The sequence below is a fragment of the Nonomuraea sp. AD125B genome, assembly GCF_041402765.1.
GTDB classification, from domain to species: Bacteria; Actinomycetota; Actinomycetes; order Streptosporangiales; family Streptosporangiaceae; genus Nonomuraea; species Nonomuraea bangladeshensis.
Genome location: NZ_JBGLOU010000012.1, coordinates 1 through 226607 on the forward strand (window position 1 = coordinate 1; position 226607 = coordinate 226607).

Here is a 226607-nt window from a genome sequence, read left to right on the forward strand (position 1 = left end):
CCGCCTGCACTCAGCCATCGGACACCTCCCGCCCGACGAGTTCGAGGCCATCTACTACGCCCAGCACCACCCCAACGAAGCCCTAGCAATCAACCGCTGAGGTCTCCATCGAACCCGGGGCGATTCACCGGACACAGCGATGCAAACCATGATCCCCCTAGATCAGAGTGGCGTGAAGGGTCATACCTTGATCATCACCTAATGAGGCTTGGACCGGTACTCAGCCCACAGGTCGACCGCCTCTTGAAGATCAAGAGCAGCAACGTCCTCGCGAGTCATCCCGACCGTGTAGATCAACCGGTCCGCGAGCCAATCTGGAACTGGTTCTCTTGGGGGTGTTTTCTCCACCCGAATGTGATCGGCCAGCGCGCCAAGGCGCTCGATCACCTGGCGGAGCTGGACGATCTCGGGGCGATCAGCACCCGCCTCGCGAACCCTCGCCGTCGCCTCGGCGTACACTTCCGCGTCAGCCCGCTCACCGACAGCCCACACTTCGCAGATCTCCACTCGCTTGTCCTCGGTGATGCGGTAGACGACACGCCAGGTGTTGCGACCGACCACCAGCTTCCGGAAACCGGACAGTTCCCCGCCGAGCGGGTAATCAGACTCAGGGTTGTCCAGCAGGAAAAGAATCTTCTTGAGCACCTTGGGCACCGCGTCCGGGCCAATGCGTCGGAGGTCATCGACCGCCGACGCCGTGAAGACGACGCTGGACACGTTTACTCGTCCGGGATGTCGGCCAGCGACTCGCGAGTATGCCCGAAGGCGGCCAGCACCTCATCGAGCGAGACTCGCTCACCCGTGTCCGTGACCGAACGGGCGAGCACAAGCGCCAGATCACGCAGATCCGCCGCCGCTTCCTCCAACTCCTTGAGCCGGCGGATGCTTACCAAGGCCGCCACTGGCTGATGCCGACGGGTAATGACCAGATCGGCCCCCTGCTCCGCATCAGCCACCAGACGGGCAACCCCTCGCCGAGCAGCCTCTGTGACACTCAGCTCAGTGACATCGTGCAGAACAGTCATGCATCACCTGTATATCTTTCTGCACAGAACTGCGATGGCCCCTCAAGCGGTGCCTTTCAGATCTCCGTTCCGGACCACAGCACAGACCGGCTCAGACGCGCTCGAATGGTTTCTCCTTCGGAGGATGGTGTGTCAGGGTGGGCAGCATGCTGGCGATCACTGTGGTGACCGAGGACGGTCGCCGGTTCGTGCGGGCAAGCGAGGAGGACATCGCCGGACTGGTCGATGGGCTGGGACGGCGGAATCACAGGTTCCTGATCCTTCAGCGGGTCCCCGACCTACCAGACGTCTTCATGCAGGTATGGCATGACGGAGGCGACTATACGCTCGAGCATCGTGAAGGCGGGGCCGACAGGCACTTCCAGGTCATCCTCGACACGCCCGAGCCGGTGATCGCAGCCATGACCGCGTGGGCACGTCAGGAGGAAAGCTGGCGATCCGTGCTCGCCTGGACCCCGTTGGACCTGGGCACGCCCGAGCTGACTCCGCCGCTCGACCTGGAAGAGGACGATCGCGAGAGCCTCGAAGCGCGCATCCGCGAGGTGATCAGGGGCGGGTATGCGACCAGGGCGGAGCTGGCCGAGATCGCGGAGGAGCACCTGGTGTCAGGCGATCGCCGGCCTGTATCTCCTGAACAGGCCCGCGAACTGGCCGACCGGCTGTGGCTGGAGCGCGTCGAGGAGCAGGCCGCCTGGGAGGACGAGACCGACCCCGAACGACTCACTCAAGCTTTCACGGCCTTGGCGGCCGCTGGCATCACGGCAAAGGAGAACTTTGCCTGCTGCAGTTCGTGCGGCCGGGCGGAGATCGGCGACGCGGGCTCACCGGATGCCCGGGGCTACGTCTTCTTCCACAGCCAGTGCACGGACGCCGCCGCGGCCGGACACGGCCTGACGCTCCTGTACGGCGGCTTCGACGGCTCGCAAGCCACCACGGCGGCCATCGGCCGTGAGGTCGTGGCCGCGCTCGAACAGGCCGGCCTCCCCACCGAATGGAACGGCGATCCGGAGCAGGCCATCACCGTCACGCAGATCGACTGGCGCAGAAGGCTCATCGGCTGACGTCAGCCCGGCCGCGGAGCCGACGACCATGAAGAACTCCAGGTAAGCGACCGGCTGATCGTAGATGTCCACGCCCCGGCAGGTCATCGGGAAAGCGGGCTCCGGTGTTCCATAGCACGGAGCCCGTCGAAGTCCGCTTTGCTCACTCGCCGGCGGGTGCGATGCCCACCGGGCAGGTGAGACCGGTGCCGCCGATTCCGCAGTACCCGTTCGGCACTTTAAAAAGATACTGCTGGTGATAATCCTCCGCGTAGTAGAACGGCCCGGCCTCGGCCAGTTCGGTGGTGATGTCGCCGTAGCCGGCCTCCCTCAGCACCCCCTGGTACGCCTCCCGCGAAGCCTCCGCCGCCTTGCGCTGCTCCGGCGAGTGGTAGTAGATGGCGGAGCGGTACTGGGTGCCGACGTCGTTGCCCTGGCGCATGCCCTGCGTGGGGTCGTGGGCCTCCCAGAAGACCTTGAGGAGCTCCTCGTACGAGATCCGGGCGGGGTCGAAGACCACGCGGACGGCCTCCGTGTGGCCGGTGAGGCCGGAGCAGACCTCCTCGTACGTCGGGTTGGGGGTGTAGCCGCCCTGGTAGCCGACGGCCGTGGTGACGACGCCCGGGGTCTGCCAGAACTTGCGCTCGGCGCCCCAGAAGCAGCCCAGGCCGAAGTCGGCCACCTCCAGCTCCTCGGGGTACGGCGGGGCCAGCGGAGCGTCCAGGACCGCGTGGCGCGGCGCCACGGGCATCCGCTCCGGGCGGCCCGGCAGGGCGTCCTCCGGCCGGACCATCGATGTCTTGTTGCCGCCGAACAGCCAGCCCATCGCACTACCTCCAGCTCGCCTTCTCGGGTCAGCCTACCTGGGCCGCCGCGGCGGGCCCGGTGGGCTTCACCTCTCGCAACGCTTTAGGAGATCTACACATTTCCGCTTAGAGGGTGAAATTTGTGGTTAAGGGTGGTAAGCGGCGAAGATGGGATTCATGCCTGACTCTCGGCGCGGTGTGCTGTTCGGGATCGCCGCCTACACCATGTGGGGCCTCTTCCCCCTCTACTGGCCTCTCCTCAAGCCCTCCGGCGCCGTGGAGATCCTCGCCCACCGGATGGTGTGGTCACTGGTGTCCGTGCTCGCGGTGCTCGCCGTCCGCCGCCACTGGTCCTGGTTCAAGGAGCTGGCCAGGCAGCCGCGCAAGCTCGCCCTGCTCACGCTGGCCGCCATCACGGTCACGATCAACTGGGGCACCTACATCTACGCCGTCAACAGCGGCCACGTCGTGGAGACCGCGCTCGGCTACTTCATCAACCCCCTGGTCAGCGTGCTGTTCGGGGTGGTGCTGCTGCGCGAGCGGCTGCGTCCGCTGCAGTGGACGGCGGTCGGGTTCGGGGCGCTGGCGGTGGTGGTGCTGACCTTCGACTACGGCCGGCTGCCGTGGGTGGCGCTGGTGCTGGCCGTCAGCTTCGGCATCTACGGGCTGGTGAAGAAGAAGGCGAACGTCGAGGCGACCGAGAGCCTGGCGATCGAGACGCTGGTGCTGCTGCTGCCCGCGCTCGGCTACCTGGTCTTCCTCCAGGCGAGCGGGGAGTCGACGTTCCCCGGTCAGGGGTGGGGGCACGCGGCGCTGCTGGTCGGCGCCGGGCTCATCACGGCGGTGCCGCTGCTCTGCTTCGGCGTGGCGGCGATCAGGGTGCCGCTCAGCACGATCGGGCTGCTGCAGTACATCGCGCCGATCCTGCAGTTCGCGTGCGGGGTGCTGATCGCCAAGGAGGTCATGCCGTCCAGCCGGTGGATCGGGTTCTCGATCGTGTGGCTGGCCCTGGCGATCTTCACGTACGACAGCCTCAGGACGGCCCGCCAGACCGCCCGGGTACGCAGGAACGCGGCCTCAGCCGGAACGCCGGACCACGTAGTCGCACAGAGCTAGGAACGCCTCGCGGGCCGGGATGTCCGGCAGGCCGGAGATGTCGTCCCGTGCCCGGTCCACCCACGCCTCCAGCTCGGCCCGCGACCGCGCCATGGCGGGGTCGGCGCGCAGCAGCTCCAGAGCCTCCTCGACGTCCTCCTCGGCCACGGGGCCCGACAGCAGCGCGGTCAGGCGCGGGGAGTCGCCGGCGGCCAGCGCGTAGAGGACGGGCAGGGTCCTGATGCCCTCGCGCAGGTCGGTGCCCGGCGTCTTGCCCGACTGCGCGCCGGAGGAGGCCACGTCGAGCAGGTCGTCGCCGAGCTGCCAGGCCACCCCGATCGCCTCGCAGGCGCGGCTCAGGCGCTCCTCCACGTCCGCGGGGGCGCCGGACAGCAGCGCGCCGAACCGGCCGGAGGCGGCGATGAGGGAGCCGGTCTTGTCGGCCAGCACGTTGAGGTAGTGCGCGATCGGGTCCTCGCCGTCGCGCGGGCCCACGGTCTCGCGGATCTGGCCGCGTACGAGGCGGGAGAACGTCTGGGCCTGGATGCGGATCAGCTCGGGGCCGAGGTCCGCGAGCAGGTCGCTGGCCTGGGCGAAAAGGTAGTCGCCGGTCAGGATGGCCACGGTGTTGTCCCACCGGGCGTTCGCGGACGGCGAGCCCCGGCGCACCGGGGCCTCGTCCATGACGTCGTCGTGGTAGAGCGAGCCGAGGTGGGTCAGCTCGATGACCACCGCGCCGGGCACGACACCCGGCGCGGACGGATCTCCGAACTGGGCGGCCAGCAACACCATCAGCGTGCGGAACCGCTTGCCGCCCGCCTCGATGAGGTGCTTGGACGCCTCCGTGACGAAGGCGTCCTCGCTCTCCACCGACGAGCGCAGGAGCTTCTCGACCGCGGCCAGTCCGTTGGCCACGTCCTGCGCCAACCGCTCGTCCTCAATGGGAAGGTCAACCACGGGTGGCGCAGACATAGAGATTCCCCTTATCTAATGAACAGGCTGCTAGCAGCGTCGTTGGCGATACCGAGCACGGACTCCGGGTAGAGCCCCACTCCTACGGTAACCAGCAGCGAAACCGCGATGACCGCCACGGTCCCCGTACTGGGCACGGCGATCGCCGGGCCGTCGGCGGCGGGCTCGCTGAAGAACATCAGCACGATCACGCGGACGTAGAAGAACGCGGCCACCGCGGAGGCGATCACGCCCACCACGACCAGGCCGGCCATCCAGCCGCCGATCGGGTCGCCGGGCTGCGTGCCGCTGTCGAGGGCGGCCGCGAACACGGCGTACTTGCCGAAGAATCCGCTGGTCAGCGGGATGCCCGCGAAGGCCAGCAGGAAGAAGGCGAACGTGCCGGCGAGCACCGGGGCGCGCTTGCCGAGACCGGCCCAGCGCGACAGGTGACCGGCCTCGCCGCCCGGGTCGCGGATCAGCGTGACGACCGCGAACGCGCCGACCGTGGTGACGCCGTAGACCGCGAGGTAGAACAGGATCGCCTTGAGGGAGACCGCGTTCTGCTCGGCGGTGCCGAAGGTCGCCATCACGCCGACGAGCAGGAAGCCCGCGTGCGCGACCGACGAGTACGCCAGCATCCGCTTGATCTCGGTCTGCGTGATCGCCAGCACCGAGCCGACGATCATGGTCAGCGCCGCGATGACCCAGATGACCGGACGCCAGTCCCAGTCGAGGTTGCCGAGGCCGACCCAGAACACCCGCAGCACCGCGCCCACGGCCGCGATCAGCGTGCCGGAGGCCATGAGGGCGGTGATCGGGGTCGGTGCGCCCTGGTAGACGTCCGGCTTCCAGGCCTGGAACGGCGCCGCGCCGATCTTGAAGAGCAGGCCCACGCCGAGCATGGAGAGCCCGATCAGCAGCAGCGGGTCCAGCCCGGTCCCGGCCGACAGCGCCTGGTTGATGCCGGGCAGCGAGACGGTGCCCGCGAACCCGTAGATCATGGCGGTGCCGTACAGGAAGAACGCCGAGGAGAACGCGCCGAGCAGGAAGTACTTCATCGACGCCTCCTGCGACAGCAGGCGGCGCCGGCGGGCCAGGCCGCACAGCAGGTAGAGCGGCAGCGACATGACCTCAAGGGCCACGAACATCATCAGCAGGTCGTGCGCGGCCGGGAACAGCAGCATGCCGCCGACCGCGAACAGCACCAGCGGGTAGACCTCGGTGTGGCCGGAGCCGTTGTCGACGGACTCGGCCGCCTCCTCGTCGGAGCTGCCCGGCACGCTCGCCGCCGAGGCGACGAAGTGTCCCTCGTCGTTGATGAGCAGCACGCACACGAACGACAGGACGAGGATGACGCCCCAGAGGAACAGCGACGGGCCGTCCACGGCCAGCGCCCCCATGGCGGAGGGGGCGGTGGACACCTGGCCGCGCAGCACCTGCACCAGCACCAGCGCGAACGCGCCGGCCAGGCTCAGCAGGGTGAGCGGCACGTGGATGGACTTGCGCAGGTAGCGCGGCGCGAACGCCTCGACGAGCACGCCGATGATGGCCGCGCCGAACACGATCAGCAGCGGCGCCAGGGTGCCGTACTCGATCGTGGGTGCGTCAATGGCGGGGTTCACTGACCTGTCCCCTTCTCAGCGATGGTGGAGACCGGCACCTGCACGTTGGTCAGCGTCTGGTGCACGGACGGGTTGATCACGTCGAGCAGCGGCTTCGGGAAGAAGCCGAACCCGATGATCAGCGCGACGAGCGGGGCCAGGACCCAGATCTCGCGGGCGTTGAGGTCCTTGAACGCCTTGACCGGCTCGGCCGTCGGACCGTTGATGGTCCGCTGCACCATCCACAGGATGTAGACGGCGGCGAGGATGACGGCGACCGCCGAGATCACCGCGGCGGCGGTCAGGGCGCCGGAGCCGTGGGCCTGGCTCTCGTACGTCCCGATCATGACCATGAACTCGCTGACGAAGGACGACAGGCCCGGCAGCGAGAGCCCGGCCAGACCGGCGACCAGGAAGAAGCCGGCCAGCACCGGGGCCACCCGCTGCACGCCGCCGTAGTCGCTGATGAACGGCGAGCCGCGGCGCGCGATGAGGAAGCCCGCCGCCAGGAACAGCGCGCCGGTGGCGAAGCCGTGGTTGACCATGTAGAGGGCGGCGCCGGACGACGCCGTCAGCGACATGGCGAACACGCCCAGCACGATGAAGCCGAAGTGCGAGATCGACGTGTACGCGATGAGGCGCTTCATGTCGGTCTGCCCGATGGCGACGATCGCGCCGTAGATGATGCTGATGACCGCCAGCACCACGATCGGCATCGTGAACGCCTTGGCGGCGTCGGGGAACAGCTCCAGGCAGAAGCGCAGCATGCCGAACGTGCCGACCTTGTCCAGCACGCCGACCAGCAGCACCGCGGCGCCGGCCGGGGCCTGGGCCGCCGCGTCGGGCAGCCAGGTGTGCACCGGCCACAGCGGCGCCTTGATCGCGAAGGCGATGAAGAAGCCGCCGAACAGCCACTTCTGCATCGTCGGGTCCTGGATGGCCCCGACGAGCTCCGGGAACATGAACGTGGACTTGCCGGCCACGACGTAGAGCCCGATCACCGCGACCAGCATGAGCAGGCCGCCGAAGAGCGAGTACAGCAGGAACTTCACGGCCGCGTAGGACCGCTGGGCGCCGCCGTACGACCCGATCATGAAGTACATCGGGATGAGCATGGCCTCGAAGAACACGTAGAAGAGGAAGATGTCGGTCGCCGCGAAGACGCCGATCATCATCGTCTCCAGCACCAGCAGCAGCGAGAAGTACGTCTTCACCGACCGCTTGGGCGTGACGAGCGTGCCGTCGGCGGTCTTCACGCCGTCGGCGTCGTGCCAGGAGGCCAGCACCACGATCGGCACCAGCACCGCCGACAGCGCGATGAGCACGAGTGCCACGCCGTCGACGCCGACCCCGAACTTCACGCCGAAGCTCGGGATCCAGTTGTAGGCGGCGGTGAACTGGAAGCGGTCGCCGTCGGGGTCGAACCCGGCCGCCATGACGCCCGTGAGCACCAGCACCGCAAGCGAGACCAGCAGCGTGACCTGCTTGGCCAGCTTGTCGCTGCCCTTGGGGAGCAGGGCCACCACGATGGCGCCCACCACGGGCACCGCCATGAGTATCGGAAGCCAGGGTGACATCAGATGGTCCCAACGAGGAGCAGGGCGCCGGTCAGCAGGGCGGCACCGATGAAGATGGACAACGCGTACGTCCTGGCGAAGCCCGTCTGGATCCGCCGGAGGCGGCCCGAACTGCCGCCGATGCCGGCGGCCAGGCCGTTGACCAGGCCGTCGATGCCGCGGTTGTCGAAGAACACCGCGAGGCGGGTCAGCCACTGGCCGGGACGCATGAACAGCGACTCGTTGAGCGCGTCGCCGTAGAGGTCACGGCGGGCGAACGTGGTGAGGAACGAGCCGCGCGGCTGCACGGCGGGCACCTCGGCCCGGCCGTAGCGCATCCAGGCGAAGACCGCGCCGACCGCGACGAGCGCGAGCGTGACCAGACCCGGCGTGGAGAACGGCGCGAAGTGCGGCGTCTCGGCGACCGAGCCGCCGACCGCCGGGATCAGGAACTGGTAGAGCGTCCCGCCCAGCACCAGCCACGCGCCGAGGCCCAGCGCGCCCAGCGACAGCACCATGAGCGGCACCGTCATGACGAGCGGCGACTCGTGCGGGTGGGCGTCGTCCGCCCACCGCTTCTGCCCGAAGAAGGTCATGAAGACCATCCGGGACATGTAGAAGCCGGTGATGCCCGCGCCGAGCACGGCCAGCCAGCCGAGGACCGGCGAATGGTGCACCGCGGTCTCGATGATGCCGTCCTTGGTGAAGTAGCCGGACAGCAGCGGGAAGCCGATGATCGCGAGGTAGCCGATGAAGAACGTGATGAACGTGATCGGCATGAACTTCCGCAGCCCGCCGTACTTCCGCATGTTCACCTCGTCGTTCATGCCGTGCATGACCGAGCCGGCGCCGAGGAAGAGGTCGGCCTTGAAGAAGCCGTGCGTGATGAGGTGGCCGATGGCGAAGGCGTAGCCCGCCGGGCCGAGGCCCGCGCCGAGCATCATGTAGCCGATCTGCGACATGGTCGAGCCGGCCAGGCCCTTCTTGATGTCGTCCTTCGCGCAACCGATGATGGCGCCGGCGAGCAGCGTGGCCGCGCCGACGATGGTGACGGCCAGCGCCGCCCCCGAGCCCTCGGGGAAGAAGAACGCGCCGGAGCGGACCACCAGGTAGACGCCCGCGGTGACCATGGTCGCGGCGTGGATGAGGGCCGAGACCGGGGTCGGGCCCTCCATCGCGTCGAGGAGCCAGGACTGCAGCGGGAGCTGGGCGGACTTGCCGCACGCGCCGAGCAGCAGCAGCAGGCCGATGGCGAGCATGACGCCGTCGGAGGCGCCGGTCTCGCCGATCTTGGCGCCGAGGTCCTTGAAGGCGAGCGTGCCGAACGTCGTCCAGATGACGAACATGCCGACCAGCAGGCCGAAGTCACCGACGCGGTTGACGACGAACGCCTTCTTCGCCGCGACCGCCGCCGACGGCTTGAACTGCCAGAAGCCGATGAGCAGGTAGGACGCCAGGCCGACGCCCTCCCAGCCGATGAACAGCCCGACGTAGTTGTCGGCCAGCACCAGCAGGAGCATCGCCGAGACGAACAGGTTGAGGTAGGCGAAGAACCTGCGCCGGTGCTCGTCGTGCGCCATGTAGCCGATCGAGTAGATGTGGATCAGCGAGCCCACACCGGTGATCAGCAGCGCGAAGCTGATCGACAGCGGGTCGATCAGCAGCCCCATCTTCAGGTCGAGGTTGGGGATGAACTCGTACAGCTCGACCGCCCGGCGCCGCTCGCTCGCACCGAACCCGATCAGCTCGAAGAACGCCAGCACCGCCACGACGAACGAGGCGAGGGACATGGCCACGCCCAGCAGATGGCCCCAGCGGTTGGTGAGCTTGTTGAACGCCAGCAGGATGAACGCCCCGACCAGCGGGAAGGCGATCATCAGCCAGGCGTTGCCGATCACGCCGCCGGTGTGCTGGGTGATCTGAGCGATTTCAGACTCCACCAGTCACCTCTTAGTACTTCAGCAGGTTGGCGTCGTCGACGGACGCGGACCTGCGGGTTCGGAAGATCGTCACGATGATGGCCAGGCCGACGACGACCTCGGCCGCGGCCACCACCATCACGAAGAACGCGATGATCTGGCCTTCCAGGTTGCCGACCTGCCTGGAGAAGGTGACGAAGGCGAGGTTGCAGGCGTTGAGCATCAGCTCGACGCACATGAACACCACGATCGCGTTGCGCCTGATCAGCACGCCCATGGCGCCGATGGCGAACAGCAGGCCGGACAGGACGAGGTAGTGCGTGGTCACTTGGTCACCTCACTGCCGTGCTCGGTCGCGTCCTGCTCGGCCTCCGTGGGCGCTTCGTCCTGCTCGGCCGTGTGCTTGATGGCCTCGGCGAGCCGGGGATCGGCGGGAAGGCGGTCGTGCTCGACGTCGTAGCGGGCGATGTAGCGGTTGACGGAGGCCTCGGCCACCGACCCGTCGGGCAGCAGCGCCGGCATGTCGATGGCGTTGTTCCTGGCGTAGGTGCCCGGCCCCGGCAGCGGGGACGGACGGTCGCCCTGGAAGCGGGCCCTGGACAGGTCCTTCTGCGTCGGCTTCTCGAACAGCCGCTCGCGGTGCGTGAGCACCATCGCGGCCAGCGCCGCGGTGATGAGCAGCGCGGAGGTGATCTCGAAGGCGAAGACGTACTTCGTGAACAGCGCGAGCGCGATCGAGCGGATGTAGCCGCTCCCGCCGGCGGTGGCCTGCTGGAGGCCGGCCGCCGGGGCGAAGACCGCGTTGCCGACGGCCACGACGATCAGCGTGCCGAAGCCGAGCGCCGCGATGACCGCCCAGAAGCGCTGCCCCTTGAGCGTCTCGACGAAGGAGTCGGAGGAGTCGACGCCGACGAGCATGAGCACGAACAGGAACAGCATCATGATCGCGCCGGTGTAGACGATGATCTGCACCGCGGCCAGGAACGGCGCGTCCTGCACCGCGTACAGGACCGCGAGGCTGAGCATCACCGTGCCGAGCATCAGCGCGGAGTAGACGGCCTTCCGGTTGAAGACCATGCCGAGTGCCGCACCGACCGAGACGACGGCGAGCACCCAGAACGTGATGGTCTCACCCATTGGTCCGCCCCAGCCGGTAGTAGTCCTCTTCGGTCTCACCGAGCCGCATGGGGTGCGGCGGCTGCTCCATGCCCTGGGTCAGCGGCGCGAGCAACATCTCCTTGGTGTAGATGAGGCTCTCGCGGCTGCTGTCGGCGAGCTCGTACTCGTTGGTCATGGTGAGCGCGCGGGTCGGGCATGCCTCGATGCAGAGACCGCACAGGATGCACCGCAGATAGTTGATCTGGTAGGTGCGCCCGTAGCGCTCGCCGGGCGAGAAGCGCTCCTCGTCGGTGTTGTCCGCGCCCTCGACGTAGATCGCGTCGGCGGGACACGCCCAGGCGCACAGCTCGCACCCGACGCACTTCTCCAGCCCGTCCGGCCAGCGGTTGAGCTGGTGACGCCCGTGGAAGCGCGGAGCCGTCGGCTTCTTGACCTCCGGGTAGTTGGTCGTGACGGGCTTCTTGAACATCGTGTGGAAGGTGACCCCGAAGCCCTTGACGGGGTTCAGCCAATCAGTTAGTCCCACTGGGAATCTCCTTGTGCTGCACCCCGTGGTAGTGCGGCAGATCGAGCGGCGGCACCGGGAAGCCACCTGCCGCGGGCTCGTTGGACAGTTGCTCGAACTCGGCGTCGACCTCGGCCTTCCTGGCCTCCTTGCGCCGCTGGTTGACGGTGTCGAACCGCATCCAGATGGCCAGCGCGCCGACCACGATGACCGCGCCCAGCGCGACCCCGATCATCCTGTTGTCCTCGTTGACCACGATGTTGCGGACCGCGGCCACCAGGAGGATCCAGGCCAGGTTGACCGGGATGAGCACCTTCCAGCCCAGCGACATGAGCTGGTCGTAGCGCACGCGGGGCAGCGAGGCGCGCACCCACACGATGAAGCAGAAGGTCAGCACGAACTTGATGAAGAACCACAGCGCCGGCATCCAGCCCGTGTGCGCCCACTCCCACTCCATCGGCAGCGGGGCCCGCCAGCCGCCGAGGAACAGCGTCACGGCGATGGCGGACGCGGTGAAGGTGTGGAGGTACTCGCCCATCATGATGAGCGCGAACTTCAGCGACGAGGAGTATTCGGTCTGGAAGCCGCCGACCAGCTCGCCCTCGCCCTCGGGCAGGTCGAACGGGATGCGGGCGGCCTCACCGAACATGCAGACCACGTAGATGAGGAACGACGGGATCAGCAGCACCGCGTACCAGGTCTCGGCCTGCGCCTTGACGATCTCCGAGGTGGACAGCGTGCCCGCGAAGATGAACACCGCCACGAACGACAGGCCCATCGCGATCTCGTACGAGACCACCTGGGCCGCCGAGCGCAGACCGCCGAGCAGCGCGTACGGCGAGCGCGACGACCAGCCGGCCAGCACCACGCCGTAGACCGACACCGCGCCCATGGCCAGCATGAACAGCACCGCCACCGGCAGGTCGACGAGCTGCAGCGGCGTCTGGACGCCGAACAGGTTGACCATCGGCGCGAACGGCACGATCGAGAAGGCCAGGAACGCCGGGATCACCATGATGACCGGGGCCAGCAGGTAGAGCACCTTGTCCACGGTCCGCGGGAACAGGTCCTCCTTCAGGCCCATCTTCAGTCCGTCGGCGACGGACTGCAGGAGGCCGAACTTCCCGGCCCGGTTGGGGCCGTAGCGGTGCTGCATCCTGGCGATCAGCTTGCGCTCGAACCAGACGCCGAACAGGATGCCCAGCATCAGGAAGACGAACAGCATCACGGCCTTGATGATGGTGATCCACAGCGGGTCCTTGCCGAAGTCGGCGAGGGTGGGATCGGCCGCGAGAACGTGGGTCATGAGGCGCTCCCGATGGTGACGATGTCGCCGGCCACCGCGCGCAGGTCACGGGTGACCGAGCAGCCGCCGGAGTTCGCCGGCACCCAGACCACGCGGTCCGGCAGGTCGGCGACGCGCACGGGGAGGGTGACGTCGCCGCCCACCACCAGCTTGTCGCCGTCCGCGACGCCCAGCTCGGCGGCCGTGCTCGCGGAGACCAGTGCTTCGGCGGGGCGGGCGGTGCCCGCCAGGTAAGGCTCGCCGTCCTGCAGCCTGCCCTCGTCGAGCAGCAGGTGCCAGGTCGCCAGCAGCGCCTGGCCGGCCGCGGGGGCCGCCTGGGCGCGGGTGGCGAGCTGCGGCGCGGGCACCCGGCTGCCACGCCAGGAGCCGAGGGTGGCCAGCTCGCGCCGGACCGCCTTGGCGTCCGGCAGGCCGAGGTGCACGTCCATGCGGTCGGCCAGGTTGGCGATCACGGCGAGGTCGCTCTGCAGGCCGGGGACCTTGAGGGGCGCGTCGAAGCTGCGGCCGCGGCCCTCCCAGTTGACGAACGTGCCGCTCTTCTCCTGGACGGCGGCGACCGGCAGGACCACGTCGGCGCGGTCGGTGACGGCGCTGGCGCGGATCTCCAGGCTGACGATGAACGGGGTGTTCTCCAGCGCGTCGAGCGCCGCCGCCGGGTCGGCCAGGTCGTACGGGTCCACACCCGCCACGACCAGCGCGTCCAGCTCGCCGTCGCGGGCGGCGGCGAGGATGCCGGCCGTGTCGCGGCCCGGCGTGGCGGGCAGCGAGGCGACGTTCCACACCCGGGCCACCTCGGCCCTGGCGCTCTCGTCCTCGACCGGGCGGCCGATCGGCAGCAGGTTGGGCAGCGCGCCGGCCTCGAGCGCGCCGCGCTCACCGGCCCGCCGCGGCACCCAGGCGAGCCGGGCGCCGCTGGCGCCCGCCAGCCGGACCAGCGCCGACAGCGCGCCCGGCGTGGTGGCCAGGCGCTCGCCGGCCAGCACGATCGTGCCCTCGGGCAGCCGCCCGACCAGCTCGCCGATGGCGTCGGCCTCGGCGCCCGGCGCGGTCTGGACGAGCACGCCGCCCATCTTGACCAGGCCAGGAGTGGCGAACGGGGCGATCGAGGAGACCTTGAGCCCCTTCTTCAGCGCCGCCTTGCGCAGGCGCAGGAAGACGATCGGCGACTCCTCCTCGGGCTCGAACCCGACGAGCAGCACGTGCGGGGCGTTCTCGAGGTCGGCGTAGCTGATCTCGATGCCCTTGCCGGCGACCGCGTGGGCCAGGAACTGCGCCTCCTCGGCGGAGTGCGGCCTGGCGCGGAAGTCGACGTCGTTGCTCGCGAGGGCGAGCCGGGCGAACTTGGCGTAGGCGTAGGAGTCCTCGACCGTGACCCGGCCGCCGACCAGCACGCCGGCCTTGCCGCGGGCCTTGGCGAGGCCCTGCGCGGCGACCGTCAGCGCCTCCGGCCACGAGGCGGGCACGAGCACGCCCTCCTCGTTGCGGACCAGCGGCGTCTTGAGCCGGTCGGGCTGCGTGGCGTAGCTGAACGCCCAGCGGCCCTTGTCGCAGTTCCACTCCTCGTTGACCTGCGGGTCGTTGCCCGCCAGGCGGCGGGTGACGCGGCCGCGCCGGTGGTCGGTGCGCAGGCTGCACCCGGAGGCGCAGTGCTCGCACGCGCTCGGCGTGGACACCAGGTCGAACGGGCGGGCCCGGAACCGGTAGGCGGCGCCGGTGAGCGCGCCCACCGGGCAGATCTGCACGGTGTTGCCCGAGAAGTAGGAGTTGAACGGCTTGCCGTCGGCCGTGCGCACCTGCTCCTTGGCCCCGCGCTCGAAGAACTCGATGAGCGGGTCGCCGGCGATCTGGTCGGAGAAGCGGATGCAGCGCGCGCACTGGACGCAGCGCTCGCGGTCCAGCAGCACCTGCGTGGACAGCGGCAGCGGCTTGGGGAAGGTCCGCTTCTGCTCCTGGAAGCGGGACTCGCCGCGGCCGTTGGACATGGCCTGGTTCTGCAGGGGGCACTCGCCGCCCTTGTCGCAGACCGGGCAGTCCAGCGGGTGGTTGAGCAGCAGGAACTCCATCGCCGCGCGCTGCGCCTTCTCGGCGACCGGCGAGGTGAGCTGGGTCTGCACGACCATGCCCTCGGCGACCTCGATCGCGCACGACGGCTGCGGCTTGGGGAAGCCGCGGCCGTTGCCCGCGTCGGGGATGTCGACCAGGCACTGGCGGCAGTTGGCCGCCGGGTCGAGGAGCGGGTGGTCACAGAACCTCGGGATCTGGATGCCCAGCAGCTCGGCGGCCCTGATGATCAGAGTGCCCTTGGGGACACTGACCTGGAACCCGTCGATGGTCAGGGTCACCAGGTTCGTTTCGGTCTCTACGACGGTCACTGCTCACCCCAGAGAGTGGACTTCTTCGGGTCGAACGGGCAACCGCCGATCTCGAAGTGCTTGAGGTACTCCTCGCGGAAGTACTTCACCGAGGAGTGGATCGGGCTGGTCGCGCCGTCGCCGAGGGCGCAGAACGAACGGCCCAGGATGTTGTCCGCGATGTCGGTGATCGTGGTCAGGTCCTCCTCGGTGCCCTGGCCCTTCTCCAGGCGCTTCAGCACCTGCTTGAGCCAGTAGGTGCCCTCGCGGCACGGCGTGCACTTGCCGCACGACTCGTGCGCGTAGAACTCCGTCCACCGCAGCACGGTGCGGACCACGCAGGTCGTCTCGTCGAAGATCTGCAGGGCCCGGGTGCCGAGCATCGAGCCCTTCGCGCCGACCCCTTCGAAGTCGAGCGGGACGTCGAGGTGCTCGTCGGTGAAGATCGGCGTGGAGGAGCCGCCGGGCGTCCAGAACTTGATCTGGTGCCCGGCCCTGATGCCGCCCGCCATGTCGAGCAGCTCGCGCAGCGTGATGCCGAGCGGGGCCTCGTACTGACCGGGCCTGGTCACGTGGCCGCTGAGCGAGAAGATGCCGAAGCCCTTGGACTTCTCGGTGCCCATGCCGGCGAACCACTCGGCGCCGTTGGCGATGATCGAGGGAACAGACGCGATCGACTCGACGTTGTTGACCACGGTAGGCGAGGCGTAGAGGCCCGCCACGGCGGGGAACGGGGGCTTGAGCCGAGGTTGACCTCTGAAGCCCTCCAGCGAGTCCAGCAGCGCCGTCTCCTCGCCGCAGATGTACGCGCCGGCGCCGCTGTGCACGACCAGCTCCAGGTCGAAGCCGGAGCCGAAGATGTCGGTGCCGAGATAGCCCTTCTCGTACGCCTCCCGCACGGCCGCGTGCAGCCGCCGGATGACGTGCAGCACCTCGCCCCGCACGTAGATGAAGGCGTGGCTGGCCCGGATCGCGTACGAGGTGATGATGATCCCCTCGACCAGCGCGTGCGGGTTGGCCATCATGAGCGGGATGTCCTTGCAGGTGCCCGGCTCCGACTCGTCGGCGTTGACGACGAGGTAGTGCGGCTTGCCGTCGCCCTGCGGGATGAAGCCCCACTTCATGCCGGTGGGGAAGCCCGCGCCGCCGCGGCCGCGCAGGCCGGAGTCCTTGACGGCCTGGATGACGGCGTCGGGGTCCATGCCGAGCGCCTTCTTGGCCGCCGCGTACTCGCCGTAGGCGTCGAGGGTGTAGGAGTCGGGACGGTCCCAGTTAGCAGTCAGGACCGGGGTCAGCGTGGTCGTCATGCCTCCGGGGCCTTCCATCCTTTGGCCTTGGCCACCTTCAGGCCCTCAAGGGAGGGGCCGGCGGCCGACGGGCCCTCGCCCGCCAGGTCGTCGGGCAGGCCCGCGAGCACCCGCGAGGCCTCCTTGAAGGTGCACAGCTTCTTCGGGCCGCGCGTGGGCGCCACGTCCTTGCCGGCGCGCAGGTCGTCCACGAGCTGCTTGGCCGACTCGGGCGTCTGGTTGTCGAAGAACTCCCAGTTGACCATCATCACGGGCGCGAAGTCGCAGGCGGCGTTGCACTCCAGCCGCTCCAGGGAGACCTTGCCGTCGCCGGTGGTCTCCTCGTGACCCACACCGACGTGCTCGGAGAGCTGCTCCCAGATCTCGTCGCCGCCCATGACCGCGCACAGCGCGTTGATGCACACGCCGACGTGGTAGTCGCCCGCGGGCTTGCGCTTGTACATGGTGTAGAAGGTCGCGACGCCCGTGACCTCGGCCTTGCTGATGCCGAGCATCTCGGCGCAGAACTCCTGGCCGTCGTCGGAGACGTAGCCGTCCTCCGACTGCACGAGGTGGAGCAGCGGCAGCAGGGCCGACCGCGTCTTCGGGTAGCGGCCGATGATCTCCTTGGCGTCTCGTTCGAGACGCTCGCGGATTTCCGGCGAGTACGTCACCGGTCCACACCTCCCATGACGGGGTCGATAGAAGCCACCGCGGCGATCACGTCGGCGACCTGGCCGCCCTCCGCCATCGCGGGGAAGCTCTGCAGGTTGCAGAAGGACGGCTCGCGGAAGTGCACGCGGTAGGGGCGGGTGCCGCCGTCGCTCACCACGTGGGCGCCGAGCTCGCCCTTGGGCGACTCGATGCTGGCGTACGCCTGCCCGGCCGGCACCCGGAAGCCCTCGGTGACCAGCTTGAAGTGGTGGATGAGCGCCTCCATCGAGGTGCCCATGATGTGGGCGATGTGGTCGGGCGAGTTGCCGAACCCGTCGGGGCCGAGCGCGAGCTGCGCCGGCCAGCCGATCTTCTTGTCCTCGATCATCACGGGCTGGCCCTTGAGCTCGGGACCGGCGATCCGGTCGAGCGCCTGCTCGATGATCTTGAGGGACTCCTCCATCTCCTTCATGCGGACGAGGTAGCGCGAGTAGACGTCGCAGCCGCGCTCGGTGGCGACCTCGAACTCGTACGTCTCGTAACCGCAGTAGGGCTGCGACTTGCGCAGGTCCCACGGGAGGCCGGCGGCCCGCAGGATGGGCCCGGTGACGCCGAGCGCCATGCAGCCGGTCAGGTCGAGGTAGGCCACGTCCTTGGTGCGGCGCACGTAGACGGGGTTCTCGTCGAGGAGCTTGCGGATGTCCTTGATCCGCTTGGGCATCTCCTTCAGGAACTCGCCGACCTTGTCCACCGCGCCGGCCGGCAGGTCCACGCTGACGCCGCCGGGGCGGACGTAGGCGTGGTTCATGCGCAGACCGGTGATGTACTCGAACAGGTCCATGACCATCTCGCGGTCACGGTAGCCGAACAGGAACGGCGTGGTCGCGCCGAGCTCCATGCCGAACGTGCCCATCGCCACCAGGTGCGAGGCGATGCGGTTGAGCTCCATCATCATCACGCGGATGGCCTGCGCCCGCGGCGGGATGCGGTCGGTGATGCCGAGCAGCTTCTCGACGCCCAGGCAGTAGGCGGTCTCGTTGAAGATCGGCGAGAGGTAGTCCATGCGGGTGACGAACGTGGTGCCCTGCGTCCACGTCCGGTATTCCATGTTCTTCTCGATGCCGGTGTGCAGGTAGCCGATGACGCCGCGCGCCTCGGTCACCGTCTCGCCGTCGAGCGTGAGGACCAGGCGGAGCACCCCGTGCGTGGACGGGTGCTGCGGGCCCATGTTGACGACCAGCCGCTCTTCCTCGGAGTCGCGGACGCCGGTGACCACCTGGTCCCAGTCGGCTCCGTTGACCGAGTAGACCTTGCCCTCTGTCGCCTCGTCGTAGGACGTGCTCACGAGTAGTACCTCCTCCGGTCCGGCGCGGGGATGGTGGCGCCGCGGTATTCCACCGGGATGCCGCCCAGCGGATAGTCCTTGCGCTGCGGGTGGCCGTCCCAGTCGTCCGGCATCATGATCCGGGTGAGCCCGGGGTGGCCGTCGAAGACGATGCCGAAGAAGTCGTACGTCTCCCGCTCGTGCCAGTCGTGACCAGGGTAAACGCTGACCGTGGATGGAATGTGCGGGTCGGCGTCCGGGCAGGCGACCTCAAGCCGCACCCGCCTGTTGTGGGTGATCGAGCACAGGTGGTAGACGGCGTGCAGCTCCTCGCCCGCGAGGTGCGGGTAGTGGACGCCGGAGACGCCGAGCGACAGCTCGAAGCGGAGCGTCGGCTCGTCGCGCATCTTCCTGCACACCTCGACGAGGCGCTCGCGCTTGACGTGCAGGGTCAGCTCGCCGCGGTCGACGACCACGCGCTCGATCGCGTCGTCGAGCGCCAGGGCGTCGACGACCTCGTCGAAGTAGCCGCCGTACGGGCGGGGCGTGGACAGCTGCGGCGCCCGGCGCACGACGAGGCCGCCGTAGCCGGAGGTGTCACCGGAGTCCTGGGCGCCGAACATGCCGCGCCGGGCGACCGGCGGCTCCTGGGCCGCCGGCACCTCGGGCACCTGCGCGTCGGGGACCTCGGGGAGGTTGTCGGGCGAGGTCACTTCGCTGCCCCCTGGTCGATCACCGGCAGCGTACGCAGCGCCCGCAGTTCGAGCTCGTCGATCTGCTTGGCGCGGTGCGCGCCGAACTTCATGTTCTGGATCTTGTCGTGCAGCTTGACGATGGCGTCGATGAGCATCTCGGGCCGCGGCGGGCAGCCGGGCAGGTAGATGTCGACCGGCACGACGTGGTCGACGCCCTGGACGATCGCGTAGTTGTTGAACATGCCGCCGCTGGAGGCGCACACGCCCATCGCGATGACCCACTTGGGCTCGGCCATCTGGTCGTAGATCTGCCGCAGCACCGGCGCCATCTTCTGCGAGACGCGGCCGGCGACGATCATGAGGTCGGCCTGCCGGGGAGACGCCGAAGCGCGCTCCATGCCGAAGCGCGCCAGGTCGTAGTGGGGGCCACCGGTGGCCATCAGCTCGATGGCGCAACAGGCGAGGCCGAAGGTGGCCGGCCACACGGAGTTCTTGCGCGCCCATCCGGCGGCCGCCTCGACGGTGCTGAGGATGAAGCCGCTGGGGAGTTTCTCTTCAAGTCCCATTTTCAGTCCCAGTCCAGACCCTTGCGGCGCCACACGTACGCGTAGGCGACGAGCACGGTGACGATGAACAGGAGCATCTCCACCAGGGCGAACAGCCCGAGCCCTGGCATGATCACTCCGCCCGCGTCGTTCCGCAGCGGCGCGAAGGAGACCGCCCACGGGTAGAGGAAGATGATCTCGATGTCGAACACGATGAAGAGCATCGCGGTGACCATGTACTTGAGCGGGAACCGTCCGCCACCGACGGGCTGGGGCGTCGGCTCGATGCCGCATTCATAGGCGTCAAGCTTGGCGCGGTTCCAGCGCTTGGGGCCGGTGAAGGGAGCGATGGCGACCGAGAAGATCGCGAAGCCCCCCGCGAGAACGGCGAGCACCAGGATGGGCACGTAAAGGTCCATCGCTACGCCTCCTCTGGAGTCGCCGCGCGCGCGGGCGCGCAGCAGGATCTGTTGATTGCGGGATTCATGCTGGTGGGGCGACCTTCGAGAGAGCGTTGATGATCTGGTCTGACGCATCGCCTCGCCGGTCGGTGAGATTACCAAGGAGTTTGATGGCGAAGCGCATCAGCCTCGGGTGAGGCAGTCCGTGCCTGGTCCCGAAGCTCATAACTCCCGGCTTCCCGGTCGCCTCGACGAACCATCGGCCGAGCGTGAAGTATCCGCCGTAGGCGTCCTTCAGCGTCTGAGGATAGGTGCGCAGCGTGCGCTCCTGCTGCGCGGGGGTGGTGCCCTTGAGCGACTTGGCGATGACCTCGGCGGCGATCTCGCCGGTCTCCATCGCGTAGGCGATGCCCTCGCCGTTGAACGGGTTGATCGACCCGCCCGAGTCGCCCACGAGCAGCAGGCCGCGCGTGTAGTGGGGCTGCCGGTTGAAGGCCATCGGGAGCGCGGCGCCGCGGATCGGGGCCGTCATGTTCTCCTCGGTGAACTCCCAGTCCGCCGGCATGGCCTTGCACCAGCGGCGCAGCAGGTCGCGGTAGTCGATGTTCTTGAACTGGGCGCTGGTGTTGAGCAGCCCGAGCCCGACGTTCGCGGTGCCGTCGCCGACGCCGAAGATCCAGCCGTAGCCGGGCAGCAGCGTGTCCTCGTCCCAGAGCTCCAGCCAGATCTCCAGGTAGTCGTCGTCGTGACGGGGGCTCTGGAAGTAGGTGCGCACGGCCACGCCCATCGGGCGGTCGTCGCGCTTGTGCAGGCCCATCCCGAGCGCGAGCCGGGTGCTGTTGCCGTCGGCGGCGACGACCACGCGGCTACGGAAGACGCGCCCGTCCTTGGTGCGCACGCCGACGATGTGGCCGCTGCGGTCGTCGAGCACGGGCTCGGTGACGGTGACGCCCTCCATCAGGCGTACGCCGTTCTTGACCGCGTTGGCGGCGACGATCTCGTCGAAGTCCTGCCGGGTGCGGACGAGGCCGAAGTCGGGGAAGCGTTCGAGCTGCGGCCAGTCGAGCTCGAAGCGGTGGCCGCCGCCGACGACGCGCAGGCCCTTGTTCCTGATCCAGCCGGGGGCGTCGATGTCGACGCCCATGTTCAGCAACTGCTTGACCGCCCTGGGGGTCAGGCCGTCGCCGCAGACCTTCTCGCGCGGGAACCTGGTCTTCTCCAGGAGCAGCACGTCGAGACCGGCCTGAGCGAGGTAAAAGGCGGTTGCGGAACCGGCGGGACCGGCGCCGACGACGATGACGTCGGCGTCAGCCTGTGTGGCTGGTGGCACGGTCACTGGACTGTCCTGTCCTACACACGCGAAGGCTCGGGGTATGGCGCCTTCGTTCCTTTGTGAACCCCTTCACAAACTTGTCGGCCCGCAGTCTACTGCTTTTCGGGTACATAGTGGCAGTCGGGGACCCGTTCTGTGATCCTCGGGGTTGGCGTGTCACGCGTGACCGGCGAGGCATGGACGGGGACGAAATCCATCGACCGCACTATTCCTGAAAATTTCGTGTCAGCCGGCCCGTCAGACCGCCTTGAAAGCCCGGTGCATCGCCACGATCCCCATCGTCAGATTGCGCCAGGCCACCCGCTCCCAGCCGGCCCTGCCGATGACGCCCGCGAGGGTGGGCTGGTCGGGCCAGGCGCGGATCGACTCGGCGAGATATTCGTAGGAGTCGTCGTTGGAGCCGACGACCTTGGCCACCCTGGGCAGCAGCCGCATGAGATATTCGCGGTAGACCAGGTCGAACGCCGGCACGGTGACGTGCGAGAACTCCAGGATCACCAGCCGGCCGCCCGGCCTCGTCACCCGGAGCATCTCGCGCAGCGCCTGCTCGGTGTCGTGGACGTTGCGCAGAGCCACCGAGATCGTCACCGCGTCGAAGGCGTCGTCGGCGAACGGCAGCCGCATCGCGTCGCCCGCGATGAACGGCACCCCCTTGCCGCTCAGCGCGTTGCCGCCGTGCCGGCGCACGCCGGTGCTCAGCATGCCGAACGAGAAGTCGCAGGCGATGGCGCGGGCGCCGAGCCCGGTGAAGGTGTCGGTGGAGGTGCCGGTGCCCGCGCCCAGGTCGAGCACGACCTCGCCGGGACCGGCGTCCACGGCGGCGGCCACCGCCTTGCGCCAGAGCCTCACCTGCCCGAGGGAGATCACGTCGTTGACGAGGTCGTAGCGCCGGGCGGTGCGATCGAACATCGCGGCGACCTCGTCCGGCTGCTTGTCCAACTGAGCGCGCGTCATGCGGGAAAGCTTATGGCTTTCGGGACAATCAACGGATAGTGACGCTCTCATTACTCTGGGTCTGCTAGTTGTTGAGGAATGTTTGCCCGCGTCGCCCTTGCGGCGATCATCGCTTCGGCCACGGCCGCCCACGGTCCTGTCGCACAGGACCGCGTGGTGTCGGCCGACCCGGTCGATCACACCCCTCATGTCCTGGACGGCATCGTCAACGCCATCGCCGTCGTCGGCCGCACCGTCGTCGTCGGCGGCTCCTTCAGCGAGGTGAGCGACGCCGCGCGCAAAGTGGTCGTGGCGCGCGACAACCTGTTCGCCTTCGACCTGCCGACCGGCCGCATCCTGGCGGCCTTCGCCCCGATGGTCCCCGGCCCCGTGTACGCCCTCGCGGCCGGCGACGACGGCACCGTCTACGTCGGCGGCGAGTTCTGGAGCGTCAACAACGCCCGCGCCCGCGGCCTCGCCCAGGTCAGGCTCTCCGACGGCGCCGTGGTGCCCGGCTTCGCGCCCGCTCTCGTCGGCGGCTCGGTGAGCACCCTCGCCCGGCAGGGCGGCAGCCTCTACGTCGGCGGCGACTTCACCGGCCCGCGCCAGGCGCTGGCCCGGCTCGACGCCGCCACGGGCGCCGCCGACCCCGGCTTCGCCATCAGGCCGGGCGGGCCGCTGACGCCGAAGGTGAAGGTGCACGCACTCGCGCTCGCCCGCGGCCGGCTGCTGGTGGACGGCTCGTTCACCACGCTCGACGGGCAGTCACGGCCGCAGCTCGGGCTGATCGACGTGACCGGCCCGGTGGCCAGGGTCGCGCCGTGGCGGACCGCCGCCTACGCGCAGAAGTGCGCGGAGACGTTCCCGTCGTACGTGCGCGGCCTCGACTTCTCCCCCGACGGCAGCTATTTCGTGGTGGTCACCACGGGCGGCCCGAGGGGCGGGATCTGCGACACGGCGGCCCGTTTCGAGACCTTCGCCAAGGGCTCGGCCATCCGTCCCACCTGGGTCAACGCGACCGGCGGCGACTCGCTCTACGCGGTCGCGGTGACGGGGGCCGCGGTGTACGTGGGCGGGCACCAGCGCTGGCTGAACAATCCGCAGGGACGCGACTCGGCCGGCCCCGGCGCGGTCGCGCGGCCGGGCATCGGCGCCATTCATCCGAGCACTGGAATGGCGCTCGGCTGGAATCCCACCCGGGAGCGCGGCATCGGCGTGAAGGCGTTTTCCGCGCAACCCACCGGACTACTTGTCGGTAGCGACACAACGAGACTCGGACGGGAGTACCATGCCCGGATTGGCATGTTCCCCCTGCCCTAGTCGTCCTGCGGCTTCGGCTGGTCGAGCCTGTCGCTGATTCGTGCGCTCATGGCGTCACGCTGCTTGGACAGCAGGACATAGCTGGCCACTCCGCTGATCAAGAACGACGCCACGAGGAGTGCCAGCGGGTTTCTCAGACCGACCAGCGCCAAGAGGCCGAGCGTGACGAGGAACAGCAGGATGCGGGAGGCGGTGTAAACGACAACGGGATGCACGCCTTCGAGGTTACTCGGGCTTGTCCCCCGGTCGCTCTTCGCATCGGGCGCGAGCGCTGCTACTGTTCCCAGTTAGGGAGTTTCGTAAAGAAACACCCACGAGAGCCCCAAAGAGGCTCTATCATATAACAATCGGGCAGTCAGCTGATAACAACCCGTGATCTTCTCCGAAAACCACGGATAAATCAGGCTTCGCTCGACACACTGGTTACCTGTCCGCCCGCTGGCAGGAAGCGGGATGCGAGGGGGAGAGATTGGTGGAGAGTAGCAGCGAGCGTCTGCTGACCCCAGGAGAGGTTGCCGCCCTCTTCCGGGTAGACCCAAAGACGGTTACGCGCTGGGCTGCGGCAGGCCGCATCAGCAGTATCCGCACCCCCGGAGGGCACCGGCGCTTCCGCGAGTCGGAAGTGCACGCCCTTCTCCGAGGCGAGGACGTTCTCACGGCCGACAGGCCGGCGGGGGAGTCCCCGCGCGTCTGACGTTCCGTCACGACGGTGATCCTGTGATCCTGCAGGGTCACCGCCCGCGGGACCTCTCGAGGTTCGCGTGCTTCCCGGCCCACTTCCGTACGGCAAGCACGGGGCGGCGCCAACCGCCGACCGTGGCTGGCGCCTGTCCGGCGGCCCCGCACACGCGGCCTCGGCTCAGCCGTCGTCCTGCTGCGCCTTGAACGCGAGGAACTCGCGCTCCAGGTCGTCGTTCTCCTCCCGCCAGCGCTCCCGGCGCGTCTCCAACTCCTCCTCCGTCAGCGACTCGGCCAGCCACCGCTCGTAGTCCGGATCGCCGGGCCGCAGCTCCGCGTAGGCGTTGCCGATCAGCCGCCCGTCCTCGCTGGCCAGGCTCTGCGGCACGCGCACGGTGCCGTCCGCGAGCCGGATGACGTACATGAGCGAGTCTCCTAGATTCCGTAGCGCCGGTTGAAGAACAGCATGACGTCGAGCGCCATCCGCGTGTCACCCCCGAGCATGTCGACCAGCGCCGGACGCTGCCGGGAGGCGATGGCGGCGAAGGCGTCGGCGAAGAACTCCTTGCGGCCGAGCCCGCCGCCCTGCCGGTGGAAGGCGGAGGCCAGGATCGGACGGGCCTTCTCGTAGAGGCCGACGAACTCCGGCGAGTCCGACACCCAGGCGCCGTAGGCGGAGTCGACGTCGTCGATGGCGTGGCCGACCTCGTGCATCATCACGTCGGGGGTCGGCGAGGGGCGGTCACCGACGACGATCTTGCGGTCGCCGTACGCGCCGGCGCAGATGTCCCAGGTGGCCCGGCCCGAGGGCAGCGGGGCGCCGCGTAAATAGCCCATGTCGTCGAGGTCGGGGACGCCGCCGGGGCCGACGTAGATGCCCTCCAGGCCGGCCGCCAGCTTCTCCTTGAGCCGGTCGGGCAGCCGGGCCAGGCTCTCGACGGCCCGGACGACGTCGGGCGGCGGCGGGCCGAGCCTGGCGTCCCACTGGCGGTGCAGGATCGACTCCAGCTTCCCGCAGTGGCGCAGGCCGTCGCCCAGCGACGGGGCGTCGGGGCGGTGCGGCCGGGCGCGCGGCGGGCGGTCGTCGAGCTCGAAGTCGTCCCAGGTGTAGCGGGGGCGTTCGACGACGGCGGCGGACAGCCGCTCGTGGCGCTCATGGTGCTCATGGAGGGCGAAGCCGTCCGGGCTCCGCTGGTCGGCGCCTGGCCAGGAGCGGCGTTCCGGCCGCTCAGCGCCCGGCCTGCGGCTTCGCGCGGCGTCCTCGGGCTTCCTGGCCTCGGCGCGGGCCTCCGGGGCCTCTCCGGGCCTCTCACGCGCGCCGGACCAGAAGGAACGGTCCGCGCCGCTCGGCGCCTCGGCCTTACGGGAGAAGAGGTACGACCCCCGCCGCCACCAGCGGCCGCGGCGATGCCGGCCCTTGTCCTGAGAAAAGGCCATCGCACCCCTCAACGAGTGAGGAACCCCATGGGTTCCACGGTTTTCTGCTCCCACCGTACGACGGGGATCTTCTGCTAGTCACCCGAAATGGGACATCGGGAAGCACGAGCACGTCGCAGATGGCTTACAGTTCGGGCATGGCAGGTGTTCTCATCGGACTGGCGCTGCTGGCCTTCTGGCTCTTCTCGCTCTTCGACGTCGTCACTACCCCGGAAGACGAGGTCAGGAACGTACCAAAAACCATGTGGATCATGGTGGTCGTGCTGATCCCGCTGGTCGGCGGGCTCATCTGGATGGCGCGCGGCCGCCCACGGGTCGAGCGGCAGGTCTGGTCGGTCTCCCCCGGTCCCGGCATGCCGAAGGGTCCCGACGACGACCCCGACTTCCTGCGCGACCTCGACCGGCGCATGCGCGGCGGCGACGAGCAGCACTGAGCGACCCCGGCTCGACGAGCCGGGGCCGGCCCCGGCTCAGACGTCGGCGTAGCTGTGCATCCCGCCGACGAAGATGTTGACGCCGATCAGGTTGAACAGCAGGCAGCCGAACGCCACGAGCTGCACGATCGTGGCGGCCTTCCCCCTCCAGCCGGCCGTCACGCGGGCGTGCAGGTAGGCCGCGTAGGCCACCCACGTGATGAACGACCAGACCTCCTTGGGGTCCCAGCCCCAGTAGCGGCCCCACGCGCGGTCGGCCCACAGCGCGCCCGCGATCACCGCGAACGTCCACAGCGGGAAGGCGAACACGATCGCCCGGTGCGCCACCCGCTCCAGGTCCTCGCGGGAGGGCAGGCGCGACATCCCGTCGCCGCGCACCAGGTAGAGCACGCCCGCGACGCCCGCCAGCGCGAACAGCCCGCTCGCGATGATCGCCGCCGTGACGTGGATGGCGATCCAGTACGAGTTCAGCGCCGGCACCACGGGCCCCGCGGCGGTGTAGAAGATCTTGACCGCCGCGCCCAGCCCGAGCGTGGCCGTGACCATGACGAACGCGCCGAGGAAGCGCACGTTGTGGCGGAGCTGGGTGAGCAGGAACGCCGTGACGGCGGCGAAGCAGAGCGCCACGACGAACTCGTACATGTTGCCCCAGGGCCAGCGGCCGACGGCGAGGCCGCGGGTCGCGATGGCGACCAGGTTGGCGGCCCAGCCGAGCCAGGCCAGCGCCAGCCCGGCCGTCCCGGCCCGGGCCGCCAGCCGCGACGGCGGGGCGCCCTCGGGCGCCACGGGCTCTGGAGCCGCGCCCTCGACCTGGTCGGCGCCGGCGCCGACCGTGACCGTCTGCCTGACGGGCCGGGCGGCCCTCGCCGCGGTCTTCTTGCCCGCGACGTAGCGGCCGAAGGCCAGCTCCGTCGCGAAGGCGATCATCGCGAGGACGTAGAGCAGGACCGCGGCGACGACGGTCAGGTCGCTCAGCTCGGCGAGTTGCTCAGCGGACATCTTTCTCTCCTGCTGATAGAACCTTGACGATGTCGGCGAACTCCTCGGCGAAGCCCGCCGCGGAGCCCTCGGTGCGGGTGAGGCCCCCGACCTCGACCGTTTCGCCCTTGACCCGGACGAACACCCGCCGCCGCCTGATCAGCAGCGACGCGGCGATGGACACGACCGCGAGACCGGAGAACAGCAGCGCGGGCAGCCGTCCCGGGTCGTAGGCGACCTGCAGCGTCATCCACTGCTTGACGCCGGTGAACTCCAGCTTGCCCGCGCCTTCGGGCAGCTCGACCGACTGCCCGACCGCGAGCGGCTTGGGCACCGCGGTGCCCATCAGCAGCGGCTTGAGCTTCTTCAACGTCTCCGGCGGGGCCAGCTCGTAGACCGACTGCGGCTGCCCGTTGCGCAGCCCGAGGTCGCCGGAGAACGCCCCGAGCAGCTGCACCTCGGGGTTGAGCTCGCCGGGGAAGGCGGAGGCGTGGGTGCCGTCGGTGAGCGGCACGCTGGTCGGCAGGAACCGCAGCAGGAAGCCGAGCTGCGACGGCTGCGCGTCGGGGGCCTTGACCACGCAGCCCGAGGTCATCGTGGCCTTGTCCTCGATCAGGCAGGGCACAGGACCCTCGAAGGCGACCTGCCCCTTGCCGTCGGTCACCCGGAAGACCGGCGCGTAGCCGTTGCCGATGAGGTAGGTCTGCGTGCCGTCGACCTCCAGCGGCGTGTTGACCTTGAGTTCGACGTCGCGGGCGGGCGCGTCCGGCGTGTCGTTGACCGTGAGGTGGGCGGTGTAGTCGAGCGCCTGCCCCCGCTTCTCGCCGGCCACCTGGTAGGAGACGTTGAAGTCGTCGAGCCGCAGCGTGAACGGCGCCAGCGACTCGGCCGACACCTGGTTGCCCGGCATGAACCGGTCGTAGGCGGCCACGGTGTTGGCGAAGCCGTCGCCCTCGACGACGAGCACGTTGCCGCGGTAGCCGAAGAGCGAGCCGACCCCGATCGCGAACAGGATGCCGAGCAGCGCGACGTGGAAGAACAGGTTGCCGGTCTCGCGCAGGTAGCCCTTCTCCGCCGAGATCCAGCCGTCGCCGGTGACGACGCGGAAGCGCAGCCCGCGCAGCCGCTTGGCGGCCTCGTCGAGGCTCGGCCCGCCCTCGATGACGGCCGCGTGCGGCAGCTTGGTGACGTTCTTCGGCGCGGCGGGCGGCTTGCGGCGCAGCTCGCGCACGTAGGTCAGGGTGCGCGGGATGATGCAGCCGATGAGCGAGGTGAACAGCAGCAGGTAGACCGCGGCGAACCAGGTGGAGGAGAAGACCTCGAAGAGCTGGAGGCGGTCGTACCACTCGGCCAGGGCGGGGCTCTCGTCGTAGAGCCTGGCGACCTTGTCGGGGTCGACGCCGCGCTGCGGGATCAGCGAGCCGGGCACCGAGCCGAGCGCCAGCAGGAACAGCAGGATGAGCGCGGTCTTCATCGAGGTGAGCGTGCGCCACGCCCACCGCAGCCAGCCCACCGGGCCGAGCCCGGCCTGCTTGGGCGACCGCTCGCGCTCCAGCTCCCGCACGCTCATCAGATCACCGGCTCGAACGCGCCGATCACACCCTGCATGGCCGCGATCATCTCCCCCCACAGCCCGGTCACCAGCAGCACGCCGACGGCCACCATCATCCCGCCGCCGATCCTGGTGATCAGGCGCGAGTGCTTGCGGATGGCACGGAACGTGCGCAGAGCCCTGCTGTAGGCCAGCGCCGCCGCCACGAACGGCAGCCCGAGGCCGAGCGCGTACGCGACGGCCAGCAGCGCTCCGCGCCCGGCGCTGCCCTCGTTGAGCCCGAGCGTCAGCACCACGGCCAGCGTCGGCCCGATGCACGGCGTCCAGCCGAGCCCGAACACCACACCGAGCAGCGGCGCCCCGGCCAGCCCCGCCGCGGGGAGCCGGTGGATCCGTACGTCGCGCATGAGCCCCGGGATGACCCCCAGGAAGGCCAGCCCGAGCACGATGGTCAGCACCCCGAGCACCCGCGTGATGATCGCGGCGTTGCCCAGCATGACCGAGCCGAGCCCGCCGAACAGCGCGCCGCTGAGCACGAACACGAGCGCGAACCCGGCCACGAACAGCGCCGCCCCGAGCACCAGCCGCCCCCGCTTGGGGTCGGCGCTCATGCCGGTGACGTACGACAGGTAGCCGGGCACCAGCGGCAGCACGCACGGCGACAGGAACGACACCACGCCCGCGAGCACCGCGATCGGCACGGCGAGCAGCAGCGAGCCCGAGGCGACGACGTCATTCATCGCGGACCTTGGTGACGGTGTCCATGAGGTCGGTGTACTTGACGGCGCCGAGCGCGCGGGCGGCGATCCGGCCCTGCTTGTCGATGATCAGCGTGGACGGGATGGCGGCGGGCGGCACCGTGCCCTGGAAGGCCAGCGCGACCTTGCCCGGCTGGTCGAAGATCGACGGGTAGCCGGTCTGCTCGGTGCGCTCGAAGGCGAGCGCGTCGGCCTGCCGGTCCTTGAAGTCGACGCCGACGAACTCGACGCCGGTGCCCTTGGTCTTGGCCGCGACCTCCTTGAGCACCGGCGCCTCGGCCCGGCAGGGCCCGCACCAGGACGCCCAGAAGTTGAGCACCACGACCTTGCCCTTGTGCGCCGCCAGCGAGGCGGTGCCGCCGTCGAGGGTCGGGCCCTCGACCGCGGGGGCGGGCTTGCGTTCGGCGGCGGCGAACACCTGCATCTTCCCGTCGCCGGCGACGAACCGGGTGTCGCCCGCCTCCGGCTGGCCGCTCTGATTGCCGGCGCACCCCGCGGCCAGCACGGCCAGCAGGGCGAGGGAGAGGGACATGGCGCGCACGGAGGAAGATCTCCTTGTACTACAACCGGTAGAGCTTGCAACTCTACCGGTGGGTCCGGGCGATCCGGACATCGGGCTCAGGCGCCCGGGACGGACGGCCCGGTGTCCAGCGACCCGGCCGGCTCGCTGTAGCCGATGCTGATGAGCCGGTCACCGTCGAAGGTGAACGTCGTGAGGCTGGCCAGCGCGCACTGCCTGCGGCGCGGGTCGTGCCAGAGCCGGCGGCCCTCGGCCGCCATCCTGATCGACCAGATCGGCAACTGGTGGCTGACGAGCACGGTCTCGTGCCCGCGCGCCGCCGCCCGCGCGTCGTCGATCATCGACTTCATCCGGCGCACGATCACCGGGTAGGGCTCGCCCCAGGACGGGCGCATAGGGTTCCAGAAGTAGCGGTAGTTGCGCCAGTCGCGGAACAGCCCGACCCCTTGCGCGACGGGCCGGCCCTCCAGCAGGTTGACCGCTTCGAGCAGCCGCTCGTCCTGCCTGACCTCCAGCCCGAGCTTGGCGGCGAGGGGGGCCGCGGTCTCCAGCGCGCGCTCCAGGGGCGAGCTGTAGAGGGCGACGATGTCACGGCCGCCGACCGCCTTGGCGACCGTCTCGGCCATGAGGTGACCCGTCTCGGACAGGTGGTAGCCGGGCAGCCTGCCGTACAGGATGCCCTTCGGGTTGTGCACCTCACCGTGGCGCAGAAGGTGGACGACGGTCGTTTCAGCCATGGTGGGCACAGCCTATCCGCTCGCCTCGGGATAGGGTCCCCGGGTGAGTCCCTGGGCGCTCCTCCTCGTGCTCGTCGCCGCCTTCGCCCATGCCACCTGGAACCTGCTGAGCAAGCGCTCCTCGCAGGCGGACGGGGTGGTCTTCGTCTGGCTGGTGGCGGTGGCCGGCGCGGCGCTGTGGGCGCCGCTGTTCGCGGGATACCTGGTGGTGGCGGGCGTGCCGTCCTGGACGGACCTCGCGGTGATCTGCGGCAGCATGACCCTGCACCTGGGCTACTTCCTGCTGCTCCAGCGCGGGTACGGCACCGGCGACCTGTCCATGGTCTACCCGGTGGCGCGCGGCACGGGGCCGATGCTGGCGAGCCTGGTGGCGGTGCTGTTCCTGGGCGAGCGGCCGTCGGTCGCCAACGTGGCGGGGATCGTGCTGGTCGGCGTGGGGGTGTTCCTGCTGGGCCGGGGCGCGGGCCGCGCCGATCTGCGCTCGGTGGCTCCCGGGCTGGTCGTCGGGCTGTTCATCGCCGGGTACACGGTGTGGGACTCGCAGGTGGTGGGGCCGTTCGGGGTGGCGCCGCTGGCGCTCCTCTACCTGGGCGAGGTCGGGCGGGCGCTGGTGCTCGCGCCGGTCGTGCTGGCCACGCGGCGGGAGCTGGTCGCGCCGGTGTGGCGGGAGCACCGGTGGCGGATCGCCGGGGCGGCGGTGCTGATCTTCGTGTCGTACCTGCTGGTGCTGATCGCGTTCACGATGGCGCCGGTCACCGTGGTCGCGCCGGCGCGGGAGATCAGCGTGCTGATCGCCGTGGTGCTGGGCGGGCGGCTGCTGGCCGAGGGCGATCTCGCGCGCCGGCTGCTGGCGTCGGGGGTGATCCTGGGCGGCGTCGTGGCGATCGCCCTGAGCTAGTCGCTCACTTCACGGCCCAGGCGTTCTCCTGCTCCCTGCTGACCTCCATCAGGGTGTCGACCAGGGCCCTGATGGCCGGGCGGCGGGCCGCGTCGGCGCGCCAGACGGCGTAGATGCGGCGGGCCTGCCGCGGCCTGATCGGCACCATGGCGACGCCCTCGGGCACGTAGCGGCCGAGCCGCGGCACGATCGCGCAGCCGAGCCCGGCGGCTACCAGCGCGAGCTGGGTCGGGTACTCGTCGGCCAGGCAGGCGATCTCCGGCTCCAGCGAGGCGTTGCGCAGCGTGTACACGAGCCAGTCGTGGCACACGGTGCCGGGCGTGGAGCTGACCCAGCGCTCGCCGTGGAGGGCGGCCAGCTCGATCTCGCGCGAGCCGGCCAGCGGGTGCCCGGCGGGTATCGCCACGTCCGCGACGTCGTCCAGCAGCGTGGCCCTGGACAGGCCGTCGGGCAGCGCCATGGGCCGGTTGAGCCAGTCCTGGACGATGCCGAGGTCGAGCTCTCCCCTGGCGACGTCGCGTACGACCCGCTCGGGCTCGCGCTCGCTGAGCTGGATCCACAGGTCGGGATGGCGGCCGCGGAGCGCGACCAGGGCCTGCGGCATGAGGCCGCGGGCAGCGGTGGGGAAGGCCGCCACGTTGAGCCGGCCGACGACCTCGCCGCGCAGCGCCTCGAAGTCGGCCTCGGCGGTCTCGACCAGGGCGAGGATGCGTTCGGCGTGCTCGGCGAGCAGCCCGGCCGCGTCGGTCAGCCGCACGCCGCGGCCGTTGCGCTCCATGAGCCGGGCGCCGGTCTCGCGCTCCAGCTTGGCGATCTGCTGCGACACGGCCGAGGGGGTGACCATGAGCGCGTCCGCCGCCGCGCCGACCGAGCCGTAGACGTGCACAGCGTGCAGAGCCTTGAGGCGGTTCAGGTCCAACATGTAAGCCAGACTAAAGGGTTTAGCGTAGAAAGTCTCGCTTGTGGTTGATTGTGTAGCAGATGAAAATAGATGCATGAGAATCATCAAGTCGAAGAAGCAGCAGCCCGCCGGTCCCTCGTACCTCAAGGAGCTCGCCGAGCAGGCTCGCGAGCAGCGCATCCGCTACCAGAAGCCCGCCCGCTGAGCGCCGCCCCGCGCTACCGCGCCGTCGCGGCCGCCTCGGCGGCGGCGGGCAGCGCCGCGACGATCCGCTCGATGGCCTCGTCGTCGTGCGCGGCCGACAGGAACCACGCCTCGTACGCCGACGGCGGCAGGTAGACCCCCTGGTCCAGCATCGCGTGGAAGAACGCGGTGAACGCACTGGTGTCCTGGGTCTTCGCCTCGGCGAAGTTCGTCACCTCGGCATCGGTGAAGAAGATCGAGAACAGGCTGCCGGCCCGCTGGAGCCGGTGCGGCACCCCGGCCTTGCCCAGCGCCTGCGCGGCGGCGTCGCCCACCGCGAGCGCCGCGGCGTCCACCCGCGCGTACGCCGCCTCGTCCAGCGCCCGCAGCGTCGCCAGGCCGGCGGCGCAGGCCAGCGGGTTGCCCGACAGCGTGCCCGCCTGGTAGACCGGCCCCTCCGGCGCGAGGTAGGCCATCACCTCGGCCCGGCCGCCGAACGCCGCCGCCGGCAGCCCGCCCCCCATCACCTTGCCGAACGTCATCAGGTCGGCCTCGACCGGGTCGAGGCCGTACCAGCCGGCCGCCGAGACGCGGAAGCCGGTCAGCACCTCGTCCACGATGAGCAGCGCCCCGTGGGCCGTGCACAGCTCGCGCAGCCGCTGGTTGAAGCCGTCGCGCGGCGGCACCACGCCCATGTTGGCCGGGCACGCCTCGGTGATCACGCACGCGATGTCGGCCTGGGCGAACGCCTCCTCGACGGCCGCCACGTCGTTGTACGGGAGCACGATCGTGTCCGCCGCCGACGCCCCGGTGACGCCCGGCGTGTCCGGCAGCCCGAAGGTCACCACGCCCGACCCGGCCGAGGCCAGCAGCGCGTCCACGTGCCCGTGGTAGCACCCGGCGAACTTGATCACCTTGGACCGCCCGGTGAAGCCGCGCGCCAGCCGTACCGCGCTCATCGTGGCCTCGGTGCCCGAGCTGACCAGCCGCACCTTCTCCACCGGCGCCACCCGGGAGACGATCTCCTCGGCCAGCTCGACCTCGCCTGGCGTGGCGGTGCCGTACGAGAAGCCGTGCGCGACCGCCTCGGAGACCGCCTCGACGACCGCCGGGTGGCGGTGGCCGAGGATCATCGGCCCCCAGGAGCACACCAGATCGACGTAGCGGTTGCCGTCGACGTCGGTGATGTAGGGGCCCTGGCCGGCGGCCATGAAGCGCGGGGTGCCGCCGACCGCGCCGAACGCGCGCACCGGCGAGTTGACGCCCCCCGGCACGACCTGGCGGGCGCGGGCGAACAGGTCCTCGGATGTCTCTATGCGGCTCACCCGACCAGGTTAGTCGGGCCAGGGGCCGCCCCAGGGCGAGGGGCCGCTCAGTCGGCGAGCCACTCCAGGATGCGCAGCGGGTCGGGCAGCGGCCGCCCGTCCGGGGGCCGCAGCCAGGAGACCTGCCGGCCGAACGGCAGATGCGAGGGCGGCGCGAGCACGTAGCTGTCGCGGCAGTGCCAGCGCAGGCCCGGCGTGTCGTCGATGGCGGCCGGGTCGCAGTCGAGGTGGCAGGACCACCACTCGTCCTCGTCCTCGGGGTTGCCGCGGGTGGCCACGTAGAACAAGACCCGGTCGCCTTGGGCGGCGACCGGGCCGGAGTGGGCACTTGCCTCGTCGATCCTGGTGAGCGCCGTGAGACCGACGGCGAGCGGTACGTCGAAGACGTCGAAGACGCGGCCGGTGGGCAGGATCACACCCGCCTCGGGCTCGGCCTGCCACCAGCGGGACAGCTGCGCGGGGTCGGTGGTGGCGAGCAGCGGCCAGGCCGGGGAGAGCGGATGGGCGCCCGGGTCGGGACAGCCGAGCCGGTCGCACGAGCACGCCCGCGGCCCCGCGGGCAGCGGATAGGCGCCCGGCACCACGGGCCAGCCCATCGCGGCGTAGTCGAGCACGGTCGCGATGCGCGACGGCCGCGCCCGCTTTTTGGTACGCCGAGCCAGAGGTACCCCCACCATTGGTGTCTCCCGTCGAATCCCGCGCCTGAAGAGGTCCCGGCTCCGGGCGGGCGTTCGCTCACGCGGGACACACCAGCACTTGTCATCGCACTCTAACGCACAGGCCTCACGAGTTGACGGGAAACCCCTTGGTTAGAGCGTCCGTGCCACCTCGGTGGCCCAGTAGGTCAGGATCAGGTCGGCGCCGGCCCGCTTGATGGCGACCAGCGACTCCATGATCGTCCGCTCGCGGTCCACCCAGCCGTTGGCCGCGGCCGCCTCGACCATCGCGTACTCGCCGCTCACCTGGTAGGCGGCGACCGGCACGTCCACCTCGCGGCGGACGGCGGCGATGATGTCGAGGTAGGCCAGGGCGGGCTTGACCATGACGGCGTCCGCGCCCTCGGCCAGGTCGAGCCGGACCTCGCGCAGCGCCTCCTCCAGCGGCCCCGCGGGGTCCTGCTGGTGGGTGGCGCGGTCGCCGAACTGCGGCGCGCACTCGGCGGCGTCGCGGAACGGGCCGTAGAAGGCGGAGGCGTACTTCGCCGAGTAGGCGAGGATCGGCACGCCCGCGTGGCCGGCGCCGTCGAGCGCGGCGCGGATGGCGGCCACCTGGCCGTCCATCATGCCGCTCGGCGCGATCATCTGCGCGCCCGCGTCGGCCTGGGCCACCGCGACGGAGGCGTAGCGCTCCAGCGTGGCGTCGTTGTCGACGTCGCCCGACGGGGTCAGGATGCCGCAGTGCCCGTGGTCGGTGAACTCGTCGAGGCAGGTGTCGGCCATGACCACGAGCGCGTCGCCGACCTCGGCGCTCACCTCGCGCAGCGCCTTCTGGAGCACGCCGTCGGGGTCGTCGGCGGCCGAGCCGCGCGCGTCCTTGACCGCCGGGATGCCGAACAGGATCAGCCCGCCCAGGCCCGCCTCGGCCGCCTCGTGGGCCGCCTTGCGCAGCGAGTCGGAGGTGTGCTGGAACACGCCCGGCATCGACACCACCGGCTGCGGCTCGGCGATGCCCTCCTTGACGAACACCGGCAGGATCAGGTCGGCGGGGTCGATCCTGGTGCCCGCCACCATCCGCCGCAGCGCCGGAGTGCCGCGCAGCCTGCGGGGACGCGCCACGGGGAAGCGTGCGCTCATCTGGCTCTCCTTCTCGCGCCACGGCGGTTCTGCGAGGGCCTGCGCGGCGTGTCGCCCGCGGCCAGCGCAGCCTGGCGCTGCTTGGCTCCGTACTCGGCCACGGCGGCGGCCAGCGCGGAGGCGGATGGCTTGTCGGCCATGACGTCCACCCGGAGCCCGAACTCCTCGGCGGTCTTGGCCGTCTGCGGCCCGATGACCGCGATCACGGTGACGTTGTGCGGCTTGCCGGCGATGCCCACGAGGTTGCGCACCGTGGAGGAGGAGGTGAAGAGCACGGCGTCGAAGCCGCCGCCCTTGATCGCCTCGCGGATCGGCGCGGGCGGCGGCGCGGCCCGCACGGTGCGGTAGGCCGTGACGTCGTCGCACTCCCAGCCCAGCTCGGTCAGCCCGGCCACCAGCGTGTCGGTCGAGATGTCGGCGCGCGGCAGCAGCACCCGGTTGATCGGGTCGAGCATCGAGTCGTACGGCGGCCACTCGGCCACCAGCCCCTCGGACGACTGCTCGCCCGAGGGCAGCAGGTCGGGCTTGACGCCGAACTCGACCAGGGCGCGCGAGGTCGCCTCGCCGACCGCGGCCACCTTGAGCCCGGCGAAGGCGCGGGCGTCGAGGCCGTATTCCTCGAACTTCTCGCGCACGGCCTTGACGGCGTTGGCGCTGGTGAAGGCCACCCACTCGTAGCGGCCGGTGACCAGGCCCTTGATGGCGCGGTCCATCTGCTGCGGGGTGCGCGGCGGCTCGACCGAGATGGTCGGCACCTCCTCGGGCACCGCGCCGTAGGAGACGAGCTGCTCCGACAGGCTCCGCGACTGCTCCTTGGTGCGGGGCACCAGCACCCGCCAGCCGAACAGCGGCTTGGTCTCGAACCACGACAGCTTCTCGCGCAGCCCCACGGCCTCGCCGACGACGATCAGCGCGGGCTCGGTGAACCCGGCGTGCTTGAGGTCGGCCTGCAGCCGCCCGAGCGAGGACACGACGGTGTACTGCTCGGTGGTGGTGCCGCCGCTGCTGACCGCGACGGGCGTCGTGTCGGGCTTGCCGCCCGCGATGAGCGCCTTGCCGATGGACACGGCCTCGCCGATGCCGTTGTAGATGACCAGCGTGCCGGGGCAGGCGGCGTGGGAGGACCAGTCCTGCTCCTGCGCGGCGTCCACGACGCGGAACTCGGGCACGGCCGTCGCCGGCGGGATGCCCGCGTAGGTGAGCACGGCGGTCGCGGGCGGGACGCCGGGCACGACCTCGAAGTCCACCTCCGCCGCGGCGCAGGCCGCGGCCTCCTCGGTGATCGAGGAGAACAGCATGGGGTCGCCGGGGCACAGGCGCACCACGAGCCCGCCGTCCTTGGCGCGCTTGACGAGACCCGTCAGCGCGTCGTCGGCCTCGACGACCTGCACGCCCTCGCGGGCATGACGCAGCAGCGCGCGGTGCGCCTCCTCGCCGAGCACCACGACGTCGGCCTTGCCGAGCAGCTCGGCGCCGCGGAGCGTGAGCAGGTTGGGGTCGCCGGGGCCCGCGCCCACGAAGGCGACGAGACCGGAGGTTGGACTATCGGAGCTCAATGGGAATGCTCCCCCATCAATCTGTCGGCCCCTTCGGCGATCATCTCGGCCGCGAGGCGGCGGCCCAGGCTGACAGCCTCCGAAGGAGAGCCGGCGGCGGACTTGCGGACCGCCTCGCGGCCGTCGAGCGCGACGACCGTGGCGGTCAGGTTCAGAGTGTGCCCGTCATCGACGGCGTACGCACCCACGGGCGCGGCGCAGCCCGCCTCCAGGGCGGACAGGACGGCGCGCTCGGCGGCCACCGCGGAGCGGGTGCGCGGGTCGTCGAGCACGCCGAGGAAGGCGACGAGCTCGGTCAGGTCGGCGCGGCACTCGACCGCGAGCGCGCCCTGGCCGGGGGCCGGCAGCAGCTCCTCGATCTCGAAGATCTGGGCGATCTCGGCGGCCCGGCCGAGCCGGTCGAGCCCGGCCGTGGCCAGCACGACTGCGTCGAGCTCGCCGGAGGTGACCTTGGCGATGCGCGTGTCGGCGTTGCCGCGGATCGGGACGTATTCGAGGTCGGGGCGGAGCGCGCTCAGCATGGCGACGCGGCGCGGCGAGCCGGTGCCGACGCGCGCCCCGGCCGGCAGGTCGGCGAACTTGGCGTGCGCGATCAGCGCGTCGCGGTGGTCGTGGCGCGCCGGGAGCGCGGCCAGGACGAAGCGCGGGTCCTGCTTGGTGGGCAGGTCCTTCAGCGAGTGCACGGCGAAGTCGATCTCGCCGTCGAGCAGCTTGTCGCGCAGCGCGCTGACGAACACGCCGGTGCCGCCGAGCTGCGCGAGATGCGCCTTGGTGACGTCGCCGAACGTGGTCACCCCGACGAGCTCGATCGCGCGGCCGGTGCGCTCGGTGTAGGCGTCGGCCACCATCTGGGACTGGGCGGTCGCCAGCTGACTGCGGCGCGTGCCCAGCCGGAGGGGTTCGGGCGTCACAGCTCCACCTCTCTCACGGCCTCGGGCATCTTCGGGTCCAGGTTGAACAGCTCACGCAGCGCCTCCGCATAATGATCGCCTCCCGGGCAGGTCGCCAGCTGCTTGACACGCACAGTCGGCTCGTGGAGCAGCTTGTCCACGACGCGCTGCACGGTCATCGCGACCTCGTCGCGCGCCCGGGCGTCGAGGTCGGGCACGCGCATCAGGAGCCGGCCGAGCTCGGACTCGACCACCCCCGCCGCCTTGCTGCGGAGCGCGACCACGGTCGGGGTGACCTTGGCGGCGCGCTCGGCGTCGAGGTAGGCGCGAAGCTCCTCGACGACCAGGGCGCGCACGGACGCGACCGCGTCGACCTCCCGCGAGCCGATGCCGGACTCCTGGATCGTCTCCAGGTCGACCAGCCGGACCCCCGGCACCCGGCGCACGGCCGGGTCGACGTCGTGCGGCAACGCGAGGTCCAGCAGGAACGTGGGTCCGCCCAGCATATCCGGCGTGATGATGTGCCTGCCCGCTCCGGTGCAGGTGATCACGATGTCGGCGGCGGCCAGCTCGGCCGGCATGGCGGCGAACTCGACGGCCCGGCCGCCGACGTTGGCGGCCAGCCGGGCGCCCCGCTCGTACGTGCGGTTGGCCACGACGATGTCGGTGACCCCGGCGCGCTGGAGCGTGACGGCGGCCAGCGAGCTCATGGAGCCCGCGCCGACGACCAGCGCCCGCCGGCCCGCGATCTCGCCCGCCAGCGCCAGCCCGGCCGTGACGAGGGAGGCCCCGGCCTGGTCGATGCCGGTGTCGGTGTGGGCCCGCTTGCCGACCCGCAGCGCCTGCTGCACCAGCTCGTTGAGCGTGGCGCCGACGGTGCCCTGGCGCTGGCCGAGCTTGAGCGCCTGGCGTACCTGGCCGAGGATCTGGCCCTCGCCGACCACCATCGAGTCGAGGCCGCACACCACGGAGAACAGGTGCTCGACCGCGCGCTCCTCGTAGTGCACGTAGAGGTGCGGGGTGAGCTCCTCGACCGGGACGCCCGTGTGCACGCCGAGCAGCCCGGTCACGGCCGTGAGGGCGGCGTGGAACCGGTCGACGGTGACGTAGATCTCCACCCGGTTGCAGGTCGACACCACCATGGCCTCGGCCACGGACGCGTCCCGCTGGACGTCGTGGAGGAGCTTGACCAGCCGGTCGCCGGTGAGTGAGACCCGTTCAAGCAGCGCCACCGGCGAGGTGCGGTGGCTGAGTCCGACGGCCAGGATGCTCATTGACTGTCCACCGCCATGAGTGGCCCTCCAGCTTTGCGTTGCTCGTGGAACGCGAGAATCTGCAGTTCGATGGATAGATCGACCTTACGGACGTCGACGGTGTCCGGCACGGAGAGCACGACGGGGGCGAAGTTGAGGATGCTGGTCACGCCCACGGCGATCACGCGATCGCAGACCGCCTGCGCCGCTTCCGCCGGTGTCGCCAGAACCACGATCGAGACTCCACGCCGTTTGACGACGGCTTCCAGTTCGTCGATGTGCTCAACATTCAACCCCGCTATGGTGTCGCCCACGACTTCGGGGTCGGCGTCGATCAGTGCCGCCACCCGGAAGCCGCGTGAGACGAACCCGCCGTAGTTCGCCAGCGCGCGGCCGAGGTTGCCGACGCCGACGATGGCGACCGCCCAGTCCTGCGTCAGGCCCAGCTCGCGGGAGATCTGGTAGACGAGGTACTCGACGTCATAGCCTACGCCCCTGGTGCCGTAGGAGCCGAGGTGTGACAGATCTTTGCGCAGCTTCGCGGAGTTGACCCCGGCGGCCACGGCGAGGTCCTCGGAGCTGACCGTCGCCACGCCCCGCTCCGCCATGCCGTGCAGCGCCCGCAGGTACAGCGGCAGCCGCGCGACCGTCGCCTCGGGGATGCCTCGGTCACGGGGCTGGGACGTGCTCTTCACGCGCCGGAGCTCCAGGGGACGGGCGGCGGGGAGCCGCGGGGACGGATTAGAACCGTCTTTCAGGTTAATCCCTTTGTGAACCGATGCACAAAGTAGCGGCGGTACGGTTGCCGTATGCACCGCATCACCTTGCTCGGCAAGCCCGGCTGTCACTTGTGTGAGGACGCGCGGGAGGTCATCGCCCGGGTGGCCGGCGAGCTGGGCGTCCCCTGGGAGGAGATCAGCATCGACTCCTCCGAGGAGCTGAGGGAGAAATACTGGGAGATGATCCCGGTCACGCTCATCGACGGCGTGCAGCACGACTTCTGGCGGGTCGACGAGACCCGCCTGCGCGCGGCGCTCAGTACGTAGGTTCAGTACGTAGGTTCAGTACGGGACCGTGGGGAGCGGCACCACCTTCGCGGCGTTGACGTCGAGCTCGATCACGTTGGTGGCCAGCACCATCGACTGCCGCTCGGTGACGAACCGCTCGACGTGCGGCTGCCGCTGGTGGTCGCGGTAGGCGACCTCGTCGCGGTAGAGCTCGTAGACGATGCGCTGCAGCGGGGCCGACTTGACGGAGTGGCAGGCGTAGACGAGCGTGTCGGGCTCGCCGCGGCGCACGCCCTCGACCGTGGCCTCGGCCAGCCGGTCGAACGCCTCGCCCGCGCCGTCCATGATCGTGAACACGGTGAGCAGGCCGTAGATGTTCGGCGACAGGCGGCCCCCGGCGGGCTGCAGGCCGGGTTGCGGGCCCGGTTGCCGGCCCGGCTGCTGGGGACCGGACGGGGAGAACAGGTCGGCGCCGGAGAAGAGCATGCCGGTGGCCGGACCGGCCGGGGGCGGGGTGGGCGGCATCGCGTACTCGGGGCGCTGCGGCGGCATGGCCTGCGGGCCCGAGGGGCCGCCGGGCATCGGGCCGCCGTTCATGATGTAGCCGGTCGCGGGGCCGTCCTCGGGCGGGGGCGGCGTCATGCGGGCGGCGTAGTCGACGTCGCGCTCGCCGGCGCGGTATTCGGCCACCAGGTCGCCGAGGCCGGTGGGCCGGCGGGGCGCGGCGGGCGGCAGGTCGGCGGCCGGCACGGGCTCGGGCATGGCCCGGCGCCCGCGCGGGACCGTGCGGTCGTGGTCCTCGGGCGGCATCCCGCGCCGGTCGCCGCCGTGCCTCCCGGGGGCGTCGTGGCCGTGCCGCGCGGCGGGATCGTGGCCGTGCCGTGCGGCAGGATCCTGGCCGTGCCGTGCGGCGGCGTCGTGGCCGTGGCGGGCCCTGGCGTCCTGGCGGGCGTCCTGGCCGCGCCTGGCGGGCTCGTCGCGGTCGTCGAAGTCGTCTTCCTCGTCGTCGTACGGCGCCAGCGGCCGCAGCACGGTGTACCAGACCGCCGCGGCGGCCACCGCGAGCAGCGCCGTGGTGAACAGCGGGGGCACCGTGAAGCGCATCGCGCCCACCAGGGCGATCCCGGACGGCGCGATCACCAGGGAGGCGTGCAGGTTGTCCGTGTCGTACTCGTCGCCGCCCCGCCATTTGAGCGCCGCGACCACCAGCATGGCCAGCATGATCACCACGGCGACGACGTGCACGCCGATCAGCAGGTAGCCGGGGAAGATGCCCCAGAGCGTCGGCCCCGCGGGCAGTTTCTTGCCCGTCACCTCGGACTTCAGCGGGTCGAAGATCATGATGGCGCCGGTGACGATCGTCAGCGCGATGCCCATCAGCCACGCGAGGAAGCGCGGCGGCACCCGCTCGGCGAGGAGCTGGATCATGCCGACGGCCAGCCACAGGGGCGCGAGCAGCGACCCCGTCACCTGGTAGATCCGGAACGTCACCGCCCCGAACCCGATCAGGCCGCCGATGCCGACCGCCGCCAGCGACAGGCACAGCGCCCCGGCCGCGACGGCCCAGCCGATCAGCCAGCCTTCGGGCTCGTCGCGCAGCCGTTTGATCAGGGCGCCTGTCGCGAAGGCGGCGAGGAGCGCACCGGCGAACCCGAGGACAGCAACGAGGATCTCCATGGTGACTCCAATGCTGCCGGACGATGCCTCCCAGCCGGTAGCCGAAGAGGGAACAGGTCGATCCTCACGGTATCCGGCGGTTACACCAAGTCATGCAAGTAGCTTGTGGATTGTGGAATTTCCGGTTGATTTCTAGAGTGTTCGAGCACGCCGCACCCCTTACCCCTAGGGATACCGGATGCCTGACTCGTCACCGTTCGCCGGGCTGCTGGTGCCAGCGCTCGCTGCGCCTGCCCGGACGGGCGAGTTCGCCGTGCGCGAAGAAGCGCCGGAACCCGAGGTGGACGCAGCCGCCGACGTGGACGTACGGGACCTCGTCCTGGACGCCAAGAACGGCTGCACGGAGTCGTTTGGCACGCTCTACGACCGCTATGTGGACCTCGTCTACCGCTACATCTACTTCCGGGTCGGCTCTCACCAACTCGCCGAGGACCTGACCAGCGAGACCTTCCTGCGGGCGCTGCGCAGGATCGCCGACTTCACCTGGCAGGGCCGCGATTTCGGCGCCTGGCTCGTGACCATCGCCCGAAACCTGGTGACGGATCACTTCAAATCGGGGCGATATCGGCTGGAAATCCCTACCGGGGAGATCATCGACGTTCCGCTCGACGGCTCGCACATCCCGGAGAACGCCGTGGTCACGGCCATCATCAACGACCGGGTGCTGCGGGCCGTACGAGAGCTCAATCCCGAACAGCAGGAAGTGGTCGTCCTGCGTTTCCTGCACGGACTCTCGCTCGCGGAAACCGCGTTGATCATGGGGAAGAAGAGTGGAGCGATCAAAGCGCTGCAGTTCCGGGCCATCCGCGCGCTGGCCCGAGCGCTCAAGCACGACCTGGCGTAACCTCCACCATCCACCCGTCGTTAGGCAGGTGTCACGGCCAGACGGGAGCGACTGTCATGCGTAGGGCGCGCAGGCGGCGGGAGCGCGTGCTCGAACACCTCACGGAGCTGCGGAGCCTGCCCATCGGCGGGGCCCCGGAGCCGGCCTTCCGCGCGCGGCTGCGCGCCGAGCTGCTCTCCCGGCACCTGGCCGAGCAGTCGCCCCACCCGTTCCCGCCCGTCGCCGCCACTGACCTGTCCCCGCTCCCCTCCTCCCCGGGCCGGCACGCGCGGCCCCGCGCCTCCCGGCGGCGGGCGCGCAGGCGGCCGATGCTGTCCCACCTGGCCTCGTTCGGGCTGGCGGCGGGGATGATGGTCTCGGCTTTCGCGACGTACCAGTCGGTGCCCGGCGACTCGCTCTACCCGCTCAAGCGGGCCGCGGAGAGCACCCTCGTCCGGCTCAGCGCCGACGACGCCGAACGCGGCGAGCGCGAGCTGGACTCCGCCAAGACCCGCGCCAAGGAGGTCGCCAGCCTGCTCGGCTCCGCCGACGACGGCCCGCTGGTCAGCGAGACGCTGAAGGACATGGAGGACTCCACCCGCTCGGGCATCAGCCGCCTCGAACGGGCCGAGCCGCGCTCGCCGAAGATCAAGAAATTCGCACGGGACCAGAAAGAGATGGTCAGCCCCATGCTTCCGCAGCTCAACGGCGACCAGCAGGCCCAGGCGGAGGGCTATCTGCACTACATCGAAGGTCTGGTCGCGCCACAGTAGGTAGCTAAGCTGAGGCCCATGCGGCTTTTTGGACGACGACACCAGATCGAGCCCGAAGCTGCCGGCGAGGCGGCGGCCCGGGCGGCGGTCACCGTCGCGCCGGCCCAGCCGGTCGAGCCCGACCTGGAGGCGGCGGCCTTCTTCGACGTGGACAACACGATGATGCGCGGCGCCTCCATCTACCACTTCGCGAGGGGCCTCGCCACGCGCGGCATGTTCACCACCTCCGACCTGTTCAAGTTCGCGGTGGGTCAGGCGGTCTTCCGGCTGCGCGGCAGCGAGAACCCCGAGCACATCGCGGTGGCGAGGGAGACGGCGCTGGCGTTCGTGGCCGGCACCAAGGTCGACGACGTGGTCCGCCTCGGCGAGGAGATCTACGACGAGGTCATGGCCGACCGCATCTGGAGCGGCACCCGCGCGCTCGCCCAGTCCCACCTCGACGCCGGCCAGCGGGTCTGGCTGGTCACCGCCACGCCCGTCGAGCTGGCCAGGGTCATCGCGCAGCGGCTCGGGCTGACCGGCGCGCTCGGCACCGTCGCCGAGACCGGCAACGGCATCTACACCGGCCGGCTGGTCGGCGACCTGCTGCACGGCCCCGCCAAGGCCGAGGCCGTGCGGGCGCTGGCCCGGCGCGAGGGCCTCGACCTCACCCGCTGCACCGCCTACAGCGACTCCGCCAACGACCTGCCGATGTTGTCGCTGGTCGGCCACGCCGTGGCCATCAACCCCGACAGCGAGCTGCGCGAGCACGCGAGGAAGCACGACTGGCCCATCAAGGACTTCCGCACCGGCCGCAAGGCCACGCTGAAGGCCCTGCCGATCGCGGCGGGCGTCGGGGCGATCGCGGGCGGCGTCGCGGCCGGCATGGCGCTGCGCCGCCTCTACCGCCGCGTCTGACCCGCCGCCCGCTCCCCCCGTCACTTCAGCGACTCGAACAGCTCGCGGGCCTGGCGCTGCCGCCACTCGACCCGGTTCCGGTCGATCTTGGCGGGCTGCCACGGCACGACGGTCATGTTGATCTTCGCCTTCGTCAGCTGCCCCGCCAGCTCGGCCATCTCCTCCACGCCGAGGTCGGTACGTACGGACTTGCGCACCTCGGTCAGCACGGCCTTGAGCCGGTCGTTGTCCAGGGCCGCGCTCTGGGCCTTCTTCGCCATCACGCGCAGGAGCTGCGCCTGCCGCTTGATGCGGCCGAGGTCCGAACCGTCTTCCTGGGCCCGCGAGCGCATCCACCCCAGCGCGGCCTCGCCGTCCAGCGTGACCTTGCCGGCCGGCAGCTTGAGCTTCGCCCGCGGGTCGACCACCGGGCGGCTCAGGGTGAGCTGCACGCCCCCGAGCGCGTCCACCACGCCCTTGAACCCGGTGAAGTCCACCTCGATCGTGTGCTTGAAGGTGAGCCCCGTCAGCTTCTGCAGGGTCTGGCGCAGGCAGGTCAGGCCGCCCGGCCGGTCGTACGTGGAATTGATCATCCCGACGTGGGCCGGCTCGCCCGCGCAGCCCTGGATCCGTACCAGCGAGTCGCGGGGGACGCTGACCGCCGTCACCGCTCCCCTGTCCTCGGGCACGTGCAGGATGATGATGCTGTCCGCGCGCCGCCCGCCGCCGTCCGGCTGACGGGCGCGCCAGGGCCCGTACGCCGCGTTCTCGCCCTCGACGCTGTCGGAGCCGACCAGCAGGATGTTCATGGCGCCGCTGACGTCCACGTCCCGCGCTCCGGCGGGGGGCACCGCGACCGGCCGTTCGTGGGCCAGCAGCAGCGTGGGCACCACGACCGCGGCGGCCGTGGCGACGGCCACGAGACCGGCGGTCCACCAGGTGGCCCACCACCGCCGGACGGGCCGGGCCCGCAGCAGGCGCTCGCGCTGGCGGACGAGCGTCGCGGGCGGCTCGTGCTCCAGCTGCGCGCCGAAGTCGCGGAGCAGCTTCAGGTCGTCCATCGTCACTCCTCCTCCGCCATCGGGTTGGTGTCGCCGAGCGCGGCCCGTACCTTCCGCCTGCCCCTGTTGAGGCGGGAGCGCACGGTGCCGACGGGGATGCCGAGCGCCTGCGCGACCTCCTCGTACGTCAGATCACCCCAGGCGATGAGCAGCAGCACGTCGCGGTCCTTGGCGGACAGGGACGCGAGGGCGCCGGCCAGCTCGCCGCGCACCGCCTGGGCGCTGACCCCGGCGGCCACCCGGTCGGCGGGCGACTCGATCGTGTGCTCGACCGGCGCGCGCAGCAGCGCGCGGTAGCGGGCGGCCTCGCTGCGGTGGTGCCGGGAGATGAGCTTGGTGAGGATGCCGAACAGCCAGGGACGGGCGTCCGGGTAGGCCAGGTCGTAGCTCCTCCTGCGGGAGAAGGCGACCAGGAAGGTCTCGCCGACGAGATCCTCCGCGGGCTCGGGACCGAGCCGTTTGGAGACGTAGCGGTAGAGCATGCCGGCGTAGCGGTCGAACAGCTCGGCGAACGCCTCGGGTTCGGTCCATGAGGCGTTCACGAGCTCCGCGTCCGCGCCTCGGGTGGCGGGTTGCAGGATCATCTCCGCCCTTCTCTGGGGGAACGGTCGGAGATGTATCGCCACAACGGGCCGCCGGGGTTCACGGCGGGCGCGCGGTCAGAGGAACGGCGGGAAGGCGTGCCCGCGGCGCAGCCGCAGCTCGTTGAGCATCTGCTGGATGACCTCGCGCACGTGGTCGGTGACGTTGAAGACGAGCATGGGGTCGTCTGCGGCCTCGGGCTCGTAGTGGTCGGTGCGGATCGGCTCGCCGAACTCGATCATCCACTTCGACGGCAGCGGCACCAGCCCGAGCGGCCCGAGCAGCGGGAAGAACGGCGTGATCGGCACGTAGGGCAGCCCGAGCAGCCGGGCCAGCGACTTCACGTCGCCGATCTTGGGGTAGATCTCCTCGGCGCCGACGATGGCCGTGGGCAGGATGGGCACCCCGGCGCGGATCGCCGAGGCCACGAAGCCGCCGCGGCCGAAGCGCTGCAGCTTGTAGCGCTCGGAGAACGGCTTGCCCACGCCCTTGAAGCCCTCGGGGAACACCCCGACCAGCTCGCCCTTGCGCAGCAGCCGGTCGGCGTCCTCCCGGCAGGCCAGGGTGTGGCCGGTCTTGCGTGCCAGGTGGCTGAGCAGCGGGAGCTGGTAGACGAGGTCGGCGCCGAGCAGCCGCAGCGGCCGGTGCACGTCGTCGTGCATGGCGACCTGGAGCATGAGCGCGTCGATCGGCAGCGTGCCCGAGTGGTTGGCGACGACCAGCGCGCCGCCCTCCTCGGGCACGTTGTGCAGCTCGACCGTCTCGACCCTGAACCAGTGGTTGTAGAGGGGCCGGACGAGCTCCAGGAAGACCTTGTCGGTCAGCTCGGCGTCGTAGCCGAACTCGTCGACCTCGTAGTCGCCGTCGATCCGCCGCCGGAGGAAGGCCAGCAGCTCGGCGAGCGGGTCGGGGTCGTCGGCCTGCTCGTAGGAGGGCGCGGCGGTGATGGGAATCACACGGCCGTCGTCGTCCTCGTGGGAGACGCTCAACTGGGCACACCTCCGAGCGGGTGCAGGCCCCGCGAGCGCAGGAAGTCGTCGAAGGCCGCCCCGGTGCTGAACTTCGGCTTCCAGCCGAGCTCGGCCTCCAGGCGGGAGGTCTCGACCGCGCGGCCGTAACACATGAGCTTGAGCTGCTCGGGTGAGTACTCGACCAGCCCGAGACGGCGCGCGGCGTTGCCGAGCGCCTCGAAGGCGGGCGTGAACAGCGGCATCGACAGCCGGCCCGCCCTGCGCACGCACTGCGACAGCAGCAGCACGCCCGCCCCGGCCACGTTGAACGTGCCGGGGTGGTCCTCCGTCGCCATCCGGCGCAGCACCTCGACCGCGTCGTCCTCGTGGACGAACTGCAGCCGCGGGTCGAAGCCGAACACGGTCGGCAGCACCGGCTGGGTGAAGTAACGCGTCAGGGGCGAGTCGACACCCGGCCCCATGAAGTTGGCGAAGCGCAGCAGTGACACGGTCACGTCGGGACGGCGGCGCGCGAAGCCCCGCACGTAGCCCTCGACCTCGCACGCGTCCTTCGCGTAACCGTGGCTGGGGCCGTCGTGCGGCTCCAGGTCCTCGGTGAAGACCGCCGGGTCCCGCGGTGACGAGCCGTAGACGGCGGTGGTGGAGCGGACCACCACCCGCCGCACGGTCGCCGACCGCTGGCAGGCGCCGAGCAGCTGCATGGTGCCGATGATGTTGTGCTCTTTCATGGCGGCCCTGCCACCGCCCCGCGAGGGAGCGCTGACCAGGCTCATGTGCACAACGGTGTCGATGTCCGCGGCCGCGATCACCTGCGCGATGTCGGGGCTGCGCAGGTCGACCCGGACGAACTCGGTCCGGCCCAGGGAGACACCGCCGTCCCGCGTCAGCGAGGGGGGCGGCACGGTGTCCACTCCGATGACCCGGTCGATGTCCGGGTCGGCGGCCAGCATGTTCGACACACGGGCGCCGATGTGGCGCGAGACCCCGGTGACGAGCACGGTGTGGGTCATCAGCGCCTCGCAGCTGCGTTGGTTACTTCTTGTTACGCCGCTGGATGCGCGTCTTCTTGAGCAGCTTGCGGTGCTTCTTCTTGGCCATCCGCTTGCGGCGCTTCTTGATCACAGAGCCCACGGGACCCCCAGGTACTGATAGCAAGTCTGAATCGGAGTGCGAGCGCACACCGGGTCACAGACTACCGGCGATCCACGGTAGATCGCCCCTCGGGGGGCGAGAGCCCCGGCCGCGCGTGGCGAGCGGCCGGGCTTCTCCCGCGACAGCACTCACGGCGTGACCATCACGTCGCTACGTCAACCCGCCTCGATGTAGGCCTCCCGCAGATAGTCGTGCACCGCCTGCTCGGGCACTCTGAACGACCGGCCTACCCTGATGGCCGGGAGCTCGCCGGAGTGTACGAGCCGGTACACCGTCATCTTGGACACCCTCATGACCGTCGCGACTTCTGCCACGGTCAGGAACTTCACCTCGCTGAGAGGTCTTTCGCCTGCACCCATCGGACGCCTCTTCCGCACGTGTTTCCGGGTTATCCCCACTGGTGCCATTGCTCACGCACGTGTACTGCCGTCAGCGTAAGGCGGGACTCCGAGTGCGCAAACCCCCTATTTTCTCTCTTGACGGAGCCGTCTGTCAGCCGAACCAGAGAAATCGCTGGTGAGCAGCGGACCGAGCACCTCGCCTGGACCTTGGAACTGTCCAAGATGCCACACATAAGAGTCGCCGGAGCCCTGTCAAAAGTTGGCAAAGGGACGGCGAGCCGCTTGGAATGCGGGCGCGAAAAGACGGTATCGAGCTGACCGAATTGAACTCACAGGGCAGATGAGACCAGAGTGACCAATCGCTCGGTGAGCGGAGCGTAAAAGCGCGGTAGCACGTTGTCGTCCAACGGCACAACCACGTCGATCTTTCCTTCGGCCTCGCCGACGAACAGGCCGGGGTCGTTGCTGTCGGCGAAGGCGACCGTCGGCACTCCCGCCTCGCCGGCCGCGCCCGCCCAGCCGTGGTCGGCGATCACCAGGTCGGGCAGGTCGCCGTCCAGCTCGTGGAGCATGTGACGCATCGGCGCGGCGTCGTGGGTGTGGACGAAGTTGCCCCGGTCGTCGAGCATCGCGACGTCCTGGAGGTAGCGGATGCGGCGCGGGCGGCCGAATCCCGAGCCCGCGTACGTCCAGCCCTCGCCGGGCGTCAGCAGCCGCGCGCCGCGCCGCTCGCAGAGCGCCGCGAGCGGCAGGTGGACCGCCAGCAGCCCGGTGGGGTGACCGGTCGCGAACAGGATGCGCGGCTCGGGCCGGGCCAGCACCGCCGCGATGCGCTCGGCCATGGCGTCGAGGGCGTCGATCGTCAGCTCGGGGTCGATGGTGTCCTGGCCCCAGCGGTGGCCGGGGTCGCCGACGACGCCCGCGGACTTGGCCATGAGCGCGAGCACGTCCCGGTAGGACCACGGGTGGTCGAAGCTCAGGCCGAGGGCGTAGTAGGGGTCGCCGTTGGCCAGGGAGCTGTAGTGGTCGAGGTTGTTCTCACGGGGGGTCGCGACGTCGCCGGCGATGCGGGTCCGTACGAGGTGATCGCGGAGTTGGTCGCGGCTCAGCACAGCTTTCCTTCGCAGAACATCGGCGCCAGGGCCTGGGGTCTAGGGCATCGGGTCGAGGCCGTGCAGGGGGAACACCGCTTTGCGGGTCGCCATGACCGCACGGTCGATGGGGTCCGCTGGGTCATAACCTGCCGAGATATCACGAAATTCCGGGTTTCGGCCGTCGGTCATGGTCAGCGGGGGCGTCTCGCCGGTGCGCTCCCTGACGTACCGGCGCCATTCCTCGCTGGTCGGCGTGGCCGGGTCGATCGGATGGCCCGACGCCTCGGCGAGCAGGTGCGTCCATGCCCTCGGGACGACCTGGACCAGCTCGTAACCGCCGCCGCCGACCGCGATCCACCGCCCGCCCGCCGTCTCGTGGGCCAGGCGGTGCAGGGCGGCGTAGGCGGCGCGCTGGCCGTCGACGCTCAGCATGAGGTTGGCGAGCGGGTCGAGCGCGTGGCTGTCGCAGCCGTGCTGGGTCACCAGCACCTCGGGACGGAACTCGTGCAGCAGCGGCGGCACGACCGCGTGGAAGGCCCGCAGCCAGCCCGCGTCGCCACAGCCGGCCGGCAGCGCCACGTTGACGGCCGTGCCCTCGGCGCCGGTCTCCTCGGGGAAGCCGGTGCCGGGGAACAGCGTGCGCGGGCTCTCGTGCAGGCTGATCGTCAGCACCCGGGGGTCGTCGTAGAAGACCGTCTGGACGCCGTCGCCGTGGTGGACGTCGACGTCGACGTAACCGATGCGGCTCACCCCGCGCTCCAGCAGCCAGGCGATGGCGAGCGCGGGGTCGTTGTAGACGCAGAAGCCGCTCGCCATGGCCGGCATGGCGTGGTGGAGCCCGCCCGCGATGTTGACGGCGTGCTCGGCCGCGCCCTCCCAGATCGTACGGGCGGCGGCCAGCGACGCGCCCGCGATCAGCGCCGACGCCTCGTGCACCCCTTTGAACGCCGGGTTGTCCGTGGTGCCGAGCCCGCAGCCGAGGTCGGGCGCGCCGGAGACGGACACCCGCTTGACCGCCTCGACGTAGTCGCGCTTGTGGACCAAGGCCAGCTCGTCGTCGCTCGCCGGGTCGCAGCCGGCCAGCTCGACCCGGTCGAGCACGCCCAGGTGGCGGGCCAGCGCCATCGTCAGCTCCACCCTGACGGGCGCCAGTGGATGGGTGGGGCCGAAGTCGTAGGAGGTGAGAGCGTCGTCCCAGATCACCCGTACCGACCGGCTCATGCCAACCCCTCCACGTGCCGCCTCGCCTTGGGGCGACGTTACCGCAGCGCGGACTTCGCGTAGTAGCCCGGGTTCGGAGCGAAATGTCCGTCTGTGCCGGACATCTCATGACTTAGGGTTTTGGGCGTGCGGATGGGGCGAACGGTCAGGAGAGCCGTGCGGTTCCTGCGGCGTCCCAAGGTCTTCGACGCCGCCCTGGTGATCGTCATCTCGATTCCCGGCGTACTCGGGCTGGTCTTCATGACCGAGCGGGGGGAGACCGGGGAAGCGCTGCGCATGGCGCACTACCTCGCGTGCGCCGCGCTGCTGTGGTGGCGCCGGCGCCGGCCGGTGCTCACCGTGGCCCTGATCACGGCGCTGGACGCCGCCGGCCTGGCCCTGCGCCTCGTCACGATCGCCGATCTGCCCGCGGCCGTGGCGCTCTACAGCGTGGGCCGGCACACCTCCGGCCGCGTCACCGCGCTGACCGCGCTCGCCGCCTACGCCGCCTACGCCCTGACCGGGGAGATCTTCCAGCCCGGCAAGGGCAACTGGGTGGGCTACCTGTTCGCCGTGGCGACGGCCGTGGGCGTCGGCCAGCTCGTCCGGCTGCGTGCGGAACTCAACGAGCGCGGCCGGCGCGAGGCCGCCGACGCCGCCGTACGCGAGGAGCGGCGGCGCATCGCGAGGGAGCTCCACGACATCGTGGCGCACCACATCACCGTCATCACCGCCCTCGTCGGCGGCGCGCGGGCGACGCTCCCCGCCGAGCAGGAGGTCACCAGGGACGCGCTGAAGAGCGCCGAGCAGACCGCCCGCGAGGCGATGACGGAGATGCGCCGCCTGCTCGACGTGCTCAGGGCCGACGACGTGCTCCGCGACGGGGAGCTGCTCGGGGCGGCCGGCACGGGACCGGACGCCGCGACCGGCGTCGGCGCCGAACGGCTGCCCGCCCTCGTCGATGAGGCGCGCTCGGCCGGGCTGTCCACCAGCCTCACCGTGACCGGCACGCCCGTCGCGCTGCCCGCCCCCGTCGACCTCGCGGTCTACCGGATCGTCCAGGAGGCGCTGACCAACACCCGCAAGCACGCGGCCGGGGCACGGGCGGGGGTGCGGCTGGCGTACGAGCCGGAGGCGGTCGAGGTCGAGGTCGTGGACGACGGGCGCGCCACGGGCTCGGGCACGCCCGGCTTCGGGCTCGGCGGCATGGCCGAGCGGGTGGCGCTCTGCGGCGGCCGGCTCACGACCGGCCCGCACCCCGGCGGAGGTTTCCGCGTACACGCCCGCATCCCTCTGGAGACACTGTGATCCGTGTGCTGCTCGCCGACGACCACGGGCTGGTCCGTACGGGCTTCAGGCTCATGCTCGACGCCCAGCCCGACCTGTCCGTGGTGGGCGAGGCCGGCGACGGCGCGGAGGCGGTGGACCTGGCCCGGCGGCTGCGGCCGGACGTCGTGCTCATGGACCTGCACATGCCGAACCTGGACGGGGTCCGCGCCACCGAGCTGATCACGGCCGCGCTGCCGGAGGTGCGGGTGCTCGCGCTGAGCACGTTCGACCTGGACGAGAACGTGCTCGCGGCGCTGCGCGCGGGCGCGGACGGCTTCCTGCCGAAGGACGTCTCCCCCGAGGAGCTGATCGAGGGCGTGCGCGTGGTGCACCGGGGCGAGTCGGCGGTCGCGCCGCGGCTGCTGACCCGGCTGATCGGCACGTTCGTCCGCGCCTCGCGGACCCCGCCCGCACCCGCGCGTACGGCCCGGCTCGCCGGGCTGACCGAGCGGGAGCGGGAGATCCTCGTCCTCATCGCCCGCGGCCGCTCGAACGCGGAGATCGCCGCCGGCCTCGCCGTCTCCCCCTCGACCGTCAAGAACCACGTGACGAGCCTGTTCGCCAAGCTCGGCGTACGGGACCGCGCCCAGGCCGTCATCGTCGCCTACGAGGCGGGGCTCGTCCGCCCCGGAGAGTAGGACCCTGGTCCCAGAGCCTGCCCGGCGAGACGGTCCCCGGGCAGGAAGAAACCGGCGGCCCGCGCCGCCACGCTGGGATCATGACAGCCATTAGGGCAACGAACCTGAGCAAACGCTACGGCGCCACCGCCGCGGTGGCGGAATTGTCGTTCGACGTCGAGCCCGGCCGGGTGACGGGTTTCCTGGGGCCCAACGGGGCCGGCAAGTCCACCACGATGCGGATGATCCTCGGGCTCGACCGGCCGTCCGGCGGCTCCGTGCTCGTGGACGGGCGGCCGTACGCCGAGCTGCGGCACCCGCTGCGCAAGGTGGGCGCGCTGCTCGACGCGAAGGCCGTGCACGGCGGGCGCAGCGCCCGCGACCACTTGCTGGCCATCGCCCAGAGCAACGGGCTGCCCGCGAGCCGGGTCGAGCAGGTGCTGGAGACCGTGGGGCTGCGCGAGGTCGCGAGACGCCGCGTCGGCGGCTTCTCGCTGGGCATGTCGCAGCGGCTCGGCATCGCCGCGGCGCTGCTCGGCGATCCGGAGATCCTGCTGTTCGACGAGCCCGTCAACGGGCTCGACCCGGACGGCATCCTGTGGATCCGCACGTTCATGCGCGAGCTCGCCGCCGAGGGCCGCGCGGTGTTCGTCTCCAGCCATCTCATGAGCGAGATGGCCCAGACCGCCGACCACCTCATCGTGATCGGCAAGGGGCGGCTCATCGCCGACACGAGCGTGGACGAGTTCATCGCGCGCAGCTCGCAGGGCTACGTACGGGTGCGCTCCCCCCGCCTGGCCGAGGTCGCCGACCTGCTCGGCACGGGCGAGCGGCACCCCGACCACCTGCGCGTGACCACGATGAGCACGCTGGAGATCGGCACCCTCACGGCGCGGGCCGGGATCCCGCTGGAGGAGCTGACGCACGTGCGGCCCTCGCTCGAAGCCGCGTACATGGAGCTGACCAAGGACAGTCTGGAGTACACGTCATGATCGACATCATCAGGTCGGAGTGGACCAAGCTCCGCTCGGTCCGCTCGACGCTCTGGACGCTGGCCGCCACCGCCGCCATGATGATCGGCTTCGGCGCGTTGCTCTCGTTCGCGGTCAAGGAGAACGCCGAAGGGCCCGTCGACGTGCAGAACGCGCTGATGACGAGCCTGACCGGCGCAATGTTCGCCTCGCTGTCGATCGCCGCGCTGGGCGTACTGGTGATCTCCGGCGAGTACCGCACCGGCGGCATCCGCACCTCGCTGCTGGCCGTGCCCCGGCGGCTCCACCTGCTCGCCGGCAAGGCCGTGGTCTTCACCGTCACCTCGCTGGTCGTCTGCACGCTCGCCGCCGCCGGGGCGCTCGCCGCCGGCCTGGCGATCACGCAGCCCGCCGGGGTCACGACGGGCGACCTCGTGCGGTCCGCCGTCGGCGCGGGGCTCTACCTGACCGCGTGCGGGCTGTTCGGGCTGGCGCTCGGCACGCTCGTCCGGCATACGGCGGGCGCGCTCGTGACGGCCATCGCGCTGATCCTGGTGCTCCCCACGGTCGTCACCCAGTTGCCCGGCAAGTGGGGCAGGACCGTCGCGGAGTATTTCACCACCAACGCGGGCCAGCTCATCATGACCGACGGCGGAGGGCCCTCCTCGCTGAGCCCGTGGGGCGGGTTCGCCGTCTACCTGGCGTGGATCGCCGTGGCCGCGGTCGCGGCGGGCGTCCTGCTGCACCGCCGCGACGCCTGACCGCGCGGTTCCCCCGGACGCGGGCCGGACCGCTCAGCCGCCCGCGAGCTCCCGCCCGCGGTCCCTGGCCGCCTCGATGGCGGCCAGGAACGCCGCCCGCACGCTGTGCCGCTCCAGCTCGGCGATGGCCGCGATCGTGGTGCCGCCCGGCGAGGTGACCGCCTCGCGCAGGATCACCGGGTGCTCGCCCGAGTCACGCAGCATCACGGCCGCGCCGACGATCGACTGCGTGACCATGTCGAGCGCGGCGGCGCGCGGCATGCCGAGCAGGATGCCCGCGTCCACCATGGCCTCGACCAGGTAGAAGAAGTAGGCGGGGCCGCTGCCGGAGAGCGCGGTCGCCGCGTCCTGCTGCGACTCGGGGATGCGCAGCACCTTGCCGACCGGCTTCAGCAGGTTCTCGGTCAGCCTGAGGTGCTCCTCTCCCGCGTGCGCCCCGGCCGAGATGACGCTCATCGCCTCGTCGAACCTGATCGGCGTGTTGGACATCACCCGCACGACCGGCACGTCCACCCCGAGCCGCTGCTCCACGAACGCCGTCGTGATGCCGGCCGCGGCGGTGATCACCAGGCGGTCGGCGGGGACGTAGGGGGCGATCTCGGCCAGGAGGGTGGCCATGTCCTGCGGCTTGACGGCCAGGATCAGCGTGTCGGCCGCCTTCGCCGCCTCGGCGTTGGTGACGGTGCGCACGCCGTAGGTGTCGCGCAGCGCCTGCGCCCGCTCGGCCCTGCGGGTGGTCGCGAGGACGTCTCCCGGCTTGAACCCGGCCCGCAGCAGCCCGGACAGCAGGGCCTCGCCCATCTTGCCCGTGCCCAGAATCGCAATCATCCTGGCAGCCTACTCACCGGCGTGACATCAGCGACCGCAGGAAGAACCCCAGGTTGCGCGGGCGCTCGGCCAGGCGGCGCATGAGGTAGGCGTACCAGTCGTCCCCGTACGGCACGTAGACCCGCATCTGCGATCCCAGCCCCGCCAGCCTGGACTGCTCGGCGGGGCGGACGCCGTACAGCATCTGGTACTCGAACCCGGTGACGTCCCGGCCGTCGAGCACGGCGAGCGTGGAGGCGATCCGCAGCAGCCGGGGGTCGTGCGTGGCCACCATCGGGTACGCCGTCCCCGCCATGAGCACCTTGAGGCACCGTACGAACGAGCGGTCGATCTCGGCGGGCGACGTGTAGGCCCCCGGCGCCGTGTAGGCGCCCTTGCACAGCCGCACCCGGGCACCGCCGAGCTTCTCGCACCGCTCCAGCGAGTCCGGCAGGTAAGCCTGCACCACCACCCCCACGTCGGGGTGGTCGCGCCGCAGCGCCGCATGGACGGCGTGCAGCCCGTGGATCGTGTCGCGCTCCTCGGCGTCGAGGGTGACGGTGACGCCGCGTTCGGCCGCGGCCCGGCAGATGTCGGCCGCGTGCTCGTACGCGAGCCGCTCCGACAGCCGCAGCCCGAGCGCGGTGAGCTTGACCGACACGTCCGCGCCCGCGGGCAGCAGGGCGAGCAGGTCGAGGTATTCGCCGACGGCGGCGGCGGCCTGCTCCCTGTCGGTCACCTCCTCGCCCAGGTGGTCGACGGTGACGAGGAGCCCTCTGCGGGTCAGGTCGCCGACCACGGAGGCGATGTCGTCGGCGACGTAGCGCCTGACCACGTCCCTGGTCAGCGGCGAGGAGGAGATGACGCGCTCGGCGCGTTCGCTTCGGGAGACTGCGAGCATGGCCTGACGGAGCACGGGGACCACACTAACCCCGCAGGGCGCTGAACCGCGGGCCGCCGGGATCCGTCGTAGGGGTATGCGCACAATGACGAAAGCGACTCTTCTGGCCGGGTCCCTGGTTCTCGCGACGAGTTGTGCCACCGCGCCGGCCACGCGACCGGCCGCGTCGTCCTCCTCCCGCACCCCTGCCCCGCCGCCGGCGGTCGAGGTGACCCCGGTCACCACCGCTCCGACGGCGCCGTCGGAAGGCCCCCAGCCGGTCAAGCCGACCGGGAACGCGATCAACGTCCACAAGGTCCGCTGGACCAAGGCCAAACCGGTCTCCAAGGGCAAGAAAGTGCAGCTCACCTGGTGGTCGGGCGTCGCGCCGTGCACGGTGCTGGACCGCGTCAAGGTCAAGGAGACGTCGAAGAAGGTCACGATCACCCTGTACGAGGGCACCTCGCCCAAGGCGAAGAACACCTCCTGCATCATGATCGCCATCCAGAAGACCACCACCGTCAAGCTCAAGAAGGCCCTGGGCAAGCGCGTGCTCGTGGACGGCGCCAAGCGCTGAGCCGCGAACGGTTTCCGTGTCCAACAGCGGACACCCCTGCTGACAACTGATCGGTTCCTTGCGATACATCGATCAGGCACCGAAGGCGTGGGGGCGTCGAGGGTGACGTCGCTCAGCCCAGGGGGTTCCCGTGAGACGACTCGGCCGCGCGCTCGCCGCACTCCTGCTCCTCCCCGCCGGCTGGCTCGCGCTGTCGAGCCCGCCCGCGCGGGCGCTGCCGCCGGCGTTCCAGCGGCAGACCGTGCTCAGCGGGCTCACCCGGCCGACGAACGTGGAGTTCGCGCCGGACGGGCGGGTGTTCGTGGCGGAGAAGAGCGGGCTGATCAAGGTCTTCGACTCGCTGTCCGACACGACGCCCACGGTCTACGCCGACCTGCGCACGCAGGTGCACAACTTCTGGGACCGCGGCCTGCTCGGCATGGCCCTGCATCCGGATTTTCCCGCCGACCCGCGTCTGTACGTCCTCTACAGCCGCGACGCCGTGCCCGGCGGGACCGCGCCACGCTGGGGGACCGCGGGCGCGGCCGACGACCCGTGCCCGACCCCGCCGGGCGCGACCGGTGACGGCTGCCTGGTCACCGGCCGCCTGTCGGTCATCTCCCCCACGGGGGCCGAGACCCCGCTGATCACCGACTGGTGCCAGCAGCATCCCAGCCACTCGGTCGGCGACCTGCGCTTCGGCCCGGACGGCGCGCTGTACGCCTCGGCCGGCGACGGCGCCAGCTTCAACTTCGCCGACTACGGCCAGGACAACCTGACCGGTTCCGACGTCACGCCGGACAACCCGTGCGGCGACCCGCCCTCGCCGGTCGGCACGGCCCTGTCGCCGCCGTCGGCGGAGGGCGGGGCGCTGCGCTCGCAGGACGTGCGGACGAACGGCGACCCGGCCGGCCTCGACGGCTCACTGATCCGGATAAATCCGGATACGGGGGCGGCGGCCGCCGGCAACCCCAACGCCGCGAGCCCCGACCCCAACGCCGCCCGCATCGTCGCCCACGGCCTGCGCAACCCGTTCCGCATCACCGTGCGCCCCGGCACCTCGGAGATCTGGCTCGGCGAGGTCGGCTGGAACACCGTCGAGGAGATCAACCGGGTCGTCAGCCCCACCGCCGGCGTCACCAACTTCGGCTGGCCCTGCTACGAGGGCCCCGGCCGCCAGGGCGGCTACGACAACCTCGACCTGACGCTCTGCGAGAACCTGTACGCCGCCGGCGCCTCCGCCCACACCGCGCCGTACTTCGCCTGGAACCACAACGCCCGCCCCGCCCCCAACGACCCCTGCCCGTCGGGCGGCTCCTCGGCCAGCGGCGTCGCCTTCCACACCGGCGGCGGCTACCCGGCCGCCTACGACGGCGCGCTGTTCTTCTCCGACTACAGCCGCCAGTGCGTCTGGGTGATGACCAAGGGCGCGAACGGCCTGCCCGACCCGGCCACGATCCAGACCTTCGACTCCGGCATGCCCACGGTCGAGCTGGAGACGGGCCCCGGCGGCGACCTGTTCGCCGTGGACTACGACCACGGGACGCTCGTCCGCTACCTCTACGCCAACACCCCGCCCACGGCGGTGATCGGCGCGAGCGCCACCTCCGGCGCCGCGCCGCTGGCCGTGACGTTCTCCGGGGCCTCCTCCAGCGACGCCGACGGCGACCCGCTCACCTACGCCTGGGACCTCGACGGCGACGGCGACCTCGACGACTCGACCGCCGCCGCGCCGTCGTTCACGTACGCCCAGCCGGGCTCGTACACCGTGCGCCTGCGCGTCCACGACGGCAGGGGCGGCCAGGGCGACGCCTCGGTCACCGTCAACGTCGACAACACCGCGCCCACGGCGACCATCGCCGCGCCGACGGCCACCACCACCTGGGCCGTCGGCCAGACGATCGCATTCTCCGGCAGCGGCACCGACGCCCAGGACGGCACGGTCCCCGGCTCGCGCATGCACTGGACGCTGATCCTCCACCACTGCCCGACCACCTGCCACGAGCACGAGATCACCGCGTTCACCGGCGCGAGCGGGTCCTTCCAGGCCCCCGACCACGACTACCCGTCCCACCTGGAGCTGCGGCTCACGGTGACCGACGCCCAGGGGCTGAGCGACACCAAGAGCGTGCTGCTCCAGCCGCGCACGGTGAACCTGACCTTCCAGTCGTCGCCGCCCGGCCTGCGGCTCGGCTTCAACAGCGAGCAGACGATCACCCCGTTCACCAGGACCGTGATCGCAGGCTCCGGCAACTCGGTCTCCGCGCCCTCGCCGCAGACCGCGGGCGGCGGCAGCCACACCTTCGCGTCGTGGTCGGACGGGGGTGCGGCGACCCACCAGGTCGTGGCTCCGGCGACCGCGACGACCTATACGGCGACGTACGAGCCGACGGCGGCGGTGCCGGGGCTGGTGGCGGCGTACTCGATGGACGAGGGCTCGGACTCCACGGTCGGGGACGCCTCGGGCGGAGGCCACACCGGCACCCTCACCTCGACGGCGTGGACCACCTCCGGCCGCTACGGCAGCGCACTGTCCTTCAACGGCACCTCAAGCTGGGTCACCATCCCGGACGCCGCGAGCCTCCGCCTGACCACCGGCATGACCGTGGAGGCGTGGGTCCGTCCCACCTCGGTGACCGGCTGGCGGACCGTCGTCATGAAGCAACACGCCAGCGGCGAGGCCTACACGTTGACCGCAGGCAGCGACACCAACCGCCCCCACACGGCGATCTTCACCACCACCCCCGCCGACATCGGCGCCCCCAGCCAACTCCCCCTGAACACCTGGACCCACCTCACCGCGACCTACGACGCAACGACCCTGCGCCTCTACGTCAACGGCACCCAGGTCGCCCAAACCGCCAAGACAGGCTCAATCCGCACCGACAACGGCGTCCTGCGCATCGGCGGCAACAGCCTGTGGGGCGAGTACTTCGCCGGCCTCATCGACGAAGTCCGCCTCTACAACCGCGCCCTCACCCCCACCGAGATCCAGACCGACCTGAACACCCCGGTGGGACAGCCGCTGCCACCCGACACGCAGGCCCCCACCGCCCCCGGCGGGCTCACGGCGGCGGGCGGACCGGGCTCGGCGCAGCTCTCCTGGTCGGCCGCCACGGACAACGTGGGCGTGACGGGCTACCTGGTCCACCGTTCGGCCACGCCCGGTTTTACGCCGTCAGGGGCCAACCAGGTGGGCTCGGCCGACGGCACGTCGTTCACGGACTCCGGGCTCGCGGCGGGCACGTACTACTACCGGGTGCGGGCCTTCGACGGCGCGAACAACGTCGGCCCCGCCTCGGCCGAGGTCTCGGCGACGGTCACGCAGCCGCCGTCCGTGCCGGGGCTGGTGGCGGCGTACGGGATGAACGAGGGCACCGGCTCGACGGTCGCCGACACCTCCGGCGGAGGCCACACCGGCACCCTCACCTCCACCACCTGGACCACCTCCGGCCGCTACGGCAGCGCACTGTCCTTCAACGGCACCTCAAGCTGGATCACCATCCCCGACGCGCCGAGCCTCCGCCTCACGACCGGCATGACCGTGGAAGCCTGGATCCGCCCCACCACTGTCACCGGCTGGCGGACAGTCGTCATGAAACAGCACGCCAGCGGAGAGGCCTACACCTTGACCGCCGGCAGCGACACCAACCGCCCCCACACGGCGATCTTCACCACCACCCCCGCCGACATCGGCGCCCCCAGCCAACTCCCCCTCAACACCTGGACCCACCTCACCGCCACCTACGACGCAACGACCCTGCGCCTCTACGTCAACGGCACCCAGGTCGCCCAAACCGCCAAGACAGGCTCAATCCGCACCGACAACGGCGTCCTGCGCATCGGCGGCAACAGCCTGTGGGGCGAGTACTTCGCCGGCCTCATCGACGAAGTCCGCCTCTACAACCGCGCCCTCACCCCCACCGAGATCCAGACCGACCTGAACACTTCGGTCAGCTGATCTCCCGCGCCCGCGCCATCCTGCAGAATTCTGGGGCAGGATCGGGAATGCGGGCGCGCTCACAAGGGTTGAGTCGAGTAGGCTCAAGTCGTTTGACAAACACGACCGTCATCCGTAGCTTGAGTCCGACCGACTCAACTTTCACCACAAGGACGTACTCATGGCACGTGCGGTAGGTATCGACCTTGGGACGACCAACTCCGTCGTCTCGATCCTCGAGGGCGGTGAGCCCACCGTCATCGCCAACGCGCAGGGCTCGCGGACCACGCCGTCCGTGGTCGCCTTCGCGAAGAACGGCGAAGTCCTGGTCGGTGAGGTCGCCAAGCGGCAGGCCGTCACCAACGTGGACCGCACCATCCGCTCCGTCAAGCGCGAGATGGGCACCAACTGGTCCCAGGAGATCGACGGCAAGAAGTTCTCCCCGCAGCAGATCAGCGCCTTCGTGCTGCAGAAGCTCAAGCAGGACGCCGAGGCCTACCTGGGCGAGAAGATCACCGATGCGGTGATCACCGTCCCGGCCTACTTCAACGACGCCCAGCGGCAGGCCACCAAGGAGGCCGGCACGATCGCGGGCCTCAACGTGCTCCGCATCATCAACGAGCCGACCGCCGCGGCCCTCGCCTACGGCCTCGACAAGGAGCAGGACCAGACCATCCTGGTCTTCGACCTCGGTGGCGGCACCTTCGACGTGTCGCTGCTCGACGTCGGCTCCGAGGACGGCCACGGCTTCGTCGAGGTCAAGGCCACCTCCGGTGACAACCACCTGGGCGGCGACGACTGGGACCAGCGCGTCGTCGACGAGCTCGTCAAGCGTTTCCAGAACGCCCACGGCGTCGACCTGTCCAAGGACAAGATGGCTCTGCAGCGCCTGCGCGAGGCCGCGGAGAAGGCCAAGATCGAGCTGTCCAGCCAGTCCGAGACCAGCATCAACCTGCCCTACATCACGGCCTCCTCCGAGGGCCCGCTGCACCTCGACGAGAAGCTCACGCGCTCGGAGTTCCAGCGGCTGACGGCCGACCTGCTCGAGCGGACCAAGGGCCCGTTCCACCAGGTCATCAAGGACGCCGGCATCAAGGTCTCCGACATCAGCCACGTGGTGCTGGTCGGCGGCTCGACCCGGATGCCCGCCGTGACCGACCTGGTCAAGGAGCTGACCGGCGGCAAGGAGCCCAACAAGGGCGTCAACCCCGACGAGGTCGTCGCCATCGGCGCCGCCCTGCAGGCCGGCGTGCTCAAGGGTGAGGTCAAGGACGTCCTGCTGCTCGACGTGACCCCGCTGTCGCTGGGCATCGAGACCAAGGGCGGCATCTTCACCAAGATCATCGAGCGCAACACGACGATCCCGACCAAGCGCTCCGAGGTCTTCACCACGGCCGAGGACAACCAGCCGTCGGTGCAGATCCAGGTCTTCCAGGGCGAGCGCGAGATCGCGGCCTACAACAAGAAGCTCGCGACCTTCGAGCTCACCGGCATCGCGCCGGCCCCGCGCGGCATCCCGCAGATCGAGGTCACCTTCGACATCGACGCCAACGGCATCGTCAACGTCTCCGCCAAGGACCTGGGCACGGGCAAGGAGCAGTCGATGACCATCACCGGCGGCTCGGCGCTGCCCAAGGACGACATCGAGCGCATGATGCGCGAGGCCGAGTCCTACGCCGAGGAGGACAAGAAGCGCCGCGAGGAGGCCGAGGTCCGCAACAACGCCGACGGGCTCGCCTACCAGACGGAGAAGTTCCTCCGCGAGAACGACGACAAGGTCCCCGGTGACATCAAGACCGAGGTCAACGACGCCCTGGCCGAGCTGAAGAAGGCTCTGGAGGGCACCGACACCGACGTCATCCGCAACTCTGCGGAGAAGCTCGCCACGGTCAGCCAGAAGATGGGCTCGGCGATCTACGCCGCCGGCCAGGGTCAGCAGGGCGGCCCCGAGGGCGCCCCGCAGGACGCCGCGGCCGGTGCGGGCCAGAAGGCCGACGAGGACGTGGTCGAGGCCGAGATCGTCGACGACGAGCCGAAGAAGGACAAGTGATGCCGCCGCGTGACAACGGGCACGAGGAGCCGGTGATCCGCGACAACCGCAAGATCGACCCGGAGACGGGGCTGCCTCGCGAGCCCGACGCCGCCCAGGAGACGGCCGGCCAGCCCGCCGAGGCCCCGGCCGCCGCCGGTCCCGCCGCCGACGGCGAGCTGGCCATCCAGCTCGCCGAGCGGACCGAGGACCTGAAGCGACTCCAGGCCGAATACGTCAACTACCGCAAGCGCGTCGAGCGCGACCGCGCCGCGGTCAGGGAGCAGGCGGTGGCGAGTGCGCTGACCGAGCTCCTGCCCGTGCTCGACGACATCGGCCGCGCCCGCGAGCACGGTGAGCTCACCGGCGGCTTCGCGAAGGTGGCGGAGTCGCTGGAGGCCACGCTCACCAAGCTCGGCCTCACCGCCTACGGGCAGAAGGGCGACCCCTTCGACCCGACCGTCCACGAGGCGCTGATGCACAGCTACTCCGCGGACGTGACCGAGGCCACCGCGGTCGAGGTGTTCCAGCCCGGCTACCGCATGGGCGAGCGCATCCTGCGGCCGGCGCGGGTGGCCGTGGCCGAGCCCGCCGAGCCCCAGGAGCCCGCCGCGGGCGGCCAGGGTGAAACCGAAGACGAAAGCTGACGAGGACGAAGGGCCGTAGATGAGCACCAAGGACTACTTGGAGAAGGACTACTACGCCGTCCTTGGTGTGCCCAAGACCGCGACCGCTGACGAGATCAAGAAGGCCTACCGCAAGCTGGCCCGCCAGTACCACCCCGACAGCAACCAGGGCGACACCGCCAAAGAGGCCAAGTTCAAAGAGGTCTCCGAGGCGTACGACGTCCTGTCCGACACCAAGCGCCGCAAGGAGTACGACGAGGCGCGGACGTTGTTCGGCTCCGGGGTGGGCGGCCAGCGGCCGGGGGCGGGCGGCTTCTCGTTCGACTTCGGCGACCTGTTCGGCGGCACCGGGCAGGGGCAGCAGGGGGGCGCGGGAGGGCTCGGCGACCTGTTCGGCGGGCTGTTCAACCGCGGCGGTGGGGGGGGGGCCCCCCCCCCCCCCCCCCCCCCGCCCCCGGGGGGGCTGTACCCCGGGGGGGGGGGTGGGGCGTCCACCCCCACCCCCACGACCCGGCCGCGGCGTGGCCAGGACATCGAGTCCGAGGTCACGCTCTCGTTCACCGAGGCCGTCGAGGGCACCACGGTGTCGCTCAGGCTGACCAGCTCGGCCGCCTGCGCCGCGTGCACGGGCACCGGCGCCAAGGCGGGCACGACCCCGAGGGTCTGCCCGACCTGTGAGGGCACCGGCGCGGCCAGCCGCAACCTGGGCAACTTCGCCTTCTCCGAGCCCTGCCGCGACTGCAAGGGCCGCGGGCTGATCGTGGACGACCCCTGCCCCGTGTGCGAGGGCAGCGGCCGGGCCAAGAGCACCCGCACCATCCAGGCCCGCATCCCCGCCGGCGTCGCCGACGGTCAGCGGGTCAAGCTCAAGGCCAAGGGGGCGCCGGGCGAGAACGGCGGCCCCGCGGGAGACCTCTACATCCAGACCCACGTCAAGCCGCACGCGGTGTTCGGCCGCTCGGGCGACAACCTGACCGTCACCGTGCCGGTGACGTTCACGGAGGCCGCCCTGGGGGCCGAGATCAAGGTGCCCATCCTCAAGGGCATGCCGGTCACGCTGCGCATCCCGCCGGGCACGCCCAACGGGCGTACCTTCCGGGTGCGCGGCAGGGGCGTGTCCCGTAAGGACGGCACCAAGGGCGACCTGCTCGCCACGGTCGAGGTGCTCGTGCCGAACACGCTGGACGACAAGTCGCGCGAGCTCCTCAGCGAGTTCCAGACCGCGACCGCGGGCGAGGACCCGCGCGCCGACCTCATTCAGCGAGCCAGAAGCGAGTGAGCCGATGGACGCCAACTATTTCGACCTGTCCGACGACACACCCGTCTATGTGATCTCGGTGGCCGCGCAGTTGTCCGGGCTGCATCCGCAGACCCTGCGCCAGTACGACCGGCTCGGCCTGGTCAGCCCCGGCCGTACGGCCGGGCGCGGCCGCCTCTACTCCACAAGAGACATCATCCAGCTCCGCGAGGTGCAGCGGCTCTCCCAGGAAGAGGGCATCAACCTCGCGGGCATCAAGCGCATTCTCGAGCTCGAGAACGAGACCCTGCGGTTGCGCGAGGAGGTTCACCGCCTGCGCGCCGAGATGCGCATGGTCAGAGCGCTGATCCGCTACGAGCTGCCACCGGGGGCCTGAGAACGACATGGACTACAAGCTCACCCAGAAGAGCCAGGAGGCGCTCTCGGGGGCCATGCGGCGCGCCGCCGCGGAGGGCAACCCCGAGATCGCCCCGGCTCACCTGATGGCCACCCTGCTCGCGCAGACGGGCGGCACCGCCGTGCCGCTGCTGGAAGCCGTCGGCGCCGACTGGCGCGCGTTGCGCACCAGGGTCGAGGAGCTGCTGGCCGGGCTGCCGAAGGCGCAGGGCGCGACGGTGGGGGCGCCGTCGAGCTCACGCCAGCTCCTCACGGTCATGAACACCGCCGCGCACCACGCCAACCGGCTCGAAGACCTCTACGTCTCCACCGAGCACCTGCTGGTGGGCCTCGCGGCCGACGGCGGCCAGGTCGCCGACCTGCTGAAGGCGCAGGGGGCGACCTCGCAGGCGCTGCTCGACGCGTTCGAGAAGGTGCGCGGCAACGCCCGCGTCACCAGTGAGACGCCCGAGGACACCTACCAGGCGCTGGAGAAGTACGGCGTCGACCTGACCGAGCGCGCCCGGGGCGGCAAGCTCGACCCGGTCATCGGCCGCGACGGCGAGATCCGCCGCGTGGTCCAGGTGCTGAGCCGGCGCACCAAGAACAACCCGGTGCTGATCGGCGAGCCTGGCGTCGGCAAGACCGCCGTCGTCGAGGGCCTGGCCCAGCGCATCGTGGCCGGCGACGTGCCGGAGTCGCTGCGCGGCAAGCGGCTCATCTCGCTCGACCTCGGCGCGATGGTCGCGGGGGCGAAATACCGCGGCGAGTTCGAGGAGCGGCTGAAGGCCGTGCTCTCCGAGATCAAGGAGAGCGAAGGCCAGGTCGTGACCTTCATCGACGAGCTGCACACGGTCGTCGGCGCGGGCGCCGCCGAGGGCGCCATGGACGCGGGCAACATGCTCAAGCCCATGCTGGCCCGCGGCGAGCTGCGCATGATCGGCGCGACCACGCTCGACGAATACCGCGAGCGCATCGAGAAGGACCCGGCGCTGGAGCGCCGCTTCCAGCAGGTCTACGTGGGTGAGCCCACGGTCGAGGACTCCATCGCGATCCTGCGCGGACTGAAGGGCCGCTACGAGGCCCACCACCAGGTGCAGATCTCCGACGGCGCGCTGGTCGCCGCCGCCGCGCTGTCCGACCGCTACATCACCAACCGCTTCCTCCCCGACAAGGCGATCGACCTGGTCGACGAGGCCGCCTCGCGGCTGCGCATGGAGATCGACTCCCGTCCCGTGGAGATCGACCAGCTCCAGCGCTCCGTCGACCGGATGAAGATGGAGGAGCTGGCCCTGTCGAAGGAGACCGACGAGGCCTCCGTCCAGCGGCTGGAGCGGCTCCGCCAGGAGCTGGCCGACCGCCAGGAGGAGCTCAACGCCCTCGTCGGCCGCTGGGAGCAGGAGAAGGCCGGGCTCAACAAGGTCGGTGAGCTGAAGAAGCAGCTCGACGAGGCCAAGGGCGCGGCCGAGCGGGCCCAGCGCGACGGCGACTTCGAGGCCGCCTCGCGGCTGATGTACGCCGAGGTGCCGCGGCTGGAGCAGGCGCTCAAGGCCGCCTCCGAGGCCGAGCAGCCGGAGAACGCCATGGTCAAGGAGGAGGTCGGGGCCGACGACATCGCCGAGGTGATCTCGTCGTGGACCGGCATCCCCGCCGGGCGGCTCCTGGAGGCCGAGACGGCCAAGCTGCTGCGCATGGAGGACGAGCTGGGCCGGCGGCTCATCGGCCAGCAGGAGGCCGTACGCGCGGTCTCCGACGCCGTACGCCGCAGCCGGGCCGGCATCGCCGACCCCGACCGCCCGACGGGCTCGTTCCTCTTCCTCGGCCCGACGGGCGTGGGCAAGACCGAGCTGGCCAAGGCGCTGGCGGAGTTCCTGTTCGACGACGAGCGGGCGATGACCCGCATCGACATGAGCGAATACTCCGAGAAGCACAGCGTGGCCCGGCTCGTCGGCGCGCCTCCCGGCTACGTCGGCTACGAGGAGGGCGGCCAGCTCACCGAGGCCGTACGCCGGCGCCCCTACACCGTGGTGCTGCTGGACGAGGTCGAGAAGGCCCACCCCGAGGTCTTCGACATCCTGCTCCAGGTGCTCGACGACGGGCGGCTGACCGACGGCCAGGGCCGCACGGTCGACTTCCGCAACACGATCCTGATCCTCACCTCCAACCTGGGCTCGCAGTTCCTCATCGATCCCAAGCTGGAGAACGACGCCAAGCGCGAGGCCGTCATGGCGGCCGTGCGCTCGGCCTTCAAGCCGGAGTTCCTCAACCGGCTCGACGACGTCATCCTCTTCGACGCCCTCGGCACGGAGGAGCTGGCCCAGATCGTCGACCTGCAGGTCGAGCGGCTGGCCCGGCGCCTGGCCGACCGCAGGCTGACGCTGGAGGTCACGCCGGCGGCCCGCGAGTGGCTGGCACTGACCGGCTACGACCCGCTCTACGGCGCCCGGCCGCTGCGCCGCCTGGTGCAGTCGTCCATCGGCGACAAGCTGGCCAAGGCCGTCCTGTCGGGCGAGGTCGTGGACGGCGACAAGGTGACCGTGGAGCTCGGCGACGACGAGCTGCTCGTCCAGCGCGCCGCCTGACGCCCGCCCGGAGCCCGGGGCCCCGTCCGTGGGCCCCGGGCTCCCGGAGCCTGACGCTCGCCCGGAGCCCGGGGCCCCGTCCGTGGGCCCCGGGCTCCGGCGTTCTCCGGGGGCGATCAGGGGGGCTCATGGCACGGTCATGGGCCCGCCCGCTCGGTAAGGTTCGCCCCACCCTTCGGACAAGCCCCGCACGCCCCGCCCCCCGGAGGGCTAGCTTCGGCGTTCGTCAGACGAGCGAACAACGACCAGGGGGCGTGCCAGTGCCATCCCACAAGTTCCGGATCATCGTCGCGACGGCCGCGCTGGCCGCGGGTGTGAGCTGGTTCGCCGCGGGCCCCACGGGCGCGGACACCTGTGGCGGAGCGCGGCACTCGACCAGCCTGCTCGGCTGCGCCGGGCGGGTGGAGGTGCGCCCGGAGGACGTGCCGGGCGGGACCGTGATCGCCCCGGAGGCGGGCGACCTGGCCATGGCGGCCGGGCGGCTGGCCCGGCAGCTCGGGCTGACCGGCCTCGCCTCGGGGGGCGCGCTGCCGGGCAAGGTCGATCTCGGGGGTGTGCCGGCCAGCTGGGGCATGCCGCCCCTGTCCTCCGCCTCCCCGCGGGTCCGGCAGGCCGCGGCCGGACCGGCCGGGATGAGGGATCTGGCGACGGCGGCGTACGTCGCGGCCCTGCCGACGCTGCCCCAGGTGCCCGTCCTGCCGGGAACGCCGGCCCGCGCCTCGTGGGAGCCGCACACCGTGACCGCCGGCTCTCCGCGCAAGGACCCGCGCGGGGCGCGGAAGCCGGCGGGCGAGGTGGGCTCGCAGGTCGTCGGCGAGCTGCTGCCGCAGGCGCTCGGCGACCTCGGCGACTCGCCGGTGCTGCCGGGACGCGATCCGGGCCTGGCCGGCCTCACCGGCCTCGTCCAGGATCTCGGCCTGCACTGACCCCCTGCCGCGGGCACGGCGGAATGGCGCGTGCACCTGTGGAACGGTACACGCGCCGATCCCGGCGGTGCGCCCTTCTCAGGGCGGACCGTCAGTGGACGAGCGCGTCCAGTTCGTCCTCGGGCAGCCCGAGATCGACCCTGATGCGGTAGCGCGTACGCAGCGCCGCATCGTGCTCCGGGTCGCTCTCGTCGGATCCCAGCGCGGCCTGGGTCGCCCATTCCAGGCCGCCCCGCAGGTCTCCGTACGCCACCAGCGTCTCGGCGATCGTGTGAGCGGTCGCCGTCGAGACGCCGCCCTCGGCGCGTATCGTCTCGATGACCTCTCTCGCCTCCTCCTGCCGGTCGAGCTCGAACAGCGTGTCGGCGATGCCGGCACGCGGGTCGAAGCCCGTCTCGCCGCCGTCCTCGAGCGCGCGCTGGAAACACTCCATCGCGCGCGCGGGCTGTCCGGCCGCCCGCCACTCCTCGGCGGCGAGAACCAGGATGGACGCCCTGGAGACGTCGCCCGAGGAGTATCCGAGCGCGACGTCGTAGAGCCGACTGGCCAGGGAATCGTGGTCGTCGGCCAGAAGGGCCTGCTCAAGCAGACGATCAAGGTGCTCACGGGTCACATGCGCCACACCGTGAGACTACCGAGCCACGTGCGCCTTTGCCCGGTCATTGCGCATCGCCGGTGGGTCCGGATTTCGGTCACTCCACGGTAAAGACTGGTCACTCTCTGCGTGTTGACACTGCTTGCGGGGGATATACGGATCGCTACGCGTTCTCGCGAGCGGAAGGGGCTGTCATGGGCATGTCCAAGCAGACGACCTTCGCGCTGGCGTGTGTGGTCGTGTTGTCGGCTCTGGTGCCCGGTGTCGCCGGCTATCTGACGGCCCGGATGGAGGCCATCGAGGCCGCCGAGCGCAACCTGCGGGCGCTGGAGGCGCGGCTGCAGCTCCGCGAGGCCAGGGACGCGCGGCCGGTGTCGTACTCGGTGCCCTGCCTGCACCCGCCGTCCACGCCGCAGCTGCAGGAGTTCTCGGCCAGCGCGCTCGGCCGCGAGGAGCACGCCGGGCGCGGGCGGCCGGGCGAGGCCGCCCCCGACTGGCTGCCCGGCCTGGTCCAGGACGTCGAGCGCGCCGTGACGGGCGAGTAGTCGCGGCTCAGACGGCCGGCGACAGGTTCTTGAGCTGGCGCGACAGGAAGCCGCGGATGAGCTGCTTGGCCGCCTCGATCATCTCGGGGTCGCCGTCAGGACGGCGGCGGAAGGCCAGCTTGAGCACCGCGTCACCGGCCTCGACGGCCGCCAGCACCGACACGTCCAGCCTCGGGTCGTCGGCCAGGCCGAACTCGGTCAGGAACAGCCCGCGCAGCCGGCCGGCGATGACCGTGTTGTTCTCGGAGTCGGAGTCGAGCAGGTTGAGGTCGACGGCGTCGCCGAAGTGCAGGCTCTTGAAGCCGGCGACCGAGCGGTGCATGTCGACGTAGACGTCGATGATGGCGTCCACCGCCTCCCACCACCCCCGGTAGTCCTCCTCCAGGAAACGGCGGTCCACCCGGCGGACGAACTCCTCGACGTTGCGCCGGGTGAGCTCCTGGGTGATGGCCCGTTTGTCCGGGAAGAACTGGTAGACCGAACCGATCGCCACGCCCGCCCGCTCCGCGATGCGGGTGGTGGACAGGGCCTCGTAGCCGGACTCGTCGAGCAGCTCGGCGCAGGCGTCGAGCATGCGCTCGACGCGGCGGGCGCTGCGGCGCTGCGCGGGACGCCGCCTCAGGGCGGGAGGCTGGGAGCAATCGTTCTCAATCTGCGGCGAAGACACGGATTCATCTTCTCCCGAAGGCGCGATCGTTAGTTGGAAAATTTCTGGATTTCTCGCTCGTCACCCCAGCCGCGCCAGTGTCCGCATCAGCCGGGGCGAAATCCGGGACAGCGCATAACCTATTTCGGCTTCCGGGTTGACCGGAACGACCGCCTCATTACGGTCCACGGCCCGCGGAATGTGCGCGGCCACCCGCGCGGAACCCCGGGCGGATGACGCTCACCCCGATGCCGTGTCCCGCCAGTTCGGCCCTCAGACTGTCGCTGAGCGCCTTCACGGCGGCCTTGGACACCGAGTACGCCGGCAGCAGCCGCGTCGGCGCGAACGCCGCCAGGGACGCGACGTTGACGATGTGCCCGCCCTGTCCGTGCGCCACCATGGCCGCCCCGAACAGCCGGCAGCCGCGAATGACGCCCCAGAGATTGGTGTCGATCGTGCGCCGCCAGTCGTCGACGGTGTGATCGAGAATGGGGCCGGCGATGGTGATCCCGGCATTGTTGAGCACAATGCCCGGCACTCCATATTCCGCAATGACATTTCGCGAAAAATCAGCCATCTGATCGACATTGCCCACATCGACCTGCGGCCGTAACTCCCGCGACGGGGACGCGCCCTCGACGTGCGCGACGAACTCGGCGATCATGCCGGCCACCGTGTCGGGACGGGCGCGCTGCGCCCAGTGGCCGGCGTCGAGCTCGCGCCGCCAGAGCCGCGGCGTCCACCGTTCGCACCAGCCCGCCAGCGCCGAGGTCACGAAGGGGTCGTGCGCGGCGTCCACGAGCTGCACGGGCAGGTCGATCACGGGCGGCCCGGCCGGCTCGGCCCGGCCCCGCCGTCCCCGCAGGTTCGCCCGGTAGAGCCAGAGGCCGTTGCGCGCGTCGCGTACCAGGGTCGGGGCGGGATGGCCGTCGCGCGGGGGCGCGCCCTCGCGGCGCAGGCGGCGCGCCAGCAGCCGCGGCACCAGGGAGCGCCAGGCCAGCTCGGGCAGGACCGGGATCAGGAAGAACCCGATGTAGGAGGAGCGTACGAGCTGCGCGAGCCGGTCCCGCCGCCCGCCGTGCCGGGCGAAGTCCGCCAGGTGCCGCCCGCCCGGCCCGCCGAGGCTGGTGAACGAGGCCAGCCGCTCGCGCAGCCCGGCCCGCCCGGCCGCCTCCCACCCCTGCACCGACCCCCAGTCGTGCCCGACCAGATGGACCTTCCGCCCGCCGGCCACCGCGTCGAGCACCGCCCGCAGGTCGTCCATCAGACGGTCGAGGCCGTAGTCGCGGCGGTCACGGGGCCCGGTCGAGGCCCCGGCCCCTCGTACGTCGTAACGCACCACGTGGAAGCGGCCGGAGAGCCGGGCCGCGACCTCGTCCCAGACGCGGTGCGTGTCCGGATAACCGTGGAGGAGCAGCACGGTCGGATCGGCGGGGTCGCCGTCCGTGTAGACCGCCAGCCGCACGTCGCCGGACTCGACCCACCGCATCGCGACCCCCTAGTGGACGCTCCGTCCGCAATATAGATCCGCTAGGGCCGCGCGGAAAGGCCGGTGCAGGACCTCAGCGCCTTCCAGTCCGTCAGCGCCTGGGTCTTCGCCGAGCCCGTCATCGGCACCGGGACGCCGCCCTGGATGGTGGCCGGGGTCCAGCGGTCCTTCAGCACCTTCCTGCCGTTGATGGTGAGCGTCAAGACGCCGGTCCGGCCGGTGGTCGCGGGATTGGAGTTGTAGAAGACGAAGTTGCCCATCCCGTAGTTGACGTAGGCGTTCCCGAGGTAGCCCGAGCCGAGCAGGATGTGCGCGTGGCCGCCGACGATGACGTCCGCGCCCGCCTTGACCAGCTTGGGGGCCAGCGAGAGCTGCGCCTCGTTCGGGCACTTCTGCATCTCGGTGCCCCAGTGGAGGTGGACGATCACGGTGTCCGAGTTCTTGCGCGCCTGCCGCACCGCCCGCAGCAGGGCTGCCTCGTCCTTGGCGGAGGCCAGGCCGCCCTTGTCCGCGGTGGCCGTCCACGCCTGGATGAACTCGGAGTCGAGCACCTGCGTGGCCCCGATGATCGCCACCCGGTTGCCGTTCACGGTCTTCCTGTACGGCTTGTACGCCTCCGCCGCGTCCTTCCCGATCCCCACCACAGGGAACTTGCTGCGCTTGATCGCCGCCAGCGAGTCGGCCAGCCCGCTCTCCATGTAGTCCATGCCGTGGTTGTTGGCCATGGACACGACGTCCACCCCGGCCGACTTGAGCGCGGTGAACGCGCTGGCCGGCGCGCGGAAGGTGAACTGCTTGCCCGGCGCGGGCGTCCCCGCCGTGGTGATCGCCGTCTCCAGGTTGACCATGGTGAGGTCGGCCTGGCGCAGGACGTTCGCGATGGGCCCGAGGGCGGTGCGCGGATTGGCCAGCCGGGGCCGCAGGATGCCCTCGAAGTGCACGTCCCCGCCGAACGAGATCGTGTACGGCCGCCGCTGCGGCGTCGGCTTCTTCGTCGGCGACACCGCCGCCTGCTGGTCGGCCTGCTTGGCCTGCAACTCCTTGTCCGGCGCCGAAGAGGAGCAGGCGGCCAGCGAGGCCACCGACGCGATGGCGGCGAACAACGGGAGGGCACGGGGGAGTCTCATCTGCCGCACTTCCGCTCGAATCCTGACATTCAGGGATTGAGCATGCCATGCGGGGGTCGTTACCCGGCAAATCGCAACAATTTGACCATCTCCCGTCAGGGAGGCCGGCCTGCCGAAGCTCGGCCGCGACTACCGGAGCGCGGCCCGCCGGGGCCGTCAGGCCGTGGTGGCGCTCCAGGTTCTCCACCGTGCGACCGGCCGAGATGGCACTGTGGAGGCATGACGTTCCGTCATCGCTCACGCGCGTTGCGTTGGTCGCTGCTCCTCACGGCTGCGACGCTGTCCTGCCTCATCGCGACCCTGCTCACGCCCCTCCTGCTGGAACGCCTGGTGCCCACAGGGACCCGATGGCAGCAGTTGAGCGCCGTCGGCGAGACGTACGGCGCCGCTTCAGCCGTCATCTCCGCCTTCGCCCTGGTCGCGATCGGGTTCTCTCTCTCCTTACAGGTGCGGGAAATGCGATTCGCCAGGGCGGAGGCCGAACGCGCTCACCATTTTCAACTCATGCAGCTGCAGATAGAGAATCCCGTGCTGAGCGACGCGCTGAGCATCAGATCCCAGCTCGATCCGCGCGTGCACATCTATCTCAATCTGGTCCTCTCCTACTGGGAGATGCTCTTCAGAGTGGGAGAGATGACGGAGGAACAGCTCGCCGAGTACGCGCGGGCGAATTTCTTCGGCACGGAGGCCGGCCACAACTTCTGGCGGGCGACCCGGGACCACAGGCTCCTGGTGGTAAAGGACCGGCGCGGCGAGCGCTTCATCAACGTGATGGATCAGGTTTGGCGACAGAGCCGAAGCACGCGTACGGACAGGTTGGTCGCCGGCCGGAATTCGGCCGTCGTCACGGCGACGGCGCTCGTCGCCGCGGGAATCATCTGGATCCGTCACGCGCGCAGGAAACAGCCCCGGAGTCGATCGACCTCCGGGGCGGATGTGTCATGACGGGCGGCGTTACGCCTTCATCTTCAGGCCGTGACCTGGAGAGCTGTCAGGTCGAACTCTCCCTCACGAACCCCTGCGGTGAAGGCGGCCCATTCTTCGGGAGTGAAGACCAGGACGGGACCATCCTGGTCCTTGGCGTCCCGCAGTGCGACTTTTCCGTCGGCCAGCGGGGCGACCTCCACGCACGTGTCGGCGCCGTTGCAGAAAGTGCTCTTCCGCCAAGCCGTCGTCGCAGTATGGTTGTACATTTTCTCCCCAAATGCGCAAGGGGCACCGTTGCCCCTTTTCTGAGGTTCCGCTCTAGCGACGCCAGAGCATTGCTTTACGCTGGATGAGCACGCGTGACTCGTCCTCGTCCAGCGCTTCCAGCCGTATGTGATCAAAGGCCGTCTCATAGCCCGCCACCCACTCGAGCTCCTCGACGAAATGCGCCGCATACAACTGCTCCAGGTACACGACGTCATCGAAGGACGAGAACCTCAGGTGGATGAATGCACCTGTGTTGACCGGGTGCAGGGATTCCAGCGGCAGGACTCTCACGTTCACGTGCGGCAGCAGCGAGACTTCCAGAAGGTGCTCCATCTGCTCCCGCATGACGGAGGGCTCTCCGAATCGTCGCATCAGCGCCGATTCATCCAGCACCACGGAGAGCGCACACGGGTCACTCCTGTGCAACACTCGCTGTTGCCTCGCGAGACGGGCCTCCACTCGGCTTCGGATGCCACTATGAGTGATCCGAGCGATGCCGCGAGTGGCCAGGATCACTTCCCTCGCGTAATCCTCTGTCTGCAGCAGACCAGGCACGACCTGGGGTTCCCAGGCGCGCTGGTATGTCGCCTCCGCTTCCAGCCCGAGAAACCTCATGTATTCCTCAGGCAGGGCGTCTTGGTAATCCTCCCACCAGCCCCGCCGCTCCGCATCCCGCAGCAGGCCGATGAGTTCGTCAAGTTTGCCCCCGTCGACGCCGTAGAGCTTCACCAGTGCCTTGATGTCGTCGGCGCTGGGCATCGTACGTGCGGCCTCGATGCGGCTGACCTTGCTGGGAGACCAGCCGAGCTCCTTGGCGGCCTTGGCGCCGGTGAGCTTGTTGCGCTCACGCAGCAAACGCAGCTCCTGGCCGAGTCGGAGCCTGCGTACCGTCGGGCTGCCCTGCTGCGATGGCACCGTCCGCTCTCCTTGTCCGGAAGGAAGGTGTAACCGGCGGGGATCGTTTGGGGGACGGCATTCGGGGCCGTTCCCACAATCGTACATGCAAGTTGCACACCCAATGCCAGGTGCCCTTGCCGGAAGGCTGTCACGGAGAGAGCTCAGGAGCAAGGCGAGAGCGCGGATCGGATCGGCTGCGTGCAACTTGCACCGCAAGCTCCGCGCAAGAAAACCAAAACTTCCGGGCGGAAGGTATTGTGCCCCGCTCACCAGCGGAGCACGATCGTAGGGAAAAGGTTTCTCCGACGTGAGGAGGCCGGGCATGACGTCGAGTTCGCCGCACGCACCGGGCCTCCCCCACAGCAACGCGTGCCCGAGCATGCCGGGCCGTACGCACTCCGGCGGCGTCGCCGTCCCCGAATAAGAACGAGCCGGGCACAAAAAAATGCCGGGCCGCGGCTGTCGGCCTGATCCCCGCATATGGGCTGCCACCCAGCGGGAGGAACGGCCGCCAGCCGACGGACCGGCGCAGAAGCCACCTCTAGAAATGCCGCGAAAGGGGTCTTCTATGTACTCACAAGGTATCAAGGGACCTGGCCGAATCAAGTCCCGTATCCGTGAACTCATGGCCTGGGCCGACCGCGAGGTCTGCATGGAGCCCGATGAGTTCGCCTACCACGTCGGCTGGACGGTGACCAGGACGGGGTTCGGCGCGCGCCGCTACCGTGATCCGCGATTCGACCAGCTCCGCGTGCCCGGCCGGGTGCGCGAGGAGGTGACGTGAGGTGTCCAGGAACCCACGGAACCAGATCTACCCCGGCTACGAGGACCTGCCCGCCGCCGGGCGCGCACGGATCCTCGTCCGGCTCTGGCGGGCGCGGGCCGAGCTGCTGCTGGCGGCGGCGCTGGGATTGTTCGCGCTGCTCCTGCTGCGGGCCGCGGACGCCGGCCACCTGTTGCCGTTCGCCCTGGTGACCAGCGCGATCTCGGTGCCGGCGGCGGTGACCAGGACCGGCCGCGGCTGGATCGCGGCCCACTGCTGGTGCGTGGTCTCCCGGCACCGCCTGCAGCGGGTCTGCCTGGAGACGACCATGCACACGAGGGCCGGGCGCATCCCGCTGATCCTGTGGATCACGCCGACCGCGACCGGGGAGAAGGCGCTGGTGCTGACGAGGGCCGGCATCTGCGCCGAGGAGTTCGACGCCTACAGCGAGGAGATCGCCGCGGCCTGCTGGGCGCGCGGCGTGAACGTCTACCGGCACCGTACGCGGGCGCAGTTCGTGATCGTGGAGATCGTCCGCAGGGACGAGGCCCCGGGCACGCTGTCGCCGGGGCTCGACCGGCTGTTCGGCCGGCGTGCCTGGATCTCGCTCCGGCCCGACCTGAAGGAGCCGCCTGATCTGCGCAGCCCGATGCAGGCGGTGCGGATCGGCTAGAAGCCTGGGGATGAATGGGGCCTTTCCCCAGGGGGCAAGCCTCGGAGACCGCGGGGGCTCCGGGGCTTCCCCATGCGCGCGACTCGGGCCAAGATGAGTTCATCTGACGAACTCAGGAGTCGTGATGACGTCGACCGTCCACCGGACCTGTCCCCTGTGCGAGGCCGTCTGCGGCCTGACGCTCACCCTCGACGAGGGCGGGCACGTGACCAGCGTCCGCGGTGACAAGAACGATCCCTTCAGCAAGGGCTTCATCTGCCCGAAGGGAGCCAGCCTCGGCCGGCTCGACGAGGACCCCGACCGGCTGCGCAAGCCGCTCGTCCGCGAGGGCGAGCTGTGGCGCGAGGTCGGCTGGGAGGAGGCGTTCGCCGCCGTACGGGCGGGCCTCGACCAGGTGGGCGACCGCAGCTCGGTCGCCGTCTACCTCGGCAACCCCACCGCGCACACCATGGCGGGCGCGCTCTACGCCGGGCCGCTGATCAGGGCGCTCGGCACCCGCAACGTCTTCTCCGCCAGCACCGCCGACCAGATGCCGAAGCACGTGTCGAGCGGCCTGATGTTCGGCTCCCCGATGGCCGTCCCGGTCCCCGACCTGGACCGCACCGACCACCTGCTGATGCTCGGCGCGAACCCGCTGGAGTCCAACGGCTCGCTGTGCACCGCGCCCGACTTCCCCGGCCGGCTGAAGGCGCTGCGCGGGCGCGGCGGCAAGCTGGTGGTCGTGGACCCGCGCCGCACCCGCACCGCCGCGCTCGCCGACGAGCACGTGTTCATCCGGCCGGGCACGGACGCGTACCTGCTGTTCGGCATGGTCCACACGCTGTTCGCCGAGGACCTGGTCACGCTCGGCCGCGAGGTCAACGGCCTGGACGAGGTGCGCGAGGCGGCCAAGCACTTCCCGCCCGAGGCCGTGGCCCGGCGCACCGGCGTGCCCGCGGCGGTGATCGAGCGGCTGGCCAGGGAGCTGGCCGCGGCGCGCACGGCCGCCGTGTACGCCAGGATCGGCACCTGCACGGCCGAGTTCGGCACGCTGGCCCAGTGGCTCGTGGACGTGCTCAACGCGCTCACCGGCAACCTCGACCGGCCGGGCGGGGCGATGTTCGCCAAACCGGCCACCGAGTCCGGCGGGCGGCGGCGGCCGTACGCGACGGGCCGCTGGCGGAGCCGGGTGCGCGGCCTGCCGGAGGCCAATGGCGAGCTGCCGGTGGCCACGCTGGCCGACGAGATCGAGACGCCGGGCGAGGGCCGGATCAGGTTCCTGCTCACGGTGGCGGGCAACCCCGTGCTGTCGGCGCCCCACGGGGCCCGGCTGGACGCGGCCTTCGAGCGGCTCGACTTCATGGTGAGCGTGGACCCGTACCTCAACGAGACCACCCGGCACGCGAACGTCATCCTGCCGCCGCCGCGCGTGCTGCAGTCAGGGCACTACGACTTCGCGCTGCTCGGCTTCGCGGTACGCAACTACGCGCGTTACTCCCCTCCCCTGCTGCCGATGGACGACCGGCCGTCCGAGTCCCAGATCCTGGCCAGGCTCGCGATGATCGCCTCCGGCACGGAGGGCGGCGACCTCGACGCGTTCGTGATCGACGAGACGCTGCGCAAGGCCACGCAGACGCCCGGCTCCGGCGTCGAGGGCCGGGACGTGGCCGAGCTGCGCGCCGCGCTGGACGGCCGCGACGGCGGCGAGCGGCGGCTCGACCTCATGCTCAGGCTCGGCCCGTACGGCGAGTGGTCGGGCAAGGGCGACCTGTCGCTGCGCAAGCTCCTCGACCACCCGCACGGCCTGGACCTGGGCCCGCTGGAGCCCCGCCTGGACGAGGTGCTGCGGACCGCCTCCGGCCTGGTCGAGCTGGCGCCGCCGCAGCTCCTGGAGGACGTCGAGCGGCTGCGCGCGAAGCTGGAGGAGGAGGCGCCGGAGATGGTCCTCATCGGCCGGCGCCATCTGCGCTCCAACAACAGCTGGATGCACAACGTCGGCCCGCTGGTCGGCGGCAGCAACGCCTGCACGCTGCAGATCAACCCGGCGGACGTGGCGCGGCTCGGGCTCGCCGGCGAGGCGGTGGTGCGCTCGGCGAAGGGCCGGCTCACGGTGCCGCTGGAGCCGACGGAGGCGATCATGCCGGGCGTGGTCAGCCTGCCGCACGGCTGGGGTCACGCGGACAGCACGCAGCGCGTGGCCTCCGCGCACGCGGGCGTGAGCGTCAACGACCTCACCGACGAGAGCGCGGTGGACGCCCCAAGTGGTAACGCAGTGTTCAACGGAGTTCCGGTCACGATTTCACCAACCGGGGTGATCACCGCACATTAGGGTGCTGCGCGTGACTATCGCGCCAGAAGAGGACCGTCGCCTGAACGCCCAGATCGCTTTCGCCGTCGAGATCGACAAGTTGAAGCGGATCATCCGCCGCAACCATCTGATCGACGGCTCCCGCCGGGAGAACACCGCCGAGCACTCCTGGTACGTGGGCACGCTGGCGATGGTCCTCGGCGAGCACGCCCCGCCGGGGACCGACCTCCAGCGGGTGGTGGCCATGCTGCTGGTGCACGACCTGGTGGAGATCGACGCCGGCGACACGTTCATCTACGACCCGGTCGAGGTGGCCGCGCAGGCGGACGTCGAGCGGGCCGCCGCCGAGCGCATCTTCGGCCTGTTGCCCGCCGAGCAGGGGGCGGAGCTGCGGGCGCTGTGGGACGAGTTCGAGGAGCGCGCGACGCCGGAGGCGCGCTTCGCGAAGGCGCTCGACCGTTTCGCCCCGATCCTGGCCAACCATCACACCGAGGGCGGCACCTGGCCGCTGTTCAAGGTCCGGGCCTCGCAGGTACGGGAGAAGGTGCGCATCATCGAGGAGGGCTCACCCACGCTCGGCCGGTACGCCCTGGAGCTGGTCGAGCTCTCCGTGGCCAGGGGACACCTCGCCGAGTGATCCCCGTATGCCTGGGGTAGGGGACTTGTCGTGAAAGAGACAGTACGCGCCAAACGTCGGCAATTGAGGGGATTCGCCGGTCCGGTCGCTCTGGCCGATCGGCTTGAGAAGTCCAAGGCCATGGACCGGCCCATCCGTGTGCTGGCCAAGGCCGTACGCACCCGCGTCAAACCGGGCTGGCTGCGCGACCTGCTGCACGGCGTCCCCATAGGCGAGCCGCTGCACCCGTCGTTGGCCTCGGCCACGCTGGGCTGCTGGACGTCGGCCGCGTTGCTGGACGCGGCGGGCGGCGACCCCCGGGCGGCGCGGCTGTTGCTGGCCACCGGCATCGCCGGCGCGCTGCCGACGGCGGCGGCCGGGCTGACCGACTGGTCCTCGCTCCACCGCGAGCAGCAACGGGTGGGCTTCGTCCACATGGCGGGGAACCTGACCGCGCTCGGACTGTTCTCCGCCTCGCTGTTGCTGCGGCTGAAGGGGCACGAGCGGCCGGGCAAGATGTTGTCCTTCGCCGGGCTCGGCGTCGGCATGCTGGGCGCCTACCTGGGCGGCCACCTGGCCTACCGCCAGGCCGCGGGGCCCAACCACGCCCCGCAGGTGGCCCACCTGGTGCCGCTGGGATGGCACGACCTGTGCCCGCTCAAGGACCTTCCCGACGGCCGGCCCGTCGCGCGGCGGCTCGGCTACATCCAGCTCTTCGTGCTGCGAAGGGGCGAGGCCGTCACCGTGCTCGCCGACCACTGCCCGCACCTGGCCGGGCCGCTCCACCAGGGGCGGCTGGTCATGGAGAACGGCGAGGCGTGCGTGGTGTGCCCGTGGCACGGCAGCACGTTCCGGCTCGGCGACGGCTCGGTGCGGCACGGACCGGCCACCGCGCCCGCGCCGATGTTCGAGACGCGGATCCGGCGGGACGGCACGATCCAGGTGCGGCCCATGACCTGACGCGAGGTTGACCTGAAGTTAGCTTGAGGTCCTACGGTCGTGCCATGAGCAAGATCCTGGTGACCGGCGCGACCGGAAACGTCGGCAAGCATGTGGTGTCCCAGCTCGCGGAGGCGGGGCTGGACGTGCGGGCGCTCGCCCGCGACCCCGGACGGGTCGTGCTGCCCGTGGAAACGGTACGCGGCGACCTGACCGCGCCGGAGAGCCTGGAGCCGGCGCTGCGCGACGTGGAGAGCGTCTTCCTCCTCTGGCCGAGCTTCACCGCCGACGGCGCCGACGAGACGATCACGGCGGTCGCCCGGCACGCCCGCCGCGTGGTGCTCCTGTCGGCCCCCGGGGCCGACCAGCCGGGCAGCCACTACCACGAGGTGGAGCGGCTGGTCAGGCGCTCCGGGCTCGGCTGGACGTTCCTGCGGCCCAGCGGCTTCGCGGTCAACACCCTCGGCTGGGCGGAGCAGGTGCGGCAGGGTGTGGTGCGCTGGCCGTACGGGCGGGCGGCGCGCTCGCTGATCCACGAGAAGGACATCGCGGCGGTGGCGGCGCACGTGCTGACCTCGGCGGGGCACAACGGGGCCGCGTACCTGCTGACCGGCCCCGAGCGGCTGACCCAGGCCGAGCAGGTCAGGATGATCGGCGAGGCGGTCGGGCGCGAGGTGCGCTGGGAGGAGCAGTCGCCCGAGGAGGCCCGCGAGCTGCTGACCGCGCTCTGGGGCGCCCCCGAGTTCGTGGAGAGCGCGCTGCGCACCTGGGAGAGCTTCGTGACCGCGCCCGAGGTGGTCACCGACACGGTGGAGCGGCTGCTCGGCCGGCCCGCGCTGACGTTCCGCCAGTGGGCCGCCGACCACGCGGCCGACTTCAGCTAGGCGTCGTCGGCCCGCTGGTCCCGCTCGTCCGCCGGGTGCTCGACCAGGGCGAGGACGCGGCTGGACATGAACCTGGCCGTGCGTACGGGGGTGCCGCCGCGGGTGACCTCGCTCACCTCGACGAGCCCCCGGCGCGTGGCGATCTCGACCCGCCGGCCGGCGCGGGTGGCGCTGATCTCGTACGTGCGGGGCGAGCCGCCCGCGTCGATGACGATCTCCACCCGGTCACCCTTCATGTCCGGGATATACCCATTTTTCGCTATCCGTACACCAGTACGATAATCGCCGTGACCCCCACGGCCACGATGACGCCGCGCAGCACCGGAGCCGGGATCCGCCGCCCCACCCGGGCCCCCACGAAGCCGCCGACGATCGCGCCCAGCGCCACCCCGAGCACCGCCTGCCAGTCCACCTTCGCGACCACCACGAACAGCACCGCCGCCACCCCGTTGACGATCAGCGCGAGCACGTTCTTGGCGGCGTTGACCCGCTGCAGGCCGTCGGCGAGGAAGCTGCCGAGCAGGCCGATGAGCAGCACGCCCTGGGCCGCGCCGAAATAGCCGCCGTAGACGCCGGCGGCCAGCACGGCCAGCCAGAGCACCGGCCCGCCGTCCGGGTGCGCGTGCTCGCGCCGCTCGGCCAGCAGGGCGTTGAGCCGGGGCTGGATCACGACCAGCACGCAGGCCAGCGCGATCAGCACCACCACCACGATCTCGAACACGCCGGGATCGAGGACCAGCAGCAGGAGCCCGCCGATCAGCGCTCCCAGCGCCGAGGCGAGGCCGAGCCTGAGCAGCCGGTCGCGCTGCCCGCTCAGCTCGGCGCGGTAGCCGTAGGCGCCGGTGAACGAGCCCGGCACCAGGCCGATGGTGTTGGAGACGTTGGCCGTCACGGGGTCGACGCCCATCGCCACCAGCGTCGGGAACGTGATCAGCGAGCCGGAGCCGACCACCGCGTTGATGGCGCCCGCCACCACGCCGGCCGCGCCGACCGCGACCAGTTCCCACCCCGTCACGAGCGCTCCTTACGTGTCTGGGCTCTTGGGGGGCGTGAACAGGCCGCCAAGGCTCTCCAGGACCTTTCCCATCTCCGACGGGACGATCCAGATCTTATTTGCCTCGCCTTTGGCGATCTCCGGCAGGGTCTGGAGGTACTGGTAGGCGAGCAGGTGCTGGTCCGGCCTGCCGTCGTGGATCGCGCGGAAGACCATGCCGATGGCGTCCGCCTGGCCCTTGGCCCGCATCGCCTGCGCCTCGGCCTCGGCCTGCGCGCGCAGCACCGCCGCCTCCGCCTCGCCGCGCGCCCGCAGCACCGCCGCTTGCTTCTCGCCCTCGGCCTGGAGGATCGCCGCCTGCCGCTGGCCCTCGGCGGTCAGCACCGCGGCCCGCTTGTCGCGGTCGGCGCGCATCTGCTTCTCCATCGAGTCCTGGATGGAGGCGGGCGGGTCGATGGCCTTCAGCTCGACCCGGTTGACCCGGATGCCCCATTTGCCGGTGGCCTCGTCGAGGACGCCGCGCAGGGCCGTGTTGATGTCCTCGCGGGAGGTCAGCGTGCGTTCGAGATCCATGCCGCCGACCACGTTGCGGAGGGTGGTGACGGTCAGCTGCTCGACGCCGGTGAGGAAGTTCGCGATCTCGTACGTGGCCGCCTTCGGGTTCGTGACCTGGAAGTAGATCACGGTGTCGATGGAGACCACGAGGTTGTCGGAGGTGATGACCGGCTGCGGCGGGAACGACACCACCTGCTCGCGCAGGTCGATCAGGTCCTTGATGCGGTCGATGAACGGCACCACGTTGAGCCCCGGCCGCAGCGTCCGGTGGTAGCGGCCCAGGCGCTCCACGATGGCCGCCGTGGCCTAGTACGCCCGCGCGTACCAGCGGCCCTCCGCGCTCCGATCCAGCGTCAGCGGCACCCCGAACGTCTGCGACAGGTGGTCGGCCGTCATCACGTCCTCCAGCGGCCCCTGGGCCACCACCGAGCCGTGCCGCAGCAGCAGCCCGTGGGTGAACCCGATCGGCACCTCCTCCACGTGGTGCGTCACGAGGACCAGCGTCGGCGAGCGGTAGTCGCCGGCCAGCGTCGACAGCCGGCGCACCAGGTCCTCGCGCCCGCCCAGGTCGAGCCCGGCGGCCGGCTCGTCGAGCAGCAGCAGCTCCGGGTCGGGCATGAGGGCGCGGGCGATCTGCACCCGCTTGCGCTCGCCCTCCGACAGCGTGCCGAACCTGCGCCTGATCAGGTGGGCCGCCCCCATCATGTCGATCAGCTCGACGGCCCGGGTCACGTCGTCGGAGTCGTACTCCTCGGTGTAGCGGCCCATGATGCCGTACGACGCCGTCAGGACGAGGTCGATGACCTTCTCCTCCGGCGGGATCCGCTCGGCGAGCGCCGCGCTCGCCAGGCCGATGCGCGGCCGCAGGTCGAACACGTCGGTCTGCCCCAGCCGCTCGCCCAGCACCTCGATCACGCCCTCGCTCGGATAGAGCAACGTGGACGCCACCTGCAGCAAGGTCGTCTTCCCCGCGCCGTTGGCACCGATGACGACCCAGCGTTCGTCCGCGTTGACCTCCCAGTCGATGCCGCGCAGCAGGGCCGCTCCGTCCCGCCTGACGGCGACGTCCTGGAGCCGCAGCACCTGACCACCCATCCCCGTTACCTCCTTCAGGAGTCACCCTCGGGACAAACCTATTGCAGGGCGAGCGCATATCGTGGATCGGTGCGCCCTGAATCACCTGTCTGTCCGTCCCTGGTCGCCTGGGGCAACGCGTGGCTCGCCGGTCACGTGGGGCTCGACGAGGCGGCCGACCACGTGGAAACCGCCGGTGGGCCCGCCGTCGCGGGCGAGGTGCCGCTGCGCGCGTACCTCGCGAACCTGCGCGCGAGCGGCCTGCGGGAGCTGCGTCTCGCTCTGCCCGCGCCCGGCGACCCGCTCGGGCTGTCGGGGCCGCCGGCGTTCAACGCGGCCGCGGTCGACGCAGGCCAGGCCGCGATCGCCGTGCTCGACGACCGCAACCTCGGCCTGGTGCCCGCGCCCGACCGGCGCGGCTCGTCGTACGACGGCGTGCGGTTCGGCGTGCACGAGTCGGGCCCGGTCCGGCACGACCTGCCGTCGCTGGCGGAGGCCGAGCGGGAGCTGTCCGACGCCATGCGCGCGGCCACCGACGCGCTGTCGTCGGCGGAAGGACCCGCCCAGGGCCGGCCCGAGCTGGGCCGGCACGGCGGCGAGCTGGCCCCCGGCTACCCCGCCCGCGCCCACCGCGTCAGCACCCTCGCCACCCGGCTGGCCGCCGTGCTCCGCCTGGCCGACGAGCGCGGGCTCACCGCCGCCCAGGTCGCCCGGCGCGGGAGCGCGCTGCGCGACCTCGACCGGGCGGTGCGCCGCGCCCTGGTGGCCGCGCACCACGCCATCTTCGAGCCGCTCCGCAGCCCCTAGCCCCGCTCAGGCCAGGCCGTGGCGGACCGCGTACAGCGCGGCCTGGGTGCGGTCCTGGACGCCCAGCTTCATGAGCACGTTCGACACGTGCGTCTTGACCGTCTTCTCCGCCACCGTGAGCGTCTTGGCGATCTCCTTGTTCGATCGGCCGGCCGCGATGAGCCGCAGCACCTCGCGCTCGCGGTCGGTCAGCGGCACCGGCGCGTCCGGCGGCCCGACGGGCGACGACTCCCCGGCCAGCATCGCCTCGGCGGCCTCGGGGGCGAGCAGCACCTGGCCGCCGTGGACCGTACGGACCGCCTGGACGAGTGCGTCGGGAGCGACGTCCTTGTAGAGGAAGCCGGCCGCGCCGGCCCGCATGGCCGGCCCCACGTCGCCGGGGTCGCTCACGGACGTCAGCACCACCACGCGGGTCGGCCCGCCCGTCAGCCGCTCCAGCGCGCCGAGGCCGTCCAGCACCGGCATCCTGAGATCCAGCAGCAGCACGTCGGGGGCGAGCCGCCCGACCAGCTCGACGGCCTGCTCGCCGTCGCCCGCCTCGCCGACGACCGTGATGTCGTCCTGGAGGTCCAGGAACGTCCGCAGCCCCTGCCGCACCACCGGATGATCGTCGGCGATCAGCACCCGGATCACCCGCTCACCTCCACGCGCACCGTCGTTCCCCGTCCCGGGGCCGACTCGACCGTCAGCACGCCGCCGACCGCCTCGGCCCTGTCCCTCATGGAAACCAGCCCGAGCCCGCGTGATTCCCCGGGCTCGAAACCGGCGCCGTCGTCGCGTACCGTCAGCGCCGGCGTGCCGCCCTCGTACGTCAGGCGGACGGCGACCTCGCCGGCTCCCGAGTGCCGCAGCGCGTTGTGCAGCGCCTCCTGGGCCACCCGCAACATCGCCACCTCGACCTCCGGCCGCAGCGGCGGCAGCTCGGCGCAGGCGAACGTCACGACCGGCGGGTGCAACCGGTCCAGCAGGCGTACGTGCTTACGCAGCGTCTCGGCCAGCCCGTGCCGGTCGAGCTCGGCCGGGCGCAGCTCCACGATGACCGCGCGCAGCTCGGCGAGGGCCTCGCCGGCCAGGCGCTGGACGTTCGCGAGCTCCGCCGCCGCCCGGTCGGGGGCCTTCTCCAGCATCGTGCCGGCCGCCTGGGCGCTCAGCCGCAGCGAGAACAGCTTCTGCGTGACCGCGTCGTGCAGCTCCCTCGCCATGCGGTTGCGCTCCTCCAGCATGGCGAGCTCGCGGCCGCTCTCGTAGAGGCGGGCGTTGGCCAGCGCGATCGCCGCGTGTGCGGCGAACAGCGTCAGCAGCTCCTGGTCGGCCTGCGTGAACTCCGCGCCCGGCGTGCGCTTGTTGGCGAGGAAGATGATGCCGAGCACCTCGTCGCCGTCGCGGATGGGGACGCCGAGGAAGTCCTTCATGACCGGGTGCGCCTTCGGCCACCACTCGAACCTCGGGTCCTCGCGCAGGTCGGGAAGCCGTACGGGGGCGCCTTCGCGCAGCATCGCGCCCAGCATGCCGTGCTGGCGCGGCAGCGGCCCGATCGCGTCCCACTGCTTGTCGGTCAGGCCCTCGGCGACGAACTCGGCGAACGAGCCGTCGTCGTCGGGCACGCCGAGCGCGGCGTAACGGGCGTCGAGCAGGCGCTGCGCCGAGCGCACGATCACCTGCAGCACCTCGCGCACGGACAGGTGCCGGGTGACCGCGAGCACGGCGGAGCTCACCGCGTGCAGGATCTCGTCTCGTTCGGACGTCACGGCCCCCACTCTAGGGACCGGCGCGCCGGACGGTCCCGGGCGGTGCGGCAGTGACCCGCCGTCGACAGTGGCCCTGGGCGCCTCAGCGGCCGGTGTCGGAGACGTCGGCGCCGGCGTCCTTCTGGTGGCCGCGGCGGGCGTCGCGGTCGAAGATGCCCAGGATCTCGCACGGTCTGCCCTCGGCGCCGATGGCGTGCGGCATCATCGTGGGGAACTCCGCGGCCTGGTTGGTCTCGATGCGAAAGCGCCGGTGGCCGAGCATGAGGACGGCGGTGCCGGACAGCACCACCAGCCATTCGCGTCCGGGATGGGCACGCATGCGGGCCGGGTTGTCGGGCGGCGGGTCGGTCATCCGCTGACGCATCACGCTCATGCCGGGGTCGCTCTTCACGGGCCAGCGCATCAGGCCGTGCGCGCCGTCGATCATCGGGCTGATGACGACGTCGTCGGCGGCGTTCTCCACGAGCTGGTCCAAGGTGGTGTCCAGCGCGCGGGCGAGAGTGACCAACTGGTCGAGGGCGAGGCGGCGCCGGCCGTTCTCGATGCGGCTCAGTGACGACTGGCTGAGGTTGGCCCGCGTGGCCAGCTCCTCCAGCGACCAGCCCTGAGCGACGCGCAGTGCGCGGATGCGTTTGCGTACGAGGCTTTCCAGCTGCCCATCTTCTTGCGTCATAGGCAACATCCTATGCCCAAGATGCAAGAGGGGCTTAACGTCGCATACCGAGAGCGAACACGCCCGTGCAAGAGAGGAAACCCATGAGTGTCGACCAGCCTCCCCAGGTGGTGACCGCGCCGGACGCGCGTCAGCTGCGCGCGATCCTGATCGCCGTCTCGATCGCGTTGATGGCCGTCATCGCCTCGGTGTCCGGGCTGAACGTCGCCCAGACTCACCTGGCCGTCGAGTTCGGCGCCTCACAGACCACCGTGCTGTGGATCATCAACGTCTACACCCTCACCCTGGCCGCACTGCTGCTGCCACTCGGCGCGATCGGTGACCGGCTCGGCCGCAAGCCCATGCTGGTCACCGGACTGATCGTCTTCGGCGCCGCCAGCGCCGTCGCGGGGCTCGCCCCGTCGGCCGCGGTGATGATCGGCGCCCGCGTGGCCGCCGGCGTCAGCGCCGCGATGATCATGCCGATCACCCTGGCCGTGATCACCTCCACCTTCCCCGAGGAGGAACGGGGCAAGGCCATCGGCGTGTGGACCGGTGTCGCCGGAGGCGGCGGCATCCTGGGCATGTTCCTGTCCGCCCTGCTGGTCGACGTCGCCGACTGGCGCCTGCTGTTCGTCCTGCCCGTGGTCCTGGTCGTCGTCGCGCTGGCGATGACGCTGCGATCGGTGCCCGACTCCCGCGAACGCTCCGCCCACCCCTTCGACACCGTCGGCGCGCTGGTCTCCGCCGTCGCCGTGATCGGCCTGATCTTCGTCCTCCAGGACGGCCCCGAGCACGGCTGGACCGCCCCCACCACGCTGATCGGCCTGGCCGTCGGCGTCATCGCCGCGATCACCTTCGTGGCCTGGGAGCTGCACCGCCGCGACGCGTCTCTCCTGGACGTACGCCTCTTCCGTGAGCGGGGCCTGGCCTCCGGCTCGATCACCCTGCTGGTCGTCTTCGGCGTCCAGGCCGGGATCGCCGTCGTCCTCTTCCCGTTCTTCCAGGCCGTGCTCGGCTGGTCCGGGCTGCTGTCCACGGTGGCGATGATGCCGATGGCCGTCATGATGATGATGACCTCGGGCCTGGCCCCGAAGCTGGCCTCCAGGATCGGCGCCCGCTCCACCATGGCCGTCGGCGTCGCCCTGTCCGCGCTCGGCCTGGTCCTGATGGCCCTGTTCGTGTCCGTCGACGGCGGCTACCTGTCCATCCTGGCCGGCATGCTCGCCATGGGCGTCGGCATGGGCCTGTCGATGACGCCTTCCACCGAGGCCATCACCGGCTCACTGCCCCGCGCCAAGCAGGGCGTCGCCTCCGCGCTCAACGATGTCACCCGCGAGTTCGGCACCGCTCTCGGCGTCGCCCTGCTCGGCGCGCTGCTGGCCAACGGCTACCGCAGCGCCATGGACGACAGGCTCGACGGCGTCCCTGCGGGCGTCGCGGAGACCGCCCGCGAAGGCATCGCCAACGCCGTCGCGGCCGCACCCCGGACCGGCGGCCAGGCCCAGGACCTGATCCACGCGGCGCAGCAGTCCTTCGTCGACGGCTGGCAGCAGGCCATGTGGGCCGGCGCGGCCGTCATGGCCGCCCTGCTCCTCCACGTCGCCCTGCGCGGCCCGAAGAACACCGCGCCGCTCCGGCCCGAGGTCGAAGAGAGCGTCGCCGCCCGCTGACCGGTTTGGGCTCATGGTCACGGGTAGGTCGGTTCCGACCCCAAACGGATCTTCGTCCGCGGCTGTTCCGCGGACACGATCACGAAGAGAAAGGTCATGCACGATGTCCGCAGTTCTTGGTGGTAAGCCGCTGGCTGACCGGGTGGCCGTGGTCACCGGCGCGTCGAGCGGCATTGGACAGGCCACGGCCGAGCGCCTGGCGGCGCTGGGCGCCGATGTCGCGCTGCTGGCCCGGCGCGCGGACCGGCTGGAGGCCACCGCCGAGCGCATCACCCAGCGCGGAGGAGAGGCGCTGGCGATGCCCACCGACGTGACCGACCGCGACGCGCTCGCCCGGGCCGCCGCCGCCGTGCACGAGCGGTTCGGGAAGGTGGACCTGGCACCGAGCTCGGCCGCAAGAAGGTGCGGGTCTCGGCGGTGGAGCCCGGCATGGTCGACACGGAACTGCCCGACCACGTCACCGACGCCGACGCGAGCCGGTTGATGGCCGACCTGATCAAGGAGATCGACGTGCTGCAGTCGGACGACATTGCCGAGACGGTGGCGTTCATCGCGGCGGTGCCCAAGCACGTCAACCTCACCGAGATCACCATTCTGCCCACCGAACAGATCATCTGAGCGCGGTACCGCGCCGCGTCGGGTTCAGTCTCCGAAAGCGGCCTGATGGGCGGCGGCGCAGGTGGCCGGGAGGTCCATCGGCACCACGACGCTGCCGGTGATCGTGGTCCGCGGCGCGAACGGGATCGCCCGCACCCGGGTGGAGCGGATCTCCGCCACCTGGTCGCCCGGCAGCACGGTCCAGCTCCGCGGATTGAGACCGACTTCGACGATCGTGTCCTGGACCGTCCCGGCGAGCCGCCCGACCCGGGCGTCGATCCCGGCCTTCCGCATCGCGGCCGTCAAAGCCCCCGGCAGGAGCAGGCCGTGGTCGCGCGACGGGATCCGCAGTCCGCCGACGTCGAGATCGGCCACGTCGACTGCCGGGCGACCGGCGGCGAGGTGCCGCACGGACACGATCGCGAACAGCTGCTCCGTCCACGCCGGCAGCACCCTCAACCCGGGCGCCGAGCGCACCCCCCGAGCCAGTGCCAGATGGATCTCCCCCCGTCGCACGCCGTCCAGCCGGGCCGTCAGCGGGAGGTCGACCAGCTCGACGTCGACGCCGAGCGCCGAGGGGTGCTCGCGCAGCGCATCGACCCCTCGCTCCAGGCGGGCGCCGAACCCGGCGGCCGTGCCGATGCGCATGGTGCCCGCCGGCGCACCGGCGGCGGCCTGGACCCGGTCCACGGCCGCGAGCGCCTCCCGCGCCGCGGCGAGCACCCGGTGCCCCGCGGCGGTGAGCCGGACCCGGCGCGGTGAACGGTCCAGCAGCCGGACTCCCAGCTCCCGTTCCAGCTGGGCGATCCGCCTGCTGACCGCGGGCTGGGCGATGTGCAGCCGCTCGGCGGCCCGCCCGAAGTGCAGTTCGTCGGCCACCGCGACGAAGTAGCGCAGTGCGCGCAGTTCCACCGAGCCGCCCCCTGTCCTGCGACGATGTCTCCAGGTTATCGAGCGCGTCGGAACTGGTCCTGGTTCCGGTGGTGGCGTGATGCTGGGATCGGATCATGGATATCGACCTGGGTCTGCTCGGCGCCCATCTGCGCGAGCACGAGGTGAGCCCGGAGAGCGCGGTGGAGGTGGAGCGGGCCGGATACGGAACGCTCTGGCTGGACGCGTCGCCACCGGCCGACCTCGCCTTCGCGGAGAAGCTTCTCGACGCGACCACCCGGCTGGTGGTGGGCACGAGCGTGATCAACGTGTGGACCGCCGACGCCGAGATCGTCGCCGCCTCCTATCACCGCATCGCCGCCAGGCACCCCGGCCGGTTCATCCTCGGCGTCGGGGTCGGGCACCGCGAGGTCCACGCCGAGTGGGCCTCGCCGTACGACACGCTGGCGTCCTACCTGGGGCAGCTGGCGCTGGCCGGCGTCCCGTCCGAGCGGGTGGTGCTGGCCGCCCTCGGTCCGAGAATGACGCGGCTGGCCCGCGACCGCACCGCGGGCGTCATCCCCTGCATGGTCACGCCCGAGCACACCCGGCGGGCCAGGGAGATCCTGGGCGCCGGCAAGCTGCTCCTTCCCGGCCACTTCGCGCTCGCGGAGCCCGACGCCGAGCGGGCCCGCGCCGTCGCCAGGGCCGCACCGCCCGGGAAGGCGCTGCAGGTCACCAACTACGCGAGCAACCTCCGGCGGCTGGGCTTCACCGACGAGGACCTCGCCGGCGCCGGCAGCGACCGCGTCATCGACGCGCTGCTCGCCTACGGCGACCCGGCCGGCCTCGCGCGCGGCCTGACCGCGCACCTCGATGCCGGCGCGGACCAGGTCGGCGTCTACCCGCTCGGCGACGACCCCATCGCCACCCTCCGGGCGGTCGCCGACGCCGTGCTGACGCGCCTGTGACCTGACCGGATCTTCACGACTACGAGCAGGCCCTAGGACGAAGTACCCAGGCCGGACCAGACCTCGGCCCGATGCCCGCGCCGCCCGGCGTTTCTAGCGTCGAAGGCATGACGGACACCACATCCACCCGGAACCGCACCGCTCTCGTCACGGGGGCCTCGCGCGGGCTCGGTCTCGCCCTCGCGCGCGTCCTGGCCGGCGCGGGCTGGCACCTCGTGCTCACCGCCCGCGGCGCGGCCGACCTGGAACGGGCCGCCGCCGAGCTGGGGGCCACCGCGATCCCCGGCGACGTGGCCGACCCCGCGCACGTACGCCGGCTGGCCGACGCGGCCCCCACGCTGGACCTGCTGGTCAACAACGCCAGCGACCTCGGGCCGACGCCGCTGCCCCGGCTCGCGGACTATCCGCTGGAGGCGTTCGGCGCGCTGCTGGCCACGAACGTGACCGCGCCGCTCGCCCTCGTCCAGGCCACGCTGCCGGCGCTGCGGGCGGCGGGCGGCGCGATCGTGAACGTGACCTCCGACGCCGCCACCGGCGCCTACGAGGGCTGGGGCGGCTACGGGGCGAGCAAGGCCGCGCTGGAGCAGCTGTCCAACGTGCTGGCCGCCGAGGAGCCGGACGTACGGGTCTGGTGGGTCGATCCGGGCGAGATGAACACCCGCATGCTGGCCGACGCCGTCGGCGCCGAGGAGGCGGCAGGGGCCACGGACCCGGCCAAGGTCGCCGCCGCGTTGTACGACCTCGTCTCGGCCCGCCCGGCCGGCGGCAGGGTGAGCCTGCAATGACCGCCCAGGCCCTCGACTTCGAGCTGCCGCCCGGACTGTCGGCGCAGGAGCCGCCCGAGGTGCGCGGCCGGTCCCGTGACGACGTGCGCCTGCTGGTCTCGCGCGGCGAGCGGGCCCCCGAGCACCGCCGCTTCCGCGACCTGCCCGACCTGCTCGGGCCCGGCGACCTCATCGTGGTCAACAACTCCGCGACCCTGCCCGCGGCCGTCCGGCTGGACCGGCTGGCGGTGCACTTCTCGACCGCCTGCGAGGACGGGACGTGGCTGGTCGAGCTGCGGCGGCGTACCGGCCGGGCGAGCGAGCCCTACGCGGGGGGTGAGCCCGGCGAGTGGCTGCCGCTGCCCGGCCGGGCCACGCTGCGGCTGATCGGGCGGGAGACGCCCCGGCTGTGGCGGGCCGAGCTGGACCGGGACGTGGAGGCGTACCTGCGGGCGTACGGGGTGCCGATCCGCTACTCGTACGTGGTGGGCGAGTGGCCGATCGAGACGTACCAGACCGTGTTCGCGACCGTGCCGGGCAGCGCGGAGATGCCGAGCGCGGCGCGGCCGTTCACCGAGGCCCTGGTGACGGCGCTGGTGGCGCGCGGGGTCGGGATCGCGCCGATCACCCTGCACACCGGCGTGGCCTCGCCGGAGAAGGACGAGCCGCCCTACGCGGAGCGGTACGAGGTGCCGGCCGCGACCGCGCGCCTGGTCGAGCTGACCCGCGAGAGCGGCGGCCAGGTGGTCGCGGCGGGGACGACCGTCGTACGGGCCCTGGAGAGCGCCGTGGGCGCCGACGGCCGGGTGCGCGCGGCCTCGGGCTGGACCCGGCGCCTGGTGACCCCCGACCGGGGCGTACGGGCGGTGACCGGGCTGCTCACGGGGCTGCACGAGCCCCGCTCCAGCCACCTGCTCATGCTGACGGCCGTCGCCGGCGAGAAGGCGCTGGCCCGGGCGTACGAGGAGGCGTTGCGCGAGGGGTATCTGTGGCACGAGTTCGGCGACACGCACCTGATACTGAAGTAACCGGCTTTACATAAATTTTAATAACTGATATACACAGCGGGCATTTACGGGGGGCTTGTTGTATTACACGGCCCCGAGTCCAATTCCCTTACCCGGAGAGGTAATGCACAAGTCCCTTACCAAGGGCATGCTGGCCACGCTCGCGGCCGGTGCTCTGCTCGTTCCCGCCGTTCCCGCTTCCGCGGCCGTTCCCACCACCGCTTCCACCGCCACGACCAGCGCGGTGACCACGAAGGCGGCCAAGCCCTACTCCTCCTTCGCCGTGAAGGTGACGGCGACCAAGAAGGCCAAGGCCGGCAGCTACATCAAGTACAAGATCTCCGCGGTCAACGTGGGCCCGCACTTCGCCTCCGCCGAGGCCTGGTACGTCGGCGGCGCGTTCCCCAAGGGCATCGACCCGAGGAACATCCGCTACTCCACCAGCGGCAAGAAGATGGAGTGCATCCTGCTGACCGCTCGCGGCTTCTTCTGCTTTGCGAATAAGGACATCGCGGTCGGAAGTTCCTTCTCCGTTACTTTCTACGCAAAGACCAAGAAGAGCACTCGCGGTACGCAGAAGGCGACGCTCGGCGTCATCTCCTACAACCTCGACCAGGGCATGGAGGACATGGACCTGCGCGAGCTCGACCGGCTCGGGGTGCCCGGTTACCTGTTCGCCAAGTCCGTGAAGACCACGGTCGTGCGTTAACGACGAAAGACGAACCACGACATGCGCCCGTGTCCGAATGGCGAGCCTGCTGCGCGAGCATCGGACCGGGCGCAGTACCGTGGCTGGATGTGGACCAGCGCACCCTCCTGATCACCCTGACCGGCCCCGACCGGCCCGGCGTCACCTCGCGCCTCTTCTCCGTCCTGTCCGGCTTCCCGGTGACCGTCGCCGACATCGAGCAGGTCGTCATCCGCGGCCGGCTGACGCTCGGCGTGCTCGTCGCCTACGCGGGCGGACCGTCCACCGGCACCGGCACGACGCTCGGCGCCCTGTGGACCGCCGTCGAGCGGGTGGCCGAGGACCTCGGCATGGAGGTCGAGCTCTCCACCGGCTCCCAGACCAAGGAGCAGCGCCGCCGCGGGCGACTTTCCGTCAGCGTGCTCGGCGAGACGCTGCAGCCCGCCGCGATCGCCGGCATCGCCGGCCGCATCGCCGCCGCGGGCGCCAACATCGACCGCATCGAGCGCCTCGCCCAGTGGCCCGTCACCTGCATCGAGCTGTCCGTCTCCGGCGCCAACCCCGCCGCGCTCCGCGTCGAGCTGGCCGCCGAGGCCGCCGCCCAGGAGGTGGACGTGGCCGTGCAACGCACGGGCCTGTCCCGCCGGGCCAAGCGGCTCATCGTCATGGACGTCGACTCCACCCTCATCCAGGGCGAGGTCATCGAGCTGCTCGCGGCCCACGCCGGCTGCCTCGACGAGGTCGCCAGGGTCACCGAGCAGGCCATGCGCGGCGAGCTGGACTTCGCCGAGTCCCTGCGCAAGCGGGTGGCGCTGCTGGAGGGCCTGCCCGAGGAGGTGTTCGCCGAGGTGCGCAAGGAGGTCGTGCTGACGCCGGGCGCCCGCACCCTCGTCCGCACGCTCAAGCGGCTCGACTACCGCTTCGCCATCGTCAGCGGCGGCTTCACCCAGATCACCGACGCGCTGGTCGAGGAGCTGGGCATCGACTACTCCGCGGCGAACGTCCTCGAAGTCGTGGACGGGCGGCTGACCGGCCGCGTCGTCGGCGACATCGTCGACCGGCCCGGCAAGGCGCGGGCGCTCGAACGCTTCGCGGCCGCCGCCGGCCTGCCCATCTCCCAGACCGTGGCCATCGGCGACGGCGCCAACGACCTCGACATGATCGCGGCGGCCGGGCTCGGCATCGCGTTCAACGCCAAGCCCGTCGTGCGCCAGGCCGCCGACACCGCGGTCAACACGCCCTACCTCGACTCGATCCTCTACCTGCTCGGCATCTCGCGCGACGAGGTGGAGGCCGCCGACGCCGAGGACGGCGTCCTCACGCCCCGCTAGGGTTCCCCGCTGGGGTCCCAGCGGGCGACCAGGCGGCCCTCCCCCAGGTGGAGGTCCGCCCACGGCGCGCCGATCTCGATCACCGCGAACGCTCCCGGGCGGAAGCCGTAGTCGCCGCCCGCCAGCCCCAGCGCCAGCTCGTGCACACCAGGATTGTGGCCGCACAGCACCACCGTGCCGAGCTCGGGGTCCGCGCGGCGCAGCACGTCCAGCAGCTCCTCGGGGTACGCCTCGTAGATCTCGCGCTCGTAGCTGATCTCCAGCTCGGGGAAGGCCAGCTCGGCGGTGCGCCTGGTCCGGACCGCCGGGGAGCAGAACACCGCCTCCGGCCTCAGCCCGGCCCCCCTGATCTCGTCGCCCGCCCGCGCGGCGTCCCGCTCCCCGCGGCCGGTCAGCGGCCGCTCCCGGTCCGCCAGGCCCGCCACGTGGGCGGCCTTGGCGTGCCTCAACACGATTAACGTCCGCACCGGATCATCCTGTCCTCGAGGCCCAGACGGACAGCCCGATCAGTACGGCCAGAATGACGAACATGGCCAGCAGGATGTAGCCGAGGGTTTTTGCGCCGTTCGGCCGCTTGTCGCTCTCCACGCGGACAGTGTCCCATCGAGCACCCGGGGTGCCGCGACCACCTGCCCCACCGCTCACCCATCCCGCCTCCCCTTCCCCTCGGCACCCCCTTCCCCCGCCCGCTCCCGCAAACGCCCGGGACAGCTCCCGCAAACGCCCGGGACAGCTCCCGCAACCGCCCGGGACAGCGGAACGCCCGCTCCCCCGGCCAGGGGAAGCGGGCGTCCGCGGGAAGTCGGGCGGCCGGCCGTCGTCAGGACGCGACCGGCTCCTCCTCCCGGTGGTTGTCGTTGTCGCTGGCCGGCTCGGACGTCACCGAACGCCGCTTGGAGACCACGATGGCCGCCACCACCACGGCCACCGCCACCACCGTGATGCCGATCCGCAGCACCGGGTTGCCCGCGTACAGCACCACCGCGGGCGCCACCAGCAGCGCCACCAGGTTCATCACCTTGATCAGCGGGTTGATGGCAGGACCGGCGGTGTCCTTGAACGGGTCGCCGACGGTGTCGCCGATGACGGTCGCGGCGTGCGCCTCGGAGCCCTTGCCGCCGTGGTGCCCGTCCTCGACGAGCTTCTTGGCGTTGTCCCAGGCGCCGCCGGAGTTGGCCAGGAACACCGCCATGAGCGTGCCGCAGGCGATCGCGCCCGCGAGGAAGGCGCCCAGCGGGGCGTATCCGAGCGCGAAGCCGACGGCGATCGGCGTCATGACCGCGAGCAGGCCGGGCGTGGCCAGCTCGCGCAGCGAGTCACGGGTGCAGATGTCCACGACGCGGCCGTACTCGGGCTTCTGGGTGCCGTCCATGATGCCCGGGTTGTTGCGGAACTGGTCGCGCACCTCGAACACCACCCGCATCGCGGCCCGTCCGACGGCCATGATCGCCAGGCCGGAGAACAGGAACACCACCGCCGCGCCGATGATCAGGCCGACCAGGACGTTGGGGTTGTCGATGCTGAGGTTGAAGTTCTGGAAGATGCCGAGCGCGTCCTTGATCGCCGTGTCGGCCTGCGCGAGCTCGCCCTCCACGGCCGTGCGGAAGGCGCCGAACAGCGCGGTGGCCGCCAGGACGGCCGTGGCGATCGCGATGCCCTTGGTGATGGCCTTGGTGGTGTTGCCGACCGCGTCGAGGCTGGTCAGCACGCGGGCGCCCTCGCCCTCGACGTCGCCCGACATCTCGGCGATGCCCTGCGCGTTGTCGGAGACCGGGCCGAAGGTGTCCATGGAGACGATGACGCCCACCGTGGTCAGCAGGCCGGTGCCGGCCAGGGCCACCGCGAACAGCGCGAGCGTCACGTTCCCGAAGCCCAGCAGGAACGCGCCGTAGACCGCGCCGCCGATGATCAGGGCCGAGTAGACGGCCGACTCCAGGCCGACGCTGATGCCGGACAGGATGACGGTGGCGGGGCCGGTGCGCGAGCTCTCGCCGATCTCCCGTACGGGGCGGCGCGTGGTCTCGGTGAAGTAGCCGGTCAGCAGCTGGATGGCGCTGGCCAGCACCAGGCCGATGAGGACCGCGCCGATCGCGATGAGCCGCGGGTCGGCGTCGGACTCCACACGCGAGCCGGTCAGGCCGGAGAAGCTGGCCGGCAGGTACCAGAACGCGGCCGCGGTCACCAGCACCGCCGAGATGGCGGCGGAGATGAAGAAGCTGCGGTTGATGGCCGCCATGCCGTTGCGGTCGCGGTCGCGCATGCCGGTGACGAAGATGCCGATGATCGCCGTGATCACGCCGATCATCGGCACGATCAGCGGGAAGACGAGCCCTTCCTCACCGAACGCCGCCCGGCCCAGGATGAGGCTGGCGACCAGCATGACCGCGTACGACTCGAACAGGTCGGCCGCCATGCCGGCGCAGTCGCCGACGTTGTCGCCCACGTTGTCGGCGATGGTGGCGGCGTTGCGCGGGTCGTCCTCGGGGATGCCCTGCTCGACCTTGCCCACCAGGTCGGCGCCGACGTCGGCGGCCTTGGTGAAGATGCCGCCGCCGACGCGCATGAACATCGCCAGCAGCGCCGCGCCGAAGCCGAACCCTTCGAGCACGCCAGGGGCGTCACCCTGGTAGAGGAGCACGACCACGGCCGCGCCCAGCAGGCCGAGGCCCACGGTGAACATGCCGGCCACGCCGCCGGTGCGGAACGCGATCCGCATGGCGCGCTTCTCGCCCGCCTCGTTGGCCGCGGCGGCGACGCGCACGTTCCCGCGCACGGCCAGCCACATGCCCATGAACCCGGTCAGCGCGGAGAAGACCGCCCCGACCACGAAGAAGATCGACCGCCCGATCCGGACGTCGGTCTCCCCTGGTAGCAGGAGCAACAGGAACGGGATCACGACGACGAAGATCGCCAACGTGCGGAACTGCCGCGCGAGATAGGCGGCGGCGCCTTCCTGTACGGCACGGGCGATGTTCTGCATGCGTTCGGTGCCTTGGCCCGCGCCCAGCACCTCGCGCACTAGACCACCTGCCACGGCCAGCGCGATCAACGCGACCGCGGCGACCACGACCACGATGGTGAGATTGTTTCCGCTCAGGGCCAGATTTGACGCTGGCTCCGCTGCCAGCATGTGCCTGCTCATCGTTCTCCTCGGCAAGACCGGTCGTCCTGCCCGGGCGGTGCTGCGCCCCCTCCTCGGCGGGTGTTGCGGCACCATCCGGGTTGTGGGTGCCGCTTCCGGTTGAATCCGCGTTCCGCCGGATCACCTTGGCCGGTGCCGGGAGTCTACGCAGGCAGTGAACGGATATGAAGGCTCCGAAGGTCACTAATTATCCGCGAGTCCAGTAAGAGCCGGTCAGCAGCCCGGTTTGCGGGCTGACAAGGGAAATTTCCTCGGGGTTAAGGTCATGACAAGGAAACGATATGGGCTGACCGAAACCAAGCTCCATCGAACGCTCGGGCGGGGGTGTTGCGGCTCGCGAACGCCTGGCGGCAGGGGCTGGGGCGGGGGGTTCGCGTGGCGGGCGCGTCAATGGGGGGTAGCACAAAGGCAAAAAGATCGTCTCATGGCTGAACGGTAAGCATGCCTTTACTGCGGCTTTATGATCTTAGGTGGGGGCGCACATAACAGGGGTTCCGCCCCGAATGCCGCGTTCGCGACCCGGACACTGCGAGCATGTATCTCGAACAGGGCGCTTACCCAGGTGAGCGCATTCACGTGTGAGTCGGGTCGACGGTCGACGCCCTGCCGCACGAGTCAGGCGGCGGCCCACGGAGCGACCACCCATCCCGCACCTTGCTCTCTCGTGCGCGCACCCGGCCTCGTGCCTGCACCCATGCCAGTCCCCCTGGCCCACCCGCTCCGGCGGCCACATGGTGCGAGTGCACAGCAGGCCTCGTGGTCAAGACGCTGAGGGCCCGCAGGGAGCCCGCACGGCTACAGGGGGTATCTGGGGATGGCGCAGAACCCTTACCGGGCGGCTAGGGGCACTACAGAGGCCGCCAGGCGCACATCTCCGGCCGGCAGGACCCACCTCGCGCCCGGCGAAGACAATGGTCAACGCCTTGTCATGGTGGTCGGGGTTGGGGCGCCGTGACGGCGGCCGGCCACGTGCGGGTCAGCGGGCGTCACCCTGGAGGCCCCCGGCGGGGGTCGGCGGGTGGGGCCGGGGTGGCTTGCCGTAAACAGAAAAAGTGGGGGATGCCAGGCGCCCGGGGAGGGCGCCTGAAGCACTCATCGGAGGACGGCGACCCTCACGGCGCGGGAATCCCGTTCGCCGCGGGCCAACTCATCCGGATGTCGGTCCCCTTGGGGGTGGGAAAGACCTCGACGTCGTCGGCCAGCCCGGTGATGACCGCGAGGCCGAAGCCCGTCATGAACGAGTCGGACAGCGTGCCCAGGTCGAGCGGCTGCTCCAGATGGAGCTCGTCGCTGGGGGCATGGTCGCTGACCGTGACCTCGAACCGTCCGGAATCATCTCGGAGCTCGATGCGGATGGGCTCGCCCGGGCAGTGGGCGCGGTGCGCCTCCACGGCCCGGGAACATGCCTCACCCACGGCGAGCCTGACCTCGTCCAGCAGGGACTCCTCCACACCTGTGCGCCGGGCGATGGCCGTGGCCACCAGCCGTGCGGTGCGCACGTGCGCGGGGAGGGCGCTGAACGTCAGCTCGACGGTAGCCATGCTACTTGTCTTTGCCGTGAGCTTCCTTGGCCTCGTCGACCGAAGCGTAGATCCCGAAGACCTTGGTCAGGCCGGTGATCCGGAAGATCTTCAGGATGCGCTCCTGGGTGCAGACCAGTTCCAGGGAGCCGTCGTGCGCACGGACCCGCTTGAGCCCTCCGACCAGGACACCAAGACCCGTCGAGTCCAGGAAGTCGACCTTCTCCATGTTGACGAGAAGGTGGAAGTTGCCCTTGTTCACCAGGTCGATGAGGAGTTCACGCAATCTCGGCGCAGTGTAGACATCGATCTCACCCTCGACCTCGACGATGGTGAGTCGGTCCTCGTTGTGGTGATCCAACTTCAGATCCACAGATCCTCCAGCGCCTCGCCTGCGAAAGTACTCTTGCCGGCCTGGCAATCTGGAGCGTGGCCCCAGACTGTCCGACCCTGACGCGCGGCATTCAACCACGCGCCTGGCTTGTGTCTATACGAAATCACGATTCCCGGCGACTTTGCCCACTGATGCAAGACTGGAAACAGTGACTTCCTCCGCATCCTCCCCAGAACAGGCAGGTCCACTCCTCCGCCACCTGCTCGGTGTTCCCGCACGTCATGAGCGCGTCACCCATGTGGAGCATGTTCCAGCACGTCAGGCGGGTCAAGTCGGTTGGCCCGATTGGGCGCCGGACGTGCTGGTTACGCGCTTGGCGAACCGCGGGGTGACGGGGCTCTGGCCGCACCAGTACGAGGCCGCCGACCTGGCATTCCGTGGCCGAAACGTGATCGTCTCCACGGGCACGGCGTCCGGGAAGTCCCTCGCGTACCTCACTCCGGCGGTCGCGTCCTGCCTCGACGGCGGGACGGTGCTTTACCTCACGCCGACCAAGGCCCTGGCCGCCGACCAGCTGCGCGGGCTCCGCGAACTGCACATCACGCAGATGCGGGCGGCCACGTACGACGGCGACACGCCGTTCGAGGAACGCACCTGGATACGCCGGCACGCCAACTACGTCCTGACCAATCCCGACATGCTCCACCGGAGCATCCTGCCCAGGCACGCGAGCTGGACGTCGTTCTTCCGGCGGCTGCGCCTGGTCGTGGTGGACGAGTGCCATGGCTACCGGGGTGTGTTCGGCTCCCACGTCGCCCAGATCCTGCGCCGGCTCCGCCGGGTGTGCACACGGTACGGCTCGGCGCCCACGTTCCTGCTCGCCTCGGCGACGGCGAGCGAGCCGGGGGCGTTCGCGATGAGGCTGACGGGGCTTGAGATGGACGAGGTGACCGTGGACGCCTCTCCCAAGGGTTCCACCACCATCGCGCTGTGGGAGCCGCCGCTGACCGAGCTACGGGGCGAGGGAGGGGCGCCGGTGCGGCGTACGGCCACGGCGGAGGCCGCCGACCTGCTCGCCGATCTCGTGCTGGCCGACGTCCGCACCTTGGCCTTCGTACGCTCCCGGCGCGGCGCCGAGACAGTCGCGCTGAGCGCCCGCGCGAAACTGGCCGACGTGGCCTTCTCCATGCCGTACACGGGCGCCCCGCTCCCCCCGGCCACCCCCCACCCTGAGACCGCAGACACGGCCACGCCCTCAACCCCTCGGGCCACCCACCCACCCTCTGACACGCCCCTCAACGACACCCTCGACCAAAACCCCCACACCGACCCCACCGCTGGTCCCAACCGCGGCCCGATCAACGGCCTCAGCCGCAGCCCCGGCGAGAACCTCAGCAGCAGGCCCGACGACCCGGCCAATGGCCCGGCAGACGGAAGGCCCAGCAGTGCTCCCACCCGCGCTCCCGGCAGCACCCCCTCCCACAGCACCCCCGGCCACATCCCCTCCCACAGCACCCCCGGCCGTATCCCCTCCCACAGCGCGCCCGAGAACCCCCTTTCCTGGGCCTTGCCCGACATTTCCGACCTGTCCAACCTCCCTGACAAGATCGCCGCCTACCGCGCCGGCTACCTCGCCGAAGACCGCCGCGTCCTGGAGAAGGCCCTCCGCGACGGCACCATCATGGGTCTGGCCACCACGAACGCCCTCGAACTCGGCGTCGACGTCTCCGGCCTCGACGCCGTCCTCATCGCCGGCTGGCCCGGCACCAGGGCCAGCCTCTGGCAGCAGGCGGGCCGCGCGGGCCGTGACGGCCAGGACGCCCTGGCCGTCCTGATCGCCAGGGACGACCCTCTGGACACCTACCTCGTCCACCACCCGCAGGCCCTGTTCGGCCAGCCGGTGGAGGCGATCGTCCTGGACCCCGACAACCCGTACGTCCTGGGCCCCCACCTGTGCGCCGCAGCCGCCGAGATCCCGCTGACCGAGGCCGATCTGCCCATCTTCGGCCCGACCACCAGCGACGTCCTGGACGACCTGGTGAACCAGGGCATGCTCCGCGCCCGCCCGACCGGCTGGTTCTGGACCAGGCGCGAACGCCCCACCGACCTCGCCGACATCCGCGGCGGTGGCGGATCCCTCATCCACGTCGTGGAGGCGAACACCGGCCGCCTCCTAGGCAGCGTGGACGAGCCCTCCGCCCACACCACCGTCCACACGGGCGCGGTCTACATCCACCAGGGCGAGACGTTCCTCGTGGAGGCGCTCGACCTGGAGGCCGACGTGGCCCTGGTCACGGCCGCCGATCCCGACTACTCGACGTTCGCCCGCGACATCACCGACATCTCCATCCTTTCCACCCAGCGCTCCCACCCCTTGGGGCAAGGCACGCTGCACTTCGGCGAGGTCGAGGTGACCAGGCAGGTGGTCTCGTACCTCAAGAGGCGCTTCCAGTCGGGCGAGATGCTCGGCGACGAGCCCCTTGACCTGCCACCTCGCACCCTCCGCACCCGCGCCGTCTGGTGGACTCTTCCTGCGTCGGCCGTGGCCCCTCTCGCGGAGGCGGGCATCGACCTCGGCGGCGCGGCCCACGCCGCCGAGCACGCCTCCATCGGCCTCCTCCCCCTGTTCGCCACCTGCGACCGCTGGGACATCGGCGGCGTCTCCACCGAACTGCACGCCGACACGGGCCTGCTGACGGTCTTCGTGTACGACGGCCACGAGGGCGGCGCCGGTTTCGCCGAACGCGGCTACGGCCGGGCGAACGACTGGCTGACGGCCACCCGTGAGGCGATCACCTCCTGCGAGTGCGAACGCGGCTGCCCGTCCTGCATCCAGTCACCCAAGTGCGGCAACGGCAACGAACCCCTGGACAAACGGGGCGCCGTCCTCCTCCTGAACACCCTGCTCACCACCGACTGACCCACCCCGCCGCACCCCGCCAAGCCCGTCCGCAGAGCGCTACCCGGCGGTTCGGACCGCCGTGCCCACCCCCCAGGCAGAATCCCTAACTGAGACCGCCCTCGTGCCGACGCCTCGGATAGGCGGACGTACCGGCACCACCAGAACCACCCGCCCCGCCACCGGCACCAGCGGGCCTGTTCACAGCACCACCGTCAGCACCAGAATCATCAGCGTCACCGCCAGCACCGCCGTTGCCAGCACCACCGGGGCCGCCGGTCACCGCACCATCCGAACCGCCCGTCACGGCATCACCAGCACCACCGCCGCGGATCGTCCCAGCACCACCGGCGTCGATGGTCCTGCCACCACCGGTGGCAAGGCTCCTCCCGCCCTCCGCGCCCTCATCATCCGGCGCCCAGAAATCCAGCGCCCCAGGCTGCGGCCGCTCCCAGAACCCGCTGTCCTCCATGGACCGGGGCGAAGGCGGCAGATAGTCATCCCACCGCTCCTCGATCCGCACAGCAGGCCGCTGCGCTGCCGCGGCGGCCGGCTCCGACACCTCGATCACCGCCGAACTGGGCAGCGCGATCCGTACCGGCTCCTGCCGCCCACCACGTCCACCGTGATCAGCCGCGCCCCCTTCGCGGCCCTGACCACCTGCATGGCCAGGGCCGCCCTCGCTCAAACCACCGCCATGTCTCTGACCACCACCGGGACTCTGCACACCTTTGTAGCCCTGACCGTCCCGCTCATCTGGACGCCCGACAGTCTGCGGAACCAGATGCGCCGAACCAGCCTCTACCGGGAGCACACCTCGAACAGGAGCAGCATCCGCAACAGAGGCGATGTTCGCCCCACCAGCCTCTAACCCAGGCATCGCAGACACCTGCCGCAAAACCTGTCCGCCACCCGCGCCCGCCCCCTGCCCATAAGCAGGCAAAGGCGACGAATCACCATGACTGGAAGCCCCGCCGGAAGCCGAAGCCTGCCCATCAGCCGTCTGCGACCCCGGCGGCATTCGCGTCTTCGCCACCGCAAGGATCACTGTGGGCCTACGCCGAGGCGTCACCCCAGCCGCCCCTTCTCCACGGGAGACGCCCGCCCCCGAAAGGCCAACTTCGGCCCCCGTGCGCGAAACACCGACACCCGCTGCCGCCCTCGCAGAAGAAGCAGAAGCAGCAGCAGAAGTGCCCCTCGCCATCGACGCCGGGCCCGTTCTCAGAGCCTGCGAACTCCCGCCCCGTCCTCCCTCAGCAGCCAGCGCCCGCCGCCGAGCCCAAGCTCCTGCATGCGCGCCGAGCAACAGCAGAAGCAGCCCACCCGCGACATACAGCCCGTACTGCCCGACGTCCCCCAACACGGACTCACTCGACTGCGCCTTCACACCATTCACTTGCACTGACGCGGTGTCCGAAGCACTCTCGCCCTGGTCGTTCCGCCCCTCACCGTTCCCACCTGATGGCGTCAGGGCATCTTTTTTCTCTTCTCCCTGTCGTACATCAGCAGTCGGAATAGGCAGATTGCCCTTCGTGTCCGTGTCAGGGATCGCGGGCACCTTGGCCGTCACCTTCGGGCGGTGAGTCGTCGCCTTGCGCGAGGGCTGAGTCTGCTTCTTGGCGGGCAGCGTCGGCAGCGGATCGACCCTCTCGGATGTCTTGGGCGCCTGCCGCGTCTTGCTGACTTCCTTCTTCGGCTGAGCGGCAGGCGGTGCCGGAACGCTGACGTAGGCGGTGCCTGACTCGCCCGACCCGACCGTCCCTCCGTCCCCGTCACTCCGGAACGCCCTGACCGTGAACCCCACCTTCTGCCCCGCCGCCTTGGCCGGCACCGCGAGCACCGCCTTGCACGACCCGCCGCTGCACGCGCTGTCCGCCGCCAGCCGCCCCACAACCCCCGACTGCGTGTTGGACACCTGGTACGTCTCCAGATCGGGCTCAGCGCCCTTGCTCCAGGTCACGATGACCTTCGTGGTGCCCTGGAGCTCGGCGCTCACATTGCTAGGTGTCTCGGCGGGCCGCCGCAGCTTGAAAGTGCTGCTGTCGTACCTGGTGCCGGTGATCTCCCCCTTGAGGGTCACGGTGAAGGTCCCGTTCGGGGCGCTGCCGGCGTCGAACGTCCCGGAGATGGTCTGGTTGGCGCCCCCGCCGGCCACCTTCACCGAGCCTGTGGACGGCCCGTCGACGTACAGCCCCATGCGGAGTTGCATGAGCCCTGTATGTGCGGAAACAGTGACGGACGACCCGGAGACGACCTGTCCGTCCGACGGCGAGGTGATTTGCCCAGAGGAGCCGCTTCCCGCCGTCACGGCCGCATGAGCGGATCCACCGAACATCATGGACCCCACCGCGACGATCCCCGCGGCCACCACTCTGCCAACTACCGTCACGACGCTTCCCTCCATCGAGAGACTCGCGCCACCCGGCCCACTCGCGAGGAGCGAGTCAAGCGACGACCGGAAGTGCAGTTCGCCCGGCGAAACGGTCACCGACCGCCCCCGGCCCCGCCCCCTGGCGACACCGTTCCGGCTTTCCCAGACCCTTCATCAAGAACGGCATGGACCGCGGGTAAGCGGAACGTTACGTGAGCAAGCAGACTCTTGGACACCAAGTCCAAGAAGTCGTGACTTGATTGCGACCTAGCCCCACAAACCCCAAAAACCACCGTTCTTCACCACATCCGCTACCACCAGCAAACCCTCCTTACAGGCACACCGACCACCACCGACTACGCCACCATCAGCAGCCCGCAAAATGCCATATAAGCGTGTCCTATATCTCCGCACCTCACCCCACAGCCCTCGTCCACCGAAACCGACACTGCGCCGATCTCCTGGACGAGACGCCACGCCGGGCACCGGCCCGTCGGCTTCCCGCGGCAGGTGGAGGTCGGCCGCGCAGCGTACGTCGCCGCTGCGGAACGTGATGTGCTCGATCGTCATCGTGTCACTTCCGTGGAGAGTGGAGGGGTCCAGTCCCAGAGCCGGGAGCTCTTGCGGCGGGCCACGCCGGAGGAGGCCAGACGGGTCATCGTGGTCATGAGCCGGTAGGTGCCGCCGTTGGTGGAAAGGCTGAGCCTGGGGTCGGTCCTCGCCATGCGCTGCACCTGCTGGGTGCGCGGGCGGCGGGCCTGGTCGTAGCGGTCGAGAGCCTGCGGGACGGAGGTCGCCCGGGCCGTCTCGGCCGCGAGCACGACCGCGTCCTCCAGTGCCTGGCAGGCGCCTTGCGCCAGGAAAGGAGTCATCGCGTGGGCGGCATCGCCCAGCAGCGCGATGCGGCCCTTCACATAGGAGGGCAGGGGGTCCAGGTCGTAGATGTCGTGACACAGCACCGCTTCGGGCGGCGTGGCCGCCAGCAGCGCCGGGATCGGGTCGTGCCAGCCGCGGGTCCTGGCCGACACCTCCCGCAGATCGTCATCGAAACGCAGCCCCGGCTCCTCCTGGCGCACGGTGAGGAACCAGAACACCCGCTCACCTACCAGGGGATGCGCGCCGAACCGGGCGCCGCGCCCCCAGGTCTGAAACCCGCTCACCGGCCGGACCGCACCCGGCTCTGTCACCCCGCGCCAGCACAGAATGCGCTGGAAGACAGGCTCGGGCGCGTCGGGCCAGACGCTGCGGCGTACCGTGCTGTGAATGCCGTCGGCCCCGACCAGCAGATCGGCCCGCAGCTCGGCGCCGTCCCGGCAGGTGACCGTGACGCCGCCGCCGTCCTGGCGGACGCCGGTCACCTCGGCGCCGGTACGGATCCGCTCGGCCGGCACGTGCCGGGCCAGCACGCGCTGCAGATCGGCGCGGTGGTTGGCGAGCAGCGCCTGGTCAGCGTCCGGCTGGAACCTCACCAGGTAGGTCCCGTCCGGCAGCCGCATCGTGGCGCCCGCCTCGGTGGGCACCGAACAAGCCCGGAACTCCTCGCCGACGCCCAGGGCGTCGGCCGCGCGCAACGCGTTCGGCGCGAACGACCAGCCGGCGCCCACCTCGCCCAGTTCCCGCGCCCGCTCCAGCACGGTCACGTCCCATCCGCCGCGCAGCAGGCCGACGGCCGCGGCCAGCCCTCCGATCCCGGCCCCGGCCACGATCGCGGTGCGACCCCGCTCAGCGTTCATCAACCTCTCCCTCGTGCTGCGGCCCGGGCATGCTCGCGAAGGCCTTGTCCATCCAGTCGAAGACGTTGTGCGCCGCGCGCAGCCGCCCGGTGCGCGCAGGATCGGAGCCGGCCAGCTCCATGCCCGCCGCGGTGATCTCGCGGAACGCGGCCAGACCCGCCACCCTGCGCCGGATGACCCGTTCCCAGGCGTCATCGTCCACCTGGTAGTAGTGAGTCTTCTGTCCGGGGCGGGTGCGGCGGCGCACGAACCCGGCGTCGATGAGCAGGCGCATGCTGGTGGCCAGTGATGCCCTGCTCGCCCCGATCGCCTCGGCGATCTGACCCGCCGACTGCTCCGGGGGATCACAGATCATCAACCAGGCCAGCACACGGCCGGCTATGGGCGGGACGGCATATTCGTCGATGCAGAAGGCTGCCGCCTGCTCGACCCACTCAAGAATCCGCTCCCGGTCTTCTGCCATCCGTTCACCTCCACAATCTTCTATAAAGTTCAGTATGTACTGAATATTCTGTGGAGACAAGAGATCGTGAGGGGGTGTTCTGTCTCGTCGGGCTTGAGGAGTTCCTTGCTGCCGGTCCGGTCGGCTCAACCGCCCCTCCGAGCCGACGGGCTCACCGACCGTCTGGCCTGAGCGGCAAGAGCAGGCAAGAAGAGCGTTCACCGGACCGGCGTCAGAGTCGCTCCACCGTAGAAGCAGTGGCCGCCGCCCCACCACGTGTCACTGATCGCGTTCGGCGATGCTGAGCAGGTGACCGCTGACCCCGAGCAGCGACGGCACCAATCCCATCGCGCGCTGCGCGTCGAGCAGGAGGGCTCGGCGCTCCGGGTCTTCCAGCCAGTCGCCGATGTCGCCGCACAGCCAGAAGCCGCCTTCCAGGCCGTACCGTTCGACATCGGGAAAGCCCGCGTCGGCGAATGCTCCGGCACCTCGTCGGGGTCGTGGAGGTAGGCCGGGAATTATCGCCCAGGAGAAAGCGGGATCCCGTTCGCCGCCGCTGCGCGTGCGGCCTCCCGTTGCCGTTCCTGGAGGTAGTGCCCCAGGTAGATGGCGTCGTGCACGGCCGCGTGACGGCTGATCGTCGCAACCGCGATCACTCCGCCGGGTCTCAGGGCGCGCCGGGCCTCTGTCAGGGTCCGCACTCGATCGGCCCGGTCCGGCAGGTGGTAGAGGGGGCCCAGGAGGAGGACCGCGTCCTGGCTCGCGTCCGCAGCGGGCAGTGGGCGTGCGTCGCCGAGCGGCGCGCTCACCCCGGCCAGTCGTGCGGCACGCTGGACGTGGCGCGGAACGGGGTCCAGCAGTTCGACCGCGTAGCCGTCGGCGCTCAGCCACTCGGCGTGCACGCCGATGCCGCCGCCCACGTCCAGCACGCGCGCCGGCATGCTGGTGATGCTGTCCGGTTACGGGGCCGGGCCTGCTCGGGCTCTGCCTCTGACAGTCCCGGTGCCTACGACCGGTAGCGAGATCGACAGAGCGGTCCAGACATCGGCCACCTCGCCGCTGATCTCGCATCGGGTCATCTCGACGCCGTTGCCGGCTGCCAGCGCGCCGGCTCGGGCGCACGCTTCCTGCGGATCGAGCAGCGCGAGCCGGGCGGCCGCCAAAGCGCTGAGGTCGGCCGCATCGTTCACGCGGTGGCGGGCCACGCGCGCGGTGCCCGCCGTGGCGAAAGCCGTGGCCACAGCCATCAGAAGCCCCATCAGGGCCACACCCCACAAGGTGGCGGATCCGCGTTCGCCGGCATCGGCATCGTCCCTTCGCGTGACGGCCCGCAGCCCCCGACGCGCATCGAACCGCGCGCGTCTTCGCTGGTAGGACTGCGGCGGACGTCGTCCGTCATGCATGCGTTCTCGAACCACTCCTTGCACCTGGCTTCCCTTCATCCGCCGCTTGTGCGGAATGTCTTTCGACGGAGGTGATGACGTCCTCCTCGGCTTGACTGGCTTGAGCCGCAGCGTGGACCACGGGGCCGTGGCGGCGCGCGTCACGATCCGGCGCGGCCATGAGGTGGGCACATGTCAGCTGGCCCCGTGGTCGCGACGATGCGGCAATGCTTGCGACAGATGTGATGGATCTCGACTACGGCTCTGTGTCGGCTAAGGCGGAGGCGGATACGCGTACTGGCGGGAATGCCGAACCCCATGCTGGTCTCACTTGAACGGCGATCTGAACTTTCGTCGTCTCCGGGTCGCGGATGATGTCTACTTGCGCGTCCGCGCTCGTGGCCGTGATGGCGACCGCGCGGACCTCCCCCAGGGGCTCGCCTCTCGCTGCGGCCCGGGCCGCGGCGCGGGCCGCGTCCACGCATTCGAGCTGGACGGCGACGGACTGGATGGCCCACAGACCGGCTGCCAGGACGATCATCAGTGCCGGAAGCACGGCGGCGGTCTCAGCGGTCACAGAACCTCGCGCTGCCGAAGCGCCTCGGGGAAGCAACCTCGGGCGAAAGCTCACTCGCCCGTTTTCAGCGCTCGGCTGATGATGCCGGTGAGCAGATCCGCGACTTCTGTGCCACTGACGATCTTCATGAGGAGCGCCGCGAAAGCGCAGGCCGCGATGGTTCCTACGGCGTATTCGGCGGTGGACATGCCGCGCTCGCGGTTTGTGACCGCGTAGTGCAGCCACTTGTTGGAGCGAGGATGAGGGCTCGGGCGCCTCGGGGTTCTCGCGTGGGTGCTGTGGCCGTCAGTGTCGGAGCCGTCGACTGAAGGCTTCTGGGGGTCGTCCGTCTTGGGAGCCGTGTGTTCGGGCGCCGGGGCTTCCCACACAGGGGATGTCGGGGCTGTGGTGGTGTTGTCGTGGGCGGCGAGTGCGCGGCTTGTCCGTGAGGTGGGGCGGCTGGTCGGAGGCTGAGGGATGCTCTCGTGGTTTCGCTTCAGAGCGGTGGTGGGCGGCGGTGGAGGAGTGGCGGCTTCTGATGTGGACGTGGTGGCGTCCGGTGTGGGGGCGGGGCTGTGCATCGTGCCTCCAGGTGCTTGGTGGAGCCGGTTGTGCCCGGCGGGTTACAGGTTCGTCGAGATCGAGCCGGCGGAAGTGGCCGAGCGGCGTTCTGTGGATAACTGTGCGCCGAGTGTGTCTGGGGTGATCGGGAGGCGGTGCGCGTAGGGGCAGCTGGGTGAGGATTGGATCACGGTGTGGCCTGCTGAGGCCTGAGCTGGCGCAGTTGTCCCTTGTGGCGCTGACGGTGCCCAGTTGCGGGGGTGGGTGACGTGTGGCGCGGACTGGTGCTGGTGCGAAGCGATGTGCCGAGTTGCCGCTCAGCGCTGCGCGGCTGCGGGAGACGGCGCAGCTGCGGGAGACCGCGCAACTGCGGGAGACCGCGCAGCTGATGGCGTGGCTACGAAAGGCGGCGTGTTCATGGGAAGGCTGTGCTGAGACCTGAGCTGACACGGCTGTCCCATGTGGCGCTGCCGGTCCCCAGCCATGGTGGCCTGGTGTGCGGCGTGGTCCGCAGTGGTGCTGGTGTGAGCGGTAACCCCTCTCTGCTGGTGTGAGGCGTGGTCGCGCTGGTGCTGTGTGAGGCGTGGTCCGACACGGTGCTAGCGGAATGCGCAGTGCCGGGTTGTAGGTCATCGTTGCGGGGCTATGGGAGGTGGCGTGGCTACGGGAGGATGAGGGCGGAGGCGAGGTCGGCCACTACCGGGACTATGCCCAGGAGGACGAACGCCGGGAGGAAGCACAGGCCCAGAGGGGCCACTGCCTTGACCCCGACGCGCCTCGCTGCCGCCGCTGCGGCGGCCCTGGACGCGTCGCGGGCGTCGTCCGCCAGGCGGGTCAGGGCATCGGCTACGGGGGTGCCGCTTTGGGTGGCTCTGATCATGGTTCGGGAGAGCTGTCCTAATGCTGGGTCCTTCGCCAGGAGGGCCCAGGTGGGTTCTGCGTCCGCGCCGAGGCGCAGTTGCGTGCTCACCCAGCCGAGGCGCCGGCCGAGAGGGCCGCCTATCGCGTCGGCGGCGATCTCGGTGGCGGCGCTGACCGGGCAGCCTGCCAGGAGGCCGGCGGTCATCAGGTCGGCGGCGAAAGGGAGGTCGGTCAGGATCTGCTGCTGGTCCTGTTGTGACCGTGTGGGTTGTTTCTTGTGCAAGTAGATGCCGGTAGCGGGAGTTATGAGAAGTCCTACCATCACGCCGAAGGCGCCTCCGATCAGGGCTGTCATCGCCAGGCCTGCCGAGATTGCGATGAAGATGGTCTTTCGGGTGACACCCGAACTAGAGCCCTTGCCGAGTTGGTCCAGCCATGTCGGGGGCGGTTCGGCGTCGGCAGGGTGTGTGGTGGTGGTTGCGGGGTCGAGCGCCGCGGCGTGCGGCTGGGATTTGGGGTTCGGACGTCGGCGGCGGTCAAGGCCGGGGGGCAGGTTCGGGCTTTGCTGGTCGCCTGGGCTCGTGGGTGGCTTCAGGCGGGGCACGCGGGTCAGGCGGGTCAGGCGGTCCTTGGGCGTGTGCGAGGGGAGCCAGAACCAAATGGCCATGGCGGCGAATAGTGCGGACAGCAAAGGGAGCAATGGGGGTCCCGTTGGTTGAGGTGGTAGGCACGACTGGTCGGTGCAGGTGATGGCGTGGAGGTCCGAGTTGCGCTGGGCGCGGGATCGCTGGTGGCGGTGCCGATCGGAGCCCCGCACCCCGCGCGGTCAGCACAGCAGCACCCGCACCCCCCAGTCAGCACAGCAGGCCCCGCACCCCGCCAGTCAACACAGCAGCGCCGTTGTCAGAGTTCGGCCTTGGTGGACATGTGGTGGGTCCACCACAGGCCGCAGGCGTTCAGGGCGATGCCGGTTGTCAGGCAGGCGATGCCGGGGAGGCTGCCGAGCAGGAAACGCAGGGGATTCATGTTCAGCGTGGCCGCCATGAGGAGGCCCAGTACGGGGAGGACGGCGAGCATTTTGGCCGTGGTTCGTGGGCCTGCGAGCTGAGCGGTCACGTCCTGGCTGTGGAGTTGGGCTGTGCGTAACGTGGCGGCGACGCGGTCCGCCAAGGCGGCGAGGCCGGCTCCTGTGGTGATGCTCACCTGCCAACAGGCCGCCAGTTGGCGTAGGCCCTCGCCGCCCTGGGGCGGGGCCGCGTTCGTGAGGGCCGTCGGGACGTCGCCGCCGTCTCTCGCCGCGGCGAGGACCGGGCGCAGGAGGTCGGGGTCGGGGACGGTGATTGCGGACATCGCCCTGGTCAGGGCTTCGCCCGGGGTGCGGCCTGTGGATAGTTCGGCGGAGAGGGCCTGGCAGAGCTCGATGGAGGCCAGTCGCCAGGCTTCGGTACGGCGTTTCGGGCTCTGTGGAGCACGGAGGAGCGTCCGGAAAGGGCGGGATTGGTGTGATTTGGCGAGCGCTGTGAGCTTGGCCAGGCGCGTTGTGGCGGTGGCGGGAGTTGTCCACAGCCATACGGCGAAGCCTGTGGACAACGCGGCCAGCCAGACTGCGGTCGGCACGGTTTCTTCCCTTCGCGGGTCAGGGGCGGCGGGTGCGTCTATGCGCTCGCCGGCCCGTGGGGAGGGAGGCAGGGGTGAGGGCGTACGGCATTCGAGAAGGCTTCGTAGCCGGGGCCGAGGTGGGTGTTGCCGGACGGGTCGAAGGTCACGGCGGGCAGGGACTCGACGAAGCCTGTGGATGTCCGGGTGAGCAGGCAGATCTCGGCGATGCGTCTTCGGCCGTTGTGGCGGTCGCGGGTCAGGTGGATGACGGCGTCCAGGGCGGCGGCCAGTTGACTGTGGACGGCCTCGCGGCTCAGTCCGGCCGCGCAGCCCAGAGCTTCCAGCCGGGGTGGCACGTCGGCGGCGGTGTTCGCGTGAAGCGTGCCGCAGCCGCCCTCGTGGCCCGTGTTGAGGGCGGCGAGCAAGTCCACGACCTCGGACCCCCTGACCTCGCCCACCACGAGGCGGTCGGGGCGCATGCGCAGGGCCTGGCGTACCAGGTCGCGGAGGTTCACGCCGCCGGCGCCCTCCAGGTTCGGTGGACGGGTTTCGAGGCGGACCACGTGAGGGTGGAAGGGGCGGAGTTCGGCCGAATCCTCCACGAGGAGGAGGCGTTCGCCCGGGTCGGCCAGGGAGAGGAGCCCCGAGAGCAGGGTCGTCTTGCCCGTGCCGGTGCCGCCGGTCACCAGGAAGGCCAGTCTGGCGGAGACCATCGCCGTGAGCATCGCGACGGCCGGCTGTGTGATCGTGCCCGCCTTGACGAGGTCGTGCAGGGTGAACGTACGGCGTGGCGGCAGGCGTAGGGACAGGCAGGTGCCTTCGGGGGCTATGGGCGGAAGCACGGCGTGGAGGCGTACGCCGCCCGCGAGTCGCGCGTCCACGTAAGGCGAGGCGTCGTCCAGGCGTCGTCCCGCGGCGGCGGCGAGGCGCTGGGCGAGGCGGCGTACGGCGGCGTCGTCGGTGAAGCGGATGGGGGTGCGGCTGAGGCCGGTGCCGTCGTCCAGCCATACCTCGTCCGGGCCGTTGACCAGGACGTCTGTGACGTCAGGGCGGGCGAGGAGCGGCTCCAGGGGGCCGGCTCCGATCAGGTCCGCGCAGAGGGCGCGGGCAACGGCGAGGATCTCGGCGTCGCCGTAGACCGCCTTCTCCGCTCGCAGGGCTACGGCGACCTGGGCGGCGCTGGGTTCGGCGCCGGTGCGGGCGAGGCGTACGCGGACGGCCTCGACGAGTTCGGAGGACACCGATGGCGGGGGCGCCGTGGGCGGAGGCGTGGCCGGCCAGGTGGTGGCCATCCTGGGTGAGGTTCTGCCGGGTGGGGGCTGGGTGGTGGTGAGCGGTGTTTTGGTGGGTTGTGCCGACTCGTCGAGGTGGGCGTGGGGCGGTGTCATGTGAGCTGCCTGTCCGCTCGGGGGGAAGCGTTCTCAGGAGTGAGGAGGTCTTGGAGGAGGGAGGCGCAGAGGGTGCCCAGGGCGGTGCGGGGGCCCAGTTTGGGGAGCTCGCCGCGGTTGAGGGTGGCGGTGAGCCGGGGCAGGTCGGGGAGGGTGCCCGCGTAGGGGATGCCGAGGGAGGCGGCGGCGGTGTCGGCGTCCACGATGCCCGGGCGGAGGATCGTGCGGAGGTCGGTCGTGTGCTTGCCGGCTTCGCCCAGCACCTGGCGCGCGGAGAGGACGCCGCGTACGTCCGCCGCGGCCACCAGCAGGGTGGTCTTCGCCCTGGTGAGGGCTTCGGCGGTGGCCGGGTCGAAGTGGCGTGGGAGGTCCACGACCACCAGGTCGAAGCCTCGCTGACCGGCGTCGAGGACCGATCGCATGGCCTGGGCGGGGATCGGGGCCGCCTCACCCCTGTGGAAGGAGAGGATCGCGAGGTCGCCGAACGCGGGCAGGGCCTTCTGCAGGGCGCTGCTGCTGATGCGCCCCTCTCTGGCGACGAGATCGCCCCAGCGGGCTCCCGGCGCTTCCTCGTGGCCCAGCAGCGCGTCGATGCCGCCGCCCAGCGGGTCCGCGTCCACGAGGAGGGTGTGGAGTCGGGCGCCGCCGGAGGCGTGAAGGGCGAGGCAGGCCGACAGGACGCTTGCGCCCGCACCGCCTCGGCCGCCCAGCACGCAGATCACCGGGCCTGAGCGGGGCTCCGGCTCCATGGCGTCGGCGAAGCGGTCGACGAGGTGGCGTTCGTCGCCGGGGAGGGTGACGACGGCCTGGGCGCCTGCTGCGACGCACCTTCGCCAGGTGTCGGGGTCGTCGGTGGTGCGGGTGACGAGGAGGACCTGGTCGCGGGGTGGGGGTGCGGTCGCGGCCACGGCGTCCGCCTGGTCCGCGCCGATCGCCACGAGTGGGGCGAGGTTCCAGTGCGGGCGGGCGTGGGCGGGGAGCTGAGCCACGTCGAGCTGGGCGCCGGCTGCCGCCGCTATGCGGACCAGGTCGTCGAGGAGGGCGGGGTCGTCGGTGATGACCAAGGGACGGTGCAATCGGGGCCTCCCGTTCGTGGGTGGTGGGAGGTCCAGGGTGGGGCGGAGGGCAGGTGCCGCGAGGGGCCGAACGGGGTTCTGTGGATGAGGGGGTTCCACGTACGCGGGCCTGTGGATGAGCTCCACCAGTGCCTGCTGCGGGTGAGCCCACGAGTGCGCGCGAGTGCCAGTGGGCGAGCGTACGGAGACCGGTCCCATGACCGGGAGGCGGGGAAAAGGGGCGACCCCCGCCGGGGGGGAGAGCGGGGGTCGCCTGATCGGTCCGGCTCCGGGGGGGTAGAGCCGGTCCCGTTTCAGAAGAAAGCTTTCATCACTTCACCACAGCCTGGCAAGGGACCCGCAAAGCCATCCCGCGCAAGTGCGCTCCAGTTCCTGGGCGATACCAACGTATGCTGCCCGATCCGATCGAGTTTCGTCGAGCAGTAATCTCGCATTTTCGCCAAGTTTTTTCGTGAATTGATAACGATCACATAAAGAAGATCACGGAGAGTGATCGGCGAGGCGGGCTCGCCCGGCGGCGGGAAGGCTCCGGCGCGGGCGGGACAGGGCGGCGGCGCGGGTGCGTACGCGCACAGGTAAAGGTCTTGCCCTGAGGGGTTCCCAGCAGGGCGAATCCGACGTAGAAAGGTCTTACGGACCAATGGTCCGGGTGCATCGAGTCGGGCACCCACGTGCGACCAGCCGCGGGAGGCGCGTCGTGACGGGCTTGACCCGCTCCGACGGATACAGGTGCACGCTTGGTAACCCGGCGTGATGCACTGGCAGACGGCGTCTCGGTATTGAGACGCCGTCAGCTATGTCGGTAGGACGTCTTACCAGGTCCTTCGCAGGCAGAGCGCGTTACGGTCGGCCGCGGGACGAGCACCGGTCAGCCTCTTTGCATGGCCTCGCAGATGGCGGTGGTCTCGCGGACGCCGAGGCTTACCGCGGAGGCACAATGCTGTACCCACTGGGCGACGCCGTCGGGAGTGCCGCTCAGGTACGACCGCAGCGCCTCCGCGTACGGCAGCTCGTGATGCCCCACCTCCACCGCCACCAGCGACTTCGGGTCCAGCCCGTACTCGACCAGGGTCAGCCGCTCGGCCGAGCGCGCCACCACGCCGTCCGCCACGCCGAACGGCCGCAACACCGCCAGCTCGGCGTGCACCACGGCCGCCAGCACGATCGCGGGAGCCTTCGTGGGGCGTCCGAGGAGGTCCATGAGGCCGTCCACGCGTACGGCCGTCTCCTTGGCGTCCGGGGCCGGGCCGAGGCCGAACGGGTCGGGGGCGTCGTCCCCCGACCTGGGACGACCCAGGGCGTCCTCCGGGGCGAGGCCGGCGGCGGCGACCGTGTGCAGGCGGGCGAGGACCTGCCGGGGCGCGCGGCGCCAGGTCGGGCCCAGCCTGCCCATTTCCGCCGACGCGCGCAGGGCGCCCTGCACCAGCGGGTCGTGGATCTCGTCGCGGCGCAGGGCGTCCAAGGGGACGTCCGCACCCTCGATGGCGGCCGAGGCGCGGGCGCCGCGCAGCGACGACTCCGTGGAGACGGCCGGGCTGGCGCGGCGGAGCACACGGTGGCGGTAGAGCCGGTCGACGGACTGACGGGCCTCGTCCACGGCCTCCTGCACGCCGGGGAAGGTCGCGATGACGGCCAAAGGGTCACTCACGAGGACTGACCCTACCGGGCCGGTACGGTCCACCTGCGACAAGGCAGGAGGAGGCAGAGGGAGCCGGCGGACAGGGGTGGGACCCCGAGGCGGGGGTCACGCAGAGGCAGCCGGCAGACGGAGGCGGGACCCCATGGCGCGGGGTCACGCAGAGCGTCCGGGAGGGCCGTCAGACCCCCCTTTACCGTACGCCCCCAAACCGCCACCCCGGGGGGCCCATAAAACCGCCACTCCCCGCTCGCATATTCTCTGGATTTCAGGATGACAACATTTCAATTGCGAAGATAACCCCACCCGATAACCAAGCCTCCGCTCCCCGCCACCGAGGTACAGACCTGTCTAGACCTCTTGTGTGCGAGGGCCGTGAGCTGGTGAAGTGGGACACGACCTATCCAACCTGGCCATAGAAGGAGCACGAGGTGGCCCCGGAGACCCCTGGCAACGAGACCCAGGCGCTGTCCAATCTGCTGCAGGAGAACCGCCGGTTCGCACCTCCGGCCGACCTCGCGGCGTCCGCGAACGTGACCGCCGCCGCGTACGACGAGGCCGCCGCCGACCGACTCGCCTTCTGGGAGCACGCGGCCGAGCGGCTGACGTGGGCCAAGCGGTGGGACAGGACCCTGGAGTGGAACCCTCCCTTCGCCAAGTGGTTCATCGGCGGGGAGCTCAACGTGGCCTACAACTGCGTGGACCGCCACGTCGAGGAGGGCCGGGGCGACAAGGTCGCCTACTACTGGGAGGGCGAGCCGGAGGACGACACCCGCGTCCTCACCTACAACGACCTGAAGTCCGAGGTCAGCAAGGCCGCCAACGCGCTGGCCGAGCTGGGCGTGGGCAAGGGCGACCGGGTCGCGATCTACATGCCGATGATCCCCGAGCTGCCGATCGCGATGCTGGCCTGCGCCCGCATCGGCGCGGTCCACTCGGTGGTGTTCGGCGGCTTCTCCGCCACGGCGCTGAAGAGCCGCATCGACGACGCCGACGCCAAGCTGGTGATCACGGCCGACGGCGGCTACCGCCGGGGCAAGCCGAGCGCGCTCAAGCCGACCGTGGACGAGGCCGTCGCCGAGTGCCCGCAGGTCGAGAACGTCCTCGTGGTCCGGCGCACCGGCCAGGACGTCGCGTTCGGTGAGAAGGACCTGTGGTGGCACGACGTGGTCGACCGCCAGAGCGACCAGCACACCCCGCAGCCGAACGACGCCGAGGACCCGCTGTACATCCTCTACACCAGCGGCACCACCGGTAAGCCCAAGGGCATCCTGCACACGACCGGCGGCTACCTGACGCAGACGGCCTGGACGCACCACGCGGTCTTCGACCTCAAGCCCGAGACCGACATCTACTGGTGCACGGCGGACATCGGCTGGGTCACCGGCCACTCCTACATCGTCTACGGCCCGCTGGCCAACGGCGCGACCAGCGTCATCTACGAGGGCACCCCCGACACGCCGCACCGCGGCCGGTTCTGGGAGATCGTGCAGAAGTACAAGGTCACGATCCTCTACACGGCGCCGACGGCGATCCGTACGTTCATGAAGTGGGGAGACGACATCCCCGCCAAGTACGACATGTCCAGCCTGCGGGTCCTGGGCTCGGTCGGCGAGCCGATCAACCCGGAGGCGTACGTCTGGTACCGCGAGCACATCGGCGGCGACCGCTGCCCGGTCGTCGACACGTGGTGGCAGACCGAGACCGGCGCCATCATGATCAGCCCGCTGCCCGGCATCACCGCCGCCAAGCCGGGCGCCGCGATGCGCCCGCTGCCGGGCGTCGCCGCCGACGTGGTGGACGACCAGGGCAACAGCGTCCCCAACGGCGGGGGCGGCTTCCTCGTCGTACGCGAGCCGTGGCCCTCCATGCTGCGTACGATCTGGGGCGACGACCAGCGCTACATCGACACCTACTGGAGCCGTTTCGAGGGGATGTACTTCCCCGGCGACGGCGCCAAGAAGGACGAGGACGGCGACCTCTGGCTGCTCGGCCGGGTCGACGACGTCATGCTGGTCTCCGGGCACAACATCTCCACCACTGAGGTGGAGAGCGCGCTGGTCAGCCACCCGAAGGTGGCCGAGGCGGCGGTCGTGGGCGCGACGGACCCGGTGACGGGCCAGGCCATCGTGTCGTTCGTGATCCTGCGCGGCAGCGTCGAGGAGAGCGACGACATCGCCTCCGAGCTGCGCAACCACGTGGCCAAGACGCTCGGCCCGATCGCCAAGCCGCGGCAGATCCTGGTGGTGCCCGAGCTGCCCAAGACCCGTTCCGGCAAGATCATGCGCCGCCTCCTGCGCGACGTGGCCGAGAACCGCAGCATCGGCGACGTCACCACGCTCGCCGACAGCACGGTGATGAACCTCATCGCGGAGAAGCTCCCGTCCGCCAAGTCCGACGACTGACCCTTCGCACATAAGGGGCGCATGTCACACACCGTGGACGTGCGCCCCTTCTGCGTCGGCGCTATGTTCTCCGATCGGGTAGTTCTGGGAGTGATAGCGCGGCTCGTCCTTGGGAAGTAAGCGGCCGTCGCGCTGCGCTGGATGATGATTGACACGGCCCCCGGGCCTCGATAGGAGACGTTCATGCCGCAGACTCCCGAGGAAGAATCCCTGGGCTCCCTGGTCGCCCAGGCGAGCAGTCAGATCTCGACCCTGGTCCGCTCGGAGATCGAGCTGGCCAAGGCCGAGTTCAGGTTCGACGCCAAGCGGGTGGGCATGGCGGGCGGGCTGTTCGCCGCCGCGGCCTTCATGGCGCACCTGTGCCTGATCCTCGCCTCGGTCACGATCGCGTTCGTGCTGGACCAGTGGCTGCCCACCTGGGCGGCCTTCCTCATCGTGACCGTGTTCTACCTGCTGGTCGCGGGTCTGCTGGTGTTCGTCGGGATCCGGCGGCTGAAGGGCCTCGCCGGGATGAAGCGCACCGCCGCCTCGCTCAGGGGGCTCAAGGAGATCGCCACCCCCGAGGACGAGGCGCTTCCCGCCACCGCCCCCGACGCCCGGCCGGCGGCCCGAGATCGCGAGCCGGTGGCCCGAGATGCGACCTGACGAGTCGGTCGTCCAGATCGAGGGCCCCTGGACGCACCGCGCGGTGCACGCGGGCGGCACCCGCTTCCACGTCGTGGAGGCCGGTGACGGCCCGCTGGTCCTGCTGCTGCACGGGTTCCCGCAGTTCTGGTGGACCTGGCGGCACCAGCTCGTCTCCCTGCCGAAGGCGGGCTACCGGGCGGTCGCGGCCGACCTTCGCGGCTACGGCGGCAGCGACAAGCCGCCGCGTGGCTACGACCTGCCCACGCTGGCCGCCGACGCGGCCGGGCTGATCCGCGCGCTGGGCGAGACCGGGGCGATCGTGGTCGGGCACGACTGGGGCGGGCTGCTGGCCTGGACGATGGCCGTGCTCGACCCCAAGTGCGTGCACCGGCTGGTCGCCGTGTCCGCCCCCCACCCGCTGCGGCTGCGCAACGCGCTGCTCACCGACCCGATGGGGCAGCTCAAGGCCAGCAGGCAGGCGCTCGGCTTCCAGGTGCCGCTGCTGCCGGAGCACCGGCTCACCCGCAAGGGCGGTGCGCTGGTCGGCCGGTTCCTGCGCGACTGGTCGGGGCCGGGCTGGCCGGAGGACGAGGAGGCGCAGGTCTACCGCGAGGCGTTCCGCATCCCGACGGTGGCGCACTGCGCGCTGGAATACCACCGCTGGTTCGGCCGCTCCCAGCTCCGGCCCGACGGGCGGCGCTTCGCCCGCGCCATGCGCACGGAGATCGAGGCGCCCACGCTGCACCTGCACGGGGCGCTCGACCCGCGCGTGCTGCCCCGCACGGCCCAGGGTTCGAGCCGGTACGTCGCCGCCCCCTACCGATGGCGGCTGTTCGAGGGCGCCGGCCACTTCCCGCACGAGGAGATCCCCGACGCGTTCGACACCGAGCTGCTCGGCTGGCTGACCGACCCAGAGCCCGACCGGTGAGCGAGCCCGACGAGAAAGCCTGAGAGATGAGAGACCGCGACCCCGAGGGCCGGCCGCGCAACGCCCGGCCGCGCGACGCGTACGGCAGGCCGCTCCCCTACGGCTCCCCCGGCGTGCCGAGGGTTCCCGACGACTACGCGCCCACCGCCGAGCAGGCGCTCGCCGACGGGCGGCGGTTCCTCGCCGAGGGGATGCCGTTCCACGCCCACGAGGTGTTCGAGGGCCGGTGGAAGTGCGCCCCGGAGGAGGAGCGCGAGCTGTGGCAGGGACTCGCGCAGATCTGCGTCGGGCTCACGCACCTGCAGCGCGGCAACGGGCGCGGCGCGCTCACGCTGTTCGCGCGGGGCGCGGCCCGGGTGCAGGCGTCCGGCGGCGCGTACGACGCCGTCGGCAAGGTCGCCTCCGGCCTGGGCCAGGACAGCGACCCCGGCGAGGCGATCGCCCTGATCCTGGAGAAGCTGCCGGGCTAGCCGGTCAGTCGCACTTCTGCGTGCTGGCCGGCGAGGTGTCGGTGCGGCCGAGCGAGGCGTCGGAGGCGACCTCCTCGGCCGTCAGGACGTAGCCGGTCTCCTGCTCGTTGACGGCCGCCGCGAAGATCACGCCGAACACGCGGCCGTCCACGGTGAGCAGCGGGCCGCCGGAGTTGCCGGGGAGCACGAGGCCGCGGATCTGGTAGACCTTGCGGGTCACCGTCGTGTCGCGGTAGATGTCGGGGCCCTCGGCGTCAAGCTTGCCGCCGATGCGGGCGGGCTCGGCGGTGAAGCCCTTGCCCTTGGGGAACCCGGCGATGATCGCGTTGTCGCCGCGCCTGCCCTCGCCGTCGAAGGTGAGCTGCGGCAGGTCGAGGCCGGGGACGTGGAGGATGGCGATGTCGCGGCGCGGGTTGTAGCGCACGACCGTGGCCCGGTGGCGGGCGTTGTTGTAGTCGACGACCTCCAGGTCGCGGGTGACGCCGGCGACGACGTGCGCGTTGGTCATGATGCGGCCGGGGGCGTAGACGAAGCCGGTGCCCTCGATGTGCTTGTTGCAGCTCTGCGCGTCGCCCTGCACCTTGACGATGGCGCGGCGGGCCCGGGAGAGCCGGTTGCCCTGCAGCACGCTCTGGTCGGGCGGCGGCACGTCGAAGAGCTGCCCCGCCCCTATGTCGTCGAAGACCGGCGGGAACTCCGAGCGGTCGATGAACCTCTTGAACGGCGCCTGCCAGTTGCGCGCCGCCTGCGGGATCGCGTCGTCCACGGTGGTGAGCAGCGCGGAGTTCTTGACCTGGTCGACCAGCGGCGTGAACGACGTGGAGACGATCAGCGACCCGATCAGCCAGGCGATGACCAGCACCGACAGTGCGCTGGCGAACGTGCCGCCGACCGCGTCGGCCACCTTCGCGGGCTCCCACGTGACGTGGCTGCGCACGACCGCGCCGATCGTCGAGGAGGCGAACTGCCCGATCGTGGCCGACAGGAACACGATCACGATGGCCAGCAGTGCCTGCGGCGTGTCGCCGTCGACGACGGCGCGGGAGACGGGGGGCGCGATGAAGACCCCGAGCACGGCGCCGCCGACGAACCCCACGAAGCTCATCGCCCCGATGATGAAGCCCTGACGGTAACCCGAGATGCCGAAGGCGACCACGAGGCCGATCAGGATGAGGTCAAGCAGATCACCGCGCACGCTTCAAAGGTATCCAGGGATAAGGTCAAGCGTGCACGTCTTCGGCCAGGACCGCGTCACCCTCCTGGCTACCTTGGCGCTATGCCGCAGGCCGAGGGAACAGTTCGCGATCTCATCGAGGCCGCGCTGCGTGACAGCGATCCCGACGGCCCGCTGCGCTGGCATGTGATCTCCGTGCTGCGTCAGCGCGGCGACCTGGAGTCCTTCATCGAGGCCCGCCGGTTGTGCGCGGCCGACACCGTCACCGAGCGGCTGCTCGGGGTGGACATCATGGGGATGCTGCGGCCGTTCGCCGACCGCACGCTGCCGGTGCTGCGCTACCTGGCGGCCAGCGAGGACGACGTCATGGTGCTCTACTCGGTGCTGATCGCCTTCGGGCACCTGGCCGACCCGCGCTCGCTGCCGACCGTGATCGAGCTGGCCGCGCACCGCGACCCCCGGGTGCGCTACGGGGCCGCGTACGCGCTCCAGCACGTGCTCGGCGACCCGCCGGACCCGTCGGGGTTGCGGACGCTGCGGACGCTGGCCGCCGACAGCGACGCCGACGTGGCCGGATGGGCCTCGCTCGGGGTCGCCCTCTGGTCCGGCCGTTAGACGCGGCGGGCGGTCAGGGACTCCAGCGGCAGCTCCGTCACCCGCGAGGTGTCCCACGGCTGGTCGAGCCCGGCCGCGCCCAGCGTGCGGTCGAGCACCATCGCGGTGAAGCCCCACACGAGCATGCCCCGCACCTGGAACGCCGGCCCCGCGATGCCCGTGGGCAGCCGCAGCGTGAACCGGTTGGCCGGATCGACCAGCTCGGCGATCGGCACCCGTTCGACCGAGTCGACCTCGTCGGGTGAGGCCGCGTGCACCGCCGACGGCTCCCGCCACCAGGCGACGACGGGCGTGACCCGGTTGTCGCTGTGGTGCAGGTAGAGCTCGGGCAGGGTGCCGAGCACGTGCACCCCGCGCGGGTCGGCCCCGGTCTCCTCCTCGGCCTCGCGCAGCGCCGCCTCGACGGGGCCGCCGTCCTCCGGGTCCACGCCGCCGCCGGGGAACGCGGGCTGGCCCGGGTGCCTGCGGCCGCGCCTGCTGCGCTGGATGAGCAGCACGTCGGGACCGTACGGCCCCTCGCCGAACAGCATGAGCACCGCCGCGCGCCGGCCGCGTCCGTCGGGCGGCCGCAGGTATCGGGGGACGCTGAGCCGCTGGGACTGGTCCGCCAGGCGGATCAGCCAATGGGGGACTTGGGTCACGCATCCTCCAACACGCCGGGGCTCCTGCTGCTTCCCCGCCTGCCGTCAGGAGAAGGGGCCGGACCTGACGAGCTTGCGCGCCTCGGCCTCGGACGTCGGCCCCGTGCCGAACGACGGGCAGAGCGCGGCGAGCGGGCAGACGCCGCAGGCCGGGCGGCGGGCGTGGCAGATGCGCCGGCCGTGCCAGATGACCCGGTGCGAGAAGATCGTCCACTCGCGGCGCGGCAGCAGCTCGCCCACCACGTGCTCGATCTTGACGGGGTCGGTCTCCTCGGTCCAGCCGAACCGCCGCACCAGGCGCTGGAAGTGGGTGTCCACGGTGAGCCCGGGGACGTCGAAGGCGTTGCCGAGCACCACGTTGGCGGTCTTGCGGCCGACGCCGGGCAGGGTCACCAGGTCCTTCAGCCGGCCGGGCACCTCGCCGCCGTAGCGCTCGCACACGGCCTGGGCCATGCCGATGATGCTGTTGGTCTTGGCCCGGAAGAAGCCGGTCGAGCGGATGATGTCCTCCATCTCCGACCGGTCGGCGGCGGCGTAGTCCTCGACCGTCGGATATTTCGCGAAGAGGACGGGGGTCACCATGTTGACCCGCTTGTCCGTGCACTGCGCGGACAGGATGGTCGCGACCAGCAGCTCCAGGGGGTTGCGGAAGTCGAGCTCGCAGTGGGCGTCCGGGTAGGTCTCCGCCAGAACGCGGTTCATCCTGCGCGCCCGCCGTACGAGTGCGAGCTGGGTCTCCGGCTTGCGCCCCGCCGCTTTCGTCGCCATGACCGCAAGGGTAGAAGGTTCCGCCGGTGCTTGAACCCCGGACGCCGGGGCGTCGTACAACCTGGCGACGCGGGAGGGGTGGACGGCGATGGGCGGTCAGGGCGCGACGGTGGCGGAGTTCGTCCGGAGCTCGGGGCCGCTGCGCGGGCCGGCGCTGGACCGGCTGGCGCTGGCCTGCGCCGCGACGATGGCGCGGCTGCACGCGCGCGGCGTCGCGGGGCTGCGGCTGAGCGAGGACAGCGTGGCGCTCGGGGCGCACGGTCAGGTGTTCATCGGCTGGACGCCGTCGGCGGCGGCGTACGAGGGGGCGGTGGCCGACGACGTACGGGCCTGGGCCGACCTGATGGTCTTCGCGGCGACCGGCGTCCGCGACGGCGACCCGTACGCCCTCCCACCGGCGCTGCGCCTCGCGGTCGCCCAGTGCCGCCGTCCCGACTGGGTGGCCCGCCCGCGCGCCGCCGACGTCCTGCGCGTTCTCCTCGGCCGGTCGGTGGCGAGCGCCATGGCCTCCGTGGACGACCTGCTGGCCTGCTGAACCGGAGCTTCCGGTAACTTTCCCCCTGGACTCGACGTACCCGGACGAGCCAGAACACTCCGGCATTCCCATAACCTGTGTGTGCCGCCTTGAGTGGGGTGAGTCACAATGGCAGCAGAGGAGGCAGAGTGAACACCGACGATGTGCTGGGCAAGGCCCCCCTGTTCGCCGCGCTCGACCGCGAGAGCGCCGCGGCGCTGCGGACGAGCATCACCGAGGTCCAGCTCTCCAAGGGGCAGACGCTCTTCCACGAGAACGAGACGGGCGACCGCCTCTACGTCGTGCTCGAAGGCAAGATCAAGCTCTCCCGCACGTCCCCGGACGGCCGGGAGAACCTGCTGAGCGTGCTGGGGCCGAGCGAGATGTTCGGCGAGCTGTCGCTGTTCGACCCGCGGCCGCGCACGGCCACGGCGACGGCGCTGACCGAGGTGCGGCTGGCGGGCCTCGGCCACGACGACCTGCGTCCCTGGCTCACCGGCCGTCCCGAGGTGGCTCTGCACCTGCTGCGCGCGCTCGCGCAGCGCCTGCGCCGCACCAACGACGTGCTGGCCGACCTGGTCTTCACCGACGTGCCGGGCCGGGTGGCCAAGCAGCTGCTCGACCTCGCCGAGCGCTTCGGCACCAAGACCGACGACGGCCTGCGGGTCCACCACGACCTCACCCAGGAGGAGCTGGCCCAGCTCGTCGGCGCCTCCCGCGAGACGGTCAACAAGGCGCTGGCCGACTTCGCCCAGCGCGGCTGGCTGCGCATCGAGGCCAAGGCCGTGGTGATCCTCGACACCGACCGGCTCTACAACCGCTCCAGATAGTCGAGCTGGGCCCGCACCGACATCTCGGCGGCGGGCCAGAGCGAACGGTCCACGTCGGCGTAGACGACGCGGACGATCTCGCGCGGGGTGCGCGCCCCCTGCGCCTGCGCCGCCCTGATCTGGTCCAGCCGCTCGCGCCGGTGCGCGAGATAGCCGTCGAGCGCCGCGATGGGGTCGGTCAGCACCGGGCCGTGCCCCGGCAGCAGCACCTTCGCCTCCAGGCGCTCGGCCGCCTCCCTCAGCCGGTCGAGGCTGCGCAGGTAGTCGGCGAGGCCGCCGTCGCCCGCGATGATCGTGGTGCCGCGGCCGAGCACGGTGTCGCCGGTCAGCATCGCGCGGTCCTGTGGCAGCCAGAAGCACAGCGAGTCGAACGAGTGGCCGGGCGTGCCGTGGACGTGCACCTCCAGCCCGCCGACCGTGACCACGTCGCCGTCGGCCAGCCCCTCGCCGCCGAGCCGGTGCCGCGGGTCGAGGGCGCGGACGGGGGCGTTCACCAGCGCGGCGAAGGAGCGGGCTCCCCCGCTGTGGTCGAAGTGGCCGTGGGTCAGCAGGATCTCGGTGACCCGGCGGCCGTCGAGGTGGGCGCGCACCCGTTCGAGGTGATCGGCGTCGTCCGGGCCCGGGTCGACGACGATCGTCTCCTCGCCGTCGCCGATGAGCCACGTGTTGGTGCCGTCGAGCGTCATGATCCCGGGGTTGGGGGCGAGGACGTTGACGGCGTGGTCGGTACGGGTGCCGTCGGGCCCGCCGCCGAGCGGGATGTGCAGGCCGCTCACGTGTTCACCAGCCGCATCTCGCCCTCGACCTCCACGGCCCTCGGCAGGATGGTCACGATGTCGCGGGGGACGGCCAGCACCTCGGCCACGCTCCCGTACGCCGACAGCTCGCTCAGCGTGCGGTGGGTGGGCGGCATGAGGAAGATCTCCCCCTGGCGCGCCCGCTCGACGGCCTGCGCGGGCCGTGTCCAGACCACCTGGTCGGCCTCGCCGCCCACGTCGCGGGTGCGCTGGCCCTCGGGCAGCACGGCCACGAAGAAGCGGGTGTCGAAGCGGCGCTGCTCGATCTCCGGCGTGATCCAGTGGGCCCACGGCTTGAGCAGGTCGGAGCGGAGCACCAGCCCCCTCCGCGCGAGGAAGTCGGCGAAGGCGAGGCTGCGGTCGATCAGCGCCAGCCGGTCGGCCTCCCAGTCGTCGCCGGTGGTGTCGGCCACCACCGAGCCGGCGTCGGGGCCGGCCAGGAGCACCCCCGACTCCTCGAACGTCTCGCGCACGGCCGCGCACACCAGGCCCCTGGCCAGCTGCTCGCCCGCGCGGAAGGCCGCGCCCCACTCGGCAGGCGACGGCCCGGCCCACGCCACGGCCTGGTCGGTGTCGCGGGCGTCCACCGACCCGCCGGGGAAGACGTACGCGCCGGCCGCGAAGGCCATGGTGGCCTTGCGCCGGAGCAGGTAGGTCTGCGGCCCGCCGGGGCCGTCCCGCAGGATCACCACCGTGGCGGCGTCCCGCGGGGTCACCGGCTCGATCCTCCCGGCGATGAGGTCCCTGGCCCGCGTGGCGAGCTCGGCTGGAAGCGGCAATCCGGTCACATGACCTCCTCTAGAACATCACTCGGTCATGGTGACATATCTCCGCTCAGGCGACCTCGGCGATCAGCTCCACCTCGACCGGCACGTTCAGCGGGAGCGCGGCCACGCCCACCGCGCTGCGCGCGTGCTTGCCCGCCTCGCCCAGCACCTCACCCAGCAGGTCGCTGGCGCCGTTGCCGACCTTGGGCTGGTCGGTGAACGACGGCTCGCTCGCCACGAACACGACGACCTTGACGATCCGTACGATCTTCGTGAGGTCGCCCACCTCGGCCTTCAGCGCGGCGAGGGCGTTGAGCGCGCAGATGCGGGCCATCTCGTAGCCCTGCTCCAGGCTGACCTCGGCGCCCAGCTTGCCGGTGCCCGCCGGCTTGCCGTCGACGATCGGCACCTGGCCCGAGGTGTAGACGAGGTTGCCCGTACGCACCGCGGGCACGTACGCCGCCACCGGCTTGACCACCTCGGGCAGCGTCAGCCCCAGCTCCGTCAGCTTCTCCTCCGGCGTCATCTACTGCTTCTCCCTCTTGAAGTAGGCGACGAGCTGCTCCGGCGTGGCGCCCTGCACGATCTGGACCAGCTCCCAGCCGTCGGAGCCGAAGTTGTCCAGGATCATCTTGGTGTTGTGGATGAGCAAGGGGGCTGTGAGGTACTCCCATTTCTTCATGAGGGCCAGAGTAGTGTGAGCAATCTCAAAGGGTGGTCACCGGCGTTCGGCAAGTGACCGTTCGGTAGCCTCGAAGCGTGGATTCTCCGCGCACGGATTGGGCGGACGTGCACCTGCACGTCGTCACCGGCAAGGGCGGCACGGGCAAGACGACCGTCGCCGCCGCCCTCGCGCTCGCCCTGGCCTCGGGCGGCAAGAAGGTGCTGCTCGTCGAGGTGGAGGCCAGGCAGGGCATCGCGCAGATCTTCGATCTGCCGCCGTTGCCCTACGAGGAGCGCCGCATCGCGGTCGCGCCCTCCGGCGGGGACGTGTACGCGCTGGCGATCGACCCCGAAGACGCCATGCTCGAATACCTGGAGATGTTCTACGGCATGCGGCGGGCCGGCCGCGCCCTGAGCAAGATGGGCATCGTCGACTTCGCCACCACCATCGCCCCCGGCTTCCGCGACGTGCTGGTCACCGGCAAGACCACGGAGGCCGTACGCAGGCGCAACCGCAACGGCCGCCGCGTCTACGACGCGGTCGTGCTGGACGCGCCGCCCACCGGCCGCATCACCCGCTTCCTCAACGTCACGCAGGAGGTCGCCGGGCTCGCCAGGGTGGGGCCGATCAAGAACCACTCCGAGCTGGTCAGCAGCGTCGTGAAGAGCCCGGAGACCGCCGTGCACTTCGTGACCCTGCTGGAGGAGATGCCGGTCCAGGAGACCCTGGACGGCGTCGCCGAGCTGCGCTCCGCGGGCCTGCCGCCGGGCGGGATCTTCGTCAACATGGTGCGCGAGTCCCAGCTCCCGCAGGCGGCGCTCGACCAGGCCGCCACGGGCCGCTTCGACGCCGCCGAGCTCGTGCTCGGGCTGAAGGCGGCCGGCGTGGCCGACGGCGCGGAGGCCACGGCGCTCGCCGAGGCCCTCGCCGAGGAGGTCGTCGAGCACGCCCACCGCACCGAGCTGGAGCGCGCCGAGCGCGAGTCGCTGGCCGAGGCCGGGCTGCCGCGCTTCGAGCTGCCGCTCCTCACCGACGGCGTCGACCTGGCCGGCCTGTACGAGCTGGCCGAGACCATCCGCACCCAGGGAGCAGCGTGAAGAAGCCCGCCAGGCTCGACATCGACGCCATCCTCGACGACCCCGGCACCCGGATCATCGTCTGCTGCGGCGCGGGCGGCGTGGGCAAGACCACGACCGCCGCGGCCCTCGGGCTGCGGGCCGCCGAGCGCGGCCGGTGCGCGGTCGTGCTGACTGTCGACCCCGCGCGGCGCCTGGCGCAGTCGATGGGGCTCACCGAGCTCGACAACACCCCGCGCCTCATCCACGAGTCGGAGGACGGCGGGCAGCTGTTCGCGATGATGCTCGACATGAAGCGCACGTTCGACGAGATCATCGAGGCGCACGCCGACCCCGAACGGGCCAGGCAGATCCTGTCGAACCCCTTCTACCAGTCGCTGTCCTCCAGCTTCGCCGGCACCCAGGAGTACATGGCGATGGAGAAGCTGGGCCAGCTCCGCCGCTCCGACGAGTGGGACCTCATCGTGGTCGACACGCCGCCGTCGCGCTCGGCGCTGGACTTCCTGGACGCGCCAGAACGGCTCGGGAGGTTCTTGGACGGCCGGTTCATCCGGCTGTTGACGGCGCCGGCCAAGGCCGGGGGCCGCAGCGCGTTCAAGCTGCTCAACGCCGGGTTCGGGCTGATGGCCGGGGCGCTGACCAAGCTGCTCGGCGCTCAGGTCATCAAGGACCTGCAGACGTTCGTCTCCGCGCTCGACGCCGTCTTCGGCGGGTTCAGGCAGCGGGCCGAGATGACGTACCAGCTGCTCCAGGCGCCAGGGACGGCGTTCCTCGTGGTCGCCGCGCCGGAGCGCGACGCCATGCGTGAGGCTTCCTACTTCGTCGAGCGGCTGGCCGAGGAACGCATGCCCCTGGCCGGCCTGGTGGTCAACCGGGTGCACACGTCCCCCGCCGCCGCGCTCTCAGCGACGCGGAGCGCCGCCGCGGCCGAGGACCTGGAGTCCAGGGGCGAGCACGAGCTGACCGCCGCCGTGCTGCGGCTGCACGCCGGTCGGATGCAGCTCGCCGCTCGCGAGAACCGCGAACGGGAGCACTTCGTCACGGCACATCCCACGGTGCCGATGGCGAAGGTTCGCGCCATGTCGGAGGACGTCCACGATCTGACCGGTCTGCGGCAGATCGGGGAGCTGCTGGCGAGCGCGTAGCCGCTCTTCCCGGGGAATCTCCCGGGACTCTCATGGGAGTACGGCCGGCGGACGGCGCCGGCCGTACGTCAACGCTCTCGGCTCGCCGGGCCGGATCAGCCCGCGATCAGCTCGTTGGTTCGCTCGTACTCTTCTTTCGCCGACTCGAGCAGCTCTCGCCACGAGTCGACGTCTGGACGCCGCCGCAGCAGCGCACGTCGTTCGCGTTCGGTCATACCGCCCCACACCCCGAACTCGATGCGGTTGTCCAGCGCATCGGCGAGGCATTCGGTACGGACCGGGCAACCCCGGCAGATGAGCTTCGCCCTGTTCTGCGCGGCGCCCTGCACGAACAGGGCATCCGGATCCGCACCTTTACAGGCGGCACGGGAGGTCCAATCCGTGATCCACATTTTTCGACCCCACTCCCCTTAGGTGGTCAGTCGTCATTTGGGGCCGACGGGCGCGGGCGCCGAGCCTCCGTTATTCAGTTGCCGCAGAGAGAACGTACGCAACGAGACGTTCGGGCCGACAGACCCCCAGAGGACCAAATTCTCGCGGCCCTGTTGACCGGGAATGACTAGTCACCTGGCCCAGTCAAGGTGAAATGTGGCGCGGCTACCGATTCGGTCAGCCTTTGGACGTACCCTTGGTACCGTGCAAGCGCAGCGCAAAGATCGGCCCAATCCCGTCCTGACCCTGGTGCGACTGATCACCGCCGCGACCGCGGCCGGGGTGCTCGCGGCCGCCGTCGCCCTGCCCGCGGTCGGCGGAGCCGGGATGTCGACCAAGAGCGCGCTTGAGGGGCTCAACCTCAAGCCGGAAGAGCTGGACGAGCCGCCTCTTCCCGAACGCACGAAGATCCTGGACGCCAACGGCAAGCAGATCGCGCTCTTCTACTACGAGAACCGCCAGTCGGTGACCCTCGACCAGGTGGCGCCGATCATGCGTGAGGCGCTGATCGCGATCGAGGACTTCCGTTTCTACCAGCACGGGCCGATCGATGTGGAGGGAACCGCCAGAGCGCTGGTGAAGAACCTCACCAACGGCGGCGTGACGCAGGGCGGCTCCTCGATCACCCAGCAGTACGTCAAGCAGGTGCTGGTCAACGCGGCCGAGACCCCGGAGGAGCAGGCGGCGGCCATCGCCCCCACGGTCTCCCGCAAGCTGTCCGAGCTGCGCTACGCGATGGCGATCGAGAAGAAATACTCCAAGGACCAGATCCTGGAGAAATACCTCAACATCGCCTACTTCGGCGCCGGAGCCCACGGCATCCAGGCCGCCGCCAGGCGTTTCTTCGACAAGCCCGCGTCCAAGCTCAGCCTCGCCGAGGCCGCCACGCTGGCCGGCGCCGTCCAGAACCCGGCGCGCACCGACCCCAACGTCGGCCCCGAGGCCCGCGAGCGGCTGCTGCAGCGGCGCAACACCGTGCTCGACCGGATGGTCGAGATCGGCAAGATCTCGGCGCAGGACGCCGCCGCGGCCAAGGAGAAGAAGCTCGGCTACAAGGACATCGAGTTCCCGGGCGGCTGCGAAGAGAGCAAATACCCGTACTTCTGCCTCTACGTGCAGTACGAGATCCTCAACAACGACGAGTTCGGCAAGAACCCCGACGAGCGCAGGAAGCTGCTCCAGCGGGGCGGCCTGACGATCAAGACCACGATCGACCCCAAGATGCAGGCCGCCTCCGAGAAGGCGATCAAGAAGTACGTGTCCACCAAGGACAAGCCCGTGGCCTCGCAGGCCATGGTCGTTCCCGGCACCGGCGAGATCAAGGCGATGGCCGCCTCGCGGAAGTTCGGCGGGAGCAAGAAGAAGAACGAGATGAGCTACAACATCGTGGCCGACGCCGCGCACGGCGGCGGCCGCGGGTTCCAGCAGGGCTCGACGGCCAAGGTCTACACGCTGGCCGCGGCCCTGGAGGAGGGGCTGAAGTACGGCGACGGCTTCCCCGCCCCCGCCGGCTACAAGGCCGACGCCTACAGCACGTTCAAGAACTGCAAGGGCGAGAACGTCGGCGACCCCTCCCACACCGTCACGAACTCCAGCGAGGGCGGCGGCGGCTTCAAGACGCTGGAGAGCGGCACCTGGGGCTCGGTCAACACCTTCTTCCTGCGGCTGGAGCAGAAGGTCGGGCTCTGCGACACGGTCAAGATGGCCAAGAAGCTCGGCGTCAAGCGGGCCGACGGCAACAAGCTGTCGGAGGTGGAGACGTTCACGCTGGGGGTCAACGAGGTCGACCCGGTGACGATCGCCAGCTCGTACGCGGTGTTCGGCTCGCGCGGCAAGTACTGCAAGCCGCTCGCGATCACCGAGATCACCGACCGCAACGGCAAGGTCAAGCAGTACAAACCGAAGTGCTCCCAGGTGCTGGAGGAGAAGGTCGCCGACGCGGTCAGCGGCATCCTGTCCGGGGTGTTCACCAAGGGCACGATGACCGAGGTCGGCGGCATCGGACGCGACGCGGCCGGCAAGACCGGCACGACGGACAACTACATGTCCGCCTGGTTCGCCGGCTACACCCCCAACCTGGCCTCCGCAGTCTCGCTCGGCGACCCGCGCGGCGCCGCGAACCACGAGCTCATCGGCATCACCATCGGCGGGCGCTACTACTCGTACGTGTACGGCGCGTCGATCTCCGGGCGCATCTGGAAGGACTCCATGATCGGGGCGCTGAAGGGGGTCGAACCGGTCGACTTCACGCCGGTGGACCGCTCGCGCTTCGGCGGGTGCACCGACCACTGCGCGCCCAAGCCCAAGAAGGAGAAGGACGACAGGAAGCCGGGCGACCGCGGCAACCCGTTCGACATCTTCAACCCGCCGGGCAACGACGACCGCGGGTGGGGCGGCGGGCGCGGCCGCGACGACAACGGGCGAAACCGGGGCGGCGACGCCGGGCCGATCATCCAGCCGGGCTTCGGCGGCAACTGACCCCTCGGGTTCCCGAGCCTGGGCCTCCTGTCATCGCCAGGAGGCCCTGTGGCCGCCGCAACGCCTCTCCTGGGCCCGAAGCCGCTCCGGCCCACCGCCGAAGCCTCTCCGATCCCCTGGGGCTATCGAGCTATTGGGCTATCGCGCTATTGGGCGGCGAGGCGGGCGCGTACGGTGGCGGCCACCCGCCCGCCCTCGGCCCTGCCCGCGACCTTCGGGTTCACGGCCTTCATGACCTGCCCCATGGCCTGCGGCCCGGACGCGCCCGTCTCCGCGATCGCCGCGTCCACGAGCACCACCAGCTCCTCGTCGGACAGCTGCGCGGGAAGGTACTCCTCCAGCACCGCCTGCTCGTCCAGCTCCGCCTGCGCCTGCTCGGCGCGCCCGGCGTTGCCGAACGCCTCGGCCGCCTCCTTGCGCTTCTTCGCCTCCTTCGTGAGGACCTTGATGACCTCGTCGTCGGAAAGCTCCCTGGCCTCCTTGCCGGAGACCTCCTCGACGTTGATCGCCGCCAAAGCCATCCGGATCGTACGCAGACGTAGCTCGTCGCGGCTCTTCATCGAGGCCGTGAGGTCGGCCTTCAGCTTGTCCTTCAATGCGCTCATGCGGTCCATCTTGCCGTCTGCGCGGACACCTCGTGCCCGATGTCAGGCATCATGAGTGGGTGAGGAAAGCCGTCGCAGTGCCCCTGTCCATGTTCGGTCTCGGCCTGGCCGGGCTGGGTTACGCGTCCGTGGTCGAGCGCAACTGGTTCCGGTTGCGCCGCTTCGACGTGCCCGTCCTGGAGCGCGGCCAGCGCCCGGTGCGCATCCTCCACCTGTCCGACCTGCATCTGACGCCACGCCGCTCGATGCTCATCACGTGGGTCCGCTCGCTCGGCGAGCTCAAGCCCGACCTCGTCGTCAACACCGGCGACTCCATCGCGCACCCGGACGCCGTCCCCTCGCTCCTGCACGCCCTGGAGCCCCTGCTCTCCCGTCCCGGCCTGTTCGTCTACGGCTCCAACGACCTCTACGCCCCCAAGCCGAAGAACCCGGCCCGCTACCTCTGGCGCACCTCCAAGAACGAGCGCCGCCAGCACGTCCCCAGCCTCCCCTGGGAGGAGCTGGGCGCCGGGATGGCCGCCGAGGGCTGGCTCGACATGAACAACACCACGGCCCGCATCAAGGTCGGCGACCTCGACGTGGCCGTGGCCGGCATCCACGACTCCCACATCTCCCGCGACCGCTACGACCTGGTCGCCGGCCCGGCCCCCGCCGACGCCGACCTCCGCCTCGGCGTCATGCACTCCCCCGAGCCGCGCAACATGAGCCTCTTCGCCGCCGACGGCTACCAGCTCCTGCTGGCCGGCCACACGCACGGCGGCCAGCTCTGCGTCCCCTTCTACGGCGCCCTGGTCACCAACTGCGGCATCGACCGGGCCAGGGTGAAGGGCCTGAGCCGCCACGACGGCGCCTGGCTGCACGTCTCGGCCGGCCTCGGCACCTCGCCGTACGCCCCGGCCCGCTTCGCCTGCTTCCCGGAGGCGTCCCTCCTCACCCTCGTCCCGCGCCGCGCCTAAAGGCGGTCACAACCACCTTGGGAGTCCGCTAGACTTTTCCAGGTACGCACCGATCGGCGCGTGCACCGGGGTGTAGCGCAGCTTGGCAGCGCGCTTCGTTCGGGACGAAGAGGTCGTGGGTTCAAATCCCGCCACCCCGACACATTGCCGCAGACAGAAGGCCGCTTCCGAAGATCGGAAGCGGCCTCTTTCGTCTGTCCTTCGATCAGTCGGTACGAGTGCGCGCCACCTCCGCGGCCACGGCGCGGAAGGCGGTGAACGCCTCGTCCAGGTCGACCTGGCCGCCGGGTGTCGAGATGACCGACTTGACGATGACCACACCGTGCTTCGGCGAGACGTAGATGTGCTGGCCGCCGAACCCGGCCGCCATGTAGTCCTTCTCTCCGCCGCCGCCCAGCCACCAGTGCAGGCCGTACCGTTCGTTGAAGGAGGCGGACGGCTGGGTCGAGCGCCGCACCCAGGAAGCGGGCACGACCTGCTTGCCGTGCGCCTTGCCGCCCCGCAGGTAGAGCAGGCCGAAGCGGGCGAAGTCGCGGTCGGTGGCGTGGAAGCAGCAGTAGCCGAGACTGTCGCCGGAGGAGTCGTTGCCGATCAGGACGGACGACTCCATCCCCGCCGGCTTCCAGATCTTCTCCTGCACGTACCGGTGGTACGGCATGCCCGTCGTCTGGCCGACGAGCCGGGCGAGCACGAAGGAGTTGACGCTGGTGTACTCGAACCGGCTGCCCGGCTTCCAGCCGCGCTTCTGCCGCGCCGCGAAAGTCTTCAGCGGCCGCCCGCGCTGCGCGAGGGCCTGCAGTTGCGGCGCTCCCTTGGTCTCCTCCCACTCGATGCCCGAGGACATGCGCAGCAGGTTCCTGATGCTCACGCCGTCGAAACCGGAGCCCTTCAACTCGGGCAGATACCGGGTCACCGGGTCGTCGATCGAGCGGATGTGCCCCTCGCTCAGGGCTATGCCGATCGCCGCCGAGGTGAAGGACTTCGCCATCGACCAGGACTGGAAGCGCATGTCACGGTTGGCGCCCACGTAGCCTTCGAGGACGATGTCCTGGCCGTCCAGGACGACGAAGCCGTTGGTCCTGGTTGCCTTGAGGAAGTCGTCGAGCGTACGTTCCTCTCCCTTGTGGGTGTAGGTCACCGCGAGCTTTCTCGGCGCGCTGCGCAACACGACCGGGTTGCCGGACGGGTGCACCAGGTCGGTGCCGATCAGCGCGGACGCCGTCTCCGCGCTGGCCGGGGCGGCTGAGGCCGGTTCAAGGGCGCTCACGGGGAGCACGGCGGTGACCGCCGCCAAGGCGGCGACCACCAACCTCCCTGTGCGTCTCGGCCGGCGGCGGACGGTGCTGGGGTGGGACACGTTCCCTCCTGTGAACGGTCGCGGGCCGCATGCCCGCGTGTCGCCACGGAAGAGTGCCGGGTCTTCTTGGCATATTTCTGGGAACGGCGCCGGGCGGCTCCGTTCAACTCCGGGACACCGCCAGCCAGGCGCCGAGATGCGCCCTCCCCCCAGGCTCTTGCTCGCCGCCCGCCGCCGGCAGGCGTACCACGAAGCGGGTGCCGGGTCCTTCCTCGGGATCCGCGGCCTCGACCTCGCCCCCGTGCAGCCTCGCCTGCTGGCGTACCAGCGTGAGCCCGAGTCCGGAGCCCGGGCTGGTCGGCCCGCGGTGGAACCGGTCGAAGATCTTCTCCCGTTCGGCGGGTGCGATCCCTCTCCCGTGATCCCGTACGGACAGCACCACGATCGAGGCGTCGACCGTCAGCGTGATCTCGACGTGGCCCGCTTGGTCCGCCCCGTGGATGGCCGCGTTGTCGAGCAGGTTGTCCACGATCACGCGCAGTCCTTCCTCCCAGCCCCGCACCCGTGCCGGGCCGGAGTCCGCCAGGATGATCGTCGCTCGCGGATGGCGCCGGCGCGCGTCGCCGACCGCGTCCGCCACGATGTCGGCCAGATCGAGGTCGGTGAACGTCTCGGTGTCCACGAGCTCGCCACGGGCGAGCCCGCGCAGCAGGGTGATCAGCCGTTGCAGGCGCAGGTGCTCCCCCTCCAGGTCGGCGATGACCTCGGCCTGGTCGTCCGGCTCCAGGCCGGGATGACGCAGCAGGCCGAGGTTGGTTCCCATGCTGGTCAGCGGGGTGCGCAGCTCGTGCGCCACGGTCGCGGCGAAGGCGCGGGCGATCTCCAGCGCCTCCCCGGTACGGCTGACGGCCTCCTCGCGCCGGGCCAGCGACTCGTTGAGCAGGGCGGCCAGTTCGTCGATCTCGGTGACCCGGGAGGCGGTGTCCAGCCGCACCGTTCCCGGCGCCGACCGGCCGAGCTCGCGGGCCTGCCGCCGCAGCACCACCAGGGGATGCACCGCGAACCGCCCGAGCACGAGCCCGGCTCCGACCCCGGCCGGCGCCGCGATCAGCGTCACGGCGGCCAGACGGCGCCGGAGCAGCGCGATCTGCCGCTCAAGGAGCTGTTCCGGTTCGAAGACGTAGACGCGGGCGAGGTTCCCGGCAGGGCCGAGATCTGCGGCGACGTACCGCCACCGGCGCTCCCCCTCCGTGTAGCCGCCGGGGCCGTCGGCCGTGGGGGCGGGCCGGCCGCGCGGCGTGTCCCCGATGACGAGTGCCTCGGCGCCGGACACGTCCACCACCACTCCACCCGGATCGTCGGCGCCCAGCGCGGCGCCGGTCAGTCGCTGGGCGAGAAAGTCCGGGCGCGTCCACGGTTTGAGCCGATAGGTCAAGGCGTACGTCGTGGCCATCGGGGTCAGCGCGCTGAGCCGCGCCTCCAGTCTCCGGTCGCGTTCGGCACGCAGATCGGCGCTCACCAGGCCCAGCACCAGCACCCCCGCGAGCAGCACCAGCAGCGGCACGATCGCCGGCCTACGCGGACCGTCTCGTCGCCGGCCGCCACGCGGGCCGTACGCCGCAGCAGGGCCCGTAATCGCAGCACCAGTTCCCTGAGGTCATAGGGCTTGACCACGTAGTCGTCGGCGCCCGCCGCCAGGCCGGCCACGCGGTCGGCGACCTCGTCCAGCGCGGACAGCATGAGCACGGGCACCTCGGCCCGCCGCTGCCGTAACCGCGCGCACACCTCGATGCCCGACATGCCGGGCATCGACACATCCAGCACGATCGCGTCCGGCGACTCGCTCTCCGCGATCTCCAGCGCCGCCGGCCCGGACCCGGCCGTCCGGACCTCGAAACCTTCCAGCCGAAGCCCCCGCCGCAGCGAGCGCAGGATCGCGGGATCGTCGTCAACCGCGAGAATGCGATACTCCCCCATCGACGTCTCCCCCTGCGTCAGGCCGCCCCTCCAGCCCCCACCGAGGTACCCGGCAGCGGGCACGGCTTGATCGTAACCCTGCAGCCATGCCGTTCGCAGGGGTCGAGATCGGCTGGCGGCTCGGCCTGGGGCCAGGGCTACGCCACCGAGGCCGCGCTGGCGGTCCTGGCCTACGGCTTGAATGCTCTTGAGCTTCCTGAGATCCTCGCCGTCACAACGGCGACCGACCAACGTTCTCAGGCGGTGATGCGCCGGATCGGCATGACGAACGCTGCCTTCTGCACGCCATCGCCTTTCCTGCTGCGTGCTGACTCGGCGAGCCGCGAGTCCGACGGCGTGGCGCGGCGGAAGTCGAGAACGGGCCGCCCGGCCTTCAGATCGGTCGTCGGTTCACAGGCGGGGCGCCGGCGCGCCGATGACGGCCAGGAGCTCCTCGGCTTCGCGTCGGTGCCGCTCCGCCCGCTCGTCGCCCTGCCGTGCGAGAGCGTGGCCGAGCGTCAGCTGTGCGCGGGCGTACTCCAGCCGCTGCCCGGATCGGCCGGCGAGCTCCAGCGCCCGCTCGCATGCCTCGACGCAGCGCCGGTCATCGCCCGTGGCGAGGTGGAGGGTGCCGAGCAGGGTGTGCAGCCGCGGCAGGTTCAGCGGGTTGGTCGTCAGCGCCAGCTCCAGTGCCCGGTCCGCCTCCGCGAGCGCTTCGGCGTACCGCCCCTGGCGGTGGCGCGCCTCGGCGTAGCCCAGCAGCACCTCATCCAGGTCGGTGCCGGTGTGCCGGGCCAGCTCCAGCGCGGCGTCAAGGCGGGCGAAGGCTTCGACGGTCCGGCCCAGCTCCAGCTCGGCGCCGGCGAGGCCGGTCAGCGAGGCGATCTGGCAGCGCCGGTTGTCGACGTCCTCGGCGATCTCCAGGCTCCGGGTGAAGGACGCGACGGCCTCCCGGAAGTGGCCGGCCTCGCGGTACGTCCAGCCGAACGTCTCGTGCGTGACCGCCTCGGCGTAGCGCAGGCCCGCCGCCTCGGCCACCGCCAGGGCTTCGCGCAGCGACTCCAACGCTTCCGCGAAGCGGGCCTGCTTCTGGTGCACGAGCGCCAGGTTGACCAGGGTCAGCGCCAGCACATGCCGGTCACCCGTCCTTCTGGTGAGAGGGAGGCCGGCGAGCAGGCTCCGCTCGGCCTGCCGAAGCTGGGCGAGCATGAGATGCGCCGAGGCCAGGTTGTTCAGGCCGCGAGCCTCGCCCCGCCCGTCACCCAGCGCGCGGTGGATCCTCACCGCCCGGCGGTAGTGCGGGATGGCCTGGCCTGGCTCGCCGAGTTGCTTGAGCACCACGCCGCAGCCCTGCAGCGCCAGCGCCTCACCATGCGGCCACCTCGCCTGGCGGGAGAGCATGAGCGCGCGTTGGTAGTGGCTCATCGCGCCTTTGAAGTCGGCCAGGCGCCAGCGGAACAGACCGATCACCTGGCTCATGGCGGCCTGCCCGCCCAGGTCCCCCTCCCGCTCGGCGGCGGCCAGCGAGATCTCCGCGAGCCGCAGTCCCTCCCCTCGCGTCCGCAGGTGCTGCATGACGTCCGCCAGCGCCGCCACGAGGAGCCAGGCGTACGGGCGCGGCCCCTCCGTGGCGGCGTGGGAGATCACGGCGGGGAGGTTGTCCCATTCGCGGCCGAGCCAGTCGAGGGCCTCGGCCGCGTCGCGGAAGGCCGTGGGGGTCACGTCGGGAAGGGCCTGGTTGTGCGGCGGGATCGCGACCCGGAACCCGGCGGCCGAGGCGGCGGCTTCGGCCGTGCGCAGATAGTAGGCGCACAGCCGCTCGACGGCGGCCCGGCGTTCCTCGGGGGAGTCCTCCGCGAGGGCGCGCTGCGTGGCGTACTCCAGCACCAGGTCATGGGCGGCATAGCGGCTCAGGGCGGTCTCCTTGACCAGATGGATCCGCGCCGCCGTGTCGAGCGACTGCTGCACGCGCTCGCCGCTCGTGCCCGCCAGGGCCGCCGCGGCCGCGGTCGAGATGCCGGCCCCCGGCGCCAGGCCGAGCAGCCGGAAGACCCGCCGGGCCGCCTGCGGCAGCGCCTGGTAGGACAGGTCGAGTGCCGCCCGTACGGTGGCGCTCTCGTCGCCCTCGACCCGTAGCCGCGCCAGCTGTCCGTGATCGGCGAGCTCGCGTACGTAGTGGCCGATCGTCCGGTGCTCGTGTTCGCCGATCCAGGACACGGCGATGGACAGGGCAAGCGGCAGCCGGCCGCAGAGCGTCACGAGCCGCGCGGCCGCCTCAGGCTCGCGGCGCAGGCGATCCTCGCCGACCCGCTGGGCGACGAGTCGCAGCGCCTCCTCGTGGGTCAGCACGTCCAGGGTGAGGCGTTCGACCCCGTCCAGCGCGACCAGGCCGGGCAGGCGGTCCCGGCTGGTGATGAGGGCGAGGCAGCCGGGACCGCCGGGCAGCAGCGCGCGGACCTGATCCGGTTCGGCGACGTCGTCGAGGACCACGAGCAGGCGCCGGTCGGCCAGCAACGATCGGTACAGCGCGACCTGGGCGTCCAGTTCGACCGGGATGTCCGTCACGGCTTGACCGAGCCCTTGCAGCAGCAGGGGCAGCGCCTCGGCCGCCCGCATCGGCTCCCGCTGGTCGAAGCCGCGCATGTCGAGGAACAGCTGCCCGTCGGGGAAACGTGCGCTCTCCTGACGGGCCCAGTGGACGGCCAGCGCGGTCTTCCCGACGCCGGCGGGGCCTGTCACGACCAGGGCCCGGCCCTCGGCGATGCGCGACAGCTCCGCCGACCGGCCGACGAAGTGGCCGGTGCCGGGCGGCAGCTGACGCGGGACGAGGGCCGGCGCCGGCTCCGGGCGATCGTTCTGTAGCAGCCGCTGGTGCAGCCGCTGGAGCTCCGCGCTCGGCTCCACCCCGAGTTCCCTGACGAGCCGCGTTCGTAACGCCCGGTACACCTCCAGGCTCTCCGGGGCCCTCCCGGTCTCGTGCAGCGCGCGCATGAGCAGGCCGTGCGGGCGTTCGCGCAGCGGTTGCTCGGCGGCGAGCCGCATCAGTGAGGTGGCGGCCTCATGGGCACGACCCAGCTCCAGCAGCGTCGCGGCCCTGCCTTCGATCGCCTCGTACCGCAGTTCCTCCAGCCGGTAGCGCTCCGCCTGGGCGGCGGGGCCGCTCAGCTCCTGGAAGGGCTCGCCGCGCCAGAGCGCCAGAGCGCGCTCGTAGCGGGCGACGGCGACCTCGCCGCTCTCCCCGCGCGCCCGCTCCACCAGCGCGGTGAACTCCTCGGTGTCCACCTCGGCGGCTTCGGCGGGGATGAGGTATCCCGGGCTGCGCGTGACGACGGTGTCCGCGCCGAGCGCCCGGCGCAGCTCTGTGACCAGCCCGCGCACCCTGGCGGGAGCGCTGGGCGGAAGGTCCTCTCCCCAGAGGTGGTCGGCCAGCCGCTCGACGGACACGACACGACCGAGGTCGAGCAGCAGCGCCGCGAGCAGCGTGCGCTGCCTGCCCGTCAGGTGGACGGCCCGGCCGGCGACCACGCTTTCCGCAGTGCCGAGAAGGAGGAATCGGATGTCGGCGGAGGGCACCCGTCAGACGTTAGCCGATGCGTTTTCCGCCCGTCCTGAACTCCGCCCATGCGCGATCCATGCGGGAATCATGCCGACGGCTGCCACTGTGTGGGCCGATCCCTCCGAGAGATTGGCGGACGCGGCGATGAGGCCACAACTCAAGAACACGGCCTGGGAACGGGTCGGCGACGAGCTGCGGCTGGTGAACGACCCACGCGATCAGTTGATGATCGCCGACCCCGACGGGCTGGTGGAGAAGCTGCTCCAGCTGCTCGGCGAGGGCGGCAGGACCGTCCCCGAGCTCGCCGGCGAGCTCGGGCTCGACGAGGCCGACGTACGGGCCGCCGTCGAGGCGTTCGACGCCCAGCGGCTGCTGGAGGACGGCGATCGTCTCGGCAGGCTGGAGCCGGGCGCCGCCGAGCGGTACTTCAGCAACCTCGCCTTCTTCGAGTCGTTCGGCACGCTGGAGCGCAGCCGCGAGGATCTGCAGGAACGGCTGCGGCAGGCGCACGTGCTCGTGCTCGGCACCGGCGGGCTCAACTCCAACACGATCCCGCATCTGGCGGGGCTCGGCGTGGGCATGATGACCGTGCTCGACCGGGACGTCGTCGAGCCGCGCAACTTCGCCCGCCAGTACCTGTACCGCTGGGCCGACATCGGCGCCCGCAAGGCCGAACGGGCCGCGCAGTGGATCAGGGAGTTCGACCCGGGAATCCAGGTCGAGGCGATCGACGCCGACCTTGAGGGGCCCGAGCAGCTCGCTGAGCTGATCCGCCGCCTCGGTCCGGACGTCGTGGCCTCGGGTGTCGACCGTCCGAACCGGATCGACCTCTGGGTCAACGAGGCGTGCGTACGCGCCGGCGTGCCCTTCGTCCGCGGCGGCATGGCCGTCACCACGGGGACGGTGTGGTCGGTGCACCCGGGGGTCAGCGCCTGCCGCGCCTGCGTCCCCGCCGACCCGGCGAACCCGGCCGACTTCCCCGACCCCGACGACCCGGACATCGCGGGTGCGATCGCGGCGAACCGGCTGTTCGCCCGCCTGCCGCGGCCCAATCGCGGCATCGGTCCCGTGGCCGGGCTGCTCGGCGCGTTCGGCGCGTTCGAGGTGCTCCGCTACCTGACCGGTTTCGAGCCGCCGGCGTACGCCGGCCGGCCGCTCACCGTCGACTTCGCGCGCGGCTGCGCGACGAGCCAGACCGAGTGGCCACGCGACCCCGACTGTGCCGTCTGCGGAGGGAGGTGATCCTTGTGAAGCTCGAGATCAAGCGCATCGAGAACACCCGGCTGACCCAGCTGATCCACCCGGACTCCTGATCCGGGAGAGGAGCCGCGCTCCGGCGACGCCGGAGCGCGGCCCTCCCATGTCGGTGCCGTCATCGGTTGGAGACAGACAATGGCCACTTCTACGGATGAGGAACTGCGTGCCCGAGCGGCCCGTCTGACCGTCGCCCACGACGGCGAGGCGTGGATCCTCGGCCGCCCCGAGCTGGGCGTCTTCGTCGCGGTGCCGGAGCCGGGCGCTATCTTCGTCACCACGCTCCAGGACACCGGCTCTCTCGACGAGGCCACGGCTCGGGCCGGCGACGTCGCCGGGGAGCCGGTGGACGGAGCGGACTTCCTCGACGGGCTCACCGCCGCCGGGCTCCTCGACCCGCCTGGGGAGCAGCCCGACCCGCGCGGCCGGGTCAAGTGGATCGAGGGAGTGAGCCCGCGGACCGCACGACGGCTGTTCGGGCCCGTCGCCTGGTCCTTCTACGGGGCCGCCGCGGTGCTCTCCGCCGGGCTTCTGCTGTTGCGGCCCGAGCTGCGCCCGTCCTGGCAGGATGCCTGGTTCCTGCCCAGCCCCGGGCTCTCGGCGTTCATCTGGCTGCTGCTCGCCATGGCGTGCGGCGCCGTGCACGAGGCCTGGCACTGGCTGGCCGGCCGCGCGATCGACGTGCCGGCCGTGTTCCGGGTGAGCCATCGCGGCCTGTACCTGGTCTACGAGACCGACCTCACCCAGATCGTGACGGTGCCGCGCCATCGCCGCCACGGCGTGTACCTCGCCGGGATGGCCGTCGACGTCGTGCTGCTGGCGGCGTCGCTGGGCGCGCGGCTGCTCGGCGTGGGCGGCGTCGCCGGCGACTTCCTCGCCGCCGTGTCGCTCCTCCTGGTCGTCAACCTGGTCTGGCAGTGGGCCGCGCTGCCGCTGCGCAGCGACGCGTACGCGCTGCTGGCGAATGCGTTGCGCTGCCACAACCTCTACCGGGCGACCTGGCTGACGGCCAAGTCCCGGCTCTTCCGGCTCAGCCCGCCCGAGGCGAACGAGCTGGCGCAGATGTCGGAGCGCGACCGGAGCGTGGCGCGCTGGTTCGTGGTTCCGTACGTCGCCGGGGTCGCCGTCATGGGCTGGATGTTCGCCACCGTCGTGCTGCCGCTGGTCGTCTCCCTGGGGCAATGGGGGCTGGAGCAGCTCACGAGCGAATCGGTCACCTCGGCCGGCTTCTGGGAAGCGCTCGCCGTGGCCGTCTACATCGGCGTGCAGCTCTGCGTGCCGCCCGCTCTCGCACTGCGCGAGCGCCGGCTGCGCCGCTCGGGCCGGCTCCTCTGACGGCTTGCGTGTTCGTGGGCATGGGCCATAGAGCTGGTCCGATCGTGTTGCTGTAACCCTGCCGCCGGAATACCGGGACCGCCCACCAGCCCAGCACGAGATAGAACGCGGTCCGCGGTCAGACCCGCACGGGAGCCGCGAGGACGACGGCCGCCAGTCGCCACCGGCGCAGGCCGGCGAAATGGTCGATGACCTGGCGGGCACTGGTCGAGGTGACTTCCAGGCCCGTCAGGGTGGCGAACCTGCAATTCGGCGTTGCCCCGCGTAGGCAATTGCCGTCCGCGGTGTCCATTTGTGTCGTGCTGATGTGCGTCGCGGCTGGCTTGTGGTGGTCGGGGTCGATAACGCCGCACATCCGTTGGGGAATCAGTGATTTCTTTCTCCATGCCGACGTCGACGGCAATGGCGTGCTGTCGACCAGCGCCTGGATCGAGCTTGAGAGCCAGACGATCGCCCCATTCACCATCACGGATATCTCGATGTCCATTACGGGCCTGCTCCTGCTCCCTCCCGAGGACACGGAGGACGATCCCGCCGAGATCGCTGGCGGTGGCCGGGCTGGGCGGGGCCGGTCTGCTGGCCAAACACGGCTACCGCGAGCTGCCACCCGTGCTGCTCGCCGGGTGGTTCGCCGCCCTCGTCGTCCTGATCGCCGTGCTCTATCGCTCGGCCGACCGGCCGTATCTCCGCGCCACCCCGTCGGCCTCCGACGACGAGGTTCGCTTCCCATAGCGCGTCGAGCGCGGGCGCTCAGGCGTCCTCGCGCTGAGGGTTCTCCAGCCGGAAGAAGTTGCTCGGGCTGCCGTCGCTCCTGCGCTCCTGGTAGATGAAGTTCAGGCCACGCTCGTCGAACGTGGCGAACCACTCCTCCCAGCTCACGTGCCGGAGCTTGTCGCCGCCGTATCCCGGGAAGTCGAGGCGCAGCACGCCCAGGTGGTCGCCGTGCTCGGTGCCTTCGACGGTGGCCGGTTGCGCCTCCCGCTCCTCGGCCCACTGCCGGATCACCTCATGGCTCGTGGTCACCAGGCTGCGGCCGGCACGTTCCGGCTCCTCCTCCGGCGAGTGGATCTCCTGGGCGTACTTCAGGCTCTTTGAGCTGTCCGGCCCGCGGCGCGCTCCCCCGTCACCTGCTGGATCCTTGCGTTCAGCCATCCCTGTCTCACCTCCACTTCCCCCATACCCGGACTTATCGGACAAAACGACATAAACCACGACGGTCTCCGGCTTGGTACCGTGCCTGGGTCGCACCGTTTGGAGAGGATGGCACAGCGAGGATGCAGGCTTCAGAGGTCCGCCGCGCGGTGGCGGCGGCCATGGCGATCGCCTCGTCGCTCGGGCTGGCGGCCGACGACGCGGTCGTTCTTCATGACTCGAACAAGCTCACCCTGCGGCTGCTGCCGTGTGACGCCGTGGCCCGGGTGGCGCCCGTGGCGCAGCAGGTCGCGTGGTTCGAGGTGGAGCTTGCTCAGAGGCTGGCGGAGTCCGGTTGTCCTGTGGCTGCTCTCGACCCCCGTGTGGAGCCGCGCGTTCATGAGCGGGACGGGTTCGTGGTCACGCTGTGGACCTACTACGCGCCCGCGTCGTCTCGGGAGGTCTCGCCGGCCGAGTACGCCAAGGCGCTCGAACGGCTGCACGCGGGCATGCGTGAGGTCGATGTCCCGGTACCGCACTTCATGGATCGAGTCGAGCAGGCTCAGCGGCTCGTGGCGAGCCGTGATCTCACGCCGGAGCTCGCCGACGCGGATCGGGAGCTGCTCGGGGACACGTTGCGGAGTCTGAGGCGAGTGATCGGCGAGCGGGGCGGCGGCGGCGAGCAGTTGCTGCACGGCGAGCCGCACCCGGGCAACGTGCTCAGCACCGAGAACGGGTTGCTGTTCATCGATCTGGAGACGTGTTGCCGTGGGCCGGTCGAGTTCGATCTCGCTCATGCGCCCGAAGACGTCGGCCATCATTATGCGGGGGTCAGTCCGGACCTGCTGCGTGAGTGCCGGACCCTTGTGCTCGCGATCATCGCGACCTGGCGGTGGGAGCCAGGCGATCAGCTTCCGGACGGGCGGCGGCTGGGCGCGGAGTGGATCGACCGGATTCGGGCGCTCGGGTTCACCGCCGGCTGATCCAGGCGTGCAGGGGGACGTGGTCGGACCACGTGCTGCGGGCGTGGTCGGGGAAGCAGCGGCGGACGCGGCCGTCGGCGGCGAACAGGTAGTCGATCTTGCGTTTGCGCGTCGCGTACGTCCAGCGGTTGCGGGGGTCGCATTCGTCGCGGCCCTGGTAGGCGGTGGCGGCGGCGCGTGGCATCAGGTTGAGGTCGCCGCCGACGACGTCCGCGCCTAGCTTCAGCAGCTCGCGGAGCTGGGCGTGCCGGTAGGGGGCGCCCTTCTGGCGGTCGTCGTTCGCCATGCCGGAGGAGAGATGGGTGGTGCAGAACGTGCGGTCGGCCGTGCAGACCGCGAAGCGGCGCGGGCCCCACGGGGGTGAGGTGAGCGGGTGTATCTCGAAGCGGGTGTCGTTGCCGGCCACGGCCAGGGTGGCGCTCTGGGTTCCGCGTGGCTTGCCGGTTCGGTCGGGGTGGCACTGGTACGGGGAGCCGTCCGGGTGGGTGAGCGGGGCCGACTTGACGGTCCACGCCCGGCCGGTGCGGGCTTCCAGCTCGCGTTCGAGGTCGGCGTCAGCCCCGGTGCAGAACTCCTGGAGGAAGATCGCGTCGGTCTCGGTGGCCAGGACGGCGACGTGCCAGGCCAGGTCGGCGGTCGAGCGGCGGTAGAGGGGGCAGGCGCTGTTCGTGCCGGCGCAGACGTTCCAGGTCATCACGTGCAGGGTCGGCGCGGGGGTGGTCGGCGCCGACAGCAGGGCGGCGATGAGGATATGTCCGATCATCGTGGCAAATTTCAGCACATGTGACGCGGGTGCGCTTCAGGTCAGTTTTCAAGAAGCCTGACGCCCAGGCGCCTCCCTAACATGGGAAACGCCCAACAAGCCGCACCACAGGAGGAACCGGTATGAGCGCCGCGAAGAACACCAAAGCCACCACCTTCGAGGGCTTCTCTGAGGAGGAGCGTGCCGCGATGAAGGAGCACGCCCAGGAGCTGAAGAAGACGGCGCGGCGTGGCTCCAAGCAAGTCGACCTGGAGCCGGACGTACTCGCGAAGATCGCCGAGATGGAGGGGCCTGACCGGGAGATGGCCGAGCGCATCCACGCCATCATCAAGGCCAGCGCGCCCGAGCTCGCGCCGAAGCTCTGGTACGGCATGCCGGCCTACGCCAAGAACGGCAAGGTCCTCTGCTTCTTCCAGCCCGCCACGAAGTTCAAGACCCGCTACGCGACGCTGGGCTTCAACGACGTCGCGAACATCGACGAGGGCACCATGTGGCCGTCCGCCTACGCCCTCACCGACCTGGGCCCCGACGAGGAGGCGCGGATCGCCGCCCTCATGAAGAAGGCCGTGTCCGAGGGGGAGTGACCCGCTTTGTCCGCTGAGCTGTTGCGCGAGATCGATCGGCTGGTCGCCTATGACGAGCGGCAGCGGATGGTCCCGCGCGACCGTGAGCGGCTGGCGGCCGTCGTCGAGTCGGTACGGACGCAGGCCCCCGCCGACTACGCGACGCTGCGGGCGTTCGGGATCGGGCTGCTGGTCCTCGGCGAGCACGGCGAGGCGATCCGGCACCTCCACCGGGCGCTCGACCTGGCGGACAGCGGCGGCAGGAGGATCGCCGCGTCCATCAACCTGGCGGACGCCCATCGCTATTCGGGCGACGCGGCGACCGCGGAGAGCCTGTGCCGGGAGGCGCTCGCCGTCGCGCGGCGGGAGGCGCCCGAGCTGACGGGCTTCGCACTGCAGCATCTCGGGAAGACGCTCGCCGAGCTGGGACGCGTGCGGGAGGCACGGAGCACCCTGGAGGAGGCGCTGGCGCTGCGGGAGAGGGAGGGCGATCCCGAGCTGATCGCGCGCAGCCGGGCGGCCCTGCGGCTCCTTGAGTGAAAGTTTCAGCGAGGCCGCGCAGGTGGGCGGGTTTTCCCGGGCCGGCGCGTTGATGCGGGGCATGAGGGCTGCCTACGGTATTGACGGCGGTTTGCCCCCATCCGGTCAAGGAGTCCGTCATGCGGCGCGGTCGCGTCATCCCGGCTCTGGTCCTGGCCATGCTCGCGTTCCTGGTCACCCCGCCCGAGGCGCGGGCGCAGGCGGCAGGCGGGTTCGACTTCAACCGGGCGGAGGTCGCGGCCACGGGGCTGCAGGTGCCGTGGGCGATCGCGTTCCTGCCGGACGGCAGCGCGCTCGTGTCGGAGCGGGGCACCGGGCGGATCATGCAGGTACGCCCCGGGCAGCCGGCCACGGCGGTCGCCACGATCAGCGGGGTGAGCGCGTCGGGCGAGAGCGGCCTGCTGGGGATCGCCGTCTCGCCGACGTACGCGCAGGACGGCTGGGTGTACGCCTACTTCACCAGCACGGCCGGGGACAACCGGCTGGTCAGGCTGCGGCTCACCGCGCCCCAGACGCAGCCGGTGCTGCTGTCCGGAGTGCCGAGCGCGACGATCCATGACGGCGGGCGGCTGGCGTTCGGGCCGGACGGCATGCTGTACGTCTCCACCGGCGACGCCAACACCACCGCGAACGCGCAGAACCTCAACAGCCTGGCGGGCAAGATCCTGCGCCTGACGCCCGACGGCGGCGTGCCGGCGGGCAACCCGTTCCCCGGCTCGCTCGTCTACAGCTACGGCCACCGCAACGTGCAGGGCCTCGCGTGGGACGCGCAGGGCCGCATGTACGCCGCCGAGTTCGGCCAGAACACCTGGGACGAGATCAACCAGATCGTGGCGGGCGGCAACTACGGCTGGCCGACCTGCGAGGGCGTCTGCTCCGGCTCCTCCTTCCGCAACCCGATCGTCACCTGGGCGACGGCGGAGGCGTCGCCGAGCGGCCTGGCGCATGCGAACGGCACGCTCTTCGCGGCGGCGCTGCGCGGGCAGCGGGTGTGGGCCGTGCCGCTCACCCCGAACGGCACGGCGGGCACGCCGACAGCCGAGTTGCAGGGCGCGTACGGGCGGCTGCGGGCCGCCGCCGTGGGCCCGGACGGCTGGCTGTGGCTCTCGACCAGCAACCGGGACGGCCGTGGCACTCCGGTCGCCGCCGACGACCGCATCATCCGGGTCCCGCCGACCGGCGTCGGCCAGCCGGAGACCTGCACCGTGACCGCCACCACCCAGACCCAGTGGAGCAACGGGTACGTGATCCAGCCCGTCACGGTCACCAACACGAGCACCGCCACGCTCAACGGCTGGTCGGTCACGTTCACGCTGCCGGCCGGCCACACCATCACCAGCTCGTGGAACGCCGTCCTGACGGTGAACGGCCAGACCGTGACGGCGCGGAACGCCGCGCACAACGGCACGCTGGCCCCGGGGCAGAGCACGACGTTCGGGTTCCAGGCGATCCGGTCCGGCGGCGCGCAGTTCCCGTCCGGCTACCGCTGCGCCTGACGGCTGCGGATTGCCAGGAGCTCACTTTTTGCCCCACTCTGTGCGGGTGACACATGGACCGTTCCCGGAGGAACCGCCCGCGCTCACGCTCCGGGTGCTCGGTCCGCTCCAGGCCGAGGCGCACGGGCGGGACGTGGACCTCGGGCCCGCCAGGCAGCGGGCGGTGCTCGCGCGGCTGGCCGTGGCCGGCGGGCAGGTCGTGTCCACCGACCGGTTCATCGACGACCTGTGGCGAGGGCAGCCGCCGCCGAAGGCGCTGGCCGCGCTCCAGGTGTACGTCTCCAACCTGCGCCGCGTCCTGGAGCCCGACCGGCCGCCGCGCGCGCCGGCCCGGGTCGTCGTGAGCGCCCCGCCCGGCTACCGGTTGCGGCTGCAGGACGACGCCGTGGACGCCTGGCGGCTGCCCCGGATGGTCGAGGAGGCGGGGGCGGCGCTGCGTCAGGGGGCGGGGGCGGTCGCGTACGAGCTGCTGGACCGGGCGCTCGGGCTGTGGACGGGGGCGGCGTACGAGGAGTTCGCCGACGAGGAGTGGGCCGTTCCGGAGGTCGAGCGGCTGGCCGAGCTGCGGCTGCTCGCCGTGGAGCACCGGGCGGAGGCCGCGCTGCTGCTGGGCAGGCACGCGGCGGTCGTGGCGGAGCTGCGCGGGCACGTGGAGCGGCACCCGCTGCGGGAGAGCGGCGTACGGCTGCTGGCGCTGGCCTGCTACCGGGCGGGCGGGCAGGCGGAGGCGCTGACCGTGCTGCGGCGGGCCAGGGAGCGGCTGGCGGACGAGCTGGGCGTGGACCCCGGCCCGGAGCTGCGGGCCCTGGAACAGGACATCCTCCGGCACGCCGCCACGCTGAACGCCCCGGAGATGCCCAGGCCCACCACCGCCCAGCCCCAGCCGACCGCCCGACCAAGCCACCCCGGCCACCCTGCCCAGTCAAGCCACCCCGGGCACCCTGCCCAGTCAAGCCATCCCGGCCACCCTGCCCAGCCAAGCCATCCCGGCCGCACTGCCCAGCCAAGCCACCCCAGCCGGCCCGCCGGCCACCTGGAGCACACGGCGGCCCCCGTGCTCGTCGGCCGCGCCCGCGAGCTCGCGATCCTGCACGAGGAGGCCGCCCAGCCCACCCATCGCACCGTCTGGCTCGGCGGCGAGCCGGGCGCGGGCAAGAGCACGCTGGCCGAGGCGTTCGCCGCCGAGCTGGCCGGGCGCGGCTGGCGGGTGGCGTTCGGCCGCTGCCCGGAGACCGACGGCGGGGCCCCGCCCGCGTGGGCGTGGAGCGAGATCGTCCGCACGCTCGCCACAGAGCACCCGCCGGAGGACCCGGCCGGGCTGGCCCCGCTGCTGCACGACGGCGTCCCCATCCCCAACCAGTTCCTGCTCGCCAGGGCGGTCGCCGGCTATCTCGCCTCCTGCGCGCCCCTGCTGGTGGTGCTGGAGGACGTCCACCGCGCCGACGGCGAGACCCTGCACCTGCTGCGCCACCTGCCGCAGACCGCCCGGCTGCTGGTGGTGGCCACCTTCCGCCCCGCCGAGACCACCGAGGACCTGGGCACGACGCTGGCCGCGCTCGCGGCGGGCAGCCGGCACGTGGAGCTGTCAGGGCTGGGCGAGGACGCGGTCGCCGAGCTGCTGGAGCGCCACACCGAGCGGGCCCCCGACGCGGCGACCGTGCGCGCGGTGTGCGAGCGCACGCTGGGCAACCCGCTGTTCGTGTGCGAGATCGCCCGGCTGCTGGCCTCGGAGGGTCCGGGGGCCACGCGGGCGCTGCCGCCCGGCGTACGCGACCTGATCAGGCGCAGGATCGCCCGCCTGCCCGCCACGGCGCAGACCGTGCTGCGCAACGCCGCCGTCGTCGGCCGCGACGCGGACGTGGACGTGCTGGTCGCGCTGCAGGACGGCGACGAGGACACGGTGCTCGACGGCCTGGAGGCCGGCGTCATGACCGGCCTGCTGTCCGAGCCGGGCCCGGGGCGGGTGCGGTTCACGCACGTCCTGGTGCGGGAGGTGCTGTACGAGGACACGGCCCGGATCCGGCGCACCCGCCTGCACGGCCGCGTGGTGGCGGCCCTGGAGCGGCTGCGACCGGGCGAGGTGGCGGCGCTGGCGCACCACGCGCTGGAGGCCGGGACGCCGGGCGCGGTCGGCCACGCGAGGGCGGCGGCGGCGCAGGCGTCGGGGTTGCACGCGCACCGGGAGGCGGCGGCGCTGTACCGGGCGGCGCTGCCGTACGCGGGCGACGACGACACGCGGCTGGAGCTGCTGTGCGGCCTGGTGTCGGCGCTCGGCCACGCGGGCGACGTGGCCGGGGCGGTCGAGGCGCGGGCCGAGGCGGTCCTGCTGTCGCCGGGGGTGCGGGCGCTGACCTCGTACGACGCCCCGGTGATCTGGACGATCCAGCCCGACACCCGCTACGACGCGGAGTTCGTCGCGACCGTGGAGCGGGAGCTGGCCGCCGGGCACGGGCCGGAGGCGCGCTGCCGGCTGCTCGCCGCGCTGGTCTTCGCCGTGGAGGGCCACGACGACGAGCGGGTGGAGGCCGCCGGGGCCGAGGCGGTGGCGCTGGCCCGCGAGCTGGGCCGCCCCGACCTGCTGTGCCTGGCGCTCAACGCCCGCTACTTCTCGTTGCTCTCCCCCGAGCGGCGTGAGGAGCTGGCCGCGCTGGGCGAGGAGCTGCTGGAGCTGGGCCGCGCGCACCGGCTGGTCGGCTACCTGACGCTGGCCCACTTCGCGCTGCTCATGATCGCGCTCGGCCGGGGCGACCTGGAGGCGGCGGGCCGGCACGCCGACGCCGGCCTGGAGTCCTCCACGAGCGGCCAGCTCGGCCTGTCGCTGGTTGTCCTGTCGCTGTTCGGGGCGCTGCGCAAGCTCGTCGAGGGCGACTTCGACGCGGCCGAGGAGGCGTACACCGCGATCACCGGGCAGATGGCCGAGCGCGGCGTGGTGAACGCCGCGGCCATGGGCATGCTCAGCAGGTTCACGGTGCGCCTGGCGCGCGGCGACGTACGGGACTCGCTCCCCGAGCTGTCCGCCCTGCACGCGCGCCTGCCGAACCCCGAGACCCGCGAGCTGTACGCCCGCGCCCTTACCACGGTCGGCGAGCCGGACGCGGCCCGCCGGGTCTGGCGGCCCGGCGAGCGGCACTCGCGCGACTACTACTGGCTGCTGTGGGAGACGATGCACGCGCAGACCGCGGTGGCGCTCGGCGACCGGGAGACGGCCGCGCGCTGCTACGACACCCTGCTGCCCTGGGAGGACCGGGTGGCCGGGCTCAGCAGCGGCTCGGTCACGCTCGGTCCGGTCGCGCAGGTGCTGGGCGACCTGGCCCGGCTGCTGGAGCTGCCCGTGGCGGGCGCGCACTACGCGCGGGCGGCGCAGGTCGCCGAGCGGATCGGCTCGCCGCACTGGGCGGCGGCCGCCCGCGAAAGCCTCGAAGACGTCACAGGCTCCCGAAGATGAGCCGCTGGCGGCGGCGGTGCCCGCGGCTGAACACCGCGATCAGCGCGGCGAGCACCGGCCCCGCAGCCTTGCGCAGCTCGGCCAGCTCCTCAGGCCGCGCGTACTCCGCGATGCGCGGCAGGTCGAAGGCCGTGTCGCCGCCCTTGCGCACCTCGGTCTCGACCTTGTGCCAGTCGGACTCGGAGACGTACTTCTCGATGATCGGGAACAGCAGCCGCTCCTCCTCCTCGATGTGCTCGTCGAGCAGGTCGGCGAGGACGCCGAGGGTCTTGGCCAGGCGCCTGGCGGCGGCCGGGTCCTTGCCGAGCCCCCGGGCCGCCTGGGTGATCTCGTCCAGCAGCGGGTCGAGCTGGGTGTGGTCGTCGGTGAGGTCGGTCAGGTCCACCTCGGCCCCGGCCGAGCGGACGATCACCGGCCAGAGCACGTCGTCCTCGGCCTTGTGGTGGTGGTGGATGCCGGCGCACAGCTTGGTGGCGAACGTGGCGATGGCCTTGTACCGGGCGGCGTCGGCACGCTCGTCGCCGGCGGCGATGCCGTCCATCGTGCGGGCCAGGCGGCGCGTGTCGCCGCGCATGGCCCGGTGGGTGATGCGGAAGCCGATCGTGTTGGGCGCCATGGGGTCGCTCCTCTGCTAGGGGATGCCACCAGGGTGCGCCGCCGCTCTTAGGCCCTTCTTGGTGTGGACTTGGCGACCGCTAGAGCGCCTTGGCGTAGCAGCGCATCAGCGGCGCGCCGACGTAGCTGCCGTAGGGCTCGGTCAGCGTGTACGCGCACCGCTCGTACAGCGCGATGGCCTCCGGCTGCCGCAGGCCGGTGGCCAGGCGCAGCCGCCGGTGCCCCATGGCGAGTGCCAGCTCCTCCAGCGCGCCGAGCAGCGCCGTCGCGATCCCGCGGCCCCGGTGGGCGGGGGCGACGTACATGCGCTTGAGCTCGCCGGTCAGCGCGTCGGCGTCCTGCACCGCCCCGCAGCCGACCGCGCCGCCGTCCACGACCGCCACCAGGTACCGGGCTCCCGGCTTCACCTGCGAGCGCCCCTGGGGGCCGTAGCGGGCCACCAGCTCGGCGTAGGCCGCGTCGAGCAGCGTGCCGAGCTCCGCGTCGCCCAGCTCCCTTTCTTCGATCACCATGCCCGTCATCGTAGGGACGGCGATCAGAGGCCGAGCGCCTGGGCCGGGTCGGCGAGGATGCGCTGGATGACCAGCCCTGCCGCGCCGAGCACGGCCGCGTCCGCGCCGATCCCCGACACGACGAGCGGGGGCGGGGCGCCGCGCATCTGGGCGAGCCGGCCGCCGAGCCCGTCCCGCACGGGCCCGTCGAGCCAGGGGAAGAGCGGGGCGAAGACGCCGCCGAGCACGATCCTGCCGGGGTCCAGCAGGTGCACGGCGGAGGTGAGCGCCACCCCGAGCGCGTGCCCGGCCCGCGCGCACGCCTCCAGCGCCCGCGGCTCGCCCGCCTCCAGCTGCTCGACCAGCGCGGTCACCGACTCCAGGGGGCCGAGGAGAGCGTCCTGTCCCGCGTAGACCTCCAGGCAGCCCCGCCCGCCGCACCGGCAGGCGGGGCCGTCGGGCACGACGACGACGTGGCCCAGCTCGCCGGCCAGCCCGTACGTCCCCCGGAACAGCGCCCCGCCCACGACGAGCCCGGCGCCGATGCCGATCTCGCCGGAGACGTACAGGAAGTCGGCCTCCCGCGAGCCGAACCACAGCTCGCCGAGCGCCGCCAGGTTGGCCTCGTTGTCGATGGCGAGCGGCAGGTCGCCGGCGAGGTCCGCGACCCGTACGTCCCGCCAGCCGAGGTGCGGCGCGCTCCGCAGCACGCCGTCCTCCACGGTGCCGGGCACGGCCAGCGCGGCGCCCATGACGCGCAGCCCGCCGGCCTCGGCGGCCTCGATGGTCTCGCGGGCGAGGGCGCGCAGCAGGCCCAGGATCTCGGCGGGGTCGGAGTTGCGGTTGTCGGCGGGGCGGGTGCGGCGCAGGCGTACGGCGCGGGTCAGATCGACCACGCAGGCGGCCAGGTAGTCGATGTTGACCTCCAGCCCCAGCGTGGCCACGCGCTGCCCGCTCAGGCTGACGGCCACTCCCGGCCGGCCCCGCTCGCCGCCGCGCACGGCCCCGCGCTCGCTTACCACGCCGGCCTCCAGCAGGTCGGCGACCAGGCTGGAGACGGTGGTCTTGGTGAGCCCGGTCCGTTCGGCGAGCGCCGCGCGGGTATGGGGTCCGGTGCGGTGGATGGCGTCGAGCACTACGGCCAGGTTACGGGCGCGCATGGAATCATGCCGCACTCCTCTTGACGACACCCCGTCCACCTCCTCAGGATTATGTACAGATTATGGACTAAAGAACCGGAGCGCAGGGAAATGACCGCATTCACCCCGACCCCCGACGACCGCTTCACCTTCGGCCTCTGGACCGTCGGCTGGCAGGCCCGCGACCCGTTCGGCGACGCCTCCCGGGCCCCGCTCGACCCGGTCGAGACCGTGCACAAGCTCCACGAGCTCGGCGCGTACGGCGTCACCTTCCACGACGACGACCTGCTCGCCGTCGAGCCCGACCGCGACAAGGCCATCGCCGCCTTCAGGAAGGCCCTGGACGAGACCGGCATGAAGGTCCCCATGGCCACCACCAACCTCTTCACGCACCCCGTCTTCAAGGACGGCGCGTTCACCAGCAACGACCGCGACGTGCGCCGCTACGCCCTCCGCAAGGTCATGCGCAACGTCGACCTCGCCGCCTCGCTCGGCGCGCGGACGTACGTGTGCTGGGGCGGCCGCGAGGGTGCCGAGTCCGACGCCGCCAAGGACGTCAAGGCCGCGCTCGACCGCTACAAGGAGGGCCTGGACCTCCTCTGCCAGTACGTCATCGACAAGGGCTACGACATCCGCTTCGCCCTGGAGCCCAAGCCCAACGAGCCCCGCGGCGACATCCTGCTGCCCACGATCGGCCACGCCCTCGGCCTGATCGGCGAGCTGGAGCACCCCGAGATGGTCGGGCTCAACCCGGAGGTCGGCCACGAGCAGATGGCCGGGCTCAACTTCGTCCACGGCATCGCCCAGGCGCTCTGGCACGGCAAGCTCTTCCACATCGACCTCAACGGCCAGCACGGCCCCAAGTACGACCAGGACCTGATCTTCGGCCACGGCGACCTCAAGAGCGCGTTCTTCCTGGTCGACCTGCTGGAGAACGGCGGCTACGACGGCCCGCGCCACTTCGACTACAAGCCGCTGCGCACCGAGGACGCGCAGGACGTGTGGGACTCCGCCGCCGCCAACATGCGCACCTACCTCATCCTGCGCGAGAAGTCGCGCGCCTTCCGCGCCGACCCCGAGGTCCAGGAGGCCCTGGCCGCCTCCCGCGTGACCGAGCTGGCCCAGCCCACCCTCGCCGCCGGCGAGACCTGGCAGGACCTCGCCAAGGACGACTTCGACGTCGAGGAGGCCGCCGCCCGCGGCTTCCACTTCACCCGGCTCAACCAGCTCGCGCTCGAACACCTCATGGGGGTACGCGGATGAGCACACCGATCAGCGTCCAGCTCTACACCGTCAGGGATGCGCTGGCCGCCGATCGCGACGCCGTGCTGCGGCGGCTCGCCGGGATCGGTTACGCGGCGGTCGAGCCGTACGACCCGACCGCCGACCCGGAGGGCTTCCGCAGGGTGGCCGACGACCTCGGGTTACAGGTGTCGGCGACGCACGCGTACGCGCTGCTCACCGAGGACACCAACGCCGTGCTCGACGCGATCGCCACGATCGGCACCGATCTGGCGATCGTGCCGGGCGGCATCCCGCACGAGGAGTTCACCACCTCCGACGGCCTGCGGCGCACGGCCGACCTGCTCAACGGCCTGGCCGAGCGGGCGGCCGGGCACGGCGTGCGGATCGGCTACCACAACCACTGGTGGGAGATCGAGCCGCGGATCGACGGCAGGCACGCACTGGAGGCGCTGGCCGACCTGCTCGCGCCCGAGGTGTTCCTGGAGATCGACACCTACTGGGCGGCGGTCGGCGGCGCCGACGTGCCCGCCCTGCTCGGCCGCCTGGCAGGGCGCGTGCTCGCGCTGCACGTGAAGGACGGCCCGGTGGTCAAGGGCGAGCCGCACACCGCCGTGGGGGCGGGCGCGATGCCCGTGCCCGCCGTCCTGGCCGCCGCGCCGGACGCCTGGCGCGTCGTCGAGCTCGACGAGTGCGCCACCGACGTCTTCGCCGCGCTGGCCGACAGCCACGCCTACCTCACCTCACTGGAGGCCCGTTGACCGCAGGCCCCGTCGGCGTCGCCCTGGTCGGCGCCGGTGTCATCAGTGGCCAGTACCTCCGCAACCTCACCTCGTTCCCCGACGTGCGCGTGCTCGCCGTCGCCGACCTCGACGGCGGGCGGGCCGCCGCGGTGGCCCGCGAGCACGGCGTGCCCGTCTCGGGCTCGCTCGCCGACGTGCTCGCGCTGCCCGAGGTCGAGCTCGTCGTCAACCTCACCGTGCCGGCCGCGCACGCGGCCGTCGCGCTGGAGTCGCTGCGCGCCGGCAAGCACGTGTACGGCGAGAAGCCGTTCGCCATGGACCCCGCCGAGGGCGCCGCCATCCTCGCCGAGGCCGCCGCGCGCGGCCTGCGGGCGGGCGGCGCGCCCGACACCTTCTTAGGCGCGGGGCTGCAGTCCGCGCTGCACGCCCTGCGCTCCGGCCTCATCGGCGAGCCGGTCGCCGTCACGGCGGCCACGCAGAGCCTCGGCCCCGAGTCCTGGCACCCCAATCCCGAGTTCTTCTACCAGCCGGGCGGCGGCCCGCTGTACGACCTCGGCCCCTACTATCTGACCGCCCTGGTGTCCCTGCTCGGCCCGGTCGCCCGGGTCGCGGCGAGCACCCGCAGGGCCCGCGCGGAGCGCGTCGTGGGCTCCGGCCCCAAGGCCGGCACCACATTCCCCGTGGACGTGCCCACCCATGTCAACGCCCTGCTGGACTTCCCCGGCACGGCGACGGCGGCGGCCACGTTCAGCTTCGACTCCCCCGTCAACCGCAGGATGATCGAGATCACCGGCACGGAGGGCGCGCTCTCCCTGCCCGATCCCAACACCTTCGAGGGGCCGCTGCTGGCCCGTGGCGCGCACGACACGGACTGGCGCGAGCTGCCGGTCTCGGGCACCACCACGAGCCGGGGCATCGGCGTCCTGGACATGGCCAGGTCGCTTCGGGCGGGCACGCCGCACCGGGCCTCGGGCGAGCTGGCGTACCACGTGCTGGAGCTGATGGCCGCGATCGCCGAGGCGGGCGAGCGCGGCGAGTTCCGGGCGATCACCTCGACCCTGACCGCGCCCGAGCCGCTGCCCGACGGCTGGGACCCGCACGCCGCCACGCTGGCGTGAGACCGGGGGGCGCGGGTCGCACCCGCGCCCCCCGGCATTGCCAAAGGCCGGTCACTGCATGTATCACGGAGCGTAATCGAACGACCACGCTCGTCTCTTCACGAAGGTGATCACATGCGTGTCCTGATCCAGCTCCGTCCTGCGGCCGACGTCGTGGCGTCCGTGCTCGACCCCTTGGTCGCCAGCTCGGTGTCCGACGTCGTCGCCGACCTGCCCGGCGTCCTGCTCGACGAGGCGTACGGACCGGTGGCGGTGCCGCGCGCCAGGCCCAGCGCGGCCCACGGCGGCCCGCTCTCGCTCTCCTCGCGTGTGGAGTTCTCGCTGTCCCCCGAGCACGCCTCGGTGCTGGTGCGCGGCGAGATCCCCGACTCGGAGCTGCCGATCAGGCTCGCCCGCCTGCGGTCGGCGGTCCACGAGGTCGCCGGCGTCTACGCCGACCCGCGGATCAGCCCGGCCGGCCCCACCTGCGGCGGCGACGGCCCGGCCGGCGACTGGCAGGAGGTCAGGCGGCTGCTGGGCGCCGCCGACCTGTGGGAGCGGGGCCACGACGGCGAGGGCGTGACCGTCGCCGTCTGCGACACCGGCATCAACGCCGCGCACGTCCGTTCGGTCCTCGGCGAGGAGGTCAGGATCGACGCGGAGCGCAGCTGGGCGCCGCCCGGCGTCCGCAAGACCCCCGGCCGCTACCCCGTCGAGCACGGCACGATGTGCGCCTTCGACGCGCTGCTGCCCGCGCCGAATGCCACCCTGCTCGACATCCCCATCCTGCTCTCGCGGCAGGGCGACATGACGGGCCTGCTCTCCGACGCCGTCGCCGCCTACTCCCACCTGCGCGACGTGCTCAACGCCATGCCGCAGGAGTCGAGGTCGCTGGTGGTCTCCAACAGCTGGGGCCTGTTCAGCCCCGAGCACGACCTGCCGCCCGGCCACCCCGGCAACTACTCCGACAACCCGGCGCACCCGTTCAACCTGATCGTGGGCAGCCTGGCCGACGCGGGCGCCGACATCGTCTTCGCGGCCGGCAACTGCGGGCGCGACTGCCCCGACGGGCGCTGCGGCTTCCGCGAGCGGCCGATCGTCGGCGCCAACGGCCATCCCGACGTGCTGTCCGTCGGCGGGGTGAACGTCCGCGGCGAGCGCGTCGGCTACTCCTCCCAGGGGCCGGGCCGGCTCGCCGAACGCAAGCCCGACCTGTGCGCCTACACGCACTTCGCCGGCTCGGGCGCGGTCGGCGAGGCCGACACCGGCACCTCCGCCGCCTGCCCCGTCGCGGCCGGGGTGGTGGCCGCCGTCCGCACCGCCCGCCCGGCCGCGCAGCTCTCCCCCGAGCAGCTGCGCACCCAGCTCAACCGCACGGCCGACGACCGCAGCGCCGTCGGCTACGACTACGACTACGGCTGGGGCGTCATCGACCCGCCCGCCGCGCTCGCCGCCCTCAGTCGCGCCCGCGCGGCCTGACGTGATCCTGCTCCAGGTCCGCCTGCCGCCCGGCGCCACCCTCGCCGACGCCCTGGAAACCCTTGGCCTGACCGAGGAGGAGGTCGACGCCGGTTACGGTCTGGTGCCCGTCCTCCCCGAGGCCGGGCTGCACGTCCTGCGCGTCACGGAGGAGGCCGGCCGCCGGGTCGGCGGGCAGGTCTTCTCGGATCCGCCGATCGAACCCGGCTGATCCGTTGGCTCCGGCCATCCAGAACCGGGACAATAGCCCGATGGTTGAACGTGGTGATGGCGACTGGGTGTCCAGGTTCGCGGACGAGGTGATCTCCGAGGCGGAGCGGCGCGGCACCGGCCACCCGATTGTCTGCGCCTCCGGTCTCAGCCCCTCGGGCCCGATCCACCTGGGCAACCTGCGCGAGATCATGACCCCTCATCTGGTGGCCGACGAGCTGCGGCGGCGCGGCGTGCCCTGCGACCACCTGCTCTCGTGGGACGACTACGACCGCTTCCGCCGGGTGCCCGCGGGCATCGACCCGTCCTGGGCGGAGCACATCGGCAAGCCGCTGACCGCGGTGCCCGCGCCGCCCGGCAGCCCGCACCCCAACTGGGCCGAGCACTTCAAGGCCCCGATGATCGAGGCCATGGCCGCGCTCGGCGTGCGGTGCCGGATGATCAGCCAGACCGAGCAGTACACCTCGGGGGCCTACCGGGAGCGGATCCTGCTGGCGATGCGCGAGCGGGCGGCGATCGACGCCGTGCTGTCGCGGCACCGCACCAAGCAGGCCGAGCAGCCCGAGGAGCCCGAGCGTCCCGGCGAATACTTCCCCTACCGGCCCTACTGCGAGCTGTGCGGGCGCGACCTCACCACGGTCACCGCGTACGACGACGAGAGCACCGAGCTGGCCTACACCTGCGAGTGCGGCTTCGGCGAGACCGTACGCCTGGCCGAGCACGACCAGGGCAAGCTGGTGTGGAAGGTCGACTGGCCGATGCGGTGGGCGTACGAAGGGGTGCTGTTCGAGCCGTCCGGCGTCGACCACCACTCGCCCGGCTCGGCGTGGACGGTCGGCGGCCAGATCGTCGGCGAGGTGTTCGGCGGCGAGCGGCCCATCGGCCCCATGTACGCCTTCGTCGGCATCACCGGCATGGCCAAGATGAGCAGCTCCAAGGGCGACGTGCCGACCCCGTCCGACGCCCTGGAGATCATGGAGGCCCCGGTGCTGCGCTGGCTGTACGCCCGCCGCAAGCCGGCCCAGTCCTTCAAGATCGCCTTTGACCAGGAGATCCACCGGCTCTACGACGAGTGGGACGCCCTCGGCCGCAAGGTCGCCGCCGGGCAGGCGCAGCCGGCCGAGCTGGCCGCGTACGAGCGGGCGGTCACCACCGCCGACGGCCCGCTGCCGGCGACCCCGCACCCGGTCCCCTACCGCACGCTGGCCTCCATCGCCGACGTCACGACCGGCGACGCCGAGCAGACCCTGCGCATCCTGCGCGACCTCGACGGCGTCGCCGGGCTCGACGCCGCCGCGCCGCGCCTGGACCGCGCGCAGCGCTGGGTGGAGCTGCACCTGCCCGCCGACCAGCGCACACGGGTGCGCGAGGAGCCGGACGAGAGCCTGCTCGACTCGCTCGGCCCGGACGAGCGCGAGTCGCTGCGGCTGCTGGCCGACGGCCTCGACGACTGGTCGCTGGACGGGCTGACCACGCTGGTGTACGGCGTGCCCAAGCTCCAGGCGGGCCTGCCCGCCGACGCCGCCGCGACCCCGGAGCTGAAGGCCGCCCAGCGGGCCTTCTTCGCCCTCCTTTACCGGCTGCTCGTCGGCCGCGACACCGGCCCGCGCCTGCCCACACTGCTACTCGCGGTGGGTGCCGACCGCGTACGCAAGCTGGTCGGCGCATGAGCGCCTTCCTCATCACCGGCATCATGGCCTCGGGCAAGAGCACGGTGGCCCAGCGGCTGGCCGAACGCCTGCCGCGGGCCGCCCACGTGCGCGGCGACGCCTTCCGCCGGATGGTGGTCTCCGGCCGCGCCGAGATGACCCCCGAGCCGTCGGAAGAGGCGCTCCGCCAGCTCCGCCTGCGCTATCGTCTCACCGCGACCGCCGCCGACCTGTACGCCGAGGCCGGCTTCACCCCGGTCGTCCAGGACGTCGTGCTCGGCGCCGAGCTGGAGCACCTCGTCAACCTGATCCGCACCCGCCCCCTGCACGTGGTCGTGCTGGCGCCCCGGCCCGAGATAGTGGCGGCGCGGGAGCAAGGTCGGGTCAAGACCGGCTATGCGGGCGGATGGACACCGGCCATGCTCGACGCCGTGCTTCGCCGCGAAACGCCCCGGCTCGGCCTATGGCTGGACACCTCGGAGCAAACCCCCGAGGAGACGGTCGACAAAATCATCACTAGATGGGATGAAGCGATAATCGTCAAATCATAGAACGATCTATGCAAGGCGCTGTCAAGCGGACTGCATGCGCTGTGGAGAATCTGAAGTCATGAACATGCAGCCTTCCGCCGCCAGCGTCAGCGTCACCGTCATCGTGCCTGCGATGAACGAGGCCGACAACCTGCCCCACGTCTTCGCCACGCTGCCCGAATGGATCGACGAGGTGATACTCGTCGACGGCAACTCAACCGACGACACCGTCGCCGTCGCGCGGAAGCTGCGCCCCGACCTGCGGGTCGTCGTGCAGACCCGGCGCGGCAAGGGCAACGCGCTCATCGAGGGCTTCCAGGCCGCCAAGGGCGACATCATCGTCATGATCGACGCCGACGGGTCCACCGACGGCCGGGAGATCCGCAGCTTCGTCGACACGCTGCTCGCCGGCGCCGACTTCGCCAAGGGCTCCCGCTACGCGCCCGGCGGCGGCTCCGACGACCTCAGCCCCGTGCGCTCGCTCGGCAACAAGGCCCTGACGGGCCTGACCAACCTGCTGTACGGCACCCGCTACACCGACCTGTGCTACGGCTACAACGCCTTCTGGGCGCGCCACCTGGACGCACTGAACCTCGATTGCGACGGTTTCGAGATCGAGACGCTGATGAACGTCCGCGCCGCCAAGGCCGGGCTCGTCATCCGCGAGGTGCCCAGCCACGAGCGCTCCCGCATCCACGGCACCAGCAACCTCAACGCCGTCCGCGACGGCCTGCGGGTGCTGCGCACCATCCTCCGCGAGCGGTCCGGGCGTGCCACCGTAGGGGGACGCACCCAGGTCGCCTTCGCGGAGTGACGGATGGCATTCTTCAACGATGCGCTACATCGTGATCGGAGCGGGAGCCGTCGGCGGCGCCATCGGGGCGCGTCTGCACCAAGGAGGCCATGACGTCCTCCTCGTCGCGAGAGGCGCCCATCTGGCGGCACTACGCGCCGACGGACTCCGCTTCATCACGCCGGAGGGCGCCGAGACCCTCCGGATCCCCGCGGCGGGCGGGCCGGTGCCGGCCCGCGCCGACGACGTGCTGATCCTCGCCACCAAGTCCCAGGACACCGTCGCCGCACTCGACGGCTGGTCCCGCGACCTGCCCGTGGTGTGCGCCCAGAACGGCGTCGCCAACGAGCGCGAGGTCCTGCGGCGCTTCCCCGACGTCTACGGCATGTGCGTGTGGCTGCCCGCCCAGCACCTGGAGCCCGGGGTGGTGGCCGCGTACGCGCAGCCCTGCACCGGCATGCTGCACGTCGGCCGCTATCCCCAGGGTGTGGACGACCTCACCGAGCGGATCGTCGCCGACCTCGGCAAGCACGGACTCGCCGCCCGCGCCACCCCCGATGTGATGCGCTGGAAGCACGGCAAGCTGCTCGGCAACCTCGGCAACGCCGTCGAGGCCCTGGTGGGCCACCCCGACGGCATGGCCGACCTGGCCGAACGCGCCCGCGCCGAGGCGCGGACGGTCCTCGGCCGGGCCGGCATCCCCTACTCAACCCCCGAGGAGGAGGCCGCGGTGCGCGGCCACCAGGTGGACGTCCGCCCCATCGACGGCGTCCGGCGCGGCGGCGGCTCGTCGTGGCAGAGCCTGGCCAGGGGCAGCGGCTCCATCGAGACCGACTACCTCAACGGGGAGATCGTCCTGCTCGGCCGCCTGCACGGCGTGCCCACCCCGGTCAACGAGGTGCTGCGGCGCGAGGCCGACCGATGCGCCCGCGAGAAGCTGCCGCCCGCCTCGATGCCGCTGGAGACGCTCAACGCGCTCATCGACGAGCGTTGCGCAGCCGGATCCCGCTGAACTCCAGGCTGCTGGCCGTCACCTCGTTCCAGAACGACCACAGGTTGGGCAGCACCCGCAGCTGGATGCCCGCCCGCTCGTGCAGCTCGAACAGGTCGCCGACGGGCTCGGGCGGGCCCAGCGGCTCGACCGGGACGGTGGCGACCACCGCGTGCGGCGGGTCGCCGATCGGCCTGAACTCGCTCGCCGGCAGCCGGTAGGCGAACAGCTCGACCTCCCGCATGGCCTGCAGCCAGCAGTATTCGACGGCGTGCACCCGCTCGCCGCAGCCGGCCCCGATGATCCTGGCCCGGTCGTCCTCGGTGGTGCGCGGGCCCACCCACGCCATCGCGCGCGGGCAGGCGCGCGGGAACCAGTAGTCGGGGCAGCGCTCGGGACCGACCGCCCACACGTACGGCTCGGCCAGCGAGGTGGTCACCGCCACGTGCGGGACGAACCGCGCGATCGACGGGTCCTCGGAGAAGTGCAGCACCTGACCGGGCTCTGGTCTCATGAAAGTCATCATCGCGCATACCCCCGCGCCCGCCGGGCAGATGAAACCCACTCTTACGACAAGGGGTGAGTCGGATGATCTTCCTGGGTTTGATCCTGGTCCTGCTCGCCGTCGGCGCCGGTGTCCTGGTCTTCACCGAGGAGAGCAGCAGGTACATCCTCTTCGGTTACACCTTCGAGCTCAACCAGGTCGAGATGTTCCTCGCCGGGGCGGTCACGGCGGCCGTCCTGCTCGCGGGGCTCTGGATGCTGAGCTCGGGCGCGCGCCGTACGGCCAAGCAGCGTCGCAGCCTCCGCGCCCAGCGGGCGGAGGCCTCCAGCCGCGTGGCGCGACTGGAGGAGGAGAAGCGCGAGCTCGAACGGCGTCTCGAGCGTGAGCACGCCGCCAAGCAGGCTCCCGTCAAGGGCGTTCCCGCGCAGCGGGAGCACACCGCCCAGCACACCGCCCGCCACTCGGCGGTCCCCGAGGACGACCGCCTCGTGGCCCGCGGCTCCGAGGACAGCAGGCGGTAAGGCCGTCAGGCCACGTCACGCGGCTTGTGGCGCGAGGGCAGGAGCTTGCCCTCGCGCCACAGCGCGAACCCCGTCACCAGCGCGCCCACGCCCTCCCAGAGCCCGACGCCGAAGAACTTCGCCGGCGCGGCCCCGGTCAGCACGAGCGTGGTGAAGACCGCGAAGGTGACCAGCCGGAAGGGCACGGTCCAGCGGAAGAACGGCGTGTAGTCGGCCGCCGCCGCGAACAGGTAGTAGACCCCCATGTTCACCGCCGCCATGGACGAGGCGGCCATGTAGACCAGCGTGTAGTCCCCCGCCGGTCGTGCGTCGAGGACCTCGAACCCCAGCATGGCCAGCAGCGTCGCGGGCGAGACGAGCCCGAGCAGGCCCAGCGCGAAGGCCAGGAATCCGAACACCGCCATGGTCCAGCCGGAGAAGGAACGCGGGAGACGCACAGGAATCCTTCCGAAGGGGGGTGTAATCTGCGAGGCGATCTCATCATGCACCCGGAGGTCGCATGCCCCCCAAGCGTGGCCGTCCCATCGCGGTGAAGCTCCTCGTCCTGCTGCTCGTCCCCCTGCTGTCCCTGGCCGGGCTGTGGGCGTTCGCGGCGGGCCTGACCGGCGGAGACGGGCTGCGCCTGCTCGCGATCAGCGAGCTGGCCACGAACGTGGCCCTGCCCTCGGAGAGAGCCGCCGCCGAGCTGCAGAAGGAGCGGCTGGCCTCGATCGAGTTCATGGTCGGCGACCTGCCGCTCAGCAAGGTCACCGAGCAGCGCACCCGCACCGACCAGGCCGTGGCGACCTTCCGTTCCTCCGCCAGGCCCATGCGTGACCTGTCGCCGGAGATGGCGACCCAGCTCAACGTGGTGTTCGGCAAGCTCGACCAGCTCAGCGAGACCCGCCGCGGCGTGGACGCCCGCACGAGGGCGCCGCTCGACGTCATCAATGGCTACAGCACGACCGTGGACGCCTTCTTCCGCATGTACGACGCCATGATCCTGGTGCCCGACACGGGCCTCTACCGCCAGGCGCGGGCCTCGACCATGCTCGGCGAGGCCACGGAGATGCTCTCGCGCGAGCGGGCGCTCATCGCGGTCGTGCTCTCCGCGGGCCGGGTGGGCGCGCGGGAGCGGGAGGCGTTCACCGGGATGGTCGCCACCCGGCGACTGCTGCTCAACCAGGCGCTCCCGCAGCTCGACAACAAGCTGCGGGGGCAGTACGAGCGGTTGGTCGCCTCGCCCGTCAACAAGGAGTTCCTGACGGCCGAGAACGCCATCAGGGACCAGGCGACCGCCGCCGGCCTGCCCGCCGCGGCGGCCACGTGGCCGGTCGACGCCCAGAACATGTGGACCGTGGTCGAGCGCGAACAGGTGCGGCTCACCCAGGACATCACCGGCCGGAGCAAGCCGGCCGCCATCGGGCTGCTGGTCAAGGTCGGCGTGGCCGGCGGCTTGGGCCTGATCGCGGTGGTCGCCTCGGTCCTGCTCTCGCTGCGCTTCCGCCGGCGGCTGGTGGAGGAGCTGGCCGGGCTCCGCGACGCGGCCACCGAGCTGGCCGAGGTGCGCCTTCCCGCCCTGGTCGCGCGGCTGCGGACGGACACCTCCAAGCCGACGCCCGAGGAGACCGCGCCGCTGAAGGTCGTGACGCACAGCTCCGAGGTGGACGACATCGTCAAGGCGTTCAACCGGGTGCAGTCGACCGCCGTCGAGGCCGCCGTGGACCAGGCCAGGCTGCGGCACGGCGTCAACCAGGTCTTCGTCAACCTGGCCAGGCGCAACCAGTCGCTGCTGCACCGCCAGCTCCTCCAGCTCGACAGCATGGAGCGGGCCGCCGAGGAGCCCGGCATGCTGGCCGACCTGTTCAAGCTCGACCACCTGACGACCCGCATGCGCCGGCACGCCGAGAGCCTGATCATCCTGTCCGACCAGAGCCCCGGCCGCGCCTGGCGCAACCCGGTGCCGATCCACGACGTGCTGCGCGCCGCCGTGGCCGAGATCGAGGAGTACGAGCGGGTCGAGGTGCTCTCGACGCCGCCGGTCGCGCTCGTGGGCTCGGCCGTCACCGACGTGGCCCACCTCCTGGCCGAGCTGATCGAGAACGCCACCCTCTTCTCGCCGCCGCAGACCCGGGTGGACGTACGCACCTCGACCAGCCCGCACGGCCTCCTGGTCGAGATCGAGGACCGCGGGCTCGGCCTGCCCCGCGCCGAGCTGGACGAGCTCAACGACCGGCTGGACCGCACCCCCGAGTTCGACCTGGCGCAGAGCGAGCGGCTCGGGCTGTTCGTGGTCAGCCGGCTGGCGGCCAGGCACGGCATCAAGGCGACCCTGGTGGCCTCCCCGTACGGCGGCCTGACCGCGGTGGTGGCGCTGCCGTCGTCGCTACTGGCCGATCAGCCGGCCCTGGCCGGGCGCTAGGTAGGCGATCACGCCGGAGACCCGGGCGGCCGCGGCGGCCACGAGCCGCGCGTGGGCGTGGTCGGCGAGCAGCCGCCCGGCCTCCTCGACGGTGAAGAACCCGTAGCCGTCGAGCTCCTCGGCCTGCAGCGTGATCGGCGTGTCCGAGCGCACCTCGCCGCAGTCGAACATGAAGTTCACCAACGGGTAAGGCACGTAGGGCAGCCCGTCGACCCAGGCCACGGTCAACAGGGGGCCGACCTTGACGGTGAGCCCCACCTCCTCGGCGACCTCCCTCGCGCACGCCTGCGCGGGGTGCTCCCCGGCGTCGATGATGCCGCCGGGAAAGCCCCAGTGCTCACGGTAGTTGGGATTCACCAGCAGGACCCGGCCGCGCTCGTCCGTGATGTACGCCGCCGCCCCGCAGACCGCCCGGTTGACCGTCCCCCAGAAATCGTCCACCCACGAACTATGGCAGAACCTGGAGCAGCGCCCGGTTCCTCGCCCGCGCCGGCTCGGCGAGCCGCTGCAGCTCCGCGCCGGCGGCGTCCAGCACGACCAGCGTGTTGGCGGGCGATCCCGCCACCCGCACCACCAGGCGGCCGTCGGCCAGGTAGGAGGCGCCGATGAGCCGGCCCTTCACCTTCGGCGCCTGCCGCCGGCCCGTCACGAGGTCGAGCACGACCGGCTTGAACGCGGCCGGCCAGCTCCCGTCGCCGAGCGCGTCGGGGTTGGCCGGGAACTCCACGACGGCGCGGCGGCCGTCCGGCGACAGGCTCTGGACGTGCGTGACCTGCTTGACGCCCTTGGCCCGTACGGCCTTGCCGGTCTTGACGTCGAGCCGGTAGACGGCGTCGGCCTCGCCCGTGTAGCCGGCGAGATAACGGCCGTTCGCCGACCAGGCGAGGTGGCAGACGCCCTTGGAGCTTCCGAGCTTGCGCGGCGGGACGCTCGCGTCGGCCTTGACGGACATGACGGCGTCGCCGCCGCCCGCGTAGGCGACGCGGGTGGAGTCGGGCGACCACACGGGCGTCAGGCAGGGGGTGCCGCCCTGGAGGCCGCTCGCCAGGGTGACGGTCCTGCCGCCCTCACGGACCTGGAGCCGGCCGCCCTGCGTCACCCAGGCGGCCTTCTTCCCGTCGGGCGAGGCGGCGACCTGGGGCAGCGTGCCGGTCCTCGCCAGCGTGTGCCACGCGCCGTCCTGGTAGCGGTCGAGCCGGTCGCCCCCGTACACGGCGGCGCCCGACAGCGGCTGCGGGGCGGCGGCCACGGCCTGCGCAGGGGCCGCCAGGGTGAGGCCGAGCACGACGCCGGCCACGATGCGAATCTTCATGGATGGCATCGTGACAGGTCAGCGCGCTCATAGGCGTACGAACGGCTCGCTGAAGTGGGAGGTGGCGAGCACCGCCCGCTCGGCCCGCAGCCGCTCCAGCACCTCGGCGCGGGTGCGGGCGGCGGCCTCGCGGTCGTCGTCGTAGCAGTAGTGCACGCCCGGGTCGTCGAGCTGGACCGGGTGGAGGACGAGGTCGCCGGTCATCGCGAGGTCGCCGGCCCGGACGATCTGGTGGCCGGGCGTGTGGCCTGCGGTCAGGTGCACGTGCACGCCGGGCGCGACCTCGGCGGCGCCCTCGACGACCTGGAGCTGCTCCTTGACGGGGGCGATCAGCCGGTCGAGCGCGCCGTCCCCGGCGGCGTCGAGCTCGGCGCGCTGGAGCACGTAGCGGGCGTTCTCGAAGACCGGCCGGCCGTCGTCGGTCACCCCGCCGCTCGCGTGGTCGCTGTGCAGGTGGGTGAGGACGACGGTCTCGACGTCGGCGGGCGCGACGCCGGCCGCGGCCAGCTCGCCGGTCAGCGTCCCGGGGACCGGCGCCCAGCTCGCCGCGAGCGAGCCGTGGCCGCCGATGCCGGTGTCGACCAGCGTGAGGCGGCCCGTCGCGGAACGCAGCAGGTAGCAGTGGAAGTGCAGGACCCAAGGCTCGTCCGGGAGCCCGGAACCGGGGAACATCTCGGGCAGCGGGCGGCGGATCGCCGCCCCCATGGGGCCCACGGCGTCGCAGAGAGGCGTCACCTGGACGCCGGAGACGGTGATCGGCTGATGCGGCACGAACCCCAGACTAGCTAGGCGGCGACCGGCTGGAGCGGGGCGACGTACTCGTTCTCGAGGTCGGCGGCGTACACGGCGCGGCAGCAGTTGGCGCAGCGGTACATGATCGGGCCCTCGTCGAGCTCGTGGTGGCACCGCGGGCAGTGGTTGACGGTCTTCATGATGGTGCTCCCCCAAGGAGTTCTTTCTTGTCTGCGTCCAGGAAACCCCGGCGAAGTTGCAGGGGCCCTGCATGCCACTTGACACCATGAAGCCGCTGCGCTGGGGGTTCTGCGCCTTTAGAGAATTGTCACGCGCGAGGCCGCGGATGCGCGGGGGAAACGCCGACAACCGCCCGGGAATAGTCCGAGAGGGCTAGACGTTTCATGGGTCGGATCGTGTGGTATGTTCCCACTCAAGCGTTGAGCTTCAGCTCCGCCGATCTTCATCACAGCCTCGCCCCGGCTCTTTCCGGCAGGCCCGGCTGCTTCCTCATCATCCGCCAGGCCACACCTTCGGCCCGGCGCCTTCCCAAGAGGTTCACCATGTCTGTGCACACCATTCCGCGACAGCGCGCGGACTCCGCCGACCGGCGGGTGGACGGCCTTCTCGATGTACGCGACAAGAACGCGTTCATCAGGGCCGGGCACCTTCCCGGAGCGGGGGACGTCCGTGTGCCCCCCGAGAAGATCAAGCAGTTCGGCCTGCGTCCCGGCGACCACGTCGTGGCGTCGTACACCGGCGGCAGGCTCGTGAGCGTCGAGTCGGTCAACGGCTCGCCGCACTGGCGGGAGCGGCCGGCGTTCGCCGAGCTCGTGCCCGTCCACCCGACCGAGCGGCTGCGCGTCGAGACCGAGTCGCTCAGCACCCGCGTCATCGACCTGTTCGCGCCCATCGGCAAAGGCCAGCGCGGCCTGATCGTGGCCCCGCCCAAGGCCGGCAAGACGATGGTCCTGCAGGCGCTGGCGGCCGGGATCGCCCGCAACCACCCCGAGGCCCACCTGCTGGTGGTGCTGGTGGGCGAGCGGCCAGAAGAGGTCACCGAGATGCGCGCCGGCATCCCCGGCGAGATCTTCGCCTCCACCTTCGACCACCCCGACCGCGACCACACCGCCGTCGCCGAGCTGGCCGTCGAGCGCGCCAAGCGGCTCGTCGAGGACGGCCGCGACGTCGTGGTGCTGCTCGACTCCCTGACCCGGCTCGGCCGGGCCTACAACAACCTGGCGCCCGGCGGCGGCAAGGTGCTCACCGGCGGCCTCGACGCCGGCGCCCTCTACCCGCCCAAGCGCTTCTTCGGCGCCGCCCGCAACGTCGAGGGCGGCGGCTCACTCACCATCCTCGCCACCGCGCTCGTCGACACCGGCTCCCGCATGGACAACAGCCTGTACGAGGAGTTCAAGGGCACCGGCAACATGGAGGTGCACCTCACCCGCGAGCTGGCTGAGCAGCGGCTGTTCCCCGCCGTGGACCTCGACGCCTCCGGCACCCGGCGCGAGGAGATCCTGCTGCACCCGCAGGAACGCCAGATCGTCTGGCGGCTGCGCCGCTCCCTGTCCGGCCTGGACCGGCAGCAGGCCGCGCGGATGCTCATCGACAAGCTGCGCGCCACCTCCTCCAACGCCGCCTTCCTGCTGGAGACGGCCGCCGCCGCCTGAGCGAATCGGAATGTATCCGAGACCGGGCGGGCGCGTTTCGCGTACAACTGCGGTGGGAGGTCAGCATGGCTACTCGTACCGAGTTGATGAACGCGCTGCGCCGCGCGCAGGAGTTGTCGGACCAGCACTGGCATTCCCTGGACCGGCCGCTGCTGCAACTGTCGAGCGGCCGCACCTGGACCGGGCCGACCGCTGACAGGTTCGCCGGCGACCTGGCGCACCAGCGCGCGGAGCTGTGGCGGGGGCTGCGCGGAGTCATCGACCACCTCCACGAGACGATCTCCCACCAGACCGTGATGGGGCCAAGGGACGAATGACTTTTTCCTCCATCCACGCCGGCGAGATGCACCAGCTCGGCTCCGGCGTGCAGAATGCGGGGAAAAGCCTGATTGAATGCGCGGCCCAGCTCCGGGCGATCCTGAACGAGGTCGAGCTCACGCACCCCGGGGTGGCGGCGATCGGCCGCGTCGGGCAGTGGCTGACCGACCAGGCCCCCGACCTCTACCGGCGGCGCGACCTCGCGTACGAGGCCGAGCAGGTCGACGTGGACGTCTTCGGCAACCCGCTGCCCGGCGCGACCGTCCCGACCGGGATGACCCGGATCGACGAGGCCAGGCTCATCCCGGCCGCGGTGCGCGCCGAGGCGGCCCGAGCGGCCCCGCTGTTCACGGCCGCCGCCCGCGGCGACGCCGACGCGCTGAAGCAGCTCACCGCCTTCAAGAACCGACTGTCCGACCCGCAGTTCGCCACCGCCCTCCTGGAACACCTCGGCCCCCGAGGTCTGCTCACGATCCCCGCCGCCATGGGCACACGGGTACGCAAGGCCCTCGACACCGACGACGACTCGGCAACGGCCGTCCGGCGCCAGAACCACGACGTCCTGTCCATGCTGAGCAAGGCGTTGGCCACGGCCACCGACCCGGCCGCGCACGCCCGTCTCAGCCGCAAGTTCCTGGAGGAGCTGAAGCGGCAAGGCCGCACCGAGATCCCGGCCCCGGACATGGGCGGCCTGACGAACCCCGGCTACTGGTCCCTCGGCCAGATCCTCGCGGCGGCGCCGAAGCAGGCGTACAGCGAGTGGTTCATGAAGACCATCGGCCAGGACATGATCCGCTGGGACCGCGACTACCTGAAGCAGCACCGCACCCGGTTCCTGCCAAAGGACACCGACGTCTACAACCTCCCCGCCCCCACCGAAACCCGCCCCTTCCAGGGCTCGGACGTCATCGGCGCCGCCGACCCGATCGCCGCGCTCCTGACCGTCGCGGGCACGTCGCGCGAACGCGCCCAGGCACTGCTCGACGACCGGGATCTCCTGAAGTACCTGATGAGCGACCGGCGTCCGCAGTGGGCGATGGGCGATCGCGGGGAGTCGCTGGGCGCGGCCATGGAGGCCGCCATGAAGGGCTCCGACGCCGACTCCAAACGACTGGTCGTCAGAGCCACACAGATCCTCGCGGACGACGTGCAGCCGCAGGTGTCGTTCAACAACGCCGGGGAGGTCGAGATCGAGAACCCATCCGAGCTGGATTGGCTCTCGGGCATCCGCGACAACCTGGGCCGCATCCTCGCCGAGCACACCGATGACGTCGTGTCCTCCTACTACAAGGATCATCCACGGCTGCCCGACAACGAACTCGTAGGCAACGTCGATGGGAAGAACACGGCACGATTCAACTCGACCGACCTCGATCTCGTCCTGCTCGATGTGGCCGCCGATGACCAGGGGTACCGGGCCCTGCTCCTCGGGCAGGTCGCGGACATGCGCGGGAAGATCGATCAGGCGATGGCGACACGCAACAGGGACTGGCTGAACAACGTGATCGCGCTCAACTCCACAGCGCTGGGGCATCTGGTGGAGGCACGTCGAATGGCTCTCGTCGGCCGAGGCAAGGAGGCCGACGCGGCGGACGAGGCGTTGCGGAAGCTGGTCCAAGAGGGAGTCGGCCTTGTCCCGATCCCCTTCGCCCAGCAGGTGGGCAAGGTGGGACTCAAAGCGGCCGGCACCATCTACGAGAACTTCGTCAGCAACGGTTACGCGAAAGCCGGAGACTGGCTGGTGCAGCAGAGCGGCCACGCCGGTGGAAACATGACGAAGGCCGTCGGTGACGCCGCCACGAACGACAAGATCGTCCAGCAATTGATGAGGCAGATGATGGAATCCTCTGCCGTGGCTCACGAATCTTACAACCGTGATGACCTCAAGGGGCCTTTCGTGACCGGCGACCCTCCGCGAATCAAACCTCCGCTCCACATGACCAGGAACGAATACGAGAGCTTCGTGGACTGGATCGAAGAGAATTCCACGGTGCCGGCCGACTACAAGGAAGTCCAGCAGACCACTGACATCGGAGCCAAGGAGCTCCTCGCCGATCTCAAAGCTGCTGCGGCCAAAAATGGGTAGTCTCGCAAGGTTGCTCTGCGCGACCGCCGCTGTCACGATGATCACCGGATGCACGCCAGATCCGCCCACGGCTACTCCGACCCCCCGCCTCACTCCCGTACGCGGCTCCGTTGCCGACCGCGCCCCTTACATCTGTTACTTCATCCCGCAGGCGGCCGTGGCCGACATCACCGGCTACACCGGCCCCTACGAAGCCGGTGACGACAAGCGCGATCCTGATGGCTACAGCTGCGTTGTATCCAACGATGAACAAAGTCTTTTCATCACCCGCTATGACGTGTCAGCTCCCCCAAGGGTCATCGAGAACTTTCTCGAATTTGGGAAACAAAGCAATCTGGTCGCACTTCCCGAGGAACTGGGCAAGGGAGGGATAAGCGACTTCGAGATCCGGATGTATCAGTACCGAAGGACGTCTGTCTGGTTCCGATGCGGATCCAACAACTCGCTCATCGCCATCACCGTCAAGCGCAATCCCGCCCGGGATCAGGACCACGACCTCATTCAGCTGATGAAGATCGCTCAGCGACGGTTCGCCGAGCTGTTCAAATGCCAACCCGGCGGTCCGCCGCAAGGCTAGTGCAACGGGAAAGCGCTGATCACTTAGATCCGGCAGGACCCTGGTCCTCGCCCGCACCCGCCAGGTCCTGCTCATCGGGCCTCGCCACGCAGGATCTGCTCGAAGGTGCGCCTCGCCGTGGCGATCACCGTCCATGCTGTTTCGTGGACGATCCGCTTGTCCCGGTCAGTACGGCGGACGAAGCCCTGCCCGGCAGCGGCACACAGCTCGTACGTCAACAGCCGGCATCCGCACGTCCACGACACCACACGGACGCGCGCCGCCCGGCGGGCCGGCTCATGCCAGGTCAGCATCAGATGACCCGGCAAGGGCGACGCGGCATGCGGCCCATGGAAGTCGCGAATCTCCCTCACCATGTCCTTCCCTCGAAGATCTCCACAAGGTTCTTGAGCGCGACCTCGACACGGACCAGTACGAGGTCGCGGGCGTGATCGCCTGGGGGCAGCCGGTATCCGTACCGCTCAAGCAGGACCCGGACCTCGACCGCCAGTGGTTCGAATCGCAGGTCTGTGGCTGGACAAGTCATGGGTCGGGCCTCCGCCATCTGGTCAAGGGCCCAGCTCCAGCGCCTTCCCGCTGGCATGGGCCATAACTTCAGCGAACGTGAGATGAAGGCACTGTAACGCAGGTTGGCCATGGCTGGCCAGGGCCTGGCCTGCCTATCCTAGGAGATTCCTGGCCGCCTAGCCTGCCCGTCGTGAGAATCGATCCTGACGGGCTGCGTGCCCCCTACCTCCAACTTGCGGACGCCCTTCGCGCCCGCATCGAATCAGGCGAGATTCCGCCGGGCCGCAAGGTGCCGTCTCAGATGGAGTTGGAGCAGGAATCCGGACTGTCCCGGAACACGGTGAAGAAAGCGCTCGACGTGCTCAAGAACGAGGGCCTTCTGATCACCGCGCCCGGTCGCGGACTGTTCGTCACTGAACGTCACGAAACCAAGCCGGCCGAGTAGATGACGTACCGGACTTGAATTCATCGCCCTGACTTGTCACCAGCGACGAGAACGGCATTTCGGCTGGTTCGGATATGCCTGGCACATAACTTGCTCTGAGAAAAGTGCCGGGATGCCTAGGATGCAACTGTGCTCAACCCTCGGGGCCCCGTACCGCTTTATCGCCAGCTCGCCAACCTCCTGCAGAAGCGGATCGACGACGGCGAGCTTCAGCCGAGTGCGCTTGTGCCGTCCGAGGCCGCGCGGGTCCGGGCCGGAGACTTCCAGCAGGACGTGCCGCTGCCGTCCGAGACACAGCTCGCGCAGCACTACGAGGTGGCCAAGGGCACCGTTCGGCGCGCTTTGTCGGTGCTCCGCGACCAAGGGTTGGTGTTCACGGTGTCAGGCCGTGGCACCTACCCGTCTCCATGAACAGGCCCGACTCCTATGGGCAGTGCATTGCCCGCGGGCTCTTCATGGCGTATCCGCCAGCGCGTGACTTCTAGAGTCGGATAGCGGCAGGTTCGGCTCGTGCAGGATTTCGGAGTTGCGCGAGAGACGGTGCGAAAGGCGACCGGGACCCTCAGAGGGTTCGGCCTTACTCCACGGTGCGCGGCACGGGCAGTTTTGTGACGGATCCCAGTGGATGGACAAAATAAGCCGGCCAGGGGTTTCGGTGGCGATTGCTGTAGCCGTCGTCGACTGCTGTGCAGGCGGGGCTTCACAGTCAGACGCTCCCGGGGCTCGGCACCGGGGGCTGCGCTTCCGGGGAGAAGGTCGCCCGGTCAGGACCGATCGCGGCGTTCGGCGGGTGTTCACGCAGGCTGGGGCGACGTTCGGCAGTCAGATGTAATAGTTCGCCGCCTTCCTGACCAAGAAGGGGAAAATCGGGCGCTACAGGAAGGCACACGGGATGGCCGACAATCCATCGCGGGATCTCCGCCAGACGATGCGGGATCCCGCGGCGTTCGAGGTCTTCTACCGAAGACACACCGAACGGGTGAGCCGCTTCGTGGCCCGGCGGATGACCGATCCACACACGGTGGACGATCTCACCACAGAGGTGTTCCTGGCCGCCATCGACACCGCGGCCACCTATCGGCCGGACCGGGGCAGCGAGGAAGCATGGCTGTACGGCATCGCACGCAACGTGGTGGCCTCCGAGCAGCGTAGAGCGGCCAAGGAACTGCACAAGAACGCCAGAGCGGCGGGACGGCGCACGCTGGACGCCGAGGACATCACCCGCCTGGAAGAGCGCATCGACGCGGAACGAGCCGCCCGCCCGCTGCTGTCCGCCATCGCCGGCCTGCCCGGAAGCCTGCGGGCCGTGGCCGAGCTGGTGGACGTGGACGGCCTGTCGGTAGCCGACGCGGCGGCCGCGTTGCGCATCCGCGTCAGCACCGCCAGGGTCCGGCTGCATCGCGCGCACCGCAGGCTTATGGCCGACCCGGCTGGTCGTCCGGAATCCATCTTGGAGGGATCGTCATGAATGAGACTCTTGCCGGGTTCGAACAGCGCCGGCTGGCCGAGCTGAAGGACCACATCACCACGCGGGCGGCAGCCGAACGCGACAGGCGGCCGCGCCGCCGGATCAGTCTCGCCGTGGCGGCCGGAGCGGTGGCCGCCGCCGTGGCCACCGTGGCCACCGTCACCTCCGTGGGGGGCGGCGACCCCGCCTATGCCGTCACCAAGGACTCCGACGGCATCGTCTATGTGACGGTACGCGACTTCCGCGACGCGGAGGGATTGAGCAGGCAGCTCGCCGATCTGGGCGTCCCGGCCCTCGTCGACTTCGTCCCCGCCGGCCAGAAGTGCAGGGACGAACGAGGGACCGTCGTGACCGACGTTCCGCGCGGCCTGTACTACCCGCCGACGCAGATTCCGGGAGACAAGGAGGGCCTGGGCTGGCGGATGCAGATCGACACCAAGCTGTTCAAGCCGGGCCAGACCTTCGTCTGGACCCTGGAGGTCGACCCCGTCTACGGATGGACCGGCACCAGCACCATCCTCATGCACGATCCCGTGGCGCCCTGCGTGCTGGTCCCCGACGACACCCGACACAACGTGCAGACCGTGTCTCCTTGGCCGGCCACATCTCTAAGGGGTTACGAGGTGGGCGGGAAGACCGTCGGCGAGGTCCGGTCGGAGATCGACAAGCGCGGCCTCAAGGTCACCTACCTCATCACCGAGCCCCATCCCGATAGCGACCGGTTGCCTCCCGAAATCGCGCGCAGCGTCCCTTACGTCATGTACCCCAACAAGCAGAGCACTCCGGTCGGCGATGATTGGTTCGTCTGGCAGGCGGACGAGCGGCAGCCGGGCACGATCCGGCTGATGGTCACCCCCAAGCTCAACGGCCGGGCCGGCGTCGATCACTGAGGCCGGTCGGCAGGGCCCGTGCACCGCGCGTGCACGAGAATGGGCCGCATGCTGGCTGACATCGTCGAATATCTCGTGTGCCCCGTCTGCCGCGCCGATCTGTGGCTGGACGAGCGGGCGCTGCGGTGCGCGGGCGGGCACGCCTTCGACGTCGCCCGGCAGGGGTACGTCAGCCTGCTCGTCGGGTCCCGCCCGCCCGGGACGGCCGACAGCGCGGAGATGGTGGCCGCCCGGGCCGCGTTCCTCGACGCCGGGCATTACGCGCCGCTGACAGCAGCCGTGGCGGCGGCCGTGGCCGAGGCCGTGCGGGCGGACGTGGCCGGAGAACATGAGCCGATTACCGAAACCAATGACGGCAGCCGGTTGAGGGCGTACCGTGGGGCGGTAATGGAGGCCGGTCGCGGCCCGGGGCAGGCAGAAGGCCCCGAGTCCGGCCGGGACAGCGTCGAAGGTCGTCGCGCGGGGGGCAGGTCCGCGCCGGTGATCGTCGACGCGGGCGCGGGCACCGGGCACTATCTGGCGGCCGCGCTCAATGCCGTGAACGATGGCATCGGGATGGCGTTCGATGTGTCGAAACACGCAGTGCGCCGGGCGGCGCGGGTGCATCCGAGGGCGGGCGCGTTCGTGGCCGACGTCTGGAAGCCGCTGCCCATCAGGGATGGGGTGGCGGACGTGGTGATCGACGTCTTCGCGCCCAGGAACGGCCCGGAGTTCGGGCGGATCCTGCGGCCGGGCGGGGTCGCGGTGGTCGTCACGCCGGCCGCCGAGCATCTGAGCCCGCTGGTGGGCGAGCTGGGGCTGCTCTCCGTCGACGAGGAGAAGGAGCGCCGGGTCGCGCGTGGCATGGAGGGCTTCGTCCAGGCCGGGCGGCGCACCGTCGCGTTCGACATGGAGCTGGACGCCGGCGGGATCGCCCAGGTGGTCGGCATGGGGCCGAGCGCGTGGCACACCGATCCGGCCGAGCTCGATGCCCGCATCGCGGCGCTTTTCTCCCCTGAGAGGGAGAGAGTGGTGACTCGCGCGGCGTTTCACCTGTCTATCTTCGAGCCCGCACCGCGTTCAAGACCTGCTCCTTGACTCACGTGTGCGACTGGTGTTACTGATGGGGCATTTAGTCCGAAATTCCCCCACATTCCCCAAGTATTTCTCCCAGACAGACGTAATACTGGACGGCATCCCGGGCCCGTTGGCACGGGACATCAACGGGAGGGGGCGCGCCGCATGAAGGCGGAGGAACGCTGGCAGGCCAGGTTCCGGGCCTCGCGCATGACGCTGCCGTCCTGGGCCCGCCAGGCCCCGCACCGCTCCATCTACCGCTCCAACGCCACCGGCAAGTGGGAGGTCTACGCCTGGGACCGCGTCACCGGCGCCGTCCGGCAGGTCACCGACCGGCCCAAGGGCACGGCGTACGCGGCGCTCGACCCCACCGGCCAGTGGATCTACTGGTTCGCCGACACCGAGGGCGACGAGTTCGGCGTGTGGTGGCGCCAGCCGTTCACCGGCGGCCCCGACCAGGAGGTGGCCCCCGGCCTGCCGCCCGGCCAGCCCGGCGGCATCGCGCTGTCCATGACCGGCGTGGCCGCGATCAGCTGGGCCAGCGAGGGCACCTTCCGCATCCACCTGGGCCGCCCCGGCGAGCCGTTCCGCCAGCTGTACGAGCACACCGAGGCCGCCTGGGTGGCCGCCATGTCGCTCGACGGCTCCCTCATCGCGATCAACCACGGCGAGTACGGCGACTTCCGCCATCCTGCGCTGCGCGTCGTCCGCCCCGACGGCAGCGTCGTCGGCGAGCTGCACGACGGCCCCGGCAAGGGCGTGACCGGCCTCGGGTTCGCCCCCGTCCCCGGCGACCGCCGGCTGCTCGCCCTGCACGAGCGCCGCCACCGCAACGAGCCGCTGGTCTGGGACCCGGTGACCGGCGAGCAGCGCGAGATCTGGCTGAAGGACTCCGGCGACCTCGACGCCGACTGGTACGACGACGGCCGCGCCCTGCTCATCCTGCGCGACGACCGGGCCCGCAGCCACCTGCACCGCTACGACCTCGGCGGCGGCACCCTGACCTCGATCGAGACCCCGCACGGCGTCATCGACGAGGCCGCGCCCCGGCCCGGCGGCCACGTCGAGTACTCCTGGTCCAGCGGGTCCAGGCCGCCCGTCATCCGCTCCACCAACGGCCAGGTCGTGGTCAACTCCGGCGGTCCCGCCGCGCCGCACAGCGTGCCGGTCGAGGACCTCGACGTCGAGGGCGAGGGCGGGCGCATCCACGCGCTGATCTCCAAGCCGGAGCACGGCCTCGCCCCCTACCCCACCGTCTTCCTGCTGCACAGCGGTCCGGCCATGCACGACCGCGACGCCTTCTCCCCCACGGTCGCGGCCTGGGTGGACGCGGGCTTCGCGGTGGTACGGGTCAACTACCGCGGCTCGACCGGCTACGGCACGGCCTGGCGCGACGCGCTCCACGGCGATGTCGGCCACATCGAGCTGGCCGACGTGGCGGCGGTGCGGCAGCGCGTCGTCGAACGCGGCATCGCCGACCCCGCCCGGCTGGTGCTGGCCGGCTCGGCGTGGGGCGGCTACCTCACGCTGCTCGGCCTCGGCACCCAGCCCGACCTGTGGGCGGCCGGCATCGCGGCGGCGCCGATCGCCTGCCACCAGACGTCGTACGAGGACGAGGTCGAGAGCCTGCGCGCCTACCACCGGGCGCTGTTCGGCGGCTCGCCCGACGAGCAGCCCGAACGGTACGCCGCCAGCTCCCCCATCACGTACGTGGACCGCGTGGGCGCCCCGCTGCTGATCCTCGCGGGCGAGAACGACACCCGCTGCCCGTTCCGCCAGATCGAGAAGTACGTGGCCAAGCTCGCCGAGCACGGACGCGAGCACGAGCTCTACACCTACGACGCCATCCACGGCTCACTGGTGGTCTCCGAGCAGATCGCGCAGATCGCGCTGCAGCTCGATTTCGCCAGGAAACATGTGAAAACCCGCTGACATATGACATGTCGTAAAGAGTTGGCGGTTTCGGTGTCTTGAACGTCGGCGGCCCGCGCTGTCAGGCTCGCGCGGAGCGCCGTCACGACCCGGTCCCCGGGACGTACGGGCCCCGCTCGCCCGGCCACGCCCTCCCCGGCCCCGCCGCCGTTCGGTCCTGCCCCGACCGGCGCGCCCGCCGGCGCGGAGGGCGGGCCCGGCGCCGGACGTACAAAGCCTGGCACCCGGAAAAGCGGTCAGCGGGCGCGCAGGACGACGATGGCGAGGTCGTCCGCGCTCGGCTCGGTGGCGAACTCGGCCACCCCGCGCCGGATGCGCTCGGCCACCGCCCGCGCCGACAGCCCCGCGCACTCGCCCAGCATCCTCGCCAGGCCGCCGTTGTCGTCGAGCAGCCGCCCGCCGTTGCGCCGCTCGGTGACGCCGTCGGTGACGGCGAGCAGCACGTCGCCGTGGTCGAGGTGGACGGTGTCGGCCTCGAAGAGGACCTCGTGGAAGACGCCGAGCAGCGACTGCGGCGTGGTCACCGCCTCGACCTTGCCGTTGGGACGCAGCCGCAGCGCCTCCGGGTGCCCCGCCGAGACCAGCCGCACCTCCAGCCCGCTCGCCACCGGCGTGATGTCGCCGTGCAGCAGCGTCAGGAAGCGCGCCCGTTCCCCTTCCTCCAGGATCGCCTGGTTGAGCCGCCCGAGCACGGCGGCGATGCCGTAGCCCTCGCGGGCCAGCAGCCGCAGCGTGTGCCGGGCCAGGCCGGTCACGGCGGCCGCCTCCGGCCCGGTGCCGCAGACGTCGCCGATGGCGAAGCGCCAGGAGTCGTCGCCCGCCTTGAACAGGTCGTAGAAGTCGCCGCCGACCTCGTTGGCCTCGCCGGCGGGCTCGTAGATGACGCCGTAGTCGAGCCCCGGCACCTCGGGCTCGTTGGGCGGCAGCAGGCTGCGCTGGAGCGCCCGGTTGGCGGCGGCCTGCTGGGCGTACAGCCGGGCGTTGTCCATCGCGAGCGCGGCGCGCCTGCCGATGTCGTCGGCGAACTGGATGACCTCGTCGGGGAAGCGGTCGGGCCGGCCGAGGCACATCAGGCCGAGACCGCGGCCGCGCGCCGTGAGCGGCACCGCCAGCACCTGGGAGTCGGGCAGGTGGAGCAGCGAGGTGACCCGGTCGTCGGCCTCGCTGACGTCCAGGCCGTCGAGCTGCTCGCGCAGCCCGTCGATCCTGGCCTCGTCGGCGTGCCACAGGTAGACCAGCCGCAGCGGCCCCGAGTCGCCGGCGGAGGTGTAGACCGCGCACCAGGTCGCCAGGCGCGGCACCACGATCTGGGCGATGATGGCGGGCACCATGTCGGGGTCGAGGGTGCCGGCGAGCAGGTCGCTCGCGTCGGCCAGGAACCCCAGCCAGTGGGGTCCGTGTGAGCTCTCCTCCACCCGCTCGGCGGCCACGCGGTCCACGGAGCCCGGTAGCGTGAGTCTTGCCCAATGGACACGGGAATCGCCCCTGAAGGTGACTCCCCACTCCTCGACGTTCGCGGAAGGAGCCTTCGGATCACCGTGGGAAACCATGCGCTGACGGAACTCCACCCGCACCGCATCCCCAAAATGCTGCCAAATTACTTCAAAAGGCTCGTCAGCGACTTGCTCTGCCAAATCCCCCGCTACCTGCTCGGCGGTATGGAGCACGCCACCAGCGGCCCACGCGGTCATCACCTCGCGCGTGAACCTCATCGCGGCCGTCACAGCGGTCTCGCCCGGCGCGAATGTCGCAGCCAGCACCGCATGGGGAGATGCAGTCATCCCATCGTGCCTACCACACATCGCACGGGCTTGGGGTAAATCCAAGGACAGGACTACGAGCTACTCAACGTGACAGACTTGAATCACTCGCGAAGGCCCAGGGCGAGTGAAGGAGGCCCCATGACCACGGCCAAGGCCGCGCCGACCCCGGAGGAGAGGACTTACACCGAGTCCGATCTCGTGCCCATTCTGGAGACTCTCTTCTCGTGGCGTGACGGCGATTTCCGGCGGCGGGTCCCCCACGCACCCCCGGGCATCCTGAGCGAGGTGCGGCTGCTGCTCAACGAGGTGGCCGACCGTCGCGAGCATCTCGCGAACGAGCTGGTCCGCGTACGTAAAGAAGTGGTCAAGGAAGGCCGCTTCAGCGAGCGGCTGACGCCCGGCCCCGGCGTGGGCGCCTGGGCCGAGAGCGTCGAGTCGGTCAACATGCTGATCGACGCCCTGGTCAGCCCGGTCAGCGGCGCCGCCGACGTCATCGACGCGGTGGCCAAGGGCGACCTGTCGCGGCGCATCGACCTCGACCGCTCGGCCCGCGGCGAGGTGCGCCGCCTGGGTAAGGCCATCAACGGCATGGTCGACCAGCTCGCGCTGTTCAACTCCGAGGTGACCAGGGTCGCCCGCGAGGCCGGCACCGAGGGACGGCTGGGCGGCAGCGCCAACCTGCGCGGCATGTCGGGAAGCTGGCGTGACCTCACCGAGGCCGTCAACACGATGTCCTCGCGCGTCGCGGCCCAGGTCCGCGACATCGCCGTGGTCACCACCGCGGTCGCCAAGGGCGACCTGAGCCGCAAGGTCACGGTCGACGCCGTGGGCGAGATGTTCGAGCTGAAGAACACCGTCAACACCATGGTCGACCAGCTCTCCGGCTTCGCCGAGGAGGTCACCAGGGTCGCCCGCGAGGTCGGCACCGAGGGTCAGCTGGGCGGCCAGGCCCAGGTCACCGGCGTGTCGGGTGTCTGGAAGGACCTCACCGACAACGTCAACTTCATGGCCAACAACCTCACCTCGCAGGTGCGCAGCATCGCGACCGTGGCGACGGCCGTGGCCCAGGGCAACCTGTCGAAGAAGATCACCGTCGACGCGCAGGGCGAGATCCTCCAGCTCAAGGACACCCTCAACACGATGGTCGACCAGCTCTCGTCGTTCGCCGACGAGGTGACACGCGTGGCCCGCGAGGTCGGCACCGAGGGCAAGCTGGGCGGGCGCGCCGAGGTCAAGGGCGTGTCGGGCGTCTGGAAGGACCTCACCGACAACGTCAACTCGATGGCCAACAACCTGACCTACCAGGTCCGCAACATCGCGCAGGTCACCACCGCGGTCGCCAACGGCGACCTCACCCGCAAGATCGACGTGGACGCCCAGGGCGAGATCCTGGAGCTCAAGTCCACCATGAACACGATGGTCGACCAGCTCTCGTCCTTCGCCTCCGAGGTCACCCGCGTGGCCCGAGAGGTCGGCACCGAGGGCCAGCTCGGCGGCCAGGCCCAGGTGCGCGGCGTGTCCGGCGTCTGGAAGGACCTGACGGACAACGTCAACTCGATGGCCAACAACCTCACCTCACAGGTACGCCAGATCGCCGCGGTCTCGTCCGCCGTGGCGCAGGGCAACCTGTCGAAGAAGATCACCGTCGATGCCCAGGGCGAGATGCTGCAGCTCAAGGACACCCTCAACACGATGGTGGACCAGCTCTCGTCCTTCGCCTCCGAGGTCACCCGGGTGGCCCGCGAGGTCGGCACCGAGGGCCAGCTGGGCGGCCAGGCCCGGGTGCAGGGCGTGTCGGGCGTCTGGAAGGACCTCACCGACAACGTCAACTTCATGGCCAACAACCTGACCTACCAGGTGCGCAACATCGCCGAGGTGACCACCGCGGTCGCCAACGGCGACCTCACCCGCAAGATCGACGTGGACGCCCAGGGCGAGATCCTGGCGCTGAAGACCACCATCAACCGCATGGTCGACCAGCTGTCCTCCTTCGCCTCCGAGGTCACCCGCGTGGCCCGCGAGGTGGGCTCGGAAGGCCAGCTCGGCGGCCAGGCCCGGGTCGAGGGCGTCGAGGGCACCTGGAAGCGGCTCACCGAGAGCGTCAACGAGCTGGCCGGCAACCTCACCACCCAGGTGCGCGCCATCGCCACCGTCACCAGCGCCGTCGCCCGCGGCGACCTCACCCGTTCGATCGCCGTCGAGGCGCAGGGCGAGCTGGCGGAGCTGAAGGACAACATCAACTCGATGGTGGCCAACCTCCGCGAGACCACCCAGGCCAACCAGGAGCAGGACTGGCTCAAGTCCAACCTGGCCCGCATCTCCCGGCTCATGCAGGGCCACCGCGACCTGTTCGAGGTGGCCAAGCTGACCATGAGCGAGCTGACGCCGCTGGTCTCGGCCCGCTACGGCGCCTTCTACGGCATCGACCCCGAGGGCGACCACGAGCTGGTGCTGATCGGCGGCTACGGCGTGCGGCCCGACAAGGCGCCGCGGCAGCGGTTCGCGATCGGCGAGGGCATCGTCGGGCAGGCCGCGGCCGAGGGCCGGCACATCGTGCTCGACGACGTGCCGCCGCAGTTCATCACGATCGACAGCGGGCTCAGCCAGTCCACGCCCGCGCAGATCGTGGTGCTGCCGATCCTGTTCGAGAACCGCGTGCTCGGCGTGCTGGAGCTGGCCTCGTTCACGCCGTTCGGCGAGGTGCACCTCGACTTCCTGCGCCAGCTCGTCGAGACCATCGGCGTCACCATGAACACCATCATCGCCAATTCCCGCACCGAGGACCTGCTGACCGAGTCGCAGCGGCTCACCCGCGAGCTCCAGGAACGCTCCGACGAGCTGCAGCGCCAGCAGGAGGAGCTGCGCAGGTCCAACGCTGAGCTGGAGGACAAGGCGGCGCTGCTGGCCAAGCAGAACCGCGCCATCGAGATCCAGAACTTCCAGATCGAGCAGGCCCGCCGCACTCTGGAGGAGCGCGCCGAGCAGCTCGCGGTCTCCTCGCGCTACAAGTCCGAGTTCCTCGCGAACATGTCGCACGAGCTGCGCACGCCGCTCAACAGCCTGCTCGTGCTGGCCAAGCTGCTGACCGAGAACGCCGAGGGCAACCTCACCTCGCAGCAGGTCGAGTTCGCCAGGACCATCCACAGCGCCGGCTCGGCGCTGCTCCAGCTCATCAACGACATGCTCGACCTGTCCAAGGTCGAGGCGGGCCGGATGGACATCCACCCGATCCAGGTGGCGCTGCCGAAGATGGTCGACCTGCTGGAGGCGGCGTTCGCGCCGCTCGCGCAGGACAAGGGGCTCGCGTTCACCGTCGACATCGAGCCGGACGTGCCGGGCGAGCTGCGCGCCGACGAGCAGCGGCTGCAGCAGGTGCTGCGCAACCTGCTGGCGAACGCGGTGAAGTTCACCCCGCGCGGCGAGGTCAAGCTGCGCGTGTCGATGGCGCCTCCCGGCGTCGACTTCGACGACGACACCCTGCACGACGCCCGCGACCTGCTGGCGTTCCAGGTGATCGACACCGGCATCGGCATCGCGCCCGACAAGCGCGACGTCATCTTCGAGGCGTTCCGCCAGGCCGACGGCACCACCAGCCGCAAGTACGGCGGCACCGGCCTCGGCCTCGCGATCTGCCGCGACATCGCCCGGCTGCTGGGCGGCGAGATCCACGTGGACAGCGAGCTGGGCAAGGGCAGCACGTTCACGCTCTACCTGCCCGCCTCCTACACCGGGCCGCTCGCGGCCACCGACGGCGGCGTGGCGCGGCGGCAGCTCATGAGCCCGCCCTCCGACGAGCCGACCGCGAACGTCGTGCCCGAGCCGCCGCTGCCGCTCGACCTGCCCATGCCGGAGCTGGTCGAGCCGCCGGTCGAGACCCCGTCGCAGTGGCAGGGCGACGACCCGCTCAACGGCGCCAAGATCCTCATCGTGGACGACGACATCCGGAACGTGTTCGCGCTGACCAGCGTCCTGGAGCGGCACGGCTCGACGGTCGTCTACGCTGAGAACGGCCGTGAGGGGATCGAGCAGCTCGAACGGAACGAGGACGTCGCGCTCGTGCTGATGGACATCATGATGCCGGAGATGGACGGCTGGGCCACCACTTCGGCCATCCGGCGCATGCCGCAGTTCGCCGACCTGCCGATCATCGCGCTCACGGCGAAGGTCATGCGCGGCGACCGCGAGAAGAGCATCGCCTCCGGCGCCTCCGACTACGTGCCCAAGCCGGTCGACGTCGACCGCCTGCTCGAACGCCTGCGGGGCTGGCTCAGCCGCGGCAAGGGCGCCGCATCCGACTCAGCCGCATCCGACTCATCAGGCGAAGGGGCGTGATCGTGCCGGATCGTGCCAAGATCCTGCTGGTCGACGACCGCGAGGAGAATCTCATCGCGCTCGAGGCCATCCTCAGCTCGCTCGACCTGGTGCCGGTGCGTGCCCGGTCGGGCGAGGAGGCGCTCAAGGCGCTGCTCAACACCGAGTTCGCGCTCATCCTGCTCGACGTGCGGATGCCGGGCATGGACGGGTTCGAGACGGCCGCGCACATCAAGCGGCGCGAGCGGACCAGGAACATCCCGATCATCTTCCTGACCGTGGTGGACAGCGCTCCCGACTACGCCTTCCGCAGCTACGCGGCGGGCGCGGTCGACTATCTCACCAAGCCGTTCGACCCGTGGGTGCTGCGGGCCAAGGTGTCGGTGTTCGCCGAGCTCTACACCATGCACAAGCGGGTGGCCGAGCAGGCGTCCCTGCTGCGCGAGCGGCTCACCGGCGAGCTGCCGCCCGGGGCCGGCGACCACACGTCGGTGCTGCCCGAGCTGTCGCGGCGGCTGACGGCGGTCGAGGACGAGCTGGCCCGGATGCGGGAGCTGGTCCGCAAGTCGCAGGACCAAGCGCTCGCCGCTCCGCTGTCCGATCTCACGGATCGGGTCACGCACCTGCGCGCCGGGTTCGACGCCCTGTCGGGCGGCTAGCTCCGGGCCCGCTCCAGGGCGTCCCAGAACCCCCTGCGCAGGGCGTGGCGCACCTCGTCGTGGAGCAGGAAGTCGATCGGCAGCGACGACCCCTGCAGCAGCCGCGCCTCCAGGTCGGACGGCATCCGGGGCTTGCGGGCGAGCACCGCCTCCAGCCACAGCGCGGGCGCGTCCCTGGCGACGGACTCGCCGAAGTCGTGCCCTTCGCGGTGGGCGGCCTTGACCGCGTCGGACAGCGTGGTGGCGCCGGCCGTGGCCGCCGCGGGGACGACCGGCGCGGCGTGCGGCCCCGAGTACGAGCCGTGCTGCGACGGCTGGTAGCCCCCGCTGCCGGACTGCGCGGCGAACTGTCCCGTGCTGGGCGACGGCGAGGGGGCCTGCTGTGCCGGCGGCGGTGCGGACGGCTGGATCGGGATGGGCCCGGTGGCCGGCGCCGGGGACGAGGGCTGCTCGATCTGGTAGTTGGTGTACGTCGGCAGCACCGGCGGCGTGGACGACTGCCCGCGCCCGGAGTGGGCCGAGCCGTTCGCGGAGTGCTGCCCGGTCGAGCCCGACGACCCGGCCGCGTGGCTCCCGGACGGTTGCGGCGCGGCCAGCGGCACCGAAGAAGGCAGGGAAGAGGGCAGGGACGAGGGCGGCGGCGACGGGGGCGGCTGCGCGGGCGGCAGGGCGTGGGTGCCCTGGCCGTTGGTCAGCGGCTGGGCCTGGTGATGGTGGTGCCCGTTGGACGACTCGCCGACGCCGGAGACCATCGCGACGTAGGGCCGCAGGTGCACCGCACCCAGCTCGACCAGGTCGTCGCACTCCTGTTGCAGCGAACGGGACACCGCCCACCCGCCCTCGGCGGCCACGTGGATGACCGTGACCCGGATGCCGAGGTCCTGCGCGTCGCAGACGACCTGCGTGAGGTCCTCGTCGCCGCTGACGACCACGGCGTCGCAGATGGCGTTGTTGCGGGCGAGCGTCATGAGGTCGCGGTGGACCTGGGCGTCCACGCCCTCGCGCCGGCCGGGCCTGATGCGCGACAGCCTGAGCTTGAGCCCCGGTATGTCGGCCAGCGCGTCGTGCTCCGGCGTGCGCCGGCCCTCGACCGTGGCTTCGTACCAGTAGCAGCGCAGCAGCGGCAGCCCGGTGCGCTCGCGCGACAGGCCGGTCATGAGCTGGAGCAGCCCCGGGTAGTCCCAGGCGACCGCTTCGCGATGGCGTGTGCCGTGCACGGCCATCGCTCCGTCTGCCAGCAGATAGCCGGCGTCCACGAACAGCGCGCAGCGATCCACTGACACCGCCCCTTTCCTGGTGGTCCGACCTTGCTGGCTCTGCACCGTCAGAGACCGGATCCGGCGGCCCTCTCTCAGGGTAATGAAAGCAGGTGATCGTCCGAGGGTTAATCCCGACGATTCGCCCCTCGGCCGTCGATGCGCTGGGTCGCCTAGGCGAACCGTACCAGTTTGTCCCTTTCGCGGTCACGAGCGTGCCCGTACGCTCAGCGCCGCCACCCCGAACATGACCACGTCCTTGTCGGTGGCGATCGTCAGCCCGGGATCGGCCCCCAGCTCCGCGCCGACCGTGTCGACGTCCACGCCGAACGTCATCTCCGCCACCCCGCCCGAGGAGCCGTCGAAGACGTTGGACCGGTCGCGGTCGCCGCCCGCCGGGGTGAGGGCGCCGCTGCCGAGGGAGACGCGGTCGCCCGCGAGGCCGGCGTCGCCCTCCCAGGTGACCAGCTCGGCCCGCGCGGGAGCGGCCGCGGGGGTGAGGCCGCCGATCGGCAGGCGTACCCGCCGTCGCGGCCCGCCGACGACGGTGGCGCTGTCGAGGACCACGGCCTGGCTGTACGGCTCGCGCGGATCGGTGACGACCAGCACCAGGCTCCACCCGGCGTGCCCCGCCGTCCCCTCCATGACGGGCGCGTCGGCCGCCCACCACAGGCCACTCCTGCGCGCACCGGCCGCCAGCATGCTCACGTCGGCGAACGCCTGGTAGACCGGCCCGTTGGGCAGCTCGCGGACGGCCGCGTTCGACGGGTGGACGGTGACGTACGACCCCCGCCCCGGCGGACGCACCCTGATCGGCCCGGCCCGGTCGCCGCTCGCCGACCAGTAGAGCCCGGCCCACACCACCCGCCCGCCCTTCGGCAGGACGAGCCGGGCGGGGCTGGAGCAGCGGGTCGCCGGATCGTCGTCGCGGTCGAGCGGCTCCATCGGCCACAGGTCGTTGTCCCGCTGGTCGCCCTGCCGCCGCCGGGCCTCCGGGCAGCCCTCCCGCTCCTCGGGGCAGGTCAGCAGGGAGTTGCCGACCGCGCGTACGGTGACCCTGCCCTCGGTGGCGAACCTGGCGGGCGCGCCGCTCGCGCGCACCCCGTCCTCGGCCCGCGCCAGCACCCGCAGCGCCCCGGCCTCGACCCGCAGCGCGGGCCCGGCGCCCTCGGGCGCGTTCTCGTCGACCCGCACCCGCAGGAACACCGCCGTGCCCGTGCCGGGCGGCAGCGGCGCCCGCGCGCACCGGGCGCCGCCGCCGGTGGGGCGGCAGGTCCAGCCGTCGGCCGTGCCGGCCGGGCCGTGGAGCGCGGCGGCCTGGTGCCGGCGGGCCGTGGGGATGAGCGTGACGCCCTTCGGCAGCTCGACCAGCGCGGCCACCTCGCCGCTGGGCGCGTCGCCGTCGTTGCGCAGCCGGACGCCGACGATGCCGGGCTGGGCGCGGACGAGCGCGCCGAGCGGCTCGACGGCGGCCCGCAACCGGGCCTGACCGGACGGGCTGCGCGCCGGCCCAGGGGCCGGCGGCGACACCAGCGCGCGACGCCCGACCGGCCCCAGCTCGGGACCCCCGACCGGCCCCATCAGGTACGGCCCCAGCTCGGAACGCCCGACCGGCCCCAGCAGGTACGGCGCCAGCTCAGGACTCCCGCCAGGCCCCAGCGGGTACGGCCCCAGCTCGGAACCCCCGCCAGACCCCAGCAGGTGCGGTGCCAGCTCGGAACGCCCGACCGGTCGTGGCGGTGACGGAGGAGACGGCACCGGCGCGGCCGGTTTCATCGCCGTCGAGGCCGCCACGGACCGGCCGGCCGGCTCGTCGGCCGACATCAGGAACAACGCGGCCGTCATCGCCGCCGCGACCGCCGCGCCACCGCCCAGCGCGGCCCGCCGTCGCCGCGCCGCCCGCCGGAGCGCGGCGAGGACCCCCAGCAGCCCGGCCGCGCCGCCCGTGCCCTTGGCCAGCGCCGCGGCGTAGCCGCCGAAGAGCGGGCCGACGTAGAGCGGCCCCACCATCACCCGCAGCCCGCGGTTGACGTCGGCCAGCTCCAGCAGCACGCCGTTGCACTCCTCGCAGCGGCTGACGTGCTCGTCGACCACCCGGGAGTCGCGCCGCGCCAGCCCGCCCCGCACGTACGCGCCCATCCTGCCGAGCGCCGGCCGGCACTCGCGCCGCGGCCGCGAGCCGAGATGCACCTGGAGGTACGCCTGCCGCAGCCCCTCACGCGCCCGGTAGGCGAGGGCGGCCACGCCGTTGGCCGACAGGCCGAGCAGCGGCGCGACCGCGGCGGGCCGGCACCGCTCGACCTCGACGTGCCAGAGCACGGCCCGCCACCGCTCGGGCAGCGACAGGTAGGCGCGGGCGACGATCGACCTCTCCAGCCCGACGAGCGCGGGATCGACGAAGGGCGCGCCGGGGTCGTAGTCCTCGATCTCGCCGTCGGCGAGCCCGCCGCTCTCGATGCGGGAGCGGTCGTGGACGGTGCGGCGCACGACGGTCAGTAAGTAGGTGCGGAAGCTCCACTCGGGGCCTCGGCCCCGGCCCACGAGGTCGAGGACCTTGGTGAACGCCTCGGCGACGACGTCCTCGGCCTCCGTGCCGCGGACGAGCTGGCGGGCCAGCGCCCTGGCCGCGGCCGCGTGCCGCCGGTAGAGCAGGCCGTAGGCGGCGGCGTCGCCCTGTGCGGACGCCCGCAGGAGATCCGCGTCGCTGCGCGGCGGTTCGACACTCATGGTGACCTCGCGATTACGTGGCGTTGCCTCGCGCATACATTCCGCAGTCCCCGTCTTGGCTAAACCGGGAGACCTGCTTTGGCCGCGAAGCCGTACCGGCGGGGTCGGGGCTGATCAGGACCCTAAGCTTGGAGGCATGACAGACCGCGACAATCTGCTGGCCGAGATCAAGAAGAAGGCCGTCGTCCACGGCAAGGTCACGCTCTCCTCGGGCATGGAGGCCGACTGGTATCTCGACCTGCGGCGGATCACGCTCGACGGCGTGGCCGCGCCCCTCGTCGGCAAGGTGATGCTCGACCTGACCGACGACCTCGGCTACGACGCCGTGGGCGGCCTCACCCTCGGGGCCGATCCGGTGGCGGCCGCCATGCTGCACGCGGCGGCGGCGCGCGGGCGCGCGCTCGACTCGTTCGTGGTGCGCAAGGCCACCAAGCAGCACGGGCTCCAGCGGCGCATCGAGGGGCCCGACGTGGCCGGGCGGCGGGTGCTGGCCGTGGAGGACACTTCGACCACCGGCGGGTCGGTGCTGACCGCCGTGGAGGCGCTGCGCGAGGCCGGGGCCGAGGTGGTGGCCGTGGCCACGATCGTCGACCGGGGGGCGCGCGATCGGGTCGTCGGCGAGGGGCTGGAGTATCGCACCGCGTACACGCTGGACGACCTGGGGCTCTGACCGGCGCTCAGCCGGAGGCGCGCACCGTGAACGCCTGCCTGGCGCCCGGCTCGCCCTGCGGGCGGGGCAGGCCGTTCTCGGTGACGCGGACGGTGCCGCCGTCGCTCACCACGACGTCCAGCTCGTCCTCGAAGTAGTTGACCTCTTCGCCCCTGCTCATCTCGCGGTGCTGGAGCACGTCGCCGCCCGGCACGCGTACGGTGACGGTGGGGCACGTCTCCGCCAGGCACTCGATGCGCACGGTCGGCACCCGCGCGTCCGGCTCGCCCACGGGGGTGGCCGGCGCGGAGACCCGCTCGCGCTCGGCCTGTGACGGCGCGCTGAGCGTGCCGATCAGCGCCCGCGCGCCGATGACCAGGAGTGTCACCAGGGCGCCCGCCGCGACAACGGCCAGCGCCATGCGGGCGAGACCCATCGGATCCGACCTGTGGCGTCCCACACAGGGAGCGTAGCGCGTGGTGTGCGGCTCTTCCGGATCTTCTCCTGCTCAGGATCTCAGAAAGGGTCGCCGACGCGGTGGTGCTTGCCGTTGGGGGCTGGCAGCCGCTTGGCCTCGCGGCGCTTCTTGACCACCTCGACGATGATCGGGATGAGCGAGATCAGGACGATGACGAACACGCCCGGCAGGACGTACTTGTCGATTTGCTTCGGGTCGACCTGGCCGCCGAGGAAGTGGCCGAGCAGGAGCAGGCTCTCGACCCAGACGACGCCGCCGATGACGTTCCAGACGAAGAAACGCCGGGGGTGCATCTCCAGGACGCCCGCGACGGGATTCATGAACGTACGGACGATCGGCACGAACCTGGCCAGGACGACCGCCTTGGCCGGACCGAACTTCTCGAAGAACTCCTCGGCCCGGAGCACGTGCTCCCTCTTGAACAACCGGGAATCGGGTTTGTCGAACATCCTCCGCCCGAAACGCGCCCCCAGGAAATGCCCGAGCTGGGCCCCGGCGACGGCGCACAGCGGGGTGCCGACCACCAGGAGGGGGAAGGAGAGCGGCTCGATGCCCATGCCCGTCGCGACGGACGCGGAGCTGAAAATCCCCGCGGCCACCAGCAACGAGTCTCCGGGCAGGAAGAACCCGAGCAGCAGACCCGTCTCTGCGAAGATGATGGCCAGCACGCCGATCGTGGCGAAAGTGCCGAGAATGGTCAGCCACCACGTCGGGTCGAGGAGATTCAAAAGCCAGTCCACGGGGCAGAGCCTACCGTCAGCGGGCATGCGTGACGTGTTCCCCGCACGGGCGTTGTCTCTACCACGCCGGGTAGTGAGCCGGAATACTGGGCCCTGGCGTACAGCCGTTACTTCTCAGGGAGATGAATCATGCCTATCGCGACTCCAGAGGTCTACGCTGAGATGCTCGACCGGGCCAAGGCCGGCGGATTCGCCTACCCGGCGATCAACGTGACCTCATCGCAGACGTTGAACGCCGCCCTGCGGGGGTTCGCCGAGGCGGAGAGCGACGGCATCGTCCAGGTCTCCACGGGCGGCGCCGAGTTCCTGTCCGGCACGACGGTCAAGGACATGGTCACGGGCGCGACCGCGCTGGCCGAGTACGCCCGCATCGTCGCCGACAAATACCCGGTCACCGTGGCCCTGCACACCGACCACTGCCCGAAGAACAAGCTCGACGGCTTCATGCGGCCGCTGATCGACATCTCGCTGGAGCGGGTGTCGAAGGGCCTCGACCCGCTCTTCCAGTCGCACATGTGGGACGGCTCCGCCGTGCCGCTGGAGGAGAACCTGGAGATCGCCCAGGAGCTCCTCGACAAGTGCGCGCGGGCGCGGATCATCATGGAGATGGAGATCGGGGTCGTCGGCGGCGAGGAGGACGGCGTCGTCGGCGAGATCAACGAGAAGCTCTACACCACCAGCGAGGACGCGCTCGCCACCGCCGAGGCGGTCGGCGTGGGCGACCGCGGCCGCTACATGCTGGCCGCGACCTTCGGCAACGTCCACGGCGTCTACAAGCCGGGCCACGTCAAGCTGCGTCCGGGCGTGCTGAAGGAGATCCAGGAGGCGGTCGGCGCCAAGTACGGCAAGGACAAGCCCTTCGACCTGGTCTTCCACGGCGGCTCCGGCTCGACCCTGGAGGAGATCCAGGAGGCCATCTCCTACGGCGTGGTGAAGATGAACATCGACACCGACACGCAGTACGCCTTCACCCGCCCGATCGCCGACCACATGTTCCGCAACTACGACGGCGTGCTCAAGGTGGACGGCGAGGTCGGCAACAAGAAGACCTACGACCCGCGCTCGTACGGCAAGGCCGCCGAGACCGGCATGGCCGCCCGCGTCGTCGAGGCGTGCCAGCACCTCAAGAGCGCTGGGACGAAGATCTCGTAGCCACGCGCCTGGCCCGGCGGGTATGACTTGTCCTATGGATAACCTTCTCGCCGGGCCGCCCCCGACTCATCTGCCGGACCTGCCCGAGGCCAGGGAAGCGCTGGAGTCCGGCGCCAAGGCCTCCGACGTGGCCGCCCGCTACCCCGCCCACCCGGCGGCGTGGGCCGCGCTGGCGGAGGAGTACTTCGCCCAGGGGCACGCGGTCACCTCCTACGCCTTCGCGCGCACCGGCTACCACCGCGGCCTCGACCAGCTCCGCCGCAACGGCTGGAAGGGACACGGGCCCATCCCCTGGGAGCACGAGCCCAACCGCGGCTTCCTCCGCTGCCTGTACGCCCTGTCGAGGGCCGCCCAGGCGATCGGCGAGAAGGACGAGGCCGAGCGCTGCCTGCAGTTCCTCAAGGACAGCACCGAAACCGGCTACGAAGCGCTGGCGAAGGGGTAGCAGCGCACGGCCCCCTTGGGACGAAAGGACACGTTCGGGTAGTCTCTCTACGCAAGAGCCCCTGTCGCGCTTGCGCCAGGGGTTTCGTTTTGTGCTCGGGAGACTGAACCATGCCGGCTGCCGTTCTCGTTGGTGCCCAGTGGGGCGATGAGGGCAAGGGCAAGGCCACCGACTTGCTCGGTGGCGACGTCGATTACGTCGTCCGCTATCAGGGGGGCAACAACGCGGGCCACACGGTCGTCATCGGCGACCAGAAGTACGCGCTGCACCTGCTGCCGACGGGCATCCTGTCGCCGGAGGTCGTCCCCGTCATCGGCAACGGCGTGGTGATCGACCCCGGCGTGCTGCTCAGCGAGATCGACGGTCTCGCCGCGCGCGGGATCTCCGCCGAGCGGCTGCTGATCTCGGCGAACGCGCACCTGATCATGCCGCACCACAAGGCCCTGGACAAGGTCACCGAGCGCTACCTCGGCAAGGCCAAGATCGGGACGACCGGGCGCGGCATCGGGCCGGCCTACGGCGACAAGATCGCCCGGATGGGCGTGCGGGTGCAGGACCTGCTCGACCCCGGCATCCTGGCCAAGAAGATCGAGGTCGCGCTGACCGAGAAGAACCAGGTGCTCACCAAGGTCTACAACCGGCGCGGCATCGAGCCGCAGGCGGTGCTGGAGGAGTACCTCGGCTACGCCGAGCGGCTCAAGCCGCACATCGCCGACACCTCGCTGGTGCTGTCGAAGGCGCTGGACGAGGACAAGTTCGTGCTGCTGGAGGGCGGGCAGGGCACGCTGCTCGACATCGACCACGGCACGTACCCGTTCGTGACGTCGTCCTCGCCGACCTCGGGCGGCGCGTGCGCGGGGGCGGGCATCCCGCCGAACCGGCTCACGAAGATCATCGGCATTCTCAAGGCGTACACCACCCGTGTCGGCTCGGGCCCGTTCCCGACGGAGCTGACCGACGAGATGGGCGACTGGCTGCGCACGACCGGCGGCGAGTACGGCGTGACCACGGGCCGCAACCGCCGCTGCGGCTGGTTCGACGCGGTCATCGCCCGCTACGCCACCCGGATCAACGGCGTCACCGACTACTTCCTCACCAAACTGGACGTGCTGTCCGGCCTGGAGCGCATCCCGGTCTGCGTGGCCTACGAGGTGGACGGCGTCCGCCACGACGAGATCCCCATGACGCAGACCGACTTCCACCACGCCAAGCCCATTTACGAGGAGTTCCCGGGCTGGCAGGAGGACATCACCGGCGCCAAGACCTTCGCCGACCTGCCGCCGAGCGCGCAGGCGTACGTGCGGACGCTGGAGGAGATGAGCGGCGCCCCGATCAGCGCCATCGGCGTGGGCCCCGGCCGCGACCAGACCTTGGTGGTCCGCCCCCTGGTCTGACCGGGATCGGCGGGGATGGAATGTTCCCTCCCCGCCGATCTGCAGAGGTCAACAGTCTTGATATGCGCTTCAAAGCATGGTCAACGACGTTACTCTTGGCTGACAGCGAGGCCTGTTCAAGGCTCAACCCGAACGGCTGGCGCGTCGCGCGCCGAAAAAGCCGTGCCCCGGGCGGCATGCAGAGCAGAGGCGGACCCGGGGCGTACGAATTCAGCCTACCCCAGGATGCCGCTGCACGTCAGTCACCCCCTATGGAGATGCCGTCATGCTGCCATCCTGGATCGAACGGACGGTCTCCGCACCTCGGTTCGCCCCCTACCTCGGCATGTTCCGGGGCGATGGCGCAGCCGCCTGGGAACTTTACCGATGGAACATCCAGGTGTCCGCAGCGTTCTACGGTCCCCTGCACTGGCTTGAGATAAGCCTGCGCAATGCGGAACACGACCAACTGCGCGCGCATTACCGGCGTGCCGATTGGTGGCAGGTGGCGCCTTTGCGCCCCAGCCAGCGACGCAGGATAGACAAAGCGATGGATGACCTGCGTGACAAGGGCGACCACGACCCCTCCGCCGACGCCGTGGTCGCCGAGCTGTCGTTCGGCTTTTGGGTGTCATTGCTGAACCGCACCTACGACCGTCACCTCTGGGTGCCAGCTCTGCACCGGTCGTTCCCCTGCTATTCGGGCAGCAGGGAGACGCTACGGGACAGTTTGCAGGCCATGGTCTTCCTGCGTAACCGGATCATGCACCACGAGCCCATCCATCATCGCCACCTCGCGGCCGACCACACCAAGATCTGCCGCCTGCTCGGCTACCTGGAACCGGAGGTCGCACGGTGGCTGAGGATCCATGACGAGGTGTCCTTTGTGCTCGCACAACGTCCGGGACGCACCGCTGGGAAGGGTGACCCGGCGGCCGCCGGCTAGGCGGCGGTGAGGACGGCGGCCGTCATCGGGGTGTGGAGGGTCCAGCCCAGGGTTTCGTAGAGGGCCTGGCCCTCGGCGGTGGCGACGAGGACGCCGGCGCGCGCTCCGCGGCGGGCGGCGTGGGTCGCGAGCGTGCGCATCACGGCGGAGCCGAGGCCGCGGCGGCGATGGTCCGGCGCGGTCTCCACCTGGTCCACGACGGCCGTCCCGCCGGCCACGGCGAACTGGCCGCGGGCGGCGACCTCCCCGGCCGGGGTCAGCAGGCGGGCGGCCGTGACGCCGGCCCGGGTGGTGACCGCCAGGGCGTAGCCGGCCGGGGGCTCGGGCGCCGCCACGCGGGCCAGGCCGGTCAGGCGGGCGGTCATCATGTACTCGTGGTCCTTGACCAGCCAGGGCCGCGGCAGCAGCGGGGCCATCGTGTCGGCTGGGGCGCAGAGCTTGAGCCAGGTGCCCGGCGTGGTGAGGGTGGCGGTCAGGTGGCGCACGGTCTCCGGCGTGGGGTCGGCGACGATGTGGCGGGCGACGTGGCCGGGGAGTCCGACGTCCACGCGCAGGCCCCACGGTACGCGTACCGGCTCCGGGGCGTTGCGGGAGATGACCCAGCCATCAACCCATGCCCGAACTATTGGGAAATGGGCAGGTTTAAGAACCTTTGCCATAGAGAACAGCCTATTGTCCCTTGAGTAGCGCCCGACCGGGCGTAGCAGGATAAAAAGGACACGGCGTGGCACTGCCTCTGGACCCCCCGCTCCAGATAGGGTCCCGGTGTGCGCGTTGAGATTCATGGTCACCGGGGCGCCCGGGGCCTGTGGCCGGAGAACACCCTGCCGGGTATGAGCCGCACGATGGAGCTCGGCGTTCACGCGCTGGAGCTCGACGTGGCGCTCACCGCCGACCGGCGTCTCGTGCTCACGCACGACCTGACGGTCTCCGCGGTGACGAGCGCCGACCGGCGGCCGCTGCGCGACGGCGACCCGCTCCACCCCTACGTCGGCAAGCCGGTCAACGCCCTCACGCTGGCCCAGCTCCACACGCTCGACGTGGGCGTACGGCTGCCGAAGCACCCCGGCGACCCGTTCGCGCTCACCCAGGTCGCCATGCCGGAGACCAGGATGCCGACGCTCGGCGCGGTGCTCGGGCTGGTCAACGCCTACGACGCCGAGAGCGTGCGGCTGCACGTCGAGCTGAAGTCCGACCCCACGAGGCCGGAGCTGACGGCCGACCCCGGGATGTTCACCGAGCTCGTGGTGGACGAGCTCGACCGGCACGGCCGGCTCGGCAACGCCGCCGTGCTCAGCTTCGACTGGCGGATCATCCGGCATGCCGCGCGCCTCGCGCCCGGCACGCGGCGCTTCGCGCTCATCGAGCCCGACACCCTGCACTGGCACGACGACCTCGGCTCCGACGTGCCCGCCGCGGCCCGCGCTGCCGGGGCCACCACGCTCTCGCCCGAGCACGTCATGGTGGACGAGAAGCTGATGGCGCAGGCCGCCGCCGCCGAGCTCGACGTCGCCGTGTGGACGGTCAACGACGTCGCGCTCGGGGCCAGGATGCTCGACTTCGGCGTGTCGGGCATCGTGACCGACTACCCCGACCGGATGCGCGAGCTGTGGCGCGAGCGTGGGCTGGAGCTGCCGCGGCCCGTCGCCCCGCTCAAGCCGGTCGGCGTCTGAGCTTCGGCGACCCTGGTCAGAGCCAGCCGTTGCGGCGGAAGCCGCGGTGCAGCAGCACACAGGCGGTGATCATCACGGCCAGCACCGCCGGATAGCCCCACACCTGCTTGGTCTCCGGCATGAAGTCGAAGTTCATCCCGTAGATGCCCGCGATCATGGTGGGCACCGCCAGGATGGCCACCCACGAGGAGATCTTGCGCATGTCCTCGTTGGCGAGGGCGTTCGAGCGCGCGAGCGCGGCCTGCAATATCGAGCTGCACAGCTCGTTGGAGGACTCCACCTGCTCGCAGACCCTCGACAGGTGGTCGCCGACGTCGCGGAAGTACTCGCGCATCTCGGCCGGGATCACCCGCCGCTGCGGCAGCGCGGACAGCGGCGCCTGCAACGGCGTGACCCCCCGCTTCATCTCCAGCATCTCCCGCTTGAGCTGGTAGATCCGGTTGATGTCGCGGGAGCTGACGTCGGCGAAGACGGTGGCCTCGACCTCTTCGAGTTCGAGCTGCATGAGGTCGGCCACCTGGAGGTACTGGTCGACGACGTGGTCGGCGATGGCGTGCAGCACGCCGGCCGGGCCGCGGTTCATCAGCTTGGGCTTGTCCTCAAGGCGCTCGCGCACGATCGTGAGCGGGCAGTGCTCGCCGTGCCGCACCGTGATCACGAAGTCGGCGCCGAGGAAGACCATGATCTCGCCGGTGGCGATGATCTCGGTGTTGTCGCTCGACTGGTCGTGGTCGAGGTAGGCGATGGTCTTGAGGACCATGAACAACGAGTCGCCGTACCGCTCGACCTTGGGGCGCTGGTGGGCCTTGACGGCGTCCTCGACGGCCAGCGGGTGCAGGCCGAACACCTCCGACAGCCACTCGACCTCGGGGGACTCGGGCTCGTGCAGGCCGACCCAGACGAAGGCGTTGGCGCCGTCGGAGTCCTTGTTGTGCTCGCGTACGAGGTCGAGCGCCTCGGCGATGCCCGTGGCCGGGACCTTCTTGCCCCGCACGTACGCGCCGAACTCGACGACGGACCGCGTCGGCGGCACGCAGGGAACGGCGGCGGGCTTCACGATCGGGTGAGCGGCCCGCTGCACCGGGTAACGGTTGATTCGACGGAAAAGCGTGGACGAGCGCATGGCAGTCCCTTTCCGCCCGACATGGCGCGCTCCACGCGACGAAAAAGTCACCTCACTGGCGTGGAGGCACGATCAGGCTGCCTGATTGGAGTGGTCGGGGGCATACGGGAAGTACGTGCATGAGTGGCACGTACTGCTGGGATCACCAGGATTCATCCCGGACCACCTCCAATCGCAAGAGACGCCGCAAAGCCGCCTTAACCTACCACAGGCGGTTGAACGTAAACGACGATACCGTTCCGGCGGCACACCGCTCAGGGAGAACCGCACGAAGTTCATCGGCGTTCATCGGCGTTCATCGGCTCTTCCGGCAATCGGCGCATCCGAGACCTGCACCGGCCAGCGGTCCCCCGGGCCTGCGACAATGGAGCCCGTGCGCGTTCTAGTCATTGGATCCGGAGGGCGTGAGCACGCCCTGTGCCGTTCGCTGAAGCTCGACCCGCAGGTCACCGAGCTGCATTGTGCCCCCGGCAACGCGGGCATCGAGCAGGTCGCGACCGTCCACGCGGTCGACCCGCTCGACCCCGGGCAGGTGGCCGAGCTGGCCACGCGGCTGCGGGCCGACCTCGTCGTGGTCGGGCCCGAGGCCCCGCTCGTGGCAGGCGTCTCCGACGCGGTGCGCGAGGCGGGCATCGCCTGCTTCGGGCCCTCGCGCGACGCGGCCATGATCGAGGGCTCCAAGGCGTTCGCCAAGGAGATCATGATGGCCGCCGACGTGCCCACCGCGCGGGCCCGCACCTGCTCCACCGAGCAGGAGGCCGCCGCGGCGCTCGACGAGTTCGGCGCCCCCTACGTCGTCAAGGACGACGGGCTCGCGGCCGGCAAGGGCGTCGTGGTCACCGACGACCGCGAAAAGGCGCTGGCGCACGCGCGGGCCTGCGAGCGGGTGGTGATCGAGGAATACCTCGACGGCCCCGAGGTGTCGCTGTTCGCGCTCTGCGACGGCAGCACGGCCGTGCCCCTCCAGCTCGCCCAGGACTTCAAGCGCGCCTACGACGGCGACGAGGGACCCAACACCGGCGGCATGGGCGCCTACACGCCGCTGCCCTGGGCCCCCGAAGGGCTGACCGACCAGGTCATGCGGGAGATCGTGCACCCCACGATGGCCGAGCTGTCCCGGCGCGGGCTGCCCTACCAGGGGGTCCTCTACGTCGGGCTGGCCCTGACGGCGAAGGGGCCGAAGGTCGTCGAGTTCAACGCGCGCTTCGGCGACCCCGAGACCGAGGTCCTGCTCGACCGGCTGGAGACGCCGCTCGGCGGGCTGCTCATGGCCTGCGCCACCGGCGAGCTGGGGCTCGACCCGGTGTTCAAGCCGGGCGCGGCGGTCACCGTCGTGATCGCGGCCGAGGGCTACCCCGAGGCCCCGGTCAAGGGTGACCCGATCACCGGGCTCGCCGACACCGAGCACGCCTATGTCCTGCACTCCGGCACCGTCCGCGAGGGCGGCGAGGTCCGCTCCGCGGGCGGTCGCGTGCTGGCCGTGGTCGGCAACGGTCCCGACCAGGAGAGCGCCCGCGCCAACGCCTACGACCTGGTGGCCCGCATCGGGCTGCGCGGCTCCCACCACAGGACGGACATCGCCCGATGAAGCACGTGCACTCCGGCAAGGTACGCGACCTCTACGAGACCGACGACGGCCTGCTGCTCATGGTGGCCTCCGACCGGATCTCCGCCTTCGATTACGTGCTGCAGCCCGACATCCCCGACAAGGGGGCCATTCTCACGCAGCTCTCGCTGTGGTGGTTCGACCAGCTCAAGGACATCGTGCCCAACCACGTGGTGGCGCCCGGCGACGAGGCGCGCGGCGTGCTGTGCCGGCCGCTGCGGATGGTGCAGGTCGAGTGCGTGGCGCGCGGCTACCTCGCGGGCGGCGGGCTGAGCGAATACCGCGCGAGCGGCGCGGTCTCCGGCGTGCCGCTGCCCGAGGGGCTGGAGGACGGCTCGCGGCTGCCCGAGCCGATCTTCACGCCGTCCACCAAGGCGCCGCAGGGCGAGCACGACGAGCCGATCCCGTACGAGCGGGTGGTGGCGGAGATCGGCGCGGAGACCGCCGAGGAGCTGCGCAGGATCACGCTGGCCGTCTACACGCGCGGCGCGCGGATCGCCGCCGAGCGCGGCATCATCCTCGCCGACACCAAGATCGAGCTGGGCTGGGACGCCGACGGCGTGCTGACGCTGGGCGACGAGGTGCTGACGCCCGACTCCTCACGGTTCTGGCCGGCCGACGAGTGGCGTCCGGGCCGGTCCCAGCCGTCTTTTGACAAGCAATATGTACGCGACTGGCTACTTTCGCCCGAATCCGGATGGGACAAATCCTCCGGAAACCCCCCACCTCGTCTTCCGGACCATGTCGTCGAGCGCACCCGGCAGCGATACCTAGAAGCATATGAGCGGCTCACGGGGGCTCCCTTTAGCGGATGATTCGGCTGGGTCATCTGGTGCGAGCGACTACTGTTGGCCCGATCGACCCTTCCCCGTGATTTCAAGGAGCCGCACGAAATGGTCCGTTACCGCGTGCGCGGTGGCAACGCACTGCGTGGAACCGCGTTCATCCAGGGCGCGAAGAACGCCGTGCTACCCATGATCGGTGCGGCCCTGCTCGCCGCCACGGGGCGCACCGTCCTGCGCAACGTGCCGATCATCGAGGACGTCCGGCGCGCGGTCGAGCTGGCCGAGGCCGTGGGCGCCTACGTCGAGCTGCACGAGTCCGAGCGCACGCTGGTCATCGACGCCTCCAGGGTGAGCAGCCCCGTGCTGCCCGCCGAGATCGCGCGACGCTTCCGCGGCTCGGTGCTGTTCACCCCCGCGCTGCTGCACCGCCTCGGCGAGGCGATCGTCGAGGGGGTCGGCGGCTGCAACCTCGGCAGCCGCAACCTCGACTTCCACTACCTCGGCTACAAGCGCCTCGGCGCGATCGTGGACGAGGAGGAGACCGTCATCCACGTCAAGGCCAGCGGCCTGACCGGCGCGACGCTCTACCTCGACACCCCGTCCCACACCGGCACCGAGAACCTCATCATGGCCGCCTGCCTGGCCAAGGGCACGACCGTGATCGAGAACGCCGCGCTGGAGCCTGAGGTGCTCGACGTCATCGACATGCTCACCAAGATGGGCGCGCGCATCAGCGGCGGCGGCACCGGGTTCATCACCGTCGAGGGCGTGGAGGAGCTGCACGCGGTCGAGCACACCGTGATGCCCGACCGGCTCGACGCCGGCGTCTTCGCGATGGCCGCGGCGATCACCGGGGGCGAGCTCAACCTCGTCGGCACCGGCCTCGACCTCGGCGTCGTGCGCTACAAGCTGGAGCAGATGGGCGTCGAGTTCGCCCGCCAGGGCGCGGTGCTGCACGTGCGCTGCGAGGGCCCGCTGCGCCCGATCAACATCATCACCGACACCTATCCCGGTTTCGCCACCGACCTCCAGTCGCCGATGATGACGGTCGCGGCCCTGGCCGAGGGCACCAGCTACATCCACGAGCGCATCTTCGACGGCCGCTTCGCGCTGGCCGGCGAGCTCAACAAGATGGGCGCCGACGTCGAGGTGGACGGCAGCCGCGCGGTGGTGCGCGGGCGCACCCCGCTGACCGGCGCCCAGGTGACCGCGCACGACCTGCGCTCCGGGATCGCGCTGGTGCTCGCCGGCCTCGCGGCCGAGGGCGAGACCGTCATCGACTCGGGTTACCTCATCGACCGCGGCCACGCGCATCTCGCCGCGCGAATGCGCGCGCTCGGCGCGGACATTACACGAGAGATTTCCGAACGCTAAAAAACGGCGGAAAAACCTCGCTGAGCTGCTAGGACATACTGCCGGGCGGTCAACCAGAACGGCTTTCCGGAAAAGTCGGGCGTGACATTACGGCCCCCGCGAGCGATCGTTCCAAAAGAGAGCATTGCAACGGACGGCAGGATGGGACGAACATTGGTCGAGAGGGCCGAAGAAACTCCCCGAGTGTCACGCCCGGGCGCCATGACCCCGGACCTCACCATCGGCGTGGTCGGACCCCACGACCTGGTCGAGCGGGTCATGCTGATGGGTCACGCCGCTGCACCGCTGCCGTGTCGCCTTGTCGCCGCCGCTTATCGCGACGAGCAGGAGGCGCCCGACAAGGTGACGCGGCTGGGTCCAGGTGTCGACGCGTGTCTGTTCGCCAGCCCGGTCCCCTATGACCTGGCGCGGCGTTCCGGCGTGTTGACGATGCCCGCGACCTACGTACAACTCGGCGGAGCGGCATTGGTGGCGGCGTTGGCGAAGGCGGCGCTGGACACTCGGATCGACCCCCAGAGGGTCAGCATCGACGTGATAAGCCGGGCGGACGTCGAGGAGGCGTACACCGACCTCGGCATCCCGGCCACGGACGTGCACAGCCGCGACGAGCCGGGAGCGACCGGCACGATCGCGGCCTACCACGAACGCCTGGCCCGCCAGGGGGTCACCACGGGGGCGCTCACCTGCCTCCCCGCGGTGGCCGAACGCCTCAACGCGGCGGGGGTGCCGGCCATCAGGATCCGGCCCACCTCGGCGGCGGTGCGCACGGCGCTGCACACGGCGGCGCTGCTCGGCGCGCACCACCGGCTGGAGGAGTCGCAGCTCACCGTGGTGCTGGTGGAGGTGCCGACGCTGCGCGAACCCGTGCGCCGCGCCGCGCCCCGCTACTGGCGCGACGAGCTGCGGCTGTCTCTGCACCGGCTGCTGGTCCAGGAGGCGAACCGGATCAACGCCACCGTCTGGCCGATCGACGATCACAGCTACCTGGTCACCGCGACCAGGGGCTCGATCGCGGCGGCCACCGACGGGTTCCGGGTGTTGCCGTTCGCCGCCAGGATCCGCGACGAGCTGGGGCTGGCGGTCGAGGTGGGCGTGGGCATGGGGCGCACGACGCACGACGCGGAGTCGCACGCGCGGGCCGCGCTGGCCCGCACCCAGGCGGGCAAGCAGGCACAGGGCTTCGCCGTGGACCGCGAGGGGCGGGCGCTCATCCCGGCCCCGCGGATGCCACCGGCCGGGGCCACCGCGCTGAAGCCGAAGGGCGTGGAGGTGCTGGCCAGGCTGGCGGCGAAGCTGGAGGGCGGCGACACGGTGGTGGACGCGGAAGGAGCGGGCAAGATGCTGGGGGTCACCCCCCGGACGGCCCGGCGGTTGCTGCGCACGTTGGTTGACGAGGGACTCGCGTGGCCGCTACCGCCCAACCGCACCCCGCAGCCGGGCCGCCCCCGGCAGCTCTACCGGCTGATCGTGGAGAAGCTGGGCCCGAGGTGACCCGCTCCGGCGGGGTCGGTCCTGCACTGGGCAAGGGGTCGTGGTGACCGGCGTTTTGACCGACGCTGTCACCTTTGCGCACCTGCGCATTGACTCTTGCCGAGTTGTTGGTTGACCCGGCCGGATCCGGGTATGTTCTCGGACGCCCCCGATCGACACGATTCGGACGGGGGCGCCAACTTTTTCGGCCACCGGCCGCCAGAAGGCCGCTGCGCGGCGCTGTAGTGGCGCTGCGCGGCGCCGCCGGGCCCGTGACGGGTTCCGGTCAGCATCCGCAGGCGATGGCTTCCACCGGTGCCGTGAGCGCGTCGACCGGCCGGCGGCTGACGCCGGAGGCGGTCTCGACCGCGAAGCCCTCCCGCGCCCAATACTCGAAGCCGCCGATCATCTCCTTGACCTGATAGCCGAGCCGGGCGAACTCCAGGGCGGCGCGGGTCGCGCCGTTGCAGCCCGGCCCCCAGCAGTAGGTGACCACCCGGGCGTCCGGCGGCACGAGCCCGGCCACCCGCGCGGCGATCTCGCGGGTGGGCAGGTGGACCGCGCCCGGCAGGTGCCCCTGGTCCCAGCTCTCCCGGCTGCGGGAGTCGACGACCACGAGGCCGGGCAGGCCGGCGGCGAGGTCGGCGGCGACGTCGGAGACGTCGGTCTCGAACGTCAGGCGGGCGGCGAAGTGGGCGACGGCCTCAGCGTTGGGAGCAGGCGGGTTGACGGCGGACATGGGACTCCTCCCGGTACGGACTTCCGGACGCCGCGATCCTGGCAGCCCGTACAGGGACCCCGACAGTGGCACGAATGCCCACTATCGCTCATATTTCGCCACTCGTCCCACAGTCCGATACCCGCGAGCGTTCTGTCGCACCCGCCCGGTAAAGTCATGAGCCATGACTGGCAACGCTGCTGACACCCCCCGCCCCCTGATGGTCTGGGGCGCGTTGGCCATCGTCTACGTGGTGTGGGGCTCGACCTACCTCGGCATCAAGTTCGCCATCGAGACCATGCCCCCGATGCTCAGCGGCTCACTCCGGTTCGTCGTGGCCGCCCTCCTGCTCGGCGCCTTCCTCCTGGTCAAGAACGGCACCGCGCCCTTCCGCATGTCGGGCCGCCAGCTCGGCGGGGCCGCGCTGGTCGGGCTGCTGCTGCTGACCGGCGGCAACGGCATGGTGGCCGTGGCCGAGCAGCACATCTCCACCGGCCTCGCCGCGCTGCTCGTCGCGTCGGTGCCGCTCTGGCTGGTGGTGTTCCGCATCGCGGCCCGCGACCGGCCCGCGCTGCTCACGCTGCTGGGCGTGCTGGTCGGCTTCGGCGGGGTCGCCGCGCTGTCGCTCAGCGGCGGCGGCGAGACGGCGAGCACCACCGGGATCGTGGTGATCCTGGTGGCCTCGCTGTCGTGGTCGATCGGGTCGTTCCTGTCGGCGCGCATCCCGATGCCGCCCAACGTGTGGGCGGCCAGCGCGGTCGAGATGGCGGCGGGCGGCCTCGGCCTGCTGGTGGCCGGGCTGTCGTTCGGCGAGCGGCTCGACGTGGCGGCGGTCTCCGGGCGCTCCTGGGCGGGCCTCGTCTACCTGATCCTGGTGGGCTCGCTGGTGGGCTTCACCGCCTACACCTGGCTGCTCGGCAACGCGCCCATCTCGCTGGTGTCCACCTACGCCTACGTCAACCCGGCCGTCGCGGTCGTGCTCGGCGTGCTCGTGGTCAACGAGGTGGCCACGCCGCAGATGATCGCCGGTGGCGCGGTCATCCTGGTGGGCGTCGCCCTGGTGGTCTCCACCGAGCGACGCGCCAAGGTCAGGACGGCGGCCACCGCCGAAGAGGTCAAGGTCTAGCGGCGAAGCTCTCCGCGGCGGCCAGGAAGGCGTCGTTCGCCTCGGGGTCGGCGATCGTCACCCGGCAGCCCTCCGGGTGGAACGGCCGCACCGCGACGCCCTCGGCCGCGCAGGCCGCGGCGAAGTCGGCGGTGCGCTCGCCGAGCCGCAGCCAGACGAAGTTGGCCTCGGAGTGCGGCACCGTCCAGCCCTGCGCGGCCAGCGCCTCGCTCACCCTGGTGCGCTCCTTGACCACCCGCTCGACCCGCTCCAGCAGCTCGTCCTCGGCCTGGAGCGAGGCCACGGCGGCGAGCTGGGCGAGGCTGTTGACGGCGAACGGCACGGTGGTCTTGCGCACCGCCGAGGCCACCGGCTCGTGCCCGATGAGGTAGCCGACCCGCAGGCCCGCCAGCCCGTACGCCTTGGAGAACGTGCGCAGCACGCACACGTTGGGCCGGTCGCGGTAGAGCTCGACGCCGTCGGGGACGTCCTCGTCGCGGACGTACTCGCGGTAGGCCTCGTCGAGCACCACCAGCACGTCCTCGGGCACCCGGTCGAGGAAGGCCGTCAGCTCGCGGCGGCGGATCGCGGTGCCGGTCGGGTTGTTGGGGTTGCAGACGAAGATCAGGCTCGTCCGGTCGGTCACGGCCTCGGCCATGGCGTCGAGGTCGTGGTCCTCGCCCGCGAGCGGCACGCGTACGGACGTCACCCCGGCGAGGTCGGCCAGCAGCGGGTAGGCCTCGAACGAGCGCCAGGCGTAGACGACCTCCGCGCCGGGCTCGCCCACCGCCTCCAGGAGCTGCTGCGCCACCGTCACCGAGCCTGGCCCGGTGGCCACGTGCTCGGCCGGCACGCCGTAGCGCGCCGCGATCGCCTCGGTGAGCGCGACCGCGCCGGCGTCGGGATAGCGGTGGATCTGCCGCGCGCCCTCGGCGACCGCCTCCACCACGGACGGCAGCGGGTCGTAGGGCGACTCGTTGGAGGAGAGCTTGTAGGACCGCCCGTCGGGTGCGGCGACCGCCTTGCCCGGTTTGTACGGGGCCATGCTGTCCAGGATCTGGCGGAAACGAGGCATGCCCCTACCTTAGTTCCTGGCCTTCAGTTCCTGGCCGGCTCGTCCTTCAGCGAGCGCAGCATCGGCGGGTGCAGCAGCTCGGCCGGCCCGCGCCGGTAGAGCTTGGCCGGCCGGCCGCCGTCACGGGTGGTGGTGCCGCCGGTCTCGACGAGAAAGCCCTCGGCCTTGGTGACCTTGCGGTGGAAGTTGCGCGGGTCGAGCGTCCGGCCCCAGACGATCTCGTAGACCCGCCGCAGGTCCGCCACCGTGAACTCCGGCCCGCAGAAGGCCGCGCCCAGCGAGGTGTACTCCAGCTTGGCGCGGGCCCGCTCGACGCCGTCGAGCATGATGCGGCGGTGGTCGAAGGCCATGACCGTGAGCGCGTCGACCGGCTGCCAGCTCATGTGGGCCTGCTCCGAGGCGGGCAGGTCGGGGGCGAGGCCGAGGTAGGCGACGCTCAGCACGCGCTGGCGCGGGTCGCGGTCGGGGTAGCCGTAGGTCTGGAGCTGCTCCAGGTGCACCGGCGCGCCGGGCAGGCCGGCCCGCTCGGCCAGGATGCGCCTGGCGGCGTCGGGAAGGTCCTCGTCGAGCTGGATGAAACCGCCCGACAACGACCAGCGCCGCAGGAACGGCGGGTTGTCGCGGCGCCACACCAGGGCGCTCAGGGCGTTGTTGCGCACGGTGAGCACCACCAGGTCGACGCTGACCGGCACGCTCGGGACCATGAACGGCACGTTACACGCACCGGCGAGCGGGCCGCGAACGCCGCGTCAGGTCGTGATCCGCACGTGCAGGGGCTCGGTGGAGGTCAGACCCGCCGCCCCCTTGACGGTGATCCGTACCCATTCGCCGGCCGGCACCTGGGCCCAGTCGAACGGCACCCATGCCGTCACCATGCCCTCGGGCAGCTCCTCCAGCGGGTTCTCGTCCAGCCAGCCGACCTCGGAGACGACCAGGTCGCGCACGCCGCCGGACCACTCGACGGAGACGGCGCCGTCCTTGAGGTTGTAGCCGCGCACCTCGACGCCGTCCTGGATGTCGCGCGAGGTCCTGATGGCGTCGACGGCGATCGGCCGCCGCCAGTCGGCGGTGATCTCCTTCTCCAGCGACGGCTCGCCGCAGGTCATGTAGTCGCTCCACATGTAGGAGACGACCTTCTGGACGTACCGGCCGGTCATGGTGACGGCCTGGTCCAGGCGTTTCTTGTCGGTCTTGCCGCGGGTGCCCTGCGGGGCGCACGGCTGATCGCCCGACGGCTCGAACGCCTCCACGTTCGCCCACAGGTCCACCTGGTAGCCGGCCTGGAGCATCTCCTCGCGGGCCAGCGACATCTCGCGGTAGTAGTCGCGGGTGGAGCCGTGGTAGGCGGTGCCGTACGTGGCCTCGCCGACCACCGGCCGCAGCCGCTCGTCCACCTCGGCGCCGCGCTCGTCCGGCCAGAACAGGCCGACCTTGCCGGTGCCGCGGCTGTCCTGCGGGGCGATGATGCCGACCCCGGTCTTGGCCAGCTCCTTGAACGCCTCGGCCACCTGCTTGGGCGTCTGGCCGAAGGCCTTGCGCTTACGGGCGTCCATGTAGGGGCTGATGAGGATGGGCTTGCCGGGGAGCTCCTGCTCGACGATCGTGTGCTGGTCGGCGTAGACCTCCAGCGTCGGGTTCGAGGCCAGGGTGTCCGACATCTGCACCTCGAACGGCTGGTAGACGCCGCCGAGGGAGTCCCGGTCGGCGAAGCGGGCGCCGTAGTCCTGGAGGATGCGCCGGGTGAGGGTGGTCAGCGTGCCGAGGTGCTTCTTGTTGGCCCTGATCTCGGTGTTCGGGTCGCGGGGCGCGAGCGGCAGCGCGGGAAAGACGCGCATGCCGAACTGGTCGCCGAGGTCGAGGAGCTGGGTCAGGCTGTCGTTCTCGGCGCCGGCGACGAGGATCAGGTCGTAGGAGGCGCCCTTGCGGGAGAAGTCGCAGGTGGAGTCGTCCGAGCCGTCGGGCTGGGTGATGATGCGGAAGTAGGTGCGCTTGCCGGCCCGCACCGCGTGCTCCACCTCGGGGCAGCGGAACAGGTCGGGGCCGAACGACTCGTCTGTGCGGTAGACGTACGTGCGGCCGATGCGGTTGTCCGGGTGGGCCTTCATCAGGTCGCGCTCGGCGGCGTCGTGGCAGCTCATGCCGTCCTCGCGGCAGCCCTTGTAGAGGGAGTCCAGCTCGCCGTCCCTGGTCAGGATGTCGCCGGAGGACGAGACCGTACGGAACTGCAGGCCGTAGCCGATCCTGATGACGGTGTCGCCGCCGACGTCGTGGATCTCCTTCAGCTGGGTGCGCCAGGTGCAGGGGTTCGACTTCGGCATGATCCAGTAGCCGGTGACCGCGTAGGGGGCCTTCTCCCGGGTCTCGAACGTTCCACAGTCGTCGGTGAACTCGCTCACCTTGGGCGTGGGGGCCTCGGCGGACGGCGTCGGCTTGGCCGGGGTGGTCTTCACCACCGACGCGACCTTCTGCCCGGGACCCGGCTGGAGCACGATGACCACGGCGGCGACCGCGGCCAGGATCGCCACACCCAGGACGAGGAGGAGCCAGCGCACCTTCGACGACCCGCCGCCCGCTATGGCTTGACCCCCGCCCAGGCTTCGAGCTGGGCGACGAAGCGCTTGGCGGAATTGGGCCAGTGGTGGTTGGCGCGGGCGGCCGCGTAACCGCGCGCGCCCTGCGCCTTGCGCTCGCGTACGTCGTCGCGGAGCGTCAGCACGGCCTGGGCCACCGCCTTCGGGTCCTGCCAGGGCACGACCATGCCGCTGTCGTAGCGCTCGACGAGCTCCACGGCGCGCGGCGAGGGGGTGGTGATGACCGGGATGCCGTGCGCCATGTACTCGACGATCTTGGTGGGCATCGAGTGGCGGTAGTTGGGCTCGTCGTGCAGCAGCGACAGCCCGGCGAGCGCGCCGTCGAGCCGCTTCAGCGCCTCGTCGTTGGGCATGAAGTCGCGCCACTCCAGCAGGCCCTCGGTCACGGCCTGGTTGAGCACCGGACGGCTCTGCGGGTCGGCGTAGCCGATGAGCTCCACCGCCACGCGGTACGGCTGGAGCAGCTTGGCCACCTCGACCGCCTCCAGCACGCCCCGGGCCCGCGACAGCCAGCCGAGGTAGACCACCCGGTCGTCACCGGGCGGGGTGACGGAGTCGGGCACCCAGGTCTCGTTGGGCACGATCGGGTGGGCGTCCTTGAACCGGCCCGCGTACGCGGTCTCGGCCAGCAGGAGATGCAGGTGACGCTCGGCGGTGCCTTCGAGCAGCCGCGCGAGGAAGCGCACCGGCGGGCGCAGCGGCGAGGGCAGCCACGGCTTGAGCGAGAGCGTGGCCGGGGTGTCCTCGTGGACGTCCCACACCACCGGCGGCCGGTTGCGCACGCCCCACACCGCGAACAGCAGCTCGGGATCGTGGATCAGGACCAGGTCGACCTTGTCGCGCATGCGCTTGAACAACCGGCGGGCCGCCCAGACCGCCGCCACCCGCTTGCGCTGGGCGGCCCTGGGGAGGTCGACGCCGTTCACCCAGGGTCTCGGCACGACCCCGAAACCGGTGAAGGAGGCGGCATACGTGACCTCATGACCGGCATCCACGAGCGCGCGGATCTGCCGATGCAGGATCCTCGCGTCCTCGGGGTTATGCACCACCGTCATGACGAGCACGTGCACTGCGCGCAGCCCTCCGTCGCTACAGCCGCTCGACGCGTTCACCCTCGGCGAGCACGCCGCGGGTGTCGAGCACGAGCCTGGCCTTCGCCTCGACCATGTCGAGATCGAACGCGGCATGCTGCTGAAGCAGCAGCGTGACGTCCGCGTCGACCACGGCCTCGGCCAGATCCTCTTCACGCGGCACCGGGGTGCCGTCCACCGACCACTCCTTGACGTACGGGTCCGCGAACGAGAGATCGGCGCCCAGTTCGAGCAGCGCGCGGGCCACCGGCAGTGCCGGGGTCTCCCTCTCGTCGGCGATATCCGGTTTGTAGGTGACGCCGAGCATAACGACTTTGGCGCCGTTCACGGGCTTCTTATGCCGGTTGAGCAATCGCTGGACGCGCGCCACCACGTACGACGGCATCCGCTCGTTGATCTCCTGCGCCAGCTCCACGAACCGGAACGGGTAGCCGAGCTTGCGCACGGTGTAGGACAGGTAGGACGGGTCCACGGGGATGCAGTGGCCGCCGACGCCCGGTCCCGGCAAGAACTTCTGGAAGCCGAACGGCTTGGTCGCCGCCGCCTCTATCGACTCCCACAGGTTGACGCCGAGCTCGTCGCAGAAGATCGCCATCTCGTTGACGAGGGCGATGTTCACGTGCCGGTAGGTGTTCTCCAGCAGCTTGGCCATCTCGGCCTCGCGGGTGCCGCTGACCGGCACGACCTGCTCGATGAAGCGGCCGTAGAACGCCGTCGCGCGGTCCCGGCAGGTCGCGGTGTAGCCGCCGACGACCTTGGGGGTGTTGCGCAGGCCGAACTTGGGGTTGCCCGGGTCGATGCGCTCGGGCGAGAAGGCCAGGTGGAAGTCCTCGCCGGCGGTCAGCCCCGAGCCCTCGAGCAGAGGGCGGACCAGCTCGTCGGTGGTGCCGGGCCACGTGGTGGACTCCAGCACGACGAGGGTGCCCTTGGTGAGGTTGCGGGCGACGGCCTTGGCGGCGCCCTCGACGGCGGAGAGGTCCGGACGGTGGTCCTCGTCCAGCGGCGTCGGGACGCAGATGACGATGGTGTTGCTCCGGGCCAGCACGCTCTCGTCGAGCGTGGCGGTGAAACCGTTGGCCAGCATGTGCTCAAGGTCGGCGTCGGTCAGGTCGTCGATGTAGGACTGTCCCGCGGTGAGCGCCTCGACCTTGCGGGGGTCGACGTCCACACCGACAACGCGCAGACCAGCGCCGACCGCCTCCTTGGCGAGCGGCATGCCGACGTAGCCCAGGCCGATGACAGCCAAGTCTATTTCTGTCACAGCTGTGCCTTTGGGAGCCGGATACAACACTTCATGGTGGCAAAGGTTATCTCAAGTCCACCTAGCTCACGCCTAATGCGACCGAAACCGTCACAACGTACAGCCAACACGAAGGTCAACTTTCGGCAAGCGACTGGTAAAGGGACCGGTAGGTCTCGGCAACGCGGCTCCAGGTCCGCTTGGCGGCCACCTCCGCGCGGCCGGCCTCGCCCATCTCGGCCCGCCTGGCAGGGTCCTCCCGCAGCCCGGCGACGGCCTCCGCCAGCGCCTCGGGGTCGCCCGGCGGCACCAGCAGGCCGGCGCCGTCGGAGCCGACCAGCTCCGACAGGGCGGGCAGGTCGCTGAGCACCACCGGCTTGCCGAGCGCCATGGCCTCGACCGGCTTCAGCGGCGTCACCAGCCGGCAGACCCGCAGGTCCTCGCGCGGGCAGGCGAAGATGTCGATGGCGTCCTGGGCCTGCAGCGCCTCGTCGGGGCCGACCCGGCCGGGCAGGATCGCGTCCTTGAGCCCCAGCTCCTCGACCAGCGCCAGCAGGTTCTCCCGCTCGGCGCCGTCGCCCACGATGAGCACCCGCACCGGCGTGCCCGCGTCGCGCAGCAGCGCGCCGGCCCGCAGCAGGGTGGCGAAGCCCTCGTAGGCCACGATGCTCGACACCGAGCCGACGACGATCTCGCCGGGCTCGATGCCGTGCGCGGCGCGGAAGGAGGCGCCGTCGTAGCGGGCGGTGAGCAGGGAGTCGTCCACGGCGTTGGGCGCGAGGTGGATGCGCTCCCTGGGCACGCCGCGCTCGACGATCTCCGTGGCCATGGTCTCGGCCAGCGTGACCACCGCGTCGGCCTCGCGCATCAGGAACGCCTCGCGCTCGCGCTGGAGCACGTGCCGCTCGCTGCCGACCCGGATCGGGTCGCGGGAGGCCCAGGTCTCCTCCAGGAAGCCGCGCACCTCGTAGACGAACGGCGTGCCCGTACGGTCGCGCACGGCGTGCGCCACCGAGCCGTTGCGGTGGTCGGTGGCGGCGTGCAGGACCTGCGGGCGCAGCTCGGTGACGAGCCTGGTGACCGAGTCGGCGCCCCTGACCATGCGGCCGCGCATCTCGAAGGGCACCTCGCCGTGCCCGTCCGGCAGGTGCCGGTAGTAGGGGATGCCGTCGATCTCCTCGTACGGCGGCGCGTCCGCGTGCCCCTGCATCATCGGCCAGCCCCAGCTCGTGACCACGTGCGGGTCGAGCCCCGCGGCCTTCTGCGAGGTGACGATGCGGTGGGTGCGCACGGTGTAGCCGGCCTGCGTGTACGGCAGCGCGTTGGTGACCAGGTGCAGGACCCGGCCCTTGACCCGCTCCAGGATGGCCACCTTGGGGCCGGGCGGGATCGGGTCGGGGCTGATGGCGGCCAGCTCACCGCGGTAGTAGGCGGCCCTGCGCTTGATGAACGGGTATTTCGTGTGGGCTTCCAGCACGGCGGCGGCCTCGCTGACCCGGCCGGCGTCCCAGTGCGCCTTGGCCTCGTTCCACGGGCCCTTGAGCACCCGCATGCCGAACTTGCGCACCATGCGCCGGGCGCCCCGGGCCGCGGGCCAGGCCACGCTGCCCACAATGGGGCGCAGCCGGGGCGGGAGCGCGTCGGCGGCCGCCTGGGCGACGCGGACGGGGTCGGACTTGACCTTGGTCGCGACGACGCGGGAGACGATGATCGGGTGCTGGACGAAGCCCTTGAGAAGCCCGCCGACACCGGCGCGGGCGGACTTCGCGGAAACCCTGCCGGCGCTTTGGGAGGAGTCTTGACGACTGGCGTCGGATGCCACGCGGTGACCGTACCATAGGCAGCGTTTTTTCCCTTCCGCTATGAAAGGCGAGGTCATGAGGGAGAACCCCCTGGTCCTCCACGTATTGGGAGCTCGTCCCAATTTCGTGAAAGCGGCCCCGGTGGTGCGGGCACTCGGCGAGCTCGGCGTGCGGCAGGGCATCATCCACACCGGTCAGCACTACGACGCCCTGATGTCCGACGTGTTCTTCGCCGACCTCGGCCTGCCGGAGCCGGTGGCCAATCTCGGGGTCGGCTCGGGCAGCCACGCGAAGCAGACGGCGGCCCTGCTCGTCGGGCTGGAGGAGGTCGTCGAGGAGCACGACCCCGACCTGGTCGTGGTCTACGGCGACGTCAACTCGACCCTCGCCGCCATCCTCGTCTGCGCCAAGCTCGGCGTGCGGACGGCGCATGTGGAGGCGGGGCTGCGCTCGTTCGACCGGGGCATGCCCGAGGAGGTCAACCGGGTCGTCACCGACGCCCTCGCCGACCTGCTCTTCGCCACCTCGCCCGAGGCGCTCGCGTACCTGGCCGGCGAGGGCGTGCCGGCCTCCAAGGTGCACCTGGTGGGCAACCCCATGATCGACAGCCTGTACGCCGCCCTCCCCGCGCTGGACCCGGCCCCCGTGGTCGCGCGGCTCGGCATACCGGACCGGTATGCCGTCGCGACCCTGCACCGCCCGGCCAACGTGGACACCCCCGAGGCCGCCAAGGAGCTGGTGGACGCGGTGCTGGAGGTCTCGCGGCAGGTCCCGGTCGTGGTGCCGGTGCACCCGCGCGGCAAGGCCAGGCTGGCCGAGGCCGGTCTCGTGGACGGCGGGACGGTCAGGGTCGTCGATCCGCTCGGCTATGTGGACTTCCTCTCACTCGTGCGCGGTGCCGCCCTGGTCGTCACCGACTCCGGCGGCGTGCAGGAGGAGACGACGATGCTGGGCGTCCCCTGCCTCACCCTGCGGCCCAACACCGAGCGGCCGATCACCATCACGCATGGCACGAACCGCCTGGTCACCCCCGCCCTGCTGCCCGCCGCGGCGGAGAAGGCGCTGGCCGACGGCGCGGCCACCCCGGCCGGCGAGCTGCCGGTGCTGTGGGACGGCAAGGCCGGGCCGCGCATCGCCACGGTGATCGCCGGCTGGCTCAAGGGCGACAACCTGGCACCGGCTTCCCAGGCAAAACGCCCCGAATAGTCACCATCGGCGGCGTAACATGGCAAATCTCCCCTGAGCGTTAGGCGTCATCACCATGGCCGAAACCCCTGAGCCCCCCTCGTTCCAGCGACTCGGTCCCGTCAACTGGCTGCCCGAGGAGCGCAAGGTCGTCGAGCGTCACGAGGCGGAGCTCAGGGAGCTGCGGCGACGCCTGGAGATCGCCGAGGCCAAGGCCGCGTACGCGACGTGGAAGCTGGAGGCGACCCAGGCCAAGCGGACGTATAAGCTGGGCGAGGCCCTGGGCTCGAAGAGCCCGGGGAAGATCATGGACGCGGTCCGCTCAAAGGAGCGCGCGCCGAAGCCGCCGATGCCCGTCACCGAGGCCGTCGAGCTGGCGAACAACCGGCCCCCGCTGGTCGAGGTGCCGGCCGTGAAGTGGCCGGCCGGCCCGGTCAACCGGCCGGACCTCAAGGTCGCGGTGATCCTCGACGACTTCTCCCGCATGGCCTTCCGCTACGAGTGGGACCAGATCGAGTTCGGGCTCAAGGACTGGCCGGAGATCTTCGCCGACAAGCGGCCCGACCTGCTGTTCTGCGAGTCGGCCTGGCATGGCAACCAGGGCCGCTGGCGCTACCAGATGACCGGGACCAACGCGCCCAAGGAGCCGCTGCGCGAGCTGGTGGCCTGGTGCAGGAGCGAGGGCATCCCGACGGTCTTCTGGAACAAGGAGGACCCGCCGAACTTCGACTTCTTCATCGACACGGCCAAGCTGTTCGACTACGTGTTCACGTGCGACGGCGACATGCTGCCGAAGTATCGGGAAATTTTGGGACACGACCGGGTTGATGTGCTGCAGTTCGCCGCCCAGCCGCGCGTCCACAACCCGATCCAGCAGAAGCAGGGCCGCCTCCACGACGTGGTCTTCGCCGGGATGTACTTCCGCGACAAGCACCCCGAGCGCCGCGAGCAGATGGAGACCGTCCTCGACCCGGTGCGCGAGCTGGGCCTGCACATCTTCGCCCGCAACGGCGAGGTGGACGAGAAGTACGCCTGGCCCGAGAAGTACCGGCCGCACATCGTGGGCGAGCTGCCCTACGACCAGATGCTGTCGGCGTACCGGATGTACAAGGTCTTCCTCAACGTCAACTCCGTGCTCGACTCGCCGACCATGTGCGCGCGGCGGGTCTTCGAGCTGTCGGCGTGCGCGACCCCGGTCGTGACCGGCTGGTCACGGGCCATCGAGGAGACCTTCGGCGACCTCATTCCCGTCGCGCGCGAGCCGGTCGAGTCGTACAACCAGGTGCTGCACCTGATCAACAGCCCCGAGCTGCGCGCCAGGATGGGCCACCTCGCCATGCGCGAGGTCTTCGACAAGCACCTGTTCTCGCACCGCGTGGACCAGATCCTCCAGGACCTCGGCCACCACGTCGAGCCGCGCACCCGCTCGATCTCGGTCGTGCTGCCCACCAACCGCGCCTCCCAGATCGAGCACGCCATCTCGTCGGTGGCCAAGCAGCTCCACCGGCCGCTCCAGCTCGTCATGGTGCTGCACGGCCTCGACATCGACCCCGTCGTGGTGGCCGACAAGGCCCGCATGGCCGGGATCACCGACGTCGTGGTGCTGCCCGCCGCCGCCGAGCTGTCGCTCGGCGCGTGCATGAACCTCGGCATCTCGGCTGCCGAGGGCGACCTCATCGCCAAGATGGACGACGACAACCTCTACGGCGAGCACTACCTGTCGGACCTGGTGCGGGCCTTCGACTACTCCGACGCCGAGCTGGTCGGCAAGGGCGCGCACTACGCCTACTTCGAGGGCTCCAACACCACGATGCTGCGGCTGCCCGGCCTGGAGCACCGCTACTCGTTCCTGGTGCAGGGCGGGACGTTCCTCGGCAAGGCGGACATGTTCCGCTCCTACCGGTTCGCCGACATCACCCGGGGGGAGGACACCGAGCTGGTGCGGCGGCTCAAGGAGGACTCCGTCAAGATCTACTCGGCGGACCGCTTCAACTTCGTCTACTGGCGCAGCGCCGACGCCTCGATGCACACCTGGCAGGCCGACCACATCAAGCTGACCCGCAACGCGCAGTTCGCCTTCGTCGGGCGGCCGGACGACCACGTGCTCATCTGATCAGCGCTTGACCCTGGCGAGGTTCTGGTCGGCCAGCTTGGCCAGCTCGTAGAGGCCGTCCGGCTGCACCTGGCGGCCCACGACGAGCATGCTCATGATGAGGTTGCCCCGCCGGATCATCACCGAGCCGATCTCGGCGCTCTCCTTCCCGCCGGCGGCCGTGGTGAGGTAGGCGCGCGACTGGTCGCCCTTCGCCGGCATGGGCAGCATGCGGGTCCGGTAGACGACCTTGGCGCCGTCGACGTCGGCGGTGTAGGAGGCGCACTTCGCCGGCAGCGGCGCGGGGAAGGCTGCCGACGGCAGCGCGACCACGGCCTGGGTGATCGAGCCGCGCTCGGCGGCGAAGGCGATCACGGCGGCGGGGGCCTTGGCCACGTCGGGCCGCGCGGCGTCGAGCTGGGCCGCGCCGGCGCACTCCGGACGCTCCAGCCGGGCCTGGCGAACCGCGGCGAGGCCCTGCTGGGTGGACTTGAGCGAGCCGAACGCGCCCAGCTCCGGGCCGTACGAGATGTGCATCCCCTCGGGCACGGGCAGCAGCGCGGCCCGCAGCTTCGCGGCGTCGGCGGGCGGCGACCCGGCGCCCTGCGCCGGCTCGACGGCCGCGTCGGCGGCGGCGGGCGGGGCCTGCGCCTCCGACGACGAGCATCCGGCGACGGCCATCATGCTCAGGAATATGCCGGAAACGGCCTTAAGCATGAGTTCTCCCATTCCATTGGCGGCATTCTCGTGAACGTTAGAGGAGTCGCGGGCCCGCCACCCCGGCAACGTCGTTATCTGCGGAATTCAGCGGGTTTGTCGGCACCGGTCGGACAACCACCTTCACCTGCGGCGACGGCCCCGCTACGGATCAAGGAGCCAAATCGGCATTCGCCGTAATAGGCCGCGCAAAATGTTTCTCTGGGCGCTGCGCGTCCCCGTACCCGGCCCTTCCGGGGCTGCCGATGATCGCGCCATGACTCTGACGCCACGGGACCTCGGGATGAATCTGTCCATTTCCCGCCGCGACTTCTTCGACGGCATCGCGGTGGGCGCCCTGGGGAGCGTGGTCTCCGTGAGCCCGGCCGAGGCGGCGCCGTCGGCCCCGTCGTCCCCGTCGTCCTCGGCCTATGGGTTCGGCGGCGGCGCCCCCGAGGCCCTCAGCGTGCCGCACGCGCTCAGGGACGGCCGCTTCTGGCAGTACGCCGGCCCGCCCGAGCCCACCGGCGAGAGCTACGACCTCGTCGTGGTCGGCGGCGGGCTCAGCGGCGTCAGCGCGGCCGGCGAGTGGCTGCGCCGCCGGCCGGGCGCGAGCGTGCTGGTCATCGACAACCACGACGAGATCGGCGGGCAGGCGCGGCGGGTGATGTTCCACCGCCAGAGCGCCCCCGGCCGGACCGGCGCCGGGCTGGTGGACGCGGTCATGTGCGACGAGGAGAGCTTCGGCGCCGACACGCTGGTCCGGCTCACCGGCGACTGGGTCGCGCGGCTGCCGATCGCCGCCCGCGCCAGGGACGACCTGCGCAGGCTCCGCCACGACCCTCCCGACTGGTTCCCCGGGCTGCCCGCCGAGGCCAAGCAGGAACGGCTGGCCGGGCTGACGTACTCGGCGTTCCTGCTGGAGGCGTGCGGCGCGCACCCGGACGTGGAGCGCTTCTGCCGGAGCATGTCCTGCCCCGAGTGGGGCTACGACACCCGGGCGCTCGGCGCGATCGACGCCTGGGGCACCGGCTATCCGGGGTTCGGCGGGCTCGGGCTGGAGAAGGACAAGCCGTCGCGGTACAACTCGCCGACGGTCAGGAGGCAGTGGGGAGCCGGCGAGGTCCACCTCTTCCCCGAGGGGAACCAGGCGCTGGTGCGCACGATGGTCGCGCGCCTGCTGCCCGACCCCGGCTCCCCCGACCGGCCGGGCGACCGGGTGCGGTTCCGGCTGTCCAGCCCGGTCGTGTCGGTGCGCGACGGCGAGGGGGCGGCCGAGGTCGCCTACTTCGACGGGCACCGGGTCAGGAGCGTGGCGGCCGGGTCGGTCATCCTGGCCTGCTGGAGCGCGGTGATCCCGTACCTGGTGCCGGAGCTGCCCGACGAGCAGCGCCAGGCGCTGGGCGAGGCGGTACGGGTGCCGCTGCTGCACGCGAGCGTACGGGTGCGCGACTGGGACGCCTGGCGGCGGGCCGGGGTGCGCAGGGTGCGGTGGACGGGGGCGTACTGGTCGCTCGCCGAGCTGGAGACGCCCCGGCGGGCGGGCGGGCCGGCCGAGGTGCACCTGCTGGCCACGCCGTGCCGGGCGGAGCTGGGGCCGAAGGCGGGGGCGGCGGCGGGCCGGCGTGAGCTCATCAGGACGCCGTACGAGGTGCTGGAGCGTACGATCCGCGAGCAGCTGGCCCGGCTGCTCGGCCCGGCGGGCTTCGACCCCGCGCGGGACGTCGAGGGCATCACGGTCAACCGCTGGGGCCACGGGAACGCGCCGGAGTACTGCCGGCCCTGGCACGCCTTCTACCCGGACGGGCCGTACCCGGCAGAGGCGGCCCGCCGCCGGTTCGGGCGGATCGCGATCGCGGGCTCGGACGCGGCGCCCGCCGCCCGCGCCGACGCCGCCGTGACGGCGGCCTTCCGCGCGGTGGAGGAGCTGACGGGGTGAGATCCGCGCTGGTCGAGCCGGGGATGGGCGGCGACGGCTCGGCTCACGGCCCGCCACTGCCGGGGGATCTTGTCCCAATAATCACGGTAATGAACGTGTTCCTCCCACTGCGCCGGAAGCGTAAACGGTGCTAGTCTCCTGTGCGATCTTCCGGAGGTGTATTTACACAAGGTGTGGAAATGCCCCCGACTCGAGGTTGGGACATGGGCTCGCGAAACCGGTCTATTCGGTTCAAGATCTTCTTATTGCTGCTGCTACCCCTCCTGTCTCTGAGCGCGCTCTGGGGTTTCGTCCTCAACCTCACCATGGGCGACGCCCAGTCACTGCTCCGCGGCGGCACGCTTTACCGGACCATCGGCGTCGCCACCTCCGACCTGGCAATTCAGCTCCAGGCCGAGCGCATGCGCACCGCCGAGGCGCTCACGACGCGTGAGCTCACCGAGGTGCTCGGCGCCCAGCGCGCCCGTACCGACCGCGCGGTCGAAGACCTCCGCATCGCCGTCGCCGAGGCCGGGGGCGGCGCCGCCGCCGACGTACGCGGCCCGCTGAGCGCGCTCTGGCCCGCGCTCGACCGGCTCGGCCCCGTCAGGGCGGACATCGACGCCGGGCGCGGCTCCCGACTGGGCGGGCTGACCGCGTACAACACCATCGTCGACGCGCTGTTCGCCGTCTACTCCCAGCTGCTCACCGTCACCGACCTGGCCATCGTCCAGCAGGCCACCGCGATGCAGACCATGGGCCTGGCCAGGGAGTACATCGCCAGGGAGCAGGCGCTCGTCCTCGTGGGGATCGGCCGGCAGCGGCTCAGCGGGTCCGAGGTCTCCGCCTTCACCGAGTACGCCGCCTCGCGCCGCTTCCTGCACGCGCGCGGCCTCGCCGGTCTCGACGTGACGATGCGGCGGCCGTACGAGCAGCTCTTCGCCTCCGACACCTTCCAGACCTTCGTCGCCATGGAGGCGCGGATCGCCCAGACCGGCACGCCGCCCACGAACGGCACCGCCTGGACCGACACCCTCGACAAGCTCAGCGCCCAGCTCGACAAGGACGCCCGGACCGCCTCCGAGGCCCTGGCCGCCCGCACCTCCGAGGCCGCCACCGCCACCGTCGTCCAGATCGCCGTCGCGGGCGGCGTCGGGTTGATCGCGGTGCTCGCGTCGATCATCATCTCTGTACGCTTCGGTCGCCGCCTGGCCGGAGAGCTCGGCGGGCTGCGCGCGGCCGCGGTCGAGCTGTCGGAGCGCCGCCTGCCCGACCTCGTGGCCAGGCTGCGCAAGGGCGAGGACGTCGACGTGAAGAAGGAGGCCAAGGCGATCAAGGTCAGCGGATCCGCGGAGATCATCGACGTGGCCAGGGCCTTCGGCTCCGTGCAGCGCACCGCCGTCAACGCCGCCGTCGGCCAGGCCGCGCTGCGCCGCGGCGTCGGCCAGGTCTTCCTCAACCTCGCCCGGCGCAAGCAGGGCCTGCTGCACCGCCAGCTCGCGCTGCTCGACGGCATGCAGCGGCGCACCCACGACCCCGACAAGCTCGAAGAGCTCTTCCGCCTCGACCACCTGACCACCCGCATGCGGCGGCACGCCGAGAGCCTCATCGTGCTGTCCGGCTCCGCGCCCGGCCGCGCCTGGCGCAAGCCGGTGCCAGTGATCGACATCGTCCGGGCCGCCGTCGCCGAGGTCGAGGACTACACCAGGGTCGAGGTCCAGGCCATGCCGGTCAGCGCGTTCGACGGCGCCGCCGCCGCCGACCTCACCCACCTGGTCGCCGAGCTCATCGAGAACGCCACCATCTACTCGCCACCCGACACCGCCGTCCACGTGCGCGGCGACCAGGTCAGCAACGGCTACGCGATCGAGATCGAGGACAAGGGCCTCGGCCTGTCCGCCACCGAGTACGCGGCCACCAACCGCATGCTCGCCAACCCGCCCGAGTTCGACCTGGCGGACAGCGACCGGCTCGGCCTGTTCGTGGTGGCGCGGCTGGCCGAACGGCACGGCATCAAGGTCATGCTGCGGCGCTCGCCGTTCGGCGGCACCACGGCCATCGTCCTGGTGCCGCGGTCCCTGGTGACCGAGCAGAGCGCGCTGACGGCCGGCAGCGGCGGCGAGGAGATGGCCGCGGTGCCGAGCCGTACGAGGAAGAAGGCGCTCGCGGTCGTGACCTCGGGCACCCACAAGGGGCTGCCCCGGCGCGTACGCCAGGCCGGCCTCTCGCCCAAGCTCGCGGAGGCGCCCCAGAGCCCGCCGCAGCCGCCCGCTGAGGAGAAGCCCGCCGAACGCTCTCCCGACGAGGTCCGCGACCTGTTCTCCGCCTTCCAGCGGGGAACCCAACGCGCCCGAGAAGAAGCCTCTGAGGAGGGGCCATGAGTAAGGGGGATGCATGAGTGTGCCGACCACCAACACCGGTGAGCTGAACTGGCTGCTTGACGACCTGACGTCGCGGGTCGCGGCGGTGCGCCAGGCGGTCATCCTGTCGACCGACGGGCTGGCGATCGGATACTCCAAGGGGCTCATCCGGGAGGACGCCGAGCACCTGTCGGCCGTGGCGGCCGGTTTCCAGAGCCTGGCCCGCGGCACCGGACGCCACTTCGGCGGCGGCGACGTGCGCCAGACCATCGTGGAGATGGAGTCGGCGTTCCTGTTCGTGACCGCGGCGGGGCAGGGCACCTGCCTGGCCGTGATCGCCGAGGCGAACGTGGACGTCGGGCACATCGCGTACGAGATGGCCATGCTGGTCAAGCGGGTGGGCCAGCACATCACCACCAACCCGCGCGCCGGAGCGTCATGAGCGACAGCCCGCAGTGGTTCGATGAGGAGGCCGGACCCGTCGTCCGGCCCTATGCTCTCATCCGTGGCCGTACGCGTCCCTCCGGGGACGTGTTCGACCTCGTCGCGATCGTGCGCGCCGTCGGCGAGACGCCGACCGGCGAGCTCGGTCCCGAGCAGCGACTGATCCTGCGGGCTGCCCGGGCTCCGATCTCGGTGGCCGACCTGGCCGTCGAGCTGGACCTGCCCGTCGGTGTCGTCCGGGTGCTCCTGGGCGATCTGCGTGACCACGGCCTCATCTCGGTGTCGTCGCCCTCCGCCGGAGGCCCGCGCACGAACGAGCGCATTCTCAAGGAAGTGATCAATGGACTCCGTGCTCTCTGAGGATCCCGTCGCGCTGAAGATCCTCATCGCCGGCGGCTTCGGCGTCGGCAAGACCACCCTGGTCGGGTCGATCAGCGAGATCAAGCCGCTGCGCACGGAAGAGGTGCTCTCCGACCGCGGGGTCGGCGTGGACGACCTCGACGGCGTGGAGGCCAAGACCACCACGACCGTGGCGATGGACTTCGGCCGCATCACCATCCGCGACGGGCTCGTGGTCTACCTGTTCGGCACCCCCGGGCAGGAGCGGTTCTGGTTCATGTGGGACGAGCTGTCCTACGGCGCGTTAGGGGCCGTGGTGATCGCCGACACCCGGCGGCTCACCGACTGCTTCCCGTCGGTCGACTACTTCGAGCAGCGCGGCACGCCGTTCGTGGTGGCCGTCAACTGCTTCGACGGCGCCGACCGGCACAGCGTGGACGACGTGCGGATCGCACTCGACCTCGACGACGACGTCCCGGTGATGCTGTGCGACGTACGCCGGCGCACCTCGGCCAAGGAAGTGATGATCACCCTGGTCGAGCACTCCCTGAGGACACTCACCTCGGCGAACTGACGACGGCGTTCGCCGGGCTGGTGGGACGGCCCCATTGCCGAGTTCATCGGCGTGCGGGCCGTTCTTGAAATCTGGGACAGGCCATCACGTCGACATGAGTAGTTCGCGCACGCGCTCTGTCGCGGCATGCTCCGCGCCGTAGATCCGCTCAAGGTCGGACAGGAGTGCGGCGAGGGTGCGCCGAGCCCGATCCAGCAATCCGGCGCTGCGCTCCAGCTCGCCGATCTGGCGCCGCAGTTCCAAAGCCTGCGGATCATCCTCCGCCGGGACGTCGGCCACCAGTGCCGTCATGAGGTGCAGCGCCTGTTCGACGTCGCCGAGGTGAGCGTGGCAGGTGGCTTCCTGGAGCCGGTAGTAGAACGCCTGACCCGTCTTGCTCGACGCCGCCAACTCGCCGTATATCTGGGCCGCTCGACGGTGGTCACCCGCCGCCATGAAGGCCTCGGCCAGCTCTTCCCGCAGTCCAGGCGCATCGGGCCCGCGGGCGAGGGCCCGCTCCAGTGTCGAGGTCGCTTCGCTGTACCGGGACTCCCGAATCAGTGTCTGCGCGTGGCGGCGAGCACGGCGTACGTCACCCTGGCCGAACTCGTCACCGGCTCCCCGCGCTTCTGCCGCTGACCTCGGCGGGTCCGTGACGGTGGTCCGGCTCAGCGCGCGGGCGTACAAGAGCAAGGGGCTCGCGCGGCGATCCGTCATGTCGCCCAGCGGCTCGGTGCCGTACAGGTAGGGGGTGAGCCGCTCGTACACCTCGCGGACGTTCGCGGGCCTGTCGGCAGGGTCCTTCTCCACCATCGCCATCAGCAGCTCATCCAGCCCACGTGGGATGTCGGGCCGGTGCCGCCCGGCCGGCATCGGTGGCGTCGTGATGTGCTGCGTCTTCACGCTGTGATCGTTGGGCCCGGTGAACAACGGGTGGCCGGTGGCCGCTTCGTAGAGTACGCACCCCAAGGAATAGATGTCGGCATGCACAGTCCCCCGCTTGCCTTCGACCTGCTCGGGAGACATGTACGCGGCGGTCCCGAGCTGCTGCCCGGTCTGGGTGAGCGTGGTCATGTCCGCGTCATGCATGAACGCCAGGCCGAAGTCCAGAACCCGGATCGAGCCGTCCCGGCAGAGCATGAGATTGGACGGTTTCAGATCCCGATGCAGAATGTCCTGCTCATGAGCAGCCTCCAGAACGGTCGCGATCTGGGCTCCGATGGACGCCACCCAGCCGATGGAGAGCGGCGCGTGCTCGGCGATGACGTCGTGCAGGCCGTTCCCCTCGATGTACTGCATGATCATGTAGTGGCGGCCGTCGACCGTCCCGAAGTCGTACAGCGCGGGAACGCCCGGGTGAGCCAAGCTGGACAGCGCCTTGGCTTCCCGGGCGAACCTCTGGTGCAGCTCCGCGTCCGGCAGAAGGACGAACTTGATCGCCACTTTCCGGGCGAGCACGATGTCGTGGGCGCCCCACACCTCGCCCATCCCGCCACGACCGAGCCGATAGGGGTCAAGCTGGTAACGACCGAGAAAGTGGGACACCAAGCCTCCCGGGGGTCACTCCGGGGTCAGACTCCCGTCAAGAAGCCCGTCGAGCCCGGCAACCACAAGATTATCGCTGATCTCGCGCAGCGCTCTGGCCGTATCCTCGAACACGAGAAGCTGAGCGAAGGCCTTTCCATACCGGCGCTGTTCCTCGATCGGCAGTCGGGGCAGCGACGCCCGCCGTGGATCCCTCCTGACGGTCGAACCGTGACGACTCGCGGCGGTGCTCTCAGCCCGTAGACAGCCAGCAAGGAAGTAGGGATCGAGCCGCTCCGGATCGGTCCGGAAGAGCAGCAGCTGCGATCCGAGCACAGCCCCTGCCCGGCTCATCACCCGTGGCGACGCGCCGCTGGAATGGAGCAGAGAGGCGATCACGTCGCCTTCCTCGATACGGACGAGTCCTGGAGCGTCACCAGTACGGCCAGTGGGCTCTCTGTTGAGCAGGAGATCCTTGGCCGTGAGCACGGGAAGGTCACCGTCTTCCTGGAGCTTGAGCGGACCTTGCATGATGGTGACGGCCCCTGCCCGGGCAAGCTCACCGAGGTTGGTCATCGCAAGATCTCGACGAGGTGTCGCGACGATTCGGGGAAGTCGCAGCTCCTTCACGATGGATGAGAGGCCATCACTCATCACGAGATATCCGGAAGTGGGCTCCTGCGTCGCCACCCGATGGCTCGTCGTCAGATCGATCTCCTCATCGAGAAGATCGATGATGCGAACCACCCGGCTGTTCTCCGGCAGCTCCGCTTTCTCTCGGTAGGCTCGCCACGCCGTCTCGGCCAGGACCAGGTCCTCGCCCGCGTTGACCATCAACACGTCCGACGGCGGCTCATCCCGTTGGGCGGGTTTGCGGAGGACCCACAGGTCGGGTGGTCCGCTGGAGGCGGGAGCGGCGCCGGGGAAGAGGCTGATGATGGCTCGCAGGGCGCCGGCTCTTAGGAGATTG

Annotated in this window: 219 protein-coding genes, 1 tRNA gene and 2 pseudogenes (1 of these 222 running past the window's edge); 103 read left to right on the plus strand and 119 right to left on the minus strand. The window is 71.0% G+C overall.

Features of this window, described 5'->3' with window-relative positions:
- Positions 1-198: 198 nt before the first annotated feature.
- Both ACBR40_RS29190 and ACBR40_RS29195 read right to left on the minus strand, forming a co-directional pair.
- Positions 199-717, minus strand: coding sequence for a type II toxin-antitoxin system RelE/ParE family toxin (locus ACBR40_RS29190; protein WP_371250833.1), 519 nt, complete (start codon positions 715-717; stop codon positions 199-201).
- A 2-nt stretch (positions 718-719) separates the two neighbouring features.
- Positions 720-1025, minus strand: coding sequence for a type II toxin-antitoxin system Phd/YefM family antitoxin (locus tag ACBR40_RS29195; RefSeq protein WP_371250834.1), 306 nt, complete (start codon positions 1023-1025; stop codon positions 720-722).
- Positions 1026-1171: 146 nt separating this feature from the next.
- Here ACBR40_RS29195 and ACBR40_RS29200 point away from each other — a divergent pair, with 146 nt between their 5' ends.
- Entirely contained in the window at positions 1172-2086 is a 915-nt protein-coding gene (locus ACBR40_RS29200) for a hypothetical protein (RefSeq protein WP_371250835.1), read from the plus strand.
- A gap of 142 nt (positions 2087-2228) precedes the next feature.
- On the opposite strand, the gene msrA is transcribed toward ACBR40_RS29200, so the two are convergent.
- Positions 2229-2891: a peptide-methionine (S)-S-oxide reductase MsrA gene (gene msrA / locus ACBR40_RS29205; protein WP_371250836.1), complete on the minus strand. Its 663-nt coding sequence runs from the start codon at positions 2889-2891 to the stop codon at positions 2229-2231.
- Positions 2892-3048: 157 nt separating this feature from the next.
- On the opposite strand from msrA, the gene rarD reads away from it, so the two are divergent.
- Positions 3049-3987, plus strand: a complete 939-nt coding sequence (gene rarD, locus ACBR40_RS29210) for an EamA family transporter RarD (protein ID WP_344208259.1) — start codon at positions 3049-3051, stop codon at positions 3985-3987.
- Here the strand turns inward: rarD and ACBR40_RS29215 are convergent.
- The 17 genes from ACBR40_RS29215 to ACBR40_RS29295 form a co-directional block, all read right to left on the minus strand.
- The gene (locus tag ACBR40_RS29215; protein WP_344208260.1) at positions 3949-4938 is read right to left on the minus strand and encodes a polyprenyl synthetase family protein; all 990 of its coding nucleotides are present in this window, start codon (positions 4936-4938) and stop codon (positions 3949-3951) included. The two genes, rarD and ACBR40_RS29215, sit on opposite strands and share 39 nt — an antisense overlap.
- A gap of 11 nt (positions 4939-4949) precedes the next feature.
- Positions 4950-6542, minus strand: a complete 1593-nt coding sequence (nuoN, locus tag ACBR40_RS29220) for an NADH-quinone oxidoreductase subunit NuoN (RefSeq protein WP_344208261.1) — start codon at positions 6540-6542, stop codon at positions 4950-4952.
- Entirely contained in the window at positions 6539-8098 is a 1560-nt protein-coding gene (locus ACBR40_RS29225; RefSeq protein ID WP_364459020.1) for an NADH-quinone oxidoreductase subunit M, read from the minus strand. The genes nuoN and ACBR40_RS29225 overlap by 4 nt, the downstream gene beginning before the upstream one ends.
- The gene (gene nuoL, locus ACBR40_RS29230; protein ID WP_371251027.1) at positions 8098-9954 is read right to left on the minus strand and encodes an NADH-quinone oxidoreductase subunit L; all 1857 of its coding nucleotides are present in this window, start codon (positions 9952-9954) and stop codon (positions 8098-8100) included. Before nuoL ends, ACBR40_RS29225 begins: the two co-directional genes overlap by 1 nt.
- A 73-nt stretch (positions 9955-10027) precedes the next feature.
- Positions 10028-10324, minus strand: a complete 297-nt coding sequence (nuoK, locus tag ACBR40_RS29235; RefSeq protein WP_020542667.1) for an NADH-quinone oxidoreductase subunit NuoK — start codon at positions 10322-10324, stop codon at positions 10028-10030.
- Positions 10321-11133 carry an NADH-quinone oxidoreductase subunit J gene (locus tag ACBR40_RS29240; protein WP_344208264.1) on the minus strand — a complete coding sequence of 271 codons (813 nt, stop codon included), beginning with the start codon at positions 11131-11133 and terminating at the stop codon, positions 10321-10323. Before ACBR40_RS29240 ends, nuoK begins: the two co-directional genes overlap by 4 nt.
- Complete coding sequence (nuoI, locus tag ACBR40_RS29245) at positions 11126-11641, minus strand: NADH-quinone oxidoreductase subunit NuoI (protein WP_344208265.1); 516 nt, start codon at positions 11639-11641, stop codon at positions 11126-11128. The genes ACBR40_RS29240 and nuoI overlap by 8 nt, the downstream gene beginning before the upstream one ends.
- Positions 11628-12926 (minus strand): NADH-quinone oxidoreductase subunit NuoH, encoded by a 1299-nt coding sequence (gene nuoH, locus ACBR40_RS29250; RefSeq protein WP_344208266.1) that lies wholly within the window; start codon positions 12924-12926, stop codon positions 11628-11630. The genes nuoI and nuoH overlap by 14 nt, the downstream gene beginning before the upstream one ends.
- Positions 12923-15298 carry an NADH-quinone oxidoreductase subunit G gene (locus tag ACBR40_RS29255; RefSeq protein ID WP_371250837.1) on the minus strand — a complete coding sequence of 792 codons (2376 nt, stop codon included), beginning with the start codon at positions 15296-15298 and terminating at the stop codon, positions 12923-12925. The genes nuoH and ACBR40_RS29255 overlap by 4 nt, the downstream gene beginning before the upstream one ends.
- Entirely contained in the window at positions 15295-16584 is a 1290-nt protein-coding gene (gene nuoF, locus ACBR40_RS29260) for an NADH-quinone oxidoreductase subunit NuoF (RefSeq protein ID WP_344208268.1), read from the minus strand. The genes ACBR40_RS29255 and nuoF overlap by 4 nt, the downstream gene beginning before the upstream one ends.
- Positions 16581-17237 carry an NADH-quinone oxidoreductase subunit NuoE gene (nuoE, locus tag ACBR40_RS29265; protein WP_344208269.1) on the minus strand — a complete coding sequence of 219 codons (657 nt, stop codon included), beginning with the start codon at positions 17235-17237 and terminating at the stop codon, positions 16581-16583. Before nuoE ends, nuoF begins: the two co-directional genes overlap by 4 nt.
- Positions 17234-18562 (minus strand): NADH-quinone oxidoreductase subunit D, encoded by a 1329-nt coding sequence (locus ACBR40_RS29270; protein WP_329586885.1) that lies wholly within the window; start codon positions 18560-18562, stop codon positions 17234-17236. Before ACBR40_RS29270 ends, nuoE begins: the two co-directional genes overlap by 4 nt.
- Positions 18559-19254: an NADH-quinone oxidoreductase subunit C gene (locus ACBR40_RS29275; RefSeq protein WP_371250838.1), complete on the minus strand. Its 696-nt coding sequence runs from the start codon at positions 19252-19254 to the stop codon at positions 18559-18561. The genes ACBR40_RS29270 and ACBR40_RS29275 overlap by 4 nt, the downstream gene beginning before the upstream one ends.
- Positions 19251-19802 (minus strand): NADH-quinone oxidoreductase subunit B family protein, encoded by a 552-nt coding sequence (locus ACBR40_RS29280; protein WP_344208270.1) that lies wholly within the window; start codon positions 19800-19802, stop codon positions 19251-19253. The genes ACBR40_RS29275 and ACBR40_RS29280 overlap by 4 nt, the downstream gene beginning before the upstream one ends.
- 2 nt (positions 19803-19804) lie before the next feature.
- On the minus strand, positions 19805-20200 hold the full coding sequence (locus tag ACBR40_RS29285; RefSeq protein WP_344208271.1) for an NADH-quinone oxidoreductase subunit A: 396 nt from the start codon (positions 20198-20200) through the stop codon (positions 19805-19807).
- 64 nt (positions 20201-20264) lie between these two features.
- A complete protein-coding gene (locus ACBR40_RS29290) occupies positions 20265-21518 on the minus strand; it encodes a geranylgeranyl reductase family protein (protein ID WP_371250839.1) in 1254 nt (417 codons plus the stop codon).
- Positions 21519-21752: 234 nt separating this feature from the next.
- Positions 21753-22469: a demethylmenaquinone methyltransferase gene (locus tag ACBR40_RS29295; RefSeq protein ID WP_371250840.1), complete on the minus strand. Its 717-nt coding sequence runs from the start codon at positions 22467-22469 to the stop codon at positions 21753-21755.
- A gap of 156 nt (positions 22470-22625) precedes the next feature.
- Between ACBR40_RS29295 and ACBR40_RS29300 the strand changes: the two genes are divergently transcribed.
- Entirely contained in the window at positions 22626-23768 is a 1143-nt protein-coding gene (locus ACBR40_RS29300; RefSeq protein WP_371250841.1) for a hypothetical protein, read from the plus strand.
- Here the strand turns inward: ACBR40_RS29300 and ACBR40_RS29305 are convergent.
- Complete coding sequence (locus tag ACBR40_RS29305) at positions 23765-23983, minus strand: DUF4229 domain-containing protein (RefSeq protein WP_344208275.1); 219 nt, start codon at positions 23981-23983, stop codon at positions 23765-23767. The genes ACBR40_RS29300 and ACBR40_RS29305 overlap by 4 nt on opposite strands.
- 257 nt (positions 23984-24240) lie before the next feature.
- On the opposite strand from ACBR40_RS29305, the gene ACBR40_RS29310 reads away from it, so the two are divergent.
- On the plus strand, positions 24241-24462 hold the full coding sequence (locus tag ACBR40_RS29310) for a BldC family transcriptional regulator (RefSeq protein ID WP_026214226.1): 222 nt from the start codon (positions 24241-24243) through the stop codon (positions 24460-24462).
- Positions 24463-24627: 165 nt separating this feature from the next.
- Here the strand turns inward: ACBR40_RS29310 and ACBR40_RS29315 are convergent, their stop codons facing one another.
- Positions 24628-24870, minus strand: coding sequence for a hypothetical protein (locus ACBR40_RS29315; protein ID WP_344208276.1), 243 nt, complete (start codon positions 24868-24870; stop codon positions 24628-24630).
- 11 nt (positions 24871-24881) lie between these two features.
- A complete protein-coding gene (locus ACBR40_RS29320) occupies positions 24882-25883 on the minus strand; it encodes a hypothetical protein (RefSeq protein ID WP_371250842.1) in 1002 nt (333 codons plus the stop codon).
- Between the two features lie 137 nt (positions 25884-26020).
- Here ACBR40_RS29320 and ACBR40_RS29325 point away from each other — a divergent pair, with 137 nt between their 5' ends.
- The gene (locus tag ACBR40_RS29325; RefSeq protein WP_344208278.1) at positions 26021-26317 is read left to right on the plus strand and encodes a PLD nuclease N-terminal domain-containing protein; all 297 of its coding nucleotides are present in this window, start codon (positions 26021-26023) and stop codon (positions 26315-26317) included.
- Positions 26318-26353: 36 nt separating this feature from the next.
- On the opposite strand, the gene ccsB is transcribed toward ACBR40_RS29325, so the two are convergent.
- From ccsB to ACBR40_RS29350, 5 genes are all read right to left on the minus strand, one after another.
- Positions 26354-27316: a c-type cytochrome biogenesis protein CcsB gene (ccsB, locus tag ACBR40_RS29330; protein WP_371250843.1), complete on the minus strand. Its 963-nt coding sequence runs from the start codon at positions 27314-27316 to the stop codon at positions 26354-26356.
- A complete protein-coding gene (locus ACBR40_RS29335; protein WP_371250844.1) occupies positions 27306-28865 on the minus strand; it encodes a cytochrome c biogenesis protein ResB in 1560 nt (519 codons plus the stop codon). Before ACBR40_RS29335 ends, ccsB begins: the two co-directional genes overlap by 11 nt.
- Positions 28865-29587: a cytochrome c biogenesis CcdA family protein gene (locus tag ACBR40_RS29340; RefSeq protein ID WP_371250845.1), complete on the minus strand. Its 723-nt coding sequence runs from the start codon at positions 29585-29587 to the stop codon at positions 28865-28867. The genes ACBR40_RS29335 and ACBR40_RS29340 overlap by 1 nt, the downstream gene beginning before the upstream one ends.
- Complete coding sequence (locus ACBR40_RS29345) at positions 29580-30137, minus strand: TlpA disulfide reductase family protein (protein WP_344209087.1); 558 nt, start codon at positions 30135-30137, stop codon at positions 29580-29582. Before ACBR40_RS29345 ends, ACBR40_RS29340 begins: the two co-directional genes overlap by 8 nt.
- Positions 30138-30223: 86 nt before the next feature.
- Complete coding sequence (locus tag ACBR40_RS29350) at positions 30224-30862, minus strand: histidine phosphatase family protein (RefSeq protein WP_344208282.1); 639 nt, start codon at positions 30860-30862, stop codon at positions 30224-30226.
- A gap of 43 nt (positions 30863-30905) precedes the next feature.
- Between ACBR40_RS29350 and ACBR40_RS29355 the strand changes: the two genes are divergently transcribed.
- Positions 30906-31760 carry a DMT family transporter gene (locus tag ACBR40_RS29355; RefSeq protein ID WP_344208283.1) on the plus strand — a complete coding sequence of 285 codons (855 nt, stop codon included), beginning with the start codon at positions 30906-30908 and terminating at the stop codon, positions 31758-31760.
- Between the two features lie 4 nt (positions 31761-31764).
- Here ACBR40_RS29355 and ACBR40_RS29360 read toward each other — a convergent pair whose 3' ends face one another.
- The 8 genes from ACBR40_RS29360 to ACBR40_RS29395 form a co-directional block, all read right to left on the minus strand.
- Positions 31765-32682: a LysR family transcriptional regulator gene (locus ACBR40_RS29360; RefSeq protein ID WP_344208284.1), complete on the minus strand. Its 918-nt coding sequence runs from the start codon at positions 32680-32682 to the stop codon at positions 31765-31767.
- A 197-nt stretch (positions 32683-32879) separates the two neighbouring features.
- A complete protein-coding gene (hemL, locus tag ACBR40_RS29365; RefSeq protein WP_371251028.1) occupies positions 32880-34160 on the minus strand; it encodes a glutamate-1-semialdehyde 2,1-aminomutase in 1281 nt (426 codons plus the stop codon).
- Positions 34161-34216: 56 nt separating this feature from the next.
- Entirely contained in the window at positions 34217-34846 is a 630-nt protein-coding gene (locus ACBR40_RS29370; RefSeq protein WP_344208286.1) for a bifunctional DNA primase/polymerase, read from the minus strand.
- Between the two features lie 132 nt (positions 34847-34978).
- Positions 34979-35962 (minus strand): porphobilinogen synthase, encoded by a 984-nt coding sequence (gene hemB, locus ACBR40_RS29375; protein ID WP_364458960.1) that lies wholly within the window; start codon positions 35960-35962, stop codon positions 34979-34981.
- Entirely contained in the window at positions 35959-37479 is a 1521-nt protein-coding gene (locus tag ACBR40_RS29380; protein ID WP_344208288.1) for a bifunctional uroporphyrinogen-III C-methyltransferase/uroporphyrinogen-III synthase, read from the minus strand. Before ACBR40_RS29380 ends, hemB begins: the two co-directional genes overlap by 4 nt.
- A 35-nt stretch (positions 37480-37514) precedes the next feature.
- Positions 37515-38429, minus strand: coding sequence for a hydroxymethylbilane synthase (hemC, locus tag ACBR40_RS29385; RefSeq protein WP_371250846.1), 915 nt, complete (start codon positions 38427-38429; stop codon positions 37515-37517).
- Positions 38426-39682, minus strand: a complete 1257-nt coding sequence (locus ACBR40_RS29390; protein ID WP_344208290.1) for a glutamyl-tRNA reductase — start codon at positions 39680-39682, stop codon at positions 38426-38428. The genes hemC and ACBR40_RS29390 overlap by 4 nt, the downstream gene beginning before the upstream one ends.
- Positions 39679-40356, minus strand: coding sequence for a redox-sensing transcriptional repressor Rex (locus tag ACBR40_RS29395; protein ID WP_329586937.1), 678 nt, complete (start codon positions 40354-40356; stop codon positions 39679-39681). Before ACBR40_RS29395 ends, ACBR40_RS29390 begins: the two co-directional genes overlap by 4 nt.
- Before the next feature lie 114 nt (positions 40357-40470).
- Between ACBR40_RS29395 and ACBR40_RS29400 the strand changes: the two genes are divergently transcribed.
- The gene (locus ACBR40_RS29400) at positions 40471-40707 is read left to right on the plus strand and encodes a glutaredoxin family protein (RefSeq protein WP_091091351.1); all 237 of its coding nucleotides are present in this window, start codon (positions 40471-40473) and stop codon (positions 40705-40707) included.
- Between the two features lie 15 nt (positions 40708-40722).
- Here ACBR40_RS29400 and ACBR40_RS29405 read toward each other — a convergent pair whose 3' ends face one another.
- Positions 40723-42345, minus strand: coding sequence for a putative quinol monooxygenase (locus ACBR40_RS29405; RefSeq protein WP_371250847.1), 1623 nt, complete (start codon positions 42343-42345; stop codon positions 40723-40725).
- A gap of 178 nt (positions 42346-42523) precedes the next feature.
- On the opposite strand from ACBR40_RS29405, the gene ACBR40_RS29410 reads away from it, so the two are divergent.
- From ACBR40_RS29410 to ACBR40_RS29420, 3 genes are read left to right on the plus strand one after another with little or no spacing between them, the layout of a single operon-like run.
- Positions 42524-43189, plus strand: a complete 666-nt coding sequence (locus ACBR40_RS29410; protein WP_344208292.1) for a sigma-70 family RNA polymerase sigma factor — start codon at positions 42524-42526, stop codon at positions 43187-43189.
- Positions 43190-43245: 56 nt separating this feature from the next.
- A complete protein-coding gene (locus ACBR40_RS29415; protein WP_371250848.1) occupies positions 43246-43941 on the plus strand; it encodes a DUF5667 domain-containing protein in 696 nt (231 codons plus the stop codon).
- A gap of 18 nt (positions 43942-43959) precedes the next feature.
- Positions 43960-44838 carry an HAD-IB family hydrolase gene (locus ACBR40_RS29420; protein ID WP_344208294.1) on the plus strand — a complete coding sequence of 293 codons (879 nt, stop codon included), beginning with the start codon at positions 43960-43962 and terminating at the stop codon, positions 44836-44838.
- Between the two features lie 20 nt (positions 44839-44858).
- On the opposite strand, the gene ACBR40_RS29425 is transcribed toward ACBR40_RS29420, so the two are convergent.
- The 8 genes from ACBR40_RS29425 to ACBR40_RS29460 form a co-directional block, all read right to left on the minus strand.
- Entirely contained in the window at positions 44859-45878 is a 1020-nt protein-coding gene (locus ACBR40_RS29425; protein ID WP_371250849.1) for an LCP family protein, read from the minus strand.
- A 2-nt stretch (positions 45879-45880) separates the two neighbouring features.
- A complete protein-coding gene (locus ACBR40_RS29430; protein ID WP_371250850.1) occupies positions 45881-46462 on the minus strand; it encodes an RNA polymerase sigma factor in 582 nt (193 codons plus the stop codon).
- 75 nt (positions 46463-46537) lie between these two features.
- The gene (locus tag ACBR40_RS29435) at positions 46538-47449 is read right to left on the minus strand and encodes a lysophospholipid acyltransferase family protein (RefSeq protein WP_371250851.1); all 912 of its coding nucleotides are present in this window, start codon (positions 47447-47449) and stop codon (positions 46538-46540) included.
- Positions 47446-48441 carry an NAD-dependent epimerase/dehydratase family protein gene (locus ACBR40_RS29440; protein ID WP_344208296.1) on the minus strand — a complete coding sequence of 332 codons (996 nt, stop codon included), beginning with the start codon at positions 48439-48441 and terminating at the stop codon, positions 47446-47448. Before ACBR40_RS29440 ends, ACBR40_RS29435 begins: the two co-directional genes overlap by 4 nt.
- 22 nt (positions 48442-48463) lie before the next feature.
- Complete coding sequence (locus tag ACBR40_RS29445; protein WP_018654693.1) at positions 48464-48562, minus strand: 30S ribosomal protein bS22; 99 nt, start codon at positions 48560-48562, stop codon at positions 48464-48466.
- Positions 48563-48738: 176 nt separating this feature from the next.
- A complete protein-coding gene (locus ACBR40_RS29450; RefSeq protein WP_026214222.1) occupies positions 48739-48942 on the minus strand; it encodes a helix-turn-helix domain-containing protein in 204 nt (67 codons plus the stop codon).
- 311 nt (positions 48943-49253) lie between these two features.
- On the minus strand, positions 49254-50036 hold the full coding sequence (locus ACBR40_RS29455; RefSeq protein ID WP_344208297.1) for a phosphatase: 783 nt from the start codon (positions 50034-50036) through the stop codon (positions 49254-49256).
- 39 nt (positions 50037-50075) lie between these two features.
- Positions 50076-51239 (minus strand): acetoin utilization protein AcuC, encoded by a 1164-nt coding sequence (locus ACBR40_RS29460; protein WP_344208299.1) that lies wholly within the window; start codon positions 51237-51239, stop codon positions 50076-50078.
- A gap of 132 nt (positions 51240-51371) precedes the next feature.
- Here ACBR40_RS29460 and ACBR40_RS29465 point away from each other — a divergent pair, with 132 nt between their 5' ends.
- The 4 genes from ACBR40_RS29465 (at position 51372) to ACBR40_RS29480 (ending at position 54896) form a co-directional block, all read left to right on the plus strand.
- The gene (locus ACBR40_RS29465) at positions 51372-52526 is read left to right on the plus strand and encodes a histidine kinase (protein WP_344209091.1); all 1155 of its coding nucleotides are present in this window, start codon (positions 51372-51374) and stop codon (positions 52524-52526) included.
- Positions 52523-53185, plus strand: coding sequence for a response regulator (locus ACBR40_RS29470; protein WP_371250852.1), 663 nt, complete (start codon positions 52523-52525; stop codon positions 53183-53185). Before ACBR40_RS29465 ends, ACBR40_RS29470 begins: the two co-directional genes overlap by 4 nt.
- Positions 53186-53265: 80 nt before the next feature.
- Complete coding sequence (locus tag ACBR40_RS29475) at positions 53266-54156, plus strand: ABC transporter ATP-binding protein (RefSeq protein WP_344208301.1); 891 nt, start codon at positions 53266-53268, stop codon at positions 54154-54156.
- Positions 54153-54896, plus strand: a complete 744-nt coding sequence (locus ACBR40_RS29480) for an ABC transporter permease subunit (RefSeq protein ID WP_344208302.1) — start codon at positions 54153-54155, stop codon at positions 54894-54896. Before ACBR40_RS29475 ends, ACBR40_RS29480 begins: the two co-directional genes overlap by 4 nt.
- Positions 54897-54929: 33 nt before the next feature.
- Here the strand turns inward: ACBR40_RS29480 and proC are convergent, their stop codons facing one another.
- Together proC and ACBR40_RS29490 are read right to left on the minus strand one after the other, a co-directional pair.
- Positions 54930-55724 carry a pyrroline-5-carboxylate reductase gene (gene proC, locus ACBR40_RS29485; protein ID WP_344208303.1) on the minus strand — a complete coding sequence of 265 codons (795 nt, stop codon included), beginning with the start codon at positions 55722-55724 and terminating at the stop codon, positions 54930-54932.
- Positions 55725-55737: 13 nt separating this feature from the next.
- A complete protein-coding gene (locus tag ACBR40_RS29490) occupies positions 55738-56619 on the minus strand; it encodes a proline dehydrogenase family protein (protein ID WP_371250853.1) in 882 nt (293 codons plus the stop codon).
- Between the two features lie 70 nt (positions 56620-56689).
- Between ACBR40_RS29490 and ACBR40_RS29495 the strand changes: the two genes are divergently transcribed.
- The 8 genes and pseudogenes from ACBR40_RS29495 to ACBR40_RS29530 all read left to right on the plus strand — a co-directional run bounded on the left by ACBR40_RS29495 (position 56690) and on the right by ACBR40_RS29530 (position 68875).
- Positions 56690-57160, plus strand: coding sequence for a hypothetical protein (locus ACBR40_RS29495; RefSeq protein ID WP_371250854.1), 471 nt, complete (start codon positions 56690-56692; stop codon positions 57158-57160).
- A 130-nt stretch (positions 57161-57290) separates the two neighbouring features.
- Positions 57291-61100, plus strand: a complete 3810-nt coding sequence (locus ACBR40_RS29500; RefSeq protein ID WP_371250855.1) for a LamG-like jellyroll fold domain-containing protein — start codon at positions 57291-57293, stop codon at positions 61098-61100.
- Between the two features lie 160 nt (positions 61101-61260).
- Positions 61261-63129, plus strand: a complete 1869-nt coding sequence (dnaK, locus tag ACBR40_RS29505) for a molecular chaperone DnaK (protein ID WP_344208309.1) — start codon at positions 61261-61263, stop codon at positions 63127-63129.
- Positions 63129-63755 (plus strand): nucleotide exchange factor GrpE, encoded by a 627-nt coding sequence (gene grpE / locus ACBR40_RS29510; RefSeq protein ID WP_371250856.1) that lies wholly within the window; start codon positions 63129-63131, stop codon positions 63753-63755. The genes dnaK and grpE overlap by 1 nt, the downstream gene beginning before the upstream one ends.
- 19 nt (positions 63756-63774) lie before the next feature.
- The gene (gene dnaJ / locus ACBR40_RS29515; protein WP_371250857.1) at positions 63775-65013 is read left to right on the plus strand and encodes a molecular chaperone DnaJ; all 1239 of its coding nucleotides are present in this window, start codon (positions 63775-63777) and stop codon (positions 65011-65013) included.
- 4 nt (positions 65014-65017) lie between these two features.
- Positions 65018-65341: pseudogene (locus tag ACBR40_RS29520) on the plus strand (heat shock protein transcriptional repressor HspR); the annotation flags it as partial.
- Positions 65342-65375: 34 nt separating this feature from the next.
- Entirely contained in the window at positions 65376-67949 is a 2574-nt protein-coding gene (gene clpB / locus ACBR40_RS29525) for an ATP-dependent chaperone ClpB (protein ID WP_371250858.1), read from the plus strand.
- A 260-nt stretch (positions 67950-68209) separates the two neighbouring features.
- Positions 68210-68875: a hypothetical protein gene (locus tag ACBR40_RS29530; protein WP_371250859.1), complete on the plus strand. Its 666-nt coding sequence runs from the start codon at positions 68210-68212 to the stop codon at positions 68873-68875.
- 91 nt (positions 68876-68966) lie between these two features.
- Here ACBR40_RS29530 and ACBR40_RS29535 read toward each other — a convergent pair whose 3' ends face one another.
- Positions 68967-69497: a hypothetical protein gene (locus ACBR40_RS29535; protein ID WP_245775283.1), complete on the minus strand. Its 531-nt coding sequence runs from the start codon at positions 69495-69497 to the stop codon at positions 68967-68969.
- Between the two features lie 173 nt (positions 69498-69670).
- Here ACBR40_RS29535 and ACBR40_RS29540 point away from each other — a divergent pair, with 173 nt between their 5' ends.
- Positions 69671-70015, plus strand: coding sequence for a hypothetical protein (locus ACBR40_RS29540; protein WP_344208320.1), 345 nt, complete (start codon positions 69671-69673; stop codon positions 70013-70015).
- 7 nt (positions 70016-70022) lie between these two features.
- Here ACBR40_RS29540 and ACBR40_RS29545 read toward each other — a convergent pair whose 3' ends face one another.
- From ACBR40_RS29545 to ACBR40_RS29555, 3 genes are all read right to left on the minus strand, one after another.
- Entirely contained in the window at positions 70023-70589 is a 567-nt protein-coding gene (locus ACBR40_RS29545) for a TetR/AcrR family transcriptional regulator (RefSeq protein WP_371251029.1), read from the minus strand.
- 250 nt (positions 70590-70839) lie between these two features.
- Positions 70840-72150, minus strand: a complete 1311-nt coding sequence (locus ACBR40_RS29550; protein WP_371250860.1) for an SDR family NAD(P)-dependent oxidoreductase — start codon at positions 72148-72150, stop codon at positions 70840-70842.
- A gap of 41 nt (positions 72151-72191) precedes the next feature.
- A complete protein-coding gene (locus ACBR40_RS29555; RefSeq protein WP_344208326.1) occupies positions 72192-73277 on the minus strand; it encodes a CapA family protein in 1086 nt (361 codons plus the stop codon).
- Between the two features lie 219 nt (positions 73278-73496).
- Between ACBR40_RS29555 and ACBR40_RS29560 the strand changes: the two genes are divergently transcribed.
- Positions 73497-74222 carry a DUF6082 family protein gene (locus ACBR40_RS29560; RefSeq protein WP_371250861.1) on the plus strand — a complete coding sequence of 242 codons (726 nt, stop codon included), beginning with the start codon at positions 73497-73499 and terminating at the stop codon, positions 74220-74222.
- Between the two features lie 23 nt (positions 74223-74245).
- Here ACBR40_RS29560 and ACBR40_RS29565 read toward each other — a convergent pair whose 3' ends face one another.
- Together ACBR40_RS29565 and ACBR40_RS29570 are read right to left on the minus strand one after the other, a co-directional pair.
- Positions 74246-74617 carry a DUF397 domain-containing protein gene (locus ACBR40_RS29565; protein WP_371250862.1) on the minus strand — a complete coding sequence of 124 codons (372 nt, stop codon included), beginning with the start codon at positions 74615-74617 and terminating at the stop codon, positions 74246-74248.
- A complete protein-coding gene (locus ACBR40_RS29570; protein ID WP_344208334.1) occupies positions 74523-75386 on the minus strand; it encodes a helix-turn-helix transcriptional regulator in 864 nt (287 codons plus the stop codon). The genes ACBR40_RS29565 and ACBR40_RS29570 overlap by 95 nt, the downstream gene beginning before the upstream one ends.
- Before the next feature lie 607 nt (positions 75387-75993).
- Here ACBR40_RS29570 and ACBR40_RS29575 point away from each other — a divergent pair.
- The 6 genes from ACBR40_RS29575 to ACBR40_RS29600 all read left to right on the plus strand — a co-directional run bounded on the left by ACBR40_RS29575 (position 75994) and on the right by ACBR40_RS29600 (position 81530).
- Positions 75994-76152, plus strand: a complete 159-nt coding sequence (locus ACBR40_RS29575) for a hypothetical protein (protein WP_344208337.1) — start codon at positions 75994-75996, stop codon at positions 76150-76152.
- Between the two features lies 1 nt (position 76153).
- Complete coding sequence (locus ACBR40_RS29580) at positions 76154-76804, plus strand: hypothetical protein (protein ID WP_371250863.1); 651 nt, start codon at positions 76154-76156, stop codon at positions 76802-76804.
- Positions 76805-76928: 124 nt separating this feature from the next.
- Positions 76929-79112, plus strand: a complete 2184-nt coding sequence (locus ACBR40_RS29585; protein WP_371250864.1) for a molybdopterin-dependent oxidoreductase — start codon at positions 76929-76931, stop codon at positions 79110-79112.
- 1 nt (position 79113) lies between these two features.
- Complete coding sequence (locus tag ACBR40_RS29590; RefSeq protein WP_344208346.1) at positions 79114-79728, plus strand: HD domain-containing protein; 615 nt, start codon at positions 79114-79116, stop codon at positions 79726-79728.
- A gap of 120 nt (positions 79729-79848) precedes the next feature.
- Positions 79849-80667, plus strand: a complete 819-nt coding sequence (locus tag ACBR40_RS29595; RefSeq protein WP_371250865.1) for a Rieske 2Fe-2S domain-containing protein — start codon at positions 79849-79851, stop codon at positions 80665-80667.
- Positions 80668-80711: 44 nt separating this feature from the next.
- Positions 80712-81530, plus strand: a complete 819-nt coding sequence (locus ACBR40_RS29600) for an NAD(P)H-binding protein (RefSeq protein WP_371250866.1) — start codon at positions 80712-80714, stop codon at positions 81528-81530.
- Here ACBR40_RS29600 and ACBR40_RS29605 read toward each other — a convergent pair.
- From ACBR40_RS29605 to ACBR40_RS29620, 4 genes and pseudogenes are all read right to left on the minus strand, one after another.
- Positions 81527-81766, minus strand: a complete 240-nt coding sequence (locus ACBR40_RS29605) for a hypothetical protein (protein ID WP_344208352.1) — start codon at positions 81764-81766, stop codon at positions 81527-81529. The two genes, ACBR40_RS29600 and ACBR40_RS29605, sit on opposite strands and share 4 nt — an antisense overlap.
- Before the next feature lie 23 nt (positions 81767-81789).
- Positions 81790-82545: a sulfite exporter TauE/SafE family protein gene (locus tag ACBR40_RS29610; RefSeq protein ID WP_344208354.1), complete on the minus strand. Its 756-nt coding sequence runs from the start codon at positions 82543-82545 to the stop codon at positions 81790-81792.
- A gap of 9 nt (positions 82546-82554) precedes the next feature.
- Positions 82555-83385: pseudogene (locus tag ACBR40_RS29615) on the minus strand (SPFH domain-containing protein); the annotation flags it as partial.
- Complete coding sequence (locus ACBR40_RS29620) at positions 83386-84174, minus strand: ABC transporter ATP-binding protein (RefSeq protein WP_371250867.1); 789 nt, start codon at positions 84172-84174, stop codon at positions 83386-83388. It abuts the pseudogene before it with no gap.
- A 69-nt stretch (positions 84175-84243) separates the two neighbouring features.
- On the opposite strand from ACBR40_RS29620, the gene ACBR40_RS29625 reads away from it, so the two are divergent.
- Positions 84244-84960, plus strand: a complete 717-nt coding sequence (locus ACBR40_RS29625) for a hypothetical protein (RefSeq protein ID WP_344208358.1) — start codon at positions 84244-84246, stop codon at positions 84958-84960.
- A 6-nt stretch (positions 84961-84966) separates the two neighbouring features.
- Here ACBR40_RS29625 and ACBR40_RS29630 read toward each other — a convergent pair whose 3' ends face one another.
- The 3 genes from ACBR40_RS29630 to ACBR40_RS29640 all read right to left on the minus strand — a co-directional run bounded on the left by ACBR40_RS29630 (position 84967) and on the right by ACBR40_RS29640 (position 87381).
- Positions 84967-85593 (minus strand): response regulator, encoded by a 627-nt coding sequence (locus tag ACBR40_RS29630; RefSeq protein WP_371250868.1) that lies wholly within the window; start codon positions 85591-85593, stop codon positions 84967-84969.
- Positions 85590-86708, minus strand: coding sequence for a GAF domain-containing sensor histidine kinase (locus ACBR40_RS29635; RefSeq protein WP_371250869.1), 1119 nt, complete (start codon positions 86706-86708; stop codon positions 85590-85592). The genes ACBR40_RS29630 and ACBR40_RS29635 overlap by 4 nt, the downstream gene beginning before the upstream one ends.
- 82 nt (positions 86709-86790) lie before the next feature.
- Entirely contained in the window at positions 86791-87381 is a 591-nt protein-coding gene (locus ACBR40_RS29640) for an XRE family transcriptional regulator (RefSeq protein ID WP_344208363.1), read from the minus strand.
- Between the two features lie 83 nt (positions 87382-87464).
- Here ACBR40_RS29640 and ACBR40_RS29645 point away from each other — a divergent pair, with 83 nt between their 5' ends.
- The 3 genes from ACBR40_RS29645 (at position 87465) to ACBR40_RS29655 (ending at position 89651) form a co-directional block, all read left to right on the plus strand.
- Entirely contained in the window at positions 87465-89033 is a 1569-nt protein-coding gene (locus ACBR40_RS29645) for an MFS transporter (protein ID WP_371250870.1), read from the plus strand.
- 103 nt (positions 89034-89136) lie between these two features.
- A complete protein-coding gene (locus tag ACBR40_RS29650) occupies positions 89137-89517 on the plus strand; it encodes an SDR family NAD(P)-dependent oxidoreductase (RefSeq protein ID WP_371250871.1) in 381 nt (126 codons plus the stop codon).
- Positions 89463-89651: a hypothetical protein gene (locus ACBR40_RS29655; RefSeq protein WP_371250872.1), complete on the plus strand. Its 189-nt coding sequence runs from the start codon at positions 89463-89465 to the stop codon at positions 89649-89651. The genes ACBR40_RS29650 and ACBR40_RS29655 overlap by 55 nt, the downstream gene beginning before the upstream one ends.
- Positions 89652-89675: 24 nt before the next feature.
- On the opposite strand, the gene ACBR40_RS29660 is transcribed toward ACBR40_RS29655, so the two are convergent.
- Positions 89676-90542, minus strand: coding sequence for a LysR family transcriptional regulator (locus ACBR40_RS29660; RefSeq protein ID WP_371250873.1), 867 nt, complete (start codon positions 90540-90542; stop codon positions 89676-89678).
- 95 nt (positions 90543-90637) lie between these two features.
- Between ACBR40_RS29660 and ACBR40_RS29665 the strand changes: the two genes are divergently transcribed.
- The 5 genes from ACBR40_RS29665 to serB all read left to right on the plus strand — a co-directional run bounded on the left by ACBR40_RS29665 (position 90638) and on the right by serB (position 95261).
- Positions 90638-91471: a TIGR03620 family F420-dependent LLM class oxidoreductase gene (locus ACBR40_RS29665; protein ID WP_371250874.1), complete on the plus strand. Its 834-nt coding sequence runs from the start codon at positions 90638-90640 to the stop codon at positions 91469-91471.
- 107 nt (positions 91472-91578) lie between these two features.
- Entirely contained in the window at positions 91579-92256 is a 678-nt protein-coding gene (locus tag ACBR40_RS29670) for an SDR family oxidoreductase (RefSeq protein ID WP_344208373.1), read from the plus strand.
- A complete protein-coding gene (locus ACBR40_RS29675; RefSeq protein ID WP_371250875.1) occupies positions 92253-93263 on the plus strand; it encodes an S-adenosylmethionine:tRNA ribosyltransferase-isomerase in 1011 nt (336 codons plus the stop codon). The genes ACBR40_RS29670 and ACBR40_RS29675 overlap by 4 nt, the downstream gene beginning before the upstream one ends.
- A gap of 103 nt (positions 93264-93366) precedes the next feature.
- A complete protein-coding gene (locus ACBR40_RS29680) occupies positions 93367-93951 on the plus strand; it encodes a hypothetical protein (protein WP_344208377.1) in 585 nt (194 codons plus the stop codon).
- A gap of 89 nt (positions 93952-94040) precedes the next feature.
- Positions 94041-95261: a phosphoserine phosphatase SerB gene (gene serB / locus ACBR40_RS29685; protein WP_371250876.1), complete on the plus strand. Its 1221-nt coding sequence runs from the start codon at positions 94041-94043 to the stop codon at positions 95259-95261.
- Here the strand turns inward: serB and ACBR40_RS29690 are convergent.
- The 4 genes from ACBR40_RS29690 to ACBR40_RS29705 all read right to left on the minus strand — a co-directional run bounded on the left by ACBR40_RS29690 (position 95258) and on the right by ACBR40_RS29705 (position 100296).
- Positions 95258-95728: a histidine phosphatase family protein gene (locus ACBR40_RS29690; RefSeq protein ID WP_364456734.1), complete on the minus strand. Its 471-nt coding sequence runs from the start codon at positions 95726-95728 to the stop codon at positions 95258-95260. The two genes, serB and ACBR40_RS29690, sit on opposite strands and share 4 nt — an antisense overlap.
- 353 nt (positions 95729-96081) lie before the next feature.
- On the minus strand, positions 96082-98403 hold the full coding sequence (locus ACBR40_RS29695) for a sodium-translocating pyrophosphatase (protein ID WP_344208383.1): 2322 nt from the start codon (positions 98401-98403) through the stop codon (positions 96082-96084).
- 1112 nt (positions 98404-99515) lie between these two features.
- Positions 99516-99944 (minus strand): ATP-binding protein, encoded by a 429-nt coding sequence (locus ACBR40_RS29700; protein ID WP_344208385.1) that lies wholly within the window; start codon positions 99942-99944, stop codon positions 99516-99518.
- Position 99945: 1 nt separating this feature from the next.
- Entirely contained in the window at positions 99946-100296 is a 351-nt protein-coding gene (locus ACBR40_RS29705; protein ID WP_020542579.1) for an STAS domain-containing protein, read from the minus strand.
- 334 nt (positions 100297-100630) lie between these two features.
- On the opposite strand from ACBR40_RS29705, the gene ACBR40_RS29710 reads away from it, so the two are divergent.
- Both ACBR40_RS29710 and ACBR40_RS29715 read left to right on the plus strand, forming a co-directional pair.
- Positions 100631-103177: a DEAD/DEAH box helicase gene (locus ACBR40_RS29710; RefSeq protein WP_371250877.1), complete on the plus strand. Its 2547-nt coding sequence runs from the start codon at positions 100631-100633 to the stop codon at positions 103175-103177.
- Between the two features lie 1772 nt (positions 103178-104949).
- Positions 104950-105474: a hypothetical protein gene (locus ACBR40_RS29715; RefSeq protein WP_371250878.1), complete on the plus strand. Its 525-nt coding sequence runs from the start codon at positions 104950-104952 to the stop codon at positions 105472-105474.
- Positions 105475-106093: 619 nt separating this feature from the next.
- On the opposite strand, the gene ACBR40_RS29720 is transcribed toward ACBR40_RS29715, so the two are convergent.
- Positions 106094-107260, minus strand: coding sequence for an FAD-dependent monooxygenase (locus tag ACBR40_RS29720; protein WP_371250879.1), 1167 nt, complete (start codon positions 107258-107260; stop codon positions 106094-106096).
- Positions 107250-107723, minus strand: coding sequence for a transcriptional regulator (locus ACBR40_RS29725; protein ID WP_344208392.1), 474 nt, complete (start codon positions 107721-107723; stop codon positions 107250-107252). The genes ACBR40_RS29720 and ACBR40_RS29725 overlap by 11 nt, the downstream gene beginning before the upstream one ends.
- 255 nt (positions 107724-107978) lie before the next feature.
- Between ACBR40_RS29725 and ACBR40_RS29730 the strand changes: the two genes are divergently transcribed.
- Entirely contained in the window at positions 107979-108212 is a 234-nt protein-coding gene (locus ACBR40_RS29730) for a hypothetical protein (protein ID WP_371250880.1), read from the plus strand.
- Between the two features lie 8 nt (positions 108213-108220).
- Here ACBR40_RS29730 and ACBR40_RS29735 read toward each other — a convergent pair whose 3' ends face one another.
- The 9 genes from ACBR40_RS29735 to ACBR40_RS29775 all read right to left on the minus strand — a co-directional run bounded on the left by ACBR40_RS29735 (position 108221) and on the right by ACBR40_RS29775 (position 116773).
- Positions 108221-108643 (minus strand): class I SAM-dependent methyltransferase, encoded by a 423-nt coding sequence (locus tag ACBR40_RS29735; RefSeq protein WP_371250881.1) that lies wholly within the window; start codon positions 108641-108643, stop codon positions 108221-108223.
- Positions 108644-108661: 18 nt separating this feature from the next.
- Positions 108662-109105 (minus strand): Rv3654c family TadE-like protein, encoded by a 444-nt coding sequence (locus ACBR40_RS29740; protein ID WP_371250882.1) that lies wholly within the window; start codon positions 109103-109105, stop codon positions 108662-108664.
- 235 nt (positions 109106-109340) lie between these two features.
- Positions 109341-109715, minus strand: coding sequence for a TadE family type IV pilus minor pilin (locus ACBR40_RS29745; RefSeq protein WP_371250883.1), 375 nt, complete (start codon positions 109713-109715; stop codon positions 109341-109343).
- Positions 109712-110221: a DUF4244 domain-containing protein gene (locus tag ACBR40_RS29750; protein WP_371250884.1), complete on the minus strand. Its 510-nt coding sequence runs from the start codon at positions 110219-110221 to the stop codon at positions 109712-109714. The genes ACBR40_RS29745 and ACBR40_RS29750 overlap by 4 nt, the downstream gene beginning before the upstream one ends.
- A 641-nt stretch (positions 110222-110862) precedes the next feature.
- Positions 110863-111729: a type II secretion system F family protein gene (locus ACBR40_RS29755; protein WP_371250885.1), complete on the minus strand. Its 867-nt coding sequence runs from the start codon at positions 111727-111729 to the stop codon at positions 110863-110865.
- 236 nt (positions 111730-111965) lie between these two features.
- On the minus strand, positions 111966-112679 hold the full coding sequence (locus ACBR40_RS29760) for a type II secretion system F family protein (protein ID WP_371250886.1): 714 nt from the start codon (positions 112677-112679) through the stop codon (positions 111966-111968).
- A 38-nt stretch (positions 112680-112717) separates the two neighbouring features.
- Positions 112718-113953, minus strand: a complete 1236-nt coding sequence (locus tag ACBR40_RS29765; protein ID WP_371250887.1) for a TadA family conjugal transfer-associated ATPase — start codon at positions 113951-113953, stop codon at positions 112718-112720.
- 92 nt (positions 113954-114045) lie between these two features.
- Positions 114046-115125: a septum site-determining protein Ssd gene (gene ssd, locus ACBR40_RS29770; protein WP_344208406.1), complete on the minus strand. Its 1080-nt coding sequence runs from the start codon at positions 115123-115125 to the stop codon at positions 114046-114048.
- Positions 115126-115993: 868 nt separating this feature from the next.
- Entirely contained in the window at positions 115994-116773 is a 780-nt protein-coding gene (locus ACBR40_RS29775; protein WP_344208408.1) for an oxidoreductase, read from the minus strand.
- Between the two features lie 419 nt (positions 116774-117192).
- Here ACBR40_RS29775 and acs point away from each other — a divergent pair, with 419 nt between their 5' ends.
- From acs to ACBR40_RS29795, 4 genes are all read left to right on the plus strand, one after another.
- Positions 117193-119166 (plus strand): acetate--CoA ligase, encoded by a 1974-nt coding sequence (acs, locus tag ACBR40_RS29780; protein WP_344208410.1) that lies wholly within the window; start codon positions 117193-117195, stop codon positions 119164-119166.
- A 183-nt stretch (positions 119167-119349) separates the two neighbouring features.
- Positions 119350-119811 carry a phage holin family protein gene (locus ACBR40_RS29785; protein ID WP_344208412.1) on the plus strand — a complete coding sequence of 154 codons (462 nt, stop codon included), beginning with the start codon at positions 119350-119352 and terminating at the stop codon, positions 119809-119811.
- Complete coding sequence (locus ACBR40_RS29790; RefSeq protein WP_371250888.1) at positions 119801-120721, plus strand: alpha/beta fold hydrolase; 921 nt, start codon at positions 119801-119803, stop codon at positions 120719-120721. The genes ACBR40_RS29785 and ACBR40_RS29790 overlap by 11 nt, the downstream gene beginning before the upstream one ends.
- A gap of 26 nt (positions 120722-120747) precedes the next feature.
- Positions 120748-121191 (plus strand): DUF309 domain-containing protein, encoded by a 444-nt coding sequence (locus ACBR40_RS29795; protein ID WP_371250889.1) that lies wholly within the window; start codon positions 120748-120750, stop codon positions 121189-121191.
- 4 nt (positions 121192-121195) lie between these two features.
- Here ACBR40_RS29795 and ACBR40_RS29800 read toward each other — a convergent pair whose 3' ends face one another.
- Positions 121196-122386, minus strand: coding sequence for a MarP family serine protease (locus ACBR40_RS29800; protein ID WP_344208417.1), 1191 nt, complete (start codon positions 122384-122386; stop codon positions 121196-121198).
- Positions 122387-122467: 81 nt separating this feature from the next.
- On the opposite strand from ACBR40_RS29800, the gene ACBR40_RS29805 reads away from it, so the two are divergent.
- The gene (locus ACBR40_RS29805) at positions 122468-122980 is read left to right on the plus strand and encodes a HEAT repeat domain-containing protein (protein ID WP_344208419.1); all 513 of its coding nucleotides are present in this window, start codon (positions 122468-122470) and stop codon (positions 122978-122980) included.
- On the opposite strand, the gene ACBR40_RS29810 is transcribed toward ACBR40_RS29805, so the two are convergent.
- Complete coding sequence (locus ACBR40_RS29810; RefSeq protein WP_344208421.1) at positions 122977-123621, minus strand: CoA pyrophosphatase; 645 nt, start codon at positions 123619-123621, stop codon at positions 122977-122979. The genes ACBR40_RS29805 and ACBR40_RS29810 overlap by 4 nt on opposite strands.
- A gap of 45 nt (positions 123622-123666) precedes the next feature.
- Positions 123667-124389 (minus strand): endonuclease III, encoded by a 723-nt coding sequence (nth, locus tag ACBR40_RS29815; RefSeq protein WP_344208423.1) that lies wholly within the window; start codon positions 124387-124389, stop codon positions 123667-123669.
- Between the two features lie 88 nt (positions 124390-124477).
- Between nth and ACBR40_RS29820 the strand changes: the two genes are divergently transcribed.
- On the plus strand, positions 124478-124924 hold the full coding sequence (locus ACBR40_RS29820; protein ID WP_364456770.1) for a hypothetical protein: 447 nt from the start codon (positions 124478-124480) through the stop codon (positions 124922-124924).
- A 128-nt stretch (positions 124925-125052) separates the two neighbouring features.
- Positions 125053-125733 (plus strand): Crp/Fnr family transcriptional regulator, encoded by a 681-nt coding sequence (locus ACBR40_RS29825; protein ID WP_329587137.1) that lies wholly within the window; start codon positions 125053-125055, stop codon positions 125731-125733.
- On the opposite strand, the gene ACBR40_RS29830 is transcribed toward ACBR40_RS29825, so the two are convergent.
- The 4 genes from ACBR40_RS29830 to ACBR40_RS29845 are packed head-to-tail and all read right to left on the minus strand — an operon-like array spanning position 125715 to position 127979.
- Positions 125715-126509 (minus strand): MBL fold metallo-hydrolase, encoded by a 795-nt coding sequence (locus ACBR40_RS29830; RefSeq protein ID WP_344208427.1) that lies wholly within the window; start codon positions 126507-126509, stop codon positions 125715-125717. The genes ACBR40_RS29825 and ACBR40_RS29830 overlap by 19 nt on opposite strands.
- Positions 126506-127309 (minus strand): NUDIX hydrolase, encoded by an 804-nt coding sequence (locus tag ACBR40_RS29835; RefSeq protein WP_344209095.1) that lies wholly within the window; start codon positions 127307-127309, stop codon positions 126506-126508. Before ACBR40_RS29835 ends, ACBR40_RS29830 begins: the two co-directional genes overlap by 4 nt.
- A 55-nt stretch (positions 127310-127364) precedes the next feature.
- The gene (locus ACBR40_RS29840) at positions 127365-127823 is read right to left on the minus strand and encodes a RidA family protein (protein WP_344208429.1); all 459 of its coding nucleotides are present in this window, start codon (positions 127821-127823) and stop codon (positions 127365-127367) included.
- Positions 127824-127979: a DUF4177 domain-containing protein gene (locus tag ACBR40_RS29845; RefSeq protein ID WP_185069889.1), complete on the minus strand. Its 156-nt coding sequence runs from the start codon at positions 127977-127979 to the stop codon at positions 127824-127826.
- A 77-nt stretch (positions 127980-128056) separates the two neighbouring features.
- Between ACBR40_RS29845 and ACBR40_RS29850 the strand changes: the two genes are divergently transcribed.
- Together ACBR40_RS29850 and ACBR40_RS29855 are read left to right on the plus strand one after the other, a co-directional pair.
- Positions 128057-129058: an ArsA-related P-loop ATPase gene (locus tag ACBR40_RS29850; RefSeq protein WP_371250890.1), complete on the plus strand. Its 1002-nt coding sequence runs from the start codon at positions 128057-128059 to the stop codon at positions 129056-129058.
- Entirely contained in the window at positions 129055-130182 is a 1128-nt protein-coding gene (locus ACBR40_RS29855; protein ID WP_344208437.1) for an ArsA family ATPase, read from the plus strand. The genes ACBR40_RS29850 and ACBR40_RS29855 overlap by 4 nt, the downstream gene beginning before the upstream one ends.
- Positions 130183-130277: 95 nt before the next feature.
- On the opposite strand, the gene ACBR40_RS29860 is transcribed toward ACBR40_RS29855, so the two are convergent.
- The gene (locus tag ACBR40_RS29860; protein ID WP_020542548.1) at positions 130278-130574 is read right to left on the minus strand and encodes a WhiB family transcriptional regulator; all 297 of its coding nucleotides are present in this window, start codon (positions 130572-130574) and stop codon (positions 130278-130280) included.
- A 244-nt stretch (positions 130575-130818) separates the two neighbouring features.
- Here ACBR40_RS29860 and ACBR40_RS29865 point away from each other — a divergent pair, with 244 nt between their 5' ends.
- Positions 130819-133092, plus strand: coding sequence for a transglycosylase domain-containing protein (locus ACBR40_RS29865; protein ID WP_344208439.1), 2274 nt, complete (start codon positions 130819-130821; stop codon positions 133090-133092).
- A 146-nt stretch (positions 133093-133238) separates the two neighbouring features.
- Here ACBR40_RS29865 and ACBR40_RS29870 read toward each other — a convergent pair whose 3' ends face one another.
- The gene (locus tag ACBR40_RS29870) at positions 133239-133697 is read right to left on the minus strand and encodes a GatB/YqeY domain-containing protein (RefSeq protein WP_344208441.1); all 459 of its coding nucleotides are present in this window, start codon (positions 133695-133697) and stop codon (positions 133239-133241) included.
- A gap of 89 nt (positions 133698-133786) precedes the next feature.
- Here ACBR40_RS29870 and ACBR40_RS29875 point away from each other — a divergent pair, with 89 nt between their 5' ends.
- Positions 133787-134653 carry a metallophosphoesterase gene (locus ACBR40_RS29875; RefSeq protein WP_344209097.1) on the plus strand — a complete coding sequence of 289 codons (867 nt, stop codon included), beginning with the start codon at positions 133787-133789 and terminating at the stop codon, positions 134651-134653.
- Between the two features lie 66 nt (positions 134654-134719).
- Positions 134720-134793 (plus strand) — tRNA-Pro (locus ACBR40_RS29880).
- Between the two features lie 65 nt (positions 134794-134858).
- On the opposite strand, the gene ACBR40_RS29885 is transcribed toward ACBR40_RS29880, so the two are convergent.
- The 4 genes from ACBR40_RS29885 to ACBR40_RS29900 all read right to left on the minus strand — a co-directional run bounded on the left by ACBR40_RS29885 (position 134859) and on the right by ACBR40_RS29900 (position 141479).
- The gene (locus ACBR40_RS29885; protein WP_371250891.1) at positions 134859-135959 is read right to left on the minus strand and encodes a serine hydrolase domain-containing protein; all 1101 of its coding nucleotides are present in this window, start codon (positions 135957-135959) and stop codon (positions 134859-134861) included.
- 154 nt (positions 135960-136113) lie between these two features.
- Positions 136114-137514 (minus strand): sensor histidine kinase, encoded by a 1401-nt coding sequence (locus ACBR40_RS29890; protein ID WP_371250892.1) that lies wholly within the window; start codon positions 137512-137514, stop codon positions 136114-136116.
- Positions 137466-137927, minus strand: a complete 462-nt coding sequence (locus tag ACBR40_RS29895; protein ID WP_371250893.1) for a response regulator — start codon at positions 137925-137927, stop codon at positions 137466-137468. Before ACBR40_RS29895 ends, ACBR40_RS29890 begins: the two co-directional genes overlap by 49 nt.
- 390 nt (positions 137928-138317) lie before the next feature.
- Complete coding sequence (locus ACBR40_RS29900; RefSeq protein ID WP_371250894.1) at positions 138318-141479, minus strand: BTAD domain-containing putative transcriptional regulator; 3162 nt, start codon at positions 141477-141479, stop codon at positions 138318-138320.
- 127 nt (positions 141480-141606) lie between these two features.
- Here ACBR40_RS29900 and ACBR40_RS29905 point away from each other — a divergent pair, with 127 nt between their 5' ends.
- Positions 141607-142704, plus strand: a complete 1098-nt coding sequence (locus ACBR40_RS29905) for a ThiF family adenylyltransferase (protein ID WP_371250895.1) — start codon at positions 141607-141609, stop codon at positions 142702-142704.
- Between the two features lie 150 nt (positions 142705-142854).
- Entirely contained in the window at positions 142855-144051 is a 1197-nt protein-coding gene (locus ACBR40_RS29910) for a hypothetical protein (RefSeq protein WP_371250896.1), read from the plus strand.
- A gap of 118 nt (positions 144052-144169) precedes the next feature.
- On the opposite strand, the gene ACBR40_RS29915 is transcribed toward ACBR40_RS29910, so the two are convergent.
- Positions 144170-144538: a hypothetical protein gene (locus ACBR40_RS29915; protein ID WP_371250897.1), complete on the minus strand. Its 369-nt coding sequence runs from the start codon at positions 144536-144538 to the stop codon at positions 144170-144172.
- 62 nt (positions 144539-144600) lie between these two features.
- On the opposite strand from ACBR40_RS29915, the gene ACBR40_RS29920 reads away from it, so the two are divergent.
- Positions 144601-144783 (plus strand): hypothetical protein, encoded by a 183-nt coding sequence (locus ACBR40_RS29920; RefSeq protein WP_371250898.1) that lies wholly within the window; start codon positions 144601-144603, stop codon positions 144781-144783.
- Positions 144784-144801: 18 nt separating this feature from the next.
- On the opposite strand, the gene ACBR40_RS29925 is transcribed toward ACBR40_RS29920, so the two are convergent.
- Positions 144802-145203: a hypothetical protein gene (locus ACBR40_RS29925; protein ID WP_371250899.1), complete on the minus strand. Its 402-nt coding sequence runs from the start codon at positions 145201-145203 to the stop codon at positions 144802-144804.
- A 122-nt stretch (positions 145204-145325) separates the two neighbouring features.
- Between ACBR40_RS29925 and ACBR40_RS29930 the strand changes: the two genes are divergently transcribed.
- The gene (locus tag ACBR40_RS29930; protein WP_371250900.1) at positions 145326-146165 is read left to right on the plus strand and encodes a phosphotransferase enzyme family protein; all 840 of its coding nucleotides are present in this window, start codon (positions 145326-145328) and stop codon (positions 146163-146165) included.
- On the opposite strand, the gene ACBR40_RS29935 is transcribed toward ACBR40_RS29930, so the two are convergent.
- Positions 146152-146928, minus strand: a complete 777-nt coding sequence (locus ACBR40_RS29935) for an endonuclease/exonuclease/phosphatase family protein (protein ID WP_371250901.1) — start codon at positions 146926-146928, stop codon at positions 146152-146154. The genes ACBR40_RS29930 and ACBR40_RS29935 overlap by 14 nt on opposite strands.
- 122 nt (positions 146929-147050) lie before the next feature.
- On the opposite strand from ACBR40_RS29935, the gene ACBR40_RS29940 reads away from it, so the two are divergent.
- From ACBR40_RS29940 to ACBR40_RS29955, 4 genes are all read left to right on the plus strand, one after another.
- The gene (locus ACBR40_RS29940; protein ID WP_371250902.1) at positions 147051-147512 is read left to right on the plus strand and encodes an iron chaperone; all 462 of its coding nucleotides are present in this window, start codon (positions 147051-147053) and stop codon (positions 147510-147512) included.
- A 21-nt stretch (positions 147513-147533) separates the two neighbouring features.
- The gene (locus ACBR40_RS29945) at positions 147534-148031 is read left to right on the plus strand and encodes a tetratricopeptide repeat protein (protein ID WP_371250903.1); all 498 of its coding nucleotides are present in this window, start codon (positions 147534-147536) and stop codon (positions 148029-148031) included.
- Between the two features lie 119 nt (positions 148032-148150).
- The gene (locus ACBR40_RS29950; RefSeq protein WP_371250904.1) at positions 148151-149527 is read left to right on the plus strand and encodes a PQQ-dependent sugar dehydrogenase; all 1377 of its coding nucleotides are present in this window, start codon (positions 148151-148153) and stop codon (positions 149525-149527) included.
- A 46-nt stretch (positions 149528-149573) separates the two neighbouring features.
- Complete coding sequence (locus ACBR40_RS29955; RefSeq protein WP_371250905.1) at positions 149574-152972, plus strand: BTAD domain-containing putative transcriptional regulator; 3399 nt, start codon at positions 149574-149576, stop codon at positions 152970-152972.
- Here ACBR40_RS29955 and ACBR40_RS29960 read toward each other — a convergent pair.
- The 3 genes from ACBR40_RS29960 to ACBR40_RS29970 all read right to left on the minus strand — a co-directional run bounded on the left by ACBR40_RS29960 (position 152953) and on the right by ACBR40_RS29970 (position 155238).
- Positions 152953-153588: a hemerythrin domain-containing protein gene (locus ACBR40_RS29960; RefSeq protein WP_344208497.1), complete on the minus strand. Its 636-nt coding sequence runs from the start codon at positions 153586-153588 to the stop codon at positions 152953-152955. The two genes, ACBR40_RS29955 and ACBR40_RS29960, sit on opposite strands and share 20 nt — an antisense overlap.
- A 79-nt stretch (positions 153589-153667) precedes the next feature.
- Entirely contained in the window at positions 153668-154099 is a 432-nt protein-coding gene (locus ACBR40_RS29965) for a GNAT family N-acetyltransferase (RefSeq protein ID WP_344208499.1), read from the minus strand.
- A gap of 23 nt (positions 154100-154122) precedes the next feature.
- Positions 154123-155238 (minus strand): ROK family transcriptional regulator, encoded by a 1116-nt coding sequence (locus ACBR40_RS29970; RefSeq protein WP_344208501.1) that lies wholly within the window; start codon positions 155236-155238, stop codon positions 154123-154125.
- A gap of 90 nt (positions 155239-155328) precedes the next feature.
- Between ACBR40_RS29970 and xylA the strand changes: the two genes are divergently transcribed.
- The 9 genes from xylA to ACBR40_RS30015 all read left to right on the plus strand — a co-directional run bounded on the left by xylA (position 155329) and on the right by ACBR40_RS30015 (position 163972).
- Entirely contained in the window at positions 155329-156480 is a 1152-nt protein-coding gene (gene xylA, locus ACBR40_RS29975; RefSeq protein WP_344208503.1) for a xylose isomerase, read from the plus strand.
- Positions 156477-157220, plus strand: a complete 744-nt coding sequence (locus ACBR40_RS29980; RefSeq protein WP_371250906.1) for a sugar phosphate isomerase/epimerase family protein — start codon at positions 156477-156479, stop codon at positions 157218-157220. The genes xylA and ACBR40_RS29980 overlap by 4 nt, the downstream gene beginning before the upstream one ends.
- Positions 157217-158320 (plus strand): Gfo/Idh/MocA family protein, encoded by a 1104-nt coding sequence (locus ACBR40_RS29985; protein ID WP_371250907.1) that lies wholly within the window; start codon positions 157217-157219, stop codon positions 158318-158320. The genes ACBR40_RS29980 and ACBR40_RS29985 overlap by 4 nt, the downstream gene beginning before the upstream one ends.
- Positions 158321-158434: 114 nt before the next feature.
- Positions 158435-159778: a S8 family serine peptidase gene (locus tag ACBR40_RS29990; protein WP_371250908.1), complete on the plus strand. Its 1344-nt coding sequence runs from the start codon at positions 158435-158437 to the stop codon at positions 159776-159778.
- A 1-nt stretch (position 159779) separates the two neighbouring features.
- The gene (locus ACBR40_RS29995; protein ID WP_344208511.1) at positions 159780-159989 is read left to right on the plus strand and encodes a hypothetical protein; all 210 of its coding nucleotides are present in this window, start codon (positions 159780-159782) and stop codon (positions 159987-159989) included.
- Between the two features lie 40 nt (positions 159990-160029).
- Positions 160030-161658 (plus strand): lysine--tRNA ligase, encoded by a 1629-nt coding sequence (lysS, locus tag ACBR40_RS30000; protein ID WP_371250909.1) that lies wholly within the window; start codon positions 160030-160032, stop codon positions 161656-161658.
- On the plus strand, positions 161655-162188 hold the full coding sequence (locus ACBR40_RS30005; protein WP_371250910.1) for an AAA family ATPase: 534 nt from the start codon (positions 161655-161657) through the stop codon (positions 162186-162188). Before lysS ends, ACBR40_RS30005 begins: the two co-directional genes overlap by 4 nt.
- Positions 162189-162246: 58 nt before the next feature.
- The gene (locus tag ACBR40_RS30010; protein WP_371250911.1) at positions 162247-162981 is read left to right on the plus strand and encodes a glycosyltransferase family 2 protein; all 735 of its coding nucleotides are present in this window, start codon (positions 162247-162249) and stop codon (positions 162979-162981) included.
- Between the two features lie 19 nt (positions 162982-163000).
- A complete protein-coding gene (locus ACBR40_RS30015) occupies positions 163001-163972 on the plus strand; it encodes a ketopantoate reductase family protein (RefSeq protein WP_371250912.1) in 972 nt (323 codons plus the stop codon).
- Here ACBR40_RS30015 and ACBR40_RS30020 read toward each other — a convergent pair.
- Positions 163938-164465: a DUF6886 family protein gene (locus tag ACBR40_RS30020; RefSeq protein ID WP_344208520.1), complete on the minus strand. Its 528-nt coding sequence runs from the start codon at positions 164463-164465 to the stop codon at positions 163938-163940. The two genes, ACBR40_RS30015 and ACBR40_RS30020, sit on opposite strands and share 35 nt — an antisense overlap.
- 74 nt (positions 164466-164539) lie before the next feature.
- Between ACBR40_RS30020 and ACBR40_RS30025 the strand changes: the two genes are divergently transcribed.
- Entirely contained in the window at positions 164540-164977 is a 438-nt protein-coding gene (locus ACBR40_RS30025; protein ID WP_344208522.1) for a hypothetical protein, read from the plus strand.
- A 5-nt stretch (positions 164978-164982) separates the two neighbouring features.
- Here the strand turns inward: ACBR40_RS30025 and ACBR40_RS30030 are convergent, their stop codons facing one another.
- Positions 164983-165414: a hypothetical protein gene (locus ACBR40_RS30030; protein WP_371250913.1), complete on the minus strand. Its 432-nt coding sequence runs from the start codon at positions 165412-165414 to the stop codon at positions 164983-164985.
- A gap of 62 nt (positions 165415-165476) precedes the next feature.
- Here ACBR40_RS30030 and ACBR40_RS30035 point away from each other — a divergent pair, with 62 nt between their 5' ends.
- Positions 165477-167378, plus strand: a complete 1902-nt coding sequence (locus tag ACBR40_RS30035; RefSeq protein WP_371250914.1) for a nitrate- and nitrite sensing domain-containing protein — start codon at positions 165477-165479, stop codon at positions 167376-167378.
- On the opposite strand, the gene ACBR40_RS30040 is transcribed toward ACBR40_RS30035, so the two are convergent.
- Genes ACBR40_RS30040 through ACBR40_RS30055 form a run of 4 tightly spaced genes read right to left on the minus strand, consistent with a single transcriptional unit; the run spans position 167343 to position 169622 of the window.
- A complete protein-coding gene (locus tag ACBR40_RS30040) occupies positions 167343-167819 on the minus strand; it encodes an NUDIX domain-containing protein (RefSeq protein ID WP_371250915.1) in 477 nt (158 codons plus the stop codon). The genes ACBR40_RS30035 and ACBR40_RS30040 overlap by 36 nt on opposite strands.
- 7 nt (positions 167820-167826) lie before the next feature.
- On the minus strand, positions 167827-168690 hold the full coding sequence (locus tag ACBR40_RS30045; protein WP_371250916.1) for a hypothetical protein: 864 nt from the start codon (positions 168688-168690) through the stop codon (positions 167827-167829).
- 27 nt (positions 168691-168717) lie between these two features.
- On the minus strand, positions 168718-169461 hold the full coding sequence (locus ACBR40_RS30050) for an MBL fold metallo-hydrolase (protein ID WP_371250917.1): 744 nt from the start codon (positions 169459-169461) through the stop codon (positions 168718-168720).
- 14 nt (positions 169462-169475) lie between these two features.
- Positions 169476-169622 (minus strand): hypothetical protein, encoded by a 147-nt coding sequence (locus ACBR40_RS30055; RefSeq protein WP_329587265.1) that lies wholly within the window; start codon positions 169620-169622, stop codon positions 169476-169478.
- A 204-nt stretch (positions 169623-169826) separates the two neighbouring features.
- Here ACBR40_RS30055 and rho point away from each other — a divergent pair, with 204 nt between their 5' ends.
- From rho to ACBR40_RS30075, 4 genes are all read left to right on the plus strand, one after another.
- Positions 169827-171095, plus strand: coding sequence for a transcription termination factor Rho (gene rho / locus ACBR40_RS30060; protein ID WP_371250918.1), 1269 nt, complete (start codon positions 169827-169829; stop codon positions 171093-171095).
- A 65-nt stretch (positions 171096-171160) separates the two neighbouring features.
- A complete protein-coding gene (locus ACBR40_RS30065) occupies positions 171161-171412 on the plus strand; it encodes a hypothetical protein (RefSeq protein ID WP_091087807.1) in 252 nt (83 codons plus the stop codon).
- On the plus strand, positions 171409-173499 hold the full coding sequence (locus tag ACBR40_RS30070) for a hypothetical protein (protein WP_371250919.1): 2091 nt from the start codon (positions 171409-171411) through the stop codon (positions 173497-173499). Before ACBR40_RS30065 ends, ACBR40_RS30070 begins: the two co-directional genes overlap by 4 nt.
- A gap of 10 nt (positions 173500-173509) precedes the next feature.
- On the plus strand, positions 173510-174076 hold the full coding sequence (locus tag ACBR40_RS30075; RefSeq protein WP_371250920.1) for a hypothetical protein: 567 nt from the start codon (positions 173510-173512) through the stop codon (positions 174074-174076).
- A 71-nt stretch (positions 174077-174147) separates the two neighbouring features.
- On the opposite strand, the gene ACBR40_RS30080 is transcribed toward ACBR40_RS30075, so the two are convergent.
- Positions 174148-174432, minus strand: a complete 285-nt coding sequence (locus ACBR40_RS30080) for a hypothetical protein (protein WP_371250921.1) — start codon at positions 174430-174432, stop codon at positions 174148-174150.
- 341 nt (positions 174433-174773) lie between these two features.
- On the opposite strand from ACBR40_RS30080, the gene ACBR40_RS30085 reads away from it, so the two are divergent.
- From ACBR40_RS30085 to ACBR40_RS30110, 6 genes are all read left to right on the plus strand, one after another.
- Positions 174774-175028, plus strand: coding sequence for a GntR family transcriptional regulator (locus tag ACBR40_RS30085; RefSeq protein ID WP_371250922.1), 255 nt, complete (start codon positions 174774-174776; stop codon positions 175026-175028).
- Between the two features lie 129 nt (positions 175029-175157).
- Positions 175158-175439: a GntR family transcriptional regulator gene (locus tag ACBR40_RS30090; RefSeq protein ID WP_371250923.1), complete on the plus strand. Its 282-nt coding sequence runs from the start codon at positions 175158-175160 to the stop codon at positions 175437-175439.
- A gap of 481 nt (positions 175440-175920) precedes the next feature.
- Entirely contained in the window at positions 175921-176496 is a 576-nt protein-coding gene (locus ACBR40_RS30095) for an RNA polymerase sigma factor (protein ID WP_371250924.1), read from the plus strand.
- The gene (locus ACBR40_RS30100; RefSeq protein WP_371250925.1) at positions 176493-177386 is read left to right on the plus strand and encodes a hypothetical protein; all 894 of its coding nucleotides are present in this window, start codon (positions 176493-176495) and stop codon (positions 177384-177386) included. The genes ACBR40_RS30095 and ACBR40_RS30100 overlap by 4 nt, the downstream gene beginning before the upstream one ends.
- A 48-nt stretch (positions 177387-177434) precedes the next feature.
- The gene (locus ACBR40_RS30105) at positions 177435-178463 is read left to right on the plus strand and encodes a putative RNA methyltransferase (protein WP_371250926.1); all 1029 of its coding nucleotides are present in this window, start codon (positions 177435-177437) and stop codon (positions 178461-178463) included.
- Between the two features lie 144 nt (positions 178464-178607).
- Complete coding sequence (locus ACBR40_RS30110; protein WP_371250927.1) at positions 178608-180374, plus strand: prolyl oligopeptidase family serine peptidase; 1767 nt, start codon at positions 178608-178610, stop codon at positions 180372-180374.
- 236 nt (positions 180375-180610) lie between these two features.
- Here the strand turns inward: ACBR40_RS30110 and ACBR40_RS30115 are convergent, their stop codons facing one another.
- On the minus strand, positions 180611-181813 hold the full coding sequence (locus ACBR40_RS30115; protein ID WP_344208555.1) for a GAF domain-containing SpoIIE family protein phosphatase: 1203 nt from the start codon (positions 181811-181813) through the stop codon (positions 180611-180613).
- Between the two features lie 462 nt (positions 181814-182275).
- Here ACBR40_RS30115 and ACBR40_RS30120 point away from each other — a divergent pair, with 462 nt between their 5' ends.
- The gene (locus ACBR40_RS30120; RefSeq protein WP_371250928.1) at positions 182276-186469 is read left to right on the plus strand and encodes a HAMP domain-containing protein; all 4194 of its coding nucleotides are present in this window, start codon (positions 182276-182278) and stop codon (positions 186467-186469) included.
- A gap of 2 nt (positions 186470-186471) precedes the next feature.
- Positions 186472-187107, plus strand: a complete 636-nt coding sequence (locus tag ACBR40_RS30125; protein ID WP_344208559.1) for a response regulator — start codon at positions 186472-186474, stop codon at positions 187105-187107.
- On the opposite strand, the gene ACBR40_RS30130 is transcribed toward ACBR40_RS30125, so the two are convergent.
- Positions 187104-188384, minus strand: coding sequence for an NYN domain-containing protein (locus ACBR40_RS30130; RefSeq protein ID WP_371251030.1), 1281 nt, complete (start codon positions 188382-188384; stop codon positions 187104-187106). The genes ACBR40_RS30125 and ACBR40_RS30130 overlap by 4 nt on opposite strands.
- A gap of 186 nt (positions 188385-188570) precedes the next feature.
- Positions 188571-191090, minus strand: a complete 2520-nt coding sequence (locus ACBR40_RS30135; protein ID WP_371250929.1) for a sigma factor — start codon at positions 191088-191090, stop codon at positions 188571-188573.
- Between the two features lie 136 nt (positions 191091-191226).
- On the opposite strand from ACBR40_RS30135, the gene pyrE reads away from it, so the two are divergent.
- Positions 191227-191760 carry an orotate phosphoribosyltransferase gene (gene pyrE / locus ACBR40_RS30140; RefSeq protein ID WP_371250930.1) on the plus strand — a complete coding sequence of 178 codons (534 nt, stop codon included), beginning with the start codon at positions 191227-191229 and terminating at the stop codon, positions 191758-191760.
- Positions 191761-191767: 7 nt separating this feature from the next.
- Here pyrE and ACBR40_RS30145 read toward each other — a convergent pair whose 3' ends face one another.
- Positions 191768-192175, minus strand: coding sequence for a hypothetical protein (locus tag ACBR40_RS30145; RefSeq protein ID WP_344208565.1), 408 nt, complete (start codon positions 192173-192175; stop codon positions 191768-191770).
- Between the two features lie 80 nt (positions 192176-192255).
- Positions 192256-192957 (minus strand): DedA family protein, encoded by a 702-nt coding sequence (locus ACBR40_RS30150; RefSeq protein ID WP_371250931.1) that lies wholly within the window; start codon positions 192955-192957, stop codon positions 192256-192258.
- 129 nt (positions 192958-193086) lie between these two features.
- On the opposite strand from ACBR40_RS30150, the gene fbaA reads away from it, so the two are divergent.
- The 4 genes from fbaA to ACBR40_RS30170 all read left to right on the plus strand — a co-directional run bounded on the left by fbaA (position 193087) and on the right by ACBR40_RS30170 (position 196873).
- Positions 193087-194109, plus strand: a complete 1023-nt coding sequence (fbaA, locus tag ACBR40_RS30155; RefSeq protein ID WP_344208569.1) for a class II fructose-bisphosphate aldolase — start codon at positions 193087-193089, stop codon at positions 194107-194109.
- Between the two features lie 34 nt (positions 194110-194143).
- Positions 194144-194554 (plus strand): DUF3151 domain-containing protein, encoded by a 411-nt coding sequence (locus tag ACBR40_RS30160; protein ID WP_344208571.1) that lies wholly within the window; start codon positions 194144-194146, stop codon positions 194552-194554.
- Positions 194555-194664: 110 nt separating this feature from the next.
- On the plus strand, positions 194665-195948 hold the full coding sequence (locus tag ACBR40_RS30165; protein WP_371250932.1) for an adenylosuccinate synthase: 1284 nt from the start codon (positions 194665-194667) through the stop codon (positions 195946-195948).
- A gap of 265 nt (positions 195949-196213) precedes the next feature.
- Positions 196214-196873 carry a hypothetical protein gene (locus ACBR40_RS30170; protein WP_371250933.1) on the plus strand — a complete coding sequence of 220 codons (660 nt, stop codon included), beginning with the start codon at positions 196214-196216 and terminating at the stop codon, positions 196871-196873.
- Here ACBR40_RS30170 and ACBR40_RS30175 read toward each other — a convergent pair.
- Positions 196870-197421 carry a GNAT family N-acetyltransferase gene (locus ACBR40_RS30175; protein WP_371250934.1) on the minus strand — a complete coding sequence of 184 codons (552 nt, stop codon included), beginning with the start codon at positions 197419-197421 and terminating at the stop codon, positions 196870-196872. The genes ACBR40_RS30170 and ACBR40_RS30175 overlap by 4 nt on opposite strands.
- 219 nt (positions 197422-197640) lie before the next feature.
- Here ACBR40_RS30175 and ACBR40_RS30180 point away from each other — a divergent pair, with 219 nt between their 5' ends.
- Positions 197641-198546, plus strand: a complete 906-nt coding sequence (locus tag ACBR40_RS30180; RefSeq protein ID WP_371250935.1) for a glycerophosphodiester phosphodiesterase family protein — start codon at positions 197641-197643, stop codon at positions 198544-198546.
- A gap of 16 nt (positions 198547-198562) precedes the next feature.
- Here the strand turns inward: ACBR40_RS30180 and corA are convergent, their stop codons facing one another.
- The gene (gene corA, locus ACBR40_RS30185) at positions 198563-199627 is read right to left on the minus strand and encodes a magnesium/cobalt transporter CorA (protein WP_344208579.1); all 1065 of its coding nucleotides are present in this window, start codon (positions 199625-199627) and stop codon (positions 198563-198565) included.
- 415 nt (positions 199628-200042) lie between these two features.
- On the opposite strand from corA, the gene purD reads away from it, so the two are divergent.
- From purD to ACBR40_RS30205, 4 genes are all read left to right on the plus strand, one after another.
- Positions 200043-201257, plus strand: a complete 1215-nt coding sequence (gene purD / locus ACBR40_RS30190) for a phosphoribosylamine--glycine ligase (RefSeq protein ID WP_371250936.1) — start codon at positions 200043-200045, stop codon at positions 201255-201257.
- Positions 201254-202090, plus strand: a complete 837-nt coding sequence (locus tag ACBR40_RS30195; protein ID WP_371250937.1) for a phosphoribosylaminoimidazolesuccinocarboxamide synthase — start codon at positions 201254-201256, stop codon at positions 202088-202090. Before purD ends, ACBR40_RS30195 begins: the two co-directional genes overlap by 4 nt.
- Positions 202091-202168: 78 nt before the next feature.
- On the plus strand, positions 202169-203434 hold the full coding sequence (gene murA / locus ACBR40_RS30200; RefSeq protein ID WP_371250938.1) for a UDP-N-acetylglucosamine 1-carboxyvinyltransferase: 1266 nt from the start codon (positions 202169-202171) through the stop codon (positions 203432-203434).
- Positions 203435-203635: 201 nt separating this feature from the next.
- Positions 203636-204925 carry a GTP cyclohydrolase IIa gene (locus ACBR40_RS30205; RefSeq protein WP_329592708.1) on the plus strand — a complete coding sequence of 430 codons (1290 nt, stop codon included), beginning with the start codon at positions 203636-203638 and terminating at the stop codon, positions 204923-204925.
- Positions 204926-205190: 265 nt separating this feature from the next.
- On the opposite strand, the gene ACBR40_RS30210 is transcribed toward ACBR40_RS30205, so the two are convergent.
- Positions 205191-205643 carry a rhodanese-like domain-containing protein gene (locus ACBR40_RS30210; RefSeq protein WP_371250939.1) on the minus strand — a complete coding sequence of 151 codons (453 nt, stop codon included), beginning with the start codon at positions 205641-205643 and terminating at the stop codon, positions 205191-205193.
- Between the two features lie 163 nt (positions 205644-205806).
- Between ACBR40_RS30210 and ACBR40_RS30215 the strand changes: the two genes are divergently transcribed.
- Positions 205807-206748: an EamA family transporter gene (locus tag ACBR40_RS30215; protein ID WP_371250940.1), complete on the plus strand. Its 942-nt coding sequence runs from the start codon at positions 205807-205809 to the stop codon at positions 206746-206748.
- Here ACBR40_RS30215 and hisC read toward each other — a convergent pair.
- From hisC to ACBR40_RS30245, 6 genes are all read right to left on the minus strand, one after another.
- Positions 206738-207802, minus strand: coding sequence for a histidinol-phosphate transaminase (gene hisC, locus ACBR40_RS30220; protein WP_371250941.1), 1065 nt, complete (start codon positions 207800-207802; stop codon positions 206738-206740). The two genes, ACBR40_RS30215 and hisC, sit on opposite strands and share 11 nt — an antisense overlap.
- Positions 207803-207825: 23 nt before the next feature.
- Positions 207826-208506: an NUDIX domain-containing protein gene (locus ACBR40_RS30225; protein WP_344208593.1), complete on the minus strand. Its 681-nt coding sequence runs from the start codon at positions 208504-208506 to the stop codon at positions 207826-207828.
- Between the two features lie 45 nt (positions 208507-208551).
- On the minus strand, positions 208552-210354 hold the full coding sequence (locus ACBR40_RS30230; protein ID WP_371250942.1) for a DUF4434 domain-containing protein: 1803 nt from the start codon (positions 210352-210354) through the stop codon (positions 208552-208554).
- A 20-nt stretch (positions 210355-210374) separates the two neighbouring features.
- Entirely contained in the window at positions 210375-211463 is a 1089-nt protein-coding gene (locus ACBR40_RS30235; protein WP_344208598.1) for a glycosyltransferase, read from the minus strand.
- 19 nt (positions 211464-211482) lie between these two features.
- Complete coding sequence (locus ACBR40_RS30240) at positions 211483-212730, minus strand: nucleotide sugar dehydrogenase (protein WP_344208600.1); 1248 nt, start codon at positions 212728-212730, stop codon at positions 211483-211485.
- Between the two features lie 130 nt (positions 212731-212860).
- The gene (locus ACBR40_RS30245) at positions 212861-214546 is read right to left on the minus strand and encodes a glycosyltransferase family 4 protein (RefSeq protein ID WP_344208602.1); all 1686 of its coding nucleotides are present in this window, start codon (positions 214544-214546) and stop codon (positions 212861-212863) included.
- 55 nt (positions 214547-214601) lie between these two features.
- On the opposite strand from ACBR40_RS30245, the gene wecB reads away from it, so the two are divergent.
- Entirely contained in the window at positions 214602-215732 is a 1131-nt protein-coding gene (gene wecB / locus ACBR40_RS30250) for a non-hydrolyzing UDP-N-acetylglucosamine 2-epimerase (protein ID WP_344208604.1), read from the plus strand.
- 55 nt (positions 215733-215787) lie between these two features.
- Positions 215788-217824, plus strand: coding sequence for a glycosyltransferase (locus ACBR40_RS30255; protein ID WP_371250943.1), 2037 nt, complete (start codon positions 215788-215790; stop codon positions 217822-217824).
- On the opposite strand, the gene ACBR40_RS30260 is transcribed toward ACBR40_RS30255, so the two are convergent.
- The gene (locus ACBR40_RS30260; protein ID WP_344208609.1) at positions 217825-218487 is read right to left on the minus strand and encodes a hypothetical protein; all 663 of its coding nucleotides are present in this window, start codon (positions 218485-218487) and stop codon (positions 217825-217827) included.
- A gap of 289 nt (positions 218488-218776) precedes the next feature.
- Between ACBR40_RS30260 and ACBR40_RS30265 the strand changes: the two genes are divergently transcribed.
- From ACBR40_RS30265 to ACBR40_RS30285, 5 genes are all read left to right on the plus strand, one after another.
- Positions 218777-220438, plus strand: coding sequence for an FAD-dependent oxidoreductase (locus tag ACBR40_RS30265; protein WP_371250944.1), 1662 nt, complete (start codon positions 218777-218779; stop codon positions 220436-220438).
- 245 nt (positions 220439-220683) lie between these two features.
- The gene (locus ACBR40_RS30270) at positions 220684-222798 is read left to right on the plus strand and encodes a nitrate- and nitrite sensing domain-containing protein (protein WP_371250945.1); all 2115 of its coding nucleotides are present in this window, start codon (positions 220684-220686) and stop codon (positions 222796-222798) included.
- A 13-nt stretch (positions 222799-222811) separates the two neighbouring features.
- Positions 222812-223219 carry a roadblock/LC7 domain-containing protein gene (locus ACBR40_RS30275; protein ID WP_329587382.1) on the plus strand — a complete coding sequence of 136 codons (408 nt, stop codon included), beginning with the start codon at positions 222812-222814 and terminating at the stop codon, positions 223217-223219.
- Entirely contained in the window at positions 223216-223581 is a 366-nt protein-coding gene (locus ACBR40_RS30280; protein WP_344208615.1) for a DUF742 domain-containing protein, read from the plus strand. The genes ACBR40_RS30275 and ACBR40_RS30280 overlap by 4 nt, the downstream gene beginning before the upstream one ends.
- Complete coding sequence (locus ACBR40_RS30285; protein ID WP_344208617.1) at positions 223562-224134, plus strand: ATP/GTP-binding protein; 573 nt, start codon at positions 223562-223564, stop codon at positions 224132-224134. The genes ACBR40_RS30280 and ACBR40_RS30285 overlap by 20 nt, the downstream gene beginning before the upstream one ends.
- Before the next feature lie 84 nt (positions 224135-224218).
- On the opposite strand, the gene ACBR40_RS30290 is transcribed toward ACBR40_RS30285, so the two are convergent.
- Together ACBR40_RS30290 and ACBR40_RS30295 are read right to left on the minus strand one after the other, a co-directional pair.
- The gene (locus ACBR40_RS30290) at positions 224219-225658 is read right to left on the minus strand and encodes a protein kinase (RefSeq protein WP_344208619.1); all 1440 of its coding nucleotides are present in this window, start codon (positions 225656-225658) and stop codon (positions 224219-224221) included.
- A gap of 15 nt (positions 225659-225673) precedes the next feature.
- Positions 225674-226607 carry the 3' portion of an N-6 DNA methylase gene (locus ACBR40_RS30295; RefSeq protein WP_371250946.1) on the minus strand. It continues 875 nt past the right edge of the window, so 934 of the gene's 1809 nt are visible here — the last part of the coding sequence; its start codon lies off the right edge, out of view — the gene reads right to left on this strand; its stop codon occupies positions 225674-225676.

Bases quoted from the DNA above. Each gene is read 5' to 3' on its own strand.
- ACBR40_RS29585 (WP_371250864.1), top strand. From the start codon at position 76,929: ATGACGTCGACCGTCCACCGGACCTGTCCCCTGTGCGAGGCCGTCTGC.
- ACBR40_RS29495 (WP_371250854.1), top strand. From the start codon at position 56,690: ATGACGAAAGCGACTCTTCTGGCCGGGTCCCTGGTTCTCGCGACGAGT.
- ACBR40_RS29650 (WP_371250871.1), top strand. From the start codon at position 89,137: ATGTCCGCAGTTCTTGGTGGTAAGCCGCTGGCTGACCGGGTGGCCGTG.
- ACBR40_RS29450 (WP_026214222.1), bottom strand. From the start codon at position 48,942: ATGGGTGCAGGCGAAAGACCTCTCAGCGAGGTGAAGTTCCTGACCGTG.
- wecB (WP_344208604.1), top strand. From the start codon at position 214,602: ATGAGGGAGAACCCCCTGGTCCTCCACGTATTGGGAGCTCGTCCCAAT.
- ACBR40_RS29640 (WP_344208363.1), bottom strand. From the start codon at position 87,381: ATGACGCAAGAAGATGGGCAGCTGGAAAGCCTCGTACGCAAACGCATC.
- ACBR40_RS30260 (WP_344208609.1), bottom strand. From the start codon at position 218,487: ATGATGGCCGTCGCCGGATGCTCGTCGTCGGAGGCGCAGGCCCCGCCC.
- ACBR40_RS29390 (WP_344208290.1), bottom strand. From the start codon at position 39,682: ATGAGCATCCTGGCCGTCGGACTCAGCCACCGCACCTCGCCGGTGGCG.
- ACBR40_RS29905 (WP_371250895.1), top strand. From the start codon at position 141,607: ATGAGGCCACAACTCAAGAACACGGCCTGGGAACGGGTCGGCGACGAG.
- ACBR40_RS29550 (WP_371250860.1), bottom strand. From the start codon at position 72,150: ATGCGGTGGGTCGAGTCCGGCGACGTGCGGCTGGCGGTCTACACGGAC.
- ACBR40_RS29315 (WP_344208276.1), bottom strand. From the start codon at position 24,870: ATGTACGTCATCCGGCTCGCGGACGGCACCGTGCGCGTGCCGCAGAGC.
- ACBR40_RS29295 (WP_371250840.1), bottom strand. From the start codon at position 22,469: ATGACGCGCGCTCAGTTGGACAAGCAGCCGGACGAGGTCGCCGCGATG.
- ACBR40_RS29415 (WP_371250848.1), top strand. From the start codon at position 43,246: ATGCGTAGGGCGCGCAGGCGGCGGGAGCGCGTGCTCGAACACCTCACG.
- ACBR40_RS29405 (WP_371250847.1), bottom strand. From the start codon at position 42,345: ATGGAGATCCTCGTTGCTGTCCTCGGGTTCGCCGGTGCGCTCCTCGCC.
- ACBR40_RS30145 (WP_344208565.1), bottom strand. From the start codon at position 192,175: ATGGGTCTCGCCCGCATGGCGCTGGCCGTTGTCGCGGCGGGCGCCCTG.
- clpB (WP_371250858.1), top strand. From the start codon at position 65,376: ATGGACTACAAGCTCACCCAGAAGAGCCAGGAGGCGCTCTCGGGGGCC.
- ACBR40_RS29335 (WP_371250844.1), bottom strand. From the start codon at position 28,865: ATGAGCGTGCGGGAGCTGGAGCGCGAGCGGTCGCCCAAGCAGGCCGGG.
- hemB (WP_364458960.1), bottom strand. From the start codon at position 35,962: ATGAGCGCACGCTTCCCCGTGGCGCGTCCCCGCAGGCTGCGCGGCACT.
- ACBR40_RS30170 (WP_371250933.1), top strand. From the start codon at position 196,214: ATGCTGCCATCCTGGATCGAACGGACGGTCTCCGCACCTCGGTTCGCC.
- ACBR40_RS29910 (WP_371250896.1), top strand. From the start codon at position 142,855: ATGGCCACTTCTACGGATGAGGAACTGCGTGCCCGAGCGGCCCGTCTG.
- ACBR40_RS29740 (WP_371250882.1), bottom strand. From the start codon at position 109,105: ATGCATGACGGACGACGTCCGCCGCAGTCCTACCAGCGAAGACGCGCG.
- ACBR40_RS30055 (WP_329587265.1), bottom strand. From the start codon at position 169,622: ATGAAGACCGTCAACCACTGCCCGCGGTGCCACCACGAGCTCGACGAG.
- ACBR40_RS30275 (WP_329587382.1), top strand. From the start codon at position 222,812: ATGAGTGTGCCGACCACCAACACCGGTGAGCTGAACTGGCTGCTTGAC.
- ACBR40_RS29345 (WP_344209087.1), bottom strand. From the start codon at position 30,137: ATGTCCCTCTCCCTCGCCCTGCTGGCCGTGCTGGCCGCGGGGTGCGCC.
- ACBR40_RS30005 (WP_371250910.1), top strand. From the start codon at position 161,655: ATGAGCGCCTTCCTCATCACCGGCATCATGGCCTCGGGCAAGAGCACG.
- ACBR40_RS30160 (WP_344208571.1), top strand. From the start codon at position 194,144: ATGGATAACCTTCTCGCCGGGCCGCCCCCGACTCATCTGCCGGACCTG.
- ACBR40_RS29820 (WP_364456770.1), top strand. From the start codon at position 124,478: ATGGGCGGTCAGGGCGCGACGGTGGCGGAGTTCGTCCGGAGCTCGGGG.
- ACBR40_RS30205 (WP_329592708.1), top strand. From the start codon at position 203,636: ATGACCCCGGACCTCACCATCGGCGTGGTCGGACCCCACGACCTGGTC.
- ACBR40_RS29350 (WP_344208282.1), bottom strand. From the start codon at position 30,862: ATGGCTGAAACGACCGTCGTCCACCTTCTGCGCCACGGTGAGGTGCAC.
- ACBR40_RS30225 (WP_344208593.1), bottom strand. From the start codon at position 208,506: ATGGTCCCGAGCGTGCCGGTCAGCGTCGACCTGGTGGTGCTCACCGTG.
- nth (WP_344208423.1), bottom strand. From the start codon at position 124,389: ATGGCGACGAAAGCGGCGGGGCGCAAGCCGGAGACCCAGCTCGCACTC.
- ACBR40_RS29595 (WP_371250865.1), top strand. From the start codon at position 79,849: ATGGACCGGCCCATCCGTGTGCTGGCCAAGGCCGTACGCACCCGCGTC.
- fbaA (WP_344208569.1), top strand. From the start codon at position 193,087: ATGCCTATCGCGACTCCAGAGGTCTACGCTGAGATGCTCGACCGGGCC.
- lysS (WP_371250909.1), top strand. From the start codon at position 160,030: ATGGTTGAACGTGGTGATGGCGACTGGGTGTCCAGGTTCGCGGACGAG.
- proC (WP_344208303.1), bottom strand. From the start codon at position 55,724: ATGATTGCGATTCTGGGCACGGGCAAGATGGGCGAGGCCCTGCTGTCC.
- ACBR40_RS29400 (WP_091091351.1), top strand. From the start codon at position 40,471: ATGCACCGCATCACCTTGCTCGGCAAGCCCGGCTGTCACTTGTGTGAG.
- nuoL (WP_371251027.1), bottom strand. From the start codon at position 9,954: ATGATCGCCTTCCCGCTGGTCGGGGCGTTCATCCTGCTGGCGTTCAAC.
- ACBR40_RS29420 (WP_344208294.1), top strand. From the start codon at position 43,960: ATGCGGCTTTTTGGACGACGACACCAGATCGAGCCCGAAGCTGCCGGC.
- ACBR40_RS29750 (WP_371250884.1), bottom strand. From the start codon at position 110,221: ATGCACAGCCCCGCCCCCACACCGGACGCCACCACGTCCACATCAGAA.
- ACBR40_RS29960 (WP_344208497.1), bottom strand. From the start codon at position 153,588: ATGGCGCCCAACACGATCGGCTTCCGCATCACCCACCGGGCCATGCGC.
- ACBR40_RS29440 (WP_344208296.1), bottom strand. From the start codon at position 48,441: ATGACCCACACCGTGCTCGTCACCGGGGTCTCGCGCCACATCGGCGCC.
- ACBR40_RS29675 (WP_371250875.1), top strand. From the start codon at position 92,253: ATGACCGCCCAGGCCCTCGACTTCGAGCTGCCGCCCGGACTGTCGGCG.
- ACBR40_RS29285 (WP_344208271.1), bottom strand. From the start codon at position 20,200: ATGGACCTTTACGTGCCCATCCTGGTGCTCGCCGTTCTCGCGGGGGGC.
- nuoF (WP_344208268.1), bottom strand. From the start codon at position 16,584: ATGACGACCACGCTGACCCCGGTCCTGACTGCTAACTGGGACCGTCCC.
- ACBR40_RS29990 (WP_371250908.1), top strand. From the start codon at position 158,435: ATGCGTGTCCTGATCCAGCTCCGTCCTGCGGCCGACGTCGTGGCGTCC.
- murA (WP_371250938.1), top strand. From the start codon at position 202,169: ATGGTCCGTTACCGCGTGCGCGGTGGCAACGCACTGCGTGGAACCGCG.
- ACBR40_RS29665 (WP_371250874.1), top strand. From the start codon at position 90,638: ATGGATATCGACCTGGGTCTGCTCGGCGCCCATCTGCGCGAGCACGAG.
- ACBR40_RS29915 (WP_371250897.1), bottom strand. From the start codon at position 144,538: ATGGACATCGAGATATCCGTGATGGTGAATGGGGCGATCGTCTGGCTC.
- ACBR40_RS30255 (WP_371250943.1), top strand. From the start codon at position 215,788: ATGGCCGAAACCCCTGAGCCCCCCTCGTTCCAGCGACTCGGTCCCGTC.
- ACBR40_RS29325 (WP_344208278.1), top strand. From the start codon at position 26,021: ATGGCAGGTGTTCTCATCGGACTGGCGCTGCTGGCCTTCTGGCTCTTC.
- ACBR40_RS29425 (WP_371250849.1), bottom strand. From the start codon at position 45,878: ATGGACGACCTGAAGCTGCTCCGCGACTTCGGCGCGCAGCTGGAGCAC.
- ACBR40_RS29225 (WP_364459020.1), bottom strand. From the start codon at position 8,098: ATGTCACCCTGGCTTCCGATACTCATGGCGGTGCCCGTGGTGGGCGCC.
- xylA (WP_344208503.1), top strand. From the start codon at position 155,329: ATGACCGCATTCACCCCGACCCCCGACGACCGCTTCACCTTCGGCCTC.
- hisC (WP_371250941.1), bottom strand. From the start codon at position 207,802: ATGCCTCGTTTCCGCCAGATCCTGGACAGCATGGCCCCGTACAAACCG.
- ACBR40_RS29950 (WP_371250904.1), top strand. From the start codon at position 148,151: ATGCGGCGCGGTCGCGTCATCCCGGCTCTGGTCCTGGCCATGCTCGCG.
- ACBR40_RS29645 (WP_371250870.1), top strand. From the start codon at position 87,465: ATGAGTGTCGACCAGCCTCCCCAGGTGGTGACCGCGCCGGACGCGCGT.
- ACBR40_RS29565 (WP_371250862.1), bottom strand. From the start codon at position 74,617: ATGAGACGGCCTTTGATCACATACGGCTGGAAGCGCTGGACGAGGACG.
- ACBR40_RS29215 (WP_344208260.1), bottom strand. From the start codon at position 4,938: ATGTCTGCGCCACCCGTGGTTGACCTTCCCATTGAGGACGAGCGGTTG.
- ACBR40_RS30095 (WP_371250924.1), top strand. From the start codon at position 175,921: ATGGCCGACAATCCATCGCGGGATCTCCGCCAGACGATGCGGGATCCC.
- ACBR40_RS29735 (WP_371250881.1), bottom strand. From the start codon at position 108,643: ATGCCGGCGCGCGTGCTGGACGTGGGCGGCGGCATCGGCGTGCACGCC.
- ACBR40_RS29480 (WP_344208302.1), top strand. From the start codon at position 54,153: ATGATCGACATCATCAGGTCGGAGTGGACCAAGCTCCGCTCGGTCCGC.
- ACBR40_RS29555 (WP_344208326.1), bottom strand. From the start codon at position 73,277: ATGAGACTCCCCCGTGCCCTCCCGTTGTTCGCCGCCATCGCGTCGGTG.
- ACBR40_RS29475 (WP_344208301.1), top strand. From the start codon at position 53,266: ATGACAGCCATTAGGGCAACGAACCTGAGCAAACGCTACGGCGCCACC.
- ACBR40_RS29360 (WP_344208284.1), bottom strand. From the start codon at position 32,682: ATGTTGGACCTGAACCGCCTCAAGGCTCTGCACGCTGTGCACGTCTAC.
- ACBR40_RS29280 (WP_344208270.1), bottom strand. From the start codon at position 19,802: ATGGGACTTGAAGAGAAACTCCCCAGCGGCTTCATCCTCAGCACCGTC.
- ACBR40_RS29725 (WP_344208392.1), bottom strand. From the start codon at position 107,723: ATGGCAGAAGACCGGGAGCGGATTCTTGAGTGGGTCGAGCAGGCGGCA.
- ACBR40_RS29465 (WP_344209091.1), top strand. From the start codon at position 51,372: ATGGGGCGAACGGTCAGGAGAGCCGTGCGGTTCCTGCGGCGTCCCAAG.
- ACBR40_RS30135 (WP_371250929.1), bottom strand. From the start codon at position 191,090: ATGAGTGTCGAACCGCCGCGCAGCGACGCGGATCTCCTGCGGGCGTCC.
- ACBR40_RS29790 (WP_371250888.1), top strand. From the start codon at position 119,801: ATGCGACCTGACGAGTCGGTCGTCCAGATCGAGGGCCCCTGGACGCAC.
- ACBR40_RS29720 (WP_371250879.1), bottom strand. From the start codon at position 107,260: ATGAACGCTGAGCGGGGTCGCACCGCGATCGTGGCCGGGGCCGGGATC.
- ACBR40_RS29935 (WP_371250901.1), bottom strand. From the start codon at position 146,928: ATGATCGGACATATCCTCATCGCCGCCCTGCTGTCGGCGCCGACCACC.
- ACBR40_RS29765 (WP_371250887.1), bottom strand. From the start codon at position 113,953: ATGGCCACCACCTGGCCGGCCACGCCTCCGCCCACGGCGCCCCCGCCA.
- ACBR40_RS29575 (WP_344208337.1), top strand. From the start codon at position 75,994: ATGGCCTGGGCCGACCGCGAGGTCTGCATGGAGCCCGATGAGTTCGCC.
- ACBR40_RS30065 (WP_091087807.1), top strand. From the start codon at position 171,161: ATGGCTACTCGTACCGAGTTGATGAACGCGCTGCGCCGCGCGCAGGAG.
- ACBR40_RS29805 (WP_344208419.1), top strand. From the start codon at position 122,468: ATGCCGCAGGCCGAGGGAACAGTTCGCGATCTCATCGAGGCCGCGCTG.
- ACBR40_RS29410 (WP_344208292.1), top strand. From the start codon at position 42,524: ATGCCTGACTCGTCACCGTTCGCCGGGCTGCTGGTGCCAGCGCTCGCT.
- ACBR40_RS29655 (WP_371250872.1), top strand. From the start codon at position 89,463: ATGGTCGACACGGAACTGCCCGACCACGTCACCGACGCCGACGCGAGC.
- ACBR40_RS30280 (WP_344208615.1), top strand. From the start codon at position 223,216: ATGAGCGACAGCCCGCAGTGGTTCGATGAGGAGGCCGGACCCGTCGTC.
- ACBR40_RS29940 (WP_371250902.1), top strand. From the start codon at position 147,051: ATGAGCGCCGCGAAGAACACCAAAGCCACCACCTTCGAGGGCTTCTCT.
- ACBR40_RS29695 (WP_344208383.1), bottom strand. From the start codon at position 98,403: ATGAGCAGGCACATGCTGGCAGCGGAGCCAGCGTCAAATCTGGCCCTG.
- ACBR40_RS30165 (WP_371250932.1), top strand. From the start codon at position 194,665: ATGCCGGCTGCCGTTCTCGTTGGTGCCCAGTGGGGCGATGAGGGCAAG.
- ACBR40_RS29605 (WP_344208352.1), bottom strand. From the start codon at position 81,766: ATGAAGGGTGACCGGGTGGAGATCGTCATCGACGCGGGCGGCTCGCCC.
- ACBR40_RS30015 (WP_371250912.1), top strand. From the start codon at position 163,001: ATGCGCTACATCGTGATCGGAGCGGGAGCCGTCGGCGGCGCCATCGGG.
- ACBR40_RS29700 (WP_344208385.1), bottom strand. From the start codon at position 99,944: ATGGCTACCGTCGAGCTGACGTTCAGCGCCCTCCCCGCGCACGTGCGC.
- ACBR40_RS29540 (WP_344208320.1), top strand. From the start codon at position 69,671: ATGTCCAAGCAGACGACCTTCGCGCTGGCGTGTGTGGTCGTGTTGTCG.
- ccsB (WP_371250843.1), bottom strand. From the start codon at position 27,316: ATGTCCGCTGAGCAACTCGCCGAGCTGAGCGACCTGACCGTCGTCGCC.
- ACBR40_RS29845 (WP_185069889.1), bottom strand. From the start codon at position 127,979: ATGAAGAAATGGGAGTACCTCACAGCCCCCTTGCTCATCCACAACACC.
- ACBR40_RS30070 (WP_371250919.1), top strand. From the start codon at position 171,409: ATGACTTTTTCCTCCATCCACGCCGGCGAGATGCACCAGCTCGGCTCC.
- ACBR40_RS29980 (WP_371250906.1), top strand. From the start codon at position 156,477: ATGAGCACACCGATCAGCGTCCAGCTCTACACCGTCAGGGATGCGCTG.
- ACBR40_RS30080 (WP_371250921.1), bottom strand. From the start codon at position 174,432: ATGGTGAGGGAGATTCGCGACTTCCATGGGCCGCATGCCGCGTCGCCC.
- ACBR40_RS29560 (WP_371250861.1), top strand. From the start codon at position 73,497: ATGACGTTCCGTCATCGCTCACGCGCGTTGCGTTGGTCGCTGCTCCTC.
- dnaK (WP_344208309.1), top strand. From the start codon at position 61,261: ATGGCACGTGCGGTAGGTATCGACCTTGGGACGACCAACTCCGTCGTC.
- ACBR40_RS30210 (WP_371250939.1), bottom strand. From the start codon at position 205,643: ATGTCCGCCGTCAACCCGCCTGCTCCCAACGCTGAGGCCGTCGCCCAC.
- ACBR40_RS29340 (WP_371250845.1), bottom strand. From the start codon at position 29,587: ATGAATGACGTCGTCGCCTCGGGCTCGCTGCTGCTCGCCGTGCCGATC.
- ACBR40_RS30285 (WP_344208617.1), top strand. From the start codon at position 223,562: ATGGACTCCGTGCTCTCTGAGGATCCCGTCGCGCTGAAGATCCTCATC.
- ACBR40_RS30100 (WP_371250925.1), top strand. From the start codon at position 176,493: ATGAATGAGACTCTTGCCGGGTTCGAACAGCGCCGGCTGGCCGAGCTG.
- ACBR40_RS29620 (WP_371250867.1), bottom strand. From the start codon at position 84,174: ATGGGTGGTCAGGTGCTGCGGCTCCAGGACGTCGCCGTCAGGCGGGAC.
- ACBR40_RS30215 (WP_371250940.1), top strand. From the start codon at position 205,807: ATGACTGGCAACGCTGCTGACACCCCCCGCCCCCTGATGGTCTGGGGC.
- ACBR40_RS29795 (WP_371250889.1), top strand. From the start codon at position 120,748: ATGAGAGACCGCGACCCCGAGGGCCGGCCGCGCAACGCCCGGCCGCGC.
- ACBR40_RS30045 (WP_371250916.1), bottom strand. From the start codon at position 168,690: ATGAAGATTCGCATCGTGGCCGGCGTCGTGCTCGGCCTCACCCTGGCG.
- ACBR40_RS29320 (WP_371250842.1), bottom strand. From the start codon at position 25,883: ATGGCCTTTTCTCAGGACAAGGGCCGGCATCGCCGCGGCCGCTGGTGG.
- ACBR40_RS29200 (WP_371250835.1), top strand. From the start codon at position 1,172: ATGCTGGCGATCACTGTGGTGACCGAGGACGGTCGCCGGTTCGTGCGG.
- grpE (WP_371250856.1), top strand. From the start codon at position 63,129: ATGCCGCCGCGTGACAACGGGCACGAGGAGCCGGTGATCCGCGACAAC.
- ACBR40_RS29925 (WP_371250899.1), bottom strand. From the start codon at position 145,203: ATGGCTGAACGCAAGGATCCAGCAGGTGACGGGGGAGCGCGCCGCGGG.
- ACBR40_RS29755 (WP_371250885.1), bottom strand. From the start codon at position 111,729: ATGGCCATTTGGTTCTGGCTCCCCTCGCACACGCCCAAGGACCGCCTG.
- ACBR40_RS30120 (WP_371250928.1), top strand. From the start codon at position 182,276: ATGACCACGGCCAAGGCCGCGCCGACCCCGGAGGAGAGGACTTACACC.
- ACBR40_RS29870 (WP_344208441.1), bottom strand. From the start codon at position 133,697: ATGAGCGCATTGAAGGACAAGCTGAAGGCCGACCTCACGGCCTCGATG.
- rho (WP_371250918.1), top strand. From the start codon at position 169,827: ATGGGTCGGATCGTGTGGTATGTTCCCACTCAAGCGTTGAGCTTCAGC.
- dnaJ (WP_371250857.1), top strand. From the start codon at position 63,775: ATGAGCACCAAGGACTACTTGGAGAAGGACTACTACGCCGTCCTTGGT.
- pyrE (WP_371250930.1), top strand. From the start codon at position 191,227: ATGACAGACCGCGACAATCTGCTGGCCGAGATCAAGAAGAAGGCCGTC.
- ACBR40_RS29670 (WP_344208373.1), top strand. From the start codon at position 91,579: ATGACGGACACCACATCCACCCGGAACCGCACCGCTCTCGTCACGGGG.
- ACBR40_RS30020 (WP_344208520.1), bottom strand. From the start codon at position 164,465: ATGAGACCAGAGCCCGGTCAGGTGCTGCACTTCTCCGAGGACCCGTCG.
- msrA (WP_371250836.1), bottom strand. From the start codon at position 2,891: ATGGGCTGGCTGTTCGGCGGCAACAAGACATCGATGGTCCGGCCGGAG.
- ACBR40_RS30195 (WP_371250937.1), top strand. From the start codon at position 201,254: ATGAAGCACGTGCACTCCGGCAAGGTACGCGACCTCTACGAGACCGAC.
- ACBR40_RS30035 (WP_371250914.1), top strand. From the start codon at position 165,477: ATGCCCCCCAAGCGTGGCCGTCCCATCGCGGTGAAGCTCCTCGTCCTG.
- rarD (WP_344208259.1), top strand. From the start codon at position 3,049: ATGCCTGACTCTCGGCGCGGTGTGCTGTTCGGGATCGCCGCCTACACC.
- ACBR40_RS29840 (WP_344208429.1), bottom strand. From the start codon at position 127,823: ATGACGCCGGAGGAGAAGCTGACGGAGCTGGGGCTGACGCTGCCCGAG.
- ACBR40_RS29240 (WP_344208264.1), bottom strand. From the start codon at position 11,133: ATGGGTGAGACCATCACGTTCTGGGTGCTCGCCGTCGTCTCGGTCGGT.
- ACBR40_RS30025 (WP_344208522.1), top strand. From the start codon at position 164,540: ATGATCTTCCTGGGTTTGATCCTGGTCCTGCTCGCCGTCGGCGCCGGT.
- ACBR40_RS29860 (WP_020542548.1), bottom strand. From the start codon at position 130,574: ATGTGGATCACGGATTGGACCTCCCGTGCCGCCTGTAAAGGTGCGGAT.
- ACBR40_RS30265 (WP_371250944.1), top strand. From the start codon at position 218,777: ATGACTCTGACGCCACGGGACCTCGGGATGAATCTGTCCATTTCCCGC.
- nuoH (WP_344208266.1), bottom strand. From the start codon at position 12,926: ATGACCCACGTTCTCGCGGCCGATCCCACCCTCGCCGACTTCGGCAAG.
- ACBR40_RS29430 (WP_371250850.1), bottom strand. From the start codon at position 46,462: ATGATCCTGCAACCCGCCACCCGAGGCGCGGACGCGGAGCTCGTGAAC.
- ACBR40_RS29460 (WP_344208299.1), bottom strand. From the start codon at position 51,239: ATGAGCCGGTCGGTACGGGTGATCTGGGACGACGCTCTCACCTCCTAC.
- ACBR40_RS29195 (WP_371250834.1), bottom strand. From the start codon at position 1,025: ATGACTGTTCTGCACGATGTCACTGAGCTGAGTGTCACAGAGGCTGCT.
- ACBR40_RS29875 (WP_344209097.1), top strand. From the start codon at position 133,787: ATGTTCGGTCTCGGCCTGGCCGGGCTGGGTTACGCGTCCGTGGTCGAG.
- ACBR40_RS29930 (WP_371250900.1), top strand. From the start codon at position 145,326: ATGCAGGCTTCAGAGGTCCGCCGCGCGGTGGCGGCGGCCATGGCGATC.
- ACBR40_RS29895 (WP_371250893.1), bottom strand. From the start codon at position 137,927: ATGGGGGAGTATCGCATTCTCGCGGTTGACGACGATCCCGCGATCCTG.
- ACBR40_RS29680 (WP_344208377.1), top strand. From the start codon at position 93,367: ATGCACAAGTCCCTTACCAAGGGCATGCTGGCCACGCTCGCGGCCGGT.
- ACBR40_RS29965 (WP_344208499.1), bottom strand. From the start codon at position 154,099: ATGGTGATCGAAGAAAGGGAGCTGGGCGACGCGGAGCTCGGCACGCTG.
- ACBR40_RS30105 (WP_371250926.1), top strand. From the start codon at position 177,435: ATGCTGGCTGACATCGTCGAATATCTCGTGTGCCCCGTCTGCCGCGCC.
- ACBR40_RS29370 (WP_344208286.1), bottom strand. From the start codon at position 34,846: ATGGTGGGGGTACCTCTGGCTCGGCGTACCAAAAAGCGGGCGCGGCCG.
- ACBR40_RS29970 (WP_344208501.1), bottom strand. From the start codon at position 155,238: ATGCGCGCCCGTAACCTGGCCGTAGTGCTCGACGCCATCCACCGCACC.
- ACBR40_RS29545 (WP_371251029.1), bottom strand. From the start codon at position 70,589: ATGCTCGACGCCTGCGCCGAGCTGCTCGACGAGTCCGGCTACGAGGCC.
- ACBR40_RS30110 (WP_371250927.1), top strand. From the start codon at position 178,608: ATGAAGGCGGAGGAACGCTGGCAGGCCAGGTTCCGGGCCTCGCGCATG.
- ACBR40_RS29785 (WP_344208412.1), top strand. From the start codon at position 119,350: ATGCCGCAGACTCCCGAGGAAGAATCCCTGGGCTCCCTGGTCGCCCAG.
- ACBR40_RS29600 (WP_371250866.1), top strand. From the start codon at position 80,712: ATGAGCAAGATCCTGGTGACCGGCGCGACCGGAAACGTCGGCAAGCAT.
- ACBR40_RS30010 (WP_371250911.1), top strand. From the start codon at position 162,247: ATGAACATGCAGCCTTCCGCCGCCAGCGTCAGCGTCACCGTCATCGTG.